This window comes from Enterobacter sp. BNK-18 (assembly GCF_047456135.1).
Taxonomy (GTDB): domain Bacteria; phylum Pseudomonadota; class Gammaproteobacteria; order Enterobacterales; family Enterobacteriaceae; genus Enterobacter; species Enterobacter ludwigii.
In genome coordinates this window covers 3028748-3257629 of record NZ_CP179899.1, presented here as the reverse complement: position 1 = coordinate 3257629, position 228882 = coordinate 3028748, and the positions used below count along the sequence as shown (strand labels likewise).

220 protein-coding genes, 4 tRNA genes, 1 other RNA gene, 3 pseudogenes and 1 riboswitch (2 of these 229 only partly in view) are annotated in these 228882 nt (G+C 55.4%); of the genes and pseudogenes, 112 read left to right on the top strand and 116 right to left on the bottom strand.

Translation table 11 applies throughout. The annotated features are described in order from the left end of the window. Positions 1-30: the 3' portion of a monofunctional biosynthetic peptidoglycan transglycosylase gene (gene mtgA, locus ACMGG3_RS15690; RefSeq protein WP_014171821.1), read on the top strand. Its footprint begins 696 nt before the window's first position; the window shows 30 of its 726 coding nt (coding positions 697-726); its start codon lies beyond the left edge, outside the window; it ends in the stop codon at positions 28-30. Between the two features lie 38 nt (positions 31-68). On the opposite strand, the gene npr is transcribed toward mtgA, so the two are convergent. The 11 genes from npr to ACMGG3_RS15635 form a co-directional block, all read right to left on the bottom strand. Then, positions 69-341, bottom strand: a complete 273-nt coding sequence (gene npr / locus ACMGG3_RS15685; protein WP_003861872.1) for a PTS phosphocarrier protein NPr — start codon at positions 339-341, stop codon at positions 69-71. After that, complete coding sequence (rapZ, locus tag ACMGG3_RS15680; RefSeq protein WP_014171820.1) at positions 338-1192, bottom strand: RNase adapter RapZ; 855 nt, start codon at positions 1190-1192, stop codon at positions 338-340. Before rapZ ends, npr begins: the two co-directional genes overlap by 4 nt. 45 nt (positions 1193-1237) lie before the next feature. Then, positions 1238-1729 (bottom strand): PTS IIA-like nitrogen regulatory protein PtsN, encoded by a 492-nt coding sequence (gene ptsN / locus ACMGG3_RS15675; protein WP_014171819.1) that lies wholly within the window; start codon positions 1727-1729, stop codon positions 1238-1240. A gap of 82 nt (positions 1730-1811) precedes the next feature. Further along, a complete protein-coding gene (hpf, locus tag ACMGG3_RS15670; protein WP_014171818.1) occupies positions 1812-2099 on the bottom strand; it encodes a ribosome hibernation promoting factor in 288 nt (95 codons plus the stop codon). 22 nt (positions 2100-2121) lie between these two features. Next, the gene (gene rpoN, locus ACMGG3_RS15665) at positions 2122-3555 is read right to left on the bottom strand and encodes an RNA polymerase factor sigma-54 (protein WP_014171817.1); all 1434 of its coding nucleotides are present in this window, start codon (positions 3553-3555) and stop codon (positions 2122-2124) included. 47 nt (positions 3556-3602) lie between these two features. Beyond that, positions 3603-4328 (bottom strand): LPS export ABC transporter ATP-binding protein, encoded by a 726-nt coding sequence (gene lptB, locus ACMGG3_RS15660; RefSeq protein WP_014171816.1) that lies wholly within the window; start codon positions 4326-4328, stop codon positions 3603-3605. Between the two features lie 6 nt (positions 4329-4334). Next, positions 4335-4889 (bottom strand): lipopolysaccharide ABC transporter substrate-binding protein LptA, encoded by a 555-nt coding sequence (lptA, locus tag ACMGG3_RS15655; RefSeq protein WP_020883526.1) that lies wholly within the window; start codon positions 4887-4889, stop codon positions 4335-4337. Further along, positions 4858-5433, bottom strand: coding sequence for an LPS export ABC transporter periplasmic protein LptC (gene lptC, locus ACMGG3_RS15650; RefSeq protein ID WP_014171814.1), 576 nt, complete (start codon positions 5431-5433; stop codon positions 4858-4860). Before lptC ends, lptA begins: the two co-directional genes overlap by 32 nt. Beyond that, positions 5430-5996, bottom strand: a complete 567-nt coding sequence (gene kdsC / locus ACMGG3_RS15645; RefSeq protein ID WP_014171813.1) for a 3-deoxy-manno-octulosonate-8-phosphatase KdsC — start codon at positions 5994-5996, stop codon at positions 5430-5432. Before kdsC ends, lptC begins: the two co-directional genes overlap by 4 nt. Positions 5997-6010: 14 nt before the next feature. Next, positions 6011-6997 (bottom strand): arabinose-5-phosphate isomerase KdsD, encoded by a 987-nt coding sequence (gene kdsD / locus ACMGG3_RS15640; protein ID WP_020883527.1) that lies wholly within the window; start codon positions 6995-6997, stop codon positions 6011-6013. A 13-nt stretch (positions 6998-7010) separates the two neighbouring features. Next, a complete protein-coding gene (locus tag ACMGG3_RS15635) occupies positions 7011-7988 on the bottom strand; it encodes a calcium/sodium antiporter (protein ID WP_020883528.1) in 978 nt (325 codons plus the stop codon). Between the two features lie 231 nt (positions 7989-8219). Here ACMGG3_RS15635 and mlaF point away from each other — a divergent pair, with 231 nt between their 5' ends. The 7 genes from mlaF (at position 8220) to murA (ending at position 13013) form a co-directional block, all read left to right on the top strand. Beyond that, entirely contained in the window at positions 8220-9032 is an 813-nt protein-coding gene (gene mlaF / locus ACMGG3_RS15630; RefSeq protein WP_014171809.1) for a phospholipid ABC transporter ATP-binding protein MlaF, read from the top strand. Between the two features lie 7 nt (positions 9033-9039). Then, on the top strand, positions 9040-9822 hold the full coding sequence (mlaE, locus tag ACMGG3_RS15625; RefSeq protein ID WP_010436044.1) for a lipid asymmetry maintenance ABC transporter permease subunit MlaE: 783 nt from the start codon (positions 9040-9042) through the stop codon (positions 9820-9822). 4 nt (positions 9823-9826) lie between these two features. Further along, positions 9827-10375, top strand: coding sequence for an outer membrane lipid asymmetry maintenance protein MlaD (gene mlaD / locus ACMGG3_RS15620; protein WP_025202923.1), 549 nt, complete (start codon positions 9827-9829; stop codon positions 10373-10375). Between the two features lie 18 nt (positions 10376-10393). Further along, the gene (gene mlaC, locus ACMGG3_RS15615; protein ID WP_047956163.1) at positions 10394-11029 is read left to right on the top strand and encodes a phospholipid-binding protein MlaC; all 636 of its coding nucleotides are present in this window, start codon (positions 10394-10396) and stop codon (positions 11027-11029) included. Beyond that, positions 11029-11322 (top strand): lipid asymmetry maintenance protein MlaB, encoded by a 294-nt coding sequence (gene mlaB / locus ACMGG3_RS15610; RefSeq protein ID WP_014171806.1) that lies wholly within the window; start codon positions 11029-11031, stop codon positions 11320-11322. Before mlaC ends, mlaB begins: the two co-directional genes overlap by 1 nt. A gap of 126 nt (positions 11323-11448) precedes the next feature. Further along, a complete protein-coding gene (gene ibaG / locus ACMGG3_RS15605; protein WP_008501458.1) occupies positions 11449-11703 on the top strand; it encodes a BolA family iron metabolism protein IbaG in 255 nt (84 codons plus the stop codon). Between the two features lie 50 nt (positions 11704-11753). Next, positions 11754-13013 carry a UDP-N-acetylglucosamine 1-carboxyvinyltransferase gene (gene murA / locus ACMGG3_RS15600; RefSeq protein ID WP_020883531.1) on the top strand — a complete coding sequence of 420 codons (1260 nt, stop codon included), beginning with the start codon at positions 11754-11756 and terminating at the stop codon, positions 13011-13013. A 61-nt stretch (positions 13014-13074) separates the two neighbouring features. Here murA and sfsB read toward each other — a convergent pair whose 3' ends face one another. Then, positions 13075-13362: a DNA-binding transcriptional regulator SfsB gene (sfsB, locus tag ACMGG3_RS15595; protein ID WP_014171802.1), complete on the bottom strand. Its 288-nt coding sequence runs from the start codon at positions 13360-13362 to the stop codon at positions 13075-13077. A gap of 231 nt (positions 13363-13593) precedes the next feature. After that, complete coding sequence (ispB, locus tag ACMGG3_RS15590) at positions 13594-14565, bottom strand: octaprenyl diphosphate synthase (RefSeq protein WP_414149303.1); 972 nt, start codon at positions 14563-14565, stop codon at positions 13594-13596. A gap of 256 nt (positions 14566-14821) precedes the next feature. Here ispB and rplU point away from each other — a divergent pair, with 256 nt between their 5' ends. The 4 genes from rplU (at position 14822) to cgtA (ending at position 17660) form a co-directional block, all read left to right on the top strand. Further along, the gene (rplU, locus tag ACMGG3_RS15585; protein ID WP_003025032.1) at positions 14822-15133 is read left to right on the top strand and encodes a 50S ribosomal protein L21; all 312 of its coding nucleotides are present in this window, start codon (positions 14822-14824) and stop codon (positions 15131-15133) included. Between the two features lie 19 nt (positions 15134-15152). Next, on the top strand, positions 15153-15410 hold the full coding sequence (gene rpmA, locus ACMGG3_RS15580) for a 50S ribosomal protein L27 (protein ID WP_004385076.1): 258 nt from the start codon (positions 15153-15155) through the stop codon (positions 15408-15410). A 96-nt stretch (positions 15411-15506) separates the two neighbouring features. After that, positions 15507-16472, top strand: a complete 966-nt coding sequence (locus tag ACMGG3_RS15575) for a DMT family transporter (RefSeq protein ID WP_014171799.1) — start codon at positions 15507-15509, stop codon at positions 16470-16472. Positions 16473-16487: 15 nt separating this feature from the next. After that, positions 16488-17660, top strand: coding sequence for an Obg family GTPase CgtA (cgtA, locus tag ACMGG3_RS15570; RefSeq protein ID WP_014171797.1), 1173 nt, complete (start codon positions 16488-16490; stop codon positions 17658-17660). 32 nt (positions 17661-17692) lie between these two features. Here cgtA and pmrB read toward each other — a convergent pair whose 3' ends face one another. The 3 genes from pmrB to dacB are packed head-to-tail and all read right to left on the bottom strand — an operon-like array spanning position 17693 to position 20831. Next, positions 17693-18736: a two-component system sensor histidine kinase PmrB gene (gene pmrB / locus ACMGG3_RS15565; RefSeq protein ID WP_014171796.1), complete on the bottom strand. Its 1044-nt coding sequence runs from the start codon at positions 18734-18736 to the stop codon at positions 17693-17695. Continuing rightward, positions 18733-19395, bottom strand: a complete 663-nt coding sequence (pmrA, locus tag ACMGG3_RS15560; protein WP_014171795.1) for a two-component system response regulator PmrA — start codon at positions 19393-19395, stop codon at positions 18733-18735. The genes pmrB and pmrA overlap by 4 nt, the downstream gene beginning before the upstream one ends. A 2-nt stretch (positions 19396-19397) precedes the next feature. Further along, a complete protein-coding gene (gene dacB / locus ACMGG3_RS15555; protein WP_025202924.1) occupies positions 19398-20831 on the bottom strand; it encodes a serine-type D-Ala-D-Ala carboxypeptidase in 1434 nt (477 codons plus the stop codon). Between the two features lie 227 nt (positions 20832-21058). Here dacB and greA point away from each other — a divergent pair, with 227 nt between their 5' ends. Beyond that, a complete protein-coding gene (gene greA / locus ACMGG3_RS15550; RefSeq protein ID WP_014171793.1) occupies positions 21059-21535 on the top strand; it encodes a transcription elongation factor GreA in 477 nt (158 codons plus the stop codon). 151 nt (positions 21536-21686) lie between these two features. Here the strand turns inward: greA and yhbY are convergent, their stop codons facing one another. Next, positions 21687-21980, bottom strand: a complete 294-nt coding sequence (yhbY, locus tag ACMGG3_RS15545; protein ID WP_003861814.1) for a ribosome assembly RNA-binding protein YhbY — start codon at positions 21978-21980, stop codon at positions 21687-21689. A 127-nt stretch (positions 21981-22107) separates the two neighbouring features. On the opposite strand from yhbY, the gene rlmE reads away from it, so the two are divergent. The 6 genes from rlmE to ACMGG3_RS15515 all read left to right on the top strand — a co-directional run bounded on the left by rlmE (position 22108) and on the right by ACMGG3_RS15515 (position 27700). Further along, positions 22108-22734, top strand: coding sequence for a 23S rRNA (uridine(2552)-2'-O)-methyltransferase RlmE (rlmE, locus tag ACMGG3_RS15540; protein WP_014171792.1), 627 nt, complete (start codon positions 22108-22110; stop codon positions 22732-22734). A gap of 102 nt (positions 22735-22836) precedes the next feature. Beyond that, positions 22837-24771, top strand: coding sequence for an ATP-dependent zinc metalloprotease FtsH (gene ftsH, locus ACMGG3_RS15535; RefSeq protein ID WP_414149302.1), 1935 nt, complete (start codon positions 22837-22839; stop codon positions 24769-24771). 98 nt (positions 24772-24869) lie between these two features. After that, positions 24870-25718: a dihydropteroate synthase gene (folP, locus tag ACMGG3_RS15530; RefSeq protein WP_020883535.1), complete on the top strand. Its 849-nt coding sequence runs from the start codon at positions 24870-24872 to the stop codon at positions 25716-25718. After that, entirely contained in the window at positions 25711-27048 is a 1338-nt protein-coding gene (glmM, locus tag ACMGG3_RS15525; protein WP_014171789.1) for a phosphoglucosamine mutase, read from the top strand. The genes folP and glmM overlap by 8 nt, the downstream gene beginning before the upstream one ends. 223 nt (positions 27049-27271) lie before the next feature. Continuing rightward, on the top strand, positions 27272-27604 hold the full coding sequence (secG, locus tag ACMGG3_RS15520; protein ID WP_020883537.1) for a preprotein translocase subunit SecG: 333 nt from the start codon (positions 27272-27274) through the stop codon (positions 27602-27604). 9 nt (positions 27605-27613) lie between these two features. Further along, a tRNA-Leu gene (locus ACMGG3_RS15515) sits at positions 27614-27700 on the top strand. A gap of 164 nt (positions 27701-27864) precedes the next feature. On the opposite strand, the gene argG is transcribed toward ACMGG3_RS15515, so the two are convergent. Then, positions 27865-29211, bottom strand: coding sequence for an argininosuccinate synthase (argG, locus tag ACMGG3_RS15510; RefSeq protein WP_020883538.1), 1347 nt, complete (start codon positions 29209-29211; stop codon positions 27865-27867). Between the two features lie 287 nt (positions 29212-29498). Here argG and ACMGG3_RS15505 point away from each other — a divergent pair. The 12 genes from ACMGG3_RS15505 to mtr all read left to right on the top strand — a co-directional run bounded on the left by ACMGG3_RS15505 (position 29499) and on the right by mtr (position 43192). After that, a tRNA-Met gene (locus tag ACMGG3_RS15505) sits at positions 29499-29575 on the top strand. 207 nt (positions 29576-29782) lie between these two features. Next, positions 29783-30235, top strand: coding sequence for a ribosome maturation factor RimP (rimP, locus tag ACMGG3_RS15500; protein WP_014833432.1), 453 nt, complete (start codon positions 29783-29785; stop codon positions 30233-30235). Between the two features lie 28 nt (positions 30236-30263). Further along, the gene (nusA, locus tag ACMGG3_RS15495; protein ID WP_014171785.1) at positions 30264-31766 is read left to right on the top strand and encodes a transcription termination factor NusA; all 1503 of its coding nucleotides are present in this window, start codon (positions 30264-30266) and stop codon (positions 31764-31766) included. A 24-nt stretch (positions 31767-31790) separates the two neighbouring features. Beyond that, entirely contained in the window at positions 31791-34478 is a 2688-nt protein-coding gene (infB, locus tag ACMGG3_RS15490) for a translation initiation factor IF-2 (protein ID WP_014171784.1), read from the top strand. 88 nt (positions 34479-34566) lie between these two features. Further along, positions 34567-34971 (top strand): 30S ribosome-binding factor RbfA, encoded by a 405-nt coding sequence (gene rbfA / locus ACMGG3_RS15485; RefSeq protein ID WP_014171783.1) that lies wholly within the window; start codon positions 34567-34569, stop codon positions 34969-34971. Beyond that, the gene (gene truB / locus ACMGG3_RS15480) at positions 34971-35921 is read left to right on the top strand and encodes a tRNA pseudouridine(55) synthase TruB (RefSeq protein ID WP_073396314.1); all 951 of its coding nucleotides are present in this window, start codon (positions 34971-34973) and stop codon (positions 35919-35921) included. Before rbfA ends, truB begins: the two co-directional genes overlap by 1 nt. Positions 35922-36076: 155 nt before the next feature. Then, positions 36077-36346: a 30S ribosomal protein S15 gene (gene rpsO, locus ACMGG3_RS15475; protein ID WP_013098914.1), complete on the top strand. Its 270-nt coding sequence runs from the start codon at positions 36077-36079 to the stop codon at positions 36344-36346. Between the two features lie 242 nt (positions 36347-36588). Continuing rightward, positions 36589-38727: a polyribonucleotide nucleotidyltransferase gene (pnp, locus tag ACMGG3_RS15470; RefSeq protein WP_014171780.1), complete on the top strand. Its 2139-nt coding sequence runs from the start codon at positions 36589-36591 to the stop codon at positions 38725-38727. Positions 38728-38835: 108 nt separating this feature from the next. Beyond that, entirely contained in the window at positions 38836-39720 is an 885-nt protein-coding gene (nlpI, locus tag ACMGG3_RS15465; protein ID WP_013098912.1) for a lipoprotein NlpI, read from the top strand. A 107-nt stretch (positions 39721-39827) separates the two neighbouring features. Then, complete coding sequence (yrbN, locus tag ACMGG3_RS15460) at positions 39828-39908, top strand: protein YrbN (protein WP_100122156.1); 81 nt, start codon at positions 39828-39830, stop codon at positions 39906-39908. Beyond that, positions 39901-41805 carry a DEAD/DEAH family ATP-dependent RNA helicase gene (locus ACMGG3_RS15455; protein WP_020883539.1) on the top strand — a complete coding sequence of 635 codons (1905 nt, stop codon included), beginning with the start codon at positions 39901-39903 and terminating at the stop codon, positions 41803-41805. The genes yrbN and ACMGG3_RS15455 overlap by 8 nt, the downstream gene beginning before the upstream one ends. 142 nt (positions 41806-41947) lie before the next feature. Then, on the top strand, positions 41948-43192 hold the full coding sequence (mtr, locus tag ACMGG3_RS15450; RefSeq protein WP_025202927.1) for a tryptophan permease: 1245 nt from the start codon (positions 41948-41950) through the stop codon (positions 43190-43192). 45 nt (positions 43193-43237) lie between these two features. Here mtr and ACMGG3_RS15445 read toward each other — a convergent pair whose 3' ends face one another. The 3 genes from ACMGG3_RS15445 to ubiU form a co-directional block, all read right to left on the bottom strand. Continuing rightward, positions 43238-44245 (bottom strand): luciferase-like monooxygenase, encoded by a 1008-nt coding sequence (locus ACMGG3_RS15445; protein WP_414149301.1) that lies wholly within the window; start codon positions 44243-44245, stop codon positions 43238-43240. An 89-nt stretch (positions 44246-44334) separates the two neighbouring features. After that, positions 44335-45213: a U32 family peptidase gene (locus tag ACMGG3_RS15440; RefSeq protein ID WP_047743765.1), complete on the bottom strand. Its 879-nt coding sequence runs from the start codon at positions 45211-45213 to the stop codon at positions 44335-44337. 7 nt (positions 45214-45220) lie between these two features. Continuing rightward, positions 45221-46216: a ubiquinone anaerobic biosynthesis protein UbiU gene (ubiU, locus tag ACMGG3_RS15435; protein ID WP_020883543.1), complete on the bottom strand. Its 996-nt coding sequence runs from the start codon at positions 46214-46216 to the stop codon at positions 45221-45223. A gap of 211 nt (positions 46217-46427) precedes the next feature. Here ubiU and ubiT point away from each other — a divergent pair, with 211 nt between their 5' ends. Beyond that, the gene (gene ubiT, locus ACMGG3_RS15430) at positions 46428-46952 is read left to right on the top strand and encodes a ubiquinone anaerobic biosynthesis accessory factor UbiT (protein ID WP_014171771.1); all 525 of its coding nucleotides are present in this window, start codon (positions 46428-46430) and stop codon (positions 46950-46952) included. Beyond that, entirely contained in the window at positions 46946-47449 is a 504-nt protein-coding gene (locus tag ACMGG3_RS15425) for a GNAT family N-acetyltransferase (RefSeq protein WP_020883545.1), read from the top strand. The genes ubiT and ACMGG3_RS15425 overlap by 7 nt, the downstream gene beginning before the upstream one ends. Here ACMGG3_RS15425 and ACMGG3_RS15420 read toward each other — a convergent pair. Further along, the gene (locus tag ACMGG3_RS15420; protein WP_123266833.1) at positions 47436-47765 is read right to left on the bottom strand and encodes a GIY-YIG nuclease family protein; all 330 of its coding nucleotides are present in this window, start codon (positions 47763-47765) and stop codon (positions 47436-47438) included. The two genes, ACMGG3_RS15425 and ACMGG3_RS15420, sit on opposite strands and share 14 nt — an antisense overlap. 14 nt (positions 47766-47779) lie before the next feature. Between ACMGG3_RS15420 and ACMGG3_RS15415 the strand changes: the two genes are divergently transcribed. After that, entirely contained in the window at positions 47780-48214 is a 435-nt protein-coding gene (locus tag ACMGG3_RS15415) for a YhbP family protein (RefSeq protein ID WP_044866070.1), read from the top strand. On the opposite strand, the gene ACMGG3_RS15410 is transcribed toward ACMGG3_RS15415, so the two are convergent. Next, positions 48194-48712, bottom strand: a complete 519-nt coding sequence (locus ACMGG3_RS15410) for a type 1 glutamine amidotransferase domain-containing protein (RefSeq protein ID WP_014171767.1) — start codon at positions 48710-48712, stop codon at positions 48194-48196. The two genes, ACMGG3_RS15415 and ACMGG3_RS15410, sit on opposite strands and share 21 nt — an antisense overlap. Positions 48713-48842: 130 nt before the next feature. Between ACMGG3_RS15410 and ACMGG3_RS15405 the strand changes: the two genes are divergently transcribed. Then, on the top strand, positions 48843-49487 hold the full coding sequence (locus ACMGG3_RS15405) for an NAD(P)H-binding protein (RefSeq protein WP_020883547.1): 645 nt from the start codon (positions 48843-48845) through the stop codon (positions 49485-49487). A 40-nt stretch (positions 49488-49527) separates the two neighbouring features. Next, entirely contained in the window at positions 49528-50565 is a 1038-nt protein-coding gene (locus ACMGG3_RS15400; protein WP_044858419.1) for a permease, read from the top strand. A gap of 51 nt (positions 50566-50616) precedes the next feature. Here the strand turns inward: ACMGG3_RS15400 and dolP are convergent, their stop codons facing one another. From dolP to ACMGG3_RS15380, 4 genes are read right to left on the bottom strand one after another with little or no spacing between them, the layout of a single operon-like run. Then, positions 50617-51192 carry a division/outer membrane stress-associated lipid-binding lipoprotein gene (dolP, locus tag ACMGG3_RS15395; protein WP_014171764.1) on the bottom strand — a complete coding sequence of 192 codons (576 nt, stop codon included), beginning with the start codon at positions 51190-51192 and terminating at the stop codon, positions 50617-50619. A gap of 9 nt (positions 51193-51201) precedes the next feature. Beyond that, a complete protein-coding gene (gene diaA / locus ACMGG3_RS15390) occupies positions 51202-51792 on the bottom strand; it encodes a DnaA initiator-associating protein DiaA (RefSeq protein WP_003861754.1) in 591 nt (196 codons plus the stop codon). Positions 51793-51813: 21 nt separating this feature from the next. Continuing rightward, positions 51814-52209 carry a YraN family protein gene (locus ACMGG3_RS15385; protein ID WP_047355538.1) on the bottom strand — a complete coding sequence of 132 codons (396 nt, stop codon included), beginning with the start codon at positions 52207-52209 and terminating at the stop codon, positions 51814-51816. Next, entirely contained in the window at positions 52167-54413 is a 2247-nt protein-coding gene (locus tag ACMGG3_RS15380; RefSeq protein WP_414149300.1) for a penicillin-binding protein activator, read from the bottom strand. The genes ACMGG3_RS15385 and ACMGG3_RS15380 overlap by 43 nt, the downstream gene beginning before the upstream one ends. 62 nt (positions 54414-54475) lie before the next feature. On the opposite strand from ACMGG3_RS15380, the gene rsmI reads away from it, so the two are divergent. After that, the gene (rsmI, locus tag ACMGG3_RS15375) at positions 54476-55336 is read left to right on the top strand and encodes a 16S rRNA (cytidine(1402)-2'-O)-methyltransferase (protein ID WP_014171761.1); all 861 of its coding nucleotides are present in this window, start codon (positions 54476-54478) and stop codon (positions 55334-55336) included. Between the two features lie 36 nt (positions 55337-55372). Here the strand turns inward: rsmI and ACMGG3_RS15370 are convergent, their stop codons facing one another. From ACMGG3_RS15370 to kbaZ, 11 genes are all read right to left on the bottom strand, one after another. Beyond that, a complete protein-coding gene (locus tag ACMGG3_RS15370; protein ID WP_414149299.1) occupies positions 55373-57262 on the bottom strand; it encodes an enterotoxin in 1890 nt (629 codons plus the stop codon). 16 nt (positions 57263-57278) lie between these two features. Further along, entirely contained in the window at positions 57279-58451 is a 1173-nt protein-coding gene (locus ACMGG3_RS15365; protein WP_414149298.1) for a MalY/PatB family protein, read from the bottom strand. A 12-nt stretch (positions 58452-58463) separates the two neighbouring features. Further along, positions 58464-60035, bottom strand: coding sequence for a maltose/glucose-specific PTS transporter subunit IIBC (gene malX / locus ACMGG3_RS15360; protein WP_414149297.1), 1572 nt, complete (start codon positions 60033-60035; stop codon positions 58464-58466). A 118-nt stretch (positions 60036-60153) separates the two neighbouring features. Beyond that, a complete protein-coding gene (gene kbaY / locus ACMGG3_RS15355; protein ID WP_014171757.1) occupies positions 60154-61026 on the bottom strand; it encodes a tagatose-bisphosphate aldolase subunit KbaY in 873 nt (290 codons plus the stop codon). Positions 61027-61038: 12 nt separating this feature from the next. Continuing rightward, entirely contained in the window at positions 61039-62190 is a 1152-nt protein-coding gene (locus ACMGG3_RS15350; RefSeq protein ID WP_414149296.1) for an SIS domain-containing protein, read from the bottom strand. Between the two features lie 246 nt (positions 62191-62436). Beyond that, on the bottom strand, positions 62437-63570 hold the full coding sequence (gene nagA / locus ACMGG3_RS15345) for an N-acetylglucosamine-6-phosphate deacetylase (RefSeq protein ID WP_414149295.1): 1134 nt from the start codon (positions 63568-63570) through the stop codon (positions 62437-62439). Next, complete coding sequence (gene agaF, locus ACMGG3_RS15340) at positions 63567-64001, bottom strand: PTS galactosamine/N-acetylgalactosamine transporter subunit IIA (protein ID WP_020883557.1); 435 nt, start codon at positions 63999-64001, stop codon at positions 63567-63569. Before agaF ends, nagA begins: the two co-directional genes overlap by 4 nt. Before the next feature lie 15 nt (positions 64002-64016). Further along, entirely contained in the window at positions 64017-64895 is an 879-nt protein-coding gene (agaE, locus tag ACMGG3_RS15335) for a PTS N-acetylgalactosamine transporter subunit IID (protein WP_025202940.1), read from the bottom strand. After that, positions 64885-65664: a PTS N-acetylgalactosamine transporter subunit IIC gene (gene agaW, locus ACMGG3_RS15330; RefSeq protein WP_020883559.1), complete on the bottom strand. Its 780-nt coding sequence runs from the start codon at positions 65662-65664 to the stop codon at positions 64885-64887. The genes agaE and agaW overlap by 11 nt, the downstream gene beginning before the upstream one ends. A 10-nt stretch (positions 65665-65674) precedes the next feature. Next, complete coding sequence (gene agaV / locus ACMGG3_RS15325; protein WP_014171751.1) at positions 65675-66148, bottom strand: PTS N-acetylgalactosamine transporter subunit IIB; 474 nt, start codon at positions 66146-66148, stop codon at positions 65675-65677. Positions 66149-66167: 19 nt separating this feature from the next. After that, a complete protein-coding gene (gene kbaZ, locus ACMGG3_RS15320) occupies positions 66168-67463 on the bottom strand; it encodes a tagatose-bisphosphate aldolase subunit KbaZ (RefSeq protein WP_187290412.1) in 1296 nt (431 codons plus the stop codon). Positions 67464-67714: 251 nt separating this feature from the next. Here kbaZ and ACMGG3_RS15315 point away from each other — a divergent pair, with 251 nt between their 5' ends. Beyond that, positions 67715-68524, top strand: a complete 810-nt coding sequence (locus ACMGG3_RS15315) for a DeoR family transcriptional regulator (protein ID WP_044858550.1) — start codon at positions 67715-67717, stop codon at positions 68522-68524. 34 nt (positions 68525-68558) lie between these two features. Here ACMGG3_RS15315 and garD read toward each other — a convergent pair whose 3' ends face one another. Further along, entirely contained in the window at positions 68559-70130 is a 1572-nt protein-coding gene (garD, locus tag ACMGG3_RS15310; RefSeq protein ID WP_414149294.1) for a galactarate dehydratase, read from the bottom strand. Positions 70131-70537: 407 nt separating this feature from the next. Between garD and garL the strand changes: the two genes are divergently transcribed. The 12 genes from garL to ACMGG3_RS15250 all read left to right on the top strand — a co-directional run bounded on the left by garL (position 70538) and on the right by ACMGG3_RS15250 (position 85359). Further along, a complete protein-coding gene (gene garL / locus ACMGG3_RS15305) occupies positions 70538-71308 on the top strand; it encodes a 2-dehydro-3-deoxyglucarate aldolase (RefSeq protein WP_049023349.1) in 771 nt (256 codons plus the stop codon). Between the two features lie 21 nt (positions 71309-71329). Then, the gene (gene garR, locus ACMGG3_RS15300; protein WP_041162871.1) at positions 71330-72220 is read left to right on the top strand and encodes a 2-hydroxy-3-oxopropionate reductase; all 891 of its coding nucleotides are present in this window, start codon (positions 71330-71332) and stop codon (positions 72218-72220) included. Between the two features lie 60 nt (positions 72221-72280). After that, positions 72281-73426, top strand: coding sequence for a glycerate 2-kinase (gene garK / locus ACMGG3_RS15295; RefSeq protein ID WP_078774133.1), 1146 nt, complete (start codon positions 72281-72283; stop codon positions 73424-73426). 32 nt (positions 73427-73458) lie between these two features. Then, positions 73459-73837: RNase P RNA component class A (gene rnpB, locus ACMGG3_RS15290), an RNA gene on the top strand. A 1126-nt stretch (positions 73838-74963) separates the two neighbouring features. After that, positions 74964-75884 (top strand): transcriptional regulator TdcA, encoded by a 921-nt coding sequence (tdcA, locus tag ACMGG3_RS15285; protein ID WP_014171743.1) that lies wholly within the window; start codon positions 74964-74966, stop codon positions 75882-75884. 116 nt (positions 75885-76000) lie between these two features. Further along, a complete protein-coding gene (gene tdcB / locus ACMGG3_RS15280; RefSeq protein WP_032679736.1) occupies positions 76001-76990 on the top strand; it encodes a bifunctional threonine ammonia-lyase/L-serine ammonia-lyase TdcB in 990 nt (329 codons plus the stop codon). Positions 76991-77000: 10 nt separating this feature from the next. Then, a complete protein-coding gene (gene tdcC, locus ACMGG3_RS15275; protein WP_014171741.1) occupies positions 77001-78332 on the top strand; it encodes a threonine/serine transporter TdcC in 1332 nt (443 codons plus the stop codon). A 30-nt stretch (positions 78333-78362) separates the two neighbouring features. Next, the gene (tdcD, locus tag ACMGG3_RS15270; protein ID WP_032679027.1) at positions 78363-79571 is read left to right on the top strand and encodes a propionate kinase; all 1209 of its coding nucleotides are present in this window, start codon (positions 78363-78365) and stop codon (positions 79569-79571) included. Positions 79572-79586: 15 nt separating this feature from the next. Next, positions 79587-81881 carry a formate C-acetyltransferase gene (pflB, locus tag ACMGG3_RS15265; RefSeq protein WP_414149293.1) on the top strand — a complete coding sequence of 765 codons (2295 nt, stop codon included), beginning with the start codon at positions 79587-79589 and terminating at the stop codon, positions 81879-81881. 151 nt (positions 81882-82032) lie between these two features. Further along, a complete protein-coding gene (locus ACMGG3_RS15260; RefSeq protein ID WP_014171738.1) occupies positions 82033-82443 on the top strand; it encodes a Spy/CpxP family protein refolding chaperone in 411 nt (136 codons plus the stop codon). 262 nt (positions 82444-82705) lie between these two features. Then, entirely contained in the window at positions 82706-84037 is a 1332-nt protein-coding gene (locus tag ACMGG3_RS15255; RefSeq protein ID WP_414149292.1) for a hypothetical protein, read from the top strand. A 20-nt stretch (positions 84038-84057) separates the two neighbouring features. Further along, positions 84058-85359, top strand: coding sequence for a serine dehydratase subunit alpha family protein (locus tag ACMGG3_RS15250; protein WP_025202949.1), 1302 nt, complete (start codon positions 84058-84060; stop codon positions 85357-85359). Positions 85360-85401: 42 nt separating this feature from the next. On the opposite strand, the gene ACMGG3_RS15245 is transcribed toward ACMGG3_RS15250, so the two are convergent. After that, positions 85402-86103: a pirin family protein gene (locus ACMGG3_RS15245; RefSeq protein ID WP_014171735.1), complete on the bottom strand. Its 702-nt coding sequence runs from the start codon at positions 86101-86103 to the stop codon at positions 85402-85404. Between the two features lie 103 nt (positions 86104-86206). Here ACMGG3_RS15245 and ACMGG3_RS15240 point away from each other — a divergent pair, with 103 nt between their 5' ends. After that, positions 86207-87109, top strand: coding sequence for a LysR family transcriptional regulator (locus ACMGG3_RS15240; RefSeq protein WP_014171734.1), 903 nt, complete (start codon positions 86207-86209; stop codon positions 87107-87109). 40 nt (positions 87110-87149) lie between these two features. Here ACMGG3_RS15240 and ACMGG3_RS15235 read toward each other — a convergent pair whose 3' ends face one another. From ACMGG3_RS15235 to ACMGG3_RS15185, 11 genes are all read right to left on the bottom strand, one after another. Beyond that, a complete protein-coding gene (locus ACMGG3_RS15235; RefSeq protein ID WP_014171733.1) occupies positions 87150-87515 on the bottom strand; it encodes a DUF805 domain-containing protein in 366 nt (121 codons plus the stop codon). Between the two features lie 106 nt (positions 87516-87621). Continuing rightward, positions 87622-88608, bottom strand: a complete 987-nt coding sequence (locus tag ACMGG3_RS15230) for a glutathione S-transferase family protein (RefSeq protein WP_020883573.1) — start codon at positions 88606-88608, stop codon at positions 87622-87624. 72 nt (positions 88609-88680) lie between these two features. After that, entirely contained in the window at positions 88681-89073 is a 393-nt protein-coding gene (locus ACMGG3_RS15225; protein WP_006178691.1) for a DoxX family protein, read from the bottom strand. Between the two features lie 209 nt (positions 89074-89282). Then, positions 89283-89579 (bottom strand): YqjK-like family protein, encoded by a 297-nt coding sequence (locus ACMGG3_RS15220; protein WP_414149291.1) that lies wholly within the window; start codon positions 89577-89579, stop codon positions 89283-89285. Beyond that, on the bottom strand, positions 89576-89974 hold the full coding sequence (locus ACMGG3_RS15215) for a phage holin family protein (RefSeq protein ID WP_013098867.1): 399 nt from the start codon (positions 89972-89974) through the stop codon (positions 89576-89578). The genes ACMGG3_RS15220 and ACMGG3_RS15215 overlap by 4 nt, the downstream gene beginning before the upstream one ends. A 1-nt stretch (position 89975) precedes the next feature. After that, positions 89976-90281 carry a DUF883 family protein gene (locus ACMGG3_RS15210; protein ID WP_003862645.1) on the bottom strand — a complete coding sequence of 102 codons (306 nt, stop codon included), beginning with the start codon at positions 90279-90281 and terminating at the stop codon, positions 89976-89978. A 29-nt stretch (positions 90282-90310) separates the two neighbouring features. Further along, positions 90311-90679, bottom strand: a complete 369-nt coding sequence (locus ACMGG3_RS15205; RefSeq protein ID WP_014171729.1) for a DUF1090 domain-containing protein — start codon at positions 90677-90679, stop codon at positions 90311-90313. A 143-nt stretch (positions 90680-90822) separates the two neighbouring features. After that, positions 90823-91206 (bottom strand): EnvZ/OmpR regulon moderator MzrA, encoded by a 384-nt coding sequence (mzrA, locus tag ACMGG3_RS15200; RefSeq protein WP_020883575.1) that lies wholly within the window; start codon positions 91204-91206, stop codon positions 90823-90825. A 2-nt stretch (positions 91207-91208) separates the two neighbouring features. Then, positions 91209-91871: a DedA family general envelope maintenance protein YqjA gene (gene yqjA, locus ACMGG3_RS15195; RefSeq protein ID WP_014171727.1), complete on the bottom strand. Its 663-nt coding sequence runs from the start codon at positions 91869-91871 to the stop codon at positions 91209-91211. A gap of 344 nt (positions 91872-92215) precedes the next feature. Then, positions 92216-92992, bottom strand: coding sequence for a transcriptional regulator ExuR (gene exuR / locus ACMGG3_RS15190; protein ID WP_014171726.1), 777 nt, complete (start codon positions 92990-92992; stop codon positions 92216-92218). Positions 92993-93109: 117 nt separating this feature from the next. Next, complete coding sequence (locus ACMGG3_RS15185) at positions 93110-94408, bottom strand: MFS transporter (RefSeq protein WP_014171725.1); 1299 nt, start codon at positions 94406-94408, stop codon at positions 93110-93112. Between the two features lie 473 nt (positions 94409-94881). Between ACMGG3_RS15185 and uxaC the strand changes: the two genes are divergently transcribed. Together uxaC and ACMGG3_RS15175 are read left to right on the top strand one after the other, a co-directional pair. Next, positions 94882-96294, top strand: a complete 1413-nt coding sequence (uxaC, locus tag ACMGG3_RS15180; RefSeq protein WP_040018780.1) for a glucuronate isomerase — start codon at positions 94882-94884, stop codon at positions 96292-96294. Positions 96295-96311: 17 nt separating this feature from the next. Further along, positions 96312-97799, top strand: coding sequence for a UxaA family hydrolase (locus ACMGG3_RS15175; RefSeq protein ID WP_014171723.1), 1488 nt, complete (start codon positions 96312-96314; stop codon positions 97797-97799). A 102-nt stretch (positions 97800-97901) separates the two neighbouring features. Here ACMGG3_RS15175 and sstT read toward each other — a convergent pair whose 3' ends face one another. The 4 genes from sstT to ACMGG3_RS15155 form a co-directional block, all read right to left on the bottom strand. Continuing rightward, positions 97902-99143 carry a serine/threonine transporter SstT gene (gene sstT / locus ACMGG3_RS15170; RefSeq protein WP_014171722.1) on the bottom strand — a complete coding sequence of 414 codons (1242 nt, stop codon included), beginning with the start codon at positions 99141-99143 and terminating at the stop codon, positions 97902-97904. A gap of 235 nt (positions 99144-99378) precedes the next feature. Continuing rightward, positions 99379-100347, bottom strand: coding sequence for a TerC family protein (locus tag ACMGG3_RS15165; RefSeq protein WP_025202952.1), 969 nt, complete (start codon positions 100345-100347; stop codon positions 99379-99381). Between the two features lie 263 nt (positions 100348-100610). Next, a complete protein-coding gene (locus ACMGG3_RS15160) occupies positions 100611-101609 on the bottom strand; it encodes a Gfo/Idh/MocA family protein (protein WP_014171720.1) in 999 nt (332 codons plus the stop codon). Between the two features lie 70 nt (positions 101610-101679). Continuing rightward, entirely contained in the window at positions 101680-102183 is a 504-nt protein-coding gene (locus ACMGG3_RS15155) for a YgjP-like metallopeptidase domain-containing protein (RefSeq protein WP_025202954.1), read from the bottom strand. Positions 102184-102268: 85 nt separating this feature from the next. On the opposite strand from ACMGG3_RS15155, the gene rlmG reads away from it, so the two are divergent. Then, on the top strand, positions 102269-103405 hold the full coding sequence (gene rlmG, locus ACMGG3_RS15150) for a 23S rRNA (guanine(1835)-N(2))-methyltransferase RlmG (RefSeq protein WP_138614672.1): 1137 nt from the start codon (positions 102269-102271) through the stop codon (positions 103403-103405). A gap of 61 nt (positions 103406-103466) precedes the next feature. On the opposite strand, the gene ACMGG3_RS15145 is transcribed toward rlmG, so the two are convergent. The 3 genes from ACMGG3_RS15145 to lsrR all read right to left on the bottom strand — a co-directional run bounded on the left by ACMGG3_RS15145 (position 103467) and on the right by lsrR (position 108234). Continuing rightward, the gene (locus ACMGG3_RS15145) at positions 103467-105488 is read right to left on the bottom strand and encodes an FAD-dependent oxidoreductase (RefSeq protein WP_414149290.1); all 2022 of its coding nucleotides are present in this window, start codon (positions 105486-105488) and stop codon (positions 103467-103469) included. A 160-nt stretch (positions 105489-105648) separates the two neighbouring features. Beyond that, positions 105649-107229, bottom strand: a complete 1581-nt coding sequence (gene lsrK / locus ACMGG3_RS15140; RefSeq protein WP_020883580.1) for an autoinducer-2 kinase — start codon at positions 107227-107229, stop codon at positions 105649-105651. A gap of 33 nt (positions 107230-107262) precedes the next feature. Next, a complete protein-coding gene (lsrR, locus tag ACMGG3_RS15135; protein ID WP_020883581.1) occupies positions 107263-108234 on the bottom strand; it encodes a transcriptional regulator LsrR in 972 nt (323 codons plus the stop codon). A 215-nt stretch (positions 108235-108449) separates the two neighbouring features. On the opposite strand from lsrR, the gene lsrA reads away from it, so the two are divergent. The 6 genes from lsrA to lsrG are packed head-to-tail and all read left to right on the top strand — an operon-like array spanning position 108450 to position 114136. After that, a complete protein-coding gene (gene lsrA / locus ACMGG3_RS15130; protein WP_148576798.1) occupies positions 108450-109937 on the top strand; it encodes an autoinducer 2 ABC transporter ATP-binding protein LsrA in 1488 nt (495 codons plus the stop codon). Next, positions 109934-110965 (top strand): autoinducer 2 ABC transporter permease LsrC, encoded by a 1032-nt coding sequence (gene lsrC, locus ACMGG3_RS15125; RefSeq protein WP_414149289.1) that lies wholly within the window; start codon positions 109934-109936, stop codon positions 110963-110965. The genes lsrA and lsrC overlap by 4 nt, the downstream gene beginning before the upstream one ends. After that, complete coding sequence (gene lsrD, locus ACMGG3_RS15120) at positions 110966-111949, top strand: autoinducer 2 ABC transporter permease LsrD (RefSeq protein WP_014171712.1); 984 nt, start codon at positions 110966-110968, stop codon at positions 111947-111949. It begins immediately after the preceding gene. Continuing rightward, a complete protein-coding gene (gene lsrB / locus ACMGG3_RS15115; protein ID WP_025202959.1) occupies positions 111946-112947 on the top strand; it encodes an autoinducer 2 ABC transporter substrate-binding protein LsrB in 1002 nt (333 codons plus the stop codon). Before lsrD ends, lsrB begins: the two co-directional genes overlap by 4 nt. An 11-nt stretch (positions 112948-112958) precedes the next feature. Next, positions 112959-113846, top strand: a complete 888-nt coding sequence (gene lsrF, locus ACMGG3_RS15110) for a 3-hydroxy-5-phosphonooxypentane-2,4-dione thiolase (protein WP_014171710.1) — start codon at positions 112959-112961, stop codon at positions 113844-113846. Beyond that, positions 113843-114136, top strand: a complete 294-nt coding sequence (gene lsrG / locus ACMGG3_RS15105) for a (4S)-4-hydroxy-5-phosphonooxypentane-2,3-dione isomerase (RefSeq protein ID WP_020883586.1) — start codon at positions 113843-113845, stop codon at positions 114134-114136. The genes lsrF and lsrG overlap by 4 nt, the downstream gene beginning before the upstream one ends. A 38-nt stretch (positions 114137-114174) precedes the next feature. On the opposite strand, the gene ACMGG3_RS15100 is transcribed toward lsrG, so the two are convergent. Together ACMGG3_RS15100 and ACMGG3_RS15095 are read right to left on the bottom strand one after the other, a co-directional pair. Next, positions 114175-115023 carry a dihydrodipicolinate synthase family protein gene (locus tag ACMGG3_RS15100; RefSeq protein WP_410386900.1) on the bottom strand — a complete coding sequence of 283 codons (849 nt, stop codon included), beginning with the start codon at positions 115021-115023 and terminating at the stop codon, positions 114175-114177. Positions 115024-115035: 12 nt separating this feature from the next. Further along, positions 115036-115722: a B3/4 domain-containing protein gene (locus ACMGG3_RS15095; RefSeq protein ID WP_182268776.1), complete on the bottom strand. Its 687-nt coding sequence runs from the start codon at positions 115720-115722 to the stop codon at positions 115036-115038. Between the two features lie 42 nt (positions 115723-115764). Between ACMGG3_RS15095 and ACMGG3_RS15090 the strand changes: the two genes are divergently transcribed. Beyond that, complete coding sequence (locus ACMGG3_RS15090; RefSeq protein WP_020883589.1) at positions 115765-116367, top strand: helix-turn-helix domain-containing protein; 603 nt, start codon at positions 115765-115767, stop codon at positions 116365-116367. A 33-nt stretch (positions 116368-116400) separates the two neighbouring features. Here the strand turns inward: ACMGG3_RS15090 and ygjG are convergent, their stop codons facing one another. Beyond that, positions 116401-117780 carry a putrescine aminotransferase gene (gene ygjG, locus ACMGG3_RS15085; RefSeq protein WP_020883590.1) on the bottom strand — a complete coding sequence of 460 codons (1380 nt, stop codon included), beginning with the start codon at positions 117778-117780 and terminating at the stop codon, positions 116401-116403. Positions 117781-118216: 436 nt separating this feature from the next. Here ygjG and ACMGG3_RS15080 point away from each other — a divergent pair, with 436 nt between their 5' ends. Together ACMGG3_RS15080 and ACMGG3_RS15075 are read left to right on the top strand one after the other, a co-directional pair. After that, positions 118217-119737 (top strand): PAS domain-containing methyl-accepting chemotaxis protein, encoded by a 1521-nt coding sequence (locus ACMGG3_RS15080; protein WP_025202964.1) that lies wholly within the window; start codon positions 118217-118219, stop codon positions 119735-119737. A gap of 335 nt (positions 119738-120072) precedes the next feature. After that, the gene (locus ACMGG3_RS15075) at positions 120073-121632 is read left to right on the top strand and encodes a methyl-accepting chemotaxis protein (protein WP_032679007.1); all 1560 of its coding nucleotides are present in this window, start codon (positions 120073-120075) and stop codon (positions 121630-121632) included. Here ACMGG3_RS15075 and ACMGG3_RS15070 read toward each other — a convergent pair. Further along, complete coding sequence (locus tag ACMGG3_RS15070; RefSeq protein ID WP_226876167.1) at positions 121629-122129, bottom strand: PadR family transcriptional regulator; 501 nt, start codon at positions 122127-122129, stop codon at positions 121629-121631. The genes ACMGG3_RS15075 and ACMGG3_RS15070 overlap by 4 nt on opposite strands. Positions 122130-122269: 140 nt before the next feature. On the opposite strand from ACMGG3_RS15070, the gene ACMGG3_RS15065 reads away from it, so the two are divergent. Further along, positions 122270-123034 (top strand): siderophore-interacting protein, encoded by a 765-nt coding sequence (locus ACMGG3_RS15065; protein ID WP_032680231.1) that lies wholly within the window; start codon positions 122270-122272, stop codon positions 123032-123034. Here ACMGG3_RS15065 and ACMGG3_RS15060 read toward each other — a convergent pair whose 3' ends face one another. Both ACMGG3_RS15060 and ACMGG3_RS15055 read right to left on the bottom strand, forming a co-directional pair. Then, a complete protein-coding gene (locus ACMGG3_RS15060; RefSeq protein ID WP_047956131.1) occupies positions 123035-124204 on the bottom strand; it encodes a DNA repair protein in 1170 nt (389 codons plus the stop codon). It abuts the gene before it with no gap. A gap of 280 nt (positions 124205-124484) precedes the next feature. Beyond that, positions 124485-124979 (bottom strand): annotated as a pseudogene (locus ACMGG3_RS15055) (helix-turn-helix domain-containing protein); the annotation flags it as partial. On the opposite strand from ACMGG3_RS15055, the pseudogene ACMGG3_RS15050 reads away from it, so the two are divergent. Continuing rightward, a pseudogene (locus tag ACMGG3_RS15050) lies at positions 124959-125308 on the top strand (terminase large subunit domain-containing protein); the annotation flags it as partial. The pseudogenes ACMGG3_RS15055 and ACMGG3_RS15050 sit on opposite strands and share 21 nt — an antisense overlap. 344 nt (positions 125309-125652) lie before the next feature. Here the strand turns inward: ACMGG3_RS15050 and ACMGG3_RS15045 are convergent. Together ACMGG3_RS15045 and ACMGG3_RS15040 are read right to left on the bottom strand one after the other, a co-directional pair. Beyond that, a complete protein-coding gene (locus ACMGG3_RS15045) occupies positions 125653-126528 on the bottom strand; it encodes a hypothetical protein (protein ID WP_414149288.1) in 876 nt (291 codons plus the stop codon). Positions 126529-126848: 320 nt separating this feature from the next. Continuing rightward, positions 126849-127634 carry a hypothetical protein gene (locus ACMGG3_RS15040; RefSeq protein WP_032680234.1) on the bottom strand — a complete coding sequence of 262 codons (786 nt, stop codon included), beginning with the start codon at positions 127632-127634 and terminating at the stop codon, positions 126849-126851. A gap of 64 nt (positions 127635-127698) precedes the next feature. On the opposite strand from ACMGG3_RS15040, the pseudogene ACMGG3_RS15035 reads away from it, so the two are divergent. After that, a pseudogene (locus ACMGG3_RS15035) lies at positions 127699-128307 on the top strand (hypothetical protein); the annotation flags it as partial. Between the two features lie 165 nt (positions 128308-128472). Continuing rightward, on the top strand, positions 128473-128727 hold the full coding sequence (locus ACMGG3_RS15030; protein WP_414149287.1) for a hypothetical protein: 255 nt from the start codon (positions 128473-128475) through the stop codon (positions 128725-128727). Between the two features lie 32 nt (positions 128728-128759). On the opposite strand, the gene ACMGG3_RS15025 is transcribed toward ACMGG3_RS15030, so the two are convergent. Beyond that, positions 128760-128894, bottom strand: coding sequence for a hypothetical protein (locus tag ACMGG3_RS15025; RefSeq protein ID WP_255320647.1), 135 nt, complete (start codon positions 128892-128894; stop codon positions 128760-128762). Positions 128895-129071: 177 nt separating this feature from the next. On the opposite strand from ACMGG3_RS15025, the gene ACMGG3_RS15020 reads away from it, so the two are divergent. Further along, on the top strand, positions 129072-129719 hold the full coding sequence (locus ACMGG3_RS15020; protein WP_155962748.1) for a hypothetical protein: 648 nt from the start codon (positions 129072-129074) through the stop codon (positions 129717-129719). A gap of 105 nt (positions 129720-129824) precedes the next feature. Here ACMGG3_RS15020 and ACMGG3_RS15015 read toward each other — a convergent pair. After that, positions 129825-129900 (bottom strand) — tRNA-Ile (locus ACMGG3_RS15015). Positions 129901-130024: 124 nt separating this feature from the next. On the opposite strand from ACMGG3_RS15015, the gene mug reads away from it, so the two are divergent. Beyond that, positions 130025-130531: a G/U mismatch-specific DNA glycosylase gene (mug, locus tag ACMGG3_RS15010; protein WP_025202984.1), complete on the top strand. Its 507-nt coding sequence runs from the start codon at positions 130025-130027 to the stop codon at positions 130529-130531. 80 nt (positions 130532-130611) lie between these two features. On the opposite strand, the gene rpoD is transcribed toward mug, so the two are convergent. From rpoD to rpsU, 3 genes are all read right to left on the bottom strand, one after another. Next, the gene (rpoD, locus tag ACMGG3_RS15005) at positions 130612-132459 is read right to left on the bottom strand and encodes an RNA polymerase sigma factor RpoD (RefSeq protein WP_020883616.1); all 1848 of its coding nucleotides are present in this window, start codon (positions 132457-132459) and stop codon (positions 130612-130614) included. 150 nt (positions 132460-132609) lie between these two features. Next, positions 132610-134355 (bottom strand): DNA primase, encoded by a 1746-nt coding sequence (gene dnaG, locus ACMGG3_RS15000; RefSeq protein WP_025202985.1) that lies wholly within the window; start codon positions 134353-134355, stop codon positions 132610-132612. Between the two features lie 114 nt (positions 134356-134469). Continuing rightward, positions 134470-134685: a 30S ribosomal protein S21 gene (gene rpsU / locus ACMGG3_RS14995; RefSeq protein WP_001144069.1), complete on the bottom strand. Its 216-nt coding sequence runs from the start codon at positions 134683-134685 to the stop codon at positions 134470-134472. A 236-nt stretch (positions 134686-134921) separates the two neighbouring features. Between rpsU and tsaD the strand changes: the two genes are divergently transcribed. Beyond that, positions 134922-135935, top strand: coding sequence for a tRNA (adenosine(37)-N6)-threonylcarbamoyltransferase complex transferase subunit TsaD (gene tsaD, locus ACMGG3_RS14990; RefSeq protein WP_020883618.1), 1014 nt, complete (start codon positions 134922-134924; stop codon positions 135933-135935). A gap of 40 nt (positions 135936-135975) precedes the next feature. Here the strand turns inward: tsaD and ureG are convergent, their stop codons facing one another. The 10 genes from ureG to plsY form a co-directional block, all read right to left on the bottom strand. Beyond that, positions 135976-136593 carry an urease accessory protein UreG gene (ureG, locus tag ACMGG3_RS14985; protein ID WP_014171666.1) on the bottom strand — a complete coding sequence of 206 codons (618 nt, stop codon included), beginning with the start codon at positions 136591-136593 and terminating at the stop codon, positions 135976-135978. A gap of 9 nt (positions 136594-136602) precedes the next feature. Beyond that, the gene (locus ACMGG3_RS14980) at positions 136603-137277 is read right to left on the bottom strand and encodes an urease accessory protein UreF (RefSeq protein WP_414149286.1); all 675 of its coding nucleotides are present in this window, start codon (positions 137275-137277) and stop codon (positions 136603-136605) included. Next, a complete protein-coding gene (locus ACMGG3_RS14975) occupies positions 137277-137816 on the bottom strand; it encodes a HupE/UreJ family protein (RefSeq protein ID WP_032680263.1) in 540 nt (179 codons plus the stop codon). Before ACMGG3_RS14975 ends, ACMGG3_RS14980 begins: the two co-directional genes overlap by 1 nt. A gap of 9 nt (positions 137817-137825) precedes the next feature. Then, positions 137826-138296: an urease accessory protein UreE gene (gene ureE / locus ACMGG3_RS14970; protein WP_050737305.1), complete on the bottom strand. Its 471-nt coding sequence runs from the start codon at positions 138294-138296 to the stop codon at positions 137826-137828. A gap of 9 nt (positions 138297-138305) precedes the next feature. After that, a complete protein-coding gene (gene ureC / locus ACMGG3_RS14965) occupies positions 138306-140009 on the bottom strand; it encodes an urease subunit alpha (protein ID WP_151711718.1) in 1704 nt (567 codons plus the stop codon). Next, on the bottom strand, positions 140002-140316 hold the full coding sequence (locus tag ACMGG3_RS14960; RefSeq protein WP_020883624.1) for an urease subunit beta: 315 nt from the start codon (positions 140314-140316) through the stop codon (positions 140002-140004). Before ACMGG3_RS14960 ends, ureC begins: the two co-directional genes overlap by 8 nt. A 10-nt stretch (positions 140317-140326) precedes the next feature. After that, complete coding sequence (locus ACMGG3_RS14955) at positions 140327-140629, bottom strand: urease subunit gamma (RefSeq protein WP_003862556.1); 303 nt, start codon at positions 140627-140629, stop codon at positions 140327-140329. A gap of 10 nt (positions 140630-140639) precedes the next feature. Next, entirely contained in the window at positions 140640-141467 is an 828-nt protein-coding gene (locus tag ACMGG3_RS14950) for an urease accessory protein UreD (RefSeq protein ID WP_414149285.1), read from the bottom strand. A 116-nt stretch (positions 141468-141583) separates the two neighbouring features. Continuing rightward, positions 141584-143050 carry an MFS transporter gene (locus tag ACMGG3_RS14945; protein ID WP_041162858.1) on the bottom strand — a complete coding sequence of 489 codons (1467 nt, stop codon included), beginning with the start codon at positions 143048-143050 and terminating at the stop codon, positions 141584-141586. 92 nt (positions 143051-143142) lie between these two features. After that, positions 143143-143757 (bottom strand): glycerol-3-phosphate 1-O-acyltransferase PlsY, encoded by a 615-nt coding sequence (gene plsY / locus ACMGG3_RS14940; RefSeq protein WP_020883628.1) that lies wholly within the window; start codon positions 143755-143757, stop codon positions 143143-143145. A gap of 107 nt (positions 143758-143864) precedes the next feature. Here plsY and folB point away from each other — a divergent pair, with 107 nt between their 5' ends. Further along, a complete protein-coding gene (folB, locus tag ACMGG3_RS14935; protein WP_020883629.1) occupies positions 143865-144233 on the top strand; it encodes a bifunctional dihydroneopterin aldolase/7,8-dihydroneopterin epimerase in 369 nt (122 codons plus the stop codon). 107 nt (positions 144234-144340) lie between these two features. Continuing rightward, positions 144341-145162 carry an undecaprenyl-diphosphate phosphatase gene (bacA, locus tag ACMGG3_RS14930; protein ID WP_014171656.1) on the top strand — a complete coding sequence of 274 codons (822 nt, stop codon included), beginning with the start codon at positions 144341-144343 and terminating at the stop codon, positions 145160-145162. A gap of 10 nt (positions 145163-145172) precedes the next feature. Here bacA and ACMGG3_RS14925 read toward each other — a convergent pair whose 3' ends face one another. Both ACMGG3_RS14925 and ACMGG3_RS14920 read right to left on the bottom strand, forming a co-directional pair. Further along, the gene (locus tag ACMGG3_RS14925; RefSeq protein ID WP_020883630.1) at positions 145173-146414 is read right to left on the bottom strand and encodes a multifunctional CCA addition/repair protein; all 1242 of its coding nucleotides are present in this window, start codon (positions 146412-146414) and stop codon (positions 145173-145175) included. Positions 146415-146475: 61 nt separating this feature from the next. Then, the gene (locus tag ACMGG3_RS14920) at positions 146476-147096 is read right to left on the bottom strand and encodes a TIGR04211 family SH3 domain-containing protein (RefSeq protein WP_025203004.1); all 621 of its coding nucleotides are present in this window, start codon (positions 147094-147096) and stop codon (positions 146476-146478) included. Between the two features lie 229 nt (positions 147097-147325). On the opposite strand from ACMGG3_RS14920, the gene ACMGG3_RS14915 reads away from it, so the two are divergent. From ACMGG3_RS14915 to hldE, 3 genes are read left to right on the top strand one after another with little or no spacing between them, the layout of a single operon-like run. Beyond that, positions 147326-148627 (top strand): inorganic triphosphatase, encoded by a 1302-nt coding sequence (locus tag ACMGG3_RS14915; RefSeq protein WP_063156861.1) that lies wholly within the window; start codon positions 147326-147328, stop codon positions 148625-148627. A 17-nt stretch (positions 148628-148644) separates the two neighbouring features. Continuing rightward, positions 148645-151503, top strand: a complete 2859-nt coding sequence (glnE, locus tag ACMGG3_RS14910) for a bifunctional [glutamate--ammonia ligase]-adenylyl-L-tyrosine phosphorylase/[glutamate--ammonia-ligase] adenylyltransferase (protein ID WP_414149921.1) — start codon at positions 148645-148647, stop codon at positions 151501-151503. Between the two features lie 40 nt (positions 151504-151543). Then, positions 151544-152974, top strand: coding sequence for a bifunctional D-glycero-beta-D-manno-heptose-7-phosphate kinase/D-glycero-beta-D-manno-heptose 1-phosphate adenylyltransferase HldE (gene hldE / locus ACMGG3_RS14905; RefSeq protein WP_020883633.1), 1431 nt, complete (start codon positions 151544-151546; stop codon positions 152972-152974). A 96-nt stretch (positions 152975-153070) separates the two neighbouring features. On the opposite strand, the gene ubiK is transcribed toward hldE, so the two are convergent. After that, positions 153071-153367 (bottom strand): ubiquinone biosynthesis accessory factor UbiK, encoded by a 297-nt coding sequence (gene ubiK / locus ACMGG3_RS14900; protein WP_020883634.1) that lies wholly within the window; start codon positions 153365-153367, stop codon positions 153071-153073. Between the two features lie 117 nt (positions 153368-153484). Next, positions 153485-153635: riboswitch (FMN riboswitch) on the top strand. Between the two features lie 105 nt (positions 153636-153740). Here ubiK and ribB point away from each other — a divergent pair. Beyond that, complete coding sequence (ribB, locus tag ACMGG3_RS14895; protein ID WP_014171649.1) at positions 153741-154394, top strand: 3,4-dihydroxy-2-butanone-4-phosphate synthase; 654 nt, start codon at positions 153741-153743, stop codon at positions 154392-154394. 67 nt (positions 154395-154461) lie between these two features. Here the strand turns inward: ribB and zupT are convergent, their stop codons facing one another. Continuing rightward, positions 154462-155235 carry a zinc transporter ZupT gene (gene zupT, locus ACMGG3_RS14890; protein WP_014171648.1) on the bottom strand — a complete coding sequence of 258 codons (774 nt, stop codon included), beginning with the start codon at positions 155233-155235 and terminating at the stop codon, positions 154462-154464. A gap of 196 nt (positions 155236-155431) precedes the next feature. On the opposite strand from zupT, the gene ygiD reads away from it, so the two are divergent. Beyond that, positions 155432-156220: a 4,5-DOPA dioxygenase extradiol gene (gene ygiD, locus ACMGG3_RS14885; RefSeq protein WP_020883636.1), complete on the top strand. Its 789-nt coding sequence runs from the start codon at positions 155432-155434 to the stop codon at positions 156218-156220. A gap of 69 nt (positions 156221-156289) precedes the next feature. Here the strand turns inward: ygiD and ACMGG3_RS14880 are convergent, their stop codons facing one another. The 3 genes from ACMGG3_RS14880 to tolC all read right to left on the bottom strand — a co-directional run bounded on the left by ACMGG3_RS14880 (position 156290) and on the right by tolC (position 159787). Then, complete coding sequence (locus tag ACMGG3_RS14880; RefSeq protein WP_014171646.1) at positions 156290-157450, bottom strand: glutathionylspermidine synthase family protein; 1161 nt, start codon at positions 157448-157450, stop codon at positions 156290-156292. Between the two features lie 2 nt (positions 157451-157452). Continuing rightward, the gene (locus ACMGG3_RS14875; protein ID WP_414149284.1) at positions 157453-158118 is read right to left on the bottom strand and encodes a DUF1190 family protein; all 666 of its coding nucleotides are present in this window, start codon (positions 158116-158118) and stop codon (positions 157453-157455) included. Positions 158119-158308: 190 nt separating this feature from the next. Then, positions 158309-159787, bottom strand: a complete 1479-nt coding sequence (gene tolC, locus ACMGG3_RS14870) for an outer membrane channel protein TolC (protein ID WP_020883637.1) — start codon at positions 159785-159787, stop codon at positions 158309-158311. A 204-nt stretch (positions 159788-159991) separates the two neighbouring features. Between tolC and nudF the strand changes: the two genes are divergently transcribed. The 5 genes from nudF to parE are packed head-to-tail and all read left to right on the top strand — an operon-like array spanning position 159992 to position 164400. Beyond that, positions 159992-160624, top strand: a complete 633-nt coding sequence (gene nudF / locus ACMGG3_RS14865) for an ADP-ribose diphosphatase (protein WP_014171643.1) — start codon at positions 159992-159994, stop codon at positions 160622-160624. After that, positions 160621-161043, top strand: coding sequence for a DUF1249 family protein (locus tag ACMGG3_RS14860; RefSeq protein WP_014833293.1), 423 nt, complete (start codon positions 160621-160623; stop codon positions 161041-161043). Before nudF ends, ACMGG3_RS14860 begins: the two co-directional genes overlap by 4 nt. Before the next feature lie 27 nt (positions 161044-161070). Then, on the top strand, positions 161071-161898 hold the full coding sequence (gene cpdA / locus ACMGG3_RS14855) for a 3',5'-cyclic-AMP phosphodiesterase (protein ID WP_014171641.1): 828 nt from the start codon (positions 161071-161073) through the stop codon (positions 161896-161898). Next, positions 161898-162479 (top strand): esterase YqiA, encoded by a 582-nt coding sequence (yqiA, locus tag ACMGG3_RS14850; RefSeq protein WP_025203008.1) that lies wholly within the window; start codon positions 161898-161900, stop codon positions 162477-162479. The genes cpdA and yqiA overlap by 1 nt, the downstream gene beginning before the upstream one ends. A gap of 28 nt (positions 162480-162507) precedes the next feature. Further along, positions 162508-164400 carry a DNA topoisomerase IV subunit B gene (gene parE, locus ACMGG3_RS14845; protein ID WP_020883640.1) on the top strand — a complete coding sequence of 631 codons (1893 nt, stop codon included), beginning with the start codon at positions 162508-162510 and terminating at the stop codon, positions 164398-164400. A gap of 83 nt (positions 164401-164483) precedes the next feature. Here parE and ACMGG3_RS14840 read toward each other — a convergent pair whose 3' ends face one another. Beyond that, positions 164484-166625, bottom strand: a complete 2142-nt coding sequence (locus tag ACMGG3_RS14840; RefSeq protein ID WP_414149283.1) for a TonB-dependent siderophore receptor — start codon at positions 166623-166625, stop codon at positions 164484-164486. A 384-nt stretch (positions 166626-167009) separates the two neighbouring features. Here ACMGG3_RS14840 and ACMGG3_RS14835 point away from each other — a divergent pair, with 384 nt between their 5' ends. From ACMGG3_RS14835 to ACMGG3_RS14815, 5 genes are read left to right on the top strand one after another with little or no spacing between them, the layout of a single operon-like run. Beyond that, complete coding sequence (locus ACMGG3_RS14835) at positions 167010-167822, top strand: ABC transporter ATP-binding protein (RefSeq protein WP_185791336.1); 813 nt, start codon at positions 167010-167012, stop codon at positions 167820-167822. Further along, positions 167819-168802 carry a FecCD family ABC transporter permease gene (locus ACMGG3_RS14830; protein WP_410388513.1) on the top strand — a complete coding sequence of 328 codons (984 nt, stop codon included), beginning with the start codon at positions 167819-167821 and terminating at the stop codon, positions 168800-168802. The genes ACMGG3_RS14835 and ACMGG3_RS14830 overlap by 4 nt, the downstream gene beginning before the upstream one ends. After that, on the top strand, positions 168799-169839 hold the full coding sequence (locus ACMGG3_RS14825) for a FecCD family ABC transporter permease (protein ID WP_414149282.1): 1041 nt from the start codon (positions 168799-168801) through the stop codon (positions 169837-169839). Before ACMGG3_RS14830 ends, ACMGG3_RS14825 begins: the two co-directional genes overlap by 4 nt. Before the next feature lie 9 nt (positions 169840-169848). Further along, positions 169849-170799, top strand: coding sequence for an iron-siderophore ABC transporter substrate-binding protein (locus tag ACMGG3_RS14820; RefSeq protein ID WP_410388515.1), 951 nt, complete (start codon positions 169849-169851; stop codon positions 170797-170799). Next, positions 170796-171683: a MurR/RpiR family transcriptional regulator gene (locus tag ACMGG3_RS14815; RefSeq protein ID WP_014171632.1), complete on the top strand. Its 888-nt coding sequence runs from the start codon at positions 170796-170798 to the stop codon at positions 171681-171683. The genes ACMGG3_RS14820 and ACMGG3_RS14815 overlap by 4 nt, the downstream gene beginning before the upstream one ends. Before the next feature lie 5 nt (positions 171684-171688). Here the strand turns inward: ACMGG3_RS14815 and ACMGG3_RS14810 are convergent, their stop codons facing one another. Continuing rightward, positions 171689-172528 carry an AraC family transcriptional regulator gene (locus ACMGG3_RS14810; RefSeq protein ID WP_414149281.1) on the bottom strand — a complete coding sequence of 280 codons (840 nt, stop codon included), beginning with the start codon at positions 172526-172528 and terminating at the stop codon, positions 171689-171691. Between the two features lie 166 nt (positions 172529-172694). On the opposite strand from ACMGG3_RS14810, the gene ACMGG3_RS14805 reads away from it, so the two are divergent. The 3 genes from ACMGG3_RS14805 to ACMGG3_RS14795 are packed head-to-tail and all read left to right on the top strand — an operon-like array spanning position 172695 to position 177022. Further along, positions 172695-174509 carry a DUF2264 domain-containing protein gene (locus tag ACMGG3_RS14805; protein ID WP_414149280.1) on the top strand — a complete coding sequence of 605 codons (1815 nt, stop codon included), beginning with the start codon at positions 172695-172697 and terminating at the stop codon, positions 174507-174509. A 32-nt stretch (positions 174510-174541) separates the two neighbouring features. Continuing rightward, on the top strand, positions 174542-175807 hold the full coding sequence (locus ACMGG3_RS14800) for an oligosaccharide MFS transporter (RefSeq protein WP_025203155.1): 1266 nt from the start codon (positions 174542-174544) through the stop codon (positions 175805-175807). 27 nt (positions 175808-175834) lie between these two features. Further along, the gene (locus tag ACMGG3_RS14795) at positions 175835-177022 is read left to right on the top strand and encodes a glycoside hydrolase family 88 protein (protein WP_020883650.1); all 1188 of its coding nucleotides are present in this window, start codon (positions 175835-175837) and stop codon (positions 177020-177022) included. A 58-nt stretch (positions 177023-177080) separates the two neighbouring features. Here ACMGG3_RS14795 and ACMGG3_RS14790 read toward each other — a convergent pair whose 3' ends face one another. The 4 genes from ACMGG3_RS14790 to qseB all read right to left on the bottom strand — a co-directional run bounded on the left by ACMGG3_RS14790 (position 177081) and on the right by qseB (position 180118). Beyond that, positions 177081-177395, bottom strand: a complete 315-nt coding sequence (locus tag ACMGG3_RS14790; RefSeq protein ID WP_414149279.1) for a putative quinol monooxygenase — start codon at positions 177393-177395, stop codon at positions 177081-177083. Between the two features lie 30 nt (positions 177396-177425). Then, positions 177426-178007, bottom strand: a complete 582-nt coding sequence (locus ACMGG3_RS14785; RefSeq protein ID WP_014171626.1) for an NAD(P)H-dependent oxidoreductase — start codon at positions 178005-178007, stop codon at positions 177426-177428. A gap of 105 nt (positions 178008-178112) precedes the next feature. Then, on the bottom strand, positions 178113-179462 hold the full coding sequence (qseC, locus tag ACMGG3_RS14780) for a quorum sensing histidine kinase QseC (protein ID WP_185791332.1): 1350 nt from the start codon (positions 179460-179462) through the stop codon (positions 178113-178115). Continuing rightward, positions 179459-180118 carry a quorum sensing response regulator transcription factor QseB gene (qseB, locus tag ACMGG3_RS14775; protein ID WP_020883652.1) on the bottom strand — a complete coding sequence of 220 codons (660 nt, stop codon included), beginning with the start codon at positions 180116-180118 and terminating at the stop codon, positions 179459-179461. The genes qseC and qseB overlap by 4 nt, the downstream gene beginning before the upstream one ends. Before the next feature lie 138 nt (positions 180119-180256). Here qseB and ACMGG3_RS14770 point away from each other — a divergent pair, with 138 nt between their 5' ends. From ACMGG3_RS14770 to ftsP, 4 genes are all read left to right on the top strand, one after another. Then, positions 180257-180658 carry a YgiW/YdeI family stress tolerance OB fold protein gene (locus tag ACMGG3_RS14770; RefSeq protein WP_020883653.1) on the top strand — a complete coding sequence of 134 codons (402 nt, stop codon included), beginning with the start codon at positions 180257-180259 and terminating at the stop codon, positions 180656-180658. 118 nt (positions 180659-180776) lie between these two features. Further along, complete coding sequence (gene parC / locus ACMGG3_RS14765) at positions 180777-183035, top strand: DNA topoisomerase IV subunit A (RefSeq protein ID WP_014171622.1); 2259 nt, start codon at positions 180777-180779, stop codon at positions 183033-183035. A gap of 164 nt (positions 183036-183199) precedes the next feature. Then, the gene (gene plsC / locus ACMGG3_RS14760) at positions 183200-183937 is read left to right on the top strand and encodes a 1-acylglycerol-3-phosphate O-acyltransferase (protein ID WP_020883654.1); all 738 of its coding nucleotides are present in this window, start codon (positions 183200-183202) and stop codon (positions 183935-183937) included. A 59-nt stretch (positions 183938-183996) separates the two neighbouring features. Beyond that, a complete protein-coding gene (ftsP, locus tag ACMGG3_RS14755) occupies positions 183997-185409 on the top strand; it encodes a cell division protein FtsP (protein ID WP_020883655.1) in 1413 nt (470 codons plus the stop codon). A gap of 33 nt (positions 185410-185442) precedes the next feature. On the opposite strand, the gene ACMGG3_RS14750 is transcribed toward ftsP, so the two are convergent. Continuing rightward, a complete protein-coding gene (locus ACMGG3_RS14750; protein WP_078774180.1) occupies positions 185443-186918 on the bottom strand; it encodes a TrkH family potassium uptake protein in 1476 nt (491 codons plus the stop codon). Positions 186919-187118: 200 nt separating this feature from the next. Here ACMGG3_RS14750 and ACMGG3_RS14745 point away from each other — a divergent pair, with 200 nt between their 5' ends. Next, a complete protein-coding gene (locus ACMGG3_RS14745) occupies positions 187119-189290 on the top strand; it encodes a YgiQ family radical SAM protein (RefSeq protein WP_020883656.1) in 2172 nt (723 codons plus the stop codon). Positions 189291-189325: 35 nt separating this feature from the next. Here the strand turns inward: ACMGG3_RS14745 and dkgA are convergent, their stop codons facing one another. Next, positions 189326-190153: a 2,5-didehydrogluconate reductase DkgA gene (dkgA, locus tag ACMGG3_RS14740; protein WP_153852857.1), complete on the bottom strand. Its 828-nt coding sequence runs from the start codon at positions 190151-190153 to the stop codon at positions 189326-189328. 105 nt (positions 190154-190258) lie between these two features. Next, positions 190259-191422 carry an alcohol dehydrogenase gene (gene yqhD, locus ACMGG3_RS14735; protein ID WP_020883658.1) on the bottom strand — a complete coding sequence of 388 codons (1164 nt, stop codon included), beginning with the start codon at positions 191420-191422 and terminating at the stop codon, positions 190259-190261. Between the two features lie 195 nt (positions 191423-191617). On the opposite strand from yqhD, the gene ACMGG3_RS14730 reads away from it, so the two are divergent. Then, on the top strand, positions 191618-192517 hold the full coding sequence (locus ACMGG3_RS14730; protein ID WP_020883659.1) for an AraC family transcriptional regulator: 900 nt from the start codon (positions 191618-191620) through the stop codon (positions 192515-192517). 47 nt (positions 192518-192564) lie between these two features. On the opposite strand, the gene yghB is transcribed toward ACMGG3_RS14730, so the two are convergent. Both yghB and metC read right to left on the bottom strand, forming a co-directional pair. Then, on the bottom strand, positions 192565-193224 hold the full coding sequence (gene yghB / locus ACMGG3_RS14725) for a DedA family general envelope maintenance protein YghB (RefSeq protein ID WP_014171613.1): 660 nt from the start codon (positions 193222-193224) through the stop codon (positions 192565-192567). A 149-nt stretch (positions 193225-193373) separates the two neighbouring features. Next, the gene (gene metC, locus ACMGG3_RS14720) at positions 193374-194561 is read right to left on the bottom strand and encodes a cystathionine beta-lyase (RefSeq protein ID WP_025203159.1); all 1188 of its coding nucleotides are present in this window, start codon (positions 194559-194561) and stop codon (positions 193374-193376) included. A gap of 251 nt (positions 194562-194812) precedes the next feature. Here metC and exbB point away from each other — a divergent pair, with 251 nt between their 5' ends. Both exbB and exbD read left to right on the top strand, forming a co-directional pair. Further along, positions 194813-195544, top strand: a complete 732-nt coding sequence (exbB, locus tag ACMGG3_RS14715; protein ID WP_014171611.1) for a tol-pal system-associated acyl-CoA thioesterase — start codon at positions 194813-194815, stop codon at positions 195542-195544. A gap of 4 nt (positions 195545-195548) precedes the next feature. Further along, positions 195549-195974: a TonB system transport protein ExbD gene (gene exbD / locus ACMGG3_RS14710; RefSeq protein ID WP_014171610.1), complete on the top strand. Its 426-nt coding sequence runs from the start codon at positions 195549-195551 to the stop codon at positions 195972-195974. A 45-nt stretch (positions 195975-196019) separates the two neighbouring features. Here the strand turns inward: exbD and ACMGG3_RS14705 are convergent, their stop codons facing one another. Beyond that, positions 196020-196472, bottom strand: a complete 453-nt coding sequence (locus ACMGG3_RS14705) for a hypothetical protein (protein WP_014171609.1) — start codon at positions 196470-196472, stop codon at positions 196020-196022. Position 196473: 1 nt separating this feature from the next. Next, a complete protein-coding gene (locus tag ACMGG3_RS14700; RefSeq protein WP_020883662.1) occupies positions 196474-196878 on the bottom strand; it encodes a hypothetical protein in 405 nt (134 codons plus the stop codon). 102 nt (positions 196879-196980) lie between these two features. Between ACMGG3_RS14700 and ACMGG3_RS14695 the strand changes: the two genes are divergently transcribed. After that, positions 196981-197484: an ESA_00282 family adhesion-associated protein gene (locus ACMGG3_RS14695; RefSeq protein ID WP_414149278.1), complete on the top strand. Its 504-nt coding sequence runs from the start codon at positions 196981-196983 to the stop codon at positions 197482-197484. 81 nt (positions 197485-197565) lie between these two features. Continuing rightward, positions 197566-198054 carry a TIGR00645 family protein gene (locus ACMGG3_RS14690; RefSeq protein WP_014171606.1) on the top strand — a complete coding sequence of 163 codons (489 nt, stop codon included), beginning with the start codon at positions 197566-197568 and terminating at the stop codon, positions 198052-198054. A gap of 52 nt (positions 198055-198106) precedes the next feature. Here ACMGG3_RS14690 and ACMGG3_RS14685 read toward each other — a convergent pair whose 3' ends face one another. Continuing rightward, complete coding sequence (locus tag ACMGG3_RS14685) at positions 198107-199147, bottom strand: aldo/keto reductase (protein ID WP_025203160.1); 1041 nt, start codon at positions 199145-199147, stop codon at positions 198107-198109. Between the two features lie 244 nt (positions 199148-199391). Between ACMGG3_RS14685 and ACMGG3_RS14680 the strand changes: the two genes are divergently transcribed. Further along, positions 199392-200939 (top strand): methyl-accepting chemotaxis protein, encoded by a 1548-nt coding sequence (locus tag ACMGG3_RS14680; RefSeq protein ID WP_014171604.1) that lies wholly within the window; start codon positions 199392-199394, stop codon positions 200937-200939. Between the two features lie 80 nt (positions 200940-201019). On the opposite strand, the gene ACMGG3_RS14675 is transcribed toward ACMGG3_RS14680, so the two are convergent. Then, a complete protein-coding gene (locus tag ACMGG3_RS14675) occupies positions 201020-201352 on the bottom strand; it encodes a glycine zipper domain-containing protein (RefSeq protein ID WP_020883667.1) in 333 nt (110 codons plus the stop codon). Between the two features lie 160 nt (positions 201353-201512). After that, the gene (gene yghU, locus ACMGG3_RS14670) at positions 201513-202382 is read right to left on the bottom strand and encodes a glutathione-dependent disulfide-bond oxidoreductase (RefSeq protein WP_020883668.1); all 870 of its coding nucleotides are present in this window, start codon (positions 202380-202382) and stop codon (positions 201513-201515) included. Positions 202383-202595: 213 nt separating this feature from the next. Between yghU and gss the strand changes: the two genes are divergently transcribed. Beyond that, positions 202596-204458, top strand: coding sequence for a bifunctional glutathionylspermidine amidase/synthase (gss, locus tag ACMGG3_RS14665; protein WP_014171600.1), 1863 nt, complete (start codon positions 202596-202598; stop codon positions 204456-204458). Between the two features lie 65 nt (positions 204459-204523). On the opposite strand, the gene pgaD is transcribed toward gss, so the two are convergent. The 4 genes from pgaD to pgaA are packed head-to-tail and all read right to left on the bottom strand — an operon-like array spanning position 204524 to position 210726. Beyond that, the gene (gene pgaD, locus ACMGG3_RS14660) at positions 204524-204955 is read right to left on the bottom strand and encodes a poly-beta-1,6-N-acetyl-D-glucosamine biosynthesis protein PgaD (RefSeq protein ID WP_047355874.1); all 432 of its coding nucleotides are present in this window, start codon (positions 204953-204955) and stop codon (positions 204524-204526) included. Continuing rightward, positions 204952-206283 carry a poly-beta-1,6-N-acetyl-D-glucosamine synthase gene (pgaC, locus tag ACMGG3_RS14655; protein WP_032678962.1) on the bottom strand — a complete coding sequence of 444 codons (1332 nt, stop codon included), beginning with the start codon at positions 206281-206283 and terminating at the stop codon, positions 204952-204954. The genes pgaD and pgaC overlap by 4 nt, the downstream gene beginning before the upstream one ends. Next, on the bottom strand, positions 206276-208279 hold the full coding sequence (gene pgaB / locus ACMGG3_RS14650) for a poly-beta-1,6-N-acetyl-D-glucosamine N-deacetylase PgaB (protein ID WP_040018839.1): 2004 nt from the start codon (positions 208277-208279) through the stop codon (positions 206276-206278). The genes pgaC and pgaB overlap by 8 nt, the downstream gene beginning before the upstream one ends. Positions 208280-208287: 8 nt before the next feature. Beyond that, positions 208288-210726, bottom strand: a complete 2439-nt coding sequence (pgaA, locus tag ACMGG3_RS14645) for a poly-beta-1,6 N-acetyl-D-glucosamine export porin PgaA (protein ID WP_414149277.1) — start codon at positions 210724-210726, stop codon at positions 208288-208290. 671 nt (positions 210727-211397) lie between these two features. On the opposite strand from pgaA, the gene ACMGG3_RS14640 reads away from it, so the two are divergent. Then, entirely contained in the window at positions 211398-211925 is a 528-nt protein-coding gene (locus ACMGG3_RS14640) for a helix-turn-helix transcriptional regulator (protein ID WP_044857798.1), read from the top strand. A 54-nt stretch (positions 211926-211979) separates the two neighbouring features. Here ACMGG3_RS14640 and ACMGG3_RS14635 read toward each other — a convergent pair. Together ACMGG3_RS14635 and ACMGG3_RS14630 are read right to left on the bottom strand one after the other, a co-directional pair. Continuing rightward, positions 211980-212055 (bottom strand) — tRNA-Phe (locus tag ACMGG3_RS14635). Between the two features lie 95 nt (positions 212056-212150). Continuing rightward, entirely contained in the window at positions 212151-212864 is a 714-nt protein-coding gene (locus tag ACMGG3_RS14630) for a DUF554 domain-containing protein (protein ID WP_328704179.1), read from the bottom strand. Between the two features lie 255 nt (positions 212865-213119). Between ACMGG3_RS14630 and ACMGG3_RS14625 the strand changes: the two genes are divergently transcribed. Beyond that, a complete protein-coding gene (locus ACMGG3_RS14625; RefSeq protein WP_041162848.1) occupies positions 213120-215255 on the top strand; it encodes an ornithine decarboxylase in 2136 nt (711 codons plus the stop codon). Positions 215256-215305: 50 nt separating this feature from the next. On the opposite strand, the gene ACMGG3_RS14620 is transcribed toward ACMGG3_RS14625, so the two are convergent. Continuing rightward, on the bottom strand, positions 215306-215998 hold the full coding sequence (locus ACMGG3_RS14620) for a response regulator (protein ID WP_149376022.1): 693 nt from the start codon (positions 215996-215998) through the stop codon (positions 215306-215308). Then, positions 215988-217613, bottom strand: coding sequence for an ATP-binding protein (locus tag ACMGG3_RS14615; protein WP_414149276.1), 1626 nt, complete (start codon positions 217611-217613; stop codon positions 215988-215990). Before ACMGG3_RS14615 ends, ACMGG3_RS14620 begins: the two co-directional genes overlap by 11 nt. Before the next feature lie 345 nt (positions 217614-217958). On the opposite strand from ACMGG3_RS14615, the gene ACMGG3_RS14610 reads away from it, so the two are divergent. Genes ACMGG3_RS14610 through citG form a run of 8 tightly spaced genes read left to right on the top strand, consistent with a single transcriptional unit; the run spans position 217959 to position 225276 of the window. After that, positions 217959-219320 carry a 2-hydroxycarboxylate transporter family protein gene (locus ACMGG3_RS14610; protein WP_014171589.1) on the top strand — a complete coding sequence of 454 codons (1362 nt, stop codon included), beginning with the start codon at positions 217959-217961 and terminating at the stop codon, positions 219318-219320. 17 nt (positions 219321-219337) lie between these two features. Beyond that, on the top strand, positions 219338-220201 hold the full coding sequence (locus tag ACMGG3_RS14605; RefSeq protein WP_014171588.1) for a fumarylacetoacetate hydrolase family protein: 864 nt from the start codon (positions 219338-219340) through the stop codon (positions 220199-220201). A 10-nt stretch (positions 220202-220211) separates the two neighbouring features. After that, positions 220212-221237 carry a [citrate (pro-3S)-lyase] ligase gene (gene citC, locus ACMGG3_RS14600; RefSeq protein ID WP_014171587.1) on the top strand — a complete coding sequence of 342 codons (1026 nt, stop codon included), beginning with the start codon at positions 220212-220214 and terminating at the stop codon, positions 221235-221237. A 16-nt stretch (positions 221238-221253) separates the two neighbouring features. Then, complete coding sequence (gene citD, locus ACMGG3_RS14595; protein WP_151711734.1) at positions 221254-221547, top strand: citrate lyase acyl carrier protein; 294 nt, start codon at positions 221254-221256, stop codon at positions 221545-221547. Continuing rightward, positions 221544-222419, top strand: a complete 876-nt coding sequence (citE, locus tag ACMGG3_RS14590; protein WP_014171585.1) for a citrate (pro-3S)-lyase subunit beta — start codon at positions 221544-221546, stop codon at positions 222417-222419. Before citD ends, citE begins: the two co-directional genes overlap by 4 nt. A 10-nt stretch (positions 222420-222429) precedes the next feature. Then, positions 222430-223947, top strand: coding sequence for a citrate lyase subunit alpha (citF, locus tag ACMGG3_RS14585; RefSeq protein ID WP_032678955.1), 1518 nt, complete (start codon positions 222430-222432; stop codon positions 223945-223947). Positions 223948-223949: 2 nt separating this feature from the next. Further along, positions 223950-224489, top strand: a complete 540-nt coding sequence (gene citX / locus ACMGG3_RS14580) for a citrate lyase holo-[acyl-carrier protein] synthase (protein ID WP_032680312.1) — start codon at positions 223950-223952, stop codon at positions 224487-224489. After that, positions 224467-225276 (top strand): triphosphoribosyl-dephospho-CoA synthase CitG, encoded by an 810-nt coding sequence (gene citG / locus ACMGG3_RS14575; protein WP_020883684.1) that lies wholly within the window; start codon positions 224467-224469, stop codon positions 225274-225276. The genes citX and citG overlap by 23 nt, the downstream gene beginning before the upstream one ends. Before the next feature lie 18 nt (positions 225277-225294). Here citG and ACMGG3_RS14570 read toward each other — a convergent pair whose 3' ends face one another. The 4 genes from ACMGG3_RS14570 to mutY form a co-directional block, all read right to left on the bottom strand. After that, positions 225295-226551, bottom strand: a complete 1257-nt coding sequence (locus ACMGG3_RS14570) for a nucleoside permease (protein ID WP_020883685.1) — start codon at positions 226549-226551, stop codon at positions 225295-225297. Between the two features lie 244 nt (positions 226552-226795). Beyond that, positions 226796-227872, bottom strand: coding sequence for a membrane-bound lytic murein transglycosylase MltC (mltC, locus tag ACMGG3_RS14565; protein ID WP_414149920.1), 1077 nt, complete (start codon positions 227870-227872; stop codon positions 226796-226798). A 56-nt stretch (positions 227873-227928) separates the two neighbouring features. Beyond that, on the bottom strand, positions 227929-228201 hold the full coding sequence (locus tag ACMGG3_RS14560; RefSeq protein ID WP_013098674.1) for an oxidative damage protection protein: 273 nt from the start codon (positions 228199-228201) through the stop codon (positions 227929-227931). A gap of 26 nt (positions 228202-228227) precedes the next feature. Continuing rightward, positions 228228-228882: the 3' portion of an A/G-specific adenine glycosylase gene (gene mutY / locus ACMGG3_RS14555; RefSeq protein WP_020883686.1), read on the bottom strand. The gene runs 398 nt beyond the window's last position; only the last 655 of its 1053 coding nucleotides appear in the window; its start codon lies off the right edge, out of view; it ends in the stop codon at positions 228228-228230.

The window sequence follows — 228882 nt, the reverse complement described above, 5'->3', positions numbered from 1 at the left end:
GGGTTTATGGCGAGAAATAAATTGATGTAAGGCGGGTAAGCGTAGCGCTACCCGCCATGAAAGAGGTGTTAGTCTTCGTCAAACCCGGCGTTAAACAGCGCAATCACCGCCGCCAGCGCTTCCTCTTCCTGTGGACCGGTAGCTTCTACTTCAATCTGGCGGCCTTTGGCGGAGTCCAGCATCAGCAGCGCAATCACGCTGTTCGCTTCCGCCTCGGTACCTTCATCGTTACGCAGCAGAACTTCTGCATCGAAACCCTGCATCAGCTCAAACAGTTTCATCGCCGGACGTGCATGCATGCCCAGCTTATTGGTGATCTCAACGGTTTGTTTTACGGTCATGTTTTACGTTTTTCCAGCGTGCGATGACGGGACTGAACGTTCTTTCCGCGTGAGCGGAAATAGTCGGCCAGCTGTTCGGCGATATAGACCGAACGATGTTTACCGCCGGTACAGCCAATCGCCACGGTCAGGTAGCTACGATTGTTTGTCTCCAGCATAGGTAACCATAGCTCAAGGTAGCTTCGCGTCTGGTAGATAAAATTGTGAACTTCTGTGTGTCTGTCGAGGAAGGCCGCGACGGGCTTATCGAGACCGGTCATTGGACGCAGCTTCGGATCCCAGTGCGGGTTCGGCAGGAAGCGCACGTCGAAAACATAATCCGCATCGATAGGAATACCGTGCTTAAAGCCGAATGACTCGAACACCATCGTCAGTTCACGCTCGCGTTTGCCCAGTAAACGGGTACGCAGCATTTCCGCCAGTTCATGCACGGACATTTCGGACGTATCGACAATCAGGTCAGCACGGGAACGCAGCGGTTCCAGCAGATCGCTCTCTTCGTCGATAGCACTTTCCAGCGAGAGGTTCTTGCTGGAAAGCGGATGCAAACGACGGGTATCGCTGTAGCGACGGATCAGAGTATTGCGGTCTGCATCGAGGAACAGCAACTGAGGCGAGAATGAATCAGGCAGGTTGCTCATTGCCTGTTCAAAAATTTCTGGCGATTCAGGCATGTTACGAACGTCGATACTGACGGCGGCAGAGATTTGCCTCTCCGCAAGCGTGCGTGCCAGGTCGGGCAACAGCACGACCGGCAGGTTATCTACGCAGTAAAACCCCATGTCTTCCAGCGCGCGCAGGGCCACGGATTTCCCGGACCCTGAACGGCCACTGACAATCATCAGCACCATGTTCCGTTTCTCCTCAGGACAACAGATGTGAAGGCCATCTCCTGGTTATGCATCATCCTGATTGCCTTCTGCTTCAGTGATAATTTGATATAGCTCTTCATCACTTTGGGCTGCGCGCAGTCGACGGCAAATGGTTTTATCGGCCAGGCGTTTTGCGACCAGCGAAAGCGTATGCAAATGGGTTTTCGTCTGGTCGGCAGGCACCAGCAGCGCGAAGAGGAGATCGACGGGCTGATTATCGATGGCATCGAAGGCGATAGGCGTCTCCAACTGCACAAACACACCGACGGCACGCAGGGTGTCCTCTTCCAGTTTGCCGTGCGGGATCGCGATGCCGTTGCCGATGCCGGTACTGCCCATTTTTTCACGGGTCAGGATCGCTTCGAACACGACCTGCGGCGGCAGGCCCAGCTGTTTTGCGGCCAGTTCACTGATGATCTCCAGCGCACGTTTTTTGCTCTGGCAGTGAACAGCACTGCGCGTACATTCCTGGTTAAGGACATTGCTCAGTTGAAGAGCGGAATCGTTGTTCATCATAATTTCACCTAAGCGCTAACTGTACAAACGGCCTGTTGTGTTTCACAACAGGCCTTCCTGCACCCGTTAACTGCCCGGACAATTAGTGTTGTTTCAGTTTGTCTTTATGTTTATTGAGCTGTCGTGCAAGCTTATCAATCAAGCCGTCGATAGCAGCGTACATGTCTTGCCCTTCCGCACTGGCATGGAGCTCACCCCCGTTGACATGCAGGGTCGCATCCGAGATATGAGTCACTTTCTCCACTTTCAATACAACATAGACCTGGTTGATCCTTTCGAAATACTGCTCGAGTTTCGCGAATTTAGCATTCACAAAATCACGTAAAGCCTCAGTAATCTCGACGTTATGTCCTGTGATATTGAGCTGCATAGTGTCTTCCTTATCGGTTGTGTCAGACCAGCTGTTTACGCTGGTTAGACGGCGGAATGGATAAAGACTCTCGATACTTCGCAACAGTTCGGCGTGCCACCATAATACCCTGGTCGGACAGTATGGTGGTTAACTTACTGTCGCTCAGTGGCTTCGCGGGGTTCTCCGCGGCGATCAACTTCTTCACCAGGGCGCGAATGGCCGTTGACGACGCTTCACCGCCGCCCTCGGTATTCACATGGCTGGAGAAGAAATACTTAAGCTCAAAAATACCGCGTGGGCTGTGCAGATACTTCTGCGTGGTCACGCGGGAAATGGTTGATTCATGCATCTCGACGGCCTGGGCGATATCCGCCAGCACCATCGGTTTCATATACTCTTCGCCCTGCTCAAAGAACGCCTGCTGCTGTTCGACAATACAGCGGCTTACGCGGAGCAGCGTATCATTTCGGCTCTCCAGACTTTTGATCAACCATCGCGCTTCCTGCAAATTGCTACGAATGTATTGATTATCGGAGTCGTTACGCACGCTGGTGCACATGGAGGCATACTGCTGGTTGATTTGCAGGCGAGGGATGCTGTCTGAGTTCAGTTCAACGACCCAGCGGTCATTGTGTTTTCTGACCAGCACATCCGGGATGACGTACTCGGGTTCGCTGGTCTGAATGGACTGACCGGGGCGCGGATCGAGGGACTGAATCAGATTGACCGCCTCTTTCAGCACCTCTTCTTTCAGGCGCGTGACGCGCATCAGACTGCGGAAATCGTGATTGGCCAGAAGATCCAGATGGTCGCTGATGATCAAGCGGGCTTCATCAAGCCATGGCGTCTCTTTGCTGAACTGAGAAAGCTGGATAAGCAGGCAGTCGCGCAGATCTTTTGCGGCCACCCCAACCGGATCGAAACGCTGAATGCGCTTCAGAACGGCTTCTATCTCCTCGAGTTCAATCTCTTCGTCACCCATGCTTTCCAGAATTTCGTCCAGCGTGACGGTCAGATAACCGGTGTCATCCACGGCATCGACAATGGATGTCGCTATCGCGCGGTCAGTATCGGAGAAGGGGGTAAGTTCCACCTGCCACATCAGGTAATCCTGCAGTGACTGGGTAGTTTCACCCTGATAAACCGGTAGCTCATCGTCCTGGTAGTCTGCACGCGTACCGGAAGGGGTTCCGGCGGTGTAGATTTCATCCCAGCTGGCATCCAGCGGAAGCTCGTCCGGCATCTCTTTTTGTTCGAGCGCATCGGCGGTGTCGAGTGCTTCAGTATCCTGCGACTGCTGGGTATCTACCTCTTCATGAAGATCGGCTTGCTCCAGCAACGGATTGCTATCCAGCGCTTGCTGGAGCTCCTGCTGGAGTTCTAAGGTGGACAGTTGCAACAGGCGAATCGCCTGCTGTAGCTGCGGCGTCATCGCCAGTTGTTGGCTGAGCCGTAATTGCAAACCTTGCTTCATGTTCAGAGCATTTTTCTCCGGTTCGGCGTTACATTACCTCTACCCTATCAGAGTCTGAAGTCTTCCCCAAGGTAGACACGCTTAACATGATCATCTTCGAGGATCTGCTGCGGCGTACCGTGGGCGATCAGATTGCCCTGGCTCACGATGTATGCGCGTTCGCACACGGCCAGCGTTTCACGGACGTTATGGTCAGTGATCAGTACGCCAAGCCCGCTGTCGCGCAGATGCTCAATGATACGTTTAATGTCGATAACGGAGATGGGGTCAACGCCTGCAAACGGTTCATCCAGAAGGATAAATTTCGGGTTTGCAGCCAGCGCACGCGCAATCTCAACGCGACGGCGTTCACCGCCGGACAGCGCCTGACCGAGGCTGTCGCGCAGATGTTCGATATGGAACTCTTCCATCAGCTCGTTAGCCCGGTCCTGGCGCTGTTCACTGGTCAGATCGTCACGAATTTGCAGGACGGCCATCAGGTTATCAAAGACGCTCAGGCGGCGGAAAATGGAGGCTTCCTGCGGCAGATAGCCGATACCGCGACGCGCACGCGCATGCAGCGGCAGAAGACTGATATCTTCATCATCAATGACGATGTTGCCCGCATCGCGCGACACAATGCCAACGACCATGTAGAAGGTTGTGGTCTTGCCCGCACCGTTAGGGCCAAGCAGGCCTACAATTTCGCCGGAGTTGACGGTCAGACTGACATCTTCTACGACACGGCGGCCCTTATAGGCCTTCGCGAGATTTTTTGCAGTTAATGTTGCCATAACGAATTAGTTACTCTTCTTCTGTGCCGGGGCCTGACCCTTACCTTTGTCCTGCAGCTGCGACGGAACCAGCACGGTGGTTACGCGTTTGCCTTTCTCGCTGGAGGCCTGCATTTTTTGCTCTTTCACCAGATAGGTGATCTGGTCGCCGGTGATGTTGCTGTCCAGCTGTTCCAGATAAGCGTTACCGGTCAGGATGACCAGGTCCTTCGCCAGCTCATAGTGCATATGCGTGGCGCGGCCTTTCACGGGTTTGCCGTTATCCTGCATCTGGTAGAAGGTTGCCGGGTTGCCATAGCCATCAATGATCTCTTTGCCTTGCTCGCCACCGGGACGGGTAACGACCACTTTGTCGGCGTTGATTTTGATGGTGCCCTGGGTCATGACGACGTTACCGGTAAAGGTAACGACATTACCTTGCATATCAAGCGACTGCGTGTCGGACTCGATATGGATAGGCTGGTCAGTATCGCCCGTTACAGCAAGCGCGGGAAGACTGGTCGCCAGCATCGCACTGGCGATAATTACTTTAAGGCTGAGTTTGTTTGTTTTGAATTTCATAGGAGGTTCTAACCTTTTCAATCAGCTCGGCGTTTTTGCTGCGTAAGTTCCCGCGCATTCTTAAACCGCTGGAATTAAATGTTGTGCCATACAGTGTGACCAGATCCTGCGACGTCACGTCCTGGGTCACGAGGTTGATCTGTGCATTATCCGTCGTGATTTTGCGCAGTTGTGAGTCAGCGGTCAGGGCGTTGACTTCAACGTGGCCATACAGATAAAGCATACGGTCATTCGTCAGTTTTGCCCGGTCAGATTTAATCGACCACGTCGGCACTTTGTCTTTATCAAACGTGGTCATGACGGGCTGGGTAAACCACGAAATACCGTCATCTGAAAAATATTCAACATGCTGGGCAATCAGGCGATAGTTCAGCGCACCTTCCGGGCTGTAGACCACGGTGTCACTGTGATCGCTTTTATAAGTTGGCTCGCTCGTATTGACCACTTCCGTCTGCGTATCGTCGCGATCGGCAAGGTTCACGCCAATCAATACCAGTGCGACAAGCGAAAGCAGAATGATAACCCAACGTCTGGTTTTACTCATATCGATTGCCCTTTGGCCTCATCAAGCTTGCCCTGCGCCAGCAAAAGCAGATCGCAGACTTCACGTACGGCACCACGGCCACCGTTAATATGGGTGACATAGTCAGCACGCGGGATCAGCAGCGGATGCGCATCGGCCACGGCGATACTCAGACCGACTTCAGCCATCACCGGCCAGTCAATCAGATCGTCCCCGACATAGGCCACGTTTTCCGGCGCGACAGCCAGTTTACCCAGTAAATCGTTGAACGCCGCCATCTTATCGGACTGACCCTGATACAGATGGGTAATGCCTAACGTTTCACAACGGTCTTCTACCAGTTTAGCTTTCCGACCGGTGATGATGGCAACGTCGATGCCTGATGTGAGCGCACAACGAATACCGTAGCCATCGCGAACGTTAAACGCTTTCAGCTCTTCACCATTATTGCCCATGTAAATCAGGCCATCAGAGAGTACCCCATCCACATCCAGGATGAGCAGGCGAATGTTTTCCGCCTTTGCCATCATATGGGTACTGACCGGACCATAACAGGTTGCAAGGGATGCACCCGCATTACTCATTGTCTTATCCTTCATTACACTACGCCTGCGCGCAGCAGATCATGCATATGTACCACACCCAGCAACTGGTCGCCATCGGCAACCATCACTGAGGTGATATGACGGGACTGCATCAGGTTCAGCACATCCACCGCCAGCGTGCCCGGACGAACACGGATACCGCCGGACGTCATCACATCAGCGATGCCCAACGTGCGAACATCAACACCCATGTCGAACACGCGGCGCAGGTCGCCATCGGTGAAGATCCCCTGGATCTTCATCAGGTCGTCGCACACAACCGTCATACCCAGATTCTTGCGGGTGATCTCCAGCAGCGCATCGCGCAGGGAGGCCTCTTTACTGACGTGAGGGATCTCATCGCCAGTGTGCATAATATCGTTAACCCGAAGCAGAAGCTTACGCCCGAGCGCGCCACCTGGGTGGGAAAGCGCGAAATCTTCCGGGGTAAAACCGCGGGCTTCCAGCAACGCAACGGCAAGCGCATCGCCCATGACCAGCGCAGCGGTCGTGCTGGACGTTGGAGCAAGACCCAGCGGGCAGGCTTCTTTAGGCACTTTCACGCACAGGTGAATATCCGCCGCGCGCGCCATGCTACTTTCCGGGCGGCTGGTCATGCAAATAAGCGGAACCCGCAGCCGCTTCAGCACGGGGATCAGCGCCAGGATCTCATTAGACTCACCGGAGTTCGACAGCGCGATGACGATATCCTGCGGCGTTACCATGCCCAGATCGCCGTGCGCGGCTTCCCCCGGGTGTACAAAGAAGGAAGAGGTTCCGGTGCTGGCAAACGTTGCCGCCATTTTGCGCCCAATGTGACCGGACTTGCCCATGCCCATCACCACGACTTTACCGGCACAGTAGAACATCTTCTCACATGCCAGACTAAAATCCTGATTAATGTACTGATCTAACTGCGCCAGACCTTCACGTTCAATCTCCAGAACCTCTTTGCCTGCTTTCTGAAAGTCAAAACCCGGCTGCAATTCTATTTGCGACATAATGCGTTTCCGTTTACCCAGAGAGAAGAGGCGAAAGCCAGTACAGCATCGCCATCCATACGATAAATCCACCCGTCAGCAGCGCCCCTGCGCCTTTGCCGATCTGTCGTTGCCGCCGCCAGCAGAGCAGGGCAAAAATGACGCTGACCAGCAACATCACCCCGTAATCGCGTGAGAATGCCAGGGGGTTAAAAGGCCCGGGCGTTATCAGGGCCGGCAGGCCCATCACGATGGCGATATTAAAAATGTTTGAACCGATAATATTGCCTATGGCAATGTCATCTTCACCTTTACGTGCCCCTGCGATAGCGGTGGCCAGTTCTGGCAGACTGGTGCCAATGGCAATGACCGTCAGGCCAATGGTGAGCTCACTCATGGCGAAATAGTTCGCCAGCACCGTGGCGTTATCGACGACCATGCGCGTGGCCATCGGCATGATGATCAGCGCGACGCCGAGCCACAGCAGCGCCACAGGCAGCGTGCCTTCACGCGGGAGTTCGGCGACCTGCTCTCGCGTCAGGCTGTCCTGGCCCTGTTTTTCTGCCAGACGGGCGATTTTAACACTATACAATAGCCAGATAACGGCCAGCGCCAGCAAGAAAATGCCGTCACCGTAGCTCAGTACGCCATCATAAAATACGCACCCTGCCAGCAGGCTTACGATTAACATTAGCGGCAATTCACGGCGCAGAACATCAGAATGCACGCGAAATGGATGGAGCAGGGCCGCCAGGCCAAGGATCAGTAAGATATTGACGATGTTGGAACCAATCGCGGTGCCGACGGCAAGGTCTAACTGACCGTGCAGTGATGCCGTGACAGAGACGATGATTTCAGGAAGCGAGGTTCCGACACTGACCACGGTCATCCCGATGACGACAGGCGGTACGCCAGTCAGGCGGCACAGGATAGATGCAGCAAATACCAAACGGTCAGCACTGTAGACCACCAAAAGTAAACCAATTATTAACAGTGCTGTTGCTAAAAGCATCAAAAGTCCTTTCTTCAGGTATACTCGTCGGTCCATCGCGCAGGAATGGAATGGCAGGACTGCATACAGTCTGAGGCGTAACGAATTCCTAATTTTGACTTTATGCGCCGGAAAAGTAAAACAAATGCCAGCTTTCGCTAACCTCAACGGCTAATATTCTGTAAAAATGCTGAGTTTAGGGCTGATTCAGTCTGCATGCTTAACGTGAGCAGGGTAAGAAAGGAACCATAAATGAGCCAAACTATGGCGAATTTAGTTGATGTCCGGGGTGTGAGTTTTTCTCGCGCCAACAGATTGATATTCGATGATATTTCGTTGACCGTACCGCGTGGCAAGATCACTGCCATCATGGGGCCGTCCGGGATCGGTAAAACGACCCTGCTGCGCCTTATTGGTGGCCAGATCCCACCCGATAGCGGTGAAATCCTCTTTGACGGCGAAAACATCCCCGAGATGTCACGATCGCGCCTGTATACTGTTCGTAAACGCATGAGTATGCTTTTCCAGTCGGGAGCGTTGTTCACGGACATGAACGTCTTTGATAACGTGGCTTATCCGCTGCGCGAACACACCCGTCTGCCGCCAGAGCTGCTGAAAAGTACGGTGATGATGAAGCTTGAAGCCGTGGGACTGCGAGGGGCTGCAAAACTGATGCCCTCAGAGCTGTCCGGCGGTATGGCACGCCGCGCCGCGCTGGCACGCGCCATCGCCTTAGAACCCGATTTAATCATGTTCGACGAACCGTTCGTCGGGCAGGACCCTATCACGATGGGCGTGCTGGTGAAGCTCATCTCTGAACTGAACAGCGCGCTCGGCGTAACCTGCATTGTGGTTTCTCACGATGTACCGGAAGTGTTGAGCATCGCCGACTATGCCTACATTGTGGCAGACAAAAGGATCGTCGCGCATGGCAGCGCTCAGGCGTTGCAGGAAAACTGCGATCCGCGTGTACGGCAGTTCCTCGACGGCATTGCGGATGGGCCTGTGCCGTTCCGCTACCCGGCGGGCGACTATCGTGACGATTTACTGGGAATAGGGAGTTAAGCCACTGATGCTGTTAAATGCATTGGCCGCTCTTGGACACCGTGGCATAAAAACCATCAGGACGTTCGGGCGTGCCGGATTGATGTTGTTCAACGCGCTGGTCGGCAAGCCGGAATTTCGTAAGCATGCACCGCTACTGGTGCGGCAGCTCTATAATGTCGGCGTGCTGTCGATGCTCATCATCATTGTCTCCGGTCTGTTTATCGGCATGGTGCTGGGGCTGCAGGGCTACCTCGTTCTGACGACCTACAGCGCCGAAACCAGCCTCGGCATGCTGGTGGCGCTGTCGCTGCTGCGTGAACTGGGGCCGGTGGTGGCGGCGCTGTTGTTCGCCGGGCGTGCAGGGTCGGCTTTGACCGCTGAAATTGGCCTGATGCGTGCGACCGAGCAGCTTTCCAGCATGGAGATGATGGCGGTCGACCCGCTGCGTCGCGTGATCTCGCCACGCTTCTGGGCGGGGGTGATTTCCTTACCGCTCCTGACGATCCTCTTTGTCGCCGTGGGTATCTGGGGCGGTTCGCTGGTTGGCGTTCACTGGAAGGGCATCGATGCGGGCTTCTTCTGGTCGGCCATGCAGGACGCCATCGATCTGCGAATGGATCTGGTTAACTGTCTGATTAAAAGCGTGGTATTTGCCATTACGGTCACCTGGATCGCCTTGTTCAATGGCTATGATGCGATCCCGACTTCGGCGGGCATCAGCCGTGCAACTACACGTACTGTCGTACATTCGTCGCTGGCCGTACTGGGTCTGGATTTTGTGCTCACCGCACTGATGTTTGGGAATTGAGTTCATGCAAACGAGAAAAAATGAAATTTGGGTCGGCGTGTTCCTGTTACTGGCGTTGCTGGCCGCGCTGTTTATCTGCCTGAGAGCGGCGGATATCACGTCTGTGCGCACCGAGCCGACTTATCGCATTTATGCGACCTTTGATAACATCGGCGGGCTGAAGGCGCGCTCGCCGGTACGTATAGGCGGGGTGGTCATTGGGCGCGTCTCTGACATTACACTTGATGAGAAAACCTATCTGCCGCGCGTGTCGATGGATATTGAAGAGCGTTATAACCATATCCCGGACACCAGCTCGCTTTCTATCCGCACGTCCGGCCTGTTGGGTGAGCAATATCTGGCGCTTAACGTCGGTTTTGAAGACCCGGAGCTGGGAACGACTATCCTTAAAGACGGTAGCGTAATCCAGGATACGAAGTCCGCGATGGTACTGGAGGATATGATTGGTCAGTTCCTTTATAACAGTAAAGGAGATGATAAGAAGTCCGACGCTGCCCCTGCGCAGAGCGAAGATCCTGCCAGTGTCGCACCGACACCAGGCACGACGAATTAATTTCAGGAGAAGTCATTCATGTTTAAACGACTGTTAATGGTTGCCATGCTGGTCATTGCCCCTCTCACCGCGGCGCATGCTGCGGATCAGAGTAACCCGTACAAACTGATGGATGAGGCTGCGAAGAAGACCTTCGACCGGCTTAAAAACGAACAGCCGAAAATTCGTTCCAATCCTGATTATCTGCGCGACGTGGTTGATCAAGAGCTGCTGCCGTACGTGCAGATCAAATATGCGGGTGCGTTGGTTCTGGGCCGTTATTACAAAGACGCGACCCCGGCGCAGCGCGAAGCCTATTTTGCCGCGTTCCGTGAATACCTGAAACAGGCTTACGGTCAGGCACTGGCGATGTATCACGGTCAGACCTATCAGATTGCGCCAGAGCAGCCGCTGGGCGACGCGACTATCATTCCTATCCGCGTAACGATTATCGATCCTAACGGCCGTCCGCCAGTGCGCCTGGACTTCCAGTGGCGTAAAAACAGCCAGACCGGTCACTGGCAGGCCTATGACATGATTGCCGAAGGGGTGAGCATGATCACCACTAAACAGAACGAGTGGAGTGACCTGCTGCGCACCAAAGGCATTGATGGCCTGACCGCACAGCTGCAGTCTATCTCGCGTCAGAAAATCTCTCTGGACGAGAAGAAGTAATGTCGGATCAACTGAGCTGGTCGCGTGAGGGTGAGACGTTGAAGCTGACGGGTGAACTCGACCAGGATCTGCTGAACCCGCTCTGGGACAAACGTTTTGAAGCGATGCAGGGCGTGACGGTTATCGATCTGAGCGGCATTTCACGGGTGGACACGGCAGGCGTCGCGCTGCTGGCCCATCTTGTTGCCGTGGGGAAAAAGCAGGGTACAAGCGTTACGCTGCACGCGGCGAGCGATAATGTGGTCACCCTGGCCCAGCTCTATAATCTCCCTCAGGACGTACTGCCTCGTTAATATTTTCAGTGCGTTACTTCTGAAAGCCCTGACAGATTCATCGTCGGGGCTTTTTGCTTGTTTAAGACGACGCCACTTTGCTCTAAGATGTTGGGCTTGTTTTCACTATCAGATGATTAAGAACCCATGGAAAATCATGAAATCCAGACAGTGCTGATGAATGCACTCTCCCTTCAGGAAGCCCACGTCACTGGCGATGGCAGTCACTTCCAGGTTATTGCTGTGGGTGAGATGTTCGACGGTATGAGCCGTGTGAAGAAACAGCAGGCTGTGTACGCGCCGCTGATGGAATACATTGCGGATAACCGCATCCACGCCCTGTCGATTAAAGCGTTCACCCCTCAAGAGTGGGCACGCGATCGCAAACTAAACGGTTTTTGAGTTGTGGGCGACACGCCCGCAGCACGGTTGAATTTATAAGAGAGCACACAATGGATAAATTTCGTGTACAGGGGCCAACGCGTCTCCAGGGCGAAGTCACAATTTCTGGCGCAAAAAATGCCGCGCTGCCCATCCTCTTTGCTGCGCTGCTCGCGGAAGAGCCGGTAGAAATTCAGAACGTACCGAAGCTGAAAGATATCGACACCACCATGAAGTTGCTCAGCCAGCTGGGCACCAAAGTTGAGCGTAACGGTTCCGTCTGGATCGACGCCAGCAACGTAAACAACTTCTCTGCACCTTACGATCTGGTGAAAACCATGCGTGCATCCATCTGGGCGCTTGGCCCGCTGGTGGCACGTTTTGGTCAGGGTCAGGTTTCCCTGCCGGGTGGCTGCGCAATCGGCGCACGTCCGGTTGACCTGCACATCTTTGGCCTGGAGAAACTGGGCGCCGAGATCAAACTCGAAGAAGGTTATGTTAAAGCGTCTGTGAATGGCCGCCTGAAAGGCGCGCACATTGTCATGGACAAAGTGAGCGTTGGTGCCACCGTCACCATCATGTCTGCCGCAACGCTGGCAGAAGGTACTACCATCATCGAAAACGCCGCGCGTGAACCGGAGATTGTGGATACCGCGAACTTCCTCGTGGCGCTGGGTGCGAAGATCACCGGCCAGGGCACCGACCGTATCACCATCGAAGGCGTTGAGCGTCTGGGCGGCGGCGTGTATCGCGTCCTGCCAGACCGTATCGAAACCGGGACGTTCCTGGTTGCTGCCGCGATTTCAGGCGGGAAAATTACCTGCCGCAACGCGCAGCCAGATACCCTGGATGCGGTGCTGGCGAAACTGCGTGACGCAGGCGCTGATATCGAAATCGGTGAAGACTGGATCAGCCTGGACATGCACGGCAACCGTCCAAAAGCGGTAAACGTGCGTACAGCTCCGCATCCTGCTTTCCCGACCGATATGCAGGCGCAGTTCACCCTGTTAAACCTGGTGGCGGAAGGGACGGGGTTCATTACCGAGACCATCTTTGAAAACCGCTTTATGCACGTACCGGAACTGATCCGTATGGGCGCACATGCTGAGATCGAGAGTAATACCGTGATTTGCCACGGCGTTGAGAAACTGTCTGGTGCTCAGGTGATGGCAACCGATCTGCGTGCATCTGCAAGCCTGGTGCTGGCGGGTTGTATTGCGGAAGGGACGACGGTCGTTGATCGTATTTATCACATTGATCGTGGCTATGAACGTATCGAAGATAAACTGCGCGCGCTGGGTGCGAATATCGAGCGTGTGAAGGGCGAGTAATCGTTCCGGCAGCCCCCTGCCAGAAATGACCGGGGGGTTGCTGTTCCTGTCAAAAAAACCGCTATTCCTGCGGGTCTTTCTTCACTTTCCTCTGGCGGATCATGCGCGATCTGTCGATAAATTCATGGGTAATGGGATCGTGGTAACGCGAAGGCCAGATCACCCACGGATGCGTATCCAGCGCCGTCGCAATGATCAATTCTCCCTTCGGCCAGGGGCGCGTCAGGGCATTTGCCAGGGTTGAAGAACTCAGGCCATGGCGGCGAGATTCCGCAGCCAGTGATGTGCCTTTTTTGCGCAGTGCCGCAATGATATCTGCTGTGTGCCAGTCGATAAATTTCGTGTCCATAACGCTGTCCTTAAGTTCGGATTCACTTACGCCATTTCGTCTGAAACGACTGGCCTTACTATACCCATTTCAATTTCTTGTTCTAAAAAGTTCGCGTTACTGGTAGGGATATTCAGAATAAGGCATGGCTTTATTCATGCGGTCTGTAAACCGGTGCATTTACGTGAAAGAGGAATATACAGGTGTGTACTGGAATCTCCCCGCGAGGGCCGCGGGGAGGGGAGTGCAGGATTAACGGTCGCGCTGAACGGCGATATGGGCAAGGCCAATGAGCGCATCGCGCCATGGGCTGTCCGGAATGACCTGAAGTGCGGCGATGGCTTTATCCGCCTCTTCTTCGGCACGCTGACGCGTCCAGTCCAGCGATCCGCAAATGGCCATTGTTTCCAGCACGGGTTCCAGAAGATGACGACCATTTCCCTGCTCGATCGCTTCACGGATCATTTTCGCCTGGTCGGCTGACCCGTTGCGCATCGCGTGGAGTAGCGGCAGCGTCGGTTTGCCTTCGTTCAGGTCATCGCCCACGTTTTTGCCGAGCGTTTCACCGTCTGCACTGTAATCCAGCAAATCATCAATCAGCTGGAATGCGGTGCCCAGATAACGGCCATAGTCCTGCAGCCCTTTTTCCTGGGCTTCGCTACAGCCAGCCAGAATGCCGGAACACTGTGCAGCCGCTTCAAACAGGCGCGCAGTTTTGCTGTAAATCACGCGCATGTAGTTTTCTTCGGTGATGTCAGGGTCGTTGACGTTCATCAGCTGAAGCACTTCGCCCTCAGCAATCACGTTAACGGCTTCAGACATGACCTCCAGCACCTTCAGCGAACCCAGGCTGGTCATCATCTGGAAGGCGCGTGTATAGATAAAATCCCCCACCAGGACGCTGGCAGCATTGCCAAAGGCGGCGTTGGCGGTGGCTTTACCCCGGCGCATGTCTGATTCATCCACAACATCATCATGAAGAAGCGTCGCAGTGTGAATAAATTCGATCAGTGCCGCGATCGTGACGTGAGCATTTCCCTCATAGCCGACGGCTCGGGCAGCCAGGATGGCAATCATCGGGCGAATGCGTTTACCGCCGCCGCTGACGATGTAATAGCCCAACTGATTGATCAGCTGAACGTCAGAATTGAGTTGCTCCAGGATTGCTGCATTCACACCCGCCATATCTTGCGCGGTTAACTCGTTGATTTTTTCTAAATTCATCGCAAAAGCCGGGCTTTTTATCCTGTTTATCCCATCTTCAATGGGGTAACGAAGGGTTAGGTTTATCAATAGTAGTGCTGATTGTACTGAAAAAACGGCTCAGATAAACGTTACCTTACGCGTTGTGTTTTTTTTCTTCATGTATTGATGGTAGCACTTGTCAAAGGCTCGCGTTTTGCGTAATATTCGCGCCCTATTGTGAATATTTATAGCGCACTCTGATTCATACGAGGATGTGCGCGGAAGCGGAGTTTATATGTACGCGGTTTTCCAAAGTGGTGGTAAACAACACCGAGTAAGCGAAGGTCAGACCGTTCGCCTGGAAAAGCTGGACATCGCAACTGGCGAATCTGTTGAGTTCGCAGAAGTTCTGATGATCGCAAACGGTGAAGAAGTCAAAATCGGCGTTCCTTTCGTTGATGGCGGCGTTATCAAAGCTGAAGTTGTTGCTCACGGTCGTGGCGAGAAAGTTAAAATCGTTAAGTTTCGTCGTCGTAAACACTACCGTAAGCAGCAGGGCCACCGTCAGTGGTTCACTGATGTGAAAATTACTGGCATCAGCGCCTAAGACCTGAGGAGAGATTTAAATGGCACATAAAAAGGCTGGCGGCTCCACACGTAACGGTCGCGATTCAGAAGCTAAACGCCTGGGCGTTAAGCGTTTCGGTGGCGAATCCGTTCTGGCGGGTAGCATCATTGTTCGTCAACGTGGCACCAAATTCCACGCTGGCAACAACGTAGGTTGCGGTCGTGACCACACTCTGTTTGCTAAAGCAGACGGTAAAGTGAAATTTGAAGTTAAAGGCCCGAACAACCGTAAATACATCAGCATCGTTGCTGAGTAAGGTTTTCTCGGTCCGGTAACGGATTAAAGCCCCGCAACCTGTTGCGGGGCTTTTTACATTGGAAACCCGGTAATTTTTTCTGTAGGGAAAACGGGCATGAAGCAGCAGGCCGGCATTGGTATTCTTTTGGCGCTCACGACCGCAATGTGCTGGGGTGCGCTGCCAATTGCAATGAAGCAGGTACTGGAAGTGATGGAGCCGCCAACGGTGGTATTTTATCGCTTTCTGATGGCAAGTATCGGCCTTGGGGCCATCCTCGCGATCAAAGGTAAGCTTCCGCCGTTGCGTATCTTCCGTAAACCGCGCTGGCTGGTGTTGCTGGCTATCGCGACGGGTGGCCTGTTCGGTAACTTCATACTGTTCAGTTCTTCCCTGCAGTATCTTAGCCCCACGGCGTCGCAGGTGATTGGTCAGCTTTCACCGGTCGGCATGATGGTCGCCAGCGTCTTTATCCTCAAGGAGAAGATGCGTGGCACGCAAATTATCGGGGCGAGCATGTTGCTCTGTGGTCTGGTGATGTTCTTCAACACCAGTCTGATAGAGATTTTTACCCGACTGACGGATTACACCTGGGGTGTGATCTTCGGAGTGGGAGCAGCAACGGTTTGGGTGAGCTATGGCGTCGCGCAAAAGGTGTTATTGCGTCGTTTGGCCTCACAGCAGATCCTCTTTTTGCTGTACACTTTGTGTACAATAGCATTATTGCCGTTAGCAAAACCGGGTGTGATCACCCAGCTTAGCGACTGGCAACTGGCGTGCCTCATTTTTTGTGGGCTGAACACGCTGGTCGGTTATGGCGCGCTGGCCGAAGCGATGGCGCGCTGGCAGGCAGCACAGGTGAGCGCACTCATTACGCTTACCCCGCTGTTTACGCTGTTATTTTCAGATTTGTTATCAATGGCCTGGCCCGATGTCTTCGTCAGACCGATGCTCAACATGTTGGGCTATCTCGGTGCGTTTGTCGTGGTTGCGGGCGCGATGTATTCCGCCATTGGTCATCGTCTTTGGGGGCGTTGGCGCAAAAATGAAGCGGTCGTAGTAGTCCCCCGCTCAGGCGAATGAGTTACGGAGAGTAAAATGAAGTTTGTTGATGAAGCGACAATCCTGGTCGTGGCAGGTGATGGCGGCAATGGTTGCGTGAGCTTCCGCCGTGAGAAATATATTCCACGTGGCGGTCCTGACGGCGGTGACGGCGGGGACGGCGGTGACGTGTGGCTGGAGGCGGATGAGAACCTCAACACGCTGATCGACTACCGTTTCGAAAAATCCTTCCGCGCTGAGCGTGGTCAGAACGGTCAAAGCCGTGACTGTACGGGCAAACGCGGTAAAGACGTGACCATTAAGGTTCCGGTCGGTACGCGTGTGATTGACCAGGGGACGGGCGAAACCATGGGCGATATGACCAAACACGGTCAGCGTCTGATGGTGGCGAAAGGCGGCTGGCACGGTCTGGGTAACAGCCGTTTCAAATCGTCCGTAAACCGTACCCCGCGTCAGAAAACGATGGGTACGCCGGGCGACAAGCGCGATCTGCAGCTGGAGCTGATGCTTCTGGCCGATGTCGGGATGCTGGGTATGCCAAACGCCGGTAAATCGACGTTTATTCGCGCGGTCTCTGCAGCTAAGCCAAAAGTGGCGGATTATCCGTTTACCACGCTGGTACCAAGCCTGGGCGTTGTCCGTATGGATAACGAGAAGAGCTTTGTGGTTGCTGATATCCCGGGTCTGATTGAAGGTGCTGCAGAAGGTGCCGGTCTGGGTATCCGCTTCCTGAAACACCTTGAGCGCTGCCGCGTACTGCTGCATCTCATCGATATCGATCCAATCGACGGTTCCGATCCGGTAGAAAATGCCCGCATCATTATCGGCGAGCTGGAAAAATACAGCGAAAAACTGGCGAACAAGCCACGCTGGCTGGTCTTTAACAAGATCGATCTGATGGATAAAGCCGAAGCGGAAGCGAAAGCGAAAGCCATTGCTGAAGCGATGGGCTGGGAAGATAAATACTACCTGATCTCCGCGGCAAGCCAGGTTGGCGTGAAAGATCTGTGCTGGGATGTGATGACCTTTATCATCGAGAACCCGGTTGTTCAGGCTGAAGAAGCGAAACAGCCAGAAAAAGTCGAATTCATGTGGGATGACTACCACCGCCAACAGCTCGAAGAGCTGGAAGTGGAAGAGGAAGAAGACTGGGACGACGACTGGGATGAAGACGACGAAGAAGGTGTCGAGTTCATCTACAAGCACTAATCGCAGTTTAAAGCCCCCGGAAGGGGGCTTTTTTATTGCAGGCTGGACGGCAGCCAGCAGCTGGCGATTAAGCCGCCCTCAGCACCATTCTCCAGCGTCAGCTTGCCGTGGTGGAGCTGCACGATACGTTGCACAATGCTCAGCCCCAGGCCGCTGCCACCGTAGCGCTGGTCAAGACGACGGAACGGTTCAGTAATCGACTGGCGGTGCGCTTCATCTATCCCCGGCCCCTGATCGATAACGCTGACCTGTGTCCCCCCGTCAACGTCGGCCAGAGTCACGCGAATCGTTGTGCCTGACGGACTGTAGCGCCCGGCGTTCTCAAGCAGATTGCGCAGCATCAAACGCAGAAGCACCGCATCTCCCTGCACCGTGAGCGGACTTTTGTCCGGCCATATCACTGTATGCTCTTTGGCTTCATGTCCAAGACCGAGCGGCATGATGATATCGTCTGTCCAGTTGACGGTTTCATAGTGACCGCTCGCCATCGCCTGTCCGGCACGGGACAACATCAGCAGTTGCTCAACCGTGTGCATCAGCTGATCGATACGGGTAATTAACGTCGTGGCCTGTGGAGAGCCAGACTGTGCCATCAGTTCCAGATGCAGCCTGATCCCCGCAAGCGGCGTTCGCAGCTCGTGAGCGGCGTCCGCGGTGAAGAGACGTTCCTGTTGAATGGTGTGATCCAAACGGGCGAGGAGCTGGTTGAGCGAGGTTGTGACGGCACCAATTTCTTCCATGTCGGAATAGACAGGGAGTGGGGTTAAGTTATCCGCCGAGCGGTTCGCCAGGCTGACGCGCAGTTGATTCAGCGGCCGGGTTATCCAGGTGACCGCCCAGAATGAGAAGCACAGCGTAAAACCGACCATCACCAGAGAGGGAACCAGCAGCGAGGCAATCGCTTCACGGATCTCTTTCTCGACATGATTATTGCGCGATTTCGCCGAGAGCGTTTCGTTGACCAGAAAACCAATCTGTTCACGGCTTTCATGCCAGAGCCAGATCACGCTTATCAGCTGGAAAAATAACAGAATGACCGCCAGCAGAACCATTAATCGCCGACGCATGCTGTTCATTTCTGGCTCTCCAGACGGTAGCCTACGCCACGGACAGTTTTAATCCGGTCTTTACCCAGTTTGCGACGCAGATTGTGAATATGCACTTCGAGGGTATTTGAGCCGGGATCGTCCTGCCAGGAATAAATATCCTGCTGCAGGGTTTCGCGGTGTACCGTTTGTCCGCTGCGCATAATCAGGCGCGTCAGCAGCGCGAACTCTTTAGGGGTTACTTCAACCGGCAGGGACTGGCACAGCACCTGCTGGGTTTGCAGATTCAGCGTAATATCGCCGTCGGTCAGTAAGTTATCGCTGTGTCCCTGATAACGACGAATCAACGCCCGTACCCGCGCCTGAAGCTCCGCAAGGGCAAACGGTTTCACCAGGTAATCATCAGCGCCAGAATCGAGGCCGTTGATACGATCTTCAATGGCATCCCGTGCCGTCAGGATCAATACCGGATTGGCGATACCCCGGCGGCGCCACTGGCTTAGCTGCGTAGCGCCGTCTTTATCCGGTAAGCCTAAATCGAGGATCACCAGACTGTACTCGCCGCTCTGGATCAGGGCATCCGCCTCAGCCGCCGTGGCGGCGCAGTCGAGGGCATATCCTTCATTGGCCAGCGCCAGAGCCAGCCCTTCCTGCAATAACAGATCGTCTTCAACTATGAGTAGTTTCATCGCTAGTTATTCTGGTAGATGTCCTTATAAAGCCTGCTTTCGAAGCGAACCAGTGGAATACGACGATTACGCTGGTCGGTCGGTTCGACGGCATAGCCGGAAAGATACTGCACGAATGCCATGCGTTGCCCGCTGGCGGTAGTGATGAAGCCTGCAAGGTTATAAACCCCCTGCAGTGAACCTGTCTTGGCTGAAACTTTTCCGTCCACCCCGGCCGCATGAAGGCCGGCACGGTACTGAAGCGAACCGTCATGCCCGGCAAGTGGCAGCATCGAAATAAAGTTTAGCTCAGTGTCATGTTGTGCAATGTACTGAAGTACTTGCATCATCGTTGCAGGGGAGATCAAATTATGCCGCGATAACCCGGATCCATCGACGGCAATGGTGTTGCCAAGATCGATCCCCGCCTGTTGGCGCAGGATCTGACGCACAGCGTCGGAACCCGCACGCCAGGTTCCTGGCACGCCGAAACGCGCGTGACCAATCATGCGGAACACCGTGTCAGCAATCATGTTGTCAGACTTTTTCAGCATAATCCGTAGCAAATCGTGCAGCGGCGCAGATTGTTTGCTGGCGATGACCGTACCGGGTTGATTAACCTGCGTCTGGCGCAGCAGGGTACCGGAATAGGTTATTCCCGCCTGCTTCAGTTCATCCTTGAGAATGGCACCCGCATAGCTTGCGCCATCCTGTATCGCAAAGGCCAGCGGCAGCGGGTCGGCGCGCTGTGTCAGGCACCCGGTCAGCGTGAAGCGGTTAAGATCGCCTGGCACCACGTCCAGCTCGCAATACTGCGCATCCGGGGAGCCTTTTGCGAGGGTACGAACCTGGCTAAACATCGTCACCGGGTAGTAAGACGCCACGCGAATAAACGCTAAGTCATCCGGTTTTGGCGCGCTATAGAGTGAAATGGAGAAGCAGTTACGATCCACAATCGCGGCGGCTGGCGGAGCGCTAAAGCACTGCGTCATGTCGTTCCACGGCCATCCTGGCGCTTTATCGTGGCTGGCAAAAATAGAGGTGTCGATCAACACATTGCCATCAATCTTCTGCACGCCAGATTTTTTCAGCGACGCGACCATGTTGCGGATATCCTGGCGTTTAAACGTAGGATCTCCCCCGAAACGAGCGATAAGATCGCCTTTCAGTTCGCCACCCTCGATGTTGCCTTTGGTCTCGAGCGTGGTGGTAAAACGGAAGTCAGGTCCAAGCTGAAGCAGGGCGGCGAGTGCGGTGATCACCTTCTGGGTACTGGCAGGCAGCGCCATCTGTTGACTGTGATAGTCAATCTCTGGCGACTGCGCCCCGACCTTCTGCACCATCAAGGCAAGGTTGGCACCTGCGGGTAGCTGATTAATGTACTCATCAACATTCGCGGCCTGAACGCTGAACGCTATACTGGTAGTCAATCCGATGATAAATCTGGAAAATCGCATAATCTCGCGCTAACAACCCGAAAACAAACCGTCATACTACGGTGCATAGCACTGCAAAGTAAACGATGACCCATAGTGAACTTCGCGGTAAAATGCGTATCAAATTGAAAATTGTTGCTGACCTGGGGCTTCGCTCCCGGGTCGGTTTTCTTTTTGCTTCTGGCCCGCTCATGGGGGCCGGGGCAGGGAACACTGCTCCCAACAGGAATGTTTAAGAGGTATAACAAATGCAAGCTATTCCGATGACCTTACGTGGTGCCGAAAAACTGCGCGAAGAGCTGGATTTTCTGAAATCCGTTCGTCGCCCTGAAATCATCGCCGCTATCGCGGATGCGCGTGAGCATGGCGACCTGAAAGAGAATGCTGAATACCACGCGGCGCGTGAGCAGCAGGGCTTCTGTGAAGGGCGTATTAAAGATATCGAAGCAAAACTGTCCAATGCGCAGGTTATCGATATCACCAAAATGCCTAACAATGGCCGCGTCATTTTTGGTTCAACCGTTACCGTGCTGAACCTGGACAATGACGAAGAGCAGACTTATCGTATCGTGGGTGATGATGAAGCGGACTTTAAACAGAATCTGATTTCGGTGAACTCCCCGATTGCTCGCGGCCTGATTGGCAAAGAGCAGGATGATGTTGTCACTATCCGCACCCCGGGTGGCGAAGTGGAATACGAAATTATTAAGGTTGAATACCTGTAATTCGCATCTCGACTAAGATGTTGATACATTGTAAAGAAAAGAAAAAGGCCGCATAGCGGCCTTTTATCAACTCAAGGAGCGTGGCATTTTGCTCACCTGCTGACAGAAATCCCTCGTTTTACACAGAAAATGTGTTCGATTCAGGATATCCTTAGCGTGGCAGCGAGATTTTACGCTCTTTAGATGGGCGATAGAGCACCAGCGTTTTACCGATGACCTGTACATTACAGGCACCCGTTTCACGCACGATGGCTTCCACGATCAGGTTTTTAGTGTCTCGGTCTTCAGAGGCGATTTTCACCTTGATCAGCTCGTGGTGTTCCAGCGCTTGTTCAATCTCGGCAAGCACCCCTTCGGTCAAACCATTGTTGCCAAGCATGACTACAGGCTTGAGCGGATGTGCCAGACCTTTAAGGTGCTGTTTTTGTTTAGTACTCAGATTCATCGTATATTTTTGCTTACGTTGGGATTGAAAACGGTTCATTCTACCGCCATCTCCCTTATATCGCCAAATAGCTGCGTAGAAATTTACGTCACAGGCAAGTAACGATGAACCAGGACGGAAATGTTAAATGACAGGTAAAAAGCGTTCTGCCAGCTCCAGCCGCTGGCTTCAGGAACACTTTAGCGATAAATATGTTCAACAGGCACAGAAAAAGGGGTTGCGTTCCCGTGCCTGGTTTAAACTTGATGAAATACAGCAAAGTGACAAACTTTTTAAGCCAGGAATGACGGTTGTCGATCTCGGTGCAGCACCTGGCGGATGGTCCCAGTATGCGGTTACGCAGATCGGCGGAACGGGCCGAATCATCGCATGCGACCTTTTACCAATGGATCCCATCGTCGGTGTCGACTTCCTTCAGGGCGACTTTCGTGATGAATTAGTGCTGAAAGCGCTACTTGAGCGTGTAGGTGATAGTAAGGTCCAGGTTGTCATGTCAGATATGGCACCAAATATGTGTGGAACACCGGCGGTGGATATCCCCCGCGCCATGTATTTGGTGGAGCTAGCGTTAGAAATGTGTCGTGATGTACTAGCGCCTGGTGGTAGTTTTGTTGTGAAGGTGTTTCAGGGCGAAGGTTTCGAGGAGTATCTTAAGGAAATTCGCTCCCTGTTTGCGAAGGTTAAAGTTCGTAAGCCGGACTCTTCCCGGGCCCGTTCCCGAGAAGTGTATATTGTAGCGACCGGGCGAAAATGATAACCCGCGTCTTTCAGACGAAAGTTTGAATGACACGGGATATAGAGTATCCTGACGCTGTTTTTAACACAGTTGTAATATGAGGTTAATCCCTTGAGTGACATGGCGAAAAACCTAATACTCTGGCTGGTCATTGCCGTTGTGCTGATGTCAGTATTCCAGAGCTTTGGGCCCAGCGAGTCGAATGGCCGCAAGGTGGATTATTCTACCTTCCTGCAGGAGGTCAATCAGGACCAGGTTCGCGAAGCGCGTATCAACGGACGTGAGATCAACGTTACCAAGAAAGATAGTAACCGTTACACGACTTACATCCCGGTGAACGATCCTAAGCTGCTTGATAACCTTCTGACCAAAAGCGTCAAGGTGGTAGGTGAGCCGCCAGAAGAACCAAGCCTGCTGGCTTCTATCTTCATCTCCTGGTTCCCGATGCTGCTTCTTATTGGCGTCTGGATCTTCTTTATGCGCCAGATGCAGGGCGGCGGTGGCAAAGGTGCCATGTCGTTCGGTAAGAGCAAGGCGCGTATGCTAACGGAAGATCAGATCAAGACCACGTTTGCCGACGTTGCAGGTTGCGACGAAGCAAAAGAAGAAGTGGGCGAACTGGTTGAATACCTGCGCGAGCCGAGCCGTTTCCAGAAACTGGGCGGTAAGATCCCGAAAGGCGTTCTGATGGTGGGGCCTCCGGGTACCGGTAAAACCCTGCTGGCGAAAGCCATCGCGGGTGAAGCGAAGGTGCCGTTCTTTACTATTTCAGGTTCTGACTTCGTTGAAATGTTCGTGGGTGTTGGTGCATCTCGTGTGCGTGACATGTTCGAGCAGGCCAAGAAGGCAGCACCGTGCATTATCTTCATCGATGAAATCGACGCCGTAGGCCGCCAGCGTGGCGCAGGCCTGGGCGGTGGTCACGATGAACGTGAACAGACGCTTAACCAGATGCTGGTTGAGATGGATGGCTTCGAAGGTAACGAAGGTATTATCGTTATCGCGGCGACTAACCGTCCGGACGTTCTTGACCCTGCATTGCTGCGTCCAGGCCGTTTCGACCGTCAGGTTGTGGTTGGTCTGCCGGATGTACGTGGTCGTGAACAGATTCTGAAAGTTCACATGCGTCGCGTACCGCTGGCACCTGATGTCGACGCGGCGATCATCGCGCGTGGTACGCCGGGCTTCTCCGGTGCTGACCTGGCAAACCTGGTCAACGAAGCTGCACTGTTTGCTGCTCGCGGTAACAAACGCGTTGTGTCGATGGTGGAGTTCGAGAAAGCGAAAGACAAAATCATGATGGGTGCGGAACGTCGCTCCATGGTGATGACGGAAGCGCAGAAAGAGTCCACGGCTTACCACGAAGCCGGTCACGCGATTATCGGTCGCCTGGTGCCGGAACACGATCCGGTGCATAAAGTGACGATTATTCCGCGCGGTCGTGCGCTGGGTGTGACGTTCTTCCTGCCGGAAGGCGATGCCATCAGCGCCAGTCGTCAGAAGCTGGAAAGTCAGATTTCAACCCTTTACGGCGGTCGTCTGGCAGAAGAGATTATTTACGGTGCGGAACATGTTTCGACCGGTGCGTCCAACGACATTAAAGTCGCGACCAACCTGGCGCGTAACATGGTGACCCAATGGGGCTTCTCCGAGAAGCTGGGTCCCCTGCTGTATGCGGAAGAAGAAGGTGAAGTGTTCCTGGGCCGCTCCGTGGCGAAAGCGAAACACATGTCCGATGAAACCGCACGTATCATTGACCAGGAAGTGAAGCTGCTGATCGAGCGTAACTACAATCGCGCCCGTCAGATCCTGAACGATAACCTGGACATTCTGCATTCGATGAAAGATGCGCTCATGAAATATGAGACCATCGATGCTCCGCAGATTGACGACTTGATGGCTCGCCGCGAAGTGCGTCCGCCAGCGGGTTGGGAAGACCCAGGCGCTTCCAACAATTCTGACAACAATGGCACACCGCGTGCGCCGCGTCCGGTCGATGAACCGCGTACGCCGAACCCGGGCAACACCATGTCAGAACAGTTGGGCGACAAGTAAGTCACTGCTGTTGAAGTCTATGTTTGCACCTCAAACCCTGGAGCTTGCTCCGGGGTTTTTCTTTTCTGTAAAACCATATTGATACCAGGGATTTGACCATGAAACTATTCGCCCAGGACTCGCATCTCGATCTCTCACATCCGCATGTGATGGGTATCCTGAATGTCACGCCTGACTCCTTCTCTGACGGCGGCACGCATAACACGCTTATCGAGGCTGTGAAGCACGCAAATTTGATGATTAACGCGGGCGCCACCATCATTGACGTAGGCGGGGAATCGACGCGCCCGGGGGCGGCAGACGTTTCGGTTGAAGAAGAACTGGCGCGCGTGGTGCCTGTGGTTGAAGCTATCGCACAGCGGTTCGAAGTGTGGATCTCCGTCGATACGTCTAAACCTGAAGTGATCCGTGAAGTCGCGAGAGTGGGTGCTCACATCATCAATGATATTCGCTCGCTGACGGAACCTGGCGCACTGGAGGCGGCCGCGGAGACCGGGCTACCGGTTTGCCTGATGCACATGCAAGGACAGCCGAAAACCATGCAGGAAGCGCCAAAGTATGACGATGTTTATGCCGACGTAAATCGCTTCTTTATTGAGCATATTGCACGTTGTGAACGTGCGGGTATCGCAAAAGAGAAATTGCTGCTCGACCCGGGGTTCGGTTTCGGTAAAAATCTCTCTCACAATTATGAGCTGCTTGCGCGCTTATCGGAATTCCATCATTTCGACCTGCCATTGCTGGTTGGTATGTCGAGAAAGTCGATGATTGGTCAGTTACTGAATGTAGGGCCGAGCGAACGTCTGAGCGGAAGTCTGGCCTGCGCTGTAATTGCGGCGATGCAGGGCGCGCACATTATTCGTGTCCATGACGTTAAAGAAACAGTAGAAGCCATGCGTGTAGTGGAAGCTACACTGGCAGCGAAGGAAAACAAACGCTATGAGTAATCGTAAATATTTTGGTACCGATGGTATTCGTGGGCGCGTGGGTGATGCGCCAATCACCCCTGATTTTGTACTGAAACTGGGCTGGGCGGCGGGTAAAGTCCTTGCACGTCATGGCTCCCGTAAAATCATCATTGGTAAAGATACCCGTATCTCCGGGTATATGCTGGAGTCAGCGCTGGAGGCCGGTCTGGCTGCCGCGGGGCTTTCCGCTTCCTTCACTGGCCCAATGCCAACGCCTGCTGTGGCATATCTGACGCGTACTTTCCGTGCTGAAGCAGGGATTGTGATTTCGGCCTCGCATAACCCGTTTTATGACAACGGCATTAAATTCTTCTCCATCGATGGCACCAAGCTGCCGGATGAAGTGGAAGAGGCGATCGAAGCAGAGATGGAAAAAGAGATCACCTGTGTCGACTCCGCCGAGCTGGGCAAAGCGAACCGCATTGTCGATGCCGCGGGTCGTTACATCGAATTCTGCAAAGGTACTTTCCCGAACGAACTGAGCCTGGCCCATCTTAAAATTGTGGTGGACTGCGCCAACGGTGCGACCTATCACATTGCGCCGAATGTTTTCCGCGAACTGGGTGCGAACGTGATTACCATCGGCTGTGAGCCTGATGGCCTGAATATTAACGAACAGGTGGGGGCGACTGACGTTCGTGCTCTGCAGGCGCGCGTTCTGGCGGAAAAAGCCGATCTGGGCATCGCACTGGATGGCGACGGCGATCGCGTGATCATGGTCGATCACGAAGGTAATAAGGTCGACGGCGACCAGATCCTCTATATCATTGCGCGTGAAGGTCTGCGTCAGGGCCAGTTGCGCGGTGGTGCAGTAGGCACGCTGATGAGCAACATGGGTCTGGAGCTGGCGCTGAAACAGCTGGGTATTCCGTTTGTCCGTGCAAAAGTGGGCGACCGCTATGTGCTGGAAAAACTGCAGGAAAAAGGCTGGCGCATCGGGGCTGAAAACTCAGGCCACGTGATCCTGCTGGATAAAACCACCACCGGAGACGGTATCGTCGCTGCGCTGCAGGTTGTTGCCGCCATGGCGCGCAACCATATGAGCCTGCACGATCTCTGCAGCGGCATGAAAATGTTCCCGCAGATCCTGGTGAATGTGCGTTTCACCGCCGGTAAAGGCGATCCGCTGGAAAATGAAAATGTGAAAGCGGTGATGGCTGACGTTGAAGCAGCCCTGGGCAACCGTGGGCGTGTGCTGCTGCGTAAGTCTGGAACCGAACCGCTGATCCGCGTAATGGTGGAAGGCGAAGACGAGGCGCAGGTGAATGAATTTGCACACCGTATTGCGGATGCCGTAAAAGCTGCATAGTTTTTCACGTTAAGTGATTAAAAAGGCGGCGCTTGCCGCCTTTGTTTTGAGCAATTGATGGCTTTTTGCTGTTTTTTTCCGCAGTTGATACAATGCGTCAAAATTGCCCTTGCGAAGCACATTCGCTTTGGTTAGTATTCACACCCGCTTCAGTGGGAAACAAAAATCCTGCTAATTGGTCGAAGCATTGGTATGCGGCAAATCCGCAAGGAATAGGTTGATTATGTACGAAGCTCTTTTAGTTATTTTCCTTATTGTAGCCATCGCTCTCGTAGCGCTGATCATGCTGCAGCAAGGTAAAGGCGCTGATATGGGAGCCTCCTTCGGAGCAGGCGCTTCCGGTACGCTGTTCGGTTCAAGTGGTTCTGCGAACTTCATGACCCGCACAACGGCGATTCTGGCTACGCTGTTCTTCATCATCAGTCTGGCGCTTGGCAATATCAACAGCAACAAGACCAGCAAAGGAAGCGAGTGGGAAAATCTGAGCGCGCCAGCGAAAACTGAGCAGACTCAGCCAGCTGCACCGGCTAAGCCGACCAGCGATATCCCGCACTAAGTATTCAGTACCGAGGTGGTGGAATTGGTAGACACGCTACCTTGAGGTGGTAGTGCCCTAACGGGCTTGTGGGTTCGAGTCCCATCCTCGGTACCAATATTCCAGAAGAAAGACGTCGAAAGACGTCTTTTTTTTCGTCTGTAGATTTCGTCTGTAGAAGGGGCGTTTCGTCGGCGGGTACGTTCGTGCCAGCGGGACCGGTTCTGTAGCGGTCGTAAAAAAGGCGCCCAGTGGGCGCCTTTTGCATTTCTGCGTAAGCATTACTTCTTAACGCTGTGCTCCAGGTTTTCAACCTGCGGCAGGCCATTACCGGCGCTTGCGGAGAGCAGGCCATTCTCAACGTAGTTGAACAGCTTCTCACGGGTATCGGTGATGTCCAGGTTACGCATGGTCAGCTGGCCAATACGATCGTCCGGAGAGAACACGGATTCACCTTTCTCCATGGTCAGACGCTCTGCTTTATAAGTCAGGTTGTCGGACACGGTGTTCAGAATCGAGTAGTCATTCCCGCGACGCAGCTCCAGCGTCACTTCGCCGGTGATCGCGCTTGCCACCCAACGTTGCAGTGCATCACGCAGCATCAGGGCCTGTGGGTCGAACCAACGGCCCTGGTACAGCAGTTTACCGAGCTGACGACCATGAGAGTGATACTGCTCGATGGTGTCTTCGTTGTGAATACCGGTCAGGAGACGTTCATAAGCGATGTGCAGCAGCGCCATCCCAGGGGCTTCATAGATGCCACGGCTTTTTGCTTCGATAATACGGTTTTCAATTTGATCGCTCATGCCCAGACCGTGACGGCCACCGATACGGTTAGCTTCCAGCATCAGTTCCACATCGTCAGAGAAGGTCTTGCCGTTCAGGGCAACCGGATGGCCGCGCTCGAAACGCACGGTAACTTCTTCCGCCTGGATTTTGACGTTTTCGTCCCAGAACTTCACACCCATGATCGGGTTAACGATCTTCACGCTGGAGTTCAGGAATTCCAGGTCCTTCGCTTCGTGCGTCGCACCCAGCATATTGGAATCGGTAGAGTAGGCTTTCTCAACGGACATCTTATAGTCGAAGCCACAGGCGATCATAAACTCGGACATTTCATGACGGCCGCCCAGCTCGTCGATAAAGTCGGTATCGAGCCACGGTTTATAAATCTGCAGCTCGGCGTTGGTCAGCAGGCCATAACGATAGAAACGTTCGATATCGTTTCCTTTATACGTACTGCCATCACCCCAGATGTTTACGCCATCTTCTTTCATGGCGGCAACCAGCATGGTACCGGTCACTGCACGGCCCAGCGGGGTGGTATTGAAATAGGTCAGGCCGCCGGTGGTATTATGGAAAGCACCACACTGAATAGCAGCAATACCTTCAGCGACCAGTTGCTTACGGCAGTCAATCAGGCGCGCGTTCTCTGCGCCATACTCTTTAGCGCGACGAGGGATTGCATCATAATCGTCCTCATCCGGCTGACCCAGGTTCGCAGTATATGCATACGGAACCGCTCCCTTCTGGCGCATCCACAGCAGTGCAGCGCTGGTATCCAGGCCGCCTGAAAAAGCGATGCCAATACGTTGTCCTACCGGAAGATGCTTGAGAATCGTCGTCATAAAATAAAACCCTGCTTGATTGACTGATTAAGAGACCGCTTTCGCTCTCGATGCATGTTTATGCAAAATAAGTGAGTATTCATTTAATCATCTTTTGTCGATGACCGGAAGAGACTCGTGCGTTTTTTGTAAAATTTTCCCTTTGTTTGACCTGGCGGAAACTGGCTTGACAGGTGGGGTTCACTATCAATATACTAAACGCCGATTTTACGTCCCGTCTTCGGTACCAAATCCCAGCATTATTTGCAAATTCTCTCCAAAACGCGTAGAATTTGCCACGTTTCAGGCGCGGGGTGGAGCAGCCTGGTAGCTCGTCGGGCTCATAACCCGAAGGTCGTCGGTTCAAATCCGGCCCCCGCAACCACTTTCCCATAAAGTTCTTTTTCAAATATACTGTGAAGACTTAGAGCCTTCGTAGCTGGATTTGAAAAAATTCTTTCGGAGAGTGCTCCAGGCCGCAGTTGCGGCTATAGGGTTCAGTTATCTAAAGCCCCGATTTATCGGGGTTTTTTGTTATCTGACTACAGAATAACTGGGCTTTACGCCCTTTTTTTATGTCTTGGGGGTGGGCTTGTCCACATTAGAGCAAAAATTAACAGAGATGATTACTGCACCGGTCGAAGCACTGGGCTACGAACTGGTCGGCATCGAATTCGTTCGCGGCCGTACATCGACGCTGCGCATCTATATTGATAGTGAAGATGGCATCAATGTTGATGATTGTGCTGATGTTAGCCACCAGGTGAGTGCGGTTCTTGATGTTGAAGACCCGATTACCGTTGCGTACAACCTGGAAGTTTCCTCACCCGGCCTCGATCGACCGATGTTCACGGCCGAGCACTATGTGCGCTTTACCGGTGAAGAAGTGGCTCTCGTTCTGCGTATGGCCGTACAGAACCGCCGTAAATGGCAGGGAATTATCAAAGCCGTTGATGGTGAAATGATCACGGTTACAGTCGAAGGCAAAGATGAAGTGTTCGCGCTGAGTAATATCCAGAAGGCGAACCTGGTTCCCCACTTTTAACAGTCTGGATTGAGGTGAAAAGCCCGCGATGAACAAAGAAATTTTGGCTGTTGTTGAAGCCGTCTCCAACGAGAAATCACTGCCGCGTGAGAAGATTTTCGAAGCGCTGGAAAGTGCACTGGCTACAGCAACCAAGAAAAAATACGAACAAGAGATCGATGTTCGCGTAGAAATCGATCGTAAAAGCGGTGACTTCGATACATTCCGTCGTTGGGTAATCGTTGAAGAGGTGACCCAGCCGACGAAAGAGATCACCCTGGAAGCGGCGCGTTTTGAAGACGAAAGCCTGAACGTGGGTGACTATGTTGAAGATCAGATTGAATCTGTCACCTTCGACCGTATCACCACGCAAACCGCAAAACAGGTTATCGTCCAGAAAGTCCGTGAAGCTGAGCGTGCGCTGGTTGTCGATCAGTTCCGCGATCAGGAAGGTGAGATCATTACCGGCGTGGTGAAGAAAGTAAACCGCGACAACATCTCTCTGGAAATCAAATCTGAAGGGCTGCCAGGTAACGCTGAAGCCGTTATCCTGCGTGAAGACATGCTGCCGCGTGAAAACTTCCGCCCGGGTGACCGTATTCGTGGCGTTCTGTATGCCGTACGCCCTGAAGCGCGTGGTGCACAGCTGTTTGTGACCCGTTCCAAGCCAGAGATGCTGATTGAACTGTTCCGTATCGAAGTACCGGAAATCGGCGAAGAAGTTATCGAGATTAAAGCGGCTGCCCGCGATCCGGGTTCACGCGCGAAAATCGCGGTGAAAACCAACGACAAGCGTATCGACCCGGTCGGTGCTTGCGTAGGTATGCGCGGTGCGCGTGTTCAGGCGGTTTCTACCGAACTGGGCGGCGAGCGTATCGATATCGTCCTGTGGGACGACAACCCGGCGCAATTCGTGATTAACGCAATGGCTCCGGCGGATGTGGCGTCTATCGTTGTTGACGAAGACAAACACACCATGGATATCGCTGTTGAAGCGGGCAACCTGGCGCAGGCAATCGGCCGTAACGGTCAGAACGTACGCCTGGCGTCACAGCTGAGCGGCTGGGAACTCAACGTAATGACCGTTGATGACCTGCAGGCTAAGCATCAGGCTGAAGCCCATGCGGCGATCGATACCTTCACGAAATACCTGGATATTGACGAAGATTTCGCCACTGTTCTGGTTGAAGAAGGTTTCTCTACCCTTGAAGAACTGGCCTATGTGCCAATGAAAGAGCTGCTGGAAATCGACGGTCTTGATGAAGCCACCGTTGAAGCCCTGCGTGAACGCGCTAAAAACGCACTGACCACCCTGGCACTGGCTCAGGAAGAAAGCCTTGGCGATAAGAAGCCGGCTGATGACCTGCTGAATCTGGAAGGTCTTGATCGTGCGATTGCGTTCAAGCTGGCTGCCCGTGGTGTTTGTACGCTGGAAGATCTCGCTGAGCAAGGCGTTGATGACCTGGCCGATATCGAAGGTTTAACCGACGAGAAAGCCGGCGAACTCATCATGGCCGCACGTAATATTTGCTGGTTCGGCGACGAAGCGTAATAAACTGTAGCAGGAAGGAACAGCATGACTGATGTAACTGTAAAATCGCTGGCTGCCGAGATTCAGACCTCCGTGGACCGCCTGGTACAGCAATTTGCTGATGCAGGGATCCCGAAGTCCGCTGATGACTCGGTGAACGCGCAAGAAAAACAAACCTTGTTAGCGCACCTGAACCGTGAACACGGTTCGACGCCTGACAAGCTGACGCTGCAGCGCAAAACGCGTAGCACGTTGAATATCCCCGGTACCGGTGGTAAAAGCAAATCGGTACAAATTGAAGTCCGCAAGACACGCACCTTTGTAAAACGTGATCCGCAAGAGGCAGAACGCCTTGCTGCGGAAGAGCAGGCACAGCGTGAAGCGGAAGAACAAGCTCAGCGTGAGGCAGAAGCGACTGCCAAACGTGAAGCAGAATTAAAAGCTGAACGTGAGGCCGCAGAAAAAGCGAAACGCGACGCAAGTGATAAAGTGAAGCGTGAAGCTGCGGAAAAAGACAAAGTGAGCAATCAACAGACCGACGAAATGACAAAAACCGCCCAGGCTGAAAAAGCCCGCCGTGAAAATGAAGCTGCCGAGCTGAAGCGTAAAGCGGAAGAAGAAGCCCGCCGCAAGCTTGAAGAAGAAGCTCGCCGTGTAGCTGAAGAAGCGCGCCGTATGGCTGAAGAAAACGAGAAGAACGGTGTGAACCCTGCTGAAGCGTCTGAAGACACCAGCGATTATCACGTCACCACTTCTCAGCATGCGCGCCAGGCAGAAGACGATAACGACCGTGAAGTTGAAGGTGGTCGTGGCCGTACTCGCAGCACCAAAGCTGCTCGCCCAGCCAAAAAAGGCAATAAGCACGCTGAATCTAAAGCTGACCGTGAAGAAGCACGTGCAGCGATCCGCGGTGGTAAAGGCGGCAAGCGTAAAGGTTCCGCACTGCAGCAGGGCTTCCAGAAGCCAGCTCAGGCTGTTAACCGTGACGTAGTGATTGGTGAAACCATCACCGTTGGCGATCTGGCCAACAAAATGGCGGTTAAAGGCTCTCAGGTCATCAAAGCGATGATGAAACTGGGCGCAATGGCCACCATCAACCAGGTTATCGACCAGGAAACTGCGCAACTGGTAGCCGAAGAGATGGGCCACAAAGTTATCCTGCGTCGTGAAAACGAGCTGGAAGAAGCAGTAATGAGCGACCGTGACACCGGTGCAGCGGCAGAACCGCGCGCGCCTGTAGTGACCATCATGGGTCACGTTGACCACGGTAAAACCTCTCTGCTCGACTACATTCGTTCGACGAAAGTGGCCTCCGGTGAAGCGGGTGGTATTACCCAGCACATCGGTGCGTACCACGTAGAAACCGACAACGGCATGATCACCTTCCTGGATACCCCGGGCCACGCAGCGTTTACCTCTATGCGTGCTCGTGGTGCTCAGGCAACGGATATCGTTGTACTGGTTGTTGCTGCAGACGACGGCGTGATGCCACAGACCATTGAAGCTATCCAGCACGCGAAAGCGGCGCAGGTGCCTCTGGTGGTTGCAGTGAACAAGATCGATAAGCCAGAAGCTGACATGGATCGCGTTAAAAACGAACTCTCCCAGTACGGTGTTATGCCGGAAGAGTGGGGCGGTGAAGCGCAGTTCATCCCAGTATCTGCGAAAGCCGGTACCGGTATCGACGACCTGCTGAACGCTATCCTGCTGCAGGCTGAAGTTCTGGAGCTGAAAGCGGTTCGTAAAGGTATGGCGAGCGGCGCGGTTATCGAATCCTTCCTGGATAAAGGTCGTGGTCCGGTTGCAACCGTTCTGGTTCGTGAAGGTACGCTGCATAAAGGCGATATCGTTCTGTGTGGTTTCGAATACGGTCGTGTTCGTGCGATGCGTAACGAACTGGGCCAGGAAGTTCTGGAAGCAGGTCCGTCCATTCCAGTGGAAATTCTGGGCCTGTCCGGTGTGCCGGCTGCGGGCGATGAAGTGACCGTCGTACGTGACGAGAAGAAAGCGCGTGAAGTTGCACTGTATCGTCAGGGCAAATTCCGTGAAGTTAAACTGGCTCGTCAGCAGAAATCTAAACTCGAGAACATGTTTGCGAACATGACCGAAGGCGAAGTTCACGAAGTGAACATCGTTCTGAAAGCCGACGTTCAGGGTTCTGTGGAAGCGATCTCCGACTCCTTGCTGAAACTGTCTACTGACGAAGTTAAAGTGAAGATCATCGGTTCTGGCGTAGGGGGTATCACCGAAACCGACGCCACCCTGGCTGCTGCATCCAATGCAATCCTGGTCGGCTTCAACGTACGTGCTGACGCGTCTGCACGTAAAGTGATTGATGCTGAAAGTCTGGATCTGCGTTACTACTCCGTCATCTATAACCTGATCGACGAAGTGAAAGCTGCGATGAGCGGCATGCTGTCTCCAGAGCTGAAACAGCAGATCATCGGTCTGGCTGAAGTGCGTGACGTGTTCAAATCACCGAAATTTGGTGCGATCGCGGGCTGTATGGTTACCGAAGGTATCATCAAACGTCACAACCCAATCCGCGTACTGCGTGACAACGTGGTTATCTACGAAGGCGAGCTGGAATCCCTGCGCCGCTTCAAAGATGACGTTAACGAAGTCCGTAACGGCATGGAATGTGGTATCGGCGTGAAGAACTACAACGACGTTCGCGTTGGCGACATGATCGAAGTGTTCGAGATCATCGAAATTCAGCGTACGATTGCTTAATCATCGATGCAGGCCGGGTAAGCAAAGCGCCACCCGGTAATAATTTTAAAAGGGGCTTTTTGCCCCTTTTTTGTCTGGAGAATTTATTATGGCGAAAGAATTTGGTCGCCCGCAGCGCGTAGCGCAAGAAATGCAGAAAGAGATCGCCCTCATCCTGCAACGTGAAATTAAAGATCCACGCGTGGGTGTGATGACCACCGTGTCCGGCGTGGAAATGTCCCGCGACCTGGCGTATGCCAAAGTGTTCGTGACTTTCCTGAACGATCAGGACGAAGCCGCGGTAAAAAACGGCATTAAAGCGCTGCAGGAAGCCTCTGGCTACATCCGCTCTCTGCTCGGCAAAGCGATGCGTCTGCGTATCGTGCCTGAGCTGACCTTCTTCTACGACAACTCTCTGGTCGAAGGTATGCGCATGTCTAACCTGGTGACCAGCGTGGTGAAACATGACGACGAACGTCGTGTTAACCCAACGGACGACAGCAAGGAGGACTAATGAGTCGTCCTCGTCGTCGCGGTCGCGACGTGCATGGTGTGCTGCTGCTGGACAAACCCCAGGGCGCTTCCAGCAACGACGTGCTGCAAAAAGTTAAGCGTATTTTTAACGCCAACCGTGCGGGCCACACGGGCGCGCTCGATCCGCTGGCGACCGGCATGTTGCCGATCTGCCTGGGGGAAGCGACAAAGTTTTCCCAGTACCTGCTGGACTCCGATAAGCGCTATCGGGTCATCGCCCGACTAGGCCAGCGCACGGACACCTCCGATGCCGATGGTCAGGTGGTAGAAGAGCGTCCGGTGACCTTCAGCGCGGAGCAACTTGATGCCGCGCTGGAAAGTTTCCGTGGCGACACGCTGCAGGTACCATCAATGTATTCGGCGCTGAAGTACCAGGGTAAAAAACTGTACGAATATGCACGCCAGGGCATTGACGTTCCTCGTGAACCCCGTCCGATTACCGTGTACGAACTGCTCTTTATTCGTCACGAAGGCGATGAGCTGGAGCTGGAAGTTCACTGTTCGAAAGGCACCTATATTCGTACCATCATTGACGACCTGGGCGAAAAGCTGGGCTGCGGTGCGCACGTGATTTACCTGCGTCGCCTGGCCGTGAGCACGTACCCGGTTGAGCGAATGGTCACCCTTGAACATCTGCGCGAGTTGGTTGAGCAGGCGGAAGCGCAGCAGATTGCGCCGGCCGATTTGCTCGATCCGCTGCTGATGCCAATGGACAGCCCGGCGGCTGATTTCCCGGTTGTTAATCTTCCTTTAACATCCTCCGTTTACTTTAAGAACGGAAACCCGGTTCGTACCACCAGTGCTCCTTCTGAAGGTCTGGTACGCGTGACCGAGGGGGATGAAGGTAAGTTTATCGGCATGGGTGAAATGGATGGCGAAGGGCGCGTCGCGCCGCGTCGCCTGGTCGTTGAGTATCCGGTTGAAGCCTGATAGCGATAACGGCTCGCCTTGCGATAAGCAGGGGAGACGAGTAGAATATCGCGGCTTAACGTTCGGCAAATTGTTTAACATATTGCGGGACGTATACTGGGATTGCTGAATTAGAGATCGGCATCCTTACATTCTTTATATTCTGGAGTTTGAAAATGTCTCTAAGCGTTGAAGCTAAAGCTAAAATCGTTTCTGAGTTTGGTCGTGGTACTAACGACAGCGGTTCTACCGAAGTTCAGGTTGCACTGCTGACTGCACAGATTAACCACCTGCAGGGTCACTTTGCAGAGCACAAAAAAGATCACCACAGCCGTCGTGGTCTGCTGCGTATGGTTTCTCAGCGTCGTAAACTGCTCGACTACCTGAAACGTAAAGATGTTGCACGTTACTCCGCGCTGATCGAGCGTCTGGGTCTGCGTCGCTAAGTCTTGCGAGTTTCAGAAAAGGGGGCCTGATGGCCCCTTTTTTCAACCAGACGGCAGCAATTCACTGGAAACTATTGTATTGTTGCTATAAATGATCTTCATTGCAGAGGTTCGCGCGGCTAATGAGAGGCTTCACCCATGGGGGTGTTGGTTGTCATTAGTCGCGAGGATGCGAAGAAGGTCGGGTTAAATCGTCAGCACACCGGTGGTGTGCTGTCATACATTTAAGAAAGGACAGAACTTTGCTGAATCCGATCGTTCGTAAATTCCAGTATGGTCAACACACCGTCACGCTGGAAACCGGCATGATGGCACGTCAGGCTACTGCTGCCGTTATGGTAAGCATGGATGACACTGCGGTATTCGTAACCGTAGTTGGCCAGAAAAAAGCAAAACCAGGTCAGGACTTCTTCCCACTGACCGTTAACTACCAGGAGCGTACCTACGCTGCCGGTAAAATTCCGGGTGGCTTCTTCCGTCGTGAAGGCCGTCCAAGCGAAGGCGAAACCCTGATTGCGCGTCTGATTGACCGCCCGGTTCGTCCGCTGTTCCCGGAAGGCTTCGTGAACGAAGTGCAGGTTATCGCGACCGTTGTTTCCGTTAACCCACAGGTTAACCCGGATATCGTTGCGATGATCGGTGCTTCCGCGGCCCTGTCACTGTCTGGTATTCCATTCAATGGCCCAATCGGTGCTGCACGCGTTGGTTACATCAACGACCAGTACGTGCTGAACCCAACGCAGGAAGAGCTGAAAGAAAGTAAGCTGGACCTAGTTGTTGCTGGTACTGAAGCGGCTGTGCTGATGGTTGAATCCGAAGCGGAACTGCTGAGCGAAGACCAGATGCTGGGCGCGGTGGTCTTTGGCCACGATCAGCAGCAGATCGTTATTCAGAACATCAACGATCTGGTTAAAGAAGCGGGCAAACCACGTTGGGACTGGCAGCCTGAAGCCGTCAACGACGCGCTGAATGCACGCGTTGCTGCGCTGGCTGAATCTCGTCTGAGCGATGCTTATCGCATCACCGACAAACAGGAGCGTTATGCTCAGGTTGACGTGATCAAAGACGAAACTATCGCAACGCTGATTGCTGAAGACGAAACGCTGGATGCTAACGAGCTGAGCGAAATTCTGCACGCTATCGAGAAAAACGTGGTTCGTAGCCGCGTCCTGGCGGGTGAGCCGCGTATCGATGGCCGCGAAAAAGACATGATCCGTGGTCTGGACGTGCGTACTGGCGTTCTGCCACGTACTCACGGTTCTGCACTGTTCACCCGTGGCGAAACGCAGGCGCTGGTTACCGCGACCCTGGGGACAGCACGTGACGCGCAGAACATCGACGAACTGATGGGCGAGCGTACTGACAGCTTCCTGTTCCACTACAACTTCCCTCCATACTCTGTAGGTGAAACCGGTATGGTGGGTTCGCCTAAGCGTCGTGAAATTGGTCACGGTCGTCTGGCGAAGCGTGGTGTGCTGGCAGTGATGCCGGATGCTGACAAATTCCCGTACACCGTTCGTGTGGTTTCTGAAATCACCGAATCTAACGGTTCTTCTTCCATGGCTTCCGTGTGTGGCGCATCTCTGGCGCTGATGGATGCAGGCGTGCCAATCAAAGCCGCCGTTGCGGGTATCGCAATGGGCCTGGTGAAAGAAGGCGAGAACTTTGTTGTTCTGTCTGACATTCTGGGCGACGAAGACCACCTGGGCGATATGGACTTCAAAGTTGCGGGTTCCCGCGACGGTATCTCTGCGCTGCAGATGGATATCAAAATTGAAGGCATCACCAAAGAGATCATGCAGGTTGCGCTGAACCAGGCTAAAGGTGCTCGTCTGCACATCCTGGGCGTGATGGAACAGGCGATCAACGCACCACGCGGCGATATTTCTCAGTTCGCTCCGCGTATCCACACCATCAAGATCAATCCAGACAAGATCAAAGATGTTATCGGTAAGGGCGGTTCCGTTATCCGTGCTCTGACCGAAGAGACTGGCACCACTATCGAAATCGAAGATGACGGTACGGTGAAAATTGCAGCGACCGACGGCGAGAAAGCGAAATTCGCTATTCGTCGCATCGAAGAAATTACTGCAGAAATCGAAGTGGGCCGTATCTACAATGGTAAAGTGACCCGTATCGTTGACTTTGGCGCGTTTGTTGCCATCGGTGGCGGTAAAGAAGGTCTGGTTCACATCTCTCAAATCGCTGACAAGCGCGTTGAGAAAGTGACCGATTACCTGCAGATGGGTCAGGAAGTCCCGGTTAAAGTTCTGGAAGTTGACCGCCAGGGCCGTATCCGTCTGAGCATTAAAGAAGCAACCGAGCAGTCCCAGCCGGCTGCTGCGCCAGAAGCATCGGCAGCAGAACAGCAAGGCGAGTAAGTTGCATTTGCCCTCCGCTTCGGCGGAGGGCCTATTATCAGGCAGGACGCCTTGTTAAGCCGCCGGGGGACAGGACGTTCATCCAATAGTTGTCTTCGGGAGTGGGAAATGAAGCCTTTTTTGCGCTGGTGTTTCGTTGCGACAGCTTTAACGCTGGCAGGATGCAGCAACTCTGCCTGGCGTAAGAGCGAAGTCCTCGCAGTGCCATTGCAACCGACTTTGCAGCAGGAAGTGATTCTGGCACGCATGGAACAAATTCTTGCCAGTCGGGCTTTAACCGATGACGAACGCGCACAGCTTTTATATGAGCGCGGAGTGTTGTATGATAGTCTCGGTCTGAGGGCATTAGCGCGGAATGATTTCTCACAAGCGCTGGCAATCCGACCTGATATGCCTGAAGTATTCAATTACTTAGGCATTTATTTAACGCAGGCAGGCAATTTTGATGCTGCCTATGAAGCGTTTGATTCTGTACTTGAGCTTGATCCAACTTACAACTACGCGCACTTGAATCGCGGTATCGCCCTGTATTACGGCGGTCGTGATAAGTTAGCGCAAGATGATCTGCTGGCGTTTTATCAAGACGATCCTAATGATCCTTTCCGCAGTCTGTGGTTATACATCGTTGAGCAGAAGCTCGATGAGAAGCAGGCAAAAGAAGCACTGAAACAGCGCTTCGATAAATCGGACAAGGAACAGTGGGGATGGAACATTGTCGAGTTCTACCTGGGCAACATTAGCGAAGCAACGCTGATGGAACGCCTCAAGGCGGACGCAACGGATAACACCTCGCTCGCTGAGCATCTCAGTGAAACCAACTTCTATTTAGGTAAGTACTACCTAAGTCTGGGGGATAAGGACAGCGCTACGGCACTGTTCAAATTAGCGGTTGCTAACAACGTACACAACTTCGTTGAGCACCGTTATGCATTGTTGGAATTATCGCTCTTGGGCCAGGAGCAAGACGACCTGGCAGAATCGGACCAGCAATAGCTGACGACATAAACATCAGCCCGTAATCTTTTGATTGCCATCACCTTAACTGGTGAGGGCGTTGTTGTTCGTCAATACATCTACTTTGAGCCGGTTCACACTTTTCAATGAAAATTGCTAATCATTTTCACGATGAGCTAAGTAGACTGGCCGCCATTGACATTGAGGCACTCGTACTACATGGCTGAATTCGAAACCACTTTTGCAGATCTGGGCCTGAAGGCTCCTATCCTTGAAGCCCTTACCGATCTGGGTTACGAAAAACCATCTCCGATCCAGGCAGAATGTATCCCACATCTGTTGTCTGGTCGTGACGTGCTGGGCATGGCCCAGACTGGTAGCGGCAAAACCGCAGCGTTCTCGCTGCCGCTGCTGCACAACATCGATCCGGAACTGCGTGCACCGCAGATCCTCGTCCTGGCTCCAACCCGTGAACTGGCTGTTCAGGTTGCAGAAGCTATGACTGATTTCTCTAAACATATGCGCGGCGTAAACGTGGTGGCCCTGTACGGTGGCCAGCGTTATGACGTGCAGTTACGTGCCCTGCGCCAGGGTCCACAGATTGTTGTCGGTACGCCGGGCCGTCTGCTGGATCACCTGAAGCGCGGTACCCTTGACCTCTCTAAACTGAGCGGTCTGGTACTGGATGAAGCAGATGAAATGCTGCGTATGGGCTTCATCGAAGACGTAGAAACGATTATGGCGCAGATCCCGGAAGGTCATCAGACCGCTCTGTTCTCTGCAACCATGCCAGAAGCGATTCGTCGCATTACCCGCCGCTTCATGAAAGAGCCGCAGGAAGTGCGCATTCAGTCCAGCGTGACCACTCGCCCGGACATCAGCCAGAGCTACTGGTCTGTATACGGTATGCGTAAAAACGAAGCGCTGGTTCGTTTCCTGGAAGCGGAAGATTTTGATGCGGCGATTATCTTCGTTCGTACCAAAAACGCGACCCTGGAAGTGGCTGAAGCGCTGGAGCGTAGCGGCTACAACAGCGCAGCGCTGAACGGTGACATGAACCAGGCTCTGCGTGAGCAGACGCTGGAGCGCCTGAAAGACGGTCGTCTGGATATCCTGATTGCAACCGACGTGGCAGCACGTGGTCTGGACGTTGAGCGTATCAGCCTGGTTGTTAACTACGATATTCCAATGGACTCCGAGTCCTACGTTCACCGTATCGGTCGTACCGGTCGTGCGGGTCGTGCAGGTCGTGCGCTGCTGTTCGTTGAGAACCGCGAGCGTCGTCTGCTGCGTAACATTGAACGCACCATGAAGCTGACCATTCCAGAAGCGGAACTGCCAAATGCAGAACTGCTGGGCAAACGCCGTCTGGAAAAATTCGCCGCGAAAGTCCAGCAGCAGCTGGAAAGCAGCGACCTGGACCAGTATCGTGCGCTGCTGGCACAGATTCAGCCTACCGCTGAAGGCGAAGAGCTGGATATGGAAACGCTGGCCGCAGCACTGCTGAAAATGGCACAGGGCGAACGTACCCTGATCGTGCCACCAGATGCACCGATGCGTCCTAAGCGTGAGTTCCGTGACCGTGACGAGCGTTTCGAACGTCGTGGCGACCGTAACGATCGTGGTCCACGTGCTGACCGTCCAGAGCGCAGTGGCGAAGAGCGTCCACGTCGTGAGCGTCGTGACGCTGGCGAAATGGAACTGTACCGCATTGAAGTGGGCCGTGATGATGGTGTTGAAGTTCGTCATATCGTTGGCGCGATCGCTAACGAAGGCGACATCAGCAGCCGTTACATCGGTAACATCAAGCTGTTCGCATCTCACTCTACTATCGAGCTGCCAAAAGGCATGCCGGGCGAAGTACTGCAGCACTTTACTCGCACCCGCATCCTGAACAAGCCGATGAACATGCAGCTGATGGGCGATGCCCAGCCACGTACTGACCGTGGTGGCGAACGTCGTGGCGGTGGTCGTGGTTTCGGTGGCGAACGTCGTGAAGGCGGTCGTAGCGAAGGCAACCGCGCTGGCGCAGGCGAAGGTCGTCGTTTCTCTGGCGAGCGTCGCGAAAGCCGTGGCCCACGTCGTGAAGAAGGTACCGCTCGTCGTCGTTTCGGTGACGCGTAAGTCTTTCGTTTCTGACGTAAAGTAATCTATACAGCCCCGATAAACACTGTCGGGGCTTTTTTTATTCCTTTTGTACTCTTGTACTGGTACAGTGCTGCACATTAACATGCATAACCGCATTATTGACTGGAGAAAAGGCTGTATGGCGACACTTACCACCACCCAAACGTCACCTTCGCTGCTTGGCGGCGTGGTGATCATCGGCGGAACCATCATTGGTGCCGGGATGTTCTCCCTGCCTGTGGTTATGTCCGGTGCGTGGTTCTTCTGGTCGCTGGCGGCACTGGTGTTTACCTGGTTCTGTATGCTTCATTCCGGGCTGATGATCCTCGAAGCCAACCTGAACTACCGCATTGGCTCCAGCTTCGACACCATCACTAAAGACCTGTTAGGCAAAGGCTGGAACCTGATAAACGGCCTCTCCATTGCCTTTGTGCTTTACATCCTGACTTACGCGTACATCTCAGCAAGCGGCTCCATTCTGCATCACACATTCTCGGAGTTGTCGCTGAACGTGCCGGCAAGAGTGGCGGGCTTGTGCTTCGCGCTTGGCGTCGCGTTTATCGTCTGGATGAGCACCAAAGCGGTGAGCCGCATGACGGCGATTGTGTTGGGCGCGAAGGTGATCACCTTCTTCCTGACCTTCGGCAGCCTGCTTGGGCACGTTACGCCGGCCACGCTGTTCAACGTGGCGGAGACGAATACCGCTTACACGCCGTACCTGCTGATGACCCTGCCGTTCTGTCTGGCATCATTTGGTTACCACGGTAATGTGCCGAGCCTGATGAAGTATTACGGTAAAGATCCACGCACAATTGTGAAGTGCCTGATCTACGGCACGCTGCTGGCGCTGGCGCTGTACGTGATTTGGCTGCTGGGGACGATGGGCAATATCCCGCGTCCTGAATTTATCGGCATTGCGCAGAAGGGCGGTAACATTGATGTACTGGTACAGGCGCTGAGCGGCGTACTGAACAGCCGCAGTCTGGATCTGTTGCTGGTGGTATTCTCTAACTTTGCCGTCGCGAGCTCTTTCCTCGGCGTGACGCTGGGCCTGTTTGACTACCTGGCCGATCTGTTTGGTTTTGATGATTCCGCTATGGGGCGCTTTAAAACCGCGCTGCTGACTTTCCTGCCACCGATTGTTGGCGGTCTGCTGTGGCCGAATGGTTTCCTCTATGCCATCGGCTATGCCGGGCTGGCGGCGACCATCTGGGCGGCGATTGTGCCTGCGCTGCTGGCACGCAAATCACGTAAACGCTTCGGCAGCCCGAAATTCCGCGTCTGGGGCGGAAAGCCGATGATTGCGCTGATTCTGGTGTTCGGTATTGGCAACGCGCTGGTACATGTCCTGTCGAGTTTTAACCTGCTGCCGGTGTATCAGTAACACCACCTGTCACCCTCTCCCGACGGGAGAGGGGAACAAACCGCGCTAACCTGACACTTCCTCTTTCACCTGCATCGCCAGGTCAAACGAATGCAAGCGTGCCTGATGATCGAAAATCTGGCCGTTAACCATAATTTCATCCGCCTGCGTCTCACGCAGCACCGCCTCCAGCCCGTGACGCACTTTTGCCTTATCCCCCACCAGCGACATGCTCAGCGCCTGCTGAACGCCATACTGTTCGGATGCCGACCACAGCTGATGCATATTCTCCACCGGCGGCGGCAGCTGGCCGGTCTCACCGCGACGCAGCTTCACAAAAGCCTGTTGCATGGAGGTGAACAGGAATTCCGCATCACGATTGCTGTCGGCGGCAACGATGTTAATGCACACCATCGCATACGGTTTTTCCAGACGCTCTGAAGGTTTGAAGTTTGTGCGATAGAGATGAAGCGCCTGGTGGAGCATATCTGGCGCGAAGTGTGAGGCAAAGGCGAACGGCAGCCCCAGCTGCGCGGCAAGCTGCGCGCTGTACAGGCTTGAGCCCAGCAGCCACACCGGGATCTTCTCACCGTAGCCTGGCACCGGGCGCACGTGCGGGTTAGGGTCACGCGCGTCAAACCAGTCCACCAGTTCAGCCACATCGCGCGGGAAGTTATCGATGTCGCCGCTCATATGGCGACGCAGGGCGCGCATGGTCGGCTGGTCGCTGCCCGGCGCACGCCCAAGACCCAGGTCGATACGGCCAGGATAGAGGGTATTCAACGTACCAAACTGCTCGGCAATCACCAGCGGGGCGTGGTTCGGCAACATCACGCCACCGGAGCCAAGGCGCAGCGTGGTGGTATTCGCCGCCAGGTAACCAATCAGCACGGAGGTCGCCGCACTGGCGATACCAACCATATTGTGGTGCTCAGCCAGCCAGTAACGGTGATAACCGCGTTTTTCTGCCAGGCGAGCGAGATCGAGAGAGTGGGTAAAGGCTTCTCGTGCTGAGGAGCCTCGAGGGATCGGCGCCAGATCCAGCACCGAAAACGGAATGGTTTTATCAGTCATAACAGCTCACTTTGTCGACGGTGAATCTTTTAATAGTGCATTAAAATTTAATAACCGTTGTTAACAAAGTGAGCTTTTACATTTCTTCTTCAGCCCTGTAACACCAGCCCGGGGAGGCGTTTCCAGTAGCCGTTACAGTCGCTGTTAGCGGTTAACGGCAGCGGAGCGTCACCGTTTTCATTGGCGCGGAAGGCATCCAGCATGGCGAATACGCCCGTATCCACCGGTGACAGGCGCACCATGTCTACCAGACCATTCATCGACGCCAGTTCATTGCCGAGGTTATACACATAGCCGCTCATGGTCTGGATACCGTTCAGGACGAACACCTGCTGATTTTCCTGCGACAGCATGCTGCGCCCGTTCGGGTACTTGATGCAGCAGGTTTCACACTCGTCTTTCGGACGGTCTTCAGAGCGTGCGGTGAAGCAGCGGGCAGAATAGGCCAGCGGGAGATGACCATAGCTCAGTACTTCCACCTCAAACTGATTGCGAATGCCCAGCGTTTCGCACTGGTTGAGCAGGTTAGCCAGCCAGTCGCGCGAGAGTTCGACCGGCATGCACCAGCGCGTCATCCCCTGTTTAAGCAGCAGGCGCAGCGTCACGGCGTTATAGCAGTTCAGCGCATGGCCTGCGACAAACGGCAGCCTGCGTTCGGCGCACATGTTCACTACGCCCAGATCGCTGGCTTCCAGCAGGAATTCACCGTTCTCTACGTAGCGTTTGAGTTCACCCAGTTCGGAGGAGGCCTGGACGAGGGCGAGCGTTGAGAGCACCACCTGTTTACCGCTTCCGGCGAGGCTTTTCGCCATATCCAGCCAGTCGCCCGCTTTGGTGGCGCGGCGCTTGCTGCATACCGCTTCACCGAGGTAAATCACATCTGCGCTGCTGGTTGCGGCCTGGTGGTAAAAATCTTCCAGCGTCTCTTTTGGCCAGTAGTAGAGCACCGGCCCTAATGAATATTTCATGATTATCTCACTGCCATTTACGGTGATACGCGCCAAGCGTGGTTTGTGTACCCTCGGACATCGCACCGAGTGTCTCCATCCACGCCGGTTGCGGTGCGTAGTTCTGCGGGTCTGCCATGCAGCGATCGATAGCCTGGCGCCAGACTTTCGCCACCTGGCTTACGTACGCCGGGCTGCGCTGGCGGCCCTCAATTTTCACCGAGGCGATATTGGCGGCCAGCAGTTCTGGCAGCAGTTCCAGCGTATTAAGGCTGGTTGGCTCTTCCAGCGCGTGGTAACGCTCGCCGTCTACCAGATAGCGGCCTTTGCACAGCGTCGGATAACCGGCATTTTCGCCGTCCTGATAGCGGTCAATCAGCACGTCGTTCAGGCGCGATTCCAGCCCCTGCGGTGTCTGTTGCCAGCGAACAAAGCGGGCGGGTGAGCAGGCCCCAACGGTATTGGGGGATTCGCCGGTTAAATAGGAGGAGAGATAGCAACGGCCTTCGGCCATGATACACAGGCTGCCAAAGGCAAAAACTTCCAGTGGTACTGGCGTGACGCGCGCGAGTTGCTTAACCTGATGAATAGAGAGCACGCGTGGCAGCACCACGCGGGCAACATCAAAGTGACGATGATAAAAACGCACCGCCTCTTCGTTAGTGGCAGATGCCTGAACGGAGACGTGACGCTCAATATGGGGATAGCGTTCTGCCGCATACTCAAGCATAGCGAGGTCGGCGAGGATCAGCGCATCGGCGCCCAGCTGTGCTGCCATATCCACCGCGCGTTGCCAACGGGCGTAGCCATCAGGATGGGCGAAGGTATTGATGGCGATATGCAGTTTGCGGCGGTGCTGGTGGACGAAGGTAACGGCTTCCTGAAGCTTTTTCTCCGTAAAGTTGAGGCCAGCAAAATGGCGGGCGTTGGTATCATCTTTCAGCCCGATATAGACCGCATCGGCCCCATTTTCGATGGCCGCCTTAAGCGCCGGAAGATTTCCGGCTGGGCAGAGCAGCTCCATAATTTATCCTGAAGTAGTCGATCGCAAATTTGTTAACGAGCTGGGATTTTAATTAACCCATACGCGACAATTTTTGATTTAAGGCAGCTAATGGCGTATTGATGGCACCAATAATGAGGTACACCTGACGACAGTTTGTTGATTTACGCCGCTATGTTGTGCTTCGGATATGGCAAAATAGCAGGACTATAGCTATCAGGGAGTAAAGCTCGTGCTGGATAAACTGCGTTCACGTCTCGTACAATTTGGTCCATCAATGCTGAGCGTGCCGGTAAAACTGGCCCCGTTCGCGCTTAAACGCCAGGTGCTGGAGCAGGTGCTGAGCTGGCAATTCCGCCAGGCACTGCAGGACGGTGAGCTGGAGTTCCTGGAAGGGCGCTGGTTAAGCATTGACGTCCACGATATCGGGCTGCGCTGGTTTACCTCTGTTGAGAATGACCAACTGATCGTCCGTGAGTCCGCCGACGCGGATGTGAGCTTTAGCGCCAGCGCCAGCGATCTGCTGATGATCGCCGCGCGTAAGCAGGATCCGGACACACTCTTCTTCCAGCGCCGACTGGTTATCGAAGGCGATACGGAACTTGGTCTGTACGTGAAGAATTTAATGGATGCCATTGAGCTGGAGCAGATGCCGAAAGCGCTGCGTGTGATGTTGATGCAAATGGCAGATTTCGTTGAGGCGGGGCTGAAAACCCCGCCGGAAAGTAAACACACTTCAGTAGGTGAGCCATGCTGATTCGAGTCGAAATTGGGATTGATGCACCGGGTATCGATGCGTTGTTACGCCGCTCTTTTGCGCGGGATGACGAAGCGCAACTGGTCCACGATCTCCGCGAAGACGGCCTGATTACGCTGGGGCTGGTTGCCACCGATGACGAAGGTCAGGTGGTGGGCTATGTTGCCTTCAGCCCGGTTACCGTTCAGGGCGAAGAGTTACAGTGGGTAGGAATGGCACCGCTGGCGGTTGATGAGCACTACCGCGGCCAGGGGCTGGCGCGCCAGCTGGTTTACGAAGGGCTGGACTCGCTCAACGAATTTGGCTATGCCGCCGTGGTGACGCTGGGAGATGCTACGTTCTATGGCCGTTTAGGCTTCGAACCGGCAGCGCATTACGATCTCCGCTGCCGCTGGCCGGGAACGGAATCCGCCTTCCAGGTGCACCGTCTGGCGGATGACGCGCTTAATGGCGTGAACGGTCTGGTTGAGTATCACGACCATTTCAATCGCTTTTAATCAGGCTCTCGCGAAGCGCCTCAAAGGAGCCGTCTCCGGTGACGAGGCGCTCTTTCTGACGCTTCGTCAGTTGCTTAATGCGGTATTCCATTCTGAGCGCCAGCGATTTGTCGCCAACGGGCGCTGAAAAGGCGAGCTGTAATTCCCCTTTCCCCCGCAGCGCTTTGGCACCTTTCCCCGTTTGATGTTGCAGAAAACGCCGCGCCACATCGGTAGTGATCCCGGTGTACAGGGCGTTATCGGCGGTACGAACAAGATAGAGAAACCAGCACACGGTAAACAGATTCAGTATGTTAAGGTGAACGCACCTTAGCATGAGAGAGAGCGAAAATGGAAACTCTGACCACCATTAACCGCTGGCTGGCAAAACAGCATGTCGTCACCTGGTGCGTGTATGACGAAGGTGAAATGTGGTGTGCAAACGCGTTTTATTACTACGATCCCGAGCGCGTCGCCTTTTATGTCCTGAGCGAGGATAAAACCCGTCATGCGCAAATGTCGGGTTCGCAGGCGAAGGTGGCGGGCACGGTGAACGGCCAGCCTAAAACGGTCGCGCTGATTCGTGGCCTACAGTTTAAAGGGGAGATCCGCCGCCTGGACGGAGAAGAGAGCGACGCGCAGCGAAAACGCTACACGCGCCGCTTTCCGGTTGCCATTGCGCTAAAAGCTCCGGTGTGGGAAATCCGCCTTGATGAGCTGAAATTTACCGACAACACCCTGGGCTTTGGCACAAAGCTTCACTGGCTACGCGCCGAGCAGGCGTAGCGCTTCACGGTTAAACGCGGGCAGATCGTCCGGGGTCCTGCTGGTGATCAGCTGGTCTTTGTCGTTCACAACCTCCTGATCGTAAAACTCAGCCCCCGCATTTTTCAAATCGATAACGATCGGCTTTACGGCCGTGAGTTTACGCCCGCGCACGACATCTGCGCTGATGAGCAGCTGCGGACCGTGGCAGATGGCAAAGACCGGTTTGCCCGTCGAGACAAAGTCTCGCGTGAAGGTCACGAACCGTTCATCCCCGCGCAGGGAATCCGGTGAATGACCGCCGGGTAACAGCAGGGCATCGAAATCTGACGGGCTGACGTTATCGATGGTTTCATCGATGGTCACGCTGGCTTCGCCCTTATGGCCTTTCACCGTTTTACCCGCCTCTTTCTCAATGGTGATGACCTCATGTCCTGCCTTGCGAAATGCCTCGGCTGGCGAGGTGAATTCTGAATCTTCAAACTCGTCGGTGATCAAGACTGCGATTTTCTTGCCCATGCTTCCTCCGTTGTTTTGGCTTCAGACAGATTTTTCTCCGCTTGTGGTAAATACTTACCTGTAACAGACTTCTAAGTGTGGTCGACGACGCTGAGTTCGCAAACGGACAATTCTGTAAAGGGGAGATGAGATGAGTCAGGTACTGATTACCGGCGCGACCGGGCTGGTGGGCGGACATCTGCTGCGGCTGCTGCTTCAGGAGCACCGGGTTAACTATATTGCCGCCCCGACGCGTCGGCCTCTCGCGGATATCTCCGGCGTCTTTAACCCCCACGACCCACAGCTTACCGATGCACTGGCGCAGGTACAGGATCCTGTTGATATCGCCTTTTGCTGCCTCGGTACAACGCTGCGTGAAGCGGGCAGTAAAGAGGCGTTTGTGCATGCGGACTACACGCTGGTGGTCGATACGGCGCTGACGGCTAAAAAGCTGGGGGCAACACATTTTGTGGTAATCAGTTCGCTCGGTGCCAATGCCGGGTCACCTTTTTTCTACAACAAGGTGAAGGGCAAAATGGAAGAGGCGCTGATTGCCCAGAAGTGGGAGCAACTGACCATTGTTCGCCCCTCCATGCTGCTCGGGCACCGGGATGAACGCCGTTTTAACGAATCGTTTTTCGCGCCTCTGTTCCGCATCCTGCCGGGTAACTGGAAATCCATTGAGGCAGCGGACGTGGCGCGTGCGATGCTAAAAGAAGGGCTCTCGCCATCGCAGGAGGGCGTGAATATCATCCCGTCGGCAAAACTGCGTGAAATCGCACAGGGCGAGGCGTAAACTCCCCCGGCTAATAACCTACTACTCTCCGGGGAATGCTATGACTGGTCAGTCTTCATCTCAGGCGGCTTCACCTGTTCAATGGTGGAAGCCCGCGCTCTTCTTTCTCGTGGTCATCATCGGCCTCTGGTATGTGAAATGGCAGCCGTATTACGGTAAAGCCTTCACGGCCGCCGAAACGCACAGTATCGGAAAATCTATTCTCGCTCAGGCTGATTCCAGCCCGCTTCAGGCGGCGTGGGATTACGCCATGGTCTATTTCCTTGCCGTCTGGAAAGCCGCGGTACTGGGCGTCCTGCTGGGCTCGCTGATTCAGGTGCTTATCCCGCGTCACTGGCTGGTGAAAACCCTCGGTCAGCCCCGCTTTCAGGGTACGCTGCTGGGGACGATTTTCTCCCTGCCGGGCATGATGTGCTCGTGCTGTGCGGCGCCTGTGGCCGCCGGGATGCGTCGTCAGCGCGTCTCGATGGGCGGTGCGCTTGCTTTCTGGATGGGGAACCCGTTGTTAAACCCGGCGACGCTGGTGTTTATGGGCTTTGTGCTGGGCTGGCATTTCGCCATTATTCGTCTGGTGGCCGGGCTGCTGACGGTGCTGGTCGTGGCGACCCTGGTGCAACATCTGGTGAAAGACAAAACCGTAGCGCCTGCGTCAGTTGACGTGGATATCAGCGAACCGCAGGGCGGCTTCTTCGCGCGCTGGGGCAGGGCGCTGTGGCAACTTTTCTGGAGCACCATTCCGGTCTATATCCTGGCGGTTCTGGTGCTGGGCGCGGCGCGCGTCTGGCTGTTCCCGCATGCTGACGGGGCTATCGACAACACGCTGCTGTGGGTCGTTGCAATGGCCGTTGCCGGTTGCCTGTTCGTGATCCCAACGGCCGCTGAAATTCCCATTGTTCAGACCATGATGCTGGCCGGGATGGGCACCGCGCCTGCACTGGCGCTGCTGATTACCTTGCCTGCAATCAGCCTGCCGTCGCTTGTCATGTTGCGTAAGTCATTCCCGGCGAAAGCGCTGTGGCTGACCGCGGGGCTGGTGGCGCTGAGCGGGGTGATAGTAGGAAGTATTGCACTGGTATAAAAAAAGCCCGGTAGCGTTACCGCTTACCGGGCTTTCTGTCAGACGTTCTGGTTACTTGATGTAGGTGAAGGCGGTGGTGACGTGTTTCACGCCGCTCACCCGGCTGGCGATATCGGCCGCCGCTTTCCCTTCACGGTCGGTGACCAGACCCAGCAGGAACACTTCGCCGTTTTCCGTTGTCACTTTCACGTTTGAGGATTTCACCTGGTCCGAGCCCAGCAGTTGGGAGCGTACTTTAGTGGTTATCCAGGTATCAGACGACGCGGTACCCAGGCTGATTGGCTGCCCCTGACGGATTTCATTGAAGACTTCCGTGGTGCCCTCAACGCCCATTGCGATCTGTTTTGCGCGGCTGGAGAGTTCGGTATTCGGCGACTGGCCCGTCAGCAACACTTTGCCCTGATAGGCCGTGACGTTGATACGCGCTTCTTTCTTGATTTGTTCGTCTTTCGACAGCGCACTGTTGACGCGCAGCTCCAGCGTACCGTCATCGACCTGTGTCCCTACGGAACGCGGGTCGGTTGCCGCTTTAGTACCAACCGCGGCGGTACCCACGACAGCCGCAGCGATACATCCCTGAAGCAGTAATGCAGACATAAGGACTGCGAGGGTCGATAAAGCCTTCATAAGAACTCCTTAATCATCCTGGTGAGGGAAAAGCGTGTTATCGATCAAATCGCATAAGCAGTTCACCGTGAGCATATGCATCTCCTGAATGCGCGCGCTACGGTGAGAGGGAATGCGGATTTCCACATCCTGCGGCCCAAGCAAACCCGCCAGCTCACCACCGTCATAGCCTGTTAAGGCAACGATAGTCATGTCGCGGGTGACGGCGGCTTCAACGGCTTTGACAATGTCCCGGCTGTTGCCGCGCGTGGAGATTGCCAGCAGAACATCTCCGGCATGACCCAGGGCTCGCACCTGCTTTGCGTAAATCTCATCATGCAGACGATCGTTAGCAATCGCTGTTAAGACCACATTATCGGTATTAAGTGCAATGGCGGGTAAACTCGGTCGTTCTGTTTCAAAACGATTGATCATGCTGGCAGCAAAATGCTGTGCGTTGGCGGCTGAAGTGCCATTGCCACAACAGAGGATTTTGTTGCCGTTGAGCAGGGATTGCACCAGCGTCATGGCGGCACGAGAGATAGCGTCCGGAAGGGCTTCCGCCGCTGCAATCTGAGTCTGGATGCTTTCAGTGAAGCACACTTTAATTCTTTCGAGCACGTTATCCCTTTTAAATCTTAATTATGCGTCTTCGCCAAAAGCGTTTTTCAGCCATTCGATCGCATTGCCGGTGAAGGCTACCACATCGAACCGGCAATCCACAGTATCAAAACTCCCATTATGGCGGGCAAGCCACAAGTGGGCAGTCTGTAATAATTTATGTTGTTTGGCGAGCGTCACGCTGGCGGCAGCGCCGCCAAAACGGGAAGACTGTCGGTAGCGAACCTCTACAAACACGATGACCTCACCGTCTTTCATGATGAGGTCGATTTCGCCGCCACGTCCGCGAACGTTAGCGGCGATAAAGTGCAGTCCTTTGCCTTCAAGCCAGCGACGCGCTTTTAATTCCCACGCGTCACCGGTCTCTTTACGGCTTAATTGGCCGGGACGATTTGTCCCTGCTGGTATTTGAGCCATGATAACTTCCTGTTAATCACACAATCCTGAGTGGCCGTCAGATCGCCGGTATTGCCGTTAAGCTCAAAGCCCGGCACCTGACGCATCTGGGTAAAGTGGTTCGCCAGCGCCCAGGCATCGACACCCATGGCATACAGACGTGCCAGAGAGTAGTCGTTGCGGACGGTGCTCAGCGCCTGCTGCATCAGTGCCGGGTTGCTGCCTGCGAGCATGGGAATTTCGCTGTACTGCAGGCCGTCCATCTCCAGACGGAAATCCGGGCCGGCGGTACCTTGCGCGCTGCGTGAACTGGCGTACAGCGTTGCGCCGCTCTGGCTGCCGTTACGCATTGCAATCATCGGTTTGATGAAGGCGATTTCCTGCGGGGTGGCAACGATATACGCTGCATCCACTTTACCGCCACCGCTGATCTGCGCGTCGGTAGGTGGCGCAGGGATCGACAGACCGCCAATGGTCACACTCTGCTGCTGCGGCAGGCTTGCGCTGACCGGGCTGCCGTTGAGGGCAATGCCCGCTCCACCATTGACGCCCGCGCGCAGTTCAGACGCGGAGCCGAATTTCTGCTGCAGCACAATACCGCCGCCTAACTTCTGCCACTCATCGGCAAAAGCATTAGCAACGCGATCCCCCAGCGTACTGCGTGGGATGAGCAACAGCGGAGCCTGTTTACCCTGCTCGTGAATATGACGCGCCGCATCGCGGGCTTCATCTTCCGGCGACAGCGCGAAGTAGCAAATATTGGCACGGTTCTGAACCTGCTCTGGCTGGTTGAGTGCCAGCACGTTCAGCGTGGTATTGCTCTTCATCAACTCTTCGACATTGTTTTTCAGCAGCGGGCCGACAACGATGCTCGCACCATCCTGTTGAACCTGCGCCAGTACCTGGTCAAGCGGCTTCGAACTGGTGTCGTAGATTTTCAGCTCAGCACCCGGGTTTGCGCTGGTGGTGGCCACTGGCGGTGTTTGCGCGGCAGGTTGTGCCGTTTGTTCTGCGGGCGGTGCAGGCTGAACGTTCTGCGGTTGAGGTTGTTCAGACGCGGTGTCAGTCGCCGGGGCTGCTTGAGTTTCAGCCGGCGCCGGCGTGGCGGGCGGTGCAGGCTGAACGTTCTGCGGTTGAGGTTGTTCAGACGCGGCGTCAGTCGCCGGAGCTGCTTGCGTTTCAGCTGGCGCTGGCGTTGTCGTCGCAGGCGTCGTAGGGGCCGTTACCGGGTTCTGCATCGTTCCCTGTGCTGGCGTCTGCGCGGTGGTCAGGTCACTGGTTTCAGCGGCGGAAGGGCTGACCACATCGTTCACGTTTGCCGCCTGTGCCGCCTGGGTCGGCACTGCGCTGCCCGTCACTGGCGTCGTGCCGTTTTTCGCGGCTTCAAAACCCTGCTGAATAGTGCGACCGAATACCGCCGCCTGACCGTTTAAGGGCAGAAGGAGTGCAATCTTGCTGGTCGAGGCCGGCTTAAAGTTCTGCACGTTTACCAGCTGTGTCGGCAGCATTTTCGCGCCCGGATTCTGCGGGTAGCGGGTCTGCCAGTCAGTGATACCGGCTTTCAGCATCTTCGGATCGTTGCGGTTGTTAAACCACATCTGCTGCAGATCCAGCCAGCCCTGCAGGACGTTTTCATCTGCATTGATCACCAGTGCACGCGCCTGTTCCTGCGTCATAGAGGCCAGCGCCTGCCACGTGGCATCGATATTTTTCTGCTTATCAGTTCCGCCGAGCAGAGGCTCCTGGGCGATCAGCGCACGGAGCAGCGTCAGGGAAGGGCGGCCCTGTTCAGCGGTAATGCCCGCCTGCCAGAAGCGAGCCTGCTGATTTTTGTCCAGCGCGCTCACGTCGATATCCCCGAGTATCTTTTTCGCGGCATCATAATCTTTCAGCGCGACTTTCAGCTCGGCAGAGAGCAGGCTCTGCTCACGACGCTGAACATCATTCAGATCTTTTGGCAACTGGTTGAACAATTCGGCAGCCTGCTGGGTTTTACCCTCTTTCAGCAGTGCACGAATGGCGAGTAATTGCCAGTTGGTCTTGGTATCATTTGAGCTCTGCGACATTTGTTGCAGATAAAAGCCAGAGTCAGCCTGAGCAGAACCCTGCAAATGGGCGGTGCTCTGGTCGGGTGCCTGGGTGCCACAGCCTGCAAAGATCAGGGCTGCCAGCAGGAGCGGCACGCTGCGCGTGGCTTTTTTTCGAAGAAACGTTAACGGTACCATACTGTATCCAGTGATTTTTTTTACGCAATGCTCAATATTAAATCGGCAATACGGACGAAACAATGAAACAACACGAAACGGCAGATAATTCTCAAGGCCAGCTCTATATTGTACCTACTCCTATCGGGAATTTATCTGATATTACCCAACGTGCGCTTACCGTATTGCAGGCTGTTGATTTAATTGCCGCTGAAGATACCCGACATACTGGCTTACTGCTCCAGCACTTCGCCATTAGCGCGCGTTTGTTCGCGTTACACGATCACAATGAGCAACAAAAAGCCGAAACGCTGGTGGCGAAGCTGAAAGAGGGGCAGAACATTGCCCTGGTCTCCGATGCGGGTACGCCGCTGATTAACGACCCCGGCTACCATCTGGTGCGTACCTGCCGTGAAGCCGGGATCCGCGTGGTGCCGCTGCCTGGCCCATGTGCGGCTATCGCGGCGCTGAGCGCTGCGGGTCTGCCTTCCGACCGCTTCTGCTATGAAGGTTTTCTGCCTGCCAAATCCAAAGGCCGCCGCGACGTGTTAAAAGCGCTGGAAGCTGAACCGCGCACCCTGATTTTCTACGAATCTACGCATCGCCTGCTGGAAAGCCTGGAAGATATGGTGACCGTCTGGGGGGAAGCCCGCTACGTGGTGCTGGCACGCGAGCTGACCAAAACCTGGGAAACCATTCACGGCGCACCGGTAGGAGAACTGCTGGCGTGGGTGAAGGAAGACGAAAACCGCCGCAAGGGCGAGATGGTGCTGATTGTCGAAGGACATAAGGCGCAGGAGGACGCATTGCCTGCCGATGCGCTTCGTACACTTGCGCTGCTGCAGGCTGAACTGCCGCTCAAGAAAGCGGCTGCGCTGGCGGCAGAGATCCACGGCGTGAAGAAAAACGCACTGTATAAATATGCGCTGGAGCAGCAGGGGTAATATATCGGCCCGGCAATCACGCCGGGCCAGTTAATTTTACTTCGCGGGAATGGCCTCGTACACCAGCGTTTCCAGCGGCTGCAGCGTAATCACCACGGCCTTTTGATACTCTCCTGGTACGCTTGTGTTACTGCCGTACACGGCGTTCAGACTGAACTGCGCCATGTCCCCTGTCGGGATTTCAAAGTCTTTCGCCAAATCCAGATAATAGCTTTGCGGTTTATCCGACGGGTTTCGCAAGCCCAGAATGGCTTTGTCTTTGCTCCAGGAGGCCCACCCGTAAACCTCAAGCGCCGTCGGGTCGCCACCGATCCAATGCGTATCCACCAGCACGCTGGCGTTATTTCGCGCCCATTTTGCTGCCTGCGCCAGGGTGTCCCATTTCACCTTATTCAGCATTGATGGCGTGATATATAACTCCTGCAGTTGCGTCCCTGTGGCGAAGTAGCTCCAGACCTGATCGGCAAAATCGCTGTCCGTTTGCACCTTCTCCAGTCCGTAATAGGCATTTTCCGCGCTAACTATCCCGTGGTACATCAGCGAGTTCAGCGGGAACAGTGGGCCTTTACGCACAATAGAGCGGTATGTTTCAGCATCGCGGTAGGTCATCCACTGCTGTACCGGCGTGCCGGGGCCGTAAAGGTTGATGTCATCTCCCTGACGCCAGATGGAGTCGGCATAGAACAGCCAGGACGGGCTGGCGTCGGTACCCGTTGTCAGGTTGATAAACAGATTGGGGTTTGCGCTGCGCATGTTATGCAGCAGGGCGATAGACGCATCAAAATCGGACGCGAACTGGCTACCAGTAATATGCGAGTTGGCGTTGCCCATCCCGTCGAGCTTAAACGAGGTGATATGTTCGTTTTTAATCAGCTTGATGATCTGCTCATTGAAGTTTTTGAAGTAGCGCGGGCCCGAGAGAGCCAGCTTTCCGTCTACCGTTTCGAAGCCGTATTCTTTGGCGTGGGAGACACGAATATCGCGCGGCTTATTATAACCTCCCCACGGTGAGAGCCACAGCCCGACGGAGCTGTGCAGACTGTCCGCTTTTTCCCTGACCTTACCAAAGCCGTGGCTGAAGGCCGGGCCAAACAGCCAGCGTCCGGTACGATCGTCCCAGCCATCGTCCAGCAGGAACGCATCCAGCGCCACGCCGCGTCCGGTGATAAATTCTTTATTCCACTCATCCATCCGCCCCAGCACATCCTGTTCGGTGTAGGGGTTAAAGAAGCCGATATCCATCCAGCTGTTGTAGTGCAGATAGGGTTTGTACGCCCGTGGACGCACGGCGTCGATAAACTGGTTTACGCTACGGCGCAGCTGGCTGGTTTCCGGGAACGTGCCAAAGTAGGTGGTAAAGCTGACCGGCGCGTCAGGCTGAACCGGCGTTTTCAGCTCCACGTTCAGATTGGTTGTCGCTTCATAGGCATACGTATTAACGATGGGCTTATCCGGCAGGATAAAGAACGAATCAGCAATAATGGGCGAGCTGTTGATGGCGCCATCAACGTACGGTGCCTGAGACTGCTTTTTCGTCGGGAAGAAGGTGATTTTCGCCACCTCTCGCGGCTGGCCGACGGCCGCAATGGTGTAATCAATACTGGCATATTTTCCCTTCACCAGATTCAGCTTCACCGTCACGTTAAAATCCGGACGGGTGAAATCAATGACAATCGCGTTGGCCTGTTTTTCTACATGCTTAATTGTAAAATCTGCGGTGTGAATTTTGGTCTCATCCGGCAGGGTCAGAAAGAACAGCTCCTGCGGCGTAAGCGGATGGTTAGCCGTTTTGTCTTTCACTACCACCGTTGAACTGGCGTCATCAAACGAGAGGGCAATGGAGTCGTTATCGAGCGCGTATTGCGCTGCCGCCGCGCCATGAGAAACACACAAGGCAAGCATCGAGAGTGTGAGCACTTTTTTCATCAGGGTAAGATCCTTATTAGTAATGCTTCAGCATTCGGGTGATGGACTGCTCCAGCCAGTAGCGCTGGGTGCCGAAATTAATGCGCAGGTAGTGTTCGCCGTTTTGGACGTAGTGGCTGCCATCTTCGAGGACGACGCCAGCCTGATGGGCGAAATGTCGGGTCAATTCAGTGGCGCTACGTTCATCTGCGCTGACGTCAACCCAGGCCAGATACGATGATTCCGGGTTCATCATTTTCCAGGCCGGAAAGTGGGTCTGGATGGCCTCTGCCAGATAGCCAGCGTTACGGCGCAGATAACCGTTCAGCGCGTCGAGCCACGGCAAACCATGCTGGTAGGCAAGAATAATTCCCCATATCCCGAATATATTGGGTGAGGTGATGGCGTTCTTCTCAAGCTGGTGGCGAAAGCGCTGGCGCAGGGTGGCATCCGGAATGATGGCGTAGGAGGTTTTCAGCCCGCCAAGGTTGAACGCTTTATTCGGGGAGGTCAGCAGGATCAGATTGTCCTGCGCCGCGCAGCCGGATGCCAGACAGCTGACGAAATGACCGTCCAGAATATGTTCGGCGTGGACCTCATCAACCACCAGAAGGGTGCCGTAGCGTTGACAGAGGTCTGAAACCTGGCGTATCTCATCGGCGTGCCAGATCCTGCCGGAAGGGTTATGCGGCGAGCAGAAGAACCACAGTTTTGGACGGTACGTTCTGAGCTGTTCTTCCACCAGATTAAAATCAAGCTGGTAGCGATTTTCCCTCACGCACAGTGGGTTTGCCAGTATCGCTACCCCCTGACGCTGGGCGGCCATGGCAAACGGATCGTACACCGGTGTGTTCATCATCACCGTGTCGCCAGGTTTACAAAACGCCTGAACCGTATAATGCAGCGTGGAGACGGTACCGTACGTCAGCGTGATCCACGATTTATCGACGTCAACCTGATGTCGTTCGCGCTGAAAGGCGATAACCGCATCGTAAAATTCGTCAAAGCACCAGGTGTAGCCGAAGGTGCCATGCTCCACGATGCGCTGGAAACCTTCTGTCACGGCAGGTGGGGAGGTGAAATCCATATCGGCAATCCACAGCGGGATAAAACCTTTAGGCACATCACCAAAGCGCGAGCGGACAAAGGCGTGATCCCATTTTCGACACCGGTCGCTTTTACGCTCGATGATTTCGTCAAAATTAAACACCACAACCCCCTGTTAAATTAAGGCTTCAATGCCGGTTTTTACGCTTTGCACCTGCGGGCCGATGATCACCTGGACGCTGTGCGCATCCAGCACCACGACGGACAATGCACCGGCTTCTTTTAACGCCTGCTGGTCGATGAGACTCATGTCTTTCACCACCAGACGCAGCCGGGTAATGCAATTATCAAGCGACTCGATGTTCTCTTTACCGCCGAGCGCACGTAGGATAAGCCCATGATCGTATTTCGATTTTCCGCGTGCCCGGGTATTGGCCTCGACGGCCTGCTGTGCACCCTGGGTGTCCACTTCACGGCCCGGCGTTTTAATATCGTGTTTGAGGATGTACCAGCGGAAGACGAAGAAGTAGAGGGCAAACCAGGCAATGCCTACCGGGAATACCAGATACCATTTGGTCGACATCCCTTGCATGGCCCCGAAGATAAGCAGGTCCAGAATGCCGCCGTCGGTGTTGCCGATGGTCACCCCCAGCAGAGCCATGACCATCAGGGCCAGGCCCGACATCACAATATGGAAGGCGTAAAGGGCAGGGGCGATAAACAAGAACAGGAATTCAATTGGCTCGGAGATCCCGGTGACGACGGAGACCAGCACGCCGGAGAGCAGCAGGCCTTTAATCACCGGGCGGTTTTCCGGGCGTGCTGTGCGATAGATGGCGTATGCCACTGCCGGTAAGCCGAAGATAAAGGTCGGCATAAAGCCCTGCGACAGGAACGCGGTAACGTGCGGGCTGAACGGCAGACCCGCTTTCAGTTCGGCGTAGAAAATGTTCAGCGCCCCGGCGACTTCATGACCATTGACCATCTCAACACCGCCCGCGGGCGTGAAGCGCACCATCGCCAGCAAAATATGGTGCAGGCCAAAGGGTTTGAGCAGTAGTACCCCCACGCCGTAGAGGAACGGGCCGAACACGCTGGTGCTCTGGATAATATGGCCAATCCCGGTAATGCCCAGCGCAACGTACTCCCACAGCAGGGGAATAAACAGCCCCACCAGTGAGAGGGTGAGGGCGGTGATAATCGGCACAAAACGAATGCCGCTAAAGAAGGCGAACGCGTCGTGTAAAACGGTGTCCTGAAAACGCTCGTGCAGGAAAAAGGTAATGACCCCAACCACGATACCGCCCAGCACACCCATCTCCAGGGTTTGAATGCCCAGCACCATCGATTGCCCGACTTGTCTCATGGAGGCGGCATCGGCAAGCTGGTGGGTCGCAATCAGGTAATAATTGATGCTCATGTTCATCAGCATATAGCCAACAAACCCGGCAAAAGCGCCCACTGCTTTGTTGCGTCTGGCCAGCCCCATTGGGATCGCCATGGCAAACATGAGGGGAAGATAGGTAAAGGCGAAGCCGCCAACCATGGCAATAAAGCCAAAGGTGAGCTGAGTTAATTCGCCGCCCAGAAAGGGGAAACTTTTGAGGGTGGAGGGGCTGGTAACAGAACTACCGATACCCAGCAATAACCCCATAAAGACCAGAAGGGAGACCGGGAACATAAAGGTCTTTCCCAGGCTCTGAAAAAACTCCCACGCTTTCGATTTAAACGACTTTTCCTGTGTCATGTAGGGACTCCTCGGAATTATTTATCGTAATGGAAGGCGCTGTCTGGCTTAAGGACGCGCCTTCATATTTGCGAGGCTTATAGTTATTTTTGAGTTATTGATGTTCTATGCGATGAGATCAGGCTTCCGCCGGGAGCAGCAATCGGTTCGCCGAGCCGCACACGGTGATTTTGCTTCTGACCACGTCTTTCATGGCATCCATGCCAACCCGCATGTAGAAACGCGGATCGTTGCCCTGCGGGTTCTCAGCAAACCAGGCCTTAACGGCGCCAGAGAACGCAATTTTTAGCTCGGTTGCCACGTTCACTTTGCAGACGCCCAGCTCTATGGTGCGGCGAACATCGTCATCCGGCACATCACTCGCCCCGTGCAGCACCAGCGGTACACTCACCACGTCGCGGATTTCAGCCAGCCGTCGAAAGTCGATTTTTGGCCGTTTGGTATAAAGACCGTGGGCGGTTCCGATGGCCACAGCCAGGCTGTCGACGCCAGTCAGCGCAACGAAGCGTTTCGCTTCCTGCGGGTCGGTCAGAAACGCGCTTTCAGCGTCCACGCTCATGTCATCTTCCACGCCGCCCAGGCGGCCCAGTTCGGCTTCAACGCTGCAATCGTTGAGGTGGCAGAAGTCGACCACTGATTTCACCAGCTTTACGTTTTGCTCAAACGGATAGTGGCTGCCGTCGATCATCGCGCTGCGCACGCCCGCGTTAACTTTGCGACGAATGTCGTCGAGCGATTCGTGATGATCGAGGTGCAGCGCCAGCGGCATGTCGTAAGTGGTGGAGTACGCGCTGCACAGGGCGTAGATCTCTTCCAGGGCAATGTGCTTAAAGGTGCCCGGCGTGCCCGCGAGGATCACCGGCGATCGCATTTCACTACACACTTCGAGGATCGCCTGGATCGTCTCCGCGTTATGGATATTGAACGCCGGTACGGCGTAGCCTTTCGCCTGGGCGTCCAGCAGAAGATATTTTGTCGAAATAATACTCATGATCGGATCCTCTCAAGCCTGCCACGGATGAATAACGACGCCCTGCACGACACGGTTAACCGTGCCGCTGGCGGACGGTGTATCCGGGGTATTGCCCACACGAAGTGACTGGGACAGGGCAAAGACCTGGGCGTACATCAGGAAGCAGAAGGCCTGCTCCATATCGATAAACGTGCGGGCAGGGGGCAGCAGGATATGCGGGCCAGCCTCAACGACCGGATCGGTTTCGGCGGCAATGGCCACCACGCGCATGGCCTGACGATCGCGGCGCAGCTCAGCAAGCAGATCCAGATCGTACTGCCGCGTATAGGGGTGGCTGGAGACAAACACCACCACCAGTGTTTCGCGATCCACCAGCGATTTAGGGCCATGACGGAAACCTGTTGGGGAATCGTAGAACGCCGCCAGCTTGCCTGCCGTCAGCTCCAGCACCTTCAGCGCCGATTCACGAGCGGCCCCCTGCAGCCCCCCGCTTCCCAGATAGACGATCCTTTTCCACGGATCGTTGCCAAAGACGCTCTGGCTGAAATCGCCCAGTGACGTGAGGATCGTCTGGCAGCGATCGGCCACATCGCGGAAGGTGTGGCTGTTGATCGTTTCCGGGGCGAAGACTGCCAGGCAGCTTGCCATCATGGTGGTAATGCTGCTGGTCATCGCGAACCCGCGATCGTGTGTTTCGGCAGGCATCAGCAGCGCATATGCGTTATCGCTGTTTACCGCGGTCTGATAAAGGCTTCCCGCCTCATTACAGGTGATCGACAGGTGGTAGCACTCCGGCACACACTGGTTTGCCAGTTCAACGGCGGCTACGCTTTCCGGACTATTGCCGGAACGGGCAAACGACACCAGCAGCAGCGGGTGTGCGGCGCTCAGGTAGTCCATCGGATTCGTGACCAGATCGGTCGTCGGTACGGCGGTAATGTTTTTCCCGGTGTGGCTGGCGAGCCAGGGCGCAATGATGTCGCCGATAAAGGCCGAGGTGCCTGCCCCCGTCAACACGATCCGTAGCTCGTGCTTGCGCAGCAGCGGCGTCAGGAAGTTATCGATCGACGCGCGCAGATTATCGATATTGTTGAGTGAGCGGATCCAGCTGGCAGGTTGCTGGCGGATCTCTTCTTCGGTCCATGTGCCGGTGGTGGTGGCGGTAGTGTTGGTTTCTGACATAACTCAGTCCTTAGTCGTGTGAATTCCACATCAGACGCTGGCAAACGTGTCGCTATCTTTCGTTTCGTTTCACTTGTTCACTTAAGCAGTTAAATAAAATCTATAGAAAAGAAATCGAAAGTTCAATGAAAGAAAAGAAATAAAACGAAAAGTGTGATCGGCAAAGAAAAGGCAATGATTAAGGAAAGGAAAAGAAAGACCTTGCGATCGCTTGCCGCAAGGCCCAATAACGGGACAATGAAAGGTCTAAAGGGGGAGAGCCAAACCCTGGATCCAGATCTGCTGAAGGTGGAAACCTTCATCCAGCGCAATCATATTGGCACGCTTGCCCGGTTTTAAGGAACCGAGCTGGTGATCAATACCCAGCAAGCGGGCAGGGTGCAGCGAGGCCATATGGATCGCATCCGCTGGCGTTATTCCCGCCTGCGCCACCATATTGCGCACGGCGGCATCGAGAGACAGCGTGCTGCCTGCAAGCCCACCGGAAGCGGTGCGTACCACCCCAGCGTGCATGTTGACCTCGTCGCCACACAGCCTGTAACGTCCGTCGGGCATCCCTGCGGCCTGCATGGCATCGGTAATCAGAACGATCCGCTCTTTGGCACAGCAGGTGCACAGCCGCAAAGCACCCGGGTGAACGTGATGCCCGTCGGCAATCAGTTCCAGCCATGCCCGCGGGTCCGTCAAGCCTGCACCGACCATACCGGGTTCACGATGATGGAGCCCGGTCATGCCGTTATAACAGTGCACCAGCCCATCAGCGCCCGCCTCAAAAGCGGCAAGCGTTTGATCGTACGTCGCGGCGCTGTGGCCGAGCATGACCCGTATCCCACGCTGCTTAAGGTGGCGAATGGCCTGCAACGCACCGGGTTTCTCCGGTGCCAGAGCGACAACCCTGAGGGTGTGTTGCGATACTTCAATCAGCGAGTCCAGTTCGCTGACATCCAGTTCACGAAACAGCGCAGGCGGATGTGCCCCTTTGTTCTGTGGCGTAAAATAGGGACCTTCAAGATAGCTGCCCAGTATCTGCGCGCCAGGACCCCCGGACATACAGCGCCGGGCGATGCGTGCGAGCACCCGGTGGACAGTCTCCAGCGGTGCGGTGACGGTCGTCGGTAAAAAAGCCCCTGTGCCTTCACGCGCTTTATGCATCGCCAGCGTGTCCAGCACCTCTGGGGCATCATCCATCACGTCCACACCCGCGCCACCGTGAACGTGGGTATCGATATACGCCGGGCAAAGCTGGTCGGCATCCCGGGCATGCACGCCAGCTGGGATCGGCTCGATGGCGGTGATAATTCCGCTCTCCATGCGTAGCTGGTGATCGTCCAGCCAGCCCTGCTCGGTCAGCAGACGACGCGCGCGCAGCACCTGACTCATATCCCTTCCTCAGCGGGGGCTTCCTCACGACAGCGCCCCAGCTCATCCACCAGGCTGGTCAGGCCGCGATGCCCGCATTCCAGGGCCTGCAGGCGAAAGGCTTCGCTGCTTAACCCGTCGCGCTCCAGTACCATCTCAAGTAACAGCTGCAGGTTTGTACCGGTAATCACTTCGCTGCCGGGTCTTTTCATGGCGAGCGTTGATGCCACCCGAAACGGCGTCCCCCCGAGTAGATCGGTGAGAAACACAATATCGTGCTGCCCGTCCAGTTCACTGACTGCCTGTTCAAGCTGCGCAGTCAGCCGCGCGGTGGTGGAGCTTTCAGGAAAATCGATGGCGATAAACTGCGGCTGCTCGCCGAGGATTTGTTTCATCGCCTGTTCAAGCCCGCTGGCAAACCCGCCGTGACCCGTCAAAATAATGCCTAACATTGCGACCTCTTTGCTTTACAGGAAGTGACAGAACTTACCGACAACCCCCAGCACCACGGTGATACCGATCAGGCGCAGTGGGGTCCAGCCGCGACGAACCAGCCAGAACATGGTCAGGGTATAGACCAGCGGCAGGAAAGCGGGCATCAGTTTGTCGATAACGTCGGCTTGCAGCTTGACCACCGCATCCCCGGCCTTGATTTCAAGCGTGGTGTTGAGACGTACGTAGGTTGCCACCAGCGCGCCAATGACCGTCATCCCCACGATGGAAGCCGCATGGCCGACCTTTTTGGTATTGGCTTTAATCAGCGGGATGGCTGCCACACCCATCCGGTAGGCGTAATGTGCCAGGCCAAAACGCAGGCCAAGATGCACTACGTTAAACAGCACAATAAAGACCACCGCACCCAGTATGGAGCCTTGCAGGGCAAGGCTTGCGCCGATCCCGCCGCAAATTGGCAATAGCGTAAGCCAGAACATGGCATCGCCAATGCCGCCAAGCGGTGCCCCCACGGCAATCTTGGTGCTCTGGATACTGTTGACATCCTGCTTGGAGCGTTCCATCGCCAGGATGATGCCAATGACAAATGTCACCAGAAATGGATGCGTATTGAAGAAGCCCATATGGCCTTTCATGGCGCGGGCCAGATCCCGCTTGTTGGTATGGATCTTTTTCAGCGCGGGCAGGAGGCCATACAGCCAGCCGGAAGCCTGCATACGTTCATAGTTAAACGAGGCCTGCAGCAGCATCGAACGCCAGGCGACACGGTTAATATCCTTTTTCGTCAGCTCGGCACCAATATGTTGATCTTCATAGACGTTTTCATTCACGCCCGTGAGCAGCGTCTCTTCGTGGTCAGAAACGCCAGGCAGCGTAGTTTGATTAGATGCCATCTTCGAATTCCTCTTTCTGAGCTGCAGGTGTCGCCGGTTCAGGCGATTTACGCATCAGGTCAATCAGCGCCATTGCCAGCGCGGCCGCGGCAATCGCCAGCACCGGCAGTTTCAACCAGGCTGCGGCAACAAAGCCGATGATAAAGTAAGGGATATAGACGTTTTTCATCATGATTTTCAGCAATACGGCGAAGCCAATCGCGGGCATGATGCCGCCGGCGACGCCGAGGCCGTCAATCAGACGTTCCGGCAGCACATCAATGGCGGTTTTCGCGTGTTCAGCGCCAAAGTAGATCGGCAGGAAGGCACACAGAAAATAGAAGATACCGAGCGCCAGCAGTGCCAGATAGTTGACCCTTTCGATGCCGTTCGTGTCCGCATTGGCTGCCATGCGGTCACAGCGGGACATCACCCCGGACATGACGGAGAACAGGAAAGTGATCCCCATCTGTACCGCAACCGCAAACGGGACGGCGACCCCAACGGCGACATCCGGCTTCACACCGGTGCTGATCGCGAAAGTAGTGCCGACAATCGTGCCGATAATGACGTTTGGCGGTTGCGCGCCGGCCAGCGGAGCCAGCCCCATCCAGACCAGCTCCAGCGTACCGCCCGTTAAAATACCGGTGTGCAGATCGCCCAGAATGAGGCCAACCAGCGGCCCGAGCACCACCGGGCGGTGCATGTGTGTTAACCCGTTAAACATATCCAGGCCCGCGATAAAGGCGAGAATGCCCAGCGCGAATGCCTGCAAGAGACTAATTTCCATTGTGAATCCCTCAGAGCAGTTTAAAGAGATCCAAAGCAGTCTCAGTCGGAACACCCTGAACGAAGCATTCCACTCCGGCGGCTTTCAGGCCGTTAAATGCGGCGATATCGTTCGCATCGACAGAGACCGTTTTGGCAATTTGTTTTTTGCCACTGGCGTAATGCAGGTTTCCTACGTTGATACGGGTGATGGGCACGCCGCCTTCGACCAGCGTCAGAAAATCCGCGGGTGATTTGCAGACCAGCAGAATTTTCTGGCGCTCGGCAGCGCGATGAATGTTGTCGATCACTTTTTGCAGCGACCAGAAACGCACGGCGATCCCTTCTGCGAGCACCATCTCCATCAGGTTTTGTTGAACCGGATCCTCAGCGACTTCATCATTAGCGACCAGCACCAGGTTGGCCCCCGCAAACCCAACCCATTGCACACCTACCTGACCGTGGATCAGGCGTTCATCGATGCGGCATAAGACAATGTTTGGCATAGCGTTTTCCTCTTTTTAATTATGCGTTTTGAGTCGTTACGCCTTCGCAGGCGGCATGGTACTGCTGGAGTATGTCCTGAATGTGGTCGAGGATGAGGTCCCGTGGTGTCGACTTGAGAGCACCCTCGCGAACTTTGCTGTACTGCAACGGCAGGTACTGGCTGATCAGCGGCAGCGGGATCGGTTCGTCTGCCAGGTTGCGTACCAGTCGCGCAAAGGCTTCGTCGATCTGGCTGTCCGGCCAGTAATAGCGCACCCGATCGGAGTAGCTATACCCGCGTGCCAGGCGTCGCGCATTGCCATCACCGTGATAATGGCTTTGCCAGTATTCGGGGCGATCGAGCATCACGTTTTCCAGGACATGACGCAGGCCCGAACAGGCTTTTGCAGGCAGCAACTCTTCTTCAATGGCGGCCAGCGAGAACAACGCTTCACGCAGGGCAAAGGTCAGTGCCGGGCCAACTTTGAGGATGGCGAAGTGATCTTTCACCAGCTGGCGCAGCGCCTGCGGTGTCTGGTAGTCGGTAGAGTGCGCTTCAAATATCAGCGTGTCGTAAGCTTCAACCATATGGCTCAGGGCGACGGCGTTTTGCGGTTGATAGTCACACACATGTGCGTGGTCAAACTCAACGCCAGGCTGAACCACCAGGCCAATAATGCGTGGCCAGATGTCGCTTAACCCTTCTTTCTCGAACGCGTGGCGGTGAGCTTCAAGGGTGGCACGCGCGGCTTCTGGGGTCGTGACGGAAAGCTCGGTGAGCGTTTCATGCGCGCCGCCCGGAACCGGCACTTCCGTACCGATGACATAGACCAGGTCAGCGACATCAGCGTGCGCCAGGCTGGTTTTCTCCGCAATTTTCGCCAGGCGCGCCGCGCGCTCGGCAACGATGGCGTCGGTTAACGGAACCGGATCGTCTTCGCAGGACATGCTGCAGTCGAGGTGGATCTTTTTAAACCCGGCAGCGACATAGCTTCTGATCAGCTCTTCGGCATTCGCCATCGCCTGCCGGGCAGGCAGGTTTTGCCAGCGGTTTGGCCCTAAATGATCGCCGCCGAGGATCAGTTGCGATGTCGGAAAACCAAGGGATTCCGCCAGCTTACAGACGAACCCGTGAAAATCGGCGGGCGTCATACCGGTGTAACCGCCAAATTGATCCACCTGATTAGAGGTGGCTTCAATCAGCAGCGGCGTGTGATGCAGTTGGGCGTAACGAATTGCGGCTTCAAGTACCAGTGGATGTGCGGAACAAACGGCATAAATCCCGTTCGCATTCCCCCGTTTATGTTGTTCCACCATTTCTGTCAGATGTTTCACTTTCCTCTCCATTTCGGATGGTGATGGTTTTCATCTTTCGTTTTGTTTCATTTAATCCTGCATCATGGTGGTATAAAAATAAAACGAAAGATAATAGTTTTCCGATCTGTTTCACAAAAGAAACATAATGAAAGGTTTCAGCGACGGGAGAGTGCGCTGACTGGAAGCAGGCAGGGCTTGCATTCCCATAAAAGAAAGGCGTTAATAGACAAAACGAAATGAAACGAAAGACCATTTATTAAGGAGCTCGCATGAGCAGCACCGATTCACCCGCGGAGAAGCGCGTCACCGGCACCAGTGAAAGGCGAGAGCAGATCATTCAGCGGTTGCGGGCACAGGGAAGCGTGCAGGTTAACGATCTTTCTCATTTATATGGCGTTTCCACGGTGACGATCCGTAACGACCTGGCGTTTCTTGAGAAGCAGGGCATTGCCGTTCGTGCTTATGGCGGAGCGCTGATTTGTGAAGGCAATGCGCCTGGCAATGAACCCTCCGTGGAGGACAAAAGTTCGCTCAATACTGCAGTTAAGCGCAGTATCGCGCAGGCCGCCGCCGCGCTGGTGAAGCCGGGTCATCGCATCATTCTGGATTCCGGAACCACAACGTTTGAAATCGCCCGTATGCTGCGTCAGCACACGGATGTGATTGCCATGACCAACGGAATGAACGTGGCGAATGCATTACTGGAAGCGGAAGGGGTGGAGCTGCTGATGACCGGTGGGCACTTGCGCCGCCAGTCACAATCTTTTTACGGCGATCAGGCTGAGCAGTCCTTACAGAATTACCACTTTGATCTGCTTTTTCTGGGGGTCGACGCCATCGACCTCGATCGCGGCGTCAGTACCCACAATGAAGATGAAGCCCGACTGAACCGGCGGATGTGCGAGGTGGCAGAGCGTATTATCGTGGTCACTGACTCCAGCAAATTCAACCGTTCGAGCCTGCATAAAATCATCGATACCCAGAGAATCGACATGATTATCGTCGATGAAGGGATTCCGCCTGAGAGCCTGGAAGGGCTGCGTAAGAGTGGGATAGATGTGGTGTTGGTGAAGGGATAAGTTGCCCCCTCTCTTCGGGAGAGGGGGAGAACGGTCACGTCACCGGTGCCGGGTTAAACACCGCCAGCTGGTTATGTAATCCCCATTGATCGGAGAATGTCTTCTTACGGCCGCTTGCCACGTCCAGAATGAAGTGGAACAGCTTCCAGCCGACATCCTCGATACTCTCTTCGCCAGTGGCAATGGTGCCCGCGTTGATGTCCATTAGGTCATACCAGCGGTTTGCCAGCTCGGTACGGGTGGCCATTTTAATCACCGGTACCGCCATCAGCCCGTACGGCGTGCCGCGCCCGGTGGTAAAGACCTGCACCGTAATGCCGGATGCCACCTGCTGTGTGCCACAGACGAAGTCGCTGGCAGGGGCCGCGGCGTAAATCAGGCCGCGTCTGGTGGGGCGCTGGCCCGGGGAGAGCACTTCAACTATGGCGCTCTGGCCGGATTTGGCAATCGAGCCGAGGGCTTTTTCCACCACGTTCGCCAGACCGCCTTTTTTATTGCCCGGAGAGGGGTTGGCGCTGCGATCGGTTTGTCCCATGTCGAGATAGTTATCGTACCAGGCCATCTCCTCAAGCAGGCGTTTGCCCACCTCTTCATTGATGGCGCGTGGGGTGAGCAGATGGATGGCATCACGCACTTCTGTCACTTCGGAGAACATCACCGTGGCGCCACAGCGGACAAACAGATCCGAAGCATAGCCCACCGCCGGGTTCGCCGTGACGCCTGAAAACGCATCGCTGCCGCCGCACTGGGTGCCTATCACCAGTTCTGACGCCGGGCAGGTCTCGCGCTGGCGCTGGTTCAGTTTTTCCAGATGGCGCTCCGCCACCTGAAGGATATCGTCAACCATTGAACGGAATCCGACGTGATGCGCATCCTGTAAACGAACAATGCTGGCCTCGTCGACCGGAATGGCATTCACATCTTCGGTGCCCTGCAGCAGACGCTCTGGCTGCAGCTTTTCGCAACCCAGACCAATGACCATCACTTCGCCACCGAAATTCGGGTTCAGAGCGATGTTATGGATGGTACGAATCGGTACCACGGCCGCCGGAGCATTGATGGCCACGCCGCAGCCGTACAGATGGTTCAGACCTACCACGCCGTCGACATTCGGGTATTTCGGCAGCAGGTCGCGCTCAATGATTTTCACCACGTAATCCACCACGCCTGCCACACAGTGCACGCTGGTGGTGATACCGAGCAGATTCTTGGTACCTACGCTGCCGTCCGCATTCCTGTACCCTTCGAATGTGTACCCTTCAAGCGGGGGCAGTGGCTCAGGAACCCGGGTGGCCAGGGGGAGCGTGTTCAGCGGCGGCGCTTCGGGTAGCTCAACCAGCGACTCCTCGATCCAGCTCCCCTGAGGAATGGCGCGAACCGCATACCCGATAACTTCGCCATACCGCACGATTTCACCGTGGGCCGGGATATCCACCAGAGCGACTTTATGCCCCTGCGGAATATGTTCAGTCAGCTCCAGCCCATCCGGGAAACGGGTGCCCGCTTTTAGACCGTTGTCGTTAACAATTATCGCCACATTATCCGTGTCGTGAACTTTGATATAGAACGCCGTCGGCGACGCTTGTCGAATTTCAATGTCGGCCATTGTTCAATATTCTCCAGCAAAATGTCTGATAGTAAATGCAGCCAGGGGATGTTTATTTTCTTATCGCAGAAATAAAGACGCGGCTTGAGTCAATAAAGAATGTCAGGAGACGAGATATCAAAATGTGATCCCGATCGCTCCTTAAACCCGGCGCAGATGCCACCCGGCCAGCAATGCCTGATTCTGTGCATCAGCGCCCATCACGTTGTGCATATGCTCAAAATATTATCAAAACACGCCTCAATGCTTGAGCATTAAAACAATGTGCTGTCATGACGTGAGGATTATACTGAATGACGATTTTATAACGCCTAAATTATGTCAGGAAATAAATATAACGCTGACGCTGCGTCTGAAAATATAAATATGAACCTGAATAAGACTGCGGAATTAAAAAGGTAAACGTGATGAATAATGATATCTTCCCGAATAAGTTTAAAGCGGCCCTCGCGGCGCACCAGATCCAGATTGGCTGCTGGTCCGCGCTGGCAAGCCCCATCAGCACCGAAGTACTGGGCCTGGCCGGTTTCGACTGGCTGGTGCTGGACGGCGAACATGCGCCGAACGATATCAGCACCTTTATTCCGCAGTTAATGGCGCTCAAAGGGAGCCATAGCGCGCCGGTGGTTCGCGTCCCGACCAACGAGCCGGTAATCATCAAACGTCTGCTGGATATTGGGTTTTACAACTTCCTGATCCCGTTTGTGGAAACGGAAGAGGAGGCGGTGCAGGCCGTGGCGTCAACACGTTATCCGCCGGAAGGGATCCGCGGGGTCTCCGTTTCCCATCGCGCTAACATGTTTGGCACCGTCCCGGACTACTTCGCACAGTCCAACAGCAACATCACCATCCTGGTACAGATTGAGAGCCAGCAGGGGGTCGATAACGTCGACGCTATCGCTGCCACCGACGGTGTGGATGGCATCTTCGTTGGTCCAAGCGATCTTGCTGCGGCATTCGGCCATCTGGGCAATGCGGGTCATCCGGAGGTGCAGCGCGCTATTCAGCACATCTTTGCCCGTGCCAACGCGCACGGCAAACCGTGCGGCATTCTGGCGCCGGTTGAGGCTGATGCCCGTCGCTATCTGGAGTGGGGAGCGACCTTCGTTGCCGTCGGTAGCGACCTCGGCGTATTCCGCTCGGCCACGCAGAAGTTAGCGGACGCCTTTAAAAAATAACCATCATTGAGGAAACGAATTATGACGCTGAAAGTGGGTTTTATTGGCCTTGGGATCATGGGTAAACCCATGAGTAAAAACCTCATCAAAGCAGGTTACTCCCTGGTGGTTGCAGACCATAATCCGCAAGCCGTGGCCGAGGTGATTGCCGCAGGTGCAGAAACCGCAGCAAGCGCCAAAGCGATTGCTGAGCAGTGTGATGTCATTATCACCATGCTGCCAAACTCCCCGCATGTGAAAGAGGTGGCCCTGGGGGAGAACGGCATCATTGACGGTGCCAAACCCGGCCTGGTGGTGATTGACATGAGTTCTATCGCGCCGCTGGCAAGCCGTGAAATCAGTGAGGCGCTAAACGCGAAGGGCGTCGATATGCTGGATGCCCCGGTCAGCGGCGGAGAGCCCAAAGCCATCGACGGCACCCTGTCGGTGATGGTTGGCGGCGACAAAGCTGTTTTTGATAAATACTACGACCTGATGAAAGCCATGGCGGGCTCCGTGGTGCATACCGGCGATATCGGGGCGGGTAACGTCACCAAGCTGGCAAACCAGGTGATTGTGGCGCTGAACATTGCCGCAATGTCGGAAGCGCTGACGCTGGCCACCAAAGCGGGCGTTAACCCTGATCTGGTGTATCAGGCGATCCGTGGCGGCCTGGCGGGCAGCACCGTGCTGGATGCCAAAGCGCCCATGGTGATGGATCGTAACTTCAAGCCCGGTTTTAGAATCGACCTGCACATTAAAGATCTGGCGAATGCCCTGGATACCTCCCACGGCGTGGGCGCGCAGCTGCCGCTGACCGCCGCCGTCATGGAGATGATGCAGGCCCTGCGCGCGGATGGTCTGGGCACTGCCGACCACAGCGCGATTGCGTGCTACTACGAAAAACTGGCGAAGGTGGAAGTCTCTCGCTAATAAAAACGGACGCGGGAACGCGTCCGCTATTTTTGCCGAGTGCGGTAACAGGCGACAACTATGAAAATCGTAATCGCGCCAGATTCCTGGAAAGAAAGCCTTTCTGCCTCCGGGGTTGCTCAGGCGATTGAAAAAGGATTTCGGGAAATTTTCCCCGATGCACTTTATGTTTCGGTGCCGGTTGCTGACGGCGGGGAAGGTACGGTTGACGCGATGATCGCCGCCACCCAGGGCACAGAACAGCATGCCAGGGTCACGGGCCCGTTGGGTGAACAGGTTAACGCCCGCTGGGGCATGTCCGGCGATGGCAGCACGGCATTTATTGAGATGGCCGCCGCCAGCGGCCTGGCACTGGTCCCGGCCACCCAACGTAACCCGCTCGTCACCACGTCCCGGGGTACCGGGGAGCTTATTCTCAGCGCGCTGGATAAAGGTGCCCGACATATCATTATCGGCATTGGCGGCAGTGCCACCAACGACGGCGGCGCCGGAATGATGCAGGCGCTGGGGGCCACGCTCCGCGATGCCAACGGTACTGAAATGGGTTATGGCGGCGGCAGCCTGATGGCGCTCAACAGCGTCGATCTCTCCGGCCTCGACGCCAGGATAAAAGATTGCACAATCCACGTCGCGTGCGACGTCACGAATCCGCTGGTTGGCGAGAGAGGCGCTTCCCGTATCTTTGGCCCGCAAAAAGGGGCGACAGAGGAGATGATCCTCACTCTCGACGCTAACCTCAGCCACTATGCCGATGTGATAAAAAAATCTCTGCGAATTGACGTGAAACAGGTTCCCGGTGCGGGTGCAGCGGGGGGCATGGGGGCGGCCCTGATGGCCTTTCTCGGCGCGGAACTGAAGAGCGGTATTGAGATTGTCACCCAGGCACTTAACCTCGAAGAACATATTCACGACTGCACGCTAGTACTGACGGGCGAAGGGCGCATTGACAGCCAGAGCATTCAGGGCAAAGTGCCCGTCGGTATCGCCCGTATCGCCAAAAAATACCATAAGCCGGTGATCGGCATTGCCGGCAGTCTGACCCGGGATGTGGGGGTCGTGCATCAGTATGGCATCGACGCGGTATTCAGCGTGCTGAGCCGCGTCGAGTCGCTGGAAGAGGCTTACCGTGGGGCGTTTGACAATATTTACCGCGCCTCGCGCAATATCGCCGCCACTTTGCAGATAGGGATGCACGCCCAAGGGTGACAGCGGGGCACAAACCCTCTATACTGCGCGCCGAAGCTGACCAGACAGTCGCCGCTTCGTCGTCGTCCCCTTTCGGGGGGAGACGGGCGGAGGGGAGGAAAGTCCGGGCTCCATAGGGCAGGGTGCCAGGTAACGCCTGGGGGGGAAACCCACGACCAGTGCAACAGAGAGCAAACCGCCGATGGCCCGCGCAAGCGGGATCAGGTAAGGGTGAAAGGGTGCGGTAAGAGCGCACCGCGCGGCTGGCAACAGTCCGTGGCACGGTAAACTCCACCCGGAGCAAGGCCAAATAGGGGTTCACATGGTACGGCCCGTACTGAACCCGGGTAGGCTGCTTGAGCCAGTGAGCGATTGCTGGCCTAGATGAATGACTGTCCACGACAGAACCCGGCTTATCGGTCAGCTTCAACTTCTTACAAAACCCCGCTTCGGCGGGGTTTTTGCTATCTGCGCTAAACGAGATGAATGACTGTCCACTCCGCTTTCTATGAAAGAACGCGGCTTATCGGTCAGCTTCAACTTCTTACAAAACCCCGCTTCGGCGGGGTTTTTGCTATCTGCACTAAATGAGATGAATGACTGTCCACTCCGCTTTCTATAAAAGAACGCGGCTTATCGGTCAGCTTCAACTTCTTACAAAACCCCGCTTCGGCGGGGTTTTTGCTATCTGCGCTAAACGAGATGAATGACTGTCCACTCCGCTTTCTATGAAAGAACGCGGCTTATCGGTCAGCTCCAGCTTTTTACACAACCCCGCTTCGGCGGGGTTTTTGCTATCTGCGCTAAATGAGATGAATGACTGTCCACTCCGCTTTCTATGAAAGAACGCGGCTTATCGGTCAGCTTCAACTTTTTACAAAACCCCGCTTCGGCGGGTTTTTTCTTTTATCGGCCTTAGAAATTGCAAGCAAGTGCCACCTGATGCATCGCTCACACGACATCAATTATCATATTTGCGACATTAAGCACATTTCACTGCTTCCACCCCTTCTGTGTCTTTTTAGCATCTGCTGACGATCGCAATCACAAAATTTCGCGCTAAATAATCCTGATTCTGCAGTATTGTTAATTTGTTATGAATGTTGCTTTTATGATCGTGAATGTTTTCTTATTTGATATATGTATATTGAATTCAAAAACATTTAGCCCATGAATGTGTGATGCATTCCACTGTTTCCCGAAAGTCAGCAAAATCACCCCAGACAAATTTGATAAATTGAAAGAATGTTTTAAACGAATAACGGTTATTTATTAATCTTTAATTGCCTGAAAGATAGTCTTTATCGATTTTTTTAACGCCGAAAAATTTACCTGTGTTATCGCCATAAAATAAATTTATTACTGCTCTTTTTGTTGATCAATATCAGCGTTATGGCGTATTTATTTTAATGTAACTCATTGATAATAAGGTGTTTTAAAGGGTTGTCGTTATGCTGATTAAGGGTGTGAAAAAGCAAATTGTGAGTAACAGCACATACCCCCGTCAGCCATATTGAGTAGAATCCACCCCGTCATAGGGAAATAAGCGCAGAATATTATGAACACTATTATTCTACCGAAAACACAGCACCTCGTGGTATTTCAGGAAGTCATTAAAAGTGGCTCCATTGGTTCTGCTGCAAGACAACTGGGCCTGACGCAACCTGCCGTCAGCAAAATTATCAGCGATATCGAATCTTACTTTGGCGTTGAAGTCATGGTGCGCAAAAACACCGGCGTTAAACTGACTGCGGCAGGCCAGGTATTACTCTCGTACTCTGAGTCGATCACCCGTGAGATGAAAAACATGGTGAGCGAGATTAACAGCCTCAGTTTCAGTACCGTCATGGATGTCTCATTTGGTTACCCGTCGCTCATTGGCTTCACCTTCCTGTCCGAAATGATCAAAAAATTCAAGGAAGTGTTCCCGAAAGCGCGCGTCTCGATGTACGAAGCTCAGCTGTCCTCTTTCCTGCCGGCCATTCGCGACGGCCGGCTGGATTTTGCCATCGGCACATTAAGTGATGAAATGCTGCTGCAGGATCTTCACGTCGAGCCGCTGTTTGAGTCTGAGTTTGTCCTGGTAGCCAACAAATCACGAACGTGCACCGGCTCGACTACCCTGGCATCACTCACGGATGAACAGTGGGTGATGCCGCAAACCGATATGGGCTACTACAAAGAACTTCTGACCACTCTGCAAGACAATCACATCAGCATTGAAAACATCGTCCAGACCGATTCCGTCGTGACCATTTATAACCTTGTCCTGAATGCCGATTACCTGACGGTTATTCCCCGCGACATGATTGCGCCATTCGGTTCCGACCAGTTTATTGTACTGCCGGTGGAAGATGAATTACCCATAGCGCGTTATGCCGCCGTGTGGTCAAAAAATTACAGAATTAAGAAATCGGCGTCAGTATTAGTCGAACTGGCAAAACAATACGCGTCACTGACCAGTGAAAGACGACGATGATTAAATAACCCTCTGATAACGCGTTAACATTTTTAAAAACACCCAGAGCTTATTTTATCCGTGCTCTGATACCCTGACTTTGCCTGAAGAAAATGAATTATTATAACGAGGATATTATGCATATTACCTACGATCTCCCGGTGACCATTGAAGATATTCAGGACGCCAGAAAACGACTGGCAGGCAAAATATATAAAACCGGCATGCCGCGCTCAAATTATCTCAGCGAACGCTGTAAAGGTGAGATATTCCTGAAGTTTGAAAATATGCAGCGTACTGGCTCCTTCAAGATCCGCGGTGCGTTTAATAAATTAAGTTCGCTGACCGAAGCTGAAAAACGTAAAGGCGTGGTCGCCTGTTCTGCAGGCAACCACGCGCAGGGCGTGTCGCTCTCCTGTGCAATGCTCGGTATCGACGGCAAAGTGGTCATGCCGATGGGCGCGCCGAAATCTAAAGTCGCCGCCACCCGTGACTACTCGGCTGAAGTGGTGCTGCACGGCGAAAACTTCAACGACACCATCGCCAAAGTCAGCGAAATCGTGGAGCTGGAAGGGCGCATTTTTATCCCGCCGTATGACGATCCGAAAGTGATTGCCGGCCAGGGCACCATTGGTCTGGAAATTCTCGAAGATTTGTATGATGTGGATAACGTGATTGTACCCATCGGCGGTGGCGGTTTAATTGCCGGAATTGCAACGGCCATTAAATCCATCAACCCGACCATTAATATTATCGGCGTGCAGTCTGAAAACGTACATGGAATGGCCGCATCGTATCAGGCAGGAGAAATCATTAACCACCGCGTTACCGGTACACTAGCCGACGGATGTGATGTGTCTCGTCCGGGTAAATTAACCTTCGAGATTGTTCGCGAATTAGTCGATGACATTGTGCTGGTCAGCGAAGACGATATTCGTAACAGCATGATTGCCCTCATTCAGAGAAATAAAGTGGTTACAGAAGGTGCTGGCGCACTGGCCTGTGCGGCGTTATTAAGCGGCAAGCTTGATCACTATATTCAGGGTCGTAAAACCGTCTGCATTATTTCCGGCGGCAATATCGATCTCTCCCGCGTATCCCAAATTACCGGCTTCGTTGACGCATAAAGGATGACCTATGAGCAACACAGAAAGCATTATCGTTGGCCAGACAAAAACGTCCTCCTGGCGTAAGTCTGATACCACCTGGACGCTTGGCCTGTTTGGAACCGCCATTGGCGCAGGTGTGCTGTTCTTCCCGATTCGCGCAGGCTTCGGCGGCTTGATTCCTATCCTGCTGATGCTGGTTCTCGCTTTCCCGATTGCGTTTTATTGCCACCGGGCGCTGGCACGCCTGTGTCTGTCCGGCAGTAACGTGTCTGGCAACATCACCGAAACGGTGGAAGAGCATTTTGGTAAGACCGGTGGGGTGGTGATTACGTTCCTCTACTTCTTCGCCATTTGCCCGCTGCTGTGGATTTACGGCGTCACCATTACGAACACCTTTATGACCTTCTGGGAAAACCAGCTCCAGCTGCCCGCGCTTAACCGCGGCGTGGTGGCGCTGTTCCTGCTGCTGCTGATGGCCTTTGTTATCTGGTTTGGTAAAGACCTGATGGTGAAGGTGATGAGCTTCCTGGTGTTCCCGTTTATTGCCAGCCTGGTGCTGATTTCCCTGTCGCTGATCCCTTACTGGAACTCGTCGGTGATTGACCAGGTCAACCTGAGCGATATTGCGTTTACCGGGCATGACGGCATTCTGGTGACGGTCTGGCTGGGGATCTCCATCATGGTCTTCTCCTTCAACTTCTCGCCCATCGTCTCCTCGTTTGTGGTCTCTAAACGTGAAGAGTACGAACCCGAGTTCGGTAAAGCGTTTACCGAGCAGAAATGTTCCAAAATTATCGGTCGCGCCAGCTTACTGATGGTCGCGGTGGTGATGTTCTTCGCCTTTAGCTGCCTGTTCACGCTCTCGCCGCAGAACATGGCCGATGCCAAAGCGCAGAATATTCCCGTGCTCTCTTACCTGGCGAACCACTTTGCGACCATGTCAGGCACTAAATCAACGTTTGCCACGGTGCTGGAATACGGTGCCTCCATCATTGCGCTGGTCGCTATCTTCAAATCCTTCTTCGGCCACTATCTGGGCACGCTGGAAGGGCTGAACGGCCTGATCCTGAAGTTCGGTTATAAAGGCGATAAGAAGAAAGTCTCCGTGGGCAAACTGAACACCATCAGCATGGTATTCATCATGGGGTCGACCTGGGTCGTTGCCTATGCCAACCCGAACATTCTTGACCTTATCGAAGCCATGGGGGCGCCAATCATCGCCTCTCTGCTGTGCCTGTTGCCGATGTATGCCATTCGTAAAGCGCCGGCAATGGCGAAATATAAGGGCAGACCCGAGAACATCTTCGTCACGGTTGTGGGCCTGCTGACCATCCTGAACATCGTCTACAAACTGTTCTAAACCCTGGCTCAGGAAGAGCGGAGTAACACCATGATTGAGTTTCCGGTTGTATTGGTTATTAACTGCGGATCGTCCTCTGTTAAGTTTTCAGTACTCGATGCCAGCAGCTGTGATGCCCTGATGACGGGCATTGCAGACGGGATTAACACTGAAAAAGCCTTTATTTCCGTGAACGGGGGTGAGCCAGCCAGACTGGCTCACCATGACTACGAAGGGGCGCTGGCTGCCATCGCCCTGGAGCTGGAGAAGCGTGACCTGATGAGCAGCGTGGCCCTGATTGGCCATCGTATTGCGCACGGCGGCGACCTCTTCAGCGAGTCGACCCTTATCACGGAACAGGTTATTGAGCAGATCCGTCAGGTTTCCTCGCTGGCGCCGCTGCATAATTACGCCAACTTAAGCGGCGTCGAGGCAGCCGAACGCCTGTTTCCGGGCATACAGCAGGTGGCGGTGTTTGACACCAGCTTCCACCAGACGCTGGCCCCGCAGGCCTATTTGTACGGGCTGCCGTACCGCTATTTTGAAGAGCTTGGCGTGCGGCGCTATGGCTTCCACGGGACGTCCCACCGCTACGTTGCCGGGCAGGCGCATGCCTTGCTCGGGATTTCGCCTGAGGACAGCGGGCTGGTGATTGCCCATCTCGGCAACGGGGCATCCATCTGCGCGGTACGCAATGGTGAGAGCGTGGATACCTCCATGGGCATGACGCCGCTGGAAGGGCTGATCATGGGGACCCGCTGTGGCGACGTTGATTTCGGCGCCATGGCCTGGATAGCCCAACAGACCGGACAGTCATTTGAGGATCTGGAACGCGTCGTCAATAAAGAGTCCGGCCTGCTGGGGATCTCGGGAATATCCTCCGATCTGCGAGCCCTCGAAAAGGCCTGGCATGAGGGACATCAGCGGGCACAGCTGGCGATCCAGACCTTTGTTCACCGTATCGCACGGCATATTGCCGGGCACGCGGCGTCGTTACACCGCCTGGACGGTGTGGTGTTCACCGGCGGGATTGGTGAGAACTCCAGACTGATCCGCACCCTGGTGGCGGAACACCTGGCCGTCTTTGGCATCACCCTCGATGAAGCCAAAAATGCCCTGCCGGGCAGCGCAGGTGAGCGTGTGATCACCACCGATTCGTCCCGCGTGGCCTGCGCGGTGATCCCAACCAACGAAGAAAAAATGATCGCGCTGGATGCCCTCCGTCTTGGGAAGGTCACTCCGGCTGCGGCTTATGCCTGACAGAGCGAGAAATTCATGAAAGTAGCAATCGATACGCGCGTTGCCCCTTACAGCGACGCATGGGCCGGGTTTCGCGGTGAAGAATGGAAAGACACCGTCAACGTGCGCGATTTTATTCAGCATAACTATACCCCTTATGAAGGCGACGAAACTTTCCTCGCGCAGGCGACGCCAGCAACGACGGCGCTCTGGGAGAAGGTAATGGTGGGCATTCGTCAGGAGAATGCCACCCATGCGCCGGTGGATTTTGATACCAACATTGCCACTACCATCACGGCCCACGGACCGGGCTATATTGACCAGCAGCTGGAGACGATCGTCGGCCTGCAAACCGATAAGCCGCTCAAACGTGCGCTGCATCCGTACGGCGGGATCAATATGATCCGCAGTTCATTCGAAGCCTATGGCCGCGAGATGGATCCACAGTTCGAATATCTTTTTACCGAACTCCGCAAAACCCATAATCAGGGTGTCTTTGACGTTTACTCCCCCGAGATGATGCGCTGCCGTAAATCAGGCGTGCTGACCGGGCTACCGGACGGCTACGGACGCGGGCGCATCATCGGCGATTACCGCCGCGTGGCGCTGTACGGCATCCGCTATCTGGTGCACGAGCGTGAGCGCCAGTTCGCGGATCTGCAGGGCAAACTCGAACGGGGTGAAGATCTGGAGGCGACGATCCGCCTGCGTGAAGAGCTGGCGGAACACAAACGCGCACTGCTGCAGATCCAGCAGATGGCAGCGAACTATGGCTTCGATATTTCTCGCCCGGCGATGAATGCGCAGGAAGCGGTACAGTGGGTTTACTTTGCCTATCTGGCCGCGGTGAAATCCCAGAACGGCGGGGCGATGTCGCTGGGACGCACGGCCTCGTTCCTGGATATTTATCTCGAGCGCGATATGCAGGCGGGTCGCCTGAGTGAGATCCAGGCGCAGGAACTGATCGATCATTTCATCATGAAGATCCGCATGGTGCGCTTCCTGCGTACTCCGGAGTTCGACACGCTCTTCTCCGGCGATCCTGTCTGGGCCACCGAAGTGATTGGCGGAATGGGGCTGGATGGCCGCACGCTGGTCACCAAAAACAGCTTCCGTTACCTGCATACCCTGCACACGATGGGACCCGCACCGGAGCCAAACCTGACGATCCTGTGGTCCGAACAACTGCCCGTCGCATTCAAGAAGTACGCTGCACAGATGTCGATCGACACCTCGTCGCTGCAGTATGAGAACGACGACCTGATGCGCGTGGATTTCAACAGCGACGACTACGCCATTGCCTGCTGCGTCAGCCCGATGGTGATCGGCAAGCAAATGCAGTTCTTTGGCGCCCGTGCTAACCTGGCGAAAACGCTGCTGTATGCGATCAACGGCGGGATGGATGAGAAGCTGAAGATCCAGGTCGGGCCGAAAACCGCGCCGCTGCTGGATGAGGTGCTGGATTACGACACCGTGATGGCGAGCCTGGATCACTTTATGGACTGGCTGGCGGTGCAGTACATTAGCGCGCTGAATCTCATTCATTACATGCACGATAAGTACAGCTACGAAGCCTCACTGATGGCGCTGCACGACCGGGACGTTTACCGCACCATGGCCTGCGGTATCGCCGGGCTGTCGGTGGCGGCGGACTCGCTGTCCGCCATCAAATACGCCACGGTAAAACCCGTACGCGACCATACCGGCCTGGCGGTCGATTTTGTGATTGAAGGGGACTACCCGCAGTACGGTAACAATGATGACCGTGTGGACAGCATTGCCTGTGACCTGGTGGAACGCTTTATGAAGAAAATTCAGGCGCTGCCGACCTACCGAAACGCGGTGCCGACCCAGTCGATCCTGACCATTACGTCGAATGTGGTCTACGGCCAGAAAACCGGCAATACGCCGGACGGACGCCGCGGCGGTACGCCATTCGCACCGGGCGCGAACCCGATGCACGGACGAGACAGGAAAGGGGCGGTGGCCTCGTTAACCTCCGTCGCTAAGCTGCCGTTTACCTATGCGAAAGACGGGATCTCTTACACCTTCTCCATTGTGCCTCAGGCGCTGGGCAAGGATGAGAGGGTGCGCAAAACCAACCTTGTAGGGCTGCTGGACGGGTATTTCCACCACGAAGCGGCCATTGAGGGGGGACAGCACCTCAACGTTAACGTCATGAACCGGGAGATGCTGATGGAGGCGATTGAGCACCCGGAGAACTATCCCAACCTGACCATTCGTGTCTCAGGGTATGCGGTGCGCTTTAATGCGCTGACGCGCGAGCAGCAGCAGGACGTGATCTCAAGGACGTTTACCCAGGCACTGTGATCGTCGTCTGAAGCAGGCCCCCTTTGGTTAAGGGGGCTTTTTTGTCCGCGGAACATACAAAAATGTTTATATAATTACTCACACATCTTCATCCGCTTCTGAAAAACAATGCGCCTGCTTTTTCCCTGAAACAGTATGTAAGGACAGTAAGATGATGAAAATGACCCGTATCACCCTGGTTGCTGCCTCGCTGGTGGCGTGCAGTTTTGCCGCACAGGCCGCTGACGTTGAAGCTGCCCCCTCTCCGGCGCAGGATCCGCTGGTGCAACACCTCAAGCTGAGCAACGATCAGATTAAGAAGATCGACGCGCTGCATCAGACGCTGGAACAAAATGTCAGCAAGATCCCGATGACCGGCGTGAAAGACGGTGCGCTGATCGAGATGTTCCAGACCGGGAAATGGGATGAAAGCACGGTGAAAAACCAGCTTGCCGCGTTCAGTAAAATTGAAGAGCAGACCCGCTATTACCGCGTCAAATACTACTTTGATGTCAGCCAGGTTCTGACAGCGGAGCAGCGTAAACAGGTGAAAACCGATATGGCGAACGCGCTGGCTAACTGATGACACACCCGCGCATGTCGCGGGTTTTTTATTTCTTGATCGGCGTCACTTTTAGAAAATCACCTCCATTACTCCTCATCTAAGAGTATTTTTTTCTCTCACTTGCGAAAAGCCTTATAAATATTGTGACTTTTTTCTCCCGCTCTCCACGTATGATTTGTCCATTCCAATAACACACACCTGCAGCAGTCTGGCTCATTATCGCTGGTGGTCAGAATCCCATAAAAACAACTGGTTACCCTACAAAATAAGCGAGTGCCTTATGGATACGGCAACAAACAGCAGTGTGATTGTGAACGATTCACTCGCGGCAAAGCGGGCAGGGATGAGTGAAAGCGAGTGGCAGGAGGCCATTAAATTCGACAGCACCGATACGGGCTGGGTCATTATGAGTATCGGAATGGCCATCGGCGCGGGGATTGTTTTTCTCCCGGTACAGGTGGGGCTGATGGGACTGTGGGTGTTTCTGCTTTCGTCAGTGATTGGCTATCCGGCCATGTACCTGTTTCAGCGGCTGTTTATTAACACGCTGGCAGAATCGCCGGAGTGCAAAGATTATCCAAGCGTCATCAGCGGCTACCTCGGTAAGAACTGGGGCATTTTATTAGGTGCGCTCTATTTCGTGATGCTGGTTATCTGGATGTTCGTCTACTCCACCGCCATCACCAACGACAGCGCTTCCTATTTACACACCTTCGGCGTGACGGAGGGGCTGCTCTCTGAAAATCCGTTCTACGGTCTGTTCCTGATCTGCATCCTGGTGGCGATCTCCTCCCGTGGCGAGAAACTGCTGTTTAAAGTCTCCAGCCTGATGGTGCTGACCAAGTTATTTGTGGTGGCGGCGCTCGGGTTGTCGATGATTGGCCTCTGGCATTTAGCCAACGTGGGCATGCTGCCACCCGTGGGGCTACTCGTTAAAAACGCGATTATCACGTTGCCGTTTACCTTAACGTCGATTCTGTTTATTCAGACATTAAGCCCGATGGTGATCTCCTATCGTTCACGCGAAAAATCGGTTGAAGTGGCGCGCCATAAAGCGCTGCGGGCGATGAACATCGCCTTCGCGATCCTCTTCGTGACGGTCTTTTTCTACGCGGTCTCGTTCACCCTGGCAATGGGGCATGATGAGGCGGTCAAAGCCTACGAACAGAATATTTCCGCACTGGCAATTGCCGCGCAGTTTATCAGTGGCGACGGTGCCGGCTGGGTCAAAATTGTCAGCGTTATCCTGAATATTTTTGCCGTCATGACCGCGTTCTTCGGCGTGTACCTGGGCTTTCGTGAAGCGACGCAGGGCATTGTGATGAATATTCTGCGCCGCAAAATGCCGGCAGAGAAAATCAACGAAAACACCGTACAGCGCGGCATCATGCTGTTTGCCATTCTGCTGGCATGGAGCGCGATTGTGTTAAACGCGCCGGTACTGAGCTTCACCTCTATTTGCAGCCCAATCTTCGGCATGGTGGGGTGTTTGATTCCGGCGTGGCTGGTCTACAAAGTGCCGGCGCTGCACAAATATAAAGGCGTGTCGCTGGTGATCATTATCATCACCGGTCTGCTGCTGTGTGTTTCTCCTTTCCTCGCGTTTTCTTAAGGGCAAACAAGGTCGTAACGATGTCAGAGCAAACTCAATCTTTATGGAATCAATTTATTCGGGCGGTGCAGGAGGAAGTTAAACCTGCACTGGGGTGTACCGAGCCGATCTCTCTGGCGCTGGCTTGTGCGATGGCCGCGGAGCTTCTGCCGGGTGACGTCACACAGATTGAGGCGTGGGTTTCACCGAATCTGATGAAAAATGGCCTTGGCGTGACGGTACCTGGCACCGGGATGGTCGGGTTGCCGATTGCGGCGGCGCTGGGGGCCACTGGCGGCAACGCACACGCCGGACTGGAGGTACTGAAAGATGCCACTGCCGATGCGCTGGTGCGTGCCAAAGCGCTGCTGGACGCCGGCCAGGTGCAGGTCAAGCTGCAGGAGCCATGCGATGACATCCTCTACTCCCGCGCCTGCGTTCACGCCGGACAGGCCTCGGCGATGGTGACCATCGCCGGTGGGCATACGCGGGTGGTGGAGATTGTCTGTCAGGGCGAAACCCGCTTTACGCTTGATTCTCAACCCGATGAGAGGAATGACGACCCGCTGGCGGTACTTTCAAACGCCACGCTATCGCAGATCCTTGAGTTTGTGGAGCAGGTGCCGTTTGACGCGATCCGCTTTATCCTGGCTGCCGGACAATTAAATGATGCGCTCTCCCGTGAAGGTTTAAGCGGAAAATGGGGGCTGCACATTGGCGCGACGCTCAATAAGCAGCGCGCTCGCGGATGGATAGCGCAGGATCTGGGCTCGGATATTGTCATTCGCACCAGCGCGGCCTCGGACGCCCGAATGGGCGGGGCGACGCTGCCGGCAATGAGCAATTCCGGATCGGGCAACCAGGGGATCACGGCCACCATGCCGGTTGTGGTGGTGGCGGAACATGTCCAGGCGGATGATGAACGTCTTGCCCGGGCGCTGATGCTTTCACACCTTTCGGCTATTTATATCCACGCCCAGCTTCCGCGCCTGTCGGCGCTGTGTGCGGCTACCACGGCGGCGATGGGGGCGGCGGCAGGCATGGCCTGGCTGATGGGCGGAAGCTATCAGACGCTCTCAATGGCAATCAGCAGCATGATTGGCGATGTCAGCGGGATGATCTGCGATGGCGCGTCCAACAGTTGTGCCATGAAGGTCTCAACCAGCGTCGGCAGTGCCTGGAAAGCGGTGATGATGGCGCTGGATGATTCTGCGGTAACGGGCAATGAAGGGATTGTGGCGCACGATGTGGAGCAGTCGATCGCGAACCTGTGTTCGCTGGCGTGCCGCTCCATGCAGGCGACGGACCGGCAGATTATTGAGATTATGGCACGTAAAGTGTAACGGTTTCCTCTCTCCCCGCCGGGGAGAGAGGATCATCGGGTGTTAAACCGGTAAATCAATTAACAGCGCGCGCAGCGGCGAATCAGCAACCAGCGTGATATTCGCTTCGTCGCGAATAAACGCCCCGTCACCGCAGGTGAGCGCTTCTTTCTCTTCCGTATGCGTCACCGCATGCACCGTACCGTGAATCGATTGCAGATAGGCGCGCGGACCATGAAGCTGGAAGCTCGCCTGTTCCCCTTTCTTCAGTTCGATATGGTGCAGCCACACCTGCTGGCGCAACTGCAGGCTGCCTTGACTGCCGTCCGGGGAGGCTATCAGCTGCTGCCTGTCGCCCGTCAAATCTAACTTCTGTACCAGCGGGTTTTCCCGCTCAGGGCAGGCATCCAGCCACAGCTGCATACGGGTCAGCGTTTTATCTTTGCTGAGGTTATGCTCGCTGTAACTGATGCCCGGCTGCGTGGAGATTAATAATGCTTCGCCGGCCTTCGCCTGGACATGATTGCCCTCGCTGTCGCGGTATTCTGCTTCGCCTTCCAGGATCAGGTTCAGGATATCGACTTTCGGGTACGTACGCGGCTGGAAGGACGCGCCTGGGGCGAGCACTTCCTGATTCAATACGCGCAATGAAGCGTAACCGAGCAGTTTAGGGTCAAAGTAGTGTCCAAAGGAAAAGGTGTAGCGGGCCTGCAGCCAACCGAAATCGGCTTGTCCGCACTGTTTAGCTGTTCTTGTCGTAATCATAAACTTGACCTCTCTTTACACTAAACAATGGTAAAGGTATGGACGCTTCATTGTTAGCCAGATATTCTGCCCGGTATGTTCAAATTTCCTGAATGAGAACGAGATGGCTAAAGAGAGAGCATTGACGCTTGAGGCGCTTCGCGTCATGGACGCAATTGATCGGCGTGGCAGTTTTGCCGCGGCGGCAGATGAACTGGGGCGCGTTCCGTCTGCGCTCAGCTATACCATGCAGAAGCTGGAGGAAGAGCTGGACGTGGTGCTCTTTGACCGCTCCGGTCATCGAACAAAATTCACTAACGTCGGACGGATGCTGCTGGAGCGTGGTCGCGTCCTGCTGGAAGCGGCGGACAAGCTGACGACGGACGCCGAAGCGCTGGCGCGCGGCTGGGAAACTCATCTGACGCTGGTGACGGAAGCGCTGGTGCCCACCGAGGCGCTGTTCCCGCTGGTGAACCGGCTGGCCGACAAAGCAAACACCCAGTTATCGATCATCACCGAGGTGCTGGCCGGGGCCTGGGAGCGACTGGAGACGGGCAGGGCGGATATCGTCATTGCCCCGGATATGCACTTCCGTTCCTCATCTGAAATCAACTCCCGCAAGCTCTACAGCGTGATGAACGTCTATGTCGCCGCACCGGATCACCCGATTCACCAGGAGCCGGAGCCGCTCTCGGAAGTGACGCGGGTGAAATACCGCGGGGTTGCGGTCGCAGATACCGCGCGCGAGCGTCCGGTGTTAACGGTGCAGTTGCTGGATAAACAACCGCGTCTGACCGTCACGTCGCTTGAAGACAAACGCCAGGCATTGCTGGCAGGCCTGGGCGTGGCAACGATGCCGTATCCGTTTGTCGAAAAAGATATTGCAGAAGGGCGGCTACGCGTGGTCAGCCCGGAGTACACCAGCGAAGTGGACATCATTATGGCGTGGCGGCGCGACAGCATGGGTGAGGCCAAATCGTGGTGCCTGCGCGAAATACCCAAGCTCTTTGCCCATCACAACAAATAAAAAATCGAGCCCGGTACGCGAAACGCCACCGGGCTTTGTTTTATGCGTTGAGTTTTGGATCGGGCCCGAAGCGGTTTTCGCCCGGCGTGCCGGCCTGACAGTTGAAGACCAGAATGACCAGCCAGCCCACAATCGGGATCAGCAGCAGCAGTAACCACCAGGCTGAACGATCGGTATCGTGTAGCCGTCGGAACAGTACGGCCCATGAGGGAAGCAGGACCAGCAGGCCGTAAATCGTGGTGAGAACACCTTCACCGCCGGCTCGTTCCCAGCCGAGAATTTTATCGATAATGCCCAGCACCATGATGAGGATGAAGTTCACCAGAACGAACATCCAGTACTCTTTACGGCGAGCGCGGCCACCAAATCCAATGTAGTTGCGCAGTACTTTTAAATACCAGTCCATTTTCCTTGCCTCATTAGTCAGTCAATCACTTGTTTTTTAAGCGATCGAGGTAAGGATAGATGGAGATTGTGAATTAAAAAAGGGCATCAATTGATGCCCTTGATATTTATCCGAAACGCACGTCGCGACCGTGCGGTTCATCCAGGTCCTGCCACGGGCCCACCGAGATAATACCCGTCGGGTTGATGGTCTTATGGCTGCGGAAATAGTGGGTGCGGATATGGTTGAAATCGACCGTTTCAGCAATGCCCGGCATCTGATAAATATCGCGCAGGAAACCGTACAGGTTCAGGTAATCGCTGATGCGGTGTTTATCACACTTGAAGTGGGTGACATAAACAGGATCAAAGCGAACCAGCGTTGTCCACAGACGAATGTCTGCTTCCGTCAGGCGGTCGCCCGTCAGGTAGCGATGCTGGCCGAGGATCTGCTCAAGACGCTCCAGCGATTCAAACACTTTTCCCACCGCGTCGTCATACGCTTCCTGGCTGGTGGCAAAGCCGGCCTTGTAGACACCGTTATTCACGTTGTCGTAAATCCAGCTGTTCAGCTCATCAATCTTATCGCGCAGCTCGACCGGATAGTAATCCCCGGCGCGGGCCCCGTGGGCATCAAACGCGGTGTTGAACATGCGGATGATCTCTGCGGATTCATTGCTGACAATGGTCTGGTTTTTCTTGTCCCACAGCACGGGTACGGTCACGCGTCCGGTGTAGTGCGGATCGGCGCGCAGATAGAGCTGGTAGAGAAAATCGTGGTGGTAGAGGTCATCACCGGTGGCGGCCGGGAAATCACTGTCAAACGTCCAGCCGTTTTCCAGCATCAGGGGGTTGACCACCGAAACCGGAATTAAGGATTCGAGTCCTTTCAGCTTGCGCACAATCAGCGTGCGGTGCGCCCACGGGCAGGCCAGAGAAACATAGAGATGATAACGGTCTTTCTCAGCCGCAAAGCCGCCTTCGCCGCTTGGGCCCGGTGCGCCATCGGCGGTTAGCCAGTTACGGAAGGCCGAAACAGAGCGCTTGAAGCGTCCCCCGGTGGATTTGGTGTCATACCAGACATCCTGCCAGACGCCGTCTACGAGTTGTCCCATTTTTTACTCCTCCGTCAATAAGCAAAAGCGAGGAGATATCTCCTCGCTTTGTGTTCATTCAGTATAGCGTGCTTACCACTTCTTATTCAGAACGCGGTCGATGCTGTATGCGCCAGGGCCAGTGATGGCCAGCAGCAGGAAGCCACCCGCGATGGTCAGGTTTTTCATGAACATCAGGGAGTTCACGCCTTCCGCAAAGTTGCTGTGGAAGATGAACGCCGTCAGCAGGGTGAAGCCTGCGGTAAACAGTGCCGTGGTGCGGGTCAGGAAGCCGAACAGTACCGCCAGGCCGCCGCCGAACTCAAGGAGAATAGTCAGTGGCAGCAGGAACCCGGGAACACCCATGGCTTCCATGTATTGCTGCGTGCCCGCATAACCGGTGATTTTGCCCCAGCCTGCGGTGATAAACAGAACCGGCATCAGAATACGCGCTACCAGAACACCAACATCTTCTAATTTTTTCATTTTACTCTCCAGGAAACCACATCAGCGGCTGAACTTTATTTGTGTGCAAATTCGGGTAGATACCGCGTCTTTGCTGTCGATGGAGAAGAGTGTAAACGGGGCAGATGGGAATTGTTAGCAAGGAAAACTGTCAATCTTCTTCAAAGATATTGAGTAACGGGGGAGGGGGAAAGTGTGCCGGGTAAGCGAAACGCTACCCGGCATAAGAACTAACGCAGCTGTTGTTGACGAATCGTCGCTTTCACCAGACGCCAGGCGCTCCAGGCACCAAAGCCGCGGCGGGCCCAGCGGATCAGCATATTTGGATGACGAACCGTCCAGATAGCCATCACGCTGCTTCCGACCAGCGCCCATGAGCGCAGGCTCAGGAAGGTATTCCAGCCCCGGTCAAAACGACGCGTCGCGTCAACCCAGTCGCGACAACTGGCAGACAAATCCAGCCGTTGCTGCTGGATCTGACTGAGCAGGAATGCTTTTCGCTTCTGACGTTCGGCTTTATCGCTCACGGCTTGTCATCCTCCAGCAGGGCGCGATCGTTGGCCAGTTCCTGGCGCGTATGGCGCAGGAAAGTGGATTTGCGTGCTTTACGCATCGTCCATATGCCGCCAATCAGTGCCGCAACCAGCAGAACAACGGTGGTGGCAATCATCGCGTTGAGTCGATATTGCGGGTCAATGGCCCAGATGATTAATACCATCAGGCTCATCAGACCAAACGCGGCGAAGAGCATGGTAAGCCCGAGCATCAGCAGCATCTGGAAAAGGTTCGCTTTCTCCTCTTCCAGTTCAACCACTGCCAGCCGGACGCGCGTTTCGGCAATCCCGACCAGCGTCGTCAGAATACGCTGGCCGATGCCGAGGACGTTGTTAGCAGGCCCTTGTGCGTGACGAGGATCTTCCATATTAACGACGCGTCAGCAGGACACCCAGTACCACACCTACCGCGGCACCAATCCCTACACCCGTCCACGGATTATCGCGAACATATTCGTCCGCGCGAGCTGCCGCTTCGCGGGTCTGTTTCGCCAGTGCATCACCGGTTTCACCCAGGCGATAACGGCTCTCTTTCAGCGCCTGCTCAGCTTTGCTGCGCAGTTTGCTGACCTCTTCTTTTGACTTATCTGCAGAGGAGTTCAGCACCTCTTCCAGGGTATCGGCCAGGGATTTCAGTTCAGCGCGCAGATTTTCAGACGTCGTATCTTTTGACATGATTCTCTCCTGTTGAGATTTCCGTTAACTCAATAATCGCGAGCTTCCAGCGCTTTCAGGTCGTCCTGCGCTTCTTTCAACTTCTTCTCGCGCTTAGCAATTTTTTCCGCATCCCCTTTCTCTTTCGCTTCCTGCAGGTCGTGACGGCGCTCGGCTATCTCGTCCTTCTGTTCAGCGATTTTTTTCTGGTGATCGGCACGTAGCTTGCTGTCAGAACAGTTCGCTTTCACTTCGCTCAGCGCTTTTTTGAGACCCTCAACACGATGCTGATTGTTATGCTTTTCGGCATAACTGATCTCACGCTGAATATCCTGTTCTTTCTCCTGACAGAGAGAGTTGGCAAAGGACGCTGTGCTTAAAGAAAAAAGGGCCAGAGCCAGAGTAATGCGGAATTTCATTATCGAAACCTTCCATTGTGTTGCGGCGTGAGCCGCTATCCAGAGTCAAGCGGAGTACATTCATGGGGTGCTCCGCGTACTTAAGCATAGTAAGTAAACGGGGGATTCACCAAAGTGAGTGAAAAGATTCGGAATCCTGGTAATTATCCAAATCTATGCGACGAATCGCGAATCAGTGACAGCCAGGCTGCAGGCTGGTTGTCATCTTCCTGCTGGGCAATGATATAACCGTGCGGCAGCGTACGGTCGAGCACCACTTTCGCGGCGGCACTCTGCGCACGGGAATCAAACTTAATCAGTAAAACATCGTCCTGCGGGGTAATGCTCTTAAAGCGGATGCCGTTGGCATCAAGATGATGCCACACCGAAAAACCGTCAGGCACGCTGACACCCTGACTCACCGGGCGAATGGCCAGCGTCGATTCCTGATGCGAAAGCGTCGTCCAGGCCAGGAACATGAGGCTGAGCAACCCCAGGGCAATCATGGCCACGGCAAAACGGCGCACGGCAAGCGGTGAGATAACCATCGTTAACCTCTGGCCCCGTATTTCTTCTTCCACAGTACCACCAGCGAACCGACCAGACCAAAGACCAGCAGAACCACCGGCAACAGCATCAGGCAGGACATGAGCTGATCTTCATATTTCATGAAGACCGGCGTTTTGCCCAGCGCATAGCCCAGCGTGGTCAGGATCAGAACCCACAGCAGGCCGCTCATCCAGTTGAAGAACTGGAAGCGGGTGCTGCTTAATCCGGAAAGACCCGCAATGGTAGGCAGCAGGGTGCGTACAAAGGCGATAAAGCGGCCGATCAGGAGCGCGGAAAGCCCGTGCTTATGGAAAAGATGGTGCGCCCGCTGGTGATAATGCGCAGGAAGGTGGGAGAGCCAGTTCTGCACCAGACGCGTATTGCCCAGCCATCGTCCCTGGATATAGCTCACCCAGCAGCCAAGGCTGGCGGCGATGGTCAGTAATAAAATGGTTTGCGGAAAGGCCATTGCCCCTTTGGCACACAGCACGCCGACGAGCACCAGTAAGCTGTCGCCAGGTAAAAAGGCGGCAGGCAGTAAACCGTTCTCAAGGAACAGAATCATAAATAAGACGAAGTAGAGCATGCCAATCATGGAAGGGTTGGCCAGCGTTTCAAAATCCTGCGCCCAGAGGGCATGCAGTAGTTGGGTCAAAAGTTCCATTCAGTGTTCCTGGAAATCGGTTAACGTCACGCCTGTTATCCGGGACAAACAGCACGGCGACATTGTTGTGATTTCATTATGGTCGCTCGCGGACACATTGAGGTGTGGCCAACACTGTTCCCTGTTAATTGGCTGGTTAGCAAGCACTAACTTACAAAATAACGAATTGAATCCAATTGTAACAAAGCCCAAGGTTCTGCGTCACAGAATTTGCAGGGGTGAGATGATTTTGGCGTAAGCCATGGAGGGGAGCGAGGGGATTTACAAAGGCTGACACTATATATGTTTTGCTTACCCACCTTTGCCAGAAGGCGCAGCGAAGCGCCTGCCAGCGAAAAGGTAAACTATTTTGCCGCACTGGCTGCCGTATCGAGATGAACGACAGGATTATCGGCAAAAAGATAGCGGTCAGCGTTAAATTCGAAGTCATCGCTGGTTTCATTGAACAGCATCTGCTTGGTGTTTTCCAGGTGCTGCCACATCGCCAGTTTTGCCGCATGGGGATCTTTGCGAATCAGCGCTTTAAGGATCTGATCGTGATCGTCGCACCAGTTATCCACGGTGCGGGAATCGATGTGATCGTGCAGTTTTTTCCAGTACGGGTTGTGAACGCGCTGAGTCCACATTTTTTCCACGATTGCCGCCAGCGCCGTGTTTTGCGTTGCCAGCGCGACCTGAACGTGGAACTGCAGATCCCACTCTGAATCACGGAAACATTTTTCCTTGCGCGCGTTTTCCTGGATTTCCATCAGCTTCATGATGTCCTGCTTGGTCACCTGGGTCGCTGCAAATTCCGCAATATTGCTTTCGATAAGCTGGCGCGCCTGGAGCAGTTCAAACGGACCGTAGCTGGCGAATTCGAGACTTTCGTCGGCGACCGGGGAGTGTTTCGGCTGATTAGAAATCACGTGAATGCCGGAGCCTTTGCGAACTTCAACGTAGCCTTCCACTTCCAGCATGATAATCGCTTCACGCACCACGGTGCGGCTTACACTTTTTTCATCAGCGATAAAGCGCTCAGCGGGGAGTTTATCACCGACAAGGTAGACACCTTGCTCGATGCGATCTTTCAGCTCGGCAGCAAGTTGTTGATATAAACGACGTGGTTCGGTGATTTCCATATGCGCTCCAGGCAGGGTACGGCGGATTATTTGTTATACCACTTTTGCGTGCCAGTCTCCAGATTTTGCCATGAAAAAAGCCGCCCGGAGGCGGCTTCTGTGACATCAGGAGGGGCGCTAACTTTGCGTTGCCGGTCCCCCCAGGGACTCTTTTAGCACCTCTTCTGCCGACTTACTTTTCAGCACCGTCCAGATAACCACTGCACCCATCAGGTCGAAGATAGCCAGTACGGCAAACAGCGGGCTGAAGCCGATGGTGTCCGCCAGCGCACCGACCACCAGAGCAAACAGGGTGCTTGCTGTCCAGGCAGCCATTCCGGTCAGGCCGTTAGCGGTAGCCACTTCGTTACGCCCGAAGACGTCAGAAGAGAGCGTAATCAGCGCACCGGACAGTGACTGGTGAGCAAAACCACCGACGCACAGCAGGGCGATTGCCACATACGGGCTGGTGAAGAGGCCGATCATGCCCGGGCCAATCATCAGCACTGCGCCCATCGTCACGACCATTTTACGGGAAACGATCAGGTTCACGCCAAACCAGCGCTGGAACAGCGGTGGCAGATAACCGCCAACGATACAGCCCAGATCGGCAAACAGCATTGGCATCCACGCGAACATCGCAATCTCTTTCAGGTTAAAGCCGTAGACCTTAAACATGAACAGCGGGATCCAGGCGTTGAAGGTCCCCCAGGCGGGTTCGGCGAGGAAGCGCGGCAGGGCGATACCCCAGAACTGACGGGTACCCAGAATCTGCCAGACCGTCATTTTTTTGCCGTTGTTGGTCTGATGCTGAGCTTCCTGACCCCCAATGATGTATTCGCGTTCGTCTTCAGACAGTTTTTTCTGATCGCGCGGGTGTTTATAGAAAATCAGCCACGCCATGGCCCACGCAAAGCTCAGTACACCAGAGATAATGAACGCCATCTGCCAGCTGTGCATCACGATAGCCCACACCACCAGCGGTGGTGCAATCATCGCACCGATGGAAGAACCGACGTTGAAATAGCCGACGGCAATAGAACGCTCTTTCGCCGGGAACCACTCAGAGCTGGCTTTCAGCCCGGCCGGGATCATTGCCGCTTCCGCTGCACCTACCGCACCACGTGCCAGCGCCAGACCGCCCCAGCTGCCTGCCAGCGCCGTGGCGCCGCAGAAAATAGCCCAGGCGATGGCGAAGAAGGCGTAGCCGATTTTGGTCCCGAGAATATCCAGAACATAGCCTGCGACAGGCTGCATGATGGTGTAAGCCGCGGAATAAGCAGCAATGATGTAGGAATATTGCTGAGTGGAGATATGCAGCTCTTCCATCAACGTCGGGGCTGCGGCTGCCACGGTGTTACGTGTCAGGTAGCCCAGCACGGTGCCTAACGTCACCAGTGCGATCATATACCAACGTAACCCTTTAATTTTACGCATCTAAAACCTCATCGTTATGTTAATTCCGTGCCTTGCACGGCAACCTCTCGACCGTGTCCGGGAGCGGTTGTGTAACGGGAGGGGCATAACCGGGAGATGTCCCGGAACGGCCCGAACCTTGCCATAAGTAAGCGTGCATAAGTCGGTATCCGTACCGTTAAAACCGATGTTTTCACACCGGGAATGCATTCCGTCGGCTTAGTGTTTGCGACGGCGAAAAGATAACTTGTCATACAACTTTAAAAGGTGAGTGACATCACAAATGCATGATTATTTGTAGGGACATTATGTGTTACGGATAAAGCCAGTTCTGGCGCGGCCTGGCGAAGGGTTTACCTCATTTGAGGTAATTAATTTGTCTGCGTTTATTGATCTAACTCACGAAAAAATGTTCTGTCTCTGGAAATTGGTGTGATAACTTTGCAGCATCTGAGCATAAGCTTTCTGACGCTCTCGTTACGAGGAAGACGATAATGACACCGTTTATGACCGAAGATTTTCTGTTAGATACCGAATTTGCTCGCCGCCTGTACCACGACTACGCCAAAGACCAGCCAATTTTCGACTACCACTGCCATTTACCGCCGCAGCAGGTTGCCGAAAATTACCGTTTCAAAAACCTGTATGACATCTGGCTGAAAGGTGACCACTACAAATGGCGTGCGATGCGCACCAACGGCGTGGCGGAGCGCCTGTGTACCGGTGATGCAAGCGACCGCGAGAAGTTTGACGCCTGGGCGGCGACCGTTCCGCACACCATCGGCAACCCGTTATATCACTGGACGCACCTTGAGCTGCGCCGTCCGTTCGGCATCACCGGAAAGCTGCTCTCCCCGGCTACCGCCGATGAAATCTGGGATCGGTGCAATGAATTACTGGCGCAGGATACCTTCTCCGCCCGCGGTATCATGAAGCAGATGAACGTGAAGATGGTGGGGACCACTGACGATCCGATTGACTCCCTGGAACATCACGCGGTGGTCGCCCGCGATACCTCGTTTGATATTAAAGTGCTGCCAAGCTGGCGTCCGGATAAAGCCTTTAATATCGAACAGGCGACGTTCAATGATTACATGGCGAAGCTGGCGGAAGTGTCTGACACCGACATTCGTCGTTTTGCAGACCTGCAGAGCGCGCTGACCAAACGTCTGGACCACTTCGCGGCACATGGCTGTAAAGTCTCTGACCACGCGCTGGATGTGGTGATGTTTGCGGAATCAAATGAAGCTGAGCTTGATAGCATTCTGGCACGTCGCCTGTCCGGTGAATCCCTGAGCGAGCACGAAGTGGCACAGTTCAAAACGGCGGTGCTGGTCTTCCTCGGTGCGGAATATGCTCGTCGCGGTTGGGTGCAGCAATACCACATTGGTGCCCTGCGCAATAACAACCAGCGTCAGTTTAAACTGCTGGGCGCGGACGTGGGCTTCGACTCCATCAACGATCGCCCGCTTGCGGAAGAACTCTCTAAGCTGCTGAGCAAACAGAACGAGCAAAATCTGCTGCCAAAAACCATCCTCTACTGCCTGAACCCGCGCGATAACGAAGTGCTGGGTACCATGATCGGTAACTTCCAGGGTGAAGGTATGCCAGGCAAGATGCAGTTCGGTTCCGGCTGGTGGTTCAATGACCAGAAAGACGGGATGGAGCGTCAAATGACGCAGCTGGCGCAGTTGGGTCTGTTAAGCCGCTTTGTGGGCATGCTGACCGACAGCCGTAGCTTCCTTTCTTACACGCGGCACGAATATTTCCGCCGCATTCTGTGCCAGATGATTGGCCGCTGGGTGACCGCGGGTGAGGCCCCTGCCGATATTCAGCTGCTGGGCGAAATGGTGAGAAACATCTGCTTTAACAATGCGCGCGACTACTTCGCCATTGAACTGAACTAAGGCCGTTTGAGGTTGATATGCAATACATCAAAATCCATTCGCTGGATAACGTTGCCGTCGCGCTGGCGGATCTGGCCGAAGGTGAAGTTGTCACCGTTGATAACCAGACGGTAACCCTGCGTCAGGCGGTGACTCGCGGGCATAAGTTTGCCGTGAAGCCGATCGCCCAAGGAGACAACGTTGTTAAATACGGTCTCCCGATTGGTCATGCGCTGGCGGATATTGCGCCGGGTGAGCATATTCATTCCCACAACACCCGCACCAATCTGAGCGATCTGGACGAGTACAGCTATCAACCTGATTTAGCGGCAGAAGAAGCGCAGGCGGCGGATCGCGAGGTACAGATCTACCGCCGGGCGAACGGTGAGGTGGGGATCCGCAACGAGCTGTGGATCCTTCCCACCGTCGGCTGCGTGAATGGGATCGCGCGTCAAATCCAGACACGTTTCCTGAAAGAGACCCACGACGCCGAAGGTACGGACGGTGTGCACCTGTTCAGCCACACCTACGGCTGTTCTCAGCTTGGCGACGACCACATCAACACCCGCACCATGCTGCAAAACATGGTCCGCCACCCGAACGCGGGCGCGGTGCTGGTGATTGGTCTGGGCTGCGAGAACAATCAGGTGGATGCGTTTCGCGATACGCTGGGTGAGTTTGACCCCGAGCGCGTGCACTTTATGGTGTGTCAGCACCAGGATGATGAAGTGGAAGCGGGCATTGAGCACCTTCACCAGCTGTATGAGGTGATGCGTCACGACAGGCGTGAGCCGGGCAAGCTGAGTGAGCTGAAGTTCGGCCTGGAGTGCGGCGGGTCTGATGGCCTGTCCGGGATCACCGCGAACCCGATGCTGGGCCGCTTCTCAGATTATGTGATCGCCAACGGCGGTACGACGGTGCTGACAGAAGTGCCGGAAATGTTCGGTGCTGAACGTATTCTGATGAGCCACTGTCGCGACGAAGAGACGTTTGAGAAGACCGTCACCATGGTGAACGACTTCAAACAGTACTTTATCGCCCACAACCAGCCGATTTATGAAAACCCGTCTCCGGGTAACAAAGCGGGCGGGATCACCACGCTTGAAGAGAAGTCTCTCGGCTGCACGCAAAAAGCGGGTGCCAGCCCGGTGGTTGATGTCCTGCGCTACGGTGAACGTCTTAAAACGCACGGTCTGAATTTGCTCAGCGCACCGGGTAACGATGCGGTTGCGACCAGCGCGCTGGCCGGCGCCGGCTGCCACATGGTGCTGTTCAGCACCGGGCGCGGGACACCGTACGGTGGCTTTGTGCCGACGGTCAAAATCGCGACCAACAGCGAGCTGGCAGCGAAGAAAAAACACTGGATCGACTTTGATGCAGGCCAGTTGATCCACGGTAAAGGGATGCCGCAGTTGCTGACGGAATTCGTGGATACCATTGTGGAGTTTGCCAACGGCAGACAGACCTGTAACGAGAAGAATGACTTCCGCGAACTGGCGATCTTCAAGAGTGGCGTGACGCTGTAAGTGTGGTGCGGTTGATGCCCTCACCCCTGTGGAGAGGGTCAAATACTAAAACGGCAACCTTCGGTTGCCGTTTTGCTTTACGTTTTGTCACCGGGCTTTTGTTTACCCGCGTAACGCGTTCTTCGCTAAACGCGCGTCTTCCGCCTGGCATGCCGCTGCGGTGAACAGCACGTCCGTTGAGGAGTTCAGCGCGGTTTCGCAGGAGTCCTGCAATACACCGATGATAAAGCCGACGGCCACTACCTGCATGGCAATCTCATTCGGGATACCGAACATATTGCACGCCAGTGGGATCAGCAGCAGCGAACCACCCGCCACACCCGATGCACCACACGCACACAGCGACGCCACCACGCTCAGCAACAGCGCCGTGGGCAGATCGACCGGAATGCCCAGCGTATGCACAGCCGCCAGCGTCAGCACGGTAATGGTAATTGCCGCACCCGCCATATTCACGGTCGCACCCAGCGGGATGGAAACCGAGTAGGTGTCGCGATCCAGATTCAGCTTCTCCGCCAGCGCCATGTTAACCGGAATGTTTGCCGCAGAGCTGCGGGTGAAGAATGCATACACACCGCTCTCGCGCAGGCAGGTTAACACCAGCGGATACGGGTTACGGCGGATCTGCCAGAACACCAGCAGCGGGTTAATCACCAGCGCAACCAGCAGCATGCAACCAATCAGTACCACCAGCAACTGCGCATAGCCCAGCAGTGCGCCAAAGCCGGTGGTCGCCAGTGTGGAAGAGACCAGACCGAAGATGCCGATTGGCGCAAAGCGAATCACAATTTTGACCATAAAGGTCACGGCGTTCGACACGTCGTTGACCAGGTTTTTCGTTGTTTCGTTGCCGTGACGCAGGGCAAAACCAAGACCGATCGCCCAGACCAGGATGCCGATGTAGTTAGCGTTCATCAGTGCCGTAATCGGGTTAGAGACCATGCTCATCAGCAGGCCGCGCAGCACTTCCACAATACCGGATGGCGGGGTGATATCACCCGCCGCGCTGGTCAGGTGCAGCGAGGACGGGAACAGGAAGCTGAAAACGACGGCTGTTAAGGCTGCAGAGAAGGTGCCCAGCAGATACAGGAACAAGATAGGGCGAATGTTGGTTTTTTGTCCGTGTTGATGATTGGCAATTGACGCCATGACCAGCATCAGCACCAGCACCGGTGCGACGGCTTTCAGTGCGCCAACGAAAATGGTGCCAAGCAGCCCCGTCGCTTCCGCAGCCGGTTTTGACACCATTGCCAGCAGAATCCCCAGTACCAGCCCTACCAGAATTTGTTTAACGAGACTGCCTTGCGCCAGGCGCGCAAAGAGACCGGTTGATTGTGTGCTCATAAAAATTCCTAAGTGAAATTGCGTTCCATCCTTTATGTGCTCTAAGTCACATTTATGTCCGGATGTAAGAAAATGTTTGCCTGGTTGAGTATAGGGAAACCGGATGCGGAGGGAAGCGTAAAATGCTGCATTTTACGTGTTGCGTCATAGTTTTTAACTATTCATTTACAAAAGTGTGTTGGCCCTCTCCCTGGAGGGAAGAGGGCCAGCGTAAAGGCAGCAGGAAGGACCGTAATTACTCCACCTGTTGCTTCTTATCGTGCTGACGATTAACCCAGGTATTGATAAGCAACGTCACGATCAGAATGCCAAACACCACACCGAGCGAGATAGCGATAGGGATGTGGTAGAAATCGACAATCAGCATCTTGATACCGATAAACACCAGGATCACCGACAGACCATATTTCAGCATTGAGAAGCGCTCAGCCGCGCCTGCCAGCAGGAAGTACATGGCACGCAGACCGAGGATGGCGAACAGGTTAGATGTCAGCACAATGAACGGGTCAGTGGTGACCGCGAAGATAGCCGGAATGCTGTCTACCGCGAAAATCACATCGCTCAGCTCAACCAGAATCAGCACCAGCAGCAGCGGCGTGGCAAAAAGCAGGCCGTTCTTACGCACGAAGAAGTGCTCGCTCTCGATCTTGTCGGTCATGCGCAGATGACCACGGATCCACTTCACCAGCGGACGGTCGCCAATGGCGGAGCCATCTTCTTTTGCCAGCGCCATTTTGATCCCGGTGAACAGCAGGAATGCGCCGAAGACATACAGCAGCCATTCGAACTGCGTAATCAGCCAGCTTCCGGCGAAGATCATAATCGTACGCAGGATAATCGCACCCAGCACGCCGTACACCAGCACGCGACGCTGCAGGGCCGCAGGCACGGCAAAGTAGCTAAACAGCATCAGCCAGACGAAGACGTTATCGACCGCCAGGGCTTTTTCAATCAGATAGCCGGTGAGGAACGCGAGCGCCTGAGGATCGGCAACCGCGCGGCCTTCCGTTGAGGCCAGGTACCACCAGAAGGCAGCACAGAAGAGCAGGGAGAGGGTAACCCACACCAGTGACCAGGCCGCAGCCTGTTTCATGGTCATGCCATGTGCGCCGCGACGCCCCTGCAAAAAGAGGTCGATCGCCAGCATGATGAGCACGACAACCGCGAATCCGCCCCACAACATGGGAGTGCCGACAGAATGCATACTATTTTCCTTACACATAAAAAACAAAAACGGCCATGGTCAGAAGACGATAGCCGTTAGCTTTTTATGCATAGACCTCGCCTTCCGGCAAGGTCTCACTTACAACCAAAAAGACGGGCTTTTTGATTGCCCGGCGACCGGATGCGGTTTTGCACGCATCGTAATGACGATCCACCGGCAAGGAAGTTACTCCCCTTTGCAGGTAACAAAATATGTCAGACCAGTGATTTCGTCAATGGTCTGCACCGTTTCATTACACAGCTTTACGCGATAGCTTCTGCGCCCACGCCATCTGCAGGAAAGACCACGCCGGTTTGACGGCGGATCTCGGTTTGCAGTTTCGCCGTGGTGCGACTGACCGCCAGCCCAGGGTGATTCACTTCGTTGTCTTCCACCAGACGGGCGAAGACCTCTGCCTCATAGAGCATAGTGTTAATATGCTGAGGCTGCGTCAGCTCCTGCGCTTTGCCGCCGCGTGGGACAATGCTCAGCTTCTGACACTCGGAAATCTTCTCGATAACCAGTGAGCCCGCTTCGCCCTGAATTTCGCTGGGCAGAACGGAATCGCTCACCTTGGAGTGCTGCAGCGTAACGCTGAAATCACCGTAATCCAGCACCACGATGCCGTGCGCATCCACACCGCTTTCCAGCAGGCTGGCCGTGGCGGTGACGCCGTGCGGCTCGCCCCACAGCGCAACGGCAGAGGCCAGACAGTAAAAACCGATGTCCATAATCGAGCCGTTAGAGAAGGCCGGGTTAAAGGTGTTCGGGTTTTCACCGTCCAGATAACGTTGATAGCGCGACGAGTACTGGCAGTAATTAATAAACGCTTTACGCACTTTGCCAATCTTCGGCAGAGACTGCTGTAACAGCAGGAAGTTTGGCAGGCTGGCGGTTTTGAACGCTTCGAACAGTACCACCTGATTGTCGCGGGCAAGCTGAATCGCGGCTTCCACTTCCTGAATGTTCGAGGCCAGCGGCTTCTCGCAAATCACATGTTTTTTATGGCTAAGAAACAGCGACGTTTGCGGAAAGTGCAGGGAGTTTGGGCTGGCGATGTAGACCGCGTCAATGGCGTCACTTTGCGCCATCTCATCGAGCGACGTGAACAGATGTTCAACCAGATAGTCGTTCGCGAAACTCTGCGCCTGCTCCAGGCTGCGGGAATAGACTGCGGTGAGCTTAAATTTGCCGGTTTCATGGGCGGCGTCGACGAACTGGCGGGTGATCCAGTTCGTGCCAATAACTGCGAAACGTATCATAAACGTTTACGTACTCCGTAGCAGGGAACCTTTAGCCACTGTAGCACGTGATTATTGCAAAACCAGTGCGCTACTGCGCATTACTCTTTAACGATAAATGCGTAAGCCATAAGCGGGTATCGAACTCCAGCTGGTGGTACTGAGGCTCCATATGGCAGCACAGAGAATAGAAGGCCTTGTCGTGCTCTTTTTCCTTCAGGTGTGCCAGCTCATGCACCACGATCATCCGCAAGAACGCTTCCGGCGCGTGACGAAACACGGTAGCAACGCGGATCTCCGCTTTCGCTTTGAGCTTGCCGCCCTGAACACGGGAAACGGCAGTGTGCAGGCCGAGCGCGTTTTTCAGCACATGGATCTTGTTGTCGTACATCACCTTATTGATGGGTGGCGCGCTCTTCAGATAGGTGTTTTTCAGATCCTGGGTATACTGCCAGAGCGCCTTATCGGTCGCGAAGTCATGCGTACCCGGATAGCGTTTTTCCAGCACCGCGCCCAGCTTTTGCTCGGCAATTAAGCTGCGAACCTGAGAAAGTAAGTTCTCCGGGTAGCCCTGGAGATAAGTTAGTTGGTTCATCAACGCCCCAATTTGACAATAAAACGGGTATACTCACGCACCCTTTTCAGGGATAACGCCGAAATTTTACCATTCAGGAGGGCCGATGAGCCACTTAGACAACGGTTTCCGTTCACTCAACCTAAAACGTTTCCCGGAAACGGACGACGTTAACCCGCTTCAGGCGTGGGAAGCGGCGGATGAATATCTGCTGCAACAGTTGGATGACACTGAAATCAGCGGCCCGGTTTTGATCCTGAATGACGCGTTTGGCGCGCTGGCCTGTGCTCTGGCAGCACACACGCCTTACAGCATCGGTGATTCCTACTTGAGCGAGCTGGCGACGCGGGAAAACCTGCGCCACAACGACATCGACGAATCCAGCGTTAAGTTCCTCGACAGCACCGCGGACTACCCGCAGGCGCCGGGCGTGGTGCTGATCAAAGTGCCGAAAACAATGGCGCTGCTGGAACAACAATTGCGCGCACTGCGCAACGTCGTTACCCCACAAACGCGTATTATCGCGGGGGCCAAGGCGCGTGATATTCATACCTCAACGCTGGAATTGTTCGAGAAAGTGCTCGGCCCAACCACCACGACGCTGGCCTGGAAAAAAGCGCGTCTCATTAACTGTACTTTCAGTGCCCCGGAACTGGCCGACGCGCCAGAAACCCTGAGCTGGACGCTGGAAGGCACTGACTGGACAATCCACAACCACGCGAACGTCTTCTCCCGCACCGGCCTTGATATCGGGGCGCGTTTCTTTATTGAAAATCTGCCGGATAACCTGGAAGGCGAAATCGTCGATCTGGGCTGTGGTAACGGTGTGATTGGCCTGACGCTGCTGGCGAAGAACCCTGACGCGAGCGTTGTATTTAGTGATGAGTCGCCGATGGCGGTGGCCTCCAGTCGTCTGAACGTTGAAACCAACATGCCGGACGCGCTGGATCGCTGCGAGTTTATGATTAACAACGCGCTGTCGGGCGTTGAGCCGTTCCGCTTTAATGCCGTGTTCTGTAATCCCCCGTTCCACCAGAAACACGCCCTGACGGATAACGTCGCCTGGGAGATGTTCCACCATGCACGCCGCTGCCTGAAAATTAACGGCGAGCTGTATATCGTGGCGAACCGTCACCTGGACTACTTCCACAAGCTGAAGAAGATCTTCGGTAACTGCACCACGGTTGCCACCAACAACAAGTTCGTGGTGCTGAAATCCGTCAAGCTGGGTCGCCGCCGCTAACGCGGGGCGCTGAGTTTACACCGGCCTGCCTCGCGTGCAGGCCCGGTGAGCGTTGCGTCACTCAGAGACTCAAGGCCAGCGTTGTGCCCTGCGCAATGGCGCGTCGCGCATCCAGCTCCATCGCCACGTCGCATCCGCCGATCTGGTGTACCGTTTTTCCCGCCTCACGCAGCGGATCCACCAGATCGCGCTTCGGCTCCTGACCCGCACACAAAATCACATGATCCACCTGCAGCAGCTGCGGCTCACCGCCGATCAGCACGTGCAGCCCCGCGTCATCGATCTTCTGATAGCTCACCGACGGTATCATCTTCACCCCGCGAGAGAGCAGGGTTGCGCGATGGATCCAGCCCGTGGTTTTGCCCAGTCCTTCACCGGGTTTGCTGGCTTTACGCTGCAACATGACGATCTGACGCGGGCTTTTCGGCAGCTGGGGTCCTTCCGGCCGCAAGCCGCCGGACTGGTTAAGGCTGGTGTCGATACCCCATTCCACGCAGAAGTCGGCAATGTTCTGGCTGGTGGGTTCGCCGGGCTGACTTAAGTACATCGCGGTATCGAACCCGATCCCGCCGCAGCCGATGATCGCCACTTTTGCCCCCACCAGCGCTTTGTCACGCAAAACGTCCAGATAGCTCAGGACTTTCGGATGATCGATGCCCTCGATCGCAGGCCTGCGTGGTGCGATCCCGCTTGCCAGGATCACCTCATCGTAATCCATTACATCCGCCGGGTTTACAAACTGGTTGAGGCGCAGATCCACGCCCGTCAGGTCGATCATTCGGCGGTAATAGCGCAGGGTTTCGTAAAATTCTTCTTTGCCCGGGATCTGTTTGGCGATATTGAACTGCCCGCCAATCTCAGCGGCGGCATCGAACAACGTCACGCTGTGGCCGCGCGAGGCGGCATTCACCGCAAACGCCAGACCCGCCGGGCCGGCACCGACCACGGCCAGGCGTTTTTTATGCACCGCCGGGAAAATCGGCATTTTGGTTTCGTGGCAGGCGCGGGGGTTGACCAGACACGAAGTGACCTTGCCAACAAAAATCTGATCCAGACAGGCCTGATTACAGCCGATGCAGGTGTTAATCTCATCTGCACGCCCGCTCTGCGCTTTGGAAAGCAGCTCGGCATCCGCAAGGAACGGACGCGCCATGGAGACCATGTCGGCATCACCGGCGGCGATCACATTTTCCGCCACCTGAGGGTCGTTAATGCGGTTAGTGGTCACCAGCGGGACAGACACTTTCCCTTTCAGCTTGCGCGTGACCCAGCTGAACGCCGCGCGTGGCACCGGCGTGGCGATGGTCGGAATACGCGCCTCGTGCCAGCCAATGCCGGTATTGATGATGGTCGCGCCGGCGGCTTCAATCGCCTGCGCCAGCTGTACGGTTTCGTCGAACGTCCCGCCGCCCTCCACCAGATCGAGCATCGACAGGCGGTAGATAATAATAAAATCCGCCCCGGCACGTTCACGCACGGCGCGCACCACTTCCACTGCAAAGCGCATGCGGCGCGCGTAATCGCCACCCCACTCATCGTCGCGCTGGTTTGTGCGGGCCGCGAGGAATTCGTTGATCAGGTAGCCTTCCGAGCCCATCACCTCAACACCGTCATAGCCCGCTTCACGCGCCAGTGCCGCACAGCGGGCGAAGTCGTCAATCAGCGTCAGGATCTCATCGTGGCTGAGGGCATGGGGCGTAAAGCGGTTAATCGGGGCCTGAATGGCCGACGGTGCGACCAGATTCGGTTGATAGCTGTAACGCCCGGTGTGCAGGATCTGCAGGGCAATTTTCCCGCCCTCCCGGTGAACGGCGTCAGTGACCACGCGATGATGCGGCAGCTGGCTGGCATCGTTCAGCACCGCACCGCCTTCCATCCCCACGCCAGAAGGCGCAGGGGCCACCCCGCCGGTAACAATCAGCGCCACCCCGTGACGTGCACGCTCGGCATAGAAGGCCGCCAGACGTTCGGCCCCGTCCGGATGTTCTTCAAGCCCGGTATGCATTGAGCCCATTAGCACGCGGTTTTTAAGGGTGGTGAACCCCAGATCGAGGGGGGCAAATAACGACGGGTAGTGGCTCATAGTCTCTTCCAGTGTAAAATTATTGTTATGTGGTCGGATGAGTTACTAATTTAGCCAGCGATGAGTAAAAGGGAAAAGGGGAATGCGGCGATTGTGATGGGATTCAAATATTGGTGTGGCCTGATGCCCTCTCCCTGAGGGAGAGGGGGCGTTATAGCTCTCAGGGAGAGGGGGCACGTACTAAGCCCGGTGCCTGCCACATCGATGTCGTCAGTCCGCTGTCCACCAGCCCAAGCTGGTCGGCATAAACGGCCTGCCACTTCTGCATCATACCGTCATACAGCTCCCGGTGCGCCGGGTTCGGCGTGAACTCGCGGCTCCATTTCACCAGCCGTTCGCCTGTCGCCGCCATATCCGAAAACAGCCCGGCTCCCGTTCCGGCAGCAATCGCACAGCCCAGCGCTGTCGCCTCTTTCACTTGCGGGACGCGCACCGGCAGACCGGTCACGTCGCTTAAAATCTGGCTCCACAACGCACCTTTCGAGCCACCGCCTGCAAACACCAGACCGTCGAACGTTACCCCTGAGAACCGTGAGATCTGCGTCAGGTTACACGCCGAGACAATCGCCGCGTTCTCTTCCAGCGCACGGAACAGCGTGGCTTTGTTGCATTTTTCCGGGTCGATGGAGAGGTTAATAAACGACGGCGCGGCGTGATACCACTGCTTGAAGTGCATAGCATCTGAGAAGATCGGCATAACACCGTGTGAACCGGCGGGCACGCGGCTGGCCATCTCCTCAAGCAGGGAGTAAGTGTCCATTCCCATCCGCTCCGCGATGAGTTTCTCTTCCGCGCAGAAGGCGTCACGGAACCAGCGCATGGTCAGGCCGGTAAAGAAGCTGATCGACTCCGCCTGCGCCATGCCGGGGATCACATGCGGATTCACGCGGATGTTCATCTCCGGGTCGGTGCGTACCTGCGGCAGGTTGACCACCTGCTGCCAGAAGGTACCGCCCAGCACGGCCGTTTGCCCGGCCCGCACGACGCCTAACCCAAGACAGCCAAGCTGCACGTCGCCACCGCCCATCACCACCGGCGTGCCTTCGCGCAGGCCGCTCTGCTGTGCGGCATCTTTGGTGATCGCACCGAGCACGGTGCCGGTCTCCTTCACCGGAGAGAGGATATCGGCACGCAGCCCGGCCATGTCGAGCAGCGCCGGACGCCAGTCACGGGAGAAGAGATCCAGCATACCGGTAGTCCCGGCATTGGACGGGTCAACGGCCAGCTCGCCGGACAGTTTTGCCGCCAGCCAGTCGCTTATCATGGTGATCGTGGCGGCTTTGCGGTAGATGTCCGGACGATGGTGCGCCAGCCACAGCAGGCGCGGCATAGCGCTCAGGGCCAGGGTCTGGCCGGAGACGTCATACACTTCGGATTCAAAACGGTAGTCGTGGATCTCTTTGAGTTCGGCTACCTCGCGGCTGGCGCGGGCATCGACGTTGGCGCATGCCCAGATGGCGTCGCCGTTGCGGTCATACAGCACGATCCCCTCGCGCATTGAGCAGCAGGCCACGGACTGGATATCCGCTGCGCTCAGGCGGGCGCGCTCCAGCGCCTGATGAATACACTGGCAAGTGAGCCGCCAGTTAATATCGAGATCAAACTCCATCGAGCCCGGCACATTCTCCACGCTCAGGTGTTTCCACTCGGCCTGGCCAACGGCAACCTGGTTGCCCTGCAAATCGAAAATTACGGCGCGAACGCTGCCTGTCCCTGCATCTAACGCTAAAAGGTAACTCATGAGCATGCCTCGTGTCAGGCGCAGGACAGGCTCTTAGCTCGCCAGAGCCAGCACCGCGCGGGCTGTCGTCTCCTCCGTCACCAGGCCATTAATACGGCGGCCTTTGAGTGCGGCATAAATCGCATCGGCTTTCTCTTCACCTCCGGCCACGCCAACGATGGTGGGCAACTGCGCCAGTTCATCGAGCGTGACGCCCAGCAATTCCCGGTGGATCTCCAGCTCGTGCACGCATTCCCCTTCGGCGTTCAGGAAATAGCCAAGGATATCGCCCACCGCCCCTTTGCGGGCGTACATCAGCTGTTCACCTTCGCTGATATAGCCGGAGCGCAATATGGTGGCGTCCCGGCGCTGGTTCACCGAACCAATGCCTACCACCGCCACATCGGCCGCGGCGGCGGCGAGGATCACGTCCCGCACGCTGGATTCGCGTTTTAGGATCCCGGCCACTTCGGCGGAGGAAACGCGAAGCGGGGCGGGGATCATGCTGACGCTGCAGGCAGCATCAAGCTGACCGATGCCCGTCATATACGGCCCAACGCCGCCGGAGAGCGTCACCAGGCGGATCTGCTGCGAGCTGATAAAACCACTTAAGTGCTGCAGGCTGCTCATGGTGGTTTCACCAAATCCCACCGCCAGCAGCTGGCCGGGCTCCAGCACGCCCATCAGCGATTGCGCCGCGCCAATGCCCAGCCGGACATTCATGGGCGGGGTATTCAGGGCCGGCAACACGCGAACCAGCTTGAGCCCGAAGCGTTGCTGCAGCTCGGTTTCCAGCGCCAGACACCCCTCATAGCGGGAGTTGATCTGCACGCGGATCACCCCGGACTGTCGTCCTTTCTCCAGCAGACGCGAGATCTTCAGGCGCGGCAGTCCGAGCCGCTCGCCGATGTCATTCTGGGTTAATCCGTCGTGGTAGTAGCACCAGGCGACGCGGGCAACCAGCTCTTCTTCCGCCAGTGCCAGCCCGGCAAAACGACCTTCTTCCGCAGTGCGTTTATCGCTCATAATTGAACTCTTATAAAAATTTAGATCATATGTTCGTGATCGCGCAGAAAGAAAGTGTGAACCACGCGACAAAACAGATCTTTTAGATTGATTTGTGTCTGTGTGGATCTTAATCGATAAATTTGTGATCCCTGCACGGTTCTAAATATAGTTCACCGTCTACGCTTTTGAACATTATTAAATCTAAAAATCATTTGTTCAATAGCGGAGCGATAATGACGCCACTTATCGAAGCACGTGATATCAGCAAGCAGTTCTCCGGTATACCGGTCCTGAAAGGTATTCATTTCACGCTGCTTGCGGGTCAGGTGCATGCGCTGATGGGCGGTAACGGCGCGGGAAAATCAACGCTGATGAAAATCATCGCCGGGGTGGAAACGCCGGACAGCGGTGAACTTTCGGTTGACGGCCACGCGTTTGCGCGGCTTTCGCCCGCGCAGGCCCACAGGCTGGGGATTTATCTGGTGCCGCAGGAACCCCTGCTTTTCCCCAACCTGACGGTGCGGGAAAACATCCTTTTCCGCCTGCCGCGTGAGGCCGGTATGGGGGAACGGCTGGCGGAGAAACTCCAGCAGCTGCAGTGTCAGCTCAATCTTGATGCCACCGCCAGCACCCTTGAAGTGGCGGATCAACAGATGGTGGAGATCCTGCGCGGCCTGATGCGTAACGCGAAGATCCTGATCCTTGATGAACCCACGGCGTCGCTCACCCCGGGGGAAACCGAACGGCTGTTCCGCCAGATCCGCGCGTTGCAGGCGCTGGGCGTCGGCATTGTTTTTATCTCGCACAAATTACCGGAGATCCGCCAGCTGGCGAGCCACGTCTCGGTAATGCGCGACGGCGCGATCGTGCTCAGTGGTGAAACTGCACAGTTTGACGATAACGCCCTGATTGCGGCCATGACGCCGGTGAGCCGCGAAAAAGGATTAAGTGATGCACAAAAACTGTGGCTGGCGCTGCCGGGCAATCGCCGCACGCAGCCGCAGGATTTCCCGGTGCTGCGGGTGGAAGAGCTTACCGGTGAGGGATTTATCGATCTCAGCATGGAAATCTATGCCGGGGAAATAGTTGGCCTCGCCGGGCTGGTCGGCTCCGGGCGCACCGAGTTTGCGGAAACGCTGTATGGGCTGCGCCCGGTGCGCGGTGGACGAGTCTGGCTGGAAAATCAGGAAATAACCGGCGAACCCGTGGCGGCACGGCTGGAGAAAGGGCTGGTCTACCTGCCAGAGGACCGACAGGTTTCCGGCTTGTTCCTGGATGCGCCGATTCGCTGGAACACCGTGGCGCTGAATGAGCCCTCGGTCTGGCAGCAGCGCAAACGGGAGTCGGCGGTGGTGGAGCGCTATCACCGGGCGCTGGGGATCAAGCTTAACCATGCGGATCAAACCGTGCGCACGCTCTCCGGCGGCAACCAGCAGAAGGTGTTGCTGGCGCGCTGTCTGGAGGCGAACCCGCTGCTGTTGATCGTCGATGAACCGACACGCGGAGTGGATGTGTCGGCGCGGGCCGATATCTATCAGCTCATCAAAAGCGTGGCGGCGCAGAACGTGGCGGTGCTGATGATCTCAAGCGATCTGGATGAGTTCCCCGGGCTTGCCGATCGCGTGCTGGTGATGCACCAGGGCGTGCTCAGCGGCGAGCTGTCCCGGCACGCGGTCAGTCTCGACAGAATGATGGCGCTGGCATTCGGAGGGCAGTCATGAAGACCTTACTGAAAAATCGCGAACTGAGCGCGTTCATCGCCATTCTGGCGTTGTTCGCGGTGCTGGTGGGGCTCAATCCGGCCTATTTCAGCCTGCAAACGCTGGGGATGATCTTCGCCAGTTCGCAAATCCTGATCCTGCTGGCGCTCGGCGCTGCGCTGGTGATGTTGACCCGCAATATTGATGTTTCCGTCGGCTCTACCGTCGGGCTGTCTGCCATTGCCGTGGGGGTGGCCCTGAACAGCGGCTACACCCTGCCGGTATCGATCCTCTTTGCGCTGTCGATTGGCGCACTGGCGGGAGCATTTAACGGTTTTCTGGTGGTGGGGCTGCGTATTCCGGCAATTGTGGCCACCCTCGGCACGCTGGGCCTCTATCGCGGGGCGATGCTGCTGTGGACGGGAGGAAAGTGGATTGAAGGGCTACCGCCGAGCCTGAAATCGCTCTCTGAACCTGCCGCTATGGGTATTTCACCGCTCGGAATGGGCGTGGTGTTTTTAGCCGCGGTCGGCGCATGGACGTTGTCGCGCACCGCCTTCGGACGCGATTTCTACGCCGTGGGCGATAACCTTACCGCCGCACGCCAGCTGGGCGTGGCGGTGAACCGGACGCGAATGTTCGCTTTTACGCTGAACGGCATGCTGGCCGCGTGTGCGGGGATTGTCTTCGCTTCGCAGATTGGCTTTGTACCTAACCAGACCGGCAGCGGGCTGGAGATGAAAGCCATTGCCGCCTGCGTACTCGGGGGGATCTCTCTGCTGGGCGGTACCGGGACGCTTATTGGCGCCTTACTGGGGGCTTTTTTCCTGACTCAAATCGACACCGTGCTGGTGCTGTTCAGGCTGCCCGCGTGGTGGAATGACTTTATCGCCGGGCTGGTGCTGCTCGGTGTGCTGGTACTCGACGGGCGTTTGCGCCAGGCGCTGGCCCGGCATCAACGGGCACTTAAGTACAGCCGCTTCCAGCCCGGTAACAAAGGGGGGAAGCATGTCACCCCGTTTACGAAACACAAAAAAGAGGTGGCGTAAATGAAGCTTAACTGGGAAAGCGCGCTGCTGATATTACTGGTGCTGGAAATCCTGCTCTTTGGGGCCATCAATCCGCGCATGCTCGATATCAACATGCTGCTGTTCAGCACCAGTGATTTTATCTGCATTGGCATTGTGGCGCTGCCGCTCACCCTGGTGATCATCAGCGGCGGCATTGATATTTCTCTCGGTTCGACCATCGGCCTGTGTGCCATCGCGCTGGGGGTGATGATGCAGGCGGGCTGGCCGATGGCGCTGGCGATACCGTTGACGCTGCTGCTCGGCCTGCTGTGCGGTCTGGTCAACGCTGCGCTGATCCACTACACCGGCATCAGCCCACTGGTTATCACCCTCGGCACGCTCTATCTCTACGGCGGCGGCGCACTGCTGCTCTCCGGCATGGCGGGGGCGACCGGTTACGAAGGCATCGGTGGCTTCCCGGACAGCTTTACTGCGTTCGCTAACCTCACGTTCCTGGGGTTGCCAATCCCGCTGGTGCTGTTCGCCGTGATTACCGTCTTCTTCTGGCTGATTACCCATCGCGGACGCTTTGGCCGCCATCTGTTTTTGATTGGGCAGAACCCGCGCGCGGCGCGCTATGCGGCGCTCTCGGTCAACGGGATGCCCTACGCCCTGTATGGCCTGGTGGGCGTCGCTTCGGCCATTGCTGCGCTGGTGATGGTCTCCTATTTCGGTTCGGCCCGTTCGGATTTGGGACGCGATTTACTGATGCCTGCACTGACCGCAGCGGTCCTCGGGGGCGCCAATATCTATGGCGGTTCGGGGTCGGTAATCGGTACGGCCCTGGCGGCGTTGCTGGTGGGGTATCTGCAGCAGGGTTTACAGATGGTCGGCATCCCCAACCAGGTGTCGAGCGCGCTGTCAGGGGCGCTGTTGGTTGTGGTGGTGATGGGACGTTCACTGAGTTTGCACCGTGAATGGGTGCGCTCTCTCCTCACAAAACATACCCGGAGCGTAAGATGAAAACAAAACTGATAGTCCTGGCGATGGCACTCAGCTTCGCGTCGGCACAGGCCGCGGACCGCATCGCCTTTATCCCCAAGCTGGTGGGCGTTGGCTTCTTTACCAGCGGCGGCAATGGCGCGAAAGAGGCGGGTAAAGATCTCGGCGTGGACGTCACCTACGACGGCCCGACCGAGCCCAGCGTCTCAGGCCAGGTGCAGCTTATCAACAACTTCGTTAACCAGGGCTATAACGCCATTATCGTTTCGGCGGTGTCGCCGGATGGCCTCTGCCCGGCGCTGAAGCGCGCGATGCAGCGTGGCGTCAAAGTACTGACCTGGGACTCCGACACCAAACCGGAATGCCGCAGCATCTACATCAACCAGGGCACCCCGGCGCAGCTCGGCGGCCTGCTGGTCGACATGGCCGGTAAACAGGTCACCAAACCGAATGCCAAAGTGGCGTTCTTTTACTCCAGCCCGACCGTTACCGACCAGAACCAGTGGGTGAAAGAGGCGAAGGCCAAAATCGAGAAAGATCATCCGCAGTGGCAGGTCGTGACCACGCAGTTTGGCTATAACGATGCCACCAAATCGCTACAAACCGCCGAGGGGATCTTAAAAGCGTATCCGGATCTGGATGCGATCATCGCCCCGGATGCCAACGCCCTGCCGGCGGCGGCGCAGGCGGCGGAAAACCTGAAGCGAGAAGGGGTGGCGATTGTCGGCTTCAGCACACCTAACGTGATGCGTCCGTACGTAGAGCGCGGCACGGTGAAAGCCTTCGGCCTGTGGGATGTGGTGCAACAGGGCAAAATTGCGGTCAATGTCGCCGATCGGTTGTTGAAAAAAGGCGATCTTAACGTTGGCGACAGCGTGGACGTGAAAGATATCGGTACGCTGAAGGTCGAGCCGAACAGCGTGCAGGGCTACCAGTATGAAGCGAAGGGCAACGGCATTGTGCTGCTGCCGGAGCGGGTGGTGTTTACCAAAGAGAACATCAACAAATACGATTTCTGACGGGGGAGCAAATGGCTGATTTAGACGACATCAAAGACGGCAAAGATTTTGGCATCGGCACACCGCAGCAGAACGTGCCGTTTACCCTGAAGGGGTGCGGCTCGCTGGACTGGGGAATGCAGTCCAGGCTGGCGCGCATCTTCAACCCAAAAAGCAACCGCACGGTGATGCTGGCCTTTGATCACGGCTATTTCCAGGGACCGACGACCGGCCTTGAGCGTATCGATCTCTCTATCGCCCCGCTGTTTGGGGAAACCGACGTGCTGATGTGCACCCGCGGTATTTTGCGCAGCCAGGTGCCTGTCGCCACCAATAAACCCGTCGTGTTGCGCGCCTCCGGCGGCAATTCGATTTTAGGGGAACTTTCCAACGAGTGCGTGGCGGTGGCGATGGAAGATGCGCTGCGCCTGAACGTCTGCGCGGTGGCGGCGCAGGTGTACATCGGCAGTGAGTTTGAACATCAGTCGATCAACAACATCATCAAACTGGTGGATGCCGGTGCGCGCTATGGCATGCCGACCCTGGCGGTGACGGGCGTTGGCAAAGAGATGGCGCGCGACGCGCGGTATTTCTCGCTGGCCAGCCGTATCGCGGCCGAGATGGGGGCGCAGTTCGTCAAAACCTATTATGTCGACGAAGGGTTTGAAAAAGTAACCGCCAGCTGCCCGGTGCCGATCGTGATTGCAGGAGGCAAAAAGCTGCCGGAGCACGACGCGCTGGAGATGTGCTGGCGGGCGATTGACCAGGGGGCGTCCGGCGTGGACATGGGCCGCAATATCTTCCAGTCCAGTGCCCCGCTGGCCATGCTGAAAGCGGTGAAAAAAGTGGTACATGAGAACATGAGCGCGCGGGACGCGTTCCAGTTCTGGCAGGAAGAGAAACAGGGAGAAGCAAAATGAACGTGACATTAGTGGAAATCAACATCAAACCCGAGCGGGTCGATGAGTTTCTGGAGGTGTTTCGCGCTAACCACGAAGGGGCGATTCAGGAGCCGGGCAATCTGCGCTTTGATGTTTTACAGGATCCGCGCGTGAAAACCCGGTTCTTTATCTACGAGGCCTACAAGGATGAAGAGGCGGTGCTGGCGCACAAGAAAACCCCGCACTATCTGGCCTGCGTGGATAAGCTTGAGGACCTGATGTCAGAGCCGCGCAAAAAACGCAGTTTTGTCGGGTTGTTGCCGGCGTAACAGACCGCCGGGTAGCGCTTACGCTAGCCCGGCGATGCTCAGGCGAGGGCCAGTTCCGCCAGGATCGCCGCCAGCGTTTCGCGCGGTTTCCCGCTCAGCGACGCAAGCGGGAACGGCAGTGCAGGCGCGGCCACTTTCCCTGACATTTCTGCTGCTGCGGCCATCACCCGCAAACTGCCGTACTGGCGGAACAGCGCCCACAGCGGTGCCAGCCGGTCAGAGGCTGCGGTGTCTTTGGCTCGTGCAATCGCCAGTGCCGTCTGCGGATACAGCCCTGCGATAACCGAATACCAGACATCAAACCCGGCCTGCAGGGCTGACGCCGCCCGCCAGTCGCCGCTGATGCCCAGGGTGACGTTTTCAGGAAGACGGGCGCGCATGTGGGCGATATCGTCCGGTATGCGCCCGAGCTTGACGGATTTGACGTTCGGTAGCGCCGCCACGGCATACAGCAAATCGTCGTTAAACTCGAACCCGGTGGTGGCCGGGTTGTCGTAAATGCACAGCGGAACAGAGATCCGGTGGGTCACCGTCTCATACAGGGTAAACACTTCCTCTGCCGTCAGGCGCTGGTACGACACGGGGGCCAGTAACACCCCGCGGGCGCCAGCGCTTTGCGCCTCATCCGCCAGACGGAGAATATCGTCGAGGCGAAGCGCGCCAATACTTACGCTCACCGGGATGTTGTCGGCATGCGCCACGGCACAGCGGGTGATATGCGTGCGCTCTTCAGGCGTCAGATACGCGTAACTGCCCGTCGAACCGAGGATCCCCAGCGAATCGACACCGGCATCCACCAGCGGGCGCAGCAACTGCACAAACGCCTGCTCATCAAATTTCCCCTCTCGCAATGGCGTCAGAGAGAATGCGCTTAACCCGTGAAACATCCGCTTATCCTTTTAGAGTTCAATCAGTTGAAGGTGAGCAGTGGAGCCCGGCATCAGCCGCTGCAGGTTGCTGACTAACTCATCGCCAGCCTCCTGCAACGCCGATAACGGCATCGACGGCAGACTTTCGAGAATAAACCACATGTGTTGCGCCTGGCTATCGAGACGTGTACGCACGCCCTGGCGCCAGTTCCAGCGACGGCAGGTGACGCCGATATCATCGCGCCAGATAACTTCGCCCGCATCCGGGTATTCGATAACCGGCTGACCTTCTTTCAGGGTATCAAACGGTTCATTACCTTCGGCAAGCGTCAGACGCGGTGCGCCTGCATAAGCGGCAAGGTTCTCACCCCCGACGGGAATGGCGTAACGAATGCTGATGGCATTGTAAATATCGACCACTGGATCGAGCGGGGGCAGTGCGCCCTCTTTCAGCACTCGCTTACGCAGGGCCGATGCCGAGCAGGGCGTGCGTTTCGGTTTCGCACCAAACGCCCTGAACACGTCATCCCAGGCGCTGAGGTGCGCTTCCGCCCAGGCAACATCATCAGTGAGGACCTGCTGGCAGGCCTGTGCCAGCGCGGCAGAGGCCACATCCGGCTGGGTTATCGGGGTGGCTTTAACCAGAATGCTCAGCGCCCGAAAGCCGGGGGCAATCCCGGTAAGACGCGGGTCTATTGACGGCGTAACGAGAGACATAAATAATCCTGTATTGACTGTTTTATACTATGGTAGTGACCAATGACTGATAAAGTCAATATAATGACCGATTCGGGTGCCGATATCGCCCAGGTAAGCCTGGCCGTCGCCACCCGCATTCGCAACTGGCGCAAAGAGAAAAAACTGTCGCTGGATGAGCTTTCACGCCGCGCCAGCGTCAGCAAAGGCATGCTGGTGGAGATTGAAAAAGGGGCGGCGAATCCCAGCATTGCCATTCTCTGCAAGCTGGCTGCCGCGCTGGGCGTTTCGGTGGCGGATATCGTTAACGTCTCCAGCGAGCCGCGGGTGCACGTCATAGAAGAAGCGGCGATCCCGGTTTTGTGGCAGGGCCCACAGGGCGGATATGCCCGGCTGCTCGCGGGCACGTCTGGCCCGGATATGATTGAACTCTGGCAGTGGGTGATGCATCCGGGGGAGCGTTTTACCTCGCCGGGGCATCCGGCGGGAACGTTTGAGCTGCTGCATGTTACTGAGGGAGGATTGACCCTGACGGTGGAAGAGACGGTGACGCAGGTGGCGGCAGGCGCTTCGGCGGTGGCGAAAACGGAAGCGGCACACGGCTACGCGAATGAGGGCGAAAATGTGTTGCGGTTTACCATGACGGTGGCGGAGTTTCACCGCTAAAAACGCCCCCTCCGTCAGGAGGGGGAGGGGATATCACGCTTCTTCCACACTTACCCGCAGGGCTGCCAGCGCTTTACGCGCCGCTTTCAGCACCTGCTCACACTGTTCAACCGTCAGCGTCAGCGGCGGTTCAATGCGAATGGTCTTCGAGTTGTTGAGCGTTCCGGCAACCAGGACCCGCTGGCGGAACATCTCGCTCGCGAAGCTGTAGCCGATTTCGTTGTCGACAAACTCAATGGCCATCAGCAACCCTTTACCCCGCGCATCCTGCACCAGATCCGGATATTCCCGGCCCAGCTGGCGGAAACCGTCCAGCAGCATATCGCCTTTCTGTTCCGCCTGTGCAGGCAGGTTTTGATCCAGTAGCACGTTGATGGTCGCCAGCGCGGCCGCGCAGGCCAGCGGGTTACCGCCAAACGTAGTGGTGTGCAGGAACGGGTTGTCGAACAGCACCGAGAAGACCTCTTCGGTCGCCACCGTCGCGCCAATCGGCATCACGCCGCCGCCCAGCGCTTTTGCCAGACAGAGAATGTCCGGCTGGACGTTCTCATGCTCGCAGGCAAACATCTTGCCCGTACGCCCCATCCCGGTTTGGACTTCGTCGAGGATCAGCAGTGCGCCAAACTCATCGCACAACTGACGCACGGCAGGCAGATAGCCCTGCGGGGGCAGGATCACGCCGCCCTCACCCTGAATAGGCTCCAGGATCACCGCTGCCACGTCGTCGCCGGTTTTACGGCATTCGCTCAGCATGGTACGCATAGCGCTAATGTCACCAAACGGCACGTGGCGGAAGCCCGGCAGCAGCGGCATAAACGGTTTGCGGAAGGTGGATTTGGCGGTAGCCGACAGTGCGCCCAGGGATTTTCCGTGGAACGCGCCGCTGGTGGCGATAAACGTGAATTTGCCGCGCGGCGACTGGTACGCTTTGGCGAGTTTAATCGCCGCTTCGACCGATTCCGTGCCGCTGTTGCTAAAGAAGCTGTACTTCAGTTTGCCGGGCGTTAAGGCCGCGAGCGTTTTCGCGAGCATAGCGCGAAGTGGATCGAGCAGTTCCTGGCTATGGAGAGGTTGTTTCGCAAGTTGATTCTGTACGGCGGAAACCACAACTGGATTACGGTGCCCCACGTTGAAAATTCCAAAACCACCCAGGCAATCTATAAACTCCTGTCCCTGGGTGTCGACAAGCGTATTAAGACTTCCCGCTTGCCACTCTACGGCTCCGTAATCCCCGCCGGCGGTAACAGATTTGCGATACTCCAAAAACCCTGGATTGACATGCTCTTTAAAGTAATCGATGACCTCTCGGTTAAGTTGTTTCATCTCCTCATGATCAAGCGTTCGCTTCTCAATGAGATTCAGTGCGTGCGCGGTACAGGCAAGAGCCGAGGCGCTGGAAGGTAACCTGTTCAAAATGTGCTCCCGGGGATCGCGTATCACATGATACTGGATTAAGTATTGCAGGGATTACGCCACTTCAGATGCCTTAACGAAAATCAGGATAAACACCAGGTTAACATTATGTTGCGCAAAATTTAATCATGCCGATATAACCGATACGGGATTTAGCGGTACGGCGGAAAAGGCCTGGGGAGGTGCGAACAAGAGGCCATTGCACTTATAGAGTGCAGACGCTGCGACTTAAGTGGGCGTTAACGCGTCATGCTCTGCAGATAATTTCTCTACGAAAGTATTTGAAATCAATGAATTATAAAATCTCACAAAAAGTGCGGTTTAAGTGAAATCTGCGATCTCTATCAACTTTAACAACTAAAGATAAATTCTTTACCGCCGAAAAAACATTAATCCACAAAATTAACATTCAAATAACCTGCAAGGGATGCTCACGATGTCTGCTCCAACCTTTGTCACCCAGAATGAATATCCTCTGGACGATGACACCACCTTAATGTCGACCACCGATATCCACAGTTACCTGACCCACGCCAACGACACCTTTGTGCAGGTGAGTGGCTATCAGCTTGATGAGCTGATGGGCCAGCCGCACAATCTGGTGCGCCACCCCGATATGCCAAAAGCGGCGTTTGCCGATATGTGGTACACCCTGCAAAAGGGCGAGCCGTGGAGCGGCATTGTCAAAAACCGACGTAAAAATGGCGACCACTACTGGGTGCGCGCCAATGCGGTGCCGATGGTGCGTCACGGGCAGGTGACGGGCTATATGTCGATTCGCACCAAAGCCACGGCAGAAGAGATTGCTGGCGTGGAGCCGCTCTATCGGGCTCTGAATGACGGGCGCTGCAAGAAACGTATTCATAAAGGACTGGTGGTAAGGAAAGGCTGGCTGGGGAAACTTCCGGCAATGCCGCTGCGCTGGCGCGTGCGCAGCGTGATGGCGGGGCTGTTTGCGGTGCTGGCTGCCACGCTGGTGGCCACCTCAGCGGGTGCGTACCCGCTGGCTGCCGCCGCGGTAGTCATGTTGCTGGGCACGCTGCTGTTCGAGCAGCAGATTGTTCGTCCGATCGAAAACGTGGCGCGTCAGGCGCTGAAAGTCGCCACCGGCGAGCGCAACAGCGTGCAGCACCTGAACCGCAGCGACGAGCTGGGGTTGACCCTGCGTGCGGTAGGGCAACTGGGGCTGATGTGCCGCTGGTTGATTAACGATGTTTCAAGCCAGGTGGTGAGCGTGCGTGATGGCAGCGACAGGCTAGCAAAGGGGAATGAAGATCTGAACGATCGGACGCGTCAGACCGTGGCCAATGTGCAGCAGACCGTGGCGACAATGAACCAGATGGCCGCCTCCGTGCAGAGTAATTCAGAAACCGCCGCCGAAGTGGACAAGCTGTCAGTGGCCGCCAGCAGCGCGGCGACCAAAGGCGGAAACGCGATGCAGACGGTGGTGAAAACCATGGATGACATCGCGGATAGCACGCAGCGGATTGGCTCGATTACCTCCCTTATTAACGACATCGCGTTTCAGACCAATATTCTGGCGCTGAATGCGGCGGTGGAGGCGGCAAGAGCCGGTGAGCAGGGGAAAGGCTTCGCGGTTGTCGCCGGCGAAGTGCGCCATCTCGCCAGCCGTAGCGCCAGTGCAGCCAACGATATTCGCAAGCTGATTGATGCCAGCGCCAGCAAGGTGCAGTCCGGCTCTGATCAGGTTCATGCCGCCGGTCGTACAATGGATGATATCGTCGAGCAGGTGAAAAACGTGACGCAGCTTATCGCGCAGATCAGCCACTCCACCTCTGAACAGGCTACCGGCTTGTCAGAGCTCACCCGTGCGGTGGCCGAGCTGGACAGCATCACGCAGAAAAATGCCGATCTGGTTGAGGAAAGTGCCCACATATCCGCAATGGTGAAGCATCGCGCCGGGCGTCTTAAGGATGCGGTAACCGTGCTCCATTGAGCCAGTAAGGTTCCAGAAAGCCGTTTATTTCATCAGGAATAAGCGGCTTTATTTTTTCTGAATGTAATTATTAATGTCTTTTATTGTTAACTTTATATTAAGTAACTAAAGAAAGCACATCAGATATTTACCCCAGCCTAAGTCCGTTTTTCCCGATGCTATTTTGAAAATGCCTCATCAGAGGGTGACGTAACGATCGATTTACGGATATTAATAGCCTACACCTATCCATTGTTGTGGTTATGAAATAAAAAAACGATCAAAGTCATAAAGTTAGCGGTTTCGTTACCGATAACGGTGATCGTCTGAGAAATAATCACATCGATGGAGAAAATATGTTCTTACATGACGTAAAGATCGGCACGAAATTATTTCTGGCGTTTGGATTCTTTATTGTCCTGATGGTGGTCAGTGCGAGTTTATCCTTGCTAAGCCTGAACCGAGCGAACAACGGAATGCAATCCATCATTACCCGTGATTATCCGACCACGGTAAAAGCGAACCAGTTAATCGACAACTTCCAGGAATTTATTGGCACTCAGCAGCTGATGTTACTGGATGAACAGGGAACGTATACAGCGCAGTCACAGCAGCGTCTTAAAGCGATCAGCGAACAGATTACGGTGATCCTCGGCGAGCTGAATACTGCGCTGCAGGATCCTGAATCACAGCGGGTTCTTGCTGAGATACGCGGTGTGCGTCAGCAGTATCTGGACTCGCGTTATCGCATTTTGCAGGCGGTGCAGAATAACGATCGGGCGGGCGCTATTCAGGAGATGATGACCAACACCCTGAAGCTACAGCAGGCCTATAAAGCCAACGTGCAGGCGCTGATCGCGATTCAGAACCAGGAAATGCAAAGCGCAGGAGTGCAGGTCGAGGGCGATTTCAAATCGAATCGCCTGCTGCTGATCCTGATCACGCTCTTTAGCGTCGCGACCGGCAGCCTGATTGGCTGGTTTATCGTGCGCTCAATCACGCGTCCGCTGGGCCAGGCGGTGGATTTTGCAAAAGCCATTGCTGAAGGCGATCTGACCGGCAGCATCACGCCGCACGGTAAAGACGAAACCGGCCTGCTGCTGCATGCGCTGATGGAGATGAAAACGCGTCTGCTGGACATTGTGCAGCAGGTCCAGACCGGTTCGGAGAATATCTCGAGTGCCGCCGCGCAGATTGTCGCGGGGAACCAGGATCTTGCCGCGCGCACCGAAGAGCAGGCCAGCTCTGTTGAACAGACCGCTGCCTCGATGGAGCAGATCACGGCGACGGTAAAAAACACCGCCTCACACACCGGAGAAGCAACTCACCTCTCGGCGGACGCCGCCATGGTGGTCAAAAACAACGGCGAGATGATGAAGCAGGTCACCAGCAAAATGCGCCTGATTAACGAGACCTCTAACCGGATGTCCGACATCATCGACCTGATCGACGCCATCGCTTTCCAGACCAACATTCTGGCGCTGAACGCGGCGGTGGAAGCGGCACGTGCGGGCGAGCACGGTCGTGGTTTTGCGGTGGTGGCAGGCGAAGTGCGTCAGCTTGCGCAGAAGAGTGCGTCATCCGCCAGTGAAATTCGTCAGCTGATCGAAAGTTCTACCAGCCAGACGCAGGACGGGATGAACCTGGTCGAGAAAGCGAGCGAGTTGATTAACGGTATGGTCGGCAACGTGGAAGAGATGGACGTTATTCTGCGTGAGATCCGCCAGGCCAGCCATGAGCAGACGGAAGGGATCTCGCAGATTAACAGCGCGATTGGCCTGATTGATGCCACCACGCAGCAGAACTCCGCCCTGGTGGAGGAGTCTGTCGCGGCAGCAGCGTCCCTGAACGAACAGGCGATGCACCTGAAAGATCTTGTCCGCGTCTTCCGCGTGAGCGATCGCGTACTGGCTTAATCCAGCTGGGAGATCTCCAGCGCTGCGCGGTCGATCACGCCGATGATCTGCTTAAGCTGCGCATCGCTGAGTTCGCCCTGGTTCACCTTCAGGTCTAGCACCGCTTTGAAGTTATCCAGAGCCCGCTTCATTTGCGGGTTTTTTCTCAGTTGGAAGCCGACAGAGCGCGCTTTGATACGCGCCTGAATTTGCGCCAGCTGCTCCTGATTTTCATCCAGCCACTGCTGACCTGCCGCGGTAATCGCAATTCTCTTGCGGCCATTCTCTTCTTCGGTGATGGTGATATAGGTCTGATCCTGAAGGTAATCAAGGGTCGGATAGATAACGCCAGCGCTTGGGGTGTAATTCCCCTGCGTCATGTTCTCGATCGCCTTGATCAACTCGTAGCCATGGCTCGCGTTGTGGGTCAGGATATCCAGTATCACCAGACGCAGATCGCCGTGACCAAAAAAGCGTGGTCGGCGTCCGCCGCCGTCGAGTTCGTTTCGCATAATCATCCCTTCAACTTGATATATCTAAACTATATCTTAGATATATTCAGATGCAATCTAAAAGATCTTGCATTCTTGCTGATTAGCAATCATTATCATTTAAAATTAATTTAGATATATCGTATTCACCTGAGAAGGGTCTCACCATGACATCCACCCGTTACCCACAACGTGTTCGTAATGATCTCCGTTTTCGCAAGCTGGACGTGCTTCGCGTTGAGCGTGTCAGCGCAGGTTTCCAGCGCATTGTTTTAGGCGGCGAGGCGCTGGAGGGCTTTAGCTCTCGCGGTTTCGACGACCACACAAAAGTGTTTTTCCCGGCCCCGGGGGCGACCTTTGTACCACCGGTTGTTACCGATGAAGGTATCGACTGGGGCGACGGTGTGCGTCCGCAGGCGCGAGACTATACGCCCCTGTACGATGCCGAACGGCATGAGCTGGTGCTCGATTTCTTCATACACGATGGCGGCGTTGCCAGCCACTGGGCGACAGAGGCAAAAGTGGGTGACACGCTCACGATTGGCGGCCCGCGCGGTTCGCTGGTTGTGCCGGAAGATTATGCCTGGCAACTGTACGTGTGCGATGAATCCGGCATGCCCGCGCTGCGTCGTCGCCTGGAAAGCATCGCAACACTGCCGGTTCGCCCGGACATTCATGCGGTGGTGACGGTCGGAGATGCGTCGTATCAGGACTATCTGGCCCATCTGAGCGCGTTCAACATCACCTGGGTTGTCGGCCACAGCGAACAGGCGGTGGCCGAGCGTCTGGCGGCGTTGACGGTGCCTGCGGAAGATTATTTTATCTGGCTGACCGGGGAAGGGAAGGTGGTGAAAAACCTGAGCCGTCAGTTTGAAACCGACGCAATCGACCAGCAGCTGGTGCGTGCCAGTGCATACTGGCACGCTAAATAATCAGGCTGCGGACTCCAGCTGCGCTTCGCTCACCTGATGTTCGAGCGAGGCGCGAACGTCGTGCAGCGCCTTCTCCTGCTGGGCAAAGTAGGCTTCCATATTGCTTAGCGACGAGACCAGCAGCCAGGACTCCTCTTTCTCCAGCTCCGCCAGCTCGTTCACTAACGTGTCAATCTGCTCGCGAACCTGCGCCATTTTTTTGCGGATACGTTCCAGATCGTTCAGCCTGTCGCTGGCCATCAGCGGCTCAAAGCCCTGCTGCAGACGTGCCACCAGCGAACGAATGGCTTTAACGTCACCACGCTGTTTGGCCTGGTTGAGTTGCACCATCATCGCGTTGGCTTCTTCTTTCAGATCGTCAGCGACCAGGTCCGGATGGCAGAGCTTGCTCGCCTGACGCCAGAGACGCTTCAGTTCGTTCTGATCTTCCTCGGAGAGGTTCTTGCCTTTACGCAGACGCATTTCGGCATCGTGATGCTGCTCGCGGTATTTCTCGTACTCTTCATTGGCCTCGTCGCGCGCCTGACGTGCAGGCTCTTCTTCGCGCGTTAAGCCACTCTCCAGCTCCAGCGCTTCGGCCAGCAGGTTAGCAATCAGATTGCTTTGCTGCTGCAGTTGCTTACGCGCCTCGGCAGCCTGTACGGAATCCGCAGGCAGATCGCGCCAGCGCTGGGTCAGCATCGCCAGCACCTCCACCGCCTGCGCCATATAGCGCTGGCAGCGACGGTAATCTTCCTCACGTCGACGCGCCTCCGCCTGCTGACGTCGCAGGTTCAGCTCCGCCAGCGTTTTACGCAGGGCGAGGATCTGCTGCATCAGCGGTCCGAGGCGGGAGAAATAGAGATCGTTGAATTCATCGAGCTGTTGCACGCGGGCATTGCGACGGTCAATCAAATCCCTGAGGCGCTCTTCCAGCGCTTTTAGCTCCATCTTGCTGGCCGCCACCTGCGGGTCACGCCATTGCGTCATGGCGCGCTGGCCCTGTAGCCAGGCAGCGATCGCCGCCATGGCAACGGTATAGTTTTTCTGCTCAAGCGCCGCGACGATTGCCTGTAGCTCATCGTCAAACGCTTCATTTTTCAGCCGTGTCAGCTGGCTCTGGATGATGTCGTCGTCTTCCAGTTCAATCGCATTTTTTATGATTTCTAGCCGTTTGATCGGTGTGCTCATGATGCCTTTCGCTTTGGCGCTTAAGTATTTGAGTTAAGGTTAATTGTTGTAAACGCTACAGGAAATAATACACACGGATGATGATCGGCGCGATGGGGGATTTCTTTAGTTTTTAGGGTTTGTGAAGAAGAGTGGCACGAACAGGAAGCCGAAAGGCTGGCGGGGGAGCGTTGGCCCCGGTTCTTGTTCTGCCAGTCCTGAAGGAATACCTAAGGCTGAATGCCCTGCATAGCGAAATCGAATGATGCCATACGAACCATACGTACCATACGACCCGCCATCAGTTCACCTCGCTGTAGATGCCCACCACACGGCCCTGTGTTTTTATCTCATCGATACCGCATTCAAAGGGGACTTTGCCGCCCGCGACGTGGAGTTTTTTCCCCGGCAGCAGGGTTAAATCACGAAGACTGATAGTGCCTTCAATCTCAACCAGCCATAGCCCGTCGGTTAATGACGCCCCTTTTTCAACAAAGTGGAGCTTTGCCTCAGACCGGACTGCGATACCGCGAGTGAGCGGTTTGCTAAAGAGATGTGAATCGATACTCAAAGTGGAATTTTCTTCCAGCTGACCATCACTGAGAGTGAATGTAACAACAGCAACGGGATCGCCAGGTGCAGGGTTACCTTCAAACTGGGCACCTTGTCCGGTCATCAACCAGCGCAGGCTGGCCCCTGTGTCCAGTGCACACTGTACCGCGAAGTCGTAGGAGATGGTGCCGCGCGCGTAGCGGTTCTGAAGGGAACTGGCGGCAATATTGAAGTGCCGCGCAAGAATGCCAAGTCCACCGTGGCCGCCATGCTGGCTAACTGGTTTCTGGTGATGGAGAAGGGCCAGCAGGATATCTACACGGCTGCGGTGAGCCGGGATCAGGCCCGAATCGTGTTCGACGATGCCCGCCAGATGTGCCTGCTGTCAAAACCGCTAAAAAAGCGCGTCAGTATTCAGGCGCATAAGGTCATTTTCCCGAAGAGCAACAGCCTGTTAAAGCCGCTGGCGGCAAAACGGCCACCATTGAGGGGACTAACCCCAGCTTGGCGATTGTCGATGAATACCACCTTCACCCGGATAACGGCGTTTATTCCGCGCTTGAGCTGGGTATCAAACCCAACAAGAAGAAGTCTTCCAACAAGATTGACCCAGCAGTATCAGCGCTAATGGCAATTGGAACATTTCAGGCTGAGCATGAGGATTTTGTATTTGAGACGAGTGTGAGCCATAAAAAAAGGTTGGCGAGATTTAACGGTATCTGATAGATGATAAAACGACAAATACAACGTACTATCGGACCATGGGCGTGATTATTTTGGCGTCCGCTAGAACCAATTTTGGAAGGAAGTGACTAAGCATGAAATGAGCTTGTTGATAATATTTTTATGAAAAAAATACCAAAAATCAATGTATTAAATGGTTAATGAATCAGGCACACGATGTGTGCCTGATTATATCAGTTAGTTTGTCTAATTAATCTTCTCGAACGGAGCCTTTTAGCGCCGCCGTAACTACTAGATAAGTAATTTATTGGCCGTTTAAGAACTTCGATTGATTTTCTTAATTCAGAAAGATTTATATCTGTCGAAAGCTCCAATTCAAGCACTGTTGTTTCCAGATCCTTTAGTCTATCCACGGCATCACTAATGACGTCTGGCAATTCTCCTGAAAGATCTTTATTACCATTGGTTAAAATATAATCTAAATAATCTTTAGGTAAAATTGCTTCAGGAGAGCGCAACAGTTGATGATTGGTTCGGCTAAGATCTAATAATTCTTCAAAGATTTTAGAGAATCTCTCTAGATCTGCTGATTTTTCTGTGCCTTGTTTAGTTGCTGGCTGCTCAACTACCTCTTGAGGAATATCCTTCAAATTTTGCTCTAAATTTGGCCACCAAACTTCAAATATCTTACTTAACCTCTCATTATCAAGGGCCTGCTCACCACAGGAGGTGTTGATGGACATCATCAGTTTATAGATGTCATCTTTTTCATGCCGAGTTGACTGATATTGTAAGAGTGGTCCATTGACATCTGATGGATTCATTCGAAATAGAAAAGGGCTGACCTTGCTTTTATCAACACTTTTTCCTAATGCACCAGCTTCAAAATTGATCCATGGTGCGTGAATATTCTGTTTTGTAAGACAAATAATACCATAAGATGATTTATCAAGTTCTGTCGCTATGTCACTGGACCATCTGGTCCCTTTGTCAATATCTTCTGAAGAAACATAAGGCTCAACGGCTTGAATAACACTAGGTATCCAGCCCCTTAACACTTTTGCAACACGATGACTTGTATCGCCAGACCAACTTATGAATACGTTCATCAAGAATCCTGCTTTTGTAAAATTGGGAGGTGTGTAGCAATGGCAAGGATATTTACAAAGATACTCCTGATTACTTAACTACGGTATCCTATAGGTATCCTATAGGTATCCTGGCTGAAGTGTCACTTAAAGAATTTTTCTGTAACTCATTGAAAAATTTGGTGGCCCCTGCTGGACTTGAACCAGCGACCAAGCGATTATGAGAACCATAACAGGCAAAGTAAAAACAATAAGTTAGCGTAAAATCAGTTACTTAAAAAACCAATGTCCACCTATATATGCCAATATCATTAAGTTGTTGCGACACTCTTGCGACACTTTTAGATTGCCTTGCTTTCAAGCGATATCGTGTAGTGATAATTGATTTCTGGTATTAATTCAAGATTGTTATATTTGAATATACAGACTGAACCGTCTCTTAAAGATAAGGCAAATGCTTTGTCAGATACAGAAGATATATATCGAAACTGTGTTCCAGGTGTTGATTTACATTGAGTGTCTGATTTAACTATGAAGGTATTTTTACCTTGTTTAATCTTTTGGGAGTTTATCACGCCCCAAAAATAGCTCGTTACAGGGACAATGCACAAGCAAAATATTACTAATCTCCTGTATTTAATGTTTGAAAAGAACGAAGTGTTTTCAATGATTATATAAATAATAAAGAAGGTTAACGGAATAGGTACGCCGATTTTTAATACATCTAACCAAGGGAAATCTTCTGATGATGGGCGGGGAGGTATTGTTTTAAAACTATAGATAGCTCCTATGACTCCTATTATAGCAAATATAAAACTAGCTATAAGACTAGACATCAGCTTAACTTTTTCATAGTTTTTTATGTATGAGGACAGATACGCATCTATAATTTCTTCAATTCTTGTTTTTAGCCTAATCCAAACTTCAGCGACTATAACGGCCAAAACCACTATAACAAAAGGAATAGTCAGGTTATAAATAATCGAAGGGATCAAGTCTGTTAAAGAGGCGAATTGCAAGATGTCAATGTCAAATGCCGTCCAAAATGTCCATGAGTAAATAAAAGAATTTCCTAAAGCATACGCGCATGCAAGCGCCCATAATGTTATTTTTAGTTCTATATTCATAATCTTTTTACCAAAGGATTGAGTAATAGAGCTTCTTCTAAATGATTTGGGGCAAAATGAGCATATCCAACCTGGCGAACAGCTGCAACAGCAGCGTGCGGAAGTGTCGCAGCGCGTTACCCAGGCGGGTGACTGGGTGAGGCAGACAGACCAGACGATCAGTGAAACTTCTATGGCACGCGTGGTTCAGGCCGATACAGAACAGCGGGAGCTGGTCAGCCGCGAAACCACGGTTAAGGCCACGGATAAAATTACCGTGCTGGGCACGTCCACACTGCTGGCCGGAGCCATTCAGCAGGTATGCACGGGTGATTACAGCCAGGCAGTAAATAACCGCGTGGCGAGTATCGGCGGCAATGATGAAACGGACATTGCCGGGAGCCAGACCATCACAACGGGTAAAGACCTGATCGAGAAAATCGGCCAGATACGTAAAAGCGTGGCGGCAGTACAACAGCAGATTATTGCCCCGGTAGTGTGGATTGGCTCTGGCACAATCAACGTGGCGCAGCTGATGCTCGACACGCTCGACGTGGTGAAAGAGCTGGCAGAGCAAACGGCAAGCCACACGCACAGCAATACGGGAGCACCGACCAACGCGGAAGCCATCCGGAACACCGGAACAAAAGCGGACACGCTGAACGGCAAATACTCCCCGGTGATTGGCAAGTAAACCTGTCCAGAACATTACCCGCGAAAGCGGGTTTTTTTATGCCCTTCATCCCCTGCCGGGGATATCTCTTTTCTTTCCTCACAAGCGGCTATCGCTGCGCGCTGCCAGCGGCGCTGTACCGCGTTCAGTCTTTTGAGGCGCTCAGAGCCACCCTTAAAACAGATCGTGCGCACAGCAGAGCGCTGGCGCGTCACAGCATGGCAAAAAAAATCTTTCGCAGACCAAAATCGCACCCGCCTGCGGTTTTTGGATCATAAAAATTTTTCAGTTTTATTTTTCTACAAACCAGACCGCCAGACCGCGCCAGTGCTGGCGGCTTTGCGTAAAGCCAGAACTGAAAAGATTGAAAAGAATTTCAGTGTTTTTCAGTTTTATGGATCTGCGGAGGATCTAACGAAAACGCAACCAACAGATAAGTAAGGGAATTTTCTATTTTATGTGAGGAAGGAAGATCAAGTGGCGCGATAGGCGGCAGACAAAGAAAAACCTGCAAAGCCGTGGTTGGTGCGGGTTTGAACCGAGATCAGCATTTTAAAAAGACTGAAAAAATTTTCAGTATTATTCGAACCAAATTGTGTGTAATTCATTCAGCAATGCCCGATGGTAATCAAGATTCAATGCTAATTTTCATTACACGATAGCAAGCCACATCTTTATGAAATCGTATTCAGATTACAACCTGATTGAGAGTTTAATATACTATTTCTAATTAGTGCCTTCGCGCTGTAAATTAATACTATCTTTGGGAATTTTGGTTACGGTAAATGCAAATTATTAAAAAATGGTGGGCAGTACTTGCTGTAGTGGCATCTTCTTTGTTCATGGTGGCAACTATGGACTCCAAGCAACTCATTGATAATTATAATCTTGCTAAAGAATGGGTTATGTCTAGTCCGACACTTGAAGGCTCATGGTCCTCCTCTTATCCAGGAGAAGATTTTGAAGGCTTGTCTGAAAATAAGTGGATTGAATCGCCAGAGCAAATAGTTGTTGAAGTTTCTATAAACGGACGTGATGTTTCCGGAATCATATCAACGCCTCAGATTAGAGAGTTCATCGATAATACCCCTCAAATGGTAGATTATTTTATGCTTGAAGGCCATCGAACATTGTTCAGCCACTCCTTTGAAGCAAGAGCCTTTGAATACATTGGCGGTCACAAATATATTTTTGCGGAATTAAGTTTTACCCTGGAAGATGGGCGGCTTTTGATGGCTGATCAAAGTCCCGGAAAGAGTAAATTTGTGCCCCCAGAAACTACACTCCTAAAGCGGTCAGAAACATCATTTGACGAGCGCTTGCAACCTCATCTTGACAACTATGCAGAAGAAAAGGCGAAAAAGCTCATTCCGATGATTAAAAAGCTTCAGCAGGAAAATCAGAGGAATGGTGATAGAGGCGCTGATAGATGAGCTTGTAATAGCAACTGCTGCGACACTTTTGCGACACTCAAACATCAATAAACAAAAAGGCCACTCGCGAGAGTGGCCTAACTGTATGTATTTACTGCTTAAATTTGGTGGCCCCTGCTGGACTTGAACCAGCGACCAAGCGATTATGAGTCGCCTGCTCTAACCACTGAGCTAAGGGGCCGTGGCGGTGAATTATAGAGGAACTCCCTTCAGCAATCCAGCCATTCACACCTGCCTGCTGTTTTTATAAACAATGCATAATCAATCCTTTATACTTCCATAAGGATGTATCAATGGGAGTAGAGATGATCAACGATATTCTGGCCCCGGGCTTGCGGGTGGTGTTTTGCGGGATTAACCCGGGGAAGTCCTCGGCGCACACCGGTTTTCACTTTGCCCATCCGGGGAATCGCTTCTGGAAGGTTATCTATCAGGCCGGGTTTACCGACAGGCTACTGAAGCCTGAAGAGGAGCAGCACCTGCTGGATACGCGCTGCGGGATAACCATGCTGGTTGAACGGCCCACGGTTCAGGCGAGTGAGGTGAACCTGCATGAACTGCGCAGCGGTGGGCGGGAGCTGATTAAGAAGATTGAAGATTATCAGCCGGCAGCGCTGGCCATCCTGGGTAAGCAGGCTTACGAACAGGCGTTCAGTCAGCGCGGTGCGCAGTGGGGCAAACAGGCCATCACCATTGGCGTCACGCAGGTGTGGGTGCTGCCGAACCCGAGCGGGCTTAACAGAGCAACGCTGGATAAGCTGGTGGAGGCGTATCGGGAACTGGATGAGGCCCTGGTTGTGCGTGGGCTCTAGGGCGGTGTTTCCTTGTCCCTGAGGGGCGGAGAAAATGCAAAAAAGCTCCCCAAAGGGAGCTTTTTCACTGACAGGATCGATTAATCGTCCAGGAAGCTACGCAGTACTTCAGAGCGGCTTGGATGGCGCAGTTTACGCAGCGCCTTCGCTTCGATCTGACGGATACGTTCGCGGGTAACGTCGAACTGTTTACCCACTTCTTCCAGCGTATGGTCGGTGTTCATATCGATACCGAAACGCATACGCAGCACTTTTGCTTCACGGGCGGTCAGGCCAGCCAGAACGTCGTGTGTTGCAGCACGCAGGCTCTCGGTCGTCGCAGAGTCCAGCGGCAGCTCGAGGGTGGTATCCTCGATGAAATCACCCAGATGCGAATCTTCATCATCACCGATTGGTGTTTCCATGGAGATTGGCTCTTTGGCGATCTTCAGCACTTTACGGATCTTGTCTTCCGGCATCAGCATGCGCTCAGCCAGCTCTTCCGGCGTTGGCTCGCGGCCCATCTCCTGCAGCATCTGGCGGGAGATACGGTTGAGCTTGTTGATGGTCTCAATCATATGCACCGGAATACGGATGGTGCGCGCCTGATCCGCGATAGAGCGGGTGATAGCCTGACGGATCCACCAGGTAGCATAGGTGGAGAACTTATAACCACGACGGTATTCAAACTTATCAACCGCTTTCATCAGACCGATATTGCCTTCCTGAATCAGATCCAGGAACTGCAGGCCACGGTTGGTGTACTTCTTGGCGATAGAGATAACCAGACGCAGGTTCGCTTCAACCATCTCTTTCTTCGCACGGCGGGCTTTCGCTTCACCGATGGACATACGACGGTTGATGTCTTTAACCTGCTCAATGGTCAGGCCGGTCTCTTCTTCAATCTGATGCAGTTTCTGCAGGCCGCGGAACACGTCTTCTTTCACGTCGTGCAGTTTTTCAGACCACGGCTTGTTCATCGCGATAGCCGCGTTGAACCAGGTTTCGCTGGTTTCGTTGCCGGTGAAGAGGGTGATGAAGTTCTTCTTCGGCATTTTGCACTGCTCAACGCACAGTTTCATGATGATGCGTTCCTGGGTACGTACGCGATCCATCATCACGCGCATGCTGTTAACCAGGTAGTCGAACTGTTTAGGCACCAGACGGAACTGTTTGAAGACTTCAGACAGTTTCAGGATCTCTTCCTGTGCGGCTGCGTGGCTGCGACCTTTTGCTTTGATGGTGTCACGCGTGACTTCGTACTGGGTACGCAGCTCGGCAAACTTCTCGCGCGCCAGTTCCGGGTCGATGCTGTTGTCATCATCGGCGGTGTCGTCGTCGGCATCTTCCTCATCTTCGTCTTCGTCATCATCCATCTCTTCCTGAGACAGTTCAGAACCCACGTGAGTGGCGGTCGGTGCCATATCTTCTTCAGCGTTCGGGTCGACAAAACCGGTGATCAGGTCAGACAGGCGCGCTTCTTCCGCTTCAACACGATCGTACTGCTCCAGCAGATAGGTGATCGCTTCCGGGTATTCGGCAACAGAGCACTGAACCTGGTTGATACCGTCTTCGATGCGTTTCGCGATGTCAATTTCGCCTTCGCGGGTCAACAGTTCAACGGTACCCATTTCGCGCATGTACATGCGGACCGGGTCAGTGGTACGCCCGATTTCAGATTCCACGCTGGACAGGACCTGTGCAGCAGCTTCTTCCGCATCTTCGTCAGTGTTGTTGGAGGTTTCAGCCAGCAACAGATCATCGGCATCAGGTGCTTCTTCCATCACCTGAATACCCATGTCATTGATCATTTGGATGATGTCTTCGATTTGATCTGAATCGACGATATCTTCCGGCAGATGGTCATTGACCTCGGCATAGGTCAGATAGCCTTGCTCCTTACCGCGTTGGACAAGAAGTTTCAGCTGTGACTGCGGGTTTTGCTCCATAAGACGGTATCCACACTTAATTCGTTTGATTGGTGTCGGCGATGGGGCTGCCAACCTTTAAAGCGAGGGCGTACTTATATTTGTGCCGCTGCCTCTCAGTGCGGCTGCCGGGGGCTTCCCGATCGATATTCGGCACTTAAGCCGTTGAATTCATTTTTTTGCCAGCTCCTGGTTCAGCATCCAGAGTTCCCGGCGTTCTTCGCTGCTTAAGCCGTGTGTGCGCTCGCGAGCTATCAACTCTTCCTGGCGCAGCTCAAGCATCGAATCAAACATATGGTTGAGTGAGTCGGTGAACGTTTTTTCTGCAATGTCCTTATCTGCTATATCGTCCCACATCGACAGTTTTTCAAGGGTAGCAGCCTCTTTTGTGCCGCGATAATGTTCTAAAAGTTGTCCGGTGGTCAGACCTGGCTGAGACAAACAAGTGTTGACCAATTCTGAAAATAAGCCAAGCCCGGGCAATTTTTCGTGGTTCAAACCCGCCAGCGATGGCACTTGCGGAGCAAGTTCGGGGTTTTGAACCAGTAACCCTATCAGTATACGCATGGTTGTGCGTTTTAGCTGAGGCGCGGGACGAACCGCACCGTTTTCAGACTGTTTAGGCATTAAACGTTCAAGCTGGCTGTCATCCAGAATGCCGAGCTTGTTGCCTAGCTCCTGACGCAGATAGATGCGCAGCGTTTCGCCGGGCACCTGACTGATTAACGGCAGCGCCAGCGTGCTGAGCTGCGCGCGCCCGTCAGGGGTACTCAAATCGACCTGCGGCATCAGGCTGTTAAACAAAAACGTGGAGAGCGGCTGAGCCTGCTCCATCCGCGCTTCAAACGCCGCTTTGCCCTCTTTACGCACCAGCGTATCCGGGTCTTCACCGTCGGGCAGGAACATAAAGCGTAACTGACGCCCGTCGGTCATATAAGGCAGTGCGGTTTCCAGCGCACGCCAGGCGGCGTCGCGCCCTGCACGGTCACCGTCGTAACAGCAGATGACATTGTTAGTCACCCTGTACAGCAGCTGAATGTGATCGGCTGTGGTCGAGGTGCCCAGAGATGCAACCGCATAGTTGATGTCATACTGCGCCAGCGCGACGACATCCATATAGCCTTCGACGACCAGAAGGCGCGGAGGTTCCGCGTTATCCTTCAGCGCCTCATAAAGACCGTAAAGCTGGCGGCCTTTATGAAAAATATCGGTCTCCGGGGAGTTGAGGTACTTCGGCAGGGCATCACCCAGCACGCGACCACCAAAACCAATCACCCGGCCACGCTTGTCGCGGATCGGGAACATCACCCGTTCGCGGAAGCGGTCGTAGCTTCGTCCCTGGTCATTGGTGACCAGCATGCCGGCATCGATAAGAGACTTACGATCTTCGCTATTGCCGCCAAAACGCTTTAACACGTTGTCCCAGCCGGGCGGGGCGTAACCAATAGCGAAACGCGCAATCACATCGTCACTCAGTCCGCGCGCTGTCAGGTACTGACGCGCAGGCTCAGCAGCAGCGTGCTTAAGAGACTGTTGATAAAACGAGTTCAGACCATCCATCAGTTGGTACAGCGTCTGCCGTTGATGGCGCTCGATCTGGCTTGGCCCACTGCCTGCTTCATACGGCACTTCAAGGTTGTGCATCGCCGCCAGCTCTTCGACGGTTTCAACGAACTCGAGCTTGTCGTAGTTCATTAAAAAATCGACAGCATTACCGTGAGCACCACAGCCGAAGCAATGGTAAAACTGCTTTTCACCGTTTACGGTGAAGGAGGGGGTTTTTTCGTTATGGAAAGGACAGCACGCATGGTAGTTCTTGCCCTGCTTTTTCAGCTTTACCCGCGCGTCGATGAGATCGACGATGTCGGTTCTGGCTAGCAGGTCATTGATGAATACGCGTGGGATTCGTCCGGCCATATGCCCCAAAAATTTTAGTAACTCATAAACGAAAACAAGCCGCGCATTCCTTCCGGAAGCACGGCCTTACGACTACAACTCTGTCTGTCATTGAGGGCTGAGGCCCTCAACTGATTAGTACAGACGAGTACGGCGTGCGTTTTCGCGAGCCAGTTTCTTCGCGTGACGTTTCACAGCAGAAGCTTTAGCGCGCTTACGTTCGGTCGTTGGTTTTTCATAGAACTCACGACGACGAACTTCAGCCAGAACACCTGCTTTCTCGCATGAACGTTTGAAGCGACGCAGTGCAACGTCGAACGGCTCGTTTTCACGTACTTTAATTACCGGCATGTAACTCTCACCTTTGATAAATTCGGTTTGCCGCTGGCATCAACGCCAGCTTATTTCAAAATGGTGCGGAATTTTACTGCAAATGCTGCTGCTTTGTAAAGCACCGACGCGTTTTTGAAAGGGACTTTAATAAGGGTGAGGAGTATACACGAGGCTTCTTCCTGGGGCGAACAAAGTTTTACATCAATCCGCATTGGCCCTACACTGCGCGGTATTGAAACGAGGTAAAACAAGTCATGCGTGTACTGGGTATTGAAACATCCTGCGATGAGACCGGCATCGCCATTTACGACGACGAAAAAGGGCTTCTTGCCAACCAACTGTATAGTCAGGTGAAATTACACGCTGACTACGGCGGCGTCGTGCCTGAACTGGCTTCTCGTGACCACGTGCGTAAAACGGTTCCCCTGATTCAGGCGGCGCTGAAAGAAGCCGGGTTGAGCTCTACTGATATTGATGCTGTAGCGTATACCGCAGGCCCGGGCCTGGTGGGTGCGCTGCTGGTCGGCGCAACGGTGGGCCGTTCGCTGGCATTCGCGTGGGATGTGCCGGCCATTCCGGTTCACCATATGGAAGGGCATCTTCTGGCGCCGATGCTGGAAGATAATCCGCCTGCGTTTCCTTTTGTGGCGCTGCTGGTTTCAGGTGGCCATACCCAGCTGATTAGCGTAACGGGGATTGGCAAGTATGAGCTGCTCGGCGAGTCCATTGACGACGCAGCCGGTGAGGCCTTCGACAAAACGGCCAAACTGCTGGGTCTGGATTATCCTGGCGGTCCGATGCTCTCGAAAATGGCATCGCAGGGCACGGAAGGGCGTTTCGTCTTCCCGCGTCCGATGACTGACCGTCCAGGGCTGGATTTCAGCTTTTCCGGTCTGAAAACCTTCGCGGCCAATACCATTCGCAATAATGACGATAGCGAGCAGACCCGTGCTGATATCGCCCGTGCGTTCGAAGACGCGGTGGTCGATACCCTGATGATCAAATGCAAACGCGCACTGGAAAAGACCGGCTTTAAGCGTCTGGTGATGGCCGGGGGCGTCAGCGCCAACCGCACGCTGCGTGCAAAACTCGCGCAGATGATGCAAAAGCGTGGTGGGGAAGTATTTTATGCCCGTCCGGAATTCTGTACCGATAACGGGGCGATGATCGCCTACGCGGGTATGGTACGTCTGAACGCTGGCGCGACCGCCGATCTGAGCGTCTCTGTACGTCCACGCTGGCCGCTGGCGGAGTTGCCGGAGGCGTAATGTCTGACCCTCTCCCGCCAGGGAGAGGGGAGTTATACGGTTACACCCGCAACATCCCTTTCTCTTCCAGAAATGTCACGATCGTCGCCAGTCCGTCGCCCGCCTTCAGATTGGTGAAGGTCCACGGGCGCTCGCCGCGCATGCGGTTGGTGTCACGCTCCATCACCTCCAGTGAGGCCCCCACATAGGGTGCCAGGTCGGTTTTGTTGATCACCAGAAAATCGGATTTGGTTATCCCTGGGCCGCCCTTACGCGGGATCTTCTCCCCTTCAGCGACGTCAATCACATAGATTGTCAGGTCAGCCAGCTCCGGGCTGAAGGTGGCGCTCAGGTTGTCACCGCCGCTTTCAACGAAGATCAGGTCCAGATTGCCGAACTTTTCGCTTAACGCTTCCACTGCCGCCAGGTTCATTGAGGCATCTTCGCGGATTGCGGTATGCGGGCAACCGCCCGTCTCCACGCCCACGATGCGCTCTGGCTCAAGGGCCCCCGCTTCGGTGAGAATGCGCTGATCCTCTTTGGTGTAGATATCGTTGGTCACCACTGCCAGGTGATAGGTGTCGCGCATTGCTTTGCAGAGTGCTTCCAGTAACGCGGTTTTGCCCGACCCCACCGGGCCGCCCACGCCCACGCGCAGGGGATGTTTGTAATCAGCCATGTTGTCTCCTCAGGAACGGAATAATCGTGAATATTGTGTTTCGTGGCGCGCAGAGGCGATGGCCGACAGCGGCGTTGCCGCACCCAGCGCGTCGTCGCCACGCAAAAAAGCCGGTTCAAGCCCGGCGGCAAAGTGGTCGCTCAGGTCGATAATCAGCTGCTGCGCCGTCTGTTGCCCGAACGGCACCAGCTTGACGCCCGCCATGACCGCGCTCTCAATCCAGCTGTAGCCCAGGCTCAGGGCCAGCTCATGGGCGCTAATGCCCCAGCGTACTCCCAGCCACGCCATCCCGCTGAGCTGGCTTTGCATAAACAGCGTCCGCCACTCTGCCGGACAGTCCGGCTCCCAGCTTTTGAGCAGGCGCGTAAAGGCCGCCCCGCGGTTGCGTTCCTCATCACGCAGTTCACGCGTTTCCCGGCAGGCGAGAAGGTAGGCCGTCCAGCGTGTTGCCGTCGCCAAATCGTTTTGCTCGCACGCCCGATAAAGTCGGGAAAACAGCGGCAGATCGACACAGAACAAGCTCTGCTCCATCTGCAGGATCTGCCAGTTTTTGAACGCCTCAGCATCGGGGACCCAGCCTGCTTCTACGGCCCACTCCAGCCCCTGCGACCAGGTGAATGACCCGACCGGAAGGCTGCTGCTGGAGAGCTGCATCAGGCGCAGCCGCTGGCGGACGTGCTCCATCAGCCCATCAGCGCCAGCAGCGCAGAGACAATCAGCCCGCCACCAAAGGTTTTACGTAACCCGTCGTGACGGCGCAGCAGTAACCCGGCGGCGAAGCTGGCGCACAGCACCGTGGCACTGGCAAACATAAAGCCGCTGGTGAAGAGCCAGAAGTTGTGGCCAGACATCTCTACCCCGTGCGCCCAGCCGTGGAACATTGCCAGCGCCGGCACGGCCAACAGCAGGCGATTTTCGGTTTTAAACATCATCGCGCCGCAGACCGCCAGCGAGGCGATAATCAGCATTTCCATGCCGCTAAAGCCGCCAAGCAGGCTGCCTGCAACGGCCCCGGCCAGCATCATGCCGAGAGTGGCAAGAGGCAGCAGCAGCTTGCGCCCGCTCAGGGCCGAAAGTACGCCCGCACCGGTTAGCATCAGCAGATGATCAAGACCCGTCAGCGGATGGAAAAAACCGGCCTGAAAGCTGTCTGTGCCGTGTCCGGGATGCGCCAGGGCAGGAAGAGAAAAGGCCAGCAGTAGCAGAGGTAAAAACGTACGCATGATGAATCCTTAATGTGAATGAGCGTGAGAGTGACTATGGCTATGGCTGTGGGCATCGCTGGTATACGCCCCTGCTTCCGGTTCAAACGGGAGGGTGGCAAATGTCACCTCGAGCCCGAACTGGCGCAGCATGTCATCGAGCACATGATCGTGGTGGTAGCGCAGCTCGCCGGGCATGATCTGCAGCGGCACGTGGCGGTTGCCGAGGTGGTAGCAGGCGCGGGCGAGCAGGAACGGATCGTCGCAGCGCACCACGGAGACCGATTCCGGCGCGGCGATCACCTCGATCACCTCGCTGCCGTCGTCAGTGGTCAGCAGATCTCCCCCGCGCAGCAGCAGGCCGCGCGGCAGCATCAGCCCGGCTTCGCGGCCGTCATTCAGCGCCACGCGGGCACGGCTTTTTACCCGGACATCAATCGGCAGCGTGACGCTGGCGGTTATCGGATGGGCATGGTCAAGGCGTTGGGTCAGGTAGATCATCGTCACTCCTTAAAACAGGAAATAGCGTTGGGCCATCGGCAGAACGTCTGCCGGCTCGCTGGTAATGAGCTCGCCATCAACGCGAACCTCGTAAGTTTGTGCGTCAACGGTGATGTTGGGCTGCAGACTGTTGTGGATCATGTCGGCCTTTTTCACCGTGCGGCAGCCTTTTACGACGGCTATGCCGCTCTGCAGGCTGAGCTGGTGCGAAATGCCCTTCGCATCGGCAGCCTGGGAGACAAACGTCAGCCGTGTCGCATGGCGTGCGGCACCCAGCGTGCCAAACATCGGACGGTAATGGACCGGTTGCGGCGTTGGGATAGAGGCGTTGATATCCCCCATCGGCGCGCAGGCGATCATCCCGCCTTTCACAATGGTGGCGGGTTTGACGCCAAAGAACGCGGGGGACCAGACCACTAAATCCGCCAGTTTCCCGGCCTCAATCGAGCCCACTTCATGAGCAATCCCGTGGGTCAGCGCCGGGTTAATGGTGTATTTGGCGATATAGCGTTTCACGCGGAAGTTATCGTTGTTCCCGGTCTCTTCCGGCAGTGCGCCGCGCTGAACCTTCATACGGTGCGCCACCTGCCAGGTACGAATAATCACTTCGCCGACGCGACCCATTGCCTGGGAGTCGGACGAGGTCAGCGAGAAGGCACCAATATCGTGAAGGACATCTTCCGCAGCGATGGTCTCCCGGCGAATGCGTGATTCAGCAAAGGCCACGTCCTCGGCGATATCCGGGTCGAGGTGGTGACACACCATCAGCATGTCGAGATGCTCGTCGATGGTATTCACCGTGTAGGGCAGCGTCGGGTTAGTGGAGGAGGGCAGAATATTCGGGTGCGCGCAGGCGGTAATAATATCCGGTGCATGTCCGCCGCCCGCCCCTTCCGTATGGAAGGTGTGAATGGTCCGCCCGCCGATAGCCGCCAGCGTGTCCTCAACAAACCCGGATTCGTTCAGCGTGTCGCTGTGCAGCGCCACCTGAATATCCATCTCCTCCGCCACCGCCAGTGAGCAGTTGATGGCGGCAGGCGTCGCGCCCCAGTCTTCGTGGATCTTCAGCCCGATGGCGCCCGCTGCGATCTGCTCGCGCAGGGCATCAGGGTTGGAACCGTTACCTTTGCCAAGCAGGCCGATATTCACCGGTAGTGTATCGGCCGCCTGCAACATCCGCGCGATATACCAGGGCCCTGGCGTACAGGTCGTGGCGTTGGTGCCTGCCGCTGGGCCCGTGCCCCCGCCAATCATGGTGGTGACGCCAGAGACCAGCGCCTCTTCCGCCTGCTGCGGGCAGATCCAGTGGATGTGCGTGTCGATCCCGCCGGCGGTGACAATTTTCCCCTCGGCGGCGATCACTTCTGTCGCTGCGCCAATTGGGATCGTGACCCCGGGCTGTATATCCGGGTTACCGGCTTTACCCACGGCAAAGATCCGTCCGTTTTTTACGCCAATATCGGCTTTAACGATCCCCCAGTGATCGATAATCAACGCGTTGGTCAGCACCAGATCCACGCAGCCGTCGGATGTCATCTGCCCCTGGCCCATACCGTCGCGGATCACCTTCCCGCCGCCGAATTTGACCTCTTCGCCGTAGACCGTGAGATCGTTTTCCACTTCTATCCACAGCTCGCTGTCGGCCAGACGCACTTTATCGCCAGTGGTGGGGCCGAACATATCGGCGTAGGCCTGGCGTGAAATTTCAGCCATTTTTCACCTCTCCCATCACCTCGCCGCGAAAGCCGAAAATACGCTGCGCGCCGCTGACCTGAACCAGCGTCACCTCGCGCTTCTGTCCGGGTTCGAAACGCACGGCGGTGCCTGCCGGAATATTCAGCCGATAGCCTTTGGTGGCTTCCCGGTCGAATTTCAGCGCCGGGTTAATCTCATAAAAGTGGTAGTGCGATCCCACCTGGATCGGCCTGTCGCCATGGTTTTCGACGATCACGTTTTGCGTGTCTCGCCCAACGTTGATCGCAATGTTTCCGGATTGGATCTGGTATTCGCCTGGGATCATCACGCGCTCCTTATACGATCGGGTTATGGACGGTGACGAGCTTTGATCCGTCCGGGAACGTCGCTTCCACCTGAATGTCGGGGATCATCTCCGGTACGCCTTCCATCACCTGGTCGCGCGTCAGGACGTGACGGCCCGCTTCCATCAGTGAGGCGACGGTTTCGCCATCGCGGGCGCCTTCCATAATAAACGCGCTGATCAGCGCGACTGATTCCGGGTAATTCAGTTTTACCCCGCGCGCAAGGCGGCGTTCGGCAACCAGCGCAGCGGTAAACAGCAACAGCTTGTCTTTTTCTCTGGGGGTCAGTTCCATAACGTTTCTCTTATGTCTGCCAGATACGCGGCGAACAGGCGGTTTTGGGGGTTAAAAGCGGGCGAAGCGACTGCCAGATATCGCGCATCACCCGCTGGCAAATCAGGTTGTCGTGGGAGAGAAAACGCACCGACAGCAGATCGTCTGTGAGCGTTGCCCCGGCAAAGTTGCTCAGCGGCGTCAGCAGCTCGCGCACCGTTTCGAGGTGCGCTTCCCTGGCCGGAAAGAACAGCAGCGTGCCGACCCACGGGAGACCTGCAACGGGCGTGAGATCGCCATTGCTGAGGTGCTGACGTTCAATCAGCCGTGGCTCATCGTCGACCCAGATCTCAAGGCGGCTTTCCAGCGTGCCGTGGCTGAAGGTTTCGCCGATCACCGGGCGACCCAGACAGTACAATTCCCACGCCAGCAGCGTACTGGAAGCCTTCAGATGAAAAACGGAACGCAGGGCGGCATTCGCACCGGGAAAGATAATGGTGTCCTGCGGCAGCCACTCCAGCGTAGCCTCATCGTCGAGCCAGAAGTGCTGATTGAGACAGGCCTGCGGGCCGCTGCTGCGATAGAACTTGCTCGCGCCGGGCATGGTGATCAGCGCATGGCTTTTCGCGTCCAGATGCACCGAAATATCCAGCGTATCGCCGCCGACTATCCCGCCTGGCGGGTGCAGTAAATACAGGTGACAGGTGTCGCCTTCGGGATAAAAAGGTCGCTGTACGGTGAGGGGCCCGATGTGATGAGCAGCGTGCAGGAGGGTTTTCTCAGGGGTGTAACAAAACTGCAGGGCAAGCGATGCCTGCCAGCCTTTGTAAGAATTATCAGTGACCTGAGCTGCTAACATGCTGCATCCATCTGCTCATCATCGGGAGACGTTTCAGTATGCCCTGGCAGAAATGAAGGCTGTCATATGAGTCGCTTATGGATAAAAAAACCGGCTCAAGGAGCCGGTTGAGAAGGTTATCGATAATCCTCTGCATCCACATCATAGCCGGACGGTTCCCAGCGGATCGCCAGCAGCGCAGCCAGCCCGATAAACGGTGCCAGGGCGATCACCCAGAACACGGCGGTATCAAGAGAGGCCACCAGCAGAGGGAACAGAAACAGCGAGAGCGTAGAACTGCTGCGCATCAGCGTCTGGTTAAGGCCCACGCCCACGCCGCGCAGAGAGGTGGGATAGCTCAGGGACGCAAACGTCATGGTATGGGCACCGGGCCCAAATCCCTGACCGAACAGGAACAGCGCCAGCATCGCGACGGCGATAACGCCTTCCGATACGCCTTCCGGACGACCAATCAGCGCCAGCCCCAGCAGAGCAACAAGCTGACAGGCGTAGCCCGCCAGTGACATCCGCCACGCGCCGAAGCGCGGAACATAGCGTACTGCCAGCAATCCGCCGACGAAGGCAAACAGCAGGTTTAGCACCAGTGAGATCAGAATAGTGGTCAGCATCGACTGCACAAAGAAGCTGGAGATAATGACCGGCAGACCAAATGCGACGGCGTTATAGGCGAAAGACGACACCACCGAGAGCAGGGTAGCGAGCGTGGTACGTCGCAAATAGACGCCACGGAACAGGTTCAGATAGTTTGCCCACTTCGCCTTGTTGACCACCGGTGCCGGTTGGTTAAGCGCATCCTGCGGCACGTGGGCGTTGATGTTATACGATTGCCGCAAGATAGCGGCCGCCTCTTTCAGGTTACCCTGATTCGCCGCCCAGACCGGGGACTCGCTCATGTAGCGGCTACGAATGGCGATAATCACCAGCGCAGGCACTGCGCCAAACCCCAGGATTAAGCGCCACAGCCAGTCGCTGTGACTTTCTGGCAGTACGGCGTAGAAGAATAACACCAACAGGTAAGAGATGCTGATTGCGGCATACCAGGTTGGACACCACATTGCGACGCTGGAGGCCTTGTTTCCGGGGCCTTTGAGCCTGGCGAACTCGCTAAGAAACGCCATCGCCACCGGCAGATCGATCCCCACGCCGAGGCCCATCACAAAGCGTGCGCCCGCCAGCGCATATTCGTTCGGTGCCAGTGCACAGGCGATGGCCGCTACCACGAAGAACAGCATGTCGGCCATAAAGACGCGGTAGCGTCCGATCTTGTCCGTGAGGTAGCCACCCAGTAGCGCCCCGACAATCGCACCAAAGGTAATGGCCGAGGCCACCATGCCGGTACCGGCAGGGGTGAGATTAAATTCGCGGGTGATGTCTTTGATGCCGAACGCCAGCGCACCAAGGTCGTACGCATCGAGGAAAATACCGCCCAGCGCGATACCGACTACGATGCGGGCGTTGGCCCGACCCTGAGAACCGTCGTTGACCAGACGTGAAACGTCAGAGGCGTTACGTACCCACTTGATGTCGCCATCAGGCGAATGTCCTGCTGTTGAAAGGGGAGTTGTGTCTGTAATGTCTGCCATTTTCGTTTTGTGTGGTTGTGTTGTGTCATTAACAGTTACCACAGGCAGAGGGTGACCAAAATCACATTTGGTTATAAGGCATAACTAACCCCTTACGGGGCGTCTTTTTTCTTTCTCTTGAGCTTCGACCAGATTTTGGTCTCCTGGCGACGCCACAGGCGCTGAATATTATCGTGATGACGCAGCAGGATGAGGCAGGAGAGCATTGACACCGGGAAGGTGAACTGCGGTTTGAACCACCAGACATAGAATGGTGCAATCAGCGCGCTGACGATGGCGCCCAGTGACGAGTAACCGCTCAGAAGAATGGTCAGTAGCCAGGTGCCGGCCATCACGCCGGTTAAGTCCCAGCCGATTGGGGCAATAGCACCAAAGGCGGTTGCGACGCCTTTACCGCCTTTAAAACCAAAGAATACAGGCCAGATATGGCCGACACAGGCGGCGATAGCAATGAGCCCCAGCCAGAACGGCGTTACGCCCAGCGCATACGCTCCCCAGACGGGTAACATTCCTTTCAGAACATCAAAAATCAATACCGCTACGGCTGCTCCCTTGCCGCCAATTCGTAGTACATTGGTCGCCCCCGGATTCCCGGAACCACTTTCGCGCGGGTCAGGTAACCCGGCAATGCGGCAGACCAGAATGGCGCTGGAGATTGAGCCGCAAAGGTAGGCGAGGAGGATCATTCCAGGCGCGATTGCACTCATAACGCTGTTCCGTTTTGAAAATGTATCTGTATTCTCAGCATCTGTGGATAATACGCATAATTCGCCGGAAGTGGTATCCGGTTTAGCCAAAAAGCAGGCAGGTCGTGATGGATATTGTATTTATAGAGCAACTTTCGGTAATCACCACTATTGGTGTTTACGACTGGGAACAGACCATTGAACAGAAACTCGTGTTCGATATCGAAATGGGCTGGGATAACCGCAAGTCAGCAAAAAGCGACGACGTGAATGACTGTCTGAGCTACGCCGATATCAGTGAAACGGTCGTGGGCCACGTCGAAGGGCAACGTTTTGCGCTGGTGGAGCGTGTGGCAGAAGAGGTGGCCGAGCTGCTGCTGAGCAAGTTCAACGCACCGTGGGTACGCATCAAATTGAGCAAACCGGGCGCCGTGGCGCGTGCCGCTAACGTCGGCGTGATCATTGAGCGTGGCACAAATCTGAAAGGGAAGATTTAACGTCATAATAGCTAAACCATTTTAGGTTATACCGGTCTTAAAGCTGTATCTTTCACGGTTGTCCGCGTGGGACACCGTTTTTTTTATATCTTTTTAGGGGTTTATAGATGAGCGATATGCACTCGCTGCTGGTGGCGGCAATACTGGGTGTGGTCGAAGGATTGACGGAGTTTTTGCCGGTTTCCAGTACGGGCCATATGATTATCGTTGGCCATCTGCTGGGCTTTGAAGGCGATACCGCAAAGACGTTTGAAGTTGTCATTCAGTTGGGGTCTATTCTGGCGGTCGTTGTGATGTTCTGGCGTCGTCTGTTCGGGCTTATCGGTATCCACTTTGGCCGTCTTCCTCAGCGCGAGGGTGAAAGCAAAGGTCGCCTGACGCTTATCCATATTCTGCTTGGCATGGTTCCGGCAGTGGTTCTGGGCCTGGTTTTCCACGACACCATTAAATCGCTGTTTAACCCGATTAACGTCATGTATGCGCTGGTCGTCGGCGGTTTCCTGCTGATCGCGGCAGAACTGCTGAAGCCGAAAACGCCACGCGCGGAAGGTCTGGATGACATGACCTACCGTCAGGCGTTTATCATTGGTTGTTTCCAGTGTCTGGCGCTGTGGCCGGGCTTTTCACGCTCAGGCGCGACCATCTCTGGCGGGATGCTGATGGGCGTTAGCCGCTATGCTGCGTCGGAGTTCTCGTTCCTGCTGGCGGTGCCGATGATGATGGGCGCGACCGCACTCGACGTCTATAAAAGCATTGGCTTCCTCACCACGGGTGACATTCCGATGTTCGCCGTGGGCTTTGTCACCGCCTTTATCGTGGCGCTGATCGCCATCAAAACCTTCCTGCAGTTGATTAAGCGTATCTCGTTTATTCCGTTCGCGATCTATCGCTTTATCGTGGCGGCTGCGGTTTACGTGGTCTTCTTCTGACCGACGGCCCTCAGTCTTTAGGCTGAGGGCAATGCTTTTCCTTCCAGTCCGTCACCGCCTGAATTCGACGTTTCGTCAGCTCTTCCCGGATTTCCGGTCCCTTGAAGCCCGCCTCAACAACCGCTTTAGTCGGTACCGCTTTTGCCACTTCCCACGCTGCGCGTAACAGCCGTCCCTGCGGATAATCGCAGGCTTCAAAACCGGTGCGGCCACGTACGTCGGCTTCGCTGGTCAACGCGATCTGCTCGACGCGCTGGGGTTTGCGCCATGCGTCGATGTTATCAAACAGCTTAACGATGGTGGCCGGTTTGAGGATCGGGAAGGTGTGGATCAGGTCGTGAAATTCCGCCACCAGTCTGGCGAGATCGCGGATCTCGTTGGGTACCCGCAGGCGCTGGCAAAGCCCTTCGACCAGCTTCACCCCGGCAGGACCGTGGCCATGGTGGCGCGGCCACATGGCTTTTGGCGTTAATCCTTTGCCGAGATCGTGGCACAGCGTTGAAAAACGCACATCCACCTCGGGGCTGAGCATGGCAGCCATACTCAGGGTCATAAGGGTATGCACGCCGGTATCGATTTCCGGGTGCCATTTCGCCGGGGCGGGCACGCCGAACAGCGCGTCAATTTCCGGGAACAGCACTTTCAGTGCACCACAGTCACGCAGCACCTGGAAAAAGACCTGCGGGTTGCGGGTAGTAAGGGCGTTTTCCGTCTCTTTCCAGACGCGCTCTGGCGTGAGGTGGGCCAGTTCGCCCGCCTCGGTCATGGCGGTCATCAGTGCCAGGGTCTCATCGGCAATGCGGAAGCTCAGATGCGCGTAACGCGCCGCAAAGCGCGCCACGCGCAACACGCGGAGCGGATCTTCAGAAAACGCCGGGGAGACGTGACGCAGCAGTCGATTACGCAGATCGTCCTGACCGCCATACGCGTCAATGATCTGGCCGTCTTCGTCCTGCGCCAGCGCGTTGATGGTGAGATCGCGACGCAGGAGATCTTGCTCCAGCGTGACGTCCGGTGCGGCATAGCAGGTGAAGCCGGTATAACCCGAACCAGATTTCCGTTCGGTACGCGCAAGGGCGTACTCCTCACGGCTTTGCGGGTGCAGAAACACAGGAAAATCGCGGCCTACCTGCTGGTAGCCCGCGTTAAGCATCTCTTCAGGTGTGGCTCCCACCACCACCCAGTCTTTATCTTTGACCGGCAGACCTAACAACGCATCACGTACCGCACCACCGACCAGATAACTCTTCACGCCCTGTACTCCCGTTTTCTCTTTTCGCAAGATAATACGTAAGTCTGGCAGAGAAGACGAATTAGTTCATCCAGCGGTCTTTACGCTTACGGCTTGGGATCAGGTGAGGAAGCACCAGACCCAGCACCAGGCCAACGCCCAGCACACCGCCACCGTACATAAACCACTGCATGATGATGGTACGTTGTTTGTCATCAAGTTGCAGATTGGCGGCGTTCACCTTCTTCTGCGCGACAATCAGCTCGTTTTTCAGTTTCTGATTCTCATCTTTCAGACCGTTAATCACGCTGTCGCTCTGGGCCACTTTCTGCTGCATTTCCGCGGTACGCTGGTTCCAGGTACCGTCGATATTGTTCAGCTTGTCGGTCAGCGTTTTCACCTGATTTTCCAGATCCGGCACGCGGGTGCGCAGGCTTGGCACCGCGCTCAGCTCTTTCAGTGGGATCCAGGACGTGCGGCCGGTACTGTCGCGAACCTGACCATAATTGGTCTCCGCGTTGGTCTGTAACAGCGTCACTTCCTCGCCGGCATTGACCGTACCCACGAGGCGATAATTATCTCCAGGGCCACTGCGTACCCAGGTGTTCAGTTCGTCAGAAACGTAACGCTTCTCTTCAGCGTGCACGGCGGTTGCGGCGCTAAAAGCGAGGAAAGTAAGTCCAATCAGGCGTAATTTAAGCATCATTAGTCGTTATTTTCATAAATAGTGGAACGATAGTAGTGGCAACAGTGTCTCTACGCAAAGCATTCGTCAGCAATCAGAATCATCTGTGTCACGACCCTAAACATTTACGCCCGTCAAATTGCTCATTGCGTGGCAATTTGGCGCAAAATACTATGTACTGACAAACAAATGGCGAGGAAGTTCGCCCTCATTGACGCGTCTGTGACGCCTGCAAAAGTACAAGGCTATGGCTCAAGAAATCGAATTAAAATTTATCGTCGAAAAAGACAGCGTTGACGCACTCCGTCAGCATCTGCAGACCCTTTCCGGCGAACACCATGAACCGGTACAACTGCTTAATATCTATTACGAAACGCCAGACAACTGGCTGCGCCGCCATGATATGGGGTTGCGCATCCGTGGCGCGAACGGGCGCTACGAGATGACGATGAAAATCGCTGGCCGCGTGGTCGGCGGTTTGCATCAGCGCCCGGAATACAATATCGACATCAATCAGCCAGAACTTGAGCTGGATCGTTTCCCGGCAGAAGTCTGGCCGGACGGCGTGCTGCCAGAAACCTTATCCGCCGAGGTGAAACCGCTGTTTAGTACCGATTTCTGGCGTGAAAAATGGCTGGTAACGGAAGGGAAAAGCCGCATTGAAATCGCCCTCGATCAGGGTGAGGTAAAAGCGGGTGAGCTTCAGGAGCCGATTTGCGAGCTGGAGCTTGAACTGCTGGAGGGTGAAGTCCGGGACGTACTGAAGCTGGCGCGTAAGCTGGTAAGTCAGCCGGGCCTGCGTCAGGGCAGCCTGAGCAAAGCGGCGCGGGGGTATCATCTGGCCGCCGGGAATGCGCCGCGCCTGCTGAAAGAGACGACTATTTTGCACGTGCCACCGAAAGCCAGCGTTGAGCAGGGCATGGAGGCGGCGCTGGAGCTGGCGCTCTCACAGTGGCTTTATCATGAAGAGCTGTGGGTGCGTAATGTGAAAAACGCAAAAGCGCACGTGTTAGCGGCGATGAGCCTTGTGCGTCATACCCTGGCGCTGTTCGGCGGCATCGTACCTCGCAAAGCGAGCGCTCACTTACGTGACCTGCTGACCCAGACCGAAGCGCTGCTGCTCTCTGACGTATCCGCGCAAACGGCACTCTACAGCCCGCAAAACGCCGCCGCCAGGCTGGCGCTGACCGAGTTTCTGGTGACGCGCAGCTGGCGTGCCTTCCTGGATGCAAAAGCGCAGGCCAAAATTGAAGATAACTTCAAACGTTTCGCGGATATCCATCTTTCACGCCACGCGGCGGAGCTTAAAACCACCTTTGCGTATCCGCTGGGAGACCAGTATGGCGATCAGCTGATCCGCCTGTCGCGCAATATCGACAGCATGCTGCTGCTGTCGGGTGCCTATGACGGCCCTAAAGCGCAGGCCTGGCTGGAGAACTGGCAGGGGCTGAAACATGCTATCGAAACCCGTCAGCACATTGAGATTGAGCATTTCCGTAATGAAGCCATTTCGCAGGAGCCGTTCTGGCTGCACAGCGGAAAACGTTAACTCTGGCAAGGAACCCTATAATGCCGCTTTCTTCGCAGTTACAGCAGCAGTGGCAGACCGTTTGCGAACGTCTGCCTGAGTCATTACCGGCGTCATCGTTAAGCGAGCAGGCCAGGAGCGTGCTCACCTTCAGTGATTTTGTGCAGGAAAGTATCACCGCTTACCCGGACTGGCTGGAGGCGCTTGAGAGCACCCCGCCGCAGGCAGACGAGTGGCGGCATTATGCGGGCTGGTTGCAAACCGCACTTGAAGAGGTCGCGGATGAGGCGACACTGATGCGCGTCCTGCGCCAGTTCCGCCGCCGGGTGATGGTGCGTATTGCCTGGGCTCAGGCGCTGGAAATGGTCAGCGAAGAAAGTACCCTGCAGCAGCTGAGCGAGCTGGCACAGACGCTGATTGTTGCCGCACGGGACTGGCTCTATGCCGCCTGTTGTAAAGAGTGGGGCACGCCGTGCAATGAGGATGGGGTTCCTCAGCCACTCTTGATTCTGGGCATGGGCAAGCTCGGGGGCTGCGAACTGAATTTCTCCTCGGATATCGACCTGATTTTTGCCTGGCCGGAGAACGGCTCCACACGCGGGGGCCGCCGTGAACTGGACAATGCGCAGTTCTTTACCCGTCTCGGGCAACGTCTGATTAAAGCGCTGGATCAACCTACCCAGGATGGTTTTGTCTATCGCGTGGATATGCGCCTGCGCCCGTTTGGCGACAGCGGTCCGCTGGTGCTGAGCTTTGCGGCACTGGAAGATTATTACCAGGAGCAGGGGCGCGACTGGGAGCGTTACGCGATGGTCAAAGCGCGGATCATGGGAGACAGCGACGATGCCTACGCCAACGAGCTGCGCGCCATGCTGCGCCCGTTCGTGTTCCGTCGCTATATCGACTTCAGCGTTATTCAGTCGCTGCGCAACATGAAAGGAATGATCGCCCGTGAAGTGCGTCGCCGGGGTCTGAAGGACAACATCAAGCTCGGCGCGGGCGGCATTCGCGAAATCGAATTTATCGTTCAGGTCTTCCAGCTGATCCGCGGCGGACGTGAGCCTTCACTGCAATCCCGTTCGCTGCTGCCGACGCTGTCAGCCATAGAGCAACTGCATCTGCTGCCGGAAGGCGACGCGCAGATCCTGCGTGAGGCCTATCTGTTCCTGCGCCGCCTGGAAAACCTGCTGCAAAGCATCAATGACGAGCAGACCCAGACTTTACCAGGCGATGACCTGAACCGGGCGCGGCTGGCCTGGGGGATGCACGTCGACGACTGGTCAACGTTGACCGGGCAACTGGATGCGCATATGGCCGGCGTGCGCCGTGTCTTTAACGCGCTGATTGGTGACGATGAAAGTGAATCGCAGGACGATACGCTCTCTGAACACTGGCGCGAATTGTGGCAGGACGCGCTGCAGGAAGATGACACCACGCCGGTGCTGGCGCACCTGAGCGACGACGATCGCCATCGTGTGGTGGCGTTAATTGCTGATTTCCGTCTCGAACTGAATAAACGGGCCATTGGTCCGCGCGGTCGTCAGGTGCTGGATCATCTGATGCCGCACCTGCTGAGCAACGTCTGCTCGCGTGCGGATGCGCCGGTCCCGCTGTCGCGCATGATGCCGCTGCTGAGCGGGATCATCACCCGTACGACCTATCTTGAGTTGCTGAGCGAGTTCCCGGGCGCGCTCAAGCATCTGATTACGCTTTGCGCCGCTTCGCCGATGGTGGCCAACAAGCTGGCGCGGTATCCGCTGCTGCTGGATGAGCTGCTCGATCCCAATACGCTCTACCAGCCGACGGCAACGGACGCCTACCGTGACGAGCTGCGTCAGTATCTGCTGCGCGTACCGGAAGAGGACGAAGAGCAACAGCTGGAGGCGCTGCGTCAGTTTAAGCAGGCGCAAATGCTGCGCGTGGCGGCGGCAGATATCGCCGGAACGCTGCCAGTGATGAAAGTGAGCGATCACTTAACCTGGCTTGCAGAAGCGATCATTGATGCGGTGGTGCATCAGGCATGGATTCAGATGGTGGCGCGCTACGGCCATCCGAAACACCTTGCTGACCGCGAAGGCCGCGGTTTTGCCGTTGTGGGTTACGGTAAGCTCGGCGGATGGGAACTGGGGTACAGCTCGGATCTCGATTTAATCTTCCTGCATGACTGCCCGGCAGACGTCATGACCGACGGCGAACGTGAAATCGACGGGCGTCAGTTCTACCTGCGTCTGGCCCAGCGCATTATGCATCTGTTCAGCACCCGCACGTCATCCGGCATTTTATATGAAGTGGATGCGCGTCTGCGTCCTTCCGGCGCAGCCGGCATGCTGGTGACCTCAACGGAGTCCTTCGCTGAGTACCAGAAGAATGAAGCCTGGACGTGGGAACATCAGGCGCTGGTGCGAGCCCGCGTGGTGTATGGCGATCCGTCGCTGAAAACGCAGTTTGATGCCATTCGTCGGGAGATTATGACAACCCCGCGTGACGGCAGCACGCTGCAGACCGAGGTGCGTGAGATGCGCGAGAAAATGCGCGCGCACCTGGGCAATAAGCATCGCGATCGCTTTGATATTAAAGCGGATGAGGGCGGCATTACCGATATTGAATTTATTACGCAATATCTGGTGCTACGCCATGCGCACGCTAAACCGAAGCTGACCCGCTGGTCTGATAATGTGCGTATTCTGGAACTGCTGGCGCAAAACGACATTATGGATGAGCAGGAGTCGCAGGCCTTAACGCGCGCCTATACCACGCTGCGCGACGAGCTGCACCACCTGGCCTTACAGGAGCAGCCTGGCCACGTTGCGCTGGACTGTTTCGCCACTGAACGCGCGCAGGTCACCGCCAGCTGGCAGAAGTGGCTGGTGGAACCGTGCGTAACAAAACAAGTGTGATATTATCGCGCGCAAATTGTGAATCTTTCTGGAGTCAGGAATGAAAGTAACACTGCCAGAGTTTGAACGTGCTGGAGTTATGGTTGTCGGGGATGTCATGCTGGATCGCTACTGGTACGGGCCGACCAGCCGCATCTCTCCGGAAGCACCGGTACCGGTAGTTAAGGTCGACACCATTGAAGAGCGTCCTGGCGGCGCGGCAAACGTGGCGATGAACATTGCCTCTCTGGGCGCGCAGTCGCGTCTGGTTGGCTTAACCGGCATTGACGATGCGGCGCGTGCGCTGAGCAAGTCGCTGGCGGACGTGAATGTGAAGTGCGACTTCGTTTCGGTTCCGACACACCCGACGATCACCAAACTGCGCGTTCTGTCGCGTAACCAGCAGCTGATCCGCCTCGACTTCGAGGAAGGCTTTGAGGGCGTTGATCCTGAGCCGCTGCACGAGCGCATTAACCAGGCGCTGAGCACTATCGGCGCGCTGGTGCTGTCCGACTACGCCAAAGGTGCGCTGGCAAGCGTACAGCAGATGATTCAGCTCGCGCGTAAAGCCAATGTGCCCGTGCTGATCGACCCGAAAGGTACTGACTTTGAGCGCTATCGCGGCGCAACGCTGCTGACGCCAAACCTCTCTGAGTTTGAAGCGGTGGCGGGCAAATGTAAGACGGAAGAAGAGCTCGTTGAGCGCGGCATGAAGATCATTGCTGACTTCGAACTCTCCGCGCTGCTGGTGACCCGCTCCGAGCAGGGGATGACGCTGCTGCAGCCTGGCAAAGCGCCGCTGCATATGCCGACCCAGGCGCAGGAAGTGTATGACGTGACCGGTGCCGGCGACACGGTCATTGGCGTTCTGGCGGCGACGCTGGCGGCAGGGAACTCTCTGGAAGAAGCGTGCTACTTCGCTAATGCGGCAGCAGGCGTGGTCGTCGGCAAGCTGGGGACTTCCACCGTTTCGCCGATCGAACTGGAAAACGCGGTGCGTGGTCGTGCCGATACCGGTTTTGGCGTGATGAGCGAAGATGAGCTGAAAGTGGCCGTTGCCGCCGCCCGTAAACGCGGTGAAAAAGTGGTGATGACCAACGGCGTGTTCGACATCCTGCATGCCGGTCATGTCTCTTATCTGGCCAATGCGCGTAAGCTGGGCGACCGTCTGATTGTGGCGGTGAACAGCGATGCGTCGACGAAACGTCTTAAAGGTGAAACGCGTCCGGTGAACCCGCTGGAGCAGCGCATGATCGTGCTGGGTGCGCTGGAAGCAGTGGACTGGGTGGTGTCGTTTGAAGAAGATACCCCGCAGCGCCTGATTGCCGGTATTTTGCCGGATCTGCTGGTGAAAGGCGGCGATTACAAACCGGATCAAATCGCGGGCAGCGAAGAGGTCTGGGCCAATGGCGGTGAAGTGATGGTGCTCAACTTTGAGGACGGGTGCTCAACCACCAACATCATCAAGAAGATCCAGAAAGACAGCAAATAAAGTCAGCCAATAAAAAACGGGCCATCTGGCCCGTTTTTTTCACCCTCTCTTTGCAGGAGGGGGGGATCTTCGCAAACAACCCGTTATACGCGGCTGTTATTCTGCTTCATCAACCGGTGGAATGGCCGGTGCCGGTTTTACTTCCGCTGGCGTATTGCGGTTTTCCAGCTCGTTCAGACGCTGCTCCAGCAGGGCCAGCTTCTCGCGGGTACGCAGCAGAACCTGCGTCTGCACGTCAAACTCTTCGCGGCTGACTAAATCAAGGCGAACCAACTGCGCCTGCAGCGTCTGGCGGATTTTCTTCTCTACGTCATCCCCAAACTCACGAATGCCTTTTGGCATAGACTCATGAACCTGACGCGCAATTTGCTCAATTTTCTTCGGGTCAATCATTGTGGCTTCCCTTGATAAGACGGTGTTAATGAACATTGTAGCGCGTCATGCCCCAGGATAAAGGAGATTTTATGTCTGCGCATTGCCCAGGGTAATCAATCGCGTTATAGTTATCTCGCTTATTCTCAGGGCGGGGCGAAATTCCCCACCGGCGGTAAATCAGCGTAACGCTGAAAGCCCGCGAGCGCTTTGGGTCACCACTCAAAGGACAGCAGATCCGGTGTAATTCCGGGGCCGACGGTTAGAGTCCGGATGGGAGAGAGTAACGATCAAGTCGGGCCTGGCCCGCTCACGTTATCTTTTTGCCGCTAATACGGCGCTCCTAAGACTGCCCTGATTCTGGTAACCATAATGTTAATGAGGTTTTTTTACCATGAATCAGACGCTACTTTCCTCTTTTGGCACTTCTATTGAACGTGTTGAACATGCACTGGATGCACTGCGCGAAGGCCGCGGCGTGATGGTGCTTGACGATGAAAACCGTGAAAATGAAGGCGACATGATTTTCGCCGCCGAAAACATGACCGTTGAGCAGATGGCGCTGACCATCCGTCACGGTAGCGGCATCGTGTGCCTGTGTATCAACGAAGACCGTCGTAAGCAGCTCGACCTGCCCATGATGGTTGAAAACAACACCAGCGCCTTTGGAACCGGTTTTACCGTGACCATCGAAGCGGCACATGGCGTGACCACCGGCGTGTCGGCGGCTGACCGTCTGACCACCGTACGTGCCGCGATTGCCGATGATGCGAAGCCATCAGACCTGCATCGTCCAGGACACGTCTTCCCGTTGCGTGCGCAGGCCGGCGGTGTATTGACCCGTGGCGGTCACACCGAAGCGACCATTGACCTCGTGACCCTGGCAGGCTTTAAACCTGCGGGCGTACTGTGTGAACTCACCAACGACGATGGCACCATGGCACGTGCGCCGGAGTGCATCACCTTTGCCCGTCTGCATAATATGCCCGTGGTAACGATTGAAGATCTGGTGGAGTATCGCCAGGCGCACGCGCGCAAAGCCAGCTGAAAGGGCTGATGTGAAAAAGCCGGGGAAACCCGGCTTTTTTGTTGTGAGACGTTAATGCGCTATTGTTTTAGCCGATCCCTGCTGTTTGCAGCAGCACCAGGCTCAAGCCCATCACCGACATGCCGCACAGCACGCCATAGCTCGGGTTATTATTCGGATCGATCTCTTTCGCCAGCGGCATCAGCTCATCCACGGAGAGCGCCACCATTATCCCGGCCACGGCGGCCATGATAGCGGCCATCACCACAGGCGAGACCAGACTGCCCAGAATCAACCACGCCAGCACGCCGCCGAGAATTTCGGCCATCCCCGAGATCCCCGCCCAGAAGACCGCAGTCCGTTTCGAGCCCGTGGCGGCATAAACCGGCCCGGCCACTGCCAGTCCTTCAGGAATATTGTGCAAGGCTACCGCCAGGGCGATACCAAAGCCCATCTCCAGATTGCTGCTGGCGGTGACATAGGTTGCCACGCCTTCCGGGAAGTTGTGCAGGCTTATGCCGAGCGTTAACAGAATGGCCGTGCGCTTAATATTGCGCGGCATCGGGGTCACGCTTTTTTGCATTAAATCCTGCGGATGCGCGTGCGGCAGCATGCGGTCGAGGGCAAAGTAGCCAAGCAGGCCGAATACAAACATGCCATACCCCAGCACCGGAGACATGCCTTCGGTGCCCAGTGCGGCAGGGAGCATCTCCATCAGAGAGATGAGCAGCATGATCCCGGCAGCAAAGCCCAATGAGAAGGCCAGCACGCGGTTAGACGGCTTTTGACCAAGCACACCGAGAATGGCACCGATGAACGTTGCGGCGCCCGCCAGTATAGTCAGGATCAAGGGGACTGACATGCATTGCTCCTTATGATAATGATTATCATTAATATTAATGGTTCATTTCGGTCAAAGCGAGAGGCGAAACCCTGCTTTACACATTCCTTACATTCAAATTTCCTGATGATGATCTTCACGCTTATCAGCGTTCATCCGGGCGAGATTGCGCGTAATGTAGAACCATTAAATTGACACCTTCTGTAAGGATATCACCATGACTTCTTCCCGTATGCCAGCACTGTTTTTAGGCCACGGTAGCCCAATGAACGTTCTGGAAGACAACGTCTATACCCGAGTATGGCGTCATCTGGGCGAGACGCTACCGCGTCCGAAAGCGATTGTGGTGGTGTCTGCGCACTGGTTTACCCGGGGCACGGGCGTGACCGCAATGGAAACGCCAAAAACCATTCATGATTTCGGCGGCTTCCCGCAGGCGTTGTACGACACGCACTATCCGGCACCCGGCTCGCCAGCGCTGGCCCGACAGCTGGTGGAATTACTCGCGCCTGTGCCTGTGGCGCTGGATAACGAAGCCTGGGGCTTTGACCATGGCTCGTGGGGCGTACTGATAAAGATGTATCCCGAGGCGGACATCCCAATGGTGCAGTTGAGTATCGACAGCACTAAACCGGCGGCCTGGCACCTGGAGATGGGGCGAAAACTGGCGACCTTACGCGACGAGGGTATCATGCTGATCGCAAGCGGCAACGTGGTACACAACCTGCGTACAGCGCGCTGGCACGGTGAGAACACGCCATACCCGTGGGCGACATCTTTTAACGATTACGTGAAAGCAAATCTGACCTGGCAAGGGCCGGTTGAGGAGCATCCGCTGGTGAACTATCTGGATCACGAAGGCGGTTCACTCTCTAACCCGACGCCGGAACACTTTCTGCCGTTGCTGTATGTACTGGGCGCGTGGGATGGTCAGGAGCCGATCAGCATACCGGTCGATGGCATTGAGATGGGAAGCTTAAGTATGTTGTCGGTGCAGATTGGATAACGTATGCATGCCTTTCCCAAAGAGAAAGGGCCGGGATGAGGGCTTCCGCTCGCACCCCGGCACACCTGATCACTCGACAAAAATGTGCGGATAGAACCGTGACAGATCCTGCGTGATCAGCGCGCGATCTTCGCGGATGCCAATCCCGGCTGGCTGATCGTTGATGAGCCAGCTGCCAATCAGGGTATAGCTGTCACCAAACTTCGGCAGTTGATAAAACGCCTGGACGATCATTCCTTCCTCGCCGTAAGGCCCTTCAACGGCTTCCAGCGTTTTGCCATTTTCAATAATCGACACGTTCGCCCCTTCGCGGGAGAAGATCGGTTTAACGACGTATTTCTCCATCGGCGGGTGATCGTCTTCTGCAAAGTAAGCCGGCAGCAGGTTCGGATGGTTCGGGAACATCTCCCACAGCATCGGCAGCAGGGCTTTGTTGGAGATAATGCTCTTCCATGCCGGCTCCAGCCAGCGCACGCCGGCGTCTTCCAGCTTGGTGGAGAACATTTCACGCAGCATGTATTCCCACGGGTAGAGCTTGAACAGGTTGCTTATCACCTGATCCTGCAGGTCAGTAAACTGACCTTTCTCACCCAGGCCGATATCTTCGATATAGAGAAACTCGGTCGCCACTTCAGCTTCAGCCGCGCAGTCCTGCAGATATTGCACCGTGCCACGGTCTTCTTCCGTGTCACGGCAGCAGGCAAGGTGCAGCAGATTAAAACCATGCTGTTCGCGCAGTTCGGCGAAACGCTCAATCAGCTTTTCCTGCAGGCTGTTGAACTGGTCGCTGCCTTGCGGCAGGTTGCCGGCATTGGCCTGGTCTTCCAGCCAGATCCACTGGAAGAACGCCGCTTCGTACAGCGAGGTTGGCGTATCAGCATTGTTTTCCAGAAGCTTAGGATCGCCCACGCCGTCCCACGCCAGATCCAGACGTGAGTAAAGCGAAGGCTGGTGGGTTTTCCACGACTGGCGGACGAAACTCCAGGTGTGCTTCGGAATGCGGAACTTCGCCATCAGCGCGTCGCTGTCGATGACTTTATCCACCACCTTCAGGCACATCTGGTGCAGCTCGGCGGTCACCTCTTCCAGTTTCTCCACCTGGGCAAGCGTGAGCTTGTAGTAAGCGTCTTCACACCAGTATGGTTCGCCGTACATGGTGTGGAAGTTAAAACCGTATTCGGTCGCTTTTTCGCGCCAGTCCGGGCGCTCGGTGATACTGACTCGTTCCATGATCAGCCGCCCATTGAGCGAGTGGACGTGCCTGACGCGCTACGCTGCATGCTGGTCTGTTTCGCCACAGACTCACCGAACCCGCCACGGGTAATGGTGCTGGTGGTCGCGGGCTTCGGAGCCATCGCCGTTTTCGGTACGGTTACGGAGCGGCCAGGGGTGGCTGCGCCATAGCCTTTGCCGCTGGCATCGGTATATTGACCATAAGCCGGGCTGGCCGGGTTTTTCGAGCTAAACAGCGGCTGCTGCTGGTAACCCGCACCACCACTCATCAGGCGGCCCATCATGTAACCTGCCATCAGCGGCATCCAGAAACTGCCGCTGGACTGGGCCTGTGCCTGGTTTTCAGGGGCGGTGCCTGCCTGAGCCGGCGCCTGCTGGCACTGACCTTCACCGAACTCTGCCACGCAGTCTTCACGTGAAGCATATTTCGGCGCAGTACGTTCCGCCTCTTTCAGGGCGTTGGTATATGCCGTTTTACACTCTGTGGCATTGCCGGTTGCAGCAGAACAGTCGTCCGCGTTTTGATAAAGCGAAACTGTTTCATCGCTTTTCTCACAGCCTGCCAGCATAAAGACAGCCGTGACGGCCAGCGCAACAGGGGTGAGATGACGCGCGTTCCAGCTTTTGCGGAACGAAGCGTGATTGATAGATTTTGTCCGTTTCATCGTTGTCTTCCTGGACCCAGTGGTAATAACGCTCAGGATAGAGGATGAGTGGTTGAAAATGAAGCGATGATGGCCGGAATGAGGGGGATCTTTACGTTGGCTTACGTTCAGGTGTGATTTGCGTACGCCCTCTCCCGAAAGGAGAGGGGTATGGCGAGGGCATCAGGCCGCAGTGGGCCCGATGACATGCTTAATTGCGGAACGGGTTGTTACCGCTGCTGGCGGGTGCAGTCGTACGTGCGGCAGCTGGCTGCGCGGCAGGTGCAGCACCGTTACCGTTGAAGTTATCAACGGCGGCAACCTGCTCAGGGTTCTCTGGCGCAACATTTTCCGGAGAAGTAGAGACAGGTTTACCCAGGGTGCTGTTCAGCATCTGCAGATCCTGCTCGTTCAACGTACCCAGCGCCTGTTTGATGTTCAGCTGGTTAATCAGGTACTGATAACGTGCGCTGGAGAGCTGCTGTTTCGCGTTGTACAGCGTGGTCGTTGCGTCCAGGACGTCAACGATGGTACGCGTACCCACGGAGTAACCCGCTTCCATGGCATCAAGAGAGCTCTGCGCAGACACTACGGCCTGTTTATAGGCGTTGATGCTGCTGATAGAGGCATTCACGTTGTTGAAGGACGAACGAACGGTCTGTACCACGTTGCGGTGGGCACTTTCCAGCTGTTCGCTCGCGCCAACAAAGTTGTACTGCGCCTGTTTCACCTGAGAGGTCACCTGGCCGCCCTGGTACAGTGGCAGCGAGAAGTTAAGACCCACTTTGTTCTGACCCATGTTGCTGTCGTCGTACTGGGAGGTGTTCGTTTTAGAACCACTGTAAGTGGTATCAGACACGCCGGTAGACGCGCTCAGGCTCAGGGTCGGCAGGTGGCCGTCCTGTGCCTGACGGATTTGCTCGCGGGCCAGATCCTGGCTCAGACGCGCCTGCAGTAACGTCAGGTTGCGGTTTTCCGCTTCTTTCAGCAGGGCGTTAACGGCCTGCGGTTTATCCGTTTTGAAGCTGTCGACGTTCAGCGACGCCAGCTCAGGGTAGTAATTCCCGGTAACCTGACGCAGGGATTCCAGCGCGTTATCGAGGTTGTTACGTGCGGTCACTTCGTTGGCCAGGACGCTATCGTATTGTGAACGGGCGTTCTGAACGTCAGTGATTGCCACCAGACCCACGTTGAAACGCTGGGTGGTTTGATCTAACTGGCGGTAAATCGCCTGTTTCTGCGCTTCGGTGTAGGAGAGCGAGTCGATTGCGCTCAGCACGTTGAAGTATGCGGTGGCGGTGTTCAGGATCAGCGTCTGCTGATCGGTCTGATACGTCACATCCTGGATGCCCGCGCTCTTTTCCTGCAAGGTCAGGGCACGCCATTTGGACATATCAAACAGCGTCTGTGTTAATTGCAGTGAGGCGCTGGTAGCATTGGAGTTAACGCCATTGGCGTCGCGGAAGCCGTTGCTGTAGGTATAATCTGCACCTAAACCTAACTGTGGCAGCAATGGGCTACGCGCTTCGTTAATCTTTTCAAACGCAGCATCACGATCGGCCGCTGATTTACGTAAATCAGGGTTGCCCAGACGTGCCTGCTGGTAGACCTGTAACAGGTTTTCCGCCTGGCTCATTGCACTGAAGCCCGTCAGGCTCAGGCCGATAAGGATGGGGAGCAATTTCTTCATTTGCATTCCTTGTTGTGAAGCAGTATTAGCGCTGATCTAATTAAAAAATAATTGCCGATTCTAACAGAATCTTCCATACCAAAAGGTTGGCGTTACGTGCCATCTGGCGGTAATTTGCACCAATCTACCATATAGCCTTACAAACGGCAGCCAAACAGCCTTGAAATTCATAATTTCATCACCATTGCTACCAGGACTCGACTCATGCAAAAACCAGAAAACTTGCCCGTGACATTCGCGAAAAACGATGTAGAAATTATTGCACGAGAAACGCTTTATAGCGGTTTTTTTTCAATGGAACTTTACCGTTTCAGGCATCGCCTGTTTAACGGCGAAATGAGCGGTGAAATCAGACGCGAAATTTTTGAGCGCGGGCATGCGGCAGTCTTGCTACCCTTTGACCCAGTGCGTGATGAAGTCGTGCTGGTGGAGCAGATCCGCATTGCCGCGTATGACGTCAGCGCCAGCCCCTGGCTGCTGGAGATGGTGGCCGGCATGATTGAAGAGGGCGAATCGGTCGAAGACGTTGCCCGCCGCGAGGCGCTGGAAGAGGCGGGGCTGGTGGTTGGCCGGACAAAACCGGTGCTGAGTTATCTGGCAAGCCCAGGCGGCACCAGCGAGCGCTTGTCCATTATGGTGGGCGAAGTGGACGCCACGACGGCGGAAGGGATCCACGGTCTGGCAGATGAAAACGAAGATATTCGGGTTCATGTGGTGAGTCGGGAGCAGGCTTATCAGTGGGTAGAAGAGGGGAAAATCGACAACGCAGCGTCTGTCATCGCTCTGCAATGGCTGCAACTGCATTATCAGACTTTACGAAACGAGTGGAAAAAATGAAGCGTTATACACCTGACTTCCCAGAAATGATGCGCCTGTGCGAAACCAATTTCGCACAATTGCGCCGCCTGCTGCCGAAAAACGACGCACCCGGCGAAACGGTGAGCTATCAGGTGAGCAACGCGCAGTATCGATTAACGATAACAGAATCAACGCGCTACACTACGCTTGTCGAAATTGAACAAACGGCGCCCAGCATTAGCTACTGGAGCCTGCCGTCGATGACGGTGCGCCTTTACCATGACGCGATGGTCGCTGAAGTGTGTTCAAGCCAGCAGATCTTTCGCTTCAAAGCGCGGTATGATTATCCGAATAAAAAGTTGCATCAACGCGACGAAAAGCATCAAATTAACCAGTTTTTAGCCGACTGGCTAAGATATTGTTTAGCACATGGAGCAATGGCGATTCCGGTTTGTTAGCGTCATAAACCTACCTAAGGACACCATTTGGAAAGCCTGTTGAACCTGACTGTTGCTGGTGGGGCACCAGTCAGGATATTACAAATCACCGATACCCACCTTTTTGCCGAAAAGCATGAAACTCTGCTTGGGGTGAATACCTGGGAGAGTTATCAGGCGGTACTTAGCGCCATTCACGCTGAAAATCGCCCATGCGATCTGATTGTCGCGACGGGCGATCTGGCGCAGGACCAATCCTCCGCGGCCTACCAGCATTTCGCTGAAGGCATCGCGAGTTTTAGCGTGCCTTGCGTCTGGCTACCGGGAAATCACGATTTCCAGCCTGCCATGTACAGCTCGCTGCAGGATGCGGGGATCTCTCCGGCAAAATGTGTTTTTGTGGGTGACCACTGGCAGATCCTGCTGCTGGACAGCCAGGTCTTTGGCGTCCCACACGGTGAGTTAAGCGACTTTCAACTCGACTGGCTTGAGACCAAACTGTCTGCCGAACCTGAACGTCATACGCTGCTGTTGCTGCATCATCATCCTTTGCCGGCGGGCTGTAGCTGGCTTGATCAACACAGCCTGCGCAACTCTGCCGCGCTGGACAGAGTGCTGGCGAAATTCCCGCGGGTGCAGAATCTCCTGTGCGGACACATTCATCAGGAACAGGATCTCGACTGGAATGGCCGCCGGCTGCTGGCCACGCCCTCGACCTGCGTTCAGTTCAAGCCGCATTGCGCAAACTTTACCCTGGACACCATCGCACCGGGCTGGCGCTGGCTCGAACTGCATCCCGATGGCCTGCTCACCACGGAAGTCTGCCGTTTAACCGGCGCAAAATTCCGCCCGGACACCGCTTCAGAAGGCTATTGATGTCTACGCTCCTCTATCTGCACGGATTCAACAGTTCGCCGCGCTCCGCGAAAGCGACGCAGTTTCGCCAGTGGCTGAGCGAACATCACCCGCACGTTGAGATGATTATCCCTCAACTGCCGCCTTACCCGGCGGAAGCCGCAGAAATGCTGGAATCGGTAGTGATGGAACACGGCGGCGAATCGTTCGGCGTGGTCGGTTCTTCGCTGGGCGGATATTACGCCACCTGGCTCTCGCAATGTTTTATGCTGCCCGCGGTGGTGGTTAACCCGGCGGTTCGGCCATTTGAGCTGCTGCGGGACTTTCTCGGGCAAAACGAGAACCCCTACACCGGCCAACAATATGTGCTAGAGTCACGCCATATTTACGATCTCAAAGTTATGCAGGTAGACCCGCTTGAAGCGCCCGATCTTATCTGGTTGCTGCAACAGACGGGTGATGAAGTGCTGGATTACCGCCAGGCAGTGGCGTATTACGCATCCTGCCGCCAGACTATAGAAGAAGGCGGAAACCATGCTTTCACGGGCTTTGAGAATCATTTCACCCAGATTGTCGATTTTCTTGGACTGCACAGCCACTGACAATCAATGCGAACTGCTAGTTTAAATCATGACGCAAACCTATAACGCTGATGCCATTGAGGTACTCACCGGGCTTGAGCCGGTTCGCCGCCGCCCTGGGATGTACACCGATACGACACGCCCAAACCATCTGGGCCAGGAAGTTATTGATAACAGTGTGGATGAAGCGCTGGCTGGCCATGCCAAACGCGTTGACGTCATCCTCCATGCCGATCAGTCGCTGGAAGTCATCGACGACGGACGCGGCATGCCGGTGGACATCCACCCGGAAGAGGGTGTGCCAGCCGTTGAGCTGATCCTCTGTCGTCTTCATGCGGGCGGTAAGTTCTCCAACAAAAACTACCAGTTTTCGGGTGGTTTGCACGGCGTGGGGATCTCCGTGGTTAACGCCCTGTCCAGACGCGTGGAAGTCAACGTCCGCCGCGACGGTCAGGTATATAACATCGCCTTTGAAAACGGCGAGAAGGTGCAGGATCTGCAGGTCGTCGGCACGTGCGGCAAGCGCAATACCGGGACCAGCGTCCACTTCTGGCCTGACGAAAGCTTCTTCGACAGTCCTCGTTTCTCTGTTTCACGCCTGACGCACCTGCTGAAAGCCAAAGCGGTACTGTGCCCTGGCGTGGAAATTACCTTTAAAGATAACGTCAACAACACCGAACAGACCTGGCGCTATGAAGACGGTCTAAACGACTATCTGTGCGAAGCCGTTAACGGCCTGCCAACCCTGCCGGAAAAACCGTTTGTCGGTAATTTCACCGGTGATACGGAAGCGGTGGACTGGGCGCTGTTGTGGCTGCCGGAAGGCGGCGAGCTGCTGACCGAAAGCTACGTCAACCTGATCCCGACCATGCTTGGCGGTACGCACGTCAACGGTCTGCGTCAGGGGCTGCTGGATGCAATGCGCGAGTTCTGCGAATACCGCAACATTCTGCCCCGCGGCGTGAAGCTGTCGGCGGAAGATATCTGGGATCGCTGCGCCTACGTTCTGTCGGTGAAGATGCAGGATCCACAGTTCGCCGGTCAGACCAAAGAACGTTTGTCCTCACGTCAGTGTGCGGCGTTCGTCTCCGGCGTGGTCAAAGATGCTTTCACCCTGTGGCTGAACCAGAACGTGCAGGCCGCCGAGATGCTGGCAGAAATGGCCATTTCCAGCGCCCAGCGTCGTCTGCGTGCCGCCAAGAAGGTGGTGCGTAAAAAACTGACCAGTGGCCCGGCGCTTCCGGGCAAGCTGGCGGACTGTACCGCGCAGGATCTGAACCGCACCGAGCTGTTCCTCGTGGAAGGGGACTCGGCAGGGGGCTCTGCCAAGCAGGCGCGCGATCGTGAATATCAGGCGATCATGCCGCTCAAGGGTAAGATCCTGAACACCTGGGAAGTGTCGTCGGATGAAGTGCTGGCCTCGCAGGAAGTGCATGATATCTCCGTTGCGATCGGCATCGATCCGGACAGCGACGATCTGAGCCAGCTGCGCTACGGTAAGATCTGTATCCTCGCGGATGCGGACTCCGATGGTCTGCACATCGCTACGCTTCTGTGCGCGCTGTTTGTGAAGCACTTCAGGACGCTGGTGAAAAACGGTCACGTCCACGTGGCGCTGCCGCCGCTCTACCGTATCGACCTCGGCAAAGAGGTCTACTACGCGCTGACGGAAGAGGAAAAAGCGGGCGTACTGGAACAGCTCAAGCGTAAGAAGGGCAAACCGAACGTGCAGCGCTTTAAAGGGCTGGGCGAGATGAACCCGATGCAGTTGCGCGAAACCACGCTGGATCCAAACACCCGCCGCCTGGTGCAATTGACCATCAGCGACGAAGACGAACAGCAAACCAACGCCATGATGGATATGCTGCTTGCTAAGAAGCGTTCGGAAGACCGACGCAACTGGCTGCAGGAAAAAGGCGATATGGCGGATATTGAGGCCTGATGCCCTCTCTTTACTCCTCTCCCACCGGGAGAGGGGATGGAACGAAGGCCCGGTAGGCGCTAGCGCCACCGGGCTTTTTTACATCAAAATTCCATCTTCACCGTAAACTGCACTTCACGTGGATCGCCTGGCTGGTTGCCGAGGTTATTGGTCGCAATCGACGAGGTGTAGTAGGTCTTATCAAACAGGTTCTTCACGTTGACCTGCAGCGTCACCGGATACTGTAGCTTCATTTTATAGGCCGCAAAGGCATCAGCAACAACGTACCCTGGCAAATAATAATCCGCACCGTTGGTCGCGGAGCGACGGCTCACGCCGTGTCCACCGCCGCCGATTGTCAGGGTATTCCCGCCGATGACGTTGTGAATATCGTACGTCAGGAACAGCGAACCGGTATGGCGCGGCACGTTTGGTAGCGGTTTGCCGGCGTAATCCGGGTCTTCCAGCACTTTCGCATCGGTGTAGCCATAGCTGGCAATAATATTGGTGTTCTCGGTCAGAGAGCCAGCCAGATCCACTTCCACGCCCTGCGAGCGCACGCGGCCAGCGGTTTTAGCAATGTTTTCACCCGCCACGCTTTCGGTGTACAGCACGTTGCGCTTGTGGATATCAAACAACGCGATGTTGGCGGTAATGCCGTTGAACAGGTCAAATTTAGCGCCGACTTCGTAGGCATTGGACGTTTCTGGCGGCAGGTCGCCAATGTAGCTCGCGATGGACGATTGCGGCATAAACGTCTGGGCGTAGTTCGCAAACAGCGAGACGGATGGCGTGAGCTTGTAGACCAGCCCTAGCTTTGGCGTCCACTGCTCGTCGCGGCTGTCGGTATTGACGTTGAACGGCCGGCCCTTGCCCGCGTACTGGGTGTAGTACTGATAACGCAGCCCGGCGACGGCAATCCATTTATCCGTCAGGTACAGGGCGTCCTGAGCATAAGCGGAGTAACTCTCCTGTTTGAGCGTCTGATCGCTGTCCGCGGCGGAAACGGTCGTACACTTGCTCAGATTGCCGTAAGACGGATGGTAGATATTGAAATCTTTTACATTCTTACAGCGAATCATATCCGTGCGCAGCAGGTCGTAATTCTCATACGACACGCCGGTCAGGATCTCATTGTAAAAGCCCGCGATATCCACGTTCCCCTGCAGGTCTGCACGGGTGGAATGCATGCGCTGCGTTGATCCTTGCGTCGCATCCACACGACGGGTCAGGTTGCCGGTTTTTGCGTCATAGGCCATCACCCGCGCCTGGTTATCGCTGTATTTATCCTGGCTGTAGCTGTAATCGAACTTCGCCGTCCACTGGCTGTTAAGGCGGTATTCCGCGTTGAGCTGCGCCAGATCGGACTGGCCATCGGTAATGTTGAACGGCTCGTCAAACCGGGTTTTACGGTTAACATTCACCGGCTGTTTGGTCGTGAGATCGAAGATCGTACCGCGATCGAACGGCGTCTTATAATCACGATGTGAATAGAGCACGGTCACGGTGGCGTCATCACCAAACCAGGTCAGCGAGGGCGCGATAAAGGTGCTGCGCGCCTTGCCGAAACTTCGCCAGTAATCTTCGTCCTGGTACTCGCCCGTCAGGCGGTAAGCCAGGCGCGTTCCTTCAATGGGACCTGTGACATCGAGCTGGCCGGTACCGCCGCCAAAACTTGAGGAGGTGCCCGAGATCGAACCGCCAAACTGTTTTTCCGGACGTCGGGTGACCACATTGATAAGCCCTCCCGGATCGAGGATGCCGTACAGCGTTGAGGCCGGTCCCTTGAGGACTTCCACACGCTCGGTGGCCGCGTTAAAGCTGCGCGGCAGCACGGTGCGCAGGCCGTTGGTCATGATTGAACCGTCGCGGTTCGCGCCAAATCCACGGCGTACAAACGCATCCTGCGTGCCGCCCAGCGTGTTGGTCTGCACCACGTTACTGACGTTATAGAGGGCTTCATCCAGCGTGGTAGCGTGCTGATCTTCCAGCACTTTATCGCTGACAGTATTTACCACCTGCGGGATATCCAGCATCGGCATGTTGGTCAGCGTGGCGGTGGAGGTGTTCAGCGGCTGATAGCCGTTGGTGGCATCGGCCACGGCATTAGGATCGGCGGTGACGGTAAGCGTTTCGCCGTCCTGAGCCGCGGTGTTGTCTGCTGCCTGCACCAGCGGCGCCATAAACAGCAGTGAAAAGAGCGCGCGCCCTTTTACCCCAGAGAGTGAAGGAGTGAACGTAGCCATTACATCTGTTTTCCCGAAATATCCCGCGAATGAAGCGTCACGGAAGAATGTGTGAGTCATTGCCCTTTACGGTCTGCTCGTTAGCCATCGCTGGCATCGAACATGTAATTGAGAATCATTCAATCATGCGCTGATGTAGTAGTAAATGGAAAAAAGCAAAAATCTACTACAGCAGTACGTCCCCTCTGATGCTTAGCGAGGTAAGTAATTAACCTGTTGAAAATAAATTAATTAATGCGTTTAGCGGTTTTCCCGTTTCTGCACGATAACCCTGGGGTTTTAAGGGTGTTTCTTCTCTTGACTACTACATGGCGCAGCGGCAAACTCTCAAAAGAGAATGAGTTTTATTTTTATTTGTTAGTTTTTTATTAAGTTGGCGTTCACGTGGCTCACAACACGAATAAGTCAGGGCTGGTTCTTGAGAACCTCTCTGCTGGCTATCAGAAAAAAATCATCTTCGATGAGATCTCGCTTGCGATCCCCCCACAGAAAATAACCGTTCTGGTGGGCGCGAACGGCTGTGGAAAATCCACGCTACTGAGCACGATCGCACGTTTGCTGCAACCGCTCGGAGGAGCTGCGCTGCTGGATGGCAAAGCCATTCATCAACAGCCAACCAAAGCGGTCGCCCGTCAGCTGGGCATTCTGCCGCAGTCACCGCTGTTGCCGGAAGGGTTAACCGTGTTTGAGCTGGTTTCACGCGGGCGTTTCCCCTGGCAAAATTTTATGCGCCAGTGGAGTGATGAAGACGAGCAGGCCGTGGAAGAGGCACTGCGCCTGACCGGTACGGCGGAGTTTGCCCATTTACCGGTGGAAAGCCTTTCCGGCGGCCAGCGACAGCGCTGCTGGATTGCGATGGCGCTGGCGCAGCAAACGCCCTATATCCTGCTCGACGAGCCGACAACGTTTCTTGACCTCCGCTATCAGGTGGAAATCCTTGAACTGCTGCATACGCTGACCCGCCAGCACGGGCGCACCGTCGTGGTGGTGCTGCACGATCTTAACTTCGCGGTGAACTACGGTGATTCCCTGGTCTTTTTACGCCAGGGGAAAGTCGAGGGCGTGCTTCACGAGGGCGATACCTGTACGCCGGAACTGATCAAAGCGGTGTTTGAGGTTGACGTACATATGTCAGTTAATCCGCTCACCGGCAAACCGTTCTTCATGCCGTTTCGCCAGGTCGCAGAAAAATCATGATGCGAACGTCACTGGCTTTTCTGCTCTTTGCGCTGCTGCTGGTGATGGGCGCAATTGCACACCTGGGCACGGGCGCGCGCGTTATTTCCCCCCTGACGGTCGTGCAGGCTTTTGTCGATTTCGACCCGCGCAATTTCGACCATAACATCATTATCAGGCTGCGCCTGTTACGCCTCCTTGCGGCCATGCTGACCGGCGCTGCACTTGGCGTGGCAGGCGTCTTGCTGCAGTCCGTTATCCGTAACCCGCTGGGCGAGCCGCATATTCTGGGGCTGAATGCCGGCGCCGCGCTGGCTGTCGTGCTGACAAGCGCACTCGGGTTCACCCTGCCGTTTGGTCGCCCGCTGATTGCCGCCGCCGGCGCCGCCGCGCTGTTTCTGCTGGTACTGATGCTCTCCTCTTCGGGACGCACCGGGTTGACGCCGATGAAAGTCACCTTGTGCGGGGTGGCGATGTCGGCGTTCGCCTCCTCGATTACCGCCACGGTCCTGATCCTCGATGAGCAGACGCTTCTCGCCTTACGCACCTGGCTGGCGGGGGATTTGGCCGGGATAACAGAAAGAACGCTTCGCAGCGCTTCGTGGGCCGCTGGCGCGGGTTTCGCCCTTGCGCTCTGGCTGTCGCGGTCACTCAATATGCTGGCACTGGGGGACCGGATGGCCCAGGGGCTTGGCGTATCGCTTCTCAGGACGCGCCTGTTCGCGCTGCTGGCAACCGCGCTGCTGTGCGGCGCGGCAGTCTCCGTTGCCGGGCCGATTGGTTTTATTGGCCTCGTGGTGCCACAGCTGATACGGCGTCTGGTGACGGTGGATCTGCGCGTGATGGTGCCGCTTTCAGCCCTGTGTGGAGGGTTGGTTTTGCTACTGGCGGATCTCGCCGCCCGCACGCTGTTTACCCCTTATGAACTGGCGACCGGCATTATGACCGCGCTGGTCGGTGCTCCCGTCTTTATCTTTATGGCCTCGAGGGCGTTCAAATGAGCCGGGCCGGACTGCGCGCGTTGCGTATAGGCACTTTTTCTACGCTGGTACGCCCGAGGGCGCTGGCCTGCCTTGCGCTGATTTCGCTCGCGGCCTTTATCCTGCTCGGGTTTGGCCTGACGCACGGCTCGCTGCCGATCCCGACGTCGGCCATCGGACGGGCGCTGCTGTATCCGCAAAATCTGGAGGCGGATACGCGCTACATCGTGATGGATATCCGTCTGCCGCGTCTGCTGATGGCGGTGTTATGCGGTGCCATGCTCGGCATGGCGGGGGCAGCGATGCAGTCTGTCACCCGTAATGGCCTTGCCGACCCGGGGCTTATCGGCGTGAAAGAGGGATGTAGCGCGGCGGTGCTGGTGCTGATTTTTCAGTTCCCGGCGCTCAGCCTGGCCTGGCGACCGCTGGCGGGAATGGCGGGGGGCATACTCACCGCGCTGCTGGTGGTGGCGCTGGCGCGCGATATTTCGCGGCCGCGATTTATCCTGACGGGGATCGGCGTTTCCTGGGCGTTTGCCGCGGCAATGGGGGTCTTTATGACCACCGCCGACGTGCGTGACGTGCAGACGGCGATGCTGTGGCTGGCGGGAAGCCTGCATGCAGCAAACTGGACGCTGGTAGGCATTGCGGCAGCCTGGACGCTGCCGGCATTTGTGCTATTGCTGTTGACCGCGCGCGCCGCAGACGTGGCCCTGATGGGCAACCCCACCGCAACGGGGCTTGGCGTACACACCTCACGGCTGGCGCTGCTGCGCGTGCTTGCCCCGGTGGTGTTGACCGCGGCCTGCGTCTCGTGCGTGGGCAGTATCGGTTTTGTGGGACTGATTGCGCCACATATGGCACGCCTGCTGCTGCGCGGCGGACAAACCGCGCTGCTGGCGGGAAGTGCCGTGCTGGGTGCGCTGCTGGTTCTGCTGGCAGATAACGTCGGACGTCTGGCTTTCCTGCAGCTGCAGCTGCCGGCAGGCGTAGTCATTTCATTGATTGGCGGACCGTTTTTCCTGCTGCTGCTCTGGCAGCGACGGGACAGATTTTAGGGGATGGTGATGCGTATACTTTTTTCGATGTTGTTGCTGGTGGGGTTTACCGTGAGTGCGGCGGAGCCGACGCAGACGTTTACCGACGATCTGAACCGCAAGGTGACTGTGCCCCTTCACCCGAAGCGGATTGTCTCGCTGCACGATCTGGATATCACCATTCCGCTGATTGAGCTCGGCGTGCCGCCAGTGGCAAGCCACGGGCGCACGCGGCCGGACGGTAGCCATTTTCTGCGCGCCAGCGGCATGCTGACGGGCGTTGATTTTGATAACGCCGACATCAAATTTATCGGCTCCGCGGATATCGACATCGAGGCCATCGCCGCTGCAAAGCCGGATTTGATCATCACCGAACCGACCCGTAACACGCCGGTTGAACAGCTGGAGAAAATTGCCCCGACGGTGAGTATCGATCATCTCGATGGCGGCGCGCCGGAGATCTACCGCAAGCTGGCACAGCTCACGGGCACTGAATCCCGGCTGAAGATCCTTGAACGTCGCTATCAGGAACAGATTAACGCCCTGAAAGCGACCATCGACACCGGCAACATCACCGTGTCGGTGATACAGGCCAACCAGGGCAAAATCAACGCCATGCACAGCTACCACTCGCTGGGGCGCGTGCTGCGCGACGCAGGATTCACATTCCCGCCGCTGATTGAGTCCATCCCTGACGGCGGTCGAATTGACGTCAGCGCCGAGCGTCTGCCCGAGCTGGATGCAGATTTTGTCTTTGCCACCTGGCGCGGGGATACCGGCGGCAAACCGCAGGATGAGCTGGCAGCGATGGATGCCGTGATGCCTGGCTGGTGTCAGTTCCTCAATGCCTGTCGCACCGGCCACTACATACTGATCTCCCGTGAAGAGGCCATCTCGAACTCCTTTGCCTCCTTAGGCCTGATGGCCGCCCAGGTGCAGTCGCAGATTGCCGGTCGACCGCTGCCGGAGGCGTCACAGTGATCAGAAAAGACAAAGCCCGGGTTGATGTCTATGGCGACCGCTTTCGCTCGCGGGGGCACCAGCTCACGCCGCGCCTGCTGCAGGTTGCGCGTTACATCAATGAAAACCGCGAAGCGGTGATGGAGCAGACGGCGATGGAGATTGCCGCGTTGCTGAAAACCTCGGACGCTACGGTGGTACGCGCCATTCAGGCTCTTGGCTTTGCCGGGCTGCGTGACCTGAAGCAGACTCTGGAGCAGTGGTTTGGGCCAGTGGTCTCTTCCAGCGAAAAAATGTCCACCACGGTGAATACGCTCACCAGCGACGTGAACGCGAGCATCGATTTTGTGCTGGAAGGGCATCAGCATACCTGTGACGTACTATCCGAGCCGCACAACCGCTACGCAATGGCGCAGGCGGTATCGTTGCTGGCGCAGGCACGTCAGGTCGCGATCTTTGGGATTGGGGCTTCCGGCATTCTGGCCGAGTACACTTCCCGGCTGTTCAGCCGTATCGGCCTGCCCGCTATTGCGCTCAACCGCACCGGCATTGGTCTGGCAGAGCAACTGATAGCCTTACAGCGCGGCGACGTGCTGGTGATGATGGCGCAAAAATCGGCCCACCGGGAAGGACAAACCACGCTGCGTGAAGCGAAACGGCTGGGTATTCCCACGATATTGCTGACCAATGCTACGGACTCGCGCTTCAGCAAAGAGGCCAGCGTGGTGATCCACGTTCCGCGCGGCGGTGAAAAGGGCAAAATTCCGCTCCACGGCACGGTGCTGCTGTGTCTGGAGATGATCATTTTATCTGTAGCGTCAACGGAGCCCCAGCGCACCATCAGGTCGATGAAGCGCATTAACGAATTTCATCGCGGGTTAAAACCGGGCAAGAAGAGCGGGTGAGGGGATCACGCCGCGCCATGATTTTTCCGGTACTGCAGCGGCGTCTCACCAATTCCTTTTTTAAAGGCGCTGATAAACCACGTCACGTCGGAAAATCCCACCCGCGCGGCAATCTCACGCACGCTGGCATCACTGTGCAGCAAGTACTCGCAGGCTTTTCGCAGCCGTAGCGTATTCAGATAGTCGTGGATCTTCTCGCCTGTTTCCGCATGAAATTTTCGCGATACATAGCTGCGTGATTTCCCCAGTTCAGCCGCCAGCGCATCCAGGCGAAATTTCTCCCGATAGTGCTCATCCAGCCAGAACATCACCTGGCTTGCCACCCCCTGACTGCTCCCCGGCGCACCGTCGTTATCATCCGGCAGCATGGCAAACAGGCTAATCAACAGCCCGGCAATGTTTTCGCTGTTCAGCGGCGGCTGATAACAGCCAAGAAGATAATCGATATGCTTCTGGCAATGCGCCAGGTCAGCGACCCAGGCCTCGCCGCCACGACGAGACAGCTTCTGTAGACGCTGCTGAGCCTGCGGAAAATCACGCAGGGTTTTCAGTACGGCATGCTGGTCGAGATGAATAATGGTGCGCCTGTAAAGGGCTTCTGCCTTCTCGTCCACCATCACCTTATGCAGGTTAAACGGTGGGAAGAAAAACAGCCGCCCGGGGCGCATGGTGTAATGACGGTTATCGACAATCGCCACGCCAAAGCCCTCTTCCACATAGAGAATTTCCAGACACTGATGCCAGTGGTGATAGCGCACCGTATTGGCGAACAGGCGGCTAAACGACACCACGGTGTCATTTAAGGTAATCAGCTCCAGATGATCGGATGTTGGCGTGTCGCGCATAGTGCAATAAAACTCAACTTTTTCCCGTCAGAATCTCTTTATAAACCACCTTTTTAAATTTTCTTAACTGCGGGTTTATTCATCGCTCTTACCTGTGACATGGCTAACATTTCTGCCCCGTGTGGATTCACTATGCTTTGCCGCAGTTGATTACGAGGGTGAGCGTATGTGGGCGGCAAATAAAGAAAAATCAAATCCGTTGTCTTCACGCCAGGATATCGTGGCGTCACTGAATACTCTGTTGAGTGCGCTGGATAAGGCGTTTGCGCCGGGCAGTTCTCGATTTTCGCTGGGCGAAACCTGTGCGCATTACAGCACGGATATCGCGCAGATGGAGGGACTCTCACGTGCGTTATGGGGGCTGTTTCCGCTGCTGGCATCCGGCGATGCCAGCCCCTTTTGCGAAAAATACCTTACCGCGATCAAACTCGGCACCGATCCGCACAGTGACGGTTACTGGGGCGAAACCGGCCCCTACGATCAGCGTCTGGTCGAGATGGCGGCCTACGGTCTGGGGCTTGCCCTGCTGGGGGATAAACTCACCGCGCACTTCACCGGGCGCGAGGTCATAAACCTGCACGCATGGCTCAACCAGATCGCCCATGCGCAAATGCCGGACAGCAACTGGAACTACTTTGCCATTATGGTGCAGCTCGGTTTTAAGCGCGCCGGGCTGCCGTATGACCAGACGGCGATTGACCGACGGTTTGCGATGATGGAGGCCTATTATCTGGGCGATGGCTGGTATTCCGACGGGCCGGGGCGGCCGAAAGATTATTACATCTCGATGGCATTCCATTTCTACGGCCTGATTTACGCCACCCTGAGCGGTGACGAGGAGAGGGCGCAGGTGCTGCGAGCGCGTTCGCGCCTGTTTGCCGAAGATTTTATCTACTGGTCAGCCGCCGACGGTGCCTCGGTACCGTTTGGTCGCAGCCTGACCTATCGCTTTGCAATGGTCGCCTTCTGGAGTGCCGTCGCCTTTTCCGGTCTGGAGGTGTTCACGCCGGGGATTGTGAAGGGCATCGTGCTGCGCCATCTGCGCTGGTGGCAGCAACAGCCCATCACCGATCGGGACGGCATTCTGACCCTCGGTTTTGCTTATCCGAACCTGGCGATGTGTGAGGATTATAACGCCCCCGGCTCGCCATACTGGGCGCTGAAAACCTACCTGATTCTGGCGATGCCGGAGGACCATCCGTTCTGGCAGGCTGAAGAGCAGCCGCTGCCCGCGCTTGCGGAAAAACGCGTCATCCCGCATGCACAGCAGATCCTGATGCATGCCGGTCAGTCGCAGCACGTCACCCTGCTTACCGCCGGGCAGCTTGAGCTGAATAACTACGTGAATACGGAAGCCAAATACACCAAATTTGCCTACTCCAGCCGCTTTGGTTTCACGATTGAGCGCGGACGGTTTGGCCTGAAACATGCCGCCTGCGACTCTATGCTGCTGCTGGCAGACGGAGATAACTATTTCCGCGGTCGCCGCGAATGTGAAGCGGTGCGGGTCACTGACGATTATCTCTACTCACGCTGGTTCCCGTGGCATGACGTCCATATCGAGACCTGGCAAGTGCCGTTTGGTGAGTGGCACCTGCGCCTGCACCGTATCAACAGCGCCCGTCGGCTGAATACGGCGGAGGGCGGATTTGCGGTGATGAACACCGAACCGCAGATCCTTGAGAACGGATGCTGGCTTGTCGCCGGTAACGGCACCAGTGTGCTGGTCGATCTCTCTCCGGTGGTTAACCGTGAACCGGACAGCATCGTCACACCGCCGAACAGCAGCATTATGTTCCCGGAATGCGCTGCCATTCCGCTGTTGAAAACCACGCTTGCGCAGGGGGAGAGCTGGCTCTGTTGTGCCGCCGTCGCCGGCGAAAGTCAGCCGGTTATGGCAGTCCCACAACTGAATATCAGCGAGAACCGGGTTGTTATCCGCGAGCCCGGCAGTGAGCGACAGCTGTCGTTCTCATTATAAAAACTCTGACCCTACACGTCGGCGAGGATGATATGAAAAAGACCGCTACAACAAACAGAACTGAATATTACAAAATCAGCAGTTTTATATTTCTCTATTTCTTTACCTGGTCTGCCAGTATTGGCCTGCTGGCTATCTGGTTAGGCCAGAAAGCGAACCTCAGTGGTTCGGTGATTGGTACCGTATTTGCGGTGAACGGTATTTTCTCCGTCATTCTGAAGCCCATCTATGGCTATATTCTCGATAAGATCGGCATGAGCAAATACCTGCTCTATTTTGTGGTGGCAATGTCTGCCCTGATGGCGCCGTTCTTTATTTATGTCTATCAGCCGCTGTTAATGTCCAACACGCTGCTGGGGATTATTATTGGCGCACTCTATTTAAGCTTTGCCTGGTATGCGGGCGTGGCGGCGTGCGAATCCTATTCTGACCGTTTTAGCCGTTTAAACGGTATGGAGTTTGGTCAGATCCGGATGTGGGGCTCCCTTGGCTGGGCAGTGGCGTCCTCCTTCTCCGGCCTGCTGTTTAATCTCTCGCCAGCGTATAACTTTATTATGGGCAGCGTGGCATCGGTGGTGATGCTGATTGTCCTGTTGAGCCTGAAAGTGAATACTAACTCCGCACATGCCGGCGAAGTGCTGACGAAAGAGAAAATTGCCCCGTCAGACGTTTACGCGCTGCTGCGTAACCGTAAATTCTGGGCCTTCTGTCTGTACGTGGCCGGTGTGGCGTGGATGATGTTTATCGCCGAGCAGCAGTTTTCGCGCTATTTCGTGACCTTCTTTGATGATATTCACCAGGGCAATGCGGTGTTTGGTTATCTGGGGACCGTGCAGTCGGGAATGGAGTTTGTCATGTATATGGTGATCCCGCTGCTGGTGAACGCTATTGGTGCCAAACGTGGACTGTTAATTGTCGGACTGGTGGTCGGTGCGCGTCTGATTATTTCCGGTCTGTGTGATTCACATCTGTTAATTTCCATTCTTAAGCCGCTGTACGGTCTGGAAATTTGTCTGCTGCTGGTCTCCGTCTTTAAATATATTGCCGAACATTTCGATAAGCGTGTCAACGCCACCATGTATTTGCTGGGATATCAGGCGATGCTGTATGTCGGCAATGTCGTGGTCTCGTCGCCTGCCGGCTATATGTATGACCGCATCGGTTTCGAGAACACCTATATCATCATGGGCGCCACGGCGCTGATCTTCACGTTTATTTCTGCCTTTACGTTATCGGCCTGCCAGAGTAAATGGCGCGGCCCCCGCGCGCTGAACGTAGCAGAACCCTCATCACGATAATTAAGCCGTCAAAGAAGGAACCGAAATATGTTAAGTCGTATCGCAGAGGAACGCCTGCCCGCTATCCCCGTGCCCGTTGACTCGCGCGTATTCCGCGATGAACTGAGTTCAGCACGCGACCATGTCCTTGCGCTGATTAGCCGCCATTTAACGGCGTTTGGTGAGCAGTTCCCGGCGGAAACCTGCCAGCAGGGTTTTTATCCGCTGACCGACAACGTGGAGTGGACCACCAGCTTCTGGACCGGGCAGCTGTGGCTGGCGTGGGAGATGAGCGGCGAAGCGAAATTCCGCGCGATGGCGGAAAAACATGTGCGCTCGTTTGGCCTGCGTATCGCCGGGCGCCACGACACTAACACCCACGATCTGGGCTTTTTGTATACGCTCTCCTGCGTGGCGGCCTGGCGACTGACCGGGAACCGTGAGGCGCGTGGCTTTTCGCTGCTGGCGGCAGAGGCGCTGCTGGAGCGCTTCCACGAGAAGGCAAAAATTATTCAGGCGTGGGGCGATCTGGCTGACCCGGAACAGGCCGGGCGGATGATTATCGACTGCAATATGAACCTGCCGCTGCTCTACTGGGCGAGCGAACAGACGGGCGATCCGCGCTTTGCCGATGCTGCTAAAGCACACGTGATGCAGGCAGCGAGGTACCTTATTCGTGAAGATGCCTCAACGTTCCACACCTACTATATGGATGTGCACACCGGCGCGCCGCGCTACGGCAATACTCAGCAAGGCTATGCCGATGACTCCTGCTGGTCGCGCGGGCAGGCGTGGGGAATTTACGGCTTCCTGTTGAGCTACATCTATACCGGTGATGCGACGATGATTGCCCTGTCGAAACGGCTGGCGAACTACTTCCTCAACCGTCTGCCGGAAGATTACGTCTGCCACTGGGACCTGGCGCTGGTCGGCACGGATGCGCTACGCGACGCGTCCTCGGCGGCGATTGCGGTATGTGGCCTGCTGGAGCTGGTGAAGCACCTGCCGGTGACCGATCCGGATCGCGAGCGGTATTCTGAATGGGCAAAAGGAATGATGTCGTCACTGACGAAACACTACCTGATGGGCAAAGATGAGAAGGGCACTGGGCTGCTGAAGCACTCCGTTTATCATCTGGCAAGCAATAAAGGCGTGGACGAGTGCGCGAGCTGGGGGGACTACTTCTACGTGGAGGCGTTGGTCAGGTTTACCCAAAGCTGGAAGTTGTACTGGTAATATGCCTCCCTGACCCTCTCCCGGAAGGGGGAGGGCAGGAATCAGGAACTGGGTAAACTTACACCCCTTGCTCCAGAATGCGGATATGCGTTTCCAGCACATCGCCCTTCACCGCGTCGCTCCACGCTTTCATGTGCGCGGTCTGCAGGTGGGCTTCAAGATGGGCCACGGTTTCCCACTGCTCAATCATAATGATCGAGTCTGGGGCAGTAGCCTGGAAGCTGGCGGTGGTGGTGGCGTCGACCATCGGCGCGTAGCCGTGGCAGCCTTCTTCCTTCAGTACGGTGGGGATAATTATCACGAACTCATCCAGCACCGCCTGGCGGTGATGTTGGCCTGGACGAGTACGGATTTCAGCAATAACAGTAAGCATGGTTAACTCCTTCTAATTCCAGGTTACCAGTTAAGCAAAAATTTCCGCGAGATGCTTGCGATATTCTGCGATATAGCGCGGGACGTCAGGCATTTTGATGACGTCGTTAACGATAAAGGTTGGCAGCGGCGTCATTCCGAGGAACTGGTTAGCTTTGTGGAACGGCAAATACGCGCCGTCAACGCCCACCCCTTCGAAGAACTGATCTTTCTCGGTGAACGCTTCCAGCGGTGCGTTCCAGGTCAGGGACAGCATATATTTTTTGCCCTGAATCAGGCCGCCAGAACCGTATTTTTTGGATGCGTCGGAGCGGGTGCGACCGTCGCTGGCGTACAGTGCGCCATGGCCTTCGGTGAAGACATCATCCATGTATTTTTTCACGGTCCAGGGGGCGCCCATCCACCAGCCAGGCATCTGCCAGATAATCACGTCAGCCCACAGGAAGTTCTGCACTTCCGCGTTGACATCGTAATCGCTGTCCGCGCGCACGACCTTAACATCATGCCCGGCGTCGCGCAGAAAACCGTCCGCGACCTCGGTCAGGGTGTCATTCAGCTGGCCTTTAGAGTGCGCAAATTCTTTTGCACCGTTGATAATCAGAATGTTGCTCATGAGGTGTCCTCGAAGATGAAAGTATGGCGAGGATTTTACGCGCACGAGCGATGCGGTTAAATGAGCAAAATGTGCAAAGTCTTTTGCATTAAACGCAATAATCCCTTACCAGCTGACCTTCACTTCGAAGCCGCCTTCTGCCGCATTGCCCAGCGCGACGCGCATACCATGCAGGGCGGCAATGCGCCTGACGATAGATAACCCCAGGCCGCTACCCGTTGCATCCTGTCCCGGTGGGCGATAAAAACGCTCACCAATACGCGCCAGCGCATCGGTGGAAACGCCGGGGCCGGTGTCACGCACGGTAAATCGCCGGGTGTCCAGCGTGACGTCCACCACGCTGCCATGCGGGCTATAACGCACGGCGTTGTCCAGCAGGTTACGCACCAGCAGGCTCAGCAGCAGCGGCTGGCCCTGACGTGTGACCTGTGAGGCATGAATGTTCAGACGAATATCAATCCCGGCCTGCTGTGCCGGATGCCAGATATCCAGCACCGCCGACTGCAGGAGATCGGCCATCACGATCGGTTCGATATCGTCGAGGTTATCCAGCGAGTCCAGACGCGACAGCGTAAGGAGCTGATCCACCAGCCGGGATGCGCGATCGATACCCGCATGCAGCTGCGCCAGCGCTTTTTGCTGCGCCTGCGGATCGTCCTGATACAGTTGCGCCACGTCGGTTTGCACCTTCAGGGCCGCGAGAGGGCTGCGTAGCTCGTGCGCGGCATCTGAGGTAAAACGACGCTCGCGGGTCATCATCTCCTGGGTTCGCGTGAACAGATGGTTCAGCGAGTCGAGCAGCGGGCGCACTTCAGTGGGAACCCCCTGAATCGGGAGCGCGTCGGTGGCATCCGGTGAGCGGGAGCGCAGGGTCTGCGCCAGTTTTTTTAACGGTTTCAGTTCCCGGCTCAGCAGAACGATCAGCAACAACAGCATCAGGGGCAGCGCCACCAGCCACGGGGTCAACTGGGAGCTGACCACATCTACCGCCATCTCCTGGCGATACTCCCACTCCTGGCCGACCACCACGCGGTACTTCCCGTCGGGTGAGGTGAGCCATAAAAAACGCCACTCGTCGTTGTCGCCCTGTAGCCGTCCATTATCAAACCCGTCGCGGCGATAGTGGTACGGAATGTCCCGCCCGTTTTCGCCGTCATTTAACATCATCTTGCCGTCGGTGGCGTAGATGGCGAAGGCCAGCGCGTCGTCATCCAGACGACCGTGCTTCGCTTTTTTGGGGATCTCACGCATCCGTTCGGGGGCCCGGATCTCATCCAGATCCATGGTCAACAGCCGTTTGGCAAACAGCATCTGCTGCGTATCGAACAGCTTATCCAGCGTGTGGGTGGTCTGCTGCCAGGCGACCAGGCTTGCGGCAAACCACGCCGTCAGCGACAGCACTAAAAAGAGGAGCGTCAGGCGCAGCTTCAGGCTCAGGCGTTGGGTCAGTTTCATGCGTCACCCAGGGTATAGCCGATACCGTGCACGGTGCGGATAAATTCGCTGCCCAGTTTACGACGAAGATGGTGGACGTGGACTTCAACGGCGTTGCTGGAGACGTCGTCGTCCCAGGTGTAGAGCTTTTCCTCGATCAGCTTGCGCGGCAGCACGCGGCCCGCGTTACGCATCAGCAGCTCCAGCAGGGCGAACTCTTTCGGCTTGAGCGTCAGCGTTTCGCCGTCCAGCGTGGCCACGAGACTGGAGGGATCGAGCGTGACCTTTCCGTGGTGCAACTCGCTGCGGGTCTGGCCGTGGCTTCGGCGCACCAGCGCCTCAAGGCGGGCAGCCACTTCGATCAGTGCAAAGGGCTTGCACAGGTAATCATCCGCCCCCAGACGCAGCCCTTCGACACGCTGGTTCAACGCATCCCGCGCCGTCAGAATCAATACCGGCTCGCGGCGTCCGCTTTCGCGCCAGGCGCGCAGAATCTCCAGTCCGTCGATTTCCGGCAGCGTCAGATCCAGCACTACGGCATCATACGGTGCAGAATGAAGCGCGGTCTGGCCGGTTTTTCCGTCGGTGAACCAGTCCACGCTAAAGCCCATTTTGCTTAACCCCGCTTTGATGCCATCGCCGATCAGCTTGTCGTCTTCAACCAGTAAAATGCGCATGTTCCCTCCTTGATAACGTCAGTAAACCCTCTGCATCAGCCTGCTGTACAGTAATAATAAATAAATTTTTCCCTTAAGAAGTTGTTAAGGTTTACCCTGTTAAATGGACTGCGAAACCACATTAAAGGGAGAGTTAATATGAAAAAATTCGCTGCGATTGCCGCCATCATGATGATGACCACTGCCCCTGTTTTTGCTGCACAGGGCGGATTTAACGGCCCCTCTGCCGCACAAACCCAGGCCCAGACGCAGGCGGGCGGTTTTGTCGATAATGACGCGAACCTCACCACCGCGGTGAAAGTGAAGGACATGAAGGACGACAGCTGGGTGAAGCTGCGCGGGAACATCACTCAGCGCCTGTCTGATGACCGCTACACCTTCCGCGATGAGACCGGTACGGTTAACGTGGAGATTGACCACAAGCGCTGGAACGGCGTGACCGTAACCCCGCAGGATAAGGTGGAAATCCAGGGTAAAGTCGATAAAGAGTGGAACGATTTTGAAATCGACGTGAAGCAGGTTATCAAACTGAACAAATAACCCCGAAAGGGCCGCGGATGCGGCCTTTTTTCTTTGTGACTCAACACGCCAGATAAGGTAGTATCTGCGGCAATATTGCCTGAAACCTTTCGGTTTCTGAGTTGAGGAATCACACATAATGAGCGATATGGCAGAGCGCCTCGCGCTACATGAATTCACGGAAAACGCCTACCTGAACTACTCCATGTACGTCATCATGGACAGGGCGTTGCCGTTTATCGGGGATGGCCTGAAGCCCGTTCAGCGCCGCATCGTCTATGCGATGTCCGAGCTGGGGCTGAATGCGACCGCCAAGTTCAAAAAATCCGCCCGTACCGTCGGTGACGTACTGGGTAAATACCATCCGCACGGCGACAGCGCCTGTTATGAAGCGATGGTGCTGATGGCACAGCCGTTCTCTTACCGTTATCCGCTGGTGGATGGTCAGGGGAACTGGGGGGCGCCGGACGATCCGAAATCCTTCGCAGCGATGCGTTATACCGAATCCCGTCTCTCCCGCTATGCTGAAGTGCTGCTGGGCGAGCTGGGTCAGGGAACCGTGGACTGGGTGCCAAACTTCGACGGTACGATGCAGGAGCCGAAAATGCTGCCTGCGCGTCTGCCGAACATCCTGCTGAACGGCACTACCGGTATCGCGGTGGGTATGGCGACGGACATTCCGCCGCACAACCTGCGTGAAGTGGCGAAAGCCGCCATCACCCTGATTGAACAGCCGAAAACCACGCTGGACGATCTGCTGGATATCGTGCAGGGGCCGGACTACCCGACCGAGGCCGAAATCATCACCTCGCGCGCGGAAATCCGCAAAATCTACCAGAACGGCCGCGGCTCCGTGCGCATGCGTGCGGTGTGGACCAAAGAGGACGGCGCAGTGGTCATCACCGCGCTGCCGCACCAGGTCTCCGGCGCGAAAGTGCTGGAACAGATTGCCTCCCAGATGCGCAATAAAAAGCTGCCGATGGTGGATGACCTGCGCGACGAATCCGACCACGAAAACCCGACGCGTCTGGTGATCGTGCCGCGTTCCAACCGCGTGGACATGGAGCAGGTGATGAACCACCTGTTTGCCACCACCGATCTGGAAAAAAGCTACCGCATCAACCTGAACATGATCGGCCTCGACGGTCGTCCGGCAGTGAAAAACCTGCTGGAGATCCTGAGCGAATGGCTGACGTTCCGCCGCGATACCGTTCGCCGCCGTCTGAACTATCGACTGGAAAAAGTGCTTAAACGCCTGCACATCCTTGAAGGTTTGCTGGTGGCGTTCCTCAATATCGACGAAGTTATTGAGATAATCCGTTCCGAGGACGAGCCGAAGCCGGCGCTGATGTCGCGCTTTGGCATCAGTGAAACCCAGGCCGAAGCGATCCTTGAACTGAAACTGCGTCATCTCGCCAAACTCGAAGAGATGAAGATCCGCGGTGAGCAGAACGAACTGGAAAAAGAGCGCGATCAGCTGCAGGCGATCCTCGCGTCCGAACGCAAGATGAACAACCTGCTCAAGAAAGAGCTGCAGGCTGACGCCGATGCATTCGGTGACGACCGTCGTTCTCCGCTGCATGAGCGCGAAGAAGCGAAGGCGATGAATGAGCACGACATGCAGCCATCTGAGCCGGTCACCATTGTGCTGTCTCAGAGCGGCTGGGTGCGCAGTGCTAAAGGTCACGATATCGACGCGCCAGGGTTGAGCTACAAGGCGGGCGATAGCTTTAAAGCCGCCGTGAAAGGTAAGAGCAACCAGCCGGTCGCCTTTATCGACTCGACGGGGCGCAGCTACGCCATCGACCCGATCACGCTGCCTTCTGCCCGCGGACAGGGCGAACCGCTTACCGGTAAGCTGACGCTGCCGCCGGGTGCGACGGTTGACCATATGCTGATGGAAGCCGATGACCAGAAACTGCTGCTGGCGTCTGACGCGGGGTACGGCTTTATCTGTACCTTTAACGATCTTGTTTCCCGCAACCGTGCCGGTAAGGCGCTGATCAGCCTGCCTGACAACGCGCATGTGATGCCGCCGCTGGTGGTGGAAAACGATAGCGATATGCTGCTGGCGATCACTGCCGCCGGACGTATGCTGATGTTCCCGGTCAGCGACCTGCCGGAATTGTCAAAAGGCAAGGGCAACAAGATCATCAGCATCCCGTCAGCGGAAGCGGCGAAAGGGGTAGATGGTCTGGCGCACCTCTTTATTCTGCCGCCGCAGAGCACGCTGACCATTCATGTCGGCAAACGTAAAATCAAGCTTCGACCGGAAGAGTTGCAGAAAGTGGTGGGCGAGCGCGGTCGACGCGGCTCGTTGATGCGCGGCCTGCAGCGTATTGACCGCGTGGAGATTGACTCTCCTGCGCGCAGTACCGCGGGCGACAGCGAAGAGTAACGCCGTTATCTCCCCCTCTGTTCCGGAGGGGGAATTTCAATAAAATTTCCCGTAAAATCGTTGTTAATTCGTGCGTTGCGATTAACAATACGCGCTCGTAATAAAGTCCTTACCTGGCCACAGGTGAAGTATAATTGTCAGCTGTCAGGGCTTCAGAGGTCGCTATGCTATTCATTGTTCGTTTAATTCTTACCATTATTTACTGCATTCTGGTCTGTATTTTCGGCTCTATTTATTGCCTGTTCAGTCCGCGCAATCCGAAACATGTCGCCACCTTTGGCCATATGTTCGGCCGCCTTGCGCCGCTGTTTGGCCTGAAGGTTGAAAAACGCCTGCCGGAAGGGGCTGAGAACTTCGGTAACGCCATCTTTATCGCTAACCATCAGAACAACTACGATATGGTGACGGCCTCCAACATTGTTCTGCCACCGACCGTGACCGTGGGCAAAAAGAGCCTGCTGTGGATCCCTTTTTTCGGCCAGCTGTACTGGCTGACCGGTAACCTGCTGATTGACCGTAACAACCGCGCGAAAGCGCACAGCACTATTGCTGAAGTGGTTAATCACTTCAAAAAGCGCAGGATCTCAATCTGGATGTTCCCGGAAGGGACGCGCAGCCGTGGTCGTGGCCTGCTGCCGTTCAAAACCGGTGCGTTTCATGCTGCAATTGCGGCAGGTGTTCCAATTATTCCTGTGTGTGTTTCCAATACTTCTAATAAGATTAATCTTAACCGCCTGAATAACGGGCTGGTGATTGTCGAAATGCTGCCGCCGGTGGATACCAGCAAATACGGTAAAGATCAGGTTCGCGAGCTGGCAGCACACTGCCGTGAACTGATGGCTCAGCATATTGCGCTGCTCGACAAAGAAGTCGCAGAGAGAGAAGCCGCCGGTAAGAAGTAAGCCGGCGTTAAAAGGGAAAACGAATTCCCGCGTTGTTAGTCGTTTCAGATGGAGCTTATATGTCATTCAGTCGGCGTCAGTTTATTCAGGCTTCCGGGATCGCCCTTTGTGCGGGTGCGCTGCCGCTGACAGCCAACGCCGCCGGGCAGCAACAGCCGCTGCCCATTCCGCCGTTAATAGAATCCCGTCGCGGGCAGCCGCTTTTCCTGACGCTACAGCGCAGCCACTGGTCCTTTACCCAGGGCACGCGTGCGCCGGTGTGGGGCATTAACGGGCGTTACCTTGGGCCGACCATACGCGTGTGGAATGGCGATGACGTTAAGCTGATCTACAGTAACCGTACGACAGAAAATGTCGCCATGACCATCAGTGGTTTACAGGTGCCTGGCCCGCTGCTTGGCGGCGCGGCGCGCATGATGTCGCCTAACGCTGACTGGGCGCCCGTTCTGCCGATTCGTCAGAGCGCGGCGACGCTCTGGTATCATGCCAATACCCCTAACCGCACGGCCCAGCAGGTGTATAACGGCCTGGCCGGTATGTGGCTGGTGGAAGATGAAATCAGTAAATCCCTGCCAATCCCGAACCACTATGGCGTGGATGATTTTCCGGTCATTATTCAGGACAAACGGCTGGATAATTTCGGTACGCCGGAATACAGCGAGCCGGGCAGCGGTGGCTTCGTTGGCGATACGCTGCTGGTTAACGGCGCGCAAAGTCCGTATGTCGAAGTGTCGCGCGGATGGGTACGTCTGCGTCTGCTGAACGCCTCTAACTCGCGCCGCTACCAGCTGCAAATGAGCGATGGCCGTGCGCTACACGTCATCTCCGGCGACCAGGGCTTTTTACCGGCCCCGGTTTCCGTGAAGCAGCTGGCGCTGTCGCCAGGTGAACGCCGCGAAATCCTTATTGATATGACCAACGGTGATGAGGTGTCGATCACCTGTGGCGAAGCGGCCAGCATTGTGGACCGCATTCGCGGTTTCTTTGAGCCGTCGAGTATCCTGGTCTCCACCCTGGTGCTGACCCTGCGTCCTACCGGCCTGCTGCCGCTGGTGACCGACAGCCTGCCGATGCGCCTGCTACCGCAGGAGATCATGAGCGGTTCGCCGGTGCGCAGCCGCGATATCAGCCTGGGCGACGATCCGGGGATCAACGGCACGCTGTGGGACGTTAACCGTATCGATATTACCGCGCAGCAGGGCACCTGGGAGCGCTGGACGGTTCGCTCGGACATGCCGCAGTCGTTCCATATCGAAGGGGTGAGTTTCCTGATCCGCAACGTCAATGGCGCTATGCCGTTCCCCGAAGACAGGGGCTGGAAGGATACCGTCTGGGTGGATGGGCAGGTCGAACTGCTGGTCTACTACGGACAGCCTTCGTGGCCGCACTTCCCGTTCCTGTTCCACAGCCAGACGCTGGAGATGATGGACAGGGGGTCCGTCGGCCAGATGCTGGTCAACCCGGCACCCTAAACCACGATACGATTCCCGGTTCGCCGGGAATTTTTATGCACGCCAGAAAAAGCGTGAGCACAGGATCAGTACCGGATAAATTTCCAGACGCCCCATAATCATCGCCGCACACATCAACAGCTTGGCCTCGTCTTTTAGCGTTCCGAAGGTTGACGCCGTTTCGCCGAACCCCAGCCCCATATTGTTAATACAGGCCGCAACGGTGGCAAATGACGTGAACAGATCGTATCCCAGCAGGTTCAGCGCCCAGACGAAAAAGCCCGTTATCATCACGTAGAGAAAAAAGAAGCTCCACACCGAGCGCAGAACGCGTTCATTCACGACGCTTTTGCCGACCTTAATGCTCAGCAGCGCGCGCGGATGCGCAAGTTGATTCATCTCCTGAATACACTGCTTAAACATGATGAGAAAACGCAGCGCTTTGATCCCGCCGCAGGTAGAGCCGACGCAGCCGCCAAAAAAGCTGGCGCTCAACAGCAGGAAAATGGTGTGGGGAGGCCAGTGAGCGTAATCGGCCGTCGAAAGACCGTTGTCGGTCATCATGGAGCTGGCCAGAAAGAAGGCATGTACCAGGCTGTCGGTACCGTTGTACATCCCCGCGTGCCACACCTGCCAGGCGGTGATGGCGATAATGACGGTGGCGGCACCGAGAAAGAATTTCACCTCCGGGCTGCACCGAATCGGTTTCAGCGTGCGGCGCGCGATGACGACATACCAGAGGGTAAAGTTAAACGCGGAAAGCAGTGAAAAAGCCCCGGCGACAAGCTCAATCGCGTGGCTGTCGTAAAACCCGATGCTCTCACTTCGGGTTGAAAACCCACCCAATGAGACGGTGGAAAGCCCGTGACAGACGGCGTCAAAAAAGGGCATGCCCGCCAGCCAGTACGCCAGCGTGCAGACCAGTCCCAGCGCCAGATAGGTTACCCACAGCGTACGCGCGGTATCGGCGAGTCGGGGCGTCAGGCGCTCCTCCTTAAACGGCCCAGGCATTTCCGACTGATACAGCTTCATGCCACCGATACCGAGCAGCGGCAGGACCGCGACGGCCAGTACGATGACCCCTAATCCGCCAATGAAATTGAGCTGAGCGCGGTAATAAAGGTACGACTTCGGCAGGGCACTGACGTCCCCAATCACCGTCGCCCCGGTGGTGGTGATCCCTGAAACCCCTTCAAAGAGCGCATCGGAAAAGGAGAGTTGCAGACCGTCATCCATCCATAACGGCATGGCGCTAATCAATGAAAACAGCAGCCAGAACAGAACGATAATCACGAAACCGTCACGGGTGCGCAGCTGTATACCGGAATGACGTGTTGCCCGCCAGGTGAGTCCGCCAAGGGTGAAAAAGGTCAAAAAGGTGGTTAAAAAAGCAAAGTAGGTTCGCTCTTTATTCAGCAGGGCGATAACCATCGGCGGCAGCATGGACAGGCTGTACAGAAGAACCAGAAAACCGCAGAGGTGAAGCACAACCCGCAGCTGGGACACATGTAACGAATCGTTGAACTTCACAAAGAAACTCCGTGCCAGAATGCATCCCGGTAACTGATTACCGCAAGATATAGTGGATATTATGATCCAAAATTAACAGTGCGCTGTATTTTAACGGCTTCCAGGATTTTCTGTTTACTTCTTGCATCCTTTTCTTCAAATCCGGCGGACTAACAGCGTATAATCCCGCTCCTTTTGTCTATTTTTTCTTCGGAAGCACTATGAGCGCAATTTCCCTGATCCAGCCGGATCGTGACCTCTTCTCCTGGCCCCAGTACTGGGCGGCCTGCTTTGGACCGGCACCGTTCCTGCCGATGTCCCGGGAAGAGATGGACCAACTGGGCTGGGACAGCTGCGATATCATTCTGGTGACGGGCGATGCCTATGTCGACCACCCGAGCTTTGGCATGGCTATCTGTGGCCGTATGCTTGAAGCGCAGGGCTTCCGGGTGGGGATCATTGCCCAGCCTGACTGGAACAGCAAAGACGACTTTATGCGTCTGGGGAAACCCAACCTGTTCTTCGGCGTGACCGCAGGCAACATGGACTCGATGATCAACCGCTATACCGCCGACCGTAAGCTGCGTCATGACGATGCCTACACGCCGGATAACGTCGCGGGTAAACGTCCTGACCGCGCGACGCTGGTCTACACCCAACGCTGCAAAGAAGCCTGGAAAGACGTGCCGGTTATCCTGGGCGGCATCGAGGCGAGTTTGCGCCGTACCGCGCACTACGACTACTGGTCAGACACCGTGCGCCGTTCGGTGCTGGTGGATTCCAAAGCCGATATGCTGATTTACGGTAACGGTGAACGTCCGCTGGTGGAAGTGGCGCACCGTCTCTCACAGGGTGAGCCGGTGAGCAGCATCCGCGACGTGCGCAACACCGCGATCATGGTGAAAGAGGCGCTGCCGGGCTGGAGCGGGGTGGATTCCCGTATCATTGATATGCCGGGTAAAATCGACCCGATCCCGCACCCGTACGGCGACGATCTGCCGTGTGCGGATAACAAGCCGGTAGAGCCAAAGAAAGCCGAAACGAAAGCTATCGTTGTTCAGCCGCCGCGCCCGAAACCGTGGGAAAAAACCTACGTGCTGCTGCCTTCCTTTGAGAAGGTCAAAGCCGATAAAGTGCTCTACGCGCATGCGTCCCGTATTCTGCACCACGAAACCAACCCGGGCTGCGCGCGTGCGCTGATGCAAAAGCACGGTGAGCGCTTTATCTGGATCAACCCGCCGGCCATCCCGCTTTCCACCGAAGAGATGGACAGTGTCTTCGCGCTGCCGTACAAACGCGTGCCGCATCCGGCATACGGCGAGAGCCGAATCCCGGCGTATGAGATGATCCGTTTCTCAATAAACATCATGCGCGGCTGCTTCGGCGGCTGCTCCTTCTGCTCCATTACCGAGCACGAAGGGCGCATTATTCAGAGTCGCTCCGAAGATTCGATCATCAATGAGATCGAAGCCATTCGCGATACCGTGCCTGGCTTCACCGGGGTGATCTCCGATCTGGGCGGCCCGACTGCGAACATGTACATGCTGCGCTGTAAGTCACCGCGCGCGGAACAGACCTGCCGTCGTCTGTCGTGCGTGTACCCGGATATCTGTCAGCACATGGATACCAACCATGAACCGACGATCAACCTTTATCGTCGTGCGCGTGACCTGAAAGGGATCAAGAAGATCCTGATCGCTTCCGGGGTGCGTTACGATATCGCCGTGGAAGATCCGCGCTACATCAAAGAGCTGGCGACGCATCACGTGGGTGGCTACCTGAAGATTGCCCCTGAGCATACCGAAGAAGGCCCGCTGTCCAAGATGATGAAGCCGGGTATGGGCAGCTACGATCGCTTTAAAGAGCTGTTTGACACCTACTCGAAGCAGGCGGGTAAAGAGCAGTATCTGATCCCATACTTCATCTCCGCGCACCCTGGCACGCGCGATGAGGACATGGTGAACCTGGCGCTGTGGCTGAAACAGCGTCGCTTCCGTCTGGATCAGGTGCAGAACTTCTATCCATCACCGCTCGCGAACTCAACGACCATGTATTACACCGGCAAGAACCCGCTGGGTAAAATTGGCTATAAGAGTGAAGATGTGGTGGTGCCGAAAGGGGATAAACAGCGCCGTCTGCATAAAGCACTGCTGCGCTACCACGATCCGGCTAACTGGCCGCTGATCCGTCAGGCGCTGGAAGATATGGGTAAAAAGCATCTGATCGGCTCGCGCCGCGACTGCCTAGTGCCTGCGCCTACGCTTGACGAGATGCGTGAAGCGCGCCGCCAGAACCGCCATACGCGCCCGGCATTGACCAAGCACACGCCGATTGTGCATCAGCGTTCAAACGGTAACGCCAGTGCGAAGAAACCCGTGAAACGTAAAGCGTAAAAAATAAAAACCCCGGCGAGCCGGGGTTTTTTTATTCACCCGCCAAACTGATCGGGATCCGGGCCTAAACGCTTGCCCTTGTCCAGCTTCGCAATTTCACTCAGTTCATCTTTATCCAGGCGGAAATCCCAGACGTCGAAGTTCTCAGCGATACGCGATGGCGTGACCGATTTCGGGATCACCACCAGGCCGTTGTCCAGATGCCAGCGAATAACGATTTGCGCCGGCGTCTTGCCGTATTTATCCGCGAGATCGCGAATAATTTTCTGGTCGAACACCCCTTCACCGCCCTGTGCCAGCGGGCTCCAGGACTCGGTCTGGATCTTGTGCGTGGCGTTCCAGGCGTGAAGCTGACGCTGCTGCATCAGCGGGTGCAGCTCAATCTGGTTGATAACCGGCGCGACACTCGTCTCGTCAATCAGGCGCTGCAGGTGGTGAACCTGGAAATTACACACGCCGATGCTTTTCACCAGCCCTGCCTGCTGTAGCTCAATCATCCCTTTCCAGGCGTCAACATAGTGATCGATAGCCGGGACTGGCCAGTGCATCAGATAGAGATCGACGAAATCGAGCTGGAGTTTGTCCAGACTCTCCTGCAAGGCTTCGCGGGGGCGTTTTTGATCGTCGTTCCACAGTTTGGTGGTAATGAAAAGGTCTTCGCGGGGCATGCCAGCGCTGGCCAGTGCCTTACCCACGCCGTCCTCATTTTTGTACGCGGCGGCGGTATCAATCGACCGATAGCCAACTTCCAGTGCTTTATGAATGGCGGAGACGACCTCGTCGTTACCGGCTTTCCATACACCTAGCCCCAGTTGGGGCATCACGTTGCCATCCTGCAGCTTGATTACGGTTTGGTTTGCCATTTTTCCTCCTTCAGGTGCTCATCGTCGGAGGGAACCCCCGACGATGTGATGTGCATTAAGTCTGGACGAAATGTCAAAAAACGAAAGGCGGGATGTCAAAAACGCTTAGCGTGCCGCTTCGTAGATACGACGGCTCACTTCCAGCGTAATGTCGCCGTGCTCGCCCAACTGGGTCATACCGTGTTCTTCAAGTTTCGCCAGCAGGGCAGGGATGGAGCTGCCATCCAGACCATAGCCGGACAGACGCGTTGGCACGCCCAGACCTTCAAAGAAGCTGCGGGTTGCTTCGATAGCCGCGTCGATACGCGCATCGTCAGAACCTTCGGTGATGTTCCACACGCGCTCAGCGTACTGCAGCAGTTTGGCGCGTTTGGTATCACGTTTTTCGTTCCACAGTGCAGGCAGGACGACGGCCAGCGTTTGCGCGTGATCCAGACCGTGCATGGCCGTCAGTTCGTGGCCCAGCATATGGGTTGCCCAGTCCTGCGGCACGCCGGCACCGATCAGACCGTTCAGCGCCTGGGTTGCCGCCCACATCACGTTGGCGCGCACATCGTAGTTTTCCGGCTCTTTCAGCGCTGTCGGACCGTCTTCAATCAGCGTCAACAGAATGCCTTCCGCGAAGCGATCCTGAATTTTGGCATCTACCGGGTAGGTAACGTACTGCTCAACGGTGTGCACAAACGCATCGACCACACCGTTCGCGACCTGACGTGCAGGCAGGGTGTAGGTGTAAACCGGATCGAGGATGGCGAATACAGGTTGAACGTGATCGTTCATAAAGGCCTGCTTATCACCCGTGGTTTTACGGGAGATAACGGCACCTTTGTTGGATTCAGAACCGGTCGCAGGCAGGGTCAGCACGGAACCCATTGGGATCGCGCTTTTGATATCGCTGCCGCGGGTTTCCAGAATGTGCCACGGGTCAATACCGTCCGCGTAGTGCGCCGCAGCGGCGATGAATTTGGTGCCATCCAGAACGGAGCCGCCGCCGACTGCCAGCAGGAAGGTGACTTTTTCATCACGGGCGATCTTGACCGCGTTCATCAGTGTTTCATAAGACGGGTTAGGCTCGATACCGCCGAACTCACGCACGTCCAGACCTTCCAGCGCGCTGTAAACCTGATCCAGTACCCCGGTTTTTTTCACGCTGCCGCCACCGTAGGTGATCAGTACGCGGGCATCAGCGGGGATCTGTGCGCGCAGGTCGGCGATAGCGCCTTTACCAAACAGAATGCGGGTTGGGGTGTGGAGATTAAAATTATTCATTGCTCGTTCCCTTATGTGGGTGAAAAACCGTGGTGGCGCTGAAGGCGACCTGATGCTGCACATTGTGGCCGTCCGGGGCTATCCTCTCAATGCACATTCCTGCCGATGTCTTGCCCATTTCTACAGAGCTCTGGAGAAAACACGGTAAACTGCGCACACTGTTAACGTCGGAAACCGTAGCCGGAGTAACGTAAAATGAACCGTGAAGCGATCTGCCTTCAGCTTACTGCGCAGATTAAAAGACTGATTGATAAAGAAAATGGCGTCGGTGACATGCTGCCTGACATTCGTCTTCTGTATGGGACGCAGCCAGGGACACGCACACCGGTCATGTACCAGCCGGGCATCGTTTTTCTCTTTTCAGGCCATAAAATTGGCTATATCAATGAGCGCGTGTTCCGGTATGACACCAATGAATATCTGCTGCTCACAGTACCTTTACCCTTTGAATGTGAAACTTTCGCGACAGAAGCGGTACCGCTGGCGGGTATTCGTTTAAATGTCGATATTCTTCAGCTGCAGGAACTGCTGATGGAGATTGGCGAGGACGCATTGTTCCGCCCGTCGATGCCCGCGAGCGGGATTAACTCCGCGACGTTATCCGAGGAGATCCTCTGCGCCATTGAGCGTCTGCTCGACGTTATGGAACGGCCGCTGGATGCACGCATCCTGGGCAAACAGATTATCCGCGAAATTCTTTACCATGTGCTGCTGGGGCCGGGCGGTGGGGCATTACTCGCGCTGGTCAGCCGCCAGACGCACTTCAGCCTGATTAGCCGCGTGCTCAAGCGTATCGAAAGCCAGTACACGGAAAACCTGAGCGTTGACCAGCTGGCGGCGGAAGCAAACATGAGCGTCTCGGCGTTTCATCATAATTTTAAGTCGGTGACCAGCACCTCGCCGCTGCAGTATCTCAAAACCTATCGGCTGCATAAGGCTCGTATGCTGATGATCCATGATGGCATGAAGGCCAGCGCGGCGGCGATGCGGGTGGGCTATGAAAGTGCGTCGCAGTTTAGCCGGGAGTTTAAGCGTTACTTCGGCGTCACGCCGGGGGAAGATGCGTCGCGCATCAGAATGATGCAGGGGACCTGAGGGGAAAGTCCAGCCGGGTAAGCGTAACGTCACCCGGCTTTTTTATATCACGCGCTGCAGTATTTCTTCTTAATCACGACCGCAATCGTCCCGAGCAGTCCCGCGACCAGCAGGAAAAGCGGGAGGATCATCAGGAAGGTCATTACCTGGTCTTCGTGGTGTTTCACAAAGGGGATCATATTCAGCGCGTAGCCAAGCGTGGTCACCACGCCTACCCACAGCAGGGCACTCAACCAGTTGAAGAACTGGAAGCGGCGGTTTGACAGCCCGGAAATGCCTGCCATGGTGGGCAGCAGCGTGCGAACAAACGCCAGAAAACGCCCGGCCAGCAGCGCCAGCAGACCGTGGCGGTCAAACATGCAGGTCGCACGTTGATGATATTTATGCGGTAACTGCGCCAGCCAACCTTTCACGACGCGCGTATTGCCGAGCCAGCGGCCCTGCAGATAGCTCAGCCAGCAACCGAGGCTGGCAGCGGAGGTAAGTATGACCATCGTCGGCGTGAAGTCCATGACGCCTTTACCGATTAACGCCCCGGCCAGTAAAAGCAGGCTGTCACCGGGTAAAAATGAGGCTGGCAGTAATCCATTTTCCAGAAACAGGGTTGCGAACATCACGAAATAGACGATACCTACAACGTGAGGGTCCGCCAGCGCGGCAAAATCGTGTTGCCAGAGTGCCGCAATAATATCTTGAATAACAGCCATGGACTTTCCTGTGGAACAGCAGATGCAGATATAGCGCTATTGTACTCCCTAATTCGCCCGTGGGGTTTGATCGCGGGCGCAACTAATGCAGACTTTTCTGGTGGCAGTGTTCACAAAAGCGTCCAGGGAGTACATTTTCAGCATGCACTCTACACGATACGTTCAAACCCTGCCGCTAAATCCGCAATTAAATCGTCAACATCTTCTAAACCAATATGCAGTCGGATCAGCGTGCCGCTGAAATCCACTTCTCCACCGGGGCGCAGGGCCGCAATTTGCTCCGGCTGGTTAGGCAGGATCAGGGATTCAAACCCGCCCCAGGAGTAAGCCATGCTGAAAAGGGTAAAATGATCCAGGTAGTTCGCCAGTTCGTCGTTACTGAGCCGTTTTTTAAGAACAAATGAGAACAACCCGCTACTGCCCGTAAAGTCACGTTGCCAGAATTCATGGCCTTTGCTGCCCGGAAGCGCCGGATGGTTAACGCGCTCGACCTGCGGGTGCCGGGCCAGCCATTCGGCCACCTTCAGACTGCTTTCATGGTGCTGACGCAGGCGCACCCCCAGCGTACGGATACCGCGGCTGGTCATGTAGGCCGTATCCGCATCCACCATCTGGCCCATCAGGTAGGCATTCTCCCGAAGTTGATCCCAGCAGCGCGCGTTGGATACCGCAGTACCGATCATGCCATCAGAGTGGCCAATCAGATATTTGGTCGCTGCCTGAATAGAGATATCAATGTCGAATTCCAGCGCCCTGAACAGCACGCCCGCCGCCCAGGTGTTGTCGATCATGATGATTGCCTCGGGGGCTTTGCTGCGCACTGCTTTCACAATAGCCGGGACGTCGTGCACTTCCATGGTGATAGAGCCTGGGGATTCCAGAAACACAATGCGCGTGTTCGGCTGGATAAGTTCAGCGATACCTTCGCCAATCAGCGGATCGAACCAGCCGGTGGTCACGCCGAGCTTGCTGAGGATTTTGGTGCAAAAATCCTGGCTTGGTTCATAAGCGGTATTGGTCATCAGGATATGGTCGCCCTGTTCCACAAACGCCAGAATGGTATTGGCGACTGCCGCCGCACCACAGGGGAACAGGGCGCAGCCCACGCCGCCTTCCAGTTCGCACATGGCTTCCTGAAGTGAAAAATGGGTTAGCGTGCCACGACGGCCATAGAACAGCCCGCCTTTGGCGCGGTTGCGCGTGGCGATTTTTTTATCCTCGACGGTATCAAATACCAGTGAGGAGGCGCGTTGAATCACGCTGTTGACCGATCCCTGAGTGTATTTTTTGCTGCGTCCTGCCTGTACCAGCGTGGTATCAAGATGCTTCTTTGTCATGTTCGCTAACCCTGTTTTTATACGTCTGGACGTCCAGACTACCACGATTGTAAAAATCTGCACCCGGGGGCTTATCGAATAAGCAGAAAATATTAGCAAAAATACGCATAAGAAATTTTTACTGCGTAAGCGCAAGGAAAGTGAACGAAAATTACGGCAGTATGTAAATACTAATGAGAACTACTATCAATTCGACGACGTTTTGATATTATTACGGTCAGATTTTGTGATTTGCGTCCTGGAGATACAGAGTGGGTAATAATTTGATGCAGACGGATCTCTCCGTCTGGGGCATGTATCATCATGCTGACATCGTGGTTAAGATTGTGATGATCGGCCTGGTTCTGGCGTCCGTGATCACCTGGGCTATCTTCTTCAGTAAGAGCGTCGAACTGCTGTCGCAGAAGCGTCGCCTCAAGCGGGAACAACAGCAACTGGCTGAAGCCCGCTCGCTGGATCAGGCCTTAGACATGACCTCATCCTTCCATGGAAAAAGCCTGACCACCCTGTTAGTCAACGAAGCACAGAACGAGCTGGAACTCTCCGCAGGCAGTGAAGATAACGAAGGTATTAAAGAACGTACCGGCTTCCGCCTGGAGCGTCGCGTTGCTGCCGTTGGCCGCCATATGGGCCGCGGTAACGGTTATCTGGCCACTATCGGGGCGATCTCACCGTTTATCGGTCTGTTCGGTACGGTCTGGGGCATCATGAACAGCTTTATCGGCATTGCGCAGACGCAGACCACCAACCTGGCGGTGGTTGCGCCAGGGATTGCCGAAGCGCTGCTGGCGACCGCAATCGGTCTGGTCGCGGCCATTCCGGCGGTCGTCATCTATAACATCTTCGCGCGTATGATTGGCAACTATAAAGCCACGCTCGGTGACGTCGCCGCGCAGGTGCTGCTGCTGCAAAGCCGCGATCTTGACCTCAATGCCAGCTCCGTTAAACCGGTGCATGCGGCGTCTAAACTGCGCGTAGGTTGATTGTATGGCGATGCGTCTTAACGAAAATCTGGACGATAACGGCGAAATGCATGAAATCAACGTGACGCCGTTTATCGACGTCATGCTGGTTCTGCTGATTATCTTCATGGTGGCTGCGCCGCTGGCGACGGTCGACGTGAAGGTGAATCTGCCTGCCTCTTCCAGCCAGCCGCAGCCGCGTCCTGAGAAACCTGTCTATTTGTCGGTGAAAGCGGATAAATCGATGTTCCTCGGCAACGACCCGGTGACGGATCAGTCTGTTATCCCGGCGCTGGATCAGCTCACCGGCGGCAAGAAAGACACCACGGTCTTCTTCCGCGCGGATAAAACCGTCGATTACGAAACCATGATGAAGGTAATGGACACGCTGCATCAGGCGGGTTATCTCAAGATTGGGCTGGTCGGCGAAGAGAAAGCGGCCGCGAAATAACAAAGAAGCTGGCGAAAGCCGGCTTTTTTTATGCGTGTCGGGCGATCAGTTTTTTGTCTCAGTGGGCGCAGGCGCAGGCGCGTGGGACGCCAGCGCGTCTTCATCAAGCGCAACGCAGGTGACGTTTGACGTGCGGTACTCGCCGTCGGACAGTTTGCGCGTCAGACGCAGGGTGGCCACTTCTCTGGCGAGCAGATACTGATAATTGGCCTCCAGACGCCCGAGAAGCTTCTCTTTCAGCTCAGGCCGCTGTTCGATGAGGGTATTCATCACCGCGCCGTATATCTCTTCCTTCACCTGCAGAGGATAAATCTCGCGGCGATTATGCCATTTCAGGCGTACCAGCGTCGCCGGGATCGATACCAGGTCCTGAGTTATTCGCGTCATCTCGGCATTTTTTGTGTTTCGCAGTGCATCGAGATTTTGCTTTAAGATAAATTCATCACTTTTTTTGTTATCTAAAGCCAAATAAACGTCGTTATCTTTAATTTCTTTCACGTTACTCTTCCCCCAGGTTATAAAAAATAGGGTTATTGGTTTCACGCGTAATTAGATTAAGCCAAATTTCATTGCCGGCTTCGTTTATTTCTTTGGTTTTTTCCGCGATTATTTGACTTAATTTCTGGGCATCTATTTCACCTTCGGCCTGCAGGTCATTCAGCAGGTGGACAAAGGCTTCTATTTTAACGGCGCGAAATAACCGGTCCTTTATATGACGGTCGTGCTCTTCCAGTAACATATTACGGGATTTACCGGTGCGAGAAACGCCTATTAATATGTCAGACTCGTAATCAGAGAGCTTTCTTTTCCCCTGAGTGAAATTAGCCTCTTTTTCTGCTTCCGTCGTTTGCTGTTCCACAGGCGCAATGTGGTACTTAGCCGGGACGAGGTAGTCGGGCAGCATTTTAATTTCCTTTAATTACAACAGGGTGGGGTTGGTAAAGGCGTGAGATTCGTTGACAATATCATGAGGCAATTTTAAAATCAAAAAAAATGGAGCCTACCCATGAACAGCATTTTTTTTACGGTCATCACATTACTATTACTGACCGCTGGTGTTCTTTTATTGATGCAGGAGTTCAATAAAACGCAAGTGTCGAAAGACGCCAGTGAACCTCCGCTACCTGAACTGATGACAAAAGAGGAAGGTGAAGACCATTTCTCCGTATTGATGAACTCGGTTACACCGGTTTGGTACTGGCGGGTGAACCATGAATATATCGACTTTTTGCACGCGACAATTAAGCGAATGAAAATGTCGGAAATTAATGACACGCCTGGGTTGTTTGAAGCGCAGCGCCGCTGCAGCGACCTGAATTCCGCGGTGTATAAATATTATGACAATATCAAAAAGCGTTGCCTTAACGGTGAGAAGGTCTCCTGTTCCGATCTGGACGTATTAAACCTGCGCCAGTGTTTTCGTGAGTTCAGCCTGGAGGCGTATCCGGAACTGGTGATGCTGGTCTGGCCGGAATATGCGCGCCCGGACGTCAATCCTGACAATGTCTGAACGTACAACGAGTGAGTTGTTGCAAACAGTCAGCGCCGTTGAGATATACTGGGCGCTGGTTTCGTTTGCAGACAGGACTTTATGGAACGCTTCTTTGAAAACGCGATGTACGCCTCTCGCTGGATACTGGCACCCGTCTATTTTGGCCTTTCGCTGGCGCTGATTGCGCTGACGATTAAGTTTTTCCAGGAAATCTTGCATGTTCTGCCGAACATCTTTTCCATTGCCGAAGCAGATTTGATTCTGGTTCTGCTCTCGCTGGTGGATATGACGCTGGTGGGCGGATTACTGGTGATGGTGATGTTCTCCGGCTATGAGAACTTTGTCTCTCAGCTCGATATCGACGAGCGCAAAGAGAAGCTCAACTGGCTGGGCAAAATGGATGCCTCGTCGCTGAAGAATAAAGTGGCCGCGTCGATTGTGGCGATCTCATCTATCCACCTGTTACGCGTATTCATGGACGCCAAGAATGTCCCGGACAACAAACTGATGTGGTATGTGATTATCCATCTGACGTTTGTGCTGTCTGCGTTCGTGATGGGGTATCTGGATAAGATCAGTAAGAAGTAATTTTCCCCCCCTCTTCCCAGGGGAGAGGGGGGCGTGAGCGCGACAGACCGCGCTATTTATCCGACGATGCCTGCCACAAATTCAATTCCCCATCCGCAACATGCTGGTCAATCCTTTTCAGCTCATCGTCGCTAAAGTGCAGGTTATTCAGGGCCTGCACGTTCTCTTCGATCTGCTCCGGACGGCTCGCACCAATCAGCACGGACGTCACGCGTTCATCCTTCAGCAGCCAGCTCAGTGCCATTTGCGCCATCGTCTGACCACGGGCCTGTGCCATCTCATTCAGTAAACGCAGGCTGTTCAGGTTGGCTTCAGTCAGCATGTTTTCCGTCAGACCGCGCACCTTCTTGCCTTCACGCTGCATACGAGAATCTTCAGGAATACCGTTCAGGTATTTTCCGGTCAGCAGACCCTGCGCCAGCGGCGTAAACGCAATGCAACCCGCCCCGTTTTTCTCAAGCGTATCCAGCAGGCCGGTGTGATCGACCCAGCGGTTGAGCAGGTTGTAAGACGGCTGGTGGATAAGCAGCGGGATCTTCCACTCACGTAACAGGTCCGCCATTTTCTGGGTGCGCTCCGTGGAGTAGGAGGAGATACCGACATACAGCGCTTTACCGCTCTGCACGGCCTGGGCCAGCGCAGCGGCGGTCTCTTCCATCGGCGTATTTTCATCCACGCGATGAGAATAGAAAATATCCACATACTCCAGCCCCATGCGCTTGAGGCTCTGATCGAGGCTGGCGAGCAGGTATTTGCGCGACCCGCCCGACCCATACGGCCCCGGCCACATGTCATAGCCTGCTTTGGTTGAGATGATCAGTTCATCGCGATACGCGGCAAAATCTTCCCGCAGCAGACGACCCATGTTTTCTTCCGCGCTTCCCGCCGGCGGGCCGTAGTTGTTGGCAAGATCGAAATGGGTAATGCCGAGGTCGAAGGCTTTATGCAACAGCGCCCGCTGAGAGTCGAGAGGCTGTACGTGGCCGAAACTATGCCACAGACCAAGCGACAGCGCCGGCAGGCGCAGGCCGCTTTTTCCACAGTAGCGGTACTGCATATTTTCGTAGCGGGCGGGGTAAGGGTGCCAGGACATGATGTCTCCTTTCTTGTCGATGAATTTTCGAAACAACGTTTTCATTCTGTGCTTATCAAATCACAAATCCTGTTGATAAGCGATGACATGCCTGACCGCCGGGAATGATTAACTTCTGCTGTGCTACCTGTGAAGTCGTGCTAATCAAAAATAATCACAAAAGGTTATAATTTCCGCTTTCTCTGCCGATAACGAAAGTAGTACTCGCCTCTGGGCGAATTCACCCTCACGGCAAGGAAGACTTATGAATATGTTGCGTAATTTCACGATCCGTTTCGTCATGCTGACGATTCTCGGGATCTTTTGTTTAATGTGGGCGGGCGTGGGGCTTTACAGCACCTGGTCTCTGTCACGGGTATCAGAGGGCAATGAGGTGGATCGCCAGCTGGTCAAACAGATGACCATACTCAGTCAGGGTAACGATCAGTATTTTCGCTTTGTGACCCGGTTGAGTCGCGCGATGGAAGTGAAAGCCGCGGGTGGCACACCGGACCTGGCCCCTGCCCAGCAGGCGCTGGACAATATGGGGAAGAAACTGGCTGAGATGAAGGCAATCTCACCAGGACCGATGGATGAGCAAGTTTCAGCTCAGGTGATCGGTAGCTGGCAGGCTTTGCTTGAGCAGGGCGTAACGCCGCAAATGCAGCAGGCGAAGCAGTCCTCTCTGGAGGGCTACCGTCAGCAGGCGAATAACATCACCCCTCCGCTGAGTCGTGCGTTTGGTGCTGCTGCGGAGAACTTTAACAACGCGGCTGCCCGGGCACTCGACAGCACCCGAGTCGTCGTAGACAGCCTGACCAGTATGACCCGCACGGTGATTATCACCGCCACGATTATTGGCCTGTTAATACTGCTCTTCACCGACCGTTACCTGATGGCGATGCTGGTAAAACCGCTGGCTCGCATTCGCCAGCAGTTCCGCCAGATTGCCCAGGGCGATCTCAGTCAGCCGATTGAACCGTTCGGTCGCAACTGCGTGGGGCAACTGGTTCCCCTGCTGAGCGCGATGCAGGATAGCCTGCGAGAAGCGGTGAGCTCTATTCGCTCCGGCAGCGAGAATATCTGGCGCGGCGCGACGGAGATCTCCAGCGGTAATAACGATCTCTCGTCCCGTACCGAAGAGCAGGCCGCCGCACTGGAAGAGACGGCGGCCAGCATGGAACAGCTGACCGCCACCGTGAAGCTGAACGCGGAAAGTGCGCGTCAGGCCAGCCAGCTGGCGGATGTGGCGTCAACAACGGCCAGCCGCGGCGGCTCGCTGGTGGAAGAGGTGGTGACCACCATGAGCGGTATTTCTGAGAGCTCGAAGAAGATTGCTGAAATCACCAATGTGATCAACAGCATTGCCTTCCAGACCAATATCCTGGCGCTCAACGCTGCCGTGGAAGCGGCACGCGCGGGCGAGCAGGGACGTGGGTTTGCCGTCGTGGCCGGCGAGGTGCGTAACCTGGCAAGCCGCAGCGCCAACGCGGCAAAAGAAATTGAGGGATTGATTACCGATTCCGTTTCCCGCGTTGAGCAGGGCGCAAAGCTGGTGGGCGACACGGGCACCACCATGGATGCCATTTTGCGTGATGTGACGGAAGTGACGACCATCATGAAGCAAATCGCGTCTGCCTCTGAAGAGCAAAGTAAGGGGATTTCGCAGGTGGGTATTGCTATCACGCAAATGGATGGCGTGACACAGCAAAACGCCTCGCTTGTGGAAGAGGTCTCGGCAGCGGCCTCCGCGCTTGAACGTCAGACCGAAGAGCTCCAGCGGTCGGTGCAGAAATTCCGCCTCTCGGCTTAATCACTGTTAAAAGGCCGCCGTGTGCGGCCTTTTTTTCGGTTAAATGTAGGCGAACCAAACGGAGCGCCGCCCGCCGTTTATCAGTGGGTGGCTTCACCAATCAGTGCGCCAGAGCCGGCACCGACGGCGGCCCCTTTCAGTACGCTGTTGCCTGTTACCGCTGCAGCACCTGCGCCCACCACGGCACCCACCGCGCCGCCTTTACGCGCAGCTTTACCTTTGTCGCCGTTTTTGAACATCGCACCGGTACCCGCGCCAACGACCGCACCGCCTACCGTGGATTTCAAATCTTTGCCCGTGGCTGCGCCAATTGCCGCACCGGCCACTGCACCGGCGGCGGTTTTATCTATCGCCATACCAGAAGTGGAAAAGATCAGGGTGCTGATAATCAGCGCTGTTTTCATCAATTTCATAACAAATCCTTTGTGACTGCTGTCGGTTGAGTCCGCTTTTCTCGTCATCTGATCTGAGAAAAACGTCCGCATAGTGCCAGTAATACCGGCTCAACCCTTAAGCAAATCATGCCCCTTGCAGGGATCCCTGTTGCCGGGCGGTGGTCCGCCCGGCAGAGAATTACGCCTGACGCTTGTCTTCCGTATTGGTCTCGAAGTCGCTCGCCGCGTGGCGTTCGTGGAGCTGCTCGTTGAGCTCGCCGCTGGTGCGGTTAACGATACGCCCGCGCTTCACGGCAGGGCGGTGTGCCACATCTTTCGCCCAGCGCTGAACGTTGGTGTACTTCTCAGCGTCGAGGAACTCGGCGGCGTTATACACGCTACCCAGCGCCACGCAGCCGAACCACGGCCAGACCGCCATATCGGCGATGGTGTACTCTTCACCGGCCACGTAGCGGCTACGCGCCAGCTGTTTATCCAGCACGTCGAACAGGCGTTTGGCTTCCATCGTGAAGCGGTCAATCGCGTACTCAATCTTCACCGGTGCGTAGTTATAGAAGTGGCCGAAACCGCCGCCGAGGAACGGGGCCGCGCCCTGCAGCCAGAACAGCCAGTTCAGGGTTTCTGTACGTCCCGCCGGATCTTTTGGCAGGAAATGGCCGAACTTCTCTGCCAGATAGAGCAGGATGCTGCCGGATTCAAATACGCGCGTGGGCGGTGTCGTGGAGTGGTCACGCAGCGCCGGTATTTTCGAGTTCGGGTTCACTTCAACAAAGCCGCTGGAGAACTGGTCGCCTTCACCAATGCGAATCAACCATGCATCGTACTCGGCACCCGTCACGCCAAGCGCCAGAAGCTCTTCCAGCATGATGGTCACTTTCTGCCCGTTTGGTGTGCCCAGAGAATAGAGCTGCAGCGGATGCGAACCCACGGGTAACTCTTTCTCATGCGTCGCACCGGAGATCGGACGGTTAATATTGGCGAACGCGCCGCCACCGTTCTTTTTCCATTCCCACACTTTGGGTGGCTGATAGGTATTTTCGTCTGACATGTTGGCCTGCCTTTTTTGTGATGTGTTGAGGGAGTGTAGCAGGAGTTCATGGGAGGGTTTAGCGAACTGAGCGCAATACATTTCCCCTTCGCGCCACGCTACACAGACAGCGGAACGGGTGTATGATAAATCCCACCTCTGTCAGGTTAATTACAACGTGCAGACGACGACAACCCTTTCAACATTGCCGCCTGCCCGTCTTAGGTTGGATACATGCGTAAAGGAAAGTTAAGCAGTGACGCGCCATTCGGGACGTTATTAGGTTATGCGCCGGGTGGCGTGGCGATTTACTCTTCAAACTACGGCAGTCTCGATCCGCGTCGTTATCCGGAAGACGCGGATTTTCGCAGCTATATTGGCAATGAATACATGGGCCACAAGTGGCAGTGTGTTGAGTTCGCCCGCCGTTTTCTGTTCCTCAATTATGGATGTGTTTTCACCGACGTCGGTATGGCGTGGGAGATCTTCTCTCTGCGCTTTTTGCGCCAGGTCGTGAACGATAACATCCTGCCGCTTCAGGCCTTTGCCAATGGGTCGAAACGCGCGCCGCAGGCCGGGGCGTTGCTTATCTGGCAAAAGGGCGGGGAGTTTCATGAGACCGGCCACGTTGCTGTGATCACGCAACTGTTGGACGATAAGGTGCGCATTGCCGAGCAGAACGTTATTCACTCTCCGCTCCCGCTCGGGCAGCAGTGGACGCGTGAGCTGCGAATGACCGTTGAGAACGGTACTTACACGCTGCATGACACCTTTAACGATACCGAAATTCTCGGCTGGATGATCCAGACGGACGACACGGAGCACAGCATCCCGCAGCCGGAACTCGACGGTGAACTGCTCAAAATCAGCGGTGCGCGGCTGAAGAATAAACGTCAGTTTGACGGGAAATGGCTCAACGAAAACGACGCCCTGCAGCAGGCGTATGTCCGCGCAAACGGCCACTTTATCAATAAAGATCCCTGCCAGTATTTTACCATCACCGAAAGTGCCGAGCAGGAGCTGATCAAAGCGACCAATGAACTGCACCTGATGTACCTGCACGCGACCGACAAAGTGCTGAAAGACGATAACTTACTGGCGCTTTTTGACATCCCTAAAATCCTCTGGCCGCGTCTGCGCCTCTCATGGCAGTGGCGTCGTCACCATATGATCACCGGTCGTATGGATTTCTGCATGGATGAGCGTGGCATCAAGGTTTACGAGTACAACGCCGATTCCGCCTCCTGCCACACGGAAGGGGGATTAATCCTCGAAGAGTGGGTGAAGAACGGTTACCGAGGTAACGGCCACAATCCGGCGGAAGGTTTGCTGGAAGAACTTACCGGCGCGTGGAAGCACAGCCATGCGCGTCCGTTCGTGCACATCATGCAGGACAATGACGTCGAAGAGGATTATCACGCGCTCTTTATTCAGCGCTCTCTGCTGCAGGCCGGGTTTGAAACCAAAATTCTGCATGGGCTTAACGCTCTCAGCTGGGATGCGGCCGGGCAACTGATTGACGACGAAGGCCGTCACGTTAACTGCGTGTGGAAAACCTGGGCGTGGGAGACGGCGATAGAGCAGATCCGCGAGGTGAGCGAAACCGAATACGCCGCCGTGCCGATCCGCACCGGGCATCCGGCAGGTGACGTACGGCTGATTGACGTCCTGCTGCGTCCGGAAGTGCTGGTGTTCGAACCGCTGTGGACGGTTATTCCCGGCAACAAGGCGATCCTCCCGGTGCTCTGGCAGCTGTTCCCGAATCACCGTTATCTGCTCGATACCGATTTCGAGGTTAACGACCTGCTGAAACAGACCGGTTACGCCATCAAACCGATTGCCGGACGCTGCGGCAGCAATATCGATCTGATTAGCGCCGGGGATGAAGTGCTGGATAAATCGAGCGGCAAGTTTGTCGATCGCAAAAATATCTACCAGCAGCTGTGGTGCCTGCCGAAGGTGGATGGCAAGCATATCCAGGTCTGTACGTTTACCGTGGGCGGTAACTACGGCGGCACCTGTCTGCGCGGGGATGATTCGCTGGTGGTGAAGAAAGAGAGCGACATCGAACCGTTGATTGTGGTGAAAGACAAGTAAGCTGTTCCGGCTGTCAACACACACCCGCAAGTGTTCCTTGCGGGTGTTTTTCGTTTTCTGGCGGCTCAGGGATGCTCGTCGTGCTGCTGACTTATCTTCAGGTCAATGATGCGGCCGATCTGGTCATGATAGACCGTCAGCAAATTGTACTGACTCATCTCTGAAATGATTTGCGGGGGGACGTTAAAGCTTCTCGCCAGCTCATCGTGACGCCAGGTATCGGGACGCCGCCGCCTTACCTGAGCGCGACGGCGATTGTACTGATACCACAGAATGAGCAACCAGCCGTTAAGCACGGCGATCAGCAAATAGATCAGCACCGTATTAAACGAGGCAATAATAATGCCCCAGCGGTAGTTGCTCTCCTCGGTTACCTGCATCCACAGATTGGCATAGAGGAAAAACAGAAAACCTCCCCATGCCAGCAGCGTCAGCACCGCATCAAAAAGACGGGGCAATAGCCGATGTTCAGTCAGAATTAGCGTATTTTCGTTCATTGAATGCTTCCTTTTCCCCGGTCCGGACTGATCCAGCGCGCACGTGCACGCTGACGTTTAAGCATGACTTTTGGAAAGGCGACGAGGGTGGTGAACAGACCAATCATCCAGTACACCATCGGGAACCAGATCACCCAGAAAAGCGAACTCGCCACGTTTCTTTCATAGCGCCGCTCGATATACAAACTGACGAGGAATTGCATCAGACACATGACCCCCAGAAGCAACCCGGTAAATTCAGGAGGAAACAGACTCTCGACGGTCAGGTTTGTGGGTAACGTAATGATATGGCTGACAATGAACAGCAACACGGTCACCGCATAGGCGAATGCCCAGAGCGTTGACAACGCGTACTCTAAAAACAGCGGCCACATGCGATGATGTTCCCAGCGCACGATCTTGCGAAGGTTAACCAGAAAGACCTCTGCACCGCCCTGCGCCCAGCGTAAACGCTGTTTCCACAGACCTTTTAACGTCTCTGGCATCAGGATCCAGCACAGCGCCCGCGGCTCAAAAAAGATATCCCAGTGTCGAAGCTGAAGCTTCCAGCTGATGTCGATATCTTCGGTGATCATATCCGGGCTCCAGTACCCCACATCTGCCAGCGCCTGTCGGCGAAAGGCCGCAATAACCCCGGAGACGGTAAAGACCCTGCCGTAGATCCGCTGCGTCCGTTTGATGAGACCAATAATCGATGAGAACTCGCCTACCTGAATACGGCCAATCAGCGTTGATCGTGTGCGAATACGCGGATTCCCGGTGACGGCCCCGACGTGGGGATACTTAATCAGCGGCTCTACCAGATAGGCTGCGGTATCACGATCGAGCAGGGCGTCGCCATCAATACAGACCAGCAGATCGCCGCGCGCCGCCGCCGCACCGGCCTTAAGCGCCACCGCCTTACCCTGGTTTTCTGCGAGGTGAATGACGCGCAGGCGCGGCTGTTCCTGCGCCAGCTGCTGCAGCACCTCTGCGGTGTTGTCAGAAGAACCATCGTTGATCGCGATAACTTCGATATGGGGGTAGCGCTGATCCAGCGCGGCGCTAATAGTCTCCCGGGCATTTCTTTCCTCGTTGAAACACGGGATCAGGATTGAAATTAACGGATCGCCGTCTAACGTCGGAGCAGGCGTCTGCTTATCCCATGACCAGTGCCGTTCAAGCTGAAACCAGAAATAGAGCCCCCCGGTTATCCAGAGCACGGACATGAACAGTGGCCAGAAGAAGACAAAATCCAGAATCAGTTCTCCGGTAAAGAGGGCAGCCACGCCCAGAGGCAACCCGAATACCAGGCATAAAATAGAGAATGCGATAATGCGATCAGTCATTGTCAGGGTACCAGTACGAAGAAAATTCAGGCCTGATGCGTGAAATATCAGGTTGGTTGTTGATGAAATCGTCGGGGTAGTAACCATAATTTTTGATGCCGTTCAGCTGGAGAACGCGCATCCACTGCGCCAGACGCGTGTCGGGCACGGCACGTTGAGGTTTCTGCTCCCAGTCCCGGGCCTGTAGCTCGAAAATGGTTTTATTGAGTGCACCGGGCCGTGCGGCAACGGCGGCGATCAACCGCGTGAGCCAGGCATCGCTTTCCTCGGCCGGAACGGATTCCATCAGCGGCATAGCCATCGGAACCGTCCAGTCGTAGGTCATCAGAAAATCATCCAGATTTTGTGCAAACCACGCTTCGCTCTCGGGCTGCAGGATGGGCAGGGCGAACATATTCCGCGCAGTTTTAATCTGCGGGCCGCGTATGTTTTTCACCGCCTGGCTAAGGCTGCGGGTAAAGCCGATGAGCGTCTGACTTTTAAAGCGACTCCAGGCATGAAGGGCGGCCGGATCGTGTTGCATCGCGGCGATGCTGCGGTTATTCCAGGCGCGCAGGGCATCCGGGCCGGCATCTTCAAAGTCTGTCAGCACCGCATCGTCGTGAAATAAGATCCCATTGAAGCTGGCGTAGCGGGCAAGATCTTCATAGATTTCCGTGACCTGCTGACGAACCTCGGGGTTCCACGGGGAGAGGCGGATGTAGGGGTCGGTAGCCTCGTGCAATTGGCCCGTTTGACGATCCCAGCGCTGTACCCGCGGGAGTGCGGGTGAGAGATCGAAAGAGAGCACCGGCATCCACGCATAGACTTTTACGCCTGCGCGGGTTTGCAGCTGCCAGGCGACAAAATTAAACAGATCGGCGCGCACCGGAAGCCGGCTGTTAGGGAAGTAGAGCGCTTTGATCGTGCCATCGCCCAGCGGATCGGAAAACGCCTGCAGGAAAACATGACTGATTTTCATGTCGTAAACCCGCTGGACAAGTTTGTTGATGTTGTTGGTTTGCTGGGCCGGATCGGGATCGTAGACATAATCGAGATCGACGTGCATGACGCGCACGGGATCGGCCTCCTGAATCTGGCTGACCGTGCTGGCAAAGGATTTGAGCGAGGGATTTCCGGAAATCAAAAGACGCGGAATATTGCCGAGATCGCGCACATCTGCCAGCCCGTCTTCAAGGGTAAAGGCCAGTTGATAACCCTGCTTTCTGGCGATGGCGAGCGATGTGCCGTTCGCGGCGCCATAGGGCCAGACCCAGGCGCGGGGCGCTTTTCCCGTCACCCGGGTAATTTTATCGGTAACTTTGCGCACGTCATCAGCGATCCGCTGGTTGAACTGCCGATCGGTTTCATAACGCCCCGTCGCTTTATCGTAAAAGCGGTTGGCGATGGCGGGTTCACGGCTTCCCTGTGGGTTAGCCGGTATGCCGTAATGCGAAGCCCAGGTATGCGAGCCAATCTCAACCAGCGGAGACTGGCTTAGCTCCCGCACCATATCCCAGGTTGCAAAGCGCTCGCGGGGCGTCATCAGTCCGCCGAAATTGACCTGCTGATTCGCTGGCGTATCTACCCAACTGCCCACCGGTGCCCACAGCGCAGGGACGTTCCAGGCCTGAAGGAGTGGCCAGACGCGGGTGTAGAAACTGCTGTAGCCATCATCAAAACTGAGTAAATAGGCTCTGGGCGGCAGCGTTTTTTTGCCCTCATGCGCATCCAGAATATCCTGCACGCTAATGGCGTGATAACCGTGATGCACAAGCCAGCCGATCTGCTCGTTTAGGGCGCTGGTACGAACGGACAGGTAGCGCTGATCGGCTGCATCATCTTCAACGTCATGGTAGGCCAGAACCAGAAAATGGTTTTTTGGCCAGGGTTTACTCGCCTCAGGCTGTGGCCGTTCCTGGGGGGACATAAACGAGAGGGCCTGAGCGCAGACGCTCGCGCTGAGGCATAACCAGCCGATAATTATCAGGCTCACAGAAAAACGTTTGTTCAGCATATTCATCCTTAAAAGCGTAAATTCGCATCAAACGTGACGGAGAGATTGCTTTCTCGTTTACCGTCGAAAGGGCGCTTGTCCCAGTTCAGCATCACGCCGCTATCAATGACGTTGTTCCATTGAATGCGCTGCCCGTAACCCAGCAGGGCGATGGCACCAGCAGGCTGATTTTTCTGCCAGTATTCCCCGCCGCCGAGAACGACCTGCTGGCTCCAGAGCGTGTCGTAATGGCGGTACATCTGATGATCGACGGACAGGGCTGCCGTTACGGAGAGATCCCGCTCCGGGTTGTAATAGAGCGTGTCCCGCAGGGTGTTAGTACTCGCTGATATACCCGGTTCGAGATCCAGCGTCAGGGTGGGTGTCTGCCACAGCCGCTCTTTACCCGTAAGGGCGAACTCCTGGCGGCGGTTATGGTCGGAAAAGTGGCTGGCAGAGGCGTTAAACTGGTACTCACGGCGTTCGTTTTGATACCAGCGGACCCAGCCTTCTCCCCGGTTTGCGCTGACGCCATTACGCAGTGCCCGTAAAGGCGTCGTGCGTGAAAGACGTTCGAGGTTTCCACCCACCTGCCAGCTATCGTTCAGGCTGTACGCCGCCGAGAGGCGAGCACCGGGCTTGTTTGCACCGTGATAATGGTTACCGGAGAGTTCTGCTTCGACCAGAAGGTCGCGAGGCCGCCATTCGATGCCGGCAAACAGGTGGCGGCTGCTGCCTTTGCCTTCGTCGAAATTGCCCTGCGCAAATCGGGTTCCACCAAACAGCCGCCAGTTATCCGCGACGGGCGGACCGTAGAGCGTTGCATCCCAGCTCAGATCGTGTGTGCCGCTGACGGGGTTATCAGAGTGCAGTCCTTTGCCCGCGTTCAGACGCAGTTCGGACAGATGATGGACGTCTCTGAGCCTGTCCAGACGTCGGGCGCTCCCGTCGACAGGCGCGCGGGCGATAACGTCATCGGCCAGTAAATCCATCTGTCGCCACTCCTGCAGATCCATTGCGACGTAGGCCTGCTGCCGTTCCAGCTCGATATTGGATGGCTCCAGCGTCTCGGCCATTTTGAGCTTTTGCTCCGCCGCCCGCGGCAGACCCCGCGCCTGAAGTAAGGTGGCGTAATCAATCTGTAATCCCTGATTTCCCGGCGCTGACGCAGCCAGACGTTGCGCCAGCTTTTCGGCTTGCGGAAGGGCATTGGTCATCAGCAAATAGTTAAAGGTGAGCGACTGCCCGATGAGCCATTGATCGTTGGGTTGCGGGGTTGGCGAACCGAAATCGTAGCGGGTCCAGGGCGTGTTACGGGTTATCTTCTCAACATACTGGCGAGCGGCCTGATACTGCCCGGTATCCAGCCAGGCGTAGAAAAGCGCATGATCGTCGTCCTGCGGATCCGGCGCATAGTCTGGATAACGTTTGAGAAGCGAGAGGGCGGCATCGGCATTTTTCTCCTCCAGATACGCGGAGATAACCCAGCCAATTGCCCAGGTCGGCACGGGATGCTGAGCCGACGTTAACGCCTGATATTCCCTGATGACCTGTGGATAATCACCGTGGGCGTGAAGCGCGCCAAGCCGATCGACACGGGCCCGGATAACGTCCTCCGCTGCCTGAGTTTCGTTTTGCCAGCGGGACAGCAGTTCGTCATAGCGGTTCAGCGCCGCTTGCGCGAGCTGCAAACGCTCTGTTTCAGTACGGGCAGGCACATCGGCAAGGCGTACCATTTCAGCGGCGGCGTTGAGTGCCAGACGGCGGCGTTGCGCGGGGGGCAGCGTCACCGTTTGTGAAAGCCGCAGGGCAGGCGTGTCGGCCCGGTTGTCTGTTAACGCATCAATCAACTCAGTACGAAGGGCGTCATCCGCTGGCGCACTATTCAACGCACGGATGTCTGCCAAAAGCCGCTCCTGGTTTTTCCCCTGACGTGAATAGACATAAGAGAGCGTCTGGAGGTGAGCCAGAGAGGGCTTTTCCGCCACCCGTTGCCGGGCTTCCTGCAGAGCCAGTGTATCCATGCGGGCGTCGGCGAGGGTTTTGATGTAGCCGATGCGATAATCGTCGTTATCCGGTGCAAGGTTACACGCCTCCTTCCAGAGCATTAACGCAGGTTGCCACGCCTTTTGGTTTCGCCTTGCCTGAGCAGCAGCAGCCACGCCACGGGCAGGAAGAGCCATATAGACCTTGTAACGCAGCCAGACCTGAATAACGTCGTCATCACGACCCGCCCAGGACGCCACCTGCAACCAGTCCGCAACCTGCTCAGGCGTCAGGGCATGTTGCTGCTGATAACGCTGAAGATATTGCAGAAAAGGAGCGTAATTACCGTTACGCGCCTGCTGAATCTGTTGTTCATATACTGATTCTGCTGCCTGAACCAGAAAGGGGAAAAGTAATAACAGAAACAATAAAGCGGGAGTGCGGTAAAAGAATAACGTATTGAAGCGAAGTGATCTTTCCATATCTATTTGCCATTTGTTTATCATAAATCCATTGCATAACACGGCCGCCTTTAAGCACGGGGTTAAAGGCCATAAATGAGAACGTTTAATCTGAATGCAGTTACGTTATGGGGTACTTACTTAAAGGTAATTATGGGTCCTTATGGTCAGGGCTAAGTGGCTGGTAATGTACACCCGATATGTTGGCAGATAAATATGTTGAAAAGCAGGGTGGTTGTTTTGAGATAATTCTGTAATGAGCTGTCCTAAACGATTATTTTGAAATGAATTTATATTTATAACTTTATGATTTGGTTGGTTTTTATTTATATTGTGACAAATTTGTTTATATTTTTAATGCGCCTTATTGGTGTGAATTAAAGTACTTTCCGGTGCATGTTTGGGAAGTTTCATGACAAAAATTCTTAATATCCATAAAAGTGACTTTTCTGAGATTGTTTTTTACTTATAATTAATGGCAGCCATTGAATGATAGTCTATGGGAAGACGTATCAATGAATGTGCGAATTGAGGGTCAATCAAAGCCAGAATACATTTATCGTTAATATAAAAGCGCTATAAAACGAAGGCGGACTTCTTTCCGAAGGGTCGTTCTTGCTTTAATCTAAAAGGGATGGTTAGTGGCAACTTCAATAGTGTTAGTGACACAGGATCGCTACCTTGTCAGGGGGATGAGGATATTTTTTCCGGATATAATCCTGCTGGACTCCATTGACAGAAAGATATTTGATAACGGCGCAGATGAATATTCTGTATTGATTGATAGCCGTGCACCGCTGCGTTTATATGATTACCTGATACGCCATCCGGCCAGAACGAAAAAAACAATCTGCTGCGTTATGCTCGATATGCGGCATCGCGAGGAGAACCTGCTCAGCATGAAGTTGTTTATGAACACGTCGCTCACGGCACCCGATATGGCGTCGTTATTCAACCTGGTGCTCAACATGAAGGGCAAACGTCTGACAACAAAGTGGCTGCTGAACTTACGGCTGAGCACGCATGAAGCCATTATGCTGCGGTTGCTCAGGGCTGGCATGGCGATGGAAGAGGTGGCACAGGAACTGAATACGTCGATTAAAAGCCTCTACCGTAAACGGACCGCGCTCTCAGAACGGCTGGGGGCAGAGAACTTCAACGAGGCTTGTTTGTTTATCTTTAAAAATAAACTGCTGGATTCGGATGGGAACGATCCCTAGCTTTGCTTTACCCCAAAAGCAAAAACCCGCCACGAGGGCGGGTTTTCTGAAGAGTGGTGCCCGGACTCGGAATCGAACCAAGGACACGGGGATTTTCAATCCCCTGCTCTACCGACTGAGCTATCCGGGCAACGGGGCGCATTAAACCTGATATGCCCTCTGCCGTCAACGAAATTTGTTGTTTTCGTAACGGACTGCACACTCTCTCACCAGTTCGCCGTAAACTTAAGCAAAAAAGTGCGTCCAGAGCGCGGATAGCGGCATTGCAATCAACAGCGCGGGCAGCATATTCACCACCGCAAACATCTTTATTCCGCATATCCGCAGCCCTGTCGCCAGCAGCAGCAGGCCACCGACGGCGGTGAAGTCGGCCATCATCGCTGGCGTGGTGAGAGGAAGGATCAGTGTGGCGCAGGTAGCGAGGGCCAACTGGATAAGCAGCATGGGCACGCAAATCGCGGCGACGGCGATGCCGAGGGTCGTGGCGAAAATGGTGGCCGTGAAGAAATCAAGAAACGCCTTCGCAATCAATATGCTGGGGTCGCCAGTCATGCCTTCCTGCATTGAACCGAAAATGCCTGTGCCGCTGGCGCAAAAAAGAATAATTATCGCGACGTAGTTCTGAATAAACGTCTCGTGAGTGCCGTTTTTCGCCTTGCCCGGGTGGGCAATCAGGTTTTTGGCTTTGCTGACCGCACTGTTAATACCCTTTTCCAGATAGCAGAACTCGCCAATGAGCGCGCCGAGCAGGGTAGCAAGCACCATCACCGGCAGGTTGGCGCACTTGATCACCAGTAAAATGCCGATACCTAACGAGGCCAGGCCGAATATTGAGGGCATGGAAGAGCGAATACGCTCCGGCAACCGCTGACTTAATACGGCGCCAAGTACGCCGCCCAGCAATACGGCACCGGCATTGATAAAGGGTCCGATAACCACCGTGAACTCCTGTTAGTTAATCATGGGTATTGCAGGATTATGACACGCCAGGGGCCTGTTAAGCTTAGGTTTAGGCGGGTTAACACATACTGATTGCTTCTTGCGCCTCAAAATAAAAGGTGACATGATTGCGCGAAATTTCTCCTTCCTGTGTACGGAGCCGCCAATGATGATGTTGTCTGTCGCTGCGCGAACGCTCACCCGTATCGATATTATCTACTCCTGTCTCACCGTTCGGTGAGGGTAACTGCACTTATGAAAACCATGAAAATCGCCGTCAGCCGCGAGCTGGTCTCTACTGTGTCTACGCACCGCGAAAAGGTGACGCTGGATAACACTGATTTTACGGATGTGGCGGCAGTCGTCATTACCCCCGCGGAAAGTTGCAGCGGCATTCTGGCATTGCTTAAACGCACGGGCTTTCAGCTTCCGGTGTTTATTTACTCGCAAGAGCCGTCAGACGTTCCTGATGGCGCAACGGCAGTGATATCAGGTAAAGCTCAGGAGTTTCTGGAACTGGAGACGGCGGCCAGCCGGTATGAAGAGAATCTGTTGCCGCCATTTTTTGACACCCTGAGCCAGTACGTGGCGATGGGCAACAGTACTTTTGCCTGTCCGGGACACCAGCACGGTGCATTTTTTAAAAAACACCCTGCGGGACGGCAGTTCTATGAATTCTTCGGTGAGAACGTATTTCGCGCCGATATGTGCAATGCCGATGTGAAACTGGGCGATCTGCTGATCCACGAAGGCTCCGCCAAGCATGCCCAGAAGTTCGCAGCAAAAGTCTTTAATGCTGATAAAACCTACTTTGTGCTGAACGGCACCTCCGCTGCAAATAAGGTGGTCACCAATGCGCTGCTGACCCGCGGCGACCTGGTGCTGTTCGATCGCAACAACCATAAGTCCAACCACCACGGTGCGCTGATCCAGGCGGGTGCTACGCCGGTTTATCTCGAAGCAGCGCGTAACCCGTTTGGTTTTATTGGCGGGATTGACGCGCAGTGTTTTGACGACGCGTACCTGCGAAATCAGATCCGTGAAGTTGCGCCGGAAAAGGCCATGGAGAAACGCCCGTTTCGTCTGGCGATCATTCAGCTTGGTACCTACGATGGCACGATCTACAACGCCCGTCAGGTGATCGACAAGATCGGCCATCTTTGCGACTACATCCTGTTTGATTCGGCCTGGGTGGGCTACGAGCAGTTTATTCCGATGATGGCGGAAACCTCTCCGCTGTTACTGGATCTGAACGAGAACGATCCGGGCATTTTCGTGACGCAGTCGGTGCATAAACAGCAGGCCGGGTTCTCGCAGACTTCGCAGATCCATAAAAAGGATAATCACATTCGCGGCCAGGCGCGTTTCTGTCCGCACAAGCGCCTCAACAATGCGTTCATGCTCCATGCCTCGACCAGTCCGTTCTATCCGCTGTTCGCAGCTCTCGATGTGAACGCGAAAATCCATGAAGGGGAGAGCGGGCGCCGGCTTTGGGCGGAGTGTGTTGAGCTGGGCATTGAGGCCCGCAAGGCGATCATTGCCAACTGCCATATGATCAAACCGTTTATTCCGCCAATGGTGGCCGGGCGTCCGTGGCAGGATCATCCTACACACGCCATCGCCAGCGAGCGCCGCTTCTTCAGCTTTGAGCCGGGGGCTAAATGGCACGGGTTTGAAGGCTATGCCAGCGAGCAGTATTTCGTCGATCCGTGCAAGCTGCTGCTGACCACGCCGGGTATTGATGCGGAAACCGGGGAATATACCGAGTTCGGCATTCCGGCGACCATTCTTGCGCACTACCTGCGTGAAAACGGCATTGTGCCGGAGAAGTGCGATCTCAACTCGATCCTCTTCCTGCTGACGCCTGCCGAAAGCAGTGAGAAGCTGGCGCAGCTGGTGGCAATGCTGGGTCAGTTTGAACAGCATATTGAAGACGATACGCCGCTTGCTGACGTCCTGCCAACCATCTACCAGAAATACCCGGTACGGTATCGCGATTACACCCTTCGCCAGCTCTGCCAGGAGATGCACGATCTCTACGTGAGCTTTGACGTGAAAGATCTGCAGAAGGCAATGTTCCGTAAAGAGAGTCTGCCAGAACGGGCGATGAATCCGCAGGATGCGAATCAGGCGTATATTCGCGGGAACGTGGAGTTGGTGCGCATCCGTGATGCCGGCGGACGCATTGCCGCCGAGGGCGCGCTGCCGTATCCCCCTGGCGTACTGTGCGTGGTGCCGGGTGAAATCTGGGGTGGGGCGGTACAGCGTTACTTCCTGGCGCTGGAGGAGGGCATCAACCTGCTGCCAGGTTTCTCGCCGGAACTGCAGGGCGTTTACAGCGAAAAGGATCCCGACGGGATTAAGCGACTGTACGGGTATGTATTGTCATAGTCGCCGTCATCCGTAATACTGGCCCTCTCCCCTAAAGAGAGGGTCAGGGCTCACACCGCACTTCTCTTATACATCCTCCGCGGATGCCCAATCTTCCCGTACAACATCTCTACGCTCAGAAACCCCGCCTCCACGCAGTGCTCCAGATAGCGTCGGGTGGTGGTTTTACTTAATCCTGTCTCCTGCACGACCTCGTCGACGGAAAAACAGTGTGTCACCTTGTCGTTAAACAACGCCTGCACCCGTGCCAGCGTATTCTCCTCAATGCCTTTGCTGCCGTTATCCAGACGGTAGTTTTTCGCCTGCAGCTGGTAGAGCGAGTCGACGTTCTGCTGGTCGACAATCTTCCAGACCCGCTGTTGTTCGGCAAACTGCACAAAGCGTTCAAGCGACTGGCTGAGGCGTTTCCAGGAGACCGGCTTCAGGATGTAATCAAAGGCGCCATTTCGGATGGCCTGGCTGCAGGTGTCCATGTCGCTGGCAGCAGTAATGAAAATTACCGAACAGTTGGCGCGGGTGAGCATGGGGTCATTGATCAGTGTGATCCCTTTACCGTCCGGCAGATAGTTATCCAGCAGCATAAGCTGCGGCTGTTTGCTTTCAAGCTGGACCTGGGCGGCAGCGAGAGACGAGGCGATCCCTACCAGCCTCAGGCGCGGATGTTTACCGATAAGTTCCGCGTGCAGTTGCGCCAGTTCGTTCTCGTCTTCAACAATCAATACGTCGATAAGTTCATGTTGCATAGTCGGTATCTTCCAGTTGCTGGGCGGGACGCCGGGCGGGAATAAACAGTGAGAAAATGGCGCCGCGCGGGGTGTTATCGGCAATTTCTATCGCGCCGCCAGCCTGCGTAACATAGCTTTCGATCAGATACAGGCCAATCCCGTGATCGCCGCGTGTTTTGGTGGTGATGCCGCGTTCAAATATCCTGTCACGGATCTCCGGTTTGATGCCAACGCCCTGGTCGGCCACTTCGATAATCAGCTCCTGCTCGCTCAGTTTGATCAGCACTTCGACCGGTGCATGGGGGAGCGGTGAGCGCTGCGTTGCTTCGATGGCGTTATCCAGCAGGTTGCCGATGATTGAGATCAGCTCTTCTTCAGCCAGCGACGTGAACGGCCTGTCCAGCCGGCAGGCCGGGTCAAAACTGAGCTCGACCCCTTTCTCCCGCGCGCGGGCGGCTTTACCCAGCAGCAGGCCACACAGGGTCGGGGAGCTGAAGCGGGAAGAGATAAAGTCCAGCAGCTCCTGAGCGTGTTCCGACTGCGCCTGAATATAGCCAATCGCCTCTTCATAGCGGCCCATGTGCAGCAGGCCGGACAGAGTGGTCATGCGGTTCAACTGCTCATGACGCATGATGCGCAGGTTATCGACATAGCGTTTAACCTGGCTGAGCTGGGCGCTAAGCGAGTCAATTTCATTCCGATCGCGGAAAGTGATCACCCAGCCCTGCAGCGAATCCTCAAGCATGATGCGCACCCGGCTGGCAATCACCGTGAGGGTGTTAAAACGGCAAATTTCATCATGGGTATCTTTTGCCAGCATCGTCTGCGTCGAGAAGAACGGGACAGGGTCGATAACCTGGCTAATCAGCTGCCCGCGCAGTTCACGGGCTGGCTGGCTCAGGCCAAGCAGCTTGCGCGCCGCCTGGTTGATCACCTCGATGCGCAGCTCATCATCAATGGCGATCACCCCTTCATAGATAGACTCCATCATCGCCTTTTGCTGGCGCACCAGCAGGCCGATTTCCCGTGGCTCCAGGGAGAAGATCTGCTTCTTGATACTGCGGGTAAAGAACCAGGAGAAGATAAAGAGCGCAATCAACAGCAGCACAGCGGCCAGCAGGATATTGACCACTTTGCTGACGGTAATGGTATCAAGGTAGCTGGTGAGATAACCCACCGAGACAATCCCTACCACTTGCCCCGCATCGTTGAAGATGGGCGCTTTGCTGCGCAGCGAAATACCCAACCCCCCTTTGCGGATGGTGGTGGTGCTTTTTCCCTGCAGGACCTCCTCATTGTCTCCACCGATAAGCGTCTTGCCCACTCTGTCGGCAAAGACCGAATGAAAAAGATGTAGACCTTTATTATCTCCAATCACAATAAAGCTGGCATCACTGTGAGCGGCAATTTTCTGCATAAAATCATGGATGGCTTTGATATCTTTTTGTTCAACCGCATCACGTAATGAGGGAATAAGTGCGATCTCTTCCGCCTGTATTTTGGCACGTGCGCTCATTTCCTGATAAAGCTGCTTGCCGACATCGACGTAATAATATCCGCCCAGTAACGCAAAAAGTACTGAGAAAAAGGCGACCAGCGAAATAAACAGCTTAATCTGAAACGATACTTTCATAACTATCACGCGAGGTAGCAGCAAAGATTGCCAATATATCATCTTTTTTCGCGCGGATACCCGGTTTGCCGAAAACTTGTGATCCCTTGCACAGCAGGCCCTGTAAAAGAATTTTCCGAATAGCCTATGCGCCTGAAGCCGTCTGGAGAAATGTTATTTGATTGTTCGTTTTAGAAAAGAAACCATAAAAACCACGGCAATAAATAAGGCGTATATCACATTAAATAAAAGAAACCATTAAAACCATAGCTGCCATAAAAACTTCGCTTTTAATATGCCATCCCTCACATAAAGTAAGCCTTTGTGACTCTAAGCTGAACGCACAAAATAACTAAGGGGCTTATTATGAGCACAACTGACGATTCTTTCTCTGTTACCCACGACCCGATTGATATTCAGCGACCATCACTCAAAGAGCGCTGGTGGCATATTATGGATACGTGGAAAATCGGAATTATCCCTCTGCCACTTTTTGTCCTGGCCGGCGCGCTGATTGCCATTGATTGCCTCGGCGGCAAACTGCCCAGCGATATCGTGGTGATGGTCGCCACGCTCGCGTTCTTCGGCTTTGCCTGCGGTGAGTTTGGCAAGCGCCTGCCGATTGTCGGTAAACTCGGCGCGGCGGCGATTTGCGCCACCTTTATTCCTTCGGCACTGGTCTATTACGGTCTGCTGCCGGATGTGGTGGTGGAGTCCACCACGAAGTTCTACAAATCCACCAACATTCTGTATCTCTACATCTGCTGCATCATTGTCGGCAGCATCATGAGCATGAACCGCACCGTGCTTATTCAGGGCTTCCTGCGCATCTTCTTCCCGATGCTGTGCGGCGAAATTGTCGGCATGATTGTTGGCATGGGCGTAGGGATAGCGCTGGGCCTTGAGCCATTCCAGATCTTCTTCTTTATCATTCTGCCGATCATGGCGGGCGGTGTTGGGGAAGGGGCGATCCCACTCTCCATCGGCTATGCCACCCTGCTGCATATGGACCAGGGCGTGGCGCTCGGTCGCGTTCTGCCTATGGTTATGCTCGGCGGCCTTACGGCAATCATCATCTCCGGCTGCCTCAATCAGCTCGGTAAACGTTACCCGCACCTGACCGGCGAAGGCCAGCTGATGCCTAACCGTGCGAATACTGATGAAACCACCGCACAGCCTGCGTTCTCCGGTAAAGCAGACGTCACCACGATCGCTTCTGGCGCACTGCTGGCCGTTCTGCTCTACATGCTGGGGATGCTCGGCCACAAGCTGATTGGCCTGCCCGCACCGGTTGGCATGCTGTTTATGGCGGTGCTGGTCAAGCTTTGCAATGGTGCTTCTCCGCGTCTGCTGGAAGGCTCTCAGGTGGTGTATAAATTCTTCCAGACGTCAGTAACTTACCCCATTCTCTTCGCCGTGGGCGTGGCCATTACCCCCTGGCATGAACTGGTCGCCGCATTCACGCTGACCAACCTGCTGGTGATTGTCAGCACCGTCTCCGCGCTGGTGGCGACCGGTTTCTTCGTTGGCAAAAAGATTGGCATGCACCCGATTGATGTCGCCATCGTCTCCTGCTGCCAGAGCGGCCAGGGCGGTACCGGTGACGTGGCGATTCTGACCGCAGGCAACCGTATGAGTCTGATGCCCTTCGCCCAGATTGCTACCCGTATTGGCGGCGCGATTAACGTCTCCATCTCTCTGCTGATACTGGGCAACTTCCTCGTTTAAGTTTTCAGGAAAGAACAATGAAACTCGCAAGCTTTTTATACCAGGGAACACGCAGCTACGGCATCGTTCAGGCCGAAGGTGTGATTGATTTAGGTCGCCGTCTCGGCGACCGCTACAGCGACCTCAAAGCGCTGCTGCAGGGCAACGGGCTGGCTGAGGCCACCCGTTATCTCAACGACGCCGTGGATGTCCCTCTGAATGCCATCACCTTCTTACCGGTGATTGAGCAGCCGGAAAAAATCCTCTGCGTGGGCATGAACTACGCCGACAAACGCAAAGAGTTTGACCAGCACAACCCGGCGCCGACGCTGTTTGTCCGCTTCCCGGATTCGCAGACCGGCCATAACGAACCGGTGCTGAAGCCGCGTCACTCCAGTGAATTCGACTACGAAGGAGAGCTGGCGGTCATCATCGGCAAAGCCGGAGAGAACATCAGCCGTGATGAGGCGCTGCGCCATGTGGCAGGTTACAGCTGCTATATGGACGGCTCCGCCCGCGACTGGCAGCACACCTGGTTTACGGCAGGCAAGAACTGGCGTCAGACCGGAGCGTTTGGCCCGTGGATGGCGACGGCGGATGAGATCCCGGACCCGCACCAGCTGGCGATCCGCACCTGGCTTAACGGCCGTATGGTGCAGGAAGACAACACCAGCAGCATGATCCACAAGGTCGCGGAGCTTATCGAATACATCAGCACCTTTACCCGCCTCAGCCCGGGCGATGTGATCATCACCGGCTCCCCTGGCGGCGTGGGCAAAAAGCGCAACCCGCCGCTGTTCATGAAAGAGGGCGATCGCATTGAGGTGGAGATCGAGCATATCGGTCATCTGAGCAATGTGATCATGGAAGCGCCCGCCACCGGGCTTGCGGCAGCACACTGAGTAAAACGGCATGAACAGTCAACCCACTATCGATTTTCGCCACACCCTTGTGGCGAAACACCCGGAACGCTTAAGCCAGATCCGTTACCTGCTGGCAGACAGCGGCCTTGGCCTGGACAACGACATCACGCTGTTTGTCGAAGCCTGGTCCGGCACGCAGCTGGTGGGTTGTGCCGGGCTTGCCGCTAACGTCATCAAGTGCGTGGCGGTAAACGAGCAGCTTCGTGGGGAGAACCTCAGCGCACGGTTGCTGGCAGAGGTGGAAAATGCGGCGCTGGAGCGCGGCCATTTTCACCTCTTCCTCTGCACCCGTCCGTGCAACAAGGAGCGCTTTGGCCGCAGCGGCTTCTGGCCGATTGCCCAGAGCGGGAACAACGCGGTGCTGATGGAGAACACCCCGCAGGGGATCCAGCGCTACTGCCGCGCGCTCAAGTGTCAGCGCAAGGCCGGGAAGAAGATTGGCGCGATCGTGATGAATGCGAATCCGTTTACCCTCGGCCACCGGCATCTGGTCGAGCAGGCCGCGGGGCAGTGCGATGCGCTGCATCTGTTTGTGGTGCGCGAGGATGCCTCGTTCTTCCCGTTCAGCGCCCGGCTAGAGATGGTACGGGCGGGCGTGGCGCATCTGCCGAACGTGATTGTGCATGAAGGATCGCAGTACATCATCTCCCGCGCCACGTTCCCGGCCTACTTCCTGAAAGAGACCGGCAAAGTACAGCAGGCGTGGAGCGAAATCGATGTGCTGATCTTCCGGGACTTCATCGCCCCGGCGCTGGGTATTACGCATCGCTTTATCGGTTCGGAGCCGTTTTGCGATATCACCCGTCAATACAACCAGACGCTGCACGACCTGCTGGCCTCGCAGATTGACGTGGTGGAAATGCCGCGCATCAAGGTCACCGGCAACGCTATTTCCGCGTCGGAAGTCCGCCGCTTGCTTAAGACACAGCAGTTTTCCCGGATCCGGGAGATTGTCCCGGACTCCACCTTCGCGCACCTCGAAACGCATTACCGTGCGAGTGCGGAAGTCGCATAACTATCAGGAATTTATCATGAAAATTGTAAGGGAGGCGCTGGCCGGTACACAGGAGTCCAGCGACCTGATGGTAAAAATTGCCCCCGCTCAGGGTGAGCTGGAAATTATCATCCACAGTGAAGTGATTAAGCAGTTTGGCGAACATATTCGCCAGGTCGTTAACGACACATTGCGCGCCATGAACGTGCACCAGGGATTAATTATTGTTGAAGACAAAGGGGCGCTGGACTGCGTGATCCGCGCCCGCCTGCAAAGCGCGCTCCTGCGCGCAGCCGATGAGCCGACACTCAACTGGAGGGCGCTGAAATGAGCAAACTCCGCCGCAGTATGCTGTTCCTGCCGGGCGCAAACGCCGCCATGCTCTCTACGGCATTTATCTACCGCCCGGACTCCATCATGTTTGACCTTGAAGACGCCGTCGCCCTGCGCGAGAAGGATACCGCGCGCATGCTGGTGTTTCATGCCCTGCAGCACCCGATGTATCAGGATATCGAAACCGTGGTGCGCATTAACCCGCTGAGCACGCCGTTTGGCTTGCTGGATCTGGAAGCCGCCGTGCGGGCAGGGGTGGACGTGATTCGATTGCCGAAAACCGACACCCCAGAGGATATCGATGAGCTGGAAGGGCATCTGGCGCGTATCGAGCGTGAATGTGGGCGCGAGCCGGGCTCGACCCGCGTCATGGCGGCTATTGAGTCGGCGATTGGGGTGATTAACGCCGTGGCCATTGCCCGCAGTTCTCCGCGCTTAATCGGGATCGCGCTGGCCGCCTTTGATTATGTGATGGACATGCAGACGGAACGCGGGGATGGCACTGAGCTGTTTTATGCCCGCTGTGCCGTGCTGCACGCCGCCCGCGCCGCGGGTATCGACGCTTTCGACGTGGTGTGGTCGGACGTTAACGATGAAGCCGGCTTCCTGCGCGAGGTCGATTTGATCCGCAAGATGGGCTTTAACGGTAAATCGCTGATTAACCCACGTCAGATTGACCTGTTACATAACGCCTATGCCCCAACCCAGCAGGAAGTGGATCACGCGAAACGGGTGATTGAAGCGGCAGAAGAGGGGGAGCGTAACGGCCTGGGCGTCGTGTCGCTCAACGGCAAAATGGTCGATGCCCCTATTATTAACCACGCGCAGATGGTGCTGGAACGCGCGGCGGCCTCCGGCGTGCGTCGTTAAGGATTACACAATGAATCAGACAGAACTTCTCCATGTGAATTTCCCCCATCTGCGGGACTTAAAACCGTTTGATGCCGCCCACAGCGCAACGCCATGGCTGAACAGCCCTGACGAAAAACACACCCGTAAGCTCTGTGCTTCGGTCGAAGAGGCGGTGTTACGCAGCGGGTTACAGGACGGGATGACCGTCTCCTTCCACCACGCGTTTCGCGAAGGCGACCGGGTGATCAATACCGTCGTGGCGCTGCTTGCGCGTATGGGCTTTAAAAACCTGACGCTGGCTTCCAGCTCGCTGATGACCTGTAACGACGCGCTGATCGAACACATCGAAAGCGGTGTTATCACCCGGATTTATACCTCCGGTATGCGGGGCAAGCTGGCGGACGCTATCTCACACGGGTTGATGGCCGAGCCGGTACAAATTCACTCCCACGGCGGGCGCGTGAAGCTGTTGCAGGACGGTGAGCTGAATATCGACGTGGCGTTTCTTGGCGTGCCGTGCAGCGATGAATTTGGCAACGCCAACGGCACGCACGGGAAATCGTGCTGCGGCTCGCTTGGCTATGCAATGGTGGATGCGCATTTCGCCCGTAAGGTGGTGCTGCTGACCGAAGCGCTGGTGCCGTTCCCGAATATGCCCGCCAGCCTGGTGCAGGATCAGGTGGATTACATTGTGCAGGTGGAGAGCGTGGGTGACCCGGCGAAAATCAGCGTCGGTGCGGCTCGCGTGACCAGTAATCCGCGTGAGCTGATGATTGCCCGCTACGCGGCGGATGTGATTGAACATTCAGGCTATTTCAAACCCGGTTTTTCCATGCAGACCGGCTCCGGTGCGGCGGCTACCGCCTGTACCCGCTTTATGGAGGAGAAAATGGAGCGCAGCGGCGTGAAGGCGCGCTTCGCGCTCGGGGGCATTACCGGCAGCCTGGTGGATCTGCACGAGAAAGGCCTGATCGAAAAGCTGCTTGATACCCAGTGTTTCGACGGCCAGGCCGCGGCCTCGCTGGCACGAAATCCGAATCATGTGGAGATCTCCACCAACGTTTATGCCAACCCCGGCAGCAAGGCAGCAAGCTGCGACCAGCTTGATGTGGTGATCCTCAGCGCCCTGGAAATTGACGTCGATTTTAACGTCAATGTTATTACCGGCTCTGACGGCGTAATGCGTGGGGCATCCGGCGGACATTGTGATGTGGCCGCGGCGGCGAACCTGACCATCGTGGTCGCCCCCCTGCTGCGTAGCCGTATTCCAACCGTCGTGAAGCGGGTGACCACCCGGCTGACGCCCGGGGAGAGCATCGACGTGCTGGTTACCGATCACGGCATCGCGGTTAACCCGGCACGCCCGGAAATCCGCGAACGACTGCTTGCCGCAGGTCTCAACGTTGTCGATATCAACGCGCTTTTCGAGCGGGCGATATCACTGACCGGCGTACCAAAACCCATTGAGTTTACCGACAAAATCGTCGGTGTGATCCGCTACCGCGACGGCAGCGTCATCGACACCGTTCGACAGGTGAAGGAGTAATGATGACTGTAGCGACACCCGTGCGGGCGGGTGTCAGCCTGGAGGAGCTGCTGGCGGCGAAAGAGCGCCGTGCAGCACGCCAGACTGACTGGCTCACGCACTATCAACAACCGGTGATTTCTCTCACGCTCGTCACCCCCGGGGAGATCAAAGACAGCCTGCGCTATCGCAATACGATGGGCGTGGCATTGCAGATGTGCGACCAGCTGCTGTGGGAAAACCGCTGGCAGGTGCTGGACCGCCAGGTGCTGTGGCTGCCCACCGGGCCAGAAGCAATCTGGTGCGTGGCGCATCCGGCGGCGGAAATCAAAGCGCACTGTACGGATCTGGAGCAGACTCACCCGCTCGGCAGGCTGTGGGATTTGGATGTGATCTGCCCGGCACAGGGGCATGTGGGGCGCCAGTCTTTAGGGGCACACCTCCGGCGCTGTCTGGTATGTGATGAGCCTGCCCACGCCTGTTCCCGTTCGCGTAAGCATCCTGTAGAGCAGGTGGTGGCTCGCGTGGAGAAGATGATCGATGACTGGTTTGCTCGCGACTAACCCGCAGCCATGCGATGTGCCAGGGCTCGCCGAAGAGGCGTTATGGCAGGAGCTGGCGTTGACGCCCAAGCCGGGTCTGGTGGATAAGCTCAACAACGGTGCACACCGCGATATGGACCATGCGCTGTTTGCCCGCAGTATTGCGGCCATCACCCCGTGGTTTGCGCGCTTTGCAGAGCTGGGTCATACCCATGCGGATAAACCCGCGGCGGAACAAATACGGATCATTCGCCCGATGGGCATTGCCTGTGAACAGGCAATGTACGCTGCAACATGCGGGGTGAACACGCATAAAGGCGGCATTTTTGCCCTCGGTTTGCTGTGCTTTGCCGCCGGACGTGTGAAACACGCCACGGCTGAGAGCCTCTGTAGTGAGGTGAGTCACCTCTGTCGCGGGCTGGTGGCGCGTGAGCTGGCGGCGCGCAGTGGACAGGCGACGGCAGGGGAGCGGCAGTTTCAGCAGTATGGTTTAACCGGCGCGCGGGGCGAAGCGGAAAGCGGTTTTGCTACGGTGCGTGCAGCGCTGGCGCAATGGAACGGGCACGCGCTGCATGACCTGCTGCTGCGCCTGATGGCGATGAATCAGGACAGTAACCTGGTGTCGCGCGGCGGTATGGAAGGGCTGCGTTATGTGCAGGGTTATGCGCGGGCATTACTGACGCGTGGCTGGGATCGTGATGCATTAATACAGATGGACAATGCGCTCATTGAACGGAATTTAAGCCCGGGGGGCAGTGCGGATTTATTGTCGGTAGGATGGGTGCTGGCGAAATTACCCCTCTCCTGAAAGGAGAGGGGATAATCATTAATGCGCGATAGGCTGCGCAGCGTGCGGTTCGCGTACGTGCTTGTACTTGAACAGTGCGATAAACGCGAAGAACAGTACCAACGAGTACGCGGCGAAGATAAGCCACACGGGCTGCCAGTTGGTGATGCCGTTAGTGGTGTACATCTCAACCACTTTACCGCTCACCACACCGCCCAGAATACAGCCGAAGCCGTTGGTCATCATCAGGAACATACCCTGAGCACTGGCGCGAATTTCAGGTTTCACCTCTTTTTCCACAAACACCGAACCAGAGATGTTGAAGAAGTCGAAGGCGCAGCCGTAAACAATCATCGACAGAACCAGCAGCACGGTACCGAACGGGCTTGGGTCGCCGTAGGCAAACAGACCGAAGCGCAACATCCATGCAGCGATACTGATCAGCATGACGTTCTTGATGCCGTAGCGGCTCAGGAAGAACGGGATGGTCAGGATGAACAGCGTCTCAGAGATCTGAGAGATGGACATCATCACTGACGCATGTTCAACGATAAAGCTGCCAGAGAACAGCGGGTTATTGTCGAAGCTGTGCAGGAAGGTGTTGCCGAACATGTTGGTGATCTGCAGTTCCGCACCCAGCAGCATGGAGAAGATAAAGAAGATCGCCATGCGTTTGTTTTTAAACAGCGCAAAGGCGTCCAGACCGAGCATGGTGCTCCAGCTCTGGTTTTTCTGCTGGTTAGACACCGGAATATGCGGCAGGGTCAGGGTAAACAGCGCCAGCACCACGGAGAGTGCCGCCCCGATGTAGAGCTGCATATGGCTCAGTTCGAAGCCTGCGAAGCTCACGCCCCACATTGCCATGATAAAGCCGATGGTGCCCCAGATACGGATTGGCGGGAAATCGGTGACGATTTCCATACCGGCAGATTTCAGGCGGTAGTAGGAGATGGTGTTGATCAGGCCAAGCGTTGGCATGTAGGCCAGCGAGTTAAACAGGATCACCATGAACATCGCCCCCGGCGTGGTGACCTGGGCTGCCATAAACAGCGTCCCCGCACCCACCAGATGGCAAAGCATGTACAGCCATTTCGCACTTAACCATTTATCCGCCACGATACCCAGCAGCGTTGGCATAAAGACAGCCGCAATGCCGAGCGAGCTGTAGACGGCACCGATAGACGCACCATCGAACTTGAGCGTCACAAACATATAGGAGCCGAGTGTAGTTAGCCAGCTACCCCACAGGCAGAACTGCAGAAACGACAATATTTTAAGCTGCAGCTTAAGGTTCATGTTACTTTCCTCACAAGTGAGCGGGAGATATGTTGTTATAGGAACATTCAGGGTTGTTATTTGATGCAATTCTATCAGCAGGCGAGTTTATGTTTTGTTACCTCCCGCAAAAAAATGCAATCCACATTAATTTGCAGTTTGGATTGTGATGCAAATAACATTTTCGTATGGGTGGGAGCGGGGAGGGTGCGGTCTGATGCCCTCACCCTGCCCTCTCCCACAGGAAGAGGGCAGGGTAAAGGGTTTAGCGTCGACGGTAGTTTTTTTGCGCCGTGTTCACTTTATACAGATAACGACGCGATTCCGCAGACGGGTGTCGGGTGGTAAGCGTTGAATAGACATCCCCCGGCGCCATACTGTTGATGATATTCGCCGCCTGCACTTTGTCACTCGAGAAGACGCGCAGGACGCTGCCCGCACCGCCGTTATACGCGGTGATCACCGCATAGCGACGTGATGTCGGGTTATCAATTCCACCCAGGTAGACATTGTTGAGCATCGCCAGGTAGGCGGTGCCGGTATCAATGTTGTTTTGTGGATCGAACAGATAACTGCGGCTCGGCGTACCGGATTTACCCTGAGCGCGGAAGACGTCTTTACCTGCGCTGTGCTGCACGACCTGCATCAGTCCCAGCGCGTCGGAACGGCTTACCGCGTACGGGTTAAACGACGATTCGGTCTGCATGATCGCCAGGATCAGCGACTCATCCACGCCGTACTTACGCGAGGCCTGACGCACCATGCCAATGTACTTATGCGCACGTTTGTCGAGGTGGTTCGGCACGAGGTTAATGGTGACGCTGTAGATGATCTTCAGGCCGTTAGAGCGGCTTTTCAGGCGCGTCTGCAGCAGATAATCGGCAAATTTTGTGGCACGCCCTTCCCAGCGGATGGCCTGTCCGGTCTGATCGACAACCTGGCCGTACAGGAACGGTTCTTTGGAGATGGTGATGTCATCGGCGTCGGAGTAGAGATCGATTGAGCCTGGATCGTCACCCATCAGCAAGGTTTTCACGATCGCCTGACGTAACCGTGCGGCAGGTTCGGTGCCTGCGATGGTTTCAACCGTGATAGTCCCCTCATCAAAGTTGATGTGGCTACGGGTCTGATAGGCGTCGGTGTACTTAACGTAGTCCTTAGGTCCGGCAATAAGAACTTCGTTAAATCCCCATATATTTTCGATGTTATGGGCAAACTGCCCCATCAAAATGTCAAAACCGTTGGTGTCCTTTATCCAGGCTTCGTTGTAATCATCGCCTTTTTTGGAAGAACAAGAGACAAGCAACGGCGCAACAAGGGCTAGCGCTAAAAATTTTTTCATCATTCCGGGAGTGCGTGTTGTGTTTGCTTGTACGGCGGAGTTGCCCCCGCACGCTGTTATTTTTCCGGCGGCGTATAGCCTTCGATGTGGACGTCTTTGCCTTCGAACAGGAAGTTCACCATCTCCTGCTCAAGCAGTTTGCGGTGCTCCGGGTTCATCATGCTGAGTTTCTTCTCGTTGATCAGCATGGTCTGTTTTTTCTGCCACTGTCCCCAGGCTTCTTTGGAAATTTCGTTATAGATGCGCTTACCCAGTTCGCCCGGATAAAGCTGGAAATCCTGGCCTTCAGCGTCACGCTGCAGGAAAGTACAAAAAATAGTTCTGGCCATACTCATTCCTCTGTTGGTGGCTGATGCTAAACCATTGCACCGGCACGTAATTGCTGTAACAGGCGCTCCACGGGAGCCGCCAGCCCGACTGATGGCGGTTGCGCTAAGTTATACCAGAGAGCCGTTCCTTCATCCATGCAGGCGGTGATTGAGGACACGGGAAGCCACATCGGTACAATATCCAGATGGAAATGGCTAAAGGTATGACGAAACGCGGTCAGCTGCGTCAGGTTATCGGCAGCGATGCCGCGCTGTTTAAGCCATTCCCGTAACAATTCTTCATCTTCAAACTGTGGGAAGCAGTATAGACCACCCCACAGGCCGCTCGGCGGCCGCTGCGCCAGAAAGACGCCATCGCCATGCTGCATCAACAGCATGTAGCCGGTGCGCTCTGGCAGCGTCTGCTTTGGCTTTTTGCCCGGATACTGCGCCCATGAATGGTTCGCATAAGCCACGCAGAGATTATTGACCGGGCAAAGTTCGCATTTCGGTTTTGATCGCGTGCAGACCATGGCCCCCAGGTCCATCATCGCCTGGTTAAAGCGCTCCACGCCTTTTGCCGGGGTAACCGCTTCGCTGATCTCCCACAGCCGTTTTTCGACCTCTTTTTTTCCCGGCCAGCCGTCAACGGCATAGCATCGTGCGAGGACGCGCTTCACGTTGCCGTCGAGGATCGGGAAA

Bases quoted from the DNA above. Each gene is read 5' to 3' on its own strand.
- npr (WP_003861872.1), bottom strand. From the start codon at position 341: ATGACCGTAAAACAAACCGTTGAGATCACCAATAAGCTGGGCATGCAT.
- rapZ (WP_014171820.1), bottom strand. From the start codon at position 1,192: ATGGTGCTGATGATTGTCAGTGGCCGTTCAGGGTCCGGGAAATCCGTG.
- ptsN (WP_014171819.1), bottom strand. From the start codon at position 1,729: ATGATGAACAACGATTCCGCTCTTCAACTGAGCAATGTCCTTAACCAG.
- hpf (WP_014171818.1), bottom strand. From the start codon at position 2,099: ATGCAGCTCAATATCACAGGACATAACGTCGAGATTACTGAGGCTTTA.
- rpoN (WP_014171817.1), bottom strand. From the start codon at position 3,555: ATGAAGCAAGGTTTGCAATTACGGCTCAGCCAACAACTGGCGATGACG.
- lptB (WP_014171816.1), bottom strand. From the start codon at position 4,328: ATGGCAACATTAACTGCAAAAAATCTCGCGAAGGCCTATAAGGGCCGC.
- lptA (WP_020883526.1), bottom strand. From the start codon at position 4,889: ATGAAATTCAAAACAAACAAACTCAGCCTTAAAGTAATTATCGCCAGT.
- lptC (WP_014171814.1), bottom strand. From the start codon at position 5,433: ATGAGTAAAACCAGACGTTGGGTTATCATTCTGCTTTCGCTTGTCGCA.
- kdsC (WP_014171813.1), bottom strand. From the start codon at position 5,996: ATGAGTAATGCGGGTGCATCCCTTGCAACCTGTTATGGTCCGGTCAGT.
- kdsD (WP_020883527.1), bottom strand. From the start codon at position 6,997: ATGTCGCAAATAGAATTGCAGCCGGGTTTTGACTTTCAGAAAGCAGGC.
- ACMGG3_RS15635 (WP_020883528.1), bottom strand. From the start codon at position 7,988: ATGCTTTTAGCAACAGCACTGTTAATAATTGGTTTACTTTTGGTGGTC.
- mlaF (WP_014171809.1), top strand. From the start codon at position 8,220: ATGAGCCAAACTATGGCGAATTTAGTTGATGTCCGGGGTGTGAGTTTT.
- mlaE (WP_010436044.1), top strand. From the start codon at position 9,040: ATGCTGTTAAATGCATTGGCCGCTCTTGGACACCGTGGCATAAAAACC.
- mlaD (WP_025202923.1), top strand. From the start codon at position 9,827: ATGCAAACGAGAAAAAATGAAATTTGGGTCGGCGTGTTCCTGTTACTG.
- mlaC (WP_047956163.1), top strand. From the start codon at position 10,394: ATGTTTAAACGACTGTTAATGGTTGCCATGCTGGTCATTGCCCCTCTC.
- mlaB (WP_014171806.1), top strand. From the start codon at position 11,029: ATGTCGGATCAACTGAGCTGGTCGCGTGAGGGTGAGACGTTGAAGCTG.
- ibaG (WP_008501458.1), top strand. From the start codon at position 11,449: ATGGAAAATCATGAAATCCAGACAGTGCTGATGAATGCACTCTCCCTT.
- murA (WP_020883531.1), top strand. From the start codon at position 11,754: ATGGATAAATTTCGTGTACAGGGGCCAACGCGTCTCCAGGGCGAAGTC.
- sfsB (WP_014171802.1), bottom strand. From the start codon at position 13,362: ATGGACACGAAATTTATCGACTGGCACACAGCAGATATCATTGCGGCA.
- ispB (WP_414149303.1), bottom strand. From the start codon at position 14,565: ATGAATTTAGAAAAAATCAACGAGTTAACCGCGCAAGATATGGCGGGT.
- rplU (WP_003025032.1), top strand. From the start codon at position 14,822: ATGTACGCGGTTTTCCAAAGTGGTGGTAAACAACACCGAGTAAGCGAA.
- rpmA (WP_004385076.1), top strand. From the start codon at position 15,153: ATGGCACATAAAAAGGCTGGCGGCTCCACACGTAACGGTCGCGATTCA.
- ACMGG3_RS15575 (WP_014171799.1), top strand. From the start codon at position 15,507: ATGAAGCAGCAGGCCGGCATTGGTATTCTTTTGGCGCTCACGACCGCA.
- cgtA (WP_014171797.1), top strand. From the start codon at position 16,488: ATGAAGTTTGTTGATGAAGCGACAATCCTGGTCGTGGCAGGTGATGGC.
- pmrB (WP_014171796.1), bottom strand. From the start codon at position 18,736: ATGAACAGCATGCGTCGGCGATTAATGGTTCTGCTGGCGGTCATTCTG.
- pmrA (WP_014171795.1), bottom strand. From the start codon at position 19,395: ATGAAACTACTCATAGTTGAAGACGATCTGTTATTGCAGGAAGGGCTG.
- dacB (WP_025202924.1), bottom strand. From the start codon at position 20,831: ATGCGATTTTCCAGATTTATCATCGGATTGACTACCAGTATAGCGTTC.
- greA (WP_014171793.1), top strand. From the start codon at position 21,059: ATGCAAGCTATTCCGATGACCTTACGTGGTGCCGAAAAACTGCGCGAA.
- yhbY (WP_003861814.1), bottom strand. From the start codon at position 21,980: ATGAATCTGAGTACTAAACAAAAACAGCACCTTAAAGGTCTGGCACAT.
- rlmE (WP_014171792.1), top strand. From the start codon at position 22,108: ATGACAGGTAAAAAGCGTTCTGCCAGCTCCAGCCGCTGGCTTCAGGAA.
- ftsH (WP_414149302.1), top strand. From the start codon at position 22,837: ATGGCGAAAAACCTAATACTCTGGCTGGTCATTGCCGTTGTGCTGATG.
- folP (WP_020883535.1), top strand. From the start codon at position 24,870: ATGAAACTATTCGCCCAGGACTCGCATCTCGATCTCTCACATCCGCAT.
- glmM (WP_014171789.1), top strand. From the start codon at position 25,711: ATGAGTAATCGTAAATATTTTGGTACCGATGGTATTCGTGGGCGCGTG.
- secG (WP_020883537.1), top strand. From the start codon at position 27,272: ATGTACGAAGCTCTTTTAGTTATTTTCCTTATTGTAGCCATCGCTCTC.
- argG (WP_020883538.1), bottom strand. From the start codon at position 29,211: ATGACGACGATTCTCAAGCATCTTCCGGTAGGACAACGTATTGGCATC.
- nusA (WP_014171785.1), top strand. From the start codon at position 30,264: ATGAACAAAGAAATTTTGGCTGTTGTTGAAGCCGTCTCCAACGAGAAA.
- infB (WP_014171784.1), top strand. From the start codon at position 31,791: ATGACTGATGTAACTGTAAAATCGCTGGCTGCCGAGATTCAGACCTCC.
- rbfA (WP_014171783.1), top strand. From the start codon at position 34,567: ATGGCGAAAGAATTTGGTCGCCCGCAGCGCGTAGCGCAAGAAATGCAG.
- truB (WP_073396314.1), top strand. From the start codon at position 34,971: ATGAGTCGTCCTCGTCGTCGCGGTCGCGACGTGCATGGTGTGCTGCTG.
- rpsO (WP_013098914.1), top strand. From the start codon at position 36,077: ATGTCTCTAAGCGTTGAAGCTAAAGCTAAAATCGTTTCTGAGTTTGGT.
- nlpI (WP_013098912.1), top strand. From the start codon at position 38,836: ATGAAGCCTTTTTTGCGCTGGTGTTTCGTTGCGACAGCTTTAACGCTG.
- yrbN (WP_100122156.1), top strand. From the start codon at position 39,828: ATGAAAATTGCTAATCATTTTCACGATGAGCTAAGTAGACTGGCCGCC.
- ACMGG3_RS15455 (WP_020883539.1), top strand. From the start codon at position 39,901: ATGGCTGAATTCGAAACCACTTTTGCAGATCTGGGCCTGAAGGCTCCT.
- mtr (WP_025202927.1), top strand. From the start codon at position 41,948: ATGGCGACACTTACCACCACCCAAACGTCACCTTCGCTGCTTGGCGGC.
- ACMGG3_RS15445 (WP_414149301.1), bottom strand. From the start codon at position 44,245: ATGACTGATAAAACCATTCCGTTTTCGGTGCTGGATCTGGCGCCGATC.
- ACMGG3_RS15440 (WP_047743765.1), bottom strand. From the start codon at position 45,213: ATGAAATATTCATTAGGGCCGGTGCTCTACTACTGGCCAAAAGAGACG.
- ubiU (WP_020883543.1), bottom strand. From the start codon at position 46,216: ATGGAGCTGCTCTGCCCAGCCGGAAATCTTCCGGCGCTTAAGGCGGCC.
- ACMGG3_RS15425 (WP_020883545.1), top strand. From the start codon at position 46,946: ATGCTGATTCGAGTCGAAATTGGGATTGATGCACCGGGTATCGATGCG.
- ACMGG3_RS15420 (WP_123266833.1), bottom strand. From the start codon at position 47,765: ATGCTAAGGTGCGTTCACCTTAACATACTGAATCTGTTTACCGTGTGC.
- ACMGG3_RS15415 (WP_044866070.1), top strand. From the start codon at position 47,780: ATGGAAACTCTGACCACCATTAACCGCTGGCTGGCAAAACAGCATGTC.
- ACMGG3_RS15410 (WP_014171767.1), bottom strand. From the start codon at position 48,712: ATGGGCAAGAAAATCGCAGTCTTGATCACCGACGAGTTTGAAGATTCA.
- ACMGG3_RS15405 (WP_020883547.1), top strand. From the start codon at position 48,843: ATGAGTCAGGTACTGATTACCGGCGCGACCGGGCTGGTGGGCGGACAT.
- ACMGG3_RS15400 (WP_044858419.1), top strand. From the start codon at position 49,528: ATGACTGGTCAGTCTTCATCTCAGGCGGCTTCACCTGTTCAATGGTGG.
- dolP (WP_014171764.1), bottom strand. From the start codon at position 51,192: ATGAAGGCTTTATCGACCCTCGCAGTCCTTATGTCTGCATTACTGCTT.
- ACMGG3_RS15385 (WP_047355538.1), bottom strand. From the start codon at position 52,209: ATGGCTCAAATACCAGCAGGGACAAATCGTCCCGGCCAATTAAGCCGT.
- ACMGG3_RS15380 (WP_414149300.1), bottom strand. From the start codon at position 54,413: ATGGTACCGTTAACGTTTCTTCGAAAAAAAGCCACGCGCAGCGTGCCG.
- rsmI (WP_014171761.1), top strand. From the start codon at position 54,476: ATGAAACAACACGAAACGGCAGATAATTCTCAAGGCCAGCTCTATATT.
- ACMGG3_RS15370 (WP_414149299.1), bottom strand. From the start codon at position 57,262: ATGAAAAAAGTGCTCACACTCTCGATGCTTGCCTTGTGTGTTTCTCAT.
- malX (WP_414149297.1), bottom strand. From the start codon at position 60,035: ATGACACAGGAAAAGTCGTTTAAATCGAAAGCGTGGGAGTTTTTTCAG.
- kbaY (WP_014171757.1), bottom strand. From the start codon at position 61,026: ATGAGTATTATTTCGACAAAATATCTTCTGCTGGACGCCCAGGCGAAA.
- ACMGG3_RS15350 (WP_414149296.1), bottom strand. From the start codon at position 62,190: ATGTCAGAAACCAACACTACCGCCACCACCACCGGCACATGGACCGAA.
- nagA (WP_414149295.1), bottom strand. From the start codon at position 63,570: ATGAGTCAGGTGCTGCGCGCGCGTCGTCTGCTGACCGAGCAGGGCTGG.
- agaF (WP_020883557.1), bottom strand. From the start codon at position 64,001: ATGTTAGGCATTATTTTGACGGGTCACGGCGGGTTTGCCAGCGGGCTT.
- agaE (WP_025202940.1), bottom strand. From the start codon at position 64,895: ATGGCATCTAATCAAACTACGCTGCCTGGCGTTTCTGACCACGAAGAG.
- agaW (WP_020883559.1), bottom strand. From the start codon at position 65,664: ATGGAAATTAGTCTCTTGCAGGCATTCGCGCTGGGCATTCTCGCCTTT.
- agaV (WP_014171751.1), bottom strand. From the start codon at position 66,148: ATGCCAAACATTGTCTTATGCCGCATCGATGAACGCCTGATCCACGGT.
- ACMGG3_RS15315 (WP_044858550.1), top strand. From the start codon at position 67,715: ATGAGCAGCACCGATTCACCCGCGGAGAAGCGCGTCACCGGCACCAGT.
- garD (WP_414149294.1), bottom strand. From the start codon at position 70,130: ATGGCCGACATTGAAATTCGACAAGCGTCGCCGACGGCGTTCTATATC.
- garL (WP_049023349.1), top strand. From the start codon at position 70,538: ATGAATAATGATATCTTCCCGAATAAGTTTAAAGCGGCCCTCGCGGCG.
- garR (WP_041162871.1), top strand. From the start codon at position 71,330: ATGACGCTGAAAGTGGGTTTTATTGGCCTTGGGATCATGGGTAAACCC.
- garK (WP_078774133.1), top strand. From the start codon at position 72,281: ATGAAAATCGTAATCGCGCCAGATTCCTGGAAAGAAAGCCTTTCTGCC.
- tdcA (WP_014171743.1), top strand. From the start codon at position 74,964: ATGAACACTATTATTCTACCGAAAACACAGCACCTCGTGGTATTTCAG.
- tdcB (WP_032679736.1), top strand. From the start codon at position 76,001: ATGCATATTACCTACGATCTCCCGGTGACCATTGAAGATATTCAGGAC.
- tdcC (WP_014171741.1), top strand. From the start codon at position 77,001: ATGAGCAACACAGAAAGCATTATCGTTGGCCAGACAAAAACGTCCTCC.
- tdcD (WP_032679027.1), top strand. From the start codon at position 78,363: ATGATTGAGTTTCCGGTTGTATTGGTTATTAACTGCGGATCGTCCTCT.
- pflB (WP_414149293.1), top strand. From the start codon at position 79,587: ATGAAAGTAGCAATCGATACGCGCGTTGCCCCTTACAGCGACGCATGG.
- ACMGG3_RS15260 (WP_014171738.1), top strand. From the start codon at position 82,033: ATGATGAAAATGACCCGTATCACCCTGGTTGCTGCCTCGCTGGTGGCG.
- ACMGG3_RS15255 (WP_414149292.1), top strand. From the start codon at position 82,706: ATGGATACGGCAACAAACAGCAGTGTGATTGTGAACGATTCACTCGCG.
- ACMGG3_RS15250 (WP_025202949.1), top strand. From the start codon at position 84,058: ATGTCAGAGCAAACTCAATCTTTATGGAATCAATTTATTCGGGCGGTG.
- ACMGG3_RS15245 (WP_014171735.1), bottom strand. From the start codon at position 86,103: ATGATTACGACAAGAACAGCTAAACAGTGCGGACAAGCCGATTTCGGT.
- ACMGG3_RS15240 (WP_014171734.1), top strand. From the start codon at position 86,207: ATGGCTAAAGAGAGAGCATTGACGCTTGAGGCGCTTCGCGTCATGGAC.
- ACMGG3_RS15235 (WP_014171733.1), bottom strand. From the start codon at position 87,515: ATGGACTGGTATTTAAAAGTACTGCGCAACTACATTGGATTTGGTGGC.
- ACMGG3_RS15230 (WP_020883573.1), bottom strand. From the start codon at position 88,608: ATGGGACAACTCGTAGACGGCGTCTGGCAGGATGTCTGGTATGACACC.
- ACMGG3_RS15225 (WP_006178691.1), bottom strand. From the start codon at position 89,073: ATGAAAAAATTAGAAGATGTTGGTGTTCTGGTAGCGCGTATTCTGATG.
- ACMGG3_RS15215 (WP_013098867.1), bottom strand. From the start codon at position 89,974: ATGGAAGATCCTCGTCACGCACAAGGGCCTGCTAACAACGTCCTCGGC.
- ACMGG3_RS15210 (WP_003862645.1), bottom strand. From the start codon at position 90,281: ATGTCAAAAGATACGACGTCTGAAAATCTGCGCGCTGAACTGAAATCC.
- ACMGG3_RS15205 (WP_014171729.1), bottom strand. From the start codon at position 90,679: ATGAAATTCCGCATTACTCTGGCTCTGGCCCTTTTTTCTTTAAGCACA.
- mzrA (WP_020883575.1), bottom strand. From the start codon at position 91,206: ATGGTTATCTCACCGCTTGCCGTGCGCCGTTTTGCCGTGGCCATGATT.
- yqjA (WP_014171727.1), bottom strand. From the start codon at position 91,871: ATGGAACTTTTGACCCAACTACTGCATGCCCTCTGGGCGCAGGATTTT.
- exuR (WP_014171726.1), bottom strand. From the start codon at position 92,992: ATGGAAATCACCGAACCACGTCGTTTATATCAACAACTTGCTGCCGAG.
- ACMGG3_RS15185 (WP_014171725.1), bottom strand. From the start codon at position 94,408: ATGCGTAAAATTAAAGGGTTACGTTGGTATATGATCGCACTGGTGACG.
- uxaC (WP_040018780.1), top strand. From the start codon at position 94,882: ATGACACCGTTTATGACCGAAGATTTTCTGTTAGATACCGAATTTGCT.
- ACMGG3_RS15175 (WP_014171723.1), top strand. From the start codon at position 96,312: ATGCAATACATCAAAATCCATTCGCTGGATAACGTTGCCGTCGCGCTG.
- sstT (WP_014171722.1), bottom strand. From the start codon at position 99,143: ATGAGCACACAATCAACCGGTCTCTTTGCGCGCCTGGCGCAAGGCAGT.
- ACMGG3_RS15165 (WP_025202952.1), bottom strand. From the start codon at position 100,347: ATGCATTCTGTCGGCACTCCCATGTTGTGGGGCGGATTCGCGGTTGTC.
- ACMGG3_RS15160 (WP_014171720.1), bottom strand. From the start codon at position 101,609: ATGATACGTTTCGCAGTTATTGGCACGAACTGGATCACCCGCCAGTTC.
- ACMGG3_RS15155 (WP_025202954.1), bottom strand. From the start codon at position 102,183: ATGAACCAACTAACTTATCTCCAGGGCTACCCGGAGAACTTACTTTCT.
- rlmG (WP_138614672.1), top strand. From the start codon at position 102,269: ATGAGCCACTTAGACAACGGTTTCCGTTCACTCAACCTAAAACGTTTC.
- ACMGG3_RS15145 (WP_414149290.1), bottom strand. From the start codon at position 105,488: ATGAGCCACTACCCGTCGTTATTTGCCCCCCTCGATCTGGGGTTCACC.
- lsrK (WP_020883580.1), bottom strand. From the start codon at position 107,229: ATGAGTTACCTTTTAGCGTTAGATGCAGGGACAGGCAGCGTTCGCGCC.
- lsrR (WP_020883581.1), bottom strand. From the start codon at position 108,234: ATGAGCGATAAACGCACTGCGGAAGAAGGTCGTTTTGCCGGGCTGGCA.
- lsrA (WP_148576798.1), top strand. From the start codon at position 108,450: ATGACGCCACTTATCGAAGCACGTGATATCAGCAAGCAGTTCTCCGGT.
- lsrC (WP_414149289.1), top strand. From the start codon at position 109,934: ATGAAGACCTTACTGAAAAATCGCGAACTGAGCGCGTTCATCGCCATT.
- lsrD (WP_014171712.1), top strand. From the start codon at position 110,966: ATGAAGCTTAACTGGGAAAGCGCGCTGCTGATATTACTGGTGCTGGAA.
- lsrB (WP_025202959.1), top strand. From the start codon at position 111,946: ATGAAAACAAAACTGATAGTCCTGGCGATGGCACTCAGCTTCGCGTCG.
- lsrF (WP_014171710.1), top strand. From the start codon at position 112,959: ATGGCTGATTTAGACGACATCAAAGACGGCAAAGATTTTGGCATCGGC.
- lsrG (WP_020883586.1), top strand. From the start codon at position 113,843: ATGAACGTGACATTAGTGGAAATCAACATCAAACCCGAGCGGGTCGAT.
- ACMGG3_RS15100 (WP_410386900.1), bottom strand. From the start codon at position 115,023: ATGTTTCACGGGTTAAGCGCATTCTCTCTGACGCCATTGCGAGAGGGG.
- ACMGG3_RS15095 (WP_182268776.1), bottom strand. From the start codon at position 115,722: ATGTCTCTCGTTACGCCGTCAATAGACCCGCGTCTTACCGGGATTGCC.
- ACMGG3_RS15090 (WP_020883589.1), top strand. From the start codon at position 115,765: ATGACTGATAAAGTCAATATAATGACCGATTCGGGTGCCGATATCGCC.
- ACMGG3_RS15080 (WP_025202964.1), top strand. From the start codon at position 118,217: ATGTCTGCTCCAACCTTTGTCACCCAGAATGAATATCCTCTGGACGAT.
- ACMGG3_RS15075 (WP_032679007.1), top strand. From the start codon at position 120,073: ATGTTCTTACATGACGTAAAGATCGGCACGAAATTATTTCTGGCGTTT.
- ACMGG3_RS15070 (WP_226876167.1), bottom strand. From the start codon at position 122,129: ATGATTATGCGAAACGAACTCGACGGCGGCGGACGCCGACCACGCTTT.
- ACMGG3_RS15065 (WP_032680231.1), top strand. From the start codon at position 122,270: ATGACATCCACCCGTTACCCACAACGTGTTCGTAATGATCTCCGTTTT.
- ACMGG3_RS15060 (WP_047956131.1), bottom strand. From the start codon at position 124,204: ATGAGCACACCGATCAAACGGCTAGAAATCATAAAAAATGCGATTGAA.
- ACMGG3_RS15045 (WP_414149288.1), bottom strand. From the start codon at position 126,528: ATGAACGTATTCATAAGTTGGTCTGGCGATACAAGTCATCGTGTTGCA.
- ACMGG3_RS15040 (WP_032680234.1), bottom strand. From the start codon at position 127,634: ATGAATATAGAACTAAAAATAACATTATGGGCGCTTGCATGCGCGTAT.
- ACMGG3_RS15025 (WP_255320647.1), bottom strand. From the start codon at position 128,894: ATGAATTACACACAATTTGGTTCGAATAATACTGAAAATTTTTTCAGT.
- ACMGG3_RS15020 (WP_155962748.1), top strand. From the start codon at position 129,072: ATGCAAATTATTAAAAAATGGTGGGCAGTACTTGCTGTAGTGGCATCT.
- mug (WP_025202984.1), top strand. From the start codon at position 130,025: ATGATCAACGATATTCTGGCCCCGGGCTTGCGGGTGGTGTTTTGCGGG.
- rpoD (WP_020883616.1), bottom strand. From the start codon at position 132,459: ATGGAGCAAAACCCGCAGTCACAGCTGAAACTTCTTGTCCAACGCGGT.
- dnaG (WP_025202985.1), bottom strand. From the start codon at position 134,355: ATGGCCGGACGAATCCCACGCGTATTCATCAATGACCTGCTAGCCAGA.
- rpsU (WP_001144069.1), bottom strand. From the start codon at position 134,685: ATGCCGGTAATTAAAGTACGTGAAAACGAGCCGTTCGACGTTGCACTG.
- tsaD (WP_020883618.1), top strand. From the start codon at position 134,922: ATGCGTGTACTGGGTATTGAAACATCCTGCGATGAGACCGGCATCGCC.
- ureG (WP_014171666.1), bottom strand. From the start codon at position 136,593: ATGGCTGATTACAAACATCCCCTGCGCGTGGGCGTGGGCGGCCCGGTG.
- ACMGG3_RS14980 (WP_414149286.1), bottom strand. From the start codon at position 137,277: ATGGAGCACGTCCGCCAGCGGCTGCGCCTGATGCAGCTCTCCAGCAGC.
- ACMGG3_RS14975 (WP_032680263.1), bottom strand. From the start codon at position 137,816: ATGCGTACGTTTTTACCTCTGCTACTGCTGGCCTTTTCTCTTCCTGCC.
- ureE (WP_050737305.1), bottom strand. From the start codon at position 138,296: ATGATCTACCTGACCCAACGCCTTGACCATGCCCATCCGATAACCGCC.
- ureC (WP_151711718.1), bottom strand. From the start codon at position 140,009: ATGGCTGAAATTTCACGCCAGGCCTACGCCGATATGTTCGGCCCCACC.
- ACMGG3_RS14960 (WP_020883624.1), bottom strand. From the start codon at position 140,316: ATGATCCCAGGCGAATACCAGATCCAATCCGGAAACATTGCGATCAAC.
- ACMGG3_RS14955 (WP_003862556.1), bottom strand. From the start codon at position 140,629: ATGGAACTGACCCCCAGAGAAAAAGACAAGCTGTTGCTGTTTACCGCT.
- ACMGG3_RS14950 (WP_414149285.1), bottom strand. From the start codon at position 141,467: ATGTTAGCAGCTCAGGTCACTGATAATTCTTACAAAGGCTGGCAGGCA.
- ACMGG3_RS14945 (WP_041162858.1), bottom strand. From the start codon at position 143,050: ATGGCAGACATTACAGACACAACTCCCCTTTCAACAGCAGGACATTCG.
- plsY (WP_020883628.1), bottom strand. From the start codon at position 143,757: ATGAGTGCAATCGCGCCTGGAATGATCCTCCTCGCCTACCTTTGCGGC.
- folB (WP_020883629.1), top strand. From the start codon at position 143,865: ATGGATATTGTATTTATAGAGCAACTTTCGGTAATCACCACTATTGGT.
- bacA (WP_014171656.1), top strand. From the start codon at position 144,341: ATGAGCGATATGCACTCGCTGCTGGTGGCGGCAATACTGGGTGTGGTC.
- ACMGG3_RS14920 (WP_025203004.1), bottom strand. From the start codon at position 147,096: ATGCTTAAATTACGCCTGATTGGACTTACTTTCCTCGCTTTTAGCGCC.
- ACMGG3_RS14915 (WP_063156861.1), top strand. From the start codon at position 147,326: ATGGCTCAAGAAATCGAATTAAAATTTATCGTCGAAAAAGACAGCGTT.
- hldE (WP_020883633.1), top strand. From the start codon at position 151,544: ATGAAAGTAACACTGCCAGAGTTTGAACGTGCTGGAGTTATGGTTGTC.
- ubiK (WP_020883634.1), bottom strand. From the start codon at position 153,367: ATGATTGACCCGAAGAAAATTGAGCAAATTGCGCGTCAGGTTCATGAG.
- ribB (WP_014171649.1), top strand. From the start codon at position 153,741: ATGAATCAGACGCTACTTTCCTCTTTTGGCACTTCTATTGAACGTGTT.
- zupT (WP_014171648.1), bottom strand. From the start codon at position 155,235: ATGTCAGTCCCCTTGATCCTGACTATACTGGCGGGCGCCGCAACGTTC.
- ygiD (WP_020883636.1), top strand. From the start codon at position 155,432: ATGACTTCTTCCCGTATGCCAGCACTGTTTTTAGGCCACGGTAGCCCA.
- ACMGG3_RS14880 (WP_014171646.1), bottom strand. From the start codon at position 157,450: ATGGAACGAGTCAGTATCACCGAGCGCCCGGACTGGCGCGAAAAAGCG.
- ACMGG3_RS14875 (WP_414149284.1), bottom strand. From the start codon at position 158,118: ATGAAACGGACAAAATCTATCAATCACGCTTCGTTCCGCAAAAGCTGG.
- tolC (WP_020883637.1), bottom strand. From the start codon at position 159,787: ATGAAGAAATTGCTCCCCATCCTTATCGGCCTGAGCCTGACGGGCTTC.
- nudF (WP_014171643.1), top strand. From the start codon at position 159,992: ATGCAAAAACCAGAAAACTTGCCCGTGACATTCGCGAAAAACGATGTA.
- ACMGG3_RS14860 (WP_014833293.1), top strand. From the start codon at position 160,621: ATGAAGCGTTATACACCTGACTTCCCAGAAATGATGCGCCTGTGCGAA.
- yqiA (WP_025203008.1), top strand. From the start codon at position 161,898: ATGTCTACGCTCCTCTATCTGCACGGATTCAACAGTTCGCCGCGCTCC.
- parE (WP_020883640.1), top strand. From the start codon at position 162,508: ATGACGCAAACCTATAACGCTGATGCCATTGAGGTACTCACCGGGCTT.
- ACMGG3_RS14840 (WP_414149283.1), bottom strand. From the start codon at position 166,625: ATGGCTACGTTCACTCCTTCACTCTCTGGGGTAAAAGGGCGCGCGCTC.
- ACMGG3_RS14830 (WP_410388513.1), top strand. From the start codon at position 167,819: ATGATGCGAACGTCACTGGCTTTTCTGCTCTTTGCGCTGCTGCTGGTG.
- ACMGG3_RS14825 (WP_414149282.1), top strand. From the start codon at position 168,799: ATGAGCCGGGCCGGACTGCGCGCGTTGCGTATAGGCACTTTTTCTACG.
- ACMGG3_RS14820 (WP_410388515.1), top strand. From the start codon at position 169,849: ATGCGTATACTTTTTTCGATGTTGTTGCTGGTGGGGTTTACCGTGAGT.
- ACMGG3_RS14810 (WP_414149281.1), bottom strand. From the start codon at position 172,528: ATGCGCGACACGCCAACATCCGATCATCTGGAGCTGATTACCTTAAAT.
- ACMGG3_RS14805 (WP_414149280.1), top strand. From the start codon at position 172,695: ATGTGGGCGGCAAATAAAGAAAAATCAAATCCGTTGTCTTCACGCCAG.
- ACMGG3_RS14800 (WP_025203155.1), top strand. From the start codon at position 174,542: ATGAAAAAGACCGCTACAACAAACAGAACTGAATATTACAAAATCAGC.
- ACMGG3_RS14795 (WP_020883650.1), top strand. From the start codon at position 175,835: ATGTTAAGTCGTATCGCAGAGGAACGCCTGCCCGCTATCCCCGTGCCC.
- ACMGG3_RS14790 (WP_414149279.1), bottom strand. From the start codon at position 177,395: ATGCTTACTGTTATTGCTGAAATCCGTACTCGTCCAGGCCAACATCAC.
- ACMGG3_RS14785 (WP_014171626.1), bottom strand. From the start codon at position 178,007: ATGAGCAACATTCTGATTATCAACGGTGCAAAAGAATTTGCGCACTCT.
- qseC (WP_185791332.1), bottom strand. From the start codon at position 179,462: ATGAAACTGACCCAACGCCTGAGCCTGAAGCTGCGCCTGACGCTCCTC.
- qseB (WP_020883652.1), bottom strand. From the start codon at position 180,118: ATGCGCATTTTACTGGTTGAAGACGACAAGCTGATCGGCGATGGCATC.
- ACMGG3_RS14770 (WP_020883653.1), top strand. From the start codon at position 180,257: ATGAAAAAATTCGCTGCGATTGCCGCCATCATGATGATGACCACTGCC.
- parC (WP_014171622.1), top strand. From the start codon at position 180,777: ATGAGCGATATGGCAGAGCGCCTCGCGCTACATGAATTCACGGAAAAC.
- plsC (WP_020883654.1), top strand. From the start codon at position 183,200: ATGCTATTCATTGTTCGTTTAATTCTTACCATTATTTACTGCATTCTG.
- ftsP (WP_020883655.1), top strand. From the start codon at position 183,997: ATGTCATTCAGTCGGCGTCAGTTTATTCAGGCTTCCGGGATCGCCCTT.
- ACMGG3_RS14745 (WP_020883656.1), top strand. From the start codon at position 187,119: ATGAGCGCAATTTCCCTGATCCAGCCGGATCGTGACCTCTTCTCCTGG.
- dkgA (WP_153852857.1), bottom strand. From the start codon at position 190,153: ATGGCAAACCAAACCGTAATCAAGCTGCAGGATGGCAACGTGATGCCC.
- yqhD (WP_020883658.1), bottom strand. From the start codon at position 191,422: ATGAATAATTTTAATCTCCACACCCCAACCCGCATTCTGTTTGGTAAA.
- ACMGG3_RS14730 (WP_020883659.1), top strand. From the start codon at position 191,618: ATGAACCGTGAAGCGATCTGCCTTCAGCTTACTGCGCAGATTAAAAGA.
- yghB (WP_014171613.1), bottom strand. From the start codon at position 193,224: ATGGCTGTTATTCAAGATATTATTGCGGCACTCTGGCAACACGATTTT.
- metC (WP_025203159.1), bottom strand. From the start codon at position 194,561: ATGACAAAGAAGCATCTTGATACCACGCTGGTACAGGCAGGACGCAGC.
- exbD (WP_014171610.1), top strand. From the start codon at position 195,549: ATGGCGATGCGTCTTAACGAAAATCTGGACGATAACGGCGAAATGCAT.
- ACMGG3_RS14700 (WP_020883662.1), bottom strand. From the start codon at position 196,878: ATGCTGCCCGACTACCTCGTCCCGGCTAAGTACCACATTGCGCCTGTG.
- ACMGG3_RS14695 (WP_414149278.1), top strand. From the start codon at position 196,981: ATGAACAGCATTTTTTTTACGGTCATCACATTACTATTACTGACCGCT.
- ACMGG3_RS14690 (WP_014171606.1), top strand. From the start codon at position 197,566: ATGGAACGCTTCTTTGAAAACGCGATGTACGCCTCTCGCTGGATACTG.
- ACMGG3_RS14685 (WP_025203160.1), bottom strand. From the start codon at position 199,147: ATGTCCTGGCACCCTTACCCCGCCCGCTACGAAAATATGCAGTACCGC.
- ACMGG3_RS14680 (WP_014171604.1), top strand. From the start codon at position 199,392: ATGAATATGTTGCGTAATTTCACGATCCGTTTCGTCATGCTGACGATT.
- ACMGG3_RS14675 (WP_020883667.1), bottom strand. From the start codon at position 201,352: ATGAAATTGATGAAAACAGCGCTGATTATCAGCACCCTGATCTTTTCC.
- yghU (WP_020883668.1), bottom strand. From the start codon at position 202,382: ATGTCAGACGAAAATACCTATCAGCCACCCAAAGTGTGGGAATGGAAA.
- gss (WP_014171600.1), top strand. From the start codon at position 202,596: ATGCGTAAAGGAAAGTTAAGCAGTGACGCGCCATTCGGGACGTTATTA.
- pgaD (WP_047355874.1), bottom strand. From the start codon at position 204,955: ATGAACGAAAATACGCTAATTCTGACTGAACATCGGCTATTGCCCCGT.
- pgaC (WP_032678962.1), bottom strand. From the start codon at position 206,283: ATGACTGATCGCATTATCGCATTCTCTATTTTATGCCTGGTATTCGGG.
- pgaB (WP_040018839.1), bottom strand. From the start codon at position 208,279: ATGCTGAACAAACGTTTTTCTGTGAGCCTGATAATTATCGGCTGGTTA.
- pgaA (WP_414149277.1), bottom strand. From the start codon at position 210,726: ATGGAAAGATCACTTCGCTTCAATACGTTATTCTTTTACCGCACTCCC.
- ACMGG3_RS14640 (WP_044857798.1), top strand. From the start codon at position 211,398: ATGAGGATATTTTTTCCGGATATAATCCTGCTGGACTCCATTGACAGA.
- ACMGG3_RS14625 (WP_041162848.1), top strand. From the start codon at position 213,120: ATGAAAACCATGAAAATCGCCGTCAGCCGCGAGCTGGTCTCTACTGTG.
- ACMGG3_RS14620 (WP_149376022.1), bottom strand. From the start codon at position 215,998: ATGCAACATGAACTTATCGACGTATTGATTGTTGAAGACGAGAACGAA.
- ACMGG3_RS14615 (WP_414149276.1), bottom strand. From the start codon at position 217,613: ATGAAAGTATCGTTTCAGATTAAGCTGTTTATTTCGCTGGTCGCCTTT.
- ACMGG3_RS14610 (WP_014171589.1), top strand. From the start codon at position 217,959: ATGAGCACAACTGACGATTCTTTCTCTGTTACCCACGACCCGATTGAT.
- ACMGG3_RS14605 (WP_014171588.1), top strand. From the start codon at position 219,338: ATGAAACTCGCAAGCTTTTTATACCAGGGAACACGCAGCTACGGCATC.
- citC (WP_014171587.1), top strand. From the start codon at position 220,212: ATGAACAGTCAACCCACTATCGATTTTCGCCACACCCTTGTGGCGAAA.
- citD (WP_151711734.1), top strand. From the start codon at position 221,254: ATGAAAATTGTAAGGGAGGCGCTGGCCGGTACACAGGAGTCCAGCGAC.
- citE (WP_014171585.1), top strand. From the start codon at position 221,544: ATGAGCAAACTCCGCCGCAGTATGCTGTTCCTGCCGGGCGCAAACGCC.
- citF (WP_032678955.1), top strand. From the start codon at position 222,430: ATGAATCAGACAGAACTTCTCCATGTGAATTTCCCCCATCTGCGGGAC.
- citX (WP_032680312.1), top strand. From the start codon at position 223,950: ATGACTGTAGCGACACCCGTGCGGGCGGGTGTCAGCCTGGAGGAGCTG.
- citG (WP_020883684.1), top strand. From the start codon at position 224,467: ATGACTGGTTTGCTCGCGACTAACCCGCAGCCATGCGATGTGCCAGGG.
- ACMGG3_RS14570 (WP_020883685.1), bottom strand. From the start codon at position 226,551: ATGAACCTTAAGCTGCAGCTTAAAATATTGTCGTTTCTGCAGTTCTGC.
- mltC (WP_414149920.1), bottom strand. From the start codon at position 227,872: ATGAAAAAATTTTTAGCGCTAGCCCTTGTTGCGCCGTTGCTTGTCTCT.
- ACMGG3_RS14560 (WP_013098674.1), bottom strand. From the start codon at position 228,201: ATGGCCAGAACTATTTTTTGTACTTTCCTGCAGCGTGACGCTGAAGGC.